This is a genomic window from Nocardioides sp. Z43_10, assembly GCF_059766615.1.
Genome location: NZ_JCBAJY010000002.1, coordinates 395,320 through 589,540 on the forward strand (window position 1 = coordinate 395,320; position 194,221 = coordinate 589,540).

Consider the following 194,221-nt stretch of genomic DNA (forward strand, 5'->3'; position numbering starts at 1 on the left):
CGCACGCCGGCGAGCTGCGCGCCTTCCCGGGCGTCGAGGTCGAGGTCCGCGACGGCGAGCTGTGGGCCCGCTCCCCCTACCTGGCCCGCGGCTACCTCCCGCCCGTCTCGCGGCCCGGCTCCCGGGCCAGGACCCCGCGCGGCGACCAGGGCCCGCTGCGGGTGGACGCCGACGGCTGGGCCACGGTCGGCGACCTCGGGGCACTCGTGGACGGCCGGGTCGTCGTGCACGGACGCGCGGGCGGGATCACCACCTCCGGGATGACCGTGCAGATCTGCGACGTCGAGCGGGTGCTGCGCGCCGAGGCGCGCGGGCAGGTCGTGGTGGTCGGCACCCCGCACCCCGAGCTCGGCGAGGTGGTCACCGCGGTGCTCACCCGCGCCGACGACTTCGCGGCCCTGCGCGCGGTGGCGCGCACCGATCTCGCCCCCGGCCAGCAGCCCCGCCGGTGGTACCACCTCGAGCAGCTGCCCGCCTCGACGGCCGACAAGGTGGACCGCGCGGCGCTGGCCCGGGCCGTCGTCGCACCGGGTGCCGCGCGACCTCTGGTCTGAGGGAGCACTAGCGTGGCCACGCCATGACCTCTTCCGCTCCGGTGATCGTCGCCGCCCTGCGCACCCCCATCGGCACCGCCGGCCGCTCGCTGGCCGGCCTGGACGCCGCCGGGCTGGCCGCGCCCGTCCTCGCCGCCCTGGTGGAGCGCGCCGGCCTCGCCCCCGACGCGATCGACGACGTGGTGCTCGGCAACTGCATGGGCCCCGGCGGGGACGTCGCCCGGGTCGCGGCGCTGGCCGCCGGGCTGCCGCTCGCCGTACCCGCCCTCACCGTGGACCGGCAGTGCGGCAGCGGCCTGGCCGCGATCGACGTCGCGGCGGCGATGGTGCGCGGCGGCGCCCGGGTGGTGCTGGCCGGCGGCGTCGAGTCGGCCTCCACCGCTCCGTGGCGCTCCTGGCCGCCGGCGGCGCCGGGCGCCGAGCCGGTGCGCTACCAGCGGGCCCCGTTCGCCCCCGCCGGACCCGACGGCGACGGCGACCCGGAGATGGGGCTGGCCGCGGACCTGCTCGCCGCCGAGCACGGCGTGACCCGCGAGCGCCAGGACGCCTACGCCGCCCGCTCGCACGCGCTGGCGCTGGCCGCCCGCGCCGCCGGCTGCTACGACGAGGTGCTCGCCGTGGCCGGGCACCTGGACGACGACCGCCCCCGCCCGGAGCTCGGGGTGCAGCGGCTGGGCCGGCTGCGCCCGGCGTTCCGTGCCGGCGGCACCGTCACCGCCGGCAACTCCTGCGGCATCAGCGACGGCGCCGCGGCGGTGGCGCTGGTCGACGCCGCCACCCATGCCCGGCTGGGGCGGCCCGGGCTGCGGGTGCTGTCCTCCGCGACGTGCGGCGTGGACCCGGCGCGGCCCGGCATCGGCCTGGTCCCCGCGGTCCGGCTCGCCCTCGAGCGGGCCGGACGCGCGCTGGGCGAGATCGACGTGATCGAGCTCAACGAGGCCTTCGCCGGGCAGGTCCTGGCCTGCTGCGACGCCCTCGACCTGGACCCCGAGCGGGTCTGCACCGAGGGCGGGGCGCTCGCGCTGGGCCACCCCTGGGGCGCCTCCGGTGCGGTCCTCGTCGCGCGGCTGTTCTCCCAGCTGGTCACCCGGGGCGCGCCGGGACGCACCGGCCTGGCCGCGATCGCGGTCGGCGGCGGCCAGGGCGTGGCGATGGTGGTGCAGTCGTGCTGATCGAGCTCAGCGGCGTCTCGCACTCCTACCCCGGCTCCGGCGCGGTGCGCCACGTGGTCCGCGACCTCGACCTGCGCCTGAGCGAGCACCGGATCGGGGTGGTCGGCGCGAACGGGTCGGGCAAGTCGACGTTCGCCCGGATGCTGAACGGGCTGATCGTGCCCACCGAGGGCACCGTCTGCCTCGACGGCCTGGACACCGCCAAGGACGGCAGGGCGGTACGCAAGCGGGTCGGCTTCTGCTTCACCGACCCCGACGCGCAGATCGTGATGCCCACCGTCGCCGAGGACGTCGCCTTCGGGCTGCGCCGGCGCGGGCTGAGCAAGGCCGAGGTCGCCGCCAAGGTGGCCGACGCGCTCGCCGCCCACGGCCTGGACGGGTTCGGCGACCACCCGGCCCACCTGCTCTCCGGGGGCCAGAAGCAGCTGCTGGCGCTGGCCTCGGTGCTGGTCACCGAGCCGGACCTGCTGGTGATGGACGAGCCGACCACGCTGCTCGACCTGCGCAACGCGCGCCGCGTCCTGGAGGTGGTCTCCGGGCTGCGCCAGCAGGTCGTGCTGGTCACCCACCACCTCGACCTGCTCGACGGCTTCGACCGGGTGCTGGTCTTCGACGAGGCCCGGCTGGTCCACGACGGCCCGCCGGCCGAGGCGGTCGCGCGCTACCGGGCCCTGATGCGATGAGCACGATCGGGCTCTACCAGCCGGGCGGGTCGGTGCTGCACCGGCTGCCCGCGGGGGTGAAGCTCGCCGCGATGGTGCTGGTCGGCCTCGGCTCGCTCCTGCTGGACACCCCCGCCCGGGTCGGGGCCGCGCTGGCCGTCGTGCTGGCCGGCTACGCGGTGGCGCGCACGCCGTGGCGCGTCGGGCTGCGCCTGGTGCGGCCGATGCTGTGGTTCTCGGTGCCGCTGGGCGTCTTCCACGTGATCGTCAACGGCCCCGAGCGCGCCGCCGTCGTGGTCGGCGTGCTCGTGATGCTGGTGCTGTTGGCCAACCTGGTCACGCTGACCACCCGCACCACCGCGCTCGTCGACGTGGTCGTCGCGCTGTGCCGCCCACTGCGCCCGCTCGGCGTCAACGGCGAGCGGGTCGGGCTGATGCTGATGCTCGGGATCCGCGCCGTCCCGATCGTGGTCGAGCTCGCCGAGCGGGTCCGCGACGCGCAGCGCGCCCGAGGCCTGGGCGCCAGCCCGCGGGCGTTCGCGGTCCCCCTGCTCGTCGGGGCGCTGCGCCGCGCCGACGCGCTCGGCGACGCCCTGGCCGCCCGCGGATTCGACGACTGAGCCGCCCGCGCTAGCCTGAGCCGACCTGCTCCCCCAGCGTCTCGAGGTCTGCGTCGATGCACCTGCTCCAGCCCGCCGACGAGGTGCGCGACCTGCTCGCGCCGTACGCCGCGGTCCAGCGCCGCCGCACCGACCGGGCCTGGGTGATGGCCAACATGGTCGGCACGCTGAGCGGTTCGGCGGCCGTCGACGGCCGGGTGGGCCAGCTGTCGGTGGGCCCGGACTCGCAGCTGTTCGTGGACATGCGCTCGCTGGCCGACGTGGTGCTGGTCGGCGCCGAGACGGTACGGCGCGAGGGCTACGGCCCGGTCCGGCTGTCCCCCGAGCGGGTGGCCGCGCGCCGCGAGGCCGGCCTGCCCGACACCCCGCCGCTGGCGGTGGTCAGCCGCTCCCTGGAGCTGGACTGGGCCGCCCCCGTCTTCGCCGACGCGCCGGCGGACCGGCGCACGATCGTGGTCACCTGCGAGTCCGCCGACCCCGCCCGGGTGGCGCGCGCCCGGGAGGTCGCCGACGTGGTCATCGCGGGCGGCGAGGCGGTGGACCCGGCCCGGGCCGTGGCCGCGCTGCACGAGCGGGGCCACCGCGTGGTGCTCTGCGAGGGCGGGCCGCGCTGGCTGGGCGAGCTGGTCGCGGCCGGCTGTCTCGACGAGCTCTGCCTGACGGTGGCGCCGGTGCTGGGCGGCGACCTGCTGCCGGTCTCGGTGGCGCCGCCGGACAGCGGCCTGCGCGAGTTCGCGCTGCGCCACGTGATCGCCGCCGACGACACGCTCTTCCTACGCTACGAGAGGGACACCGATGGCTGAGCAGGACGCGTTCTCCACGATCATGTCCTCGCTGGACACCCCGCTGATCGTGGTGACCACCGGCAACGAGACCGACGGCGTGCGCGAGTGGGCCGGCTGCCTGGTCGGGTTCCACTCCCAGGCCAGCATCGACCCCGAGCGCTACTGCCTGTGGCTGTCCAAGGCCAACCACACCGGCCGGGTCGCGCAGCGCTCGACGCACCTGGTCGTGCACTTCCTCAGCCGCGACGACCTGGCGCTGGCCGAGCGGTTCGGGACGCTCAGCGGCGACCGCGACGACAAGTTCGCCGGCCTGCGCACCGAGACCGGCCCCGGCGGCGTACCGGTGCTGCTCGACCTCCCGCACCGTCTCGTCGTACGCCGCACCAGCCTGCTCGACGAGGGTGGCGACCACCTCTGCCTGGCCACCGAGCCGGTCTCGGCGCACAGCGGCGGGCCGTTCACGCCGCTGCGGCTCTCCGACGCCGAGCACCTCACCCCGGGCCACGCCGCCGAGGAGCGGCACGCCCCGCCCACCGAGCGCGCGGCCGGCTGAGGCGGCTCAGTCGTCGTTGGGGCTCAGTCGTCGTCGCGGGTCCACCAGGCGGCCAGGCCACCGCCGAGGGCGCCGAAGAGGTGGCCCTGCCAGGAGACCCCCGGCTGGCCGGGCAGCACACCCCACAGCAGCCCGCCGTACGCCGCCAGCACCAGCACGCCGAGCAGGATCTGGCCCGGCCGGCGGGTGAACAGCCCGCGCAGCACCAGGTAGACCAGCCACCCGAAGACCAGCACCGACGCCCCCAGGTGCACCGTCCACGGGTCCGCGGTGAGCCACACCCCGAAGCCGCCGACCAGCCAGATCGTCGCGGTCACCACCGCCCAGCGCTGGACGCCGGAGAGCAGGATCAGGAACCCGAGCACCAGCAGCGGCACGGTGTTGCCGGCCAGGTGCCCCCAGCCCAGGTGCAGCAGCGGCGCGAAGAGGATGCCCGCCAGCCCCTCGTCGGAGCGTGGCCGGACCCCCCAGCCGTCGAGGCGGTTGTCGAGCGCGGTGTCGAGCAGCTCCAGGGCCCACAGCAGCGCCACGAAGCCGAGGATCACCCGGGCCGCCGTACCCCAGTCCGCGCCTCTGCGCGGCGGACGCGGCGCGGGCCGCAGCTGGCTCATACCGACACGCTAGCCGCCGGCGACAACGCCCGGTGCGGGGTGCCGCACGAGCCAGCGGCCGAGCAGGGTGCCCTGGTGCTCCAGCAGCATGTGCAGCTCGAGCGGTACGTCGAGGACCGCGCCGGCGGTGATCCGCGGGTGGGCGCCGCCGACCAGGGCGGGGACCAGCGTGCAGCACACCTCGTCGAGCAGCCCGGCCGCCAGCACGTCGCCGAGCAGCCGCGGACCACCCTCGCAGAGCAGGTGCCGCAGCCCGCGCGCGTGCAGCGGCGCGACCAGGGCGGGCAGGTCGACCGCGTCGTCGCCGGCGAGGAGCACGTGGTCGGCGCCGAGCAGCTCGCGGGCCGCGGCGAGACCCGGGGCCCGCGTGCAGGTGGCCAGCAGCACCGAGCCGGCCGGTGCGTCGCGCAGCGCCTCGGGCAGGTCGCCGCTCGCGCTGACCACGACGATCGGCCTGGTGGTGGGGCCGTAGCCCTCCACCCGCGCGGTGCCCGCGCCGACCACGATCGCGTCGGCCATCGCCCGCAGCGCGTGGAAGACCTCCCGGTCCGCGGAGTTGTTGATCGACCCCGAGCGGCCGTCGGCGCCGGTCGCGGCGCCGTCGACGGTGCTGACCATGTTGACCCGCAGCCACGGCGTGCGCGGCGGCGCGTAGAGCTCGGCCAGGCACGGCGACCCCGCGACGGGGCGGTCGTCGTCGGGCTGGGCGTCGTCGAGCTGGGCGTCGGGCCGGCCGGAGATCAGGACGCGCACTGCCAGCGCACCACCCAGTACTGCACGCCGAACGGGTCGCCGGCCCAGGCGATCTCGCCCACGTACCGCCCATCGACCGTGTGCCCGAGCGCCCGCAGGGCAGGCACGCCGCCGGCCAGCAACTGCGCGCCGAGCTCCTCGTCGAGCTCGCGCAGGGCGGCCAGGTCGGCCTCGGCCAGCGCCGCACCGATGGCCTCGTCGAAGGCGAACGCCCGCTCGTCGAGGTGGCCGGGCGCCTTCTCCCCGCGGCGCGCGGAGCCGTCGGCCACCACCAGCACCTCGGCGGCGGAGACGTCGGGCAGCGTGCCGGGCTGGGTGGCCTCGACGATCTCGCCGGCGTAGCCCGCCTCGGCCAGCAGCGAGCGCGCGATCCGCAGCGACAGCGGCTCGCGCACTCCGCGCGCGACGTTGCCCGCGTCGGCGGCGGCGCCGAGCACCACCACCCGCGAGACGCCCTGCCCGGTCAGCCAGCCGACCGCGTCCAGGGCGGCCGCGCGCATCTCGGCGACCGGGTCGAGCTGGCCGGCGTACGTCGCGAGCAGGGCCGGCGCGGACGGCACCACCACCACGCGCCCGCTCATGCCAGGCCCCGGATCGCGCGGGTGGGCGGCCGGCGCCCGGCGATGGTCCACACCATGTCGACGGTCTGCCGGGTCTCGGTGACCTCGTGCACCCGGTAGATCCGGGCCCCGGCCAACGCGCAGACGGCGGTCGCCGCGAGCGTGCCGGTGAGCCGCTCGCCGACCGGCAGGTCGAGGCTCTCGCCGACGAAGTCCTTGTTGGACAGCGACACCAGCACCGGCCAGCCGGTGGCCACCATCTCCCCCAGCCGGCGGGTGATCTCCAGGGAGTGGAAAGTGTTCTTGCCGAAGTCGTGGGCGGGGTCGATCACCACGCTGTCGGGGCAGACCCCGGCCGCGATCGCACGCTCGGCGTAACCCACGGTGTCCGCGATCGCCGCGGCGACCACGTCGTCGTACTCCATCCGGTGCGGGCGGGTGCGCGGGGTGACGCCGCCGGTGTGGGTGCAGATGAGCGCGGCGCCGTGCTCGGCGGCGACGTCGACGAGCTCGGGGTCGGCGCCGCCCCAGGCGTCGTTGAGCACGTCGGCGCCGGCCTCGCAGACCGCGCGCCCCACCGACGCGCGCCAGGTGTCCACCGAGATCACCAGGCGGGGGTAGGCCTCGCGGACCCGGGCGACGAAGTCCACCACTCGGGCGCGCTCCTCGGCCTCGTCGATCTCGACGCCGGGGGCGGCCTTGATCCCGCCGATGTCGACGATCTCGGCGCCCTGGGCGACCACGTGCGCGATCCGGTCGAAGGCCTTGTCCTCGGCCCAGGTGGCGCCCTTGTCGTAGAACGAGTCGGGGGTTCGGTTGACGATCGCCATCATCAGCGTGGCGTCGTCGGCGAACTCGTGGCGGCCCAGCCGGAGCGTCATCGCGCCGCCCCCGCCGCCGGCGTACCCCCGGGCCCCGAGGCGCCGGGCGCCGACCCGGTCGCGTGCCCGAGCGATCCGGTCGCCGCGCCCCCCGATCCCTGGGTCGTGTGCCCCAGAGCGCGCTGCGCCGCGTCGTCAGACACACGACCGGCCGCCGCGGCGTCGCCTCCCTGGGTCGTGTGCCTGGGAGCGCGCTCCGCCGCGTCGTGGGGCACACGACCCCCCGCAGGCGCACCCCCCGCAGGCGCACTCCCACCGGGCAGGGCGGCGGCCGGCGGGCGCTCGCCGGTGCCGACGTCGCGCACCAGCGGCGCGATGGCGCCGTCCTCGCTGGAGCGGGCGTGCCCGAACTGCTGCAGCAACACGGTGTTCGGCCCGGGGGCGCCGGCGCGACGCTGCGCGGCGGCGATGATCTGGGTGGCCATCGCGCCGAGGTCGCGCAGCGCCTGGTGGCGGTGCGCGCGCCGGCCGAGGTCGACCTGGGCGATCGCGTCGAGGCCGTGGCTGCGCAGGGTGTCGATCAGCGCGGCCAGCTCCACGGCGTACCCGGTGGGCACGTGCAGCGACTCGAACAGCGAGCGCCGCACCGCCCACTCCCCGGCCAGCGGCTGCACCAGCCCGGCCAGCTCGGGGAAGAGCAGCGCGATCAGCGGCCGGGCGACGAGCTCGGTGACCCGCCCCCCCTCGTACGCCGCCGAGTCGGGCGCCAGCGTGCCGTTCTCCAGCATCGGCCGCTCGTAGAACCCCTTGACCAGCGCCACCTCCGGCGAGCTCAGCAGCGGCCCGAGCAGCCCCGGCACGAAGTGGGAGTCCCAGTCGAGGAGGTCGGCGTCCATGAAGACCAGCACGTCGCCGCGGGTCACGAACAGCGACTTCCACATCGCCTCGCCCTTGCCCGGCATCCAGCCGAGGTCGGGGCGGATCTCCGAGGCGCGGTGCACGACCGCGCCGGCGTCGGTGGCCACCGCGTAGGTGTCGTCGGTGGAGTCGGAGTCGATGACCACGATCTCGTCGAGCAGCCCGACGGTGTCCAGGAGCCGCTCGCGGACCCGGGTCACCACGTCACCGACGGTCGCGGCCTCGTTGCGCGCCGGCACCACCAGGCTGACCCGGGTGTCGGCCTTGGCCAGCAGCAGGTCCTCCAGGGACCAGTCCTGCCAGCGATGGGTGCGCCGCGCGAACCAGTCCTCACTCACTCCTGCACCCTAGCCAGTGGGGCCCATCGACCCCGCCCACCCCTCGCCCCGGGCCTCAGAAGACGCTGTACCCGCCGTCGATGACCACGGTGCTGCCGCTCTGGTACGACGAGGCGTCGCTGGCGAGGTAGACCGCGATGCCGGCGAAGTCCTCGGGGCGCCCCCAGCGCCCGGCCGGCACCCGGGTCAGCACCCGGTCGGCGAAGGCCTCGGAGTCCTGGGCCGCGACGGTCATGTCGGTGGCGATCCAGCCCGGCAGCACGGCGTTGACCCGGATCCCGGAGCGGCCGAGCTCGACGGCGCAGGAGCGCACCAGCGCGGTCAGCGCCGCCTTCGTCGCGCCGTAGGCGTGGTTGCGGCCGGCGCCCTCGATCGCGGCCAGGCTCGCCACCGCGATGATCGACCCGCCGCGGCGACCGCCGGCCGCGGCCTGCTCGCTCATCACCGCGGCGGCCTCGCGCATCGTGAAGAAGGCGCCGTCGAGGTTGGTGGCCAGCGTGGTGCGGTAGTCCTCGGTGCTCGCGTCGACCAGCTTGGCCAGCGGCAGCCCGATGCCGGCGTTGACCACCACGACGTCCAGGGAGCCCAGCGCCGCGGCCGCCTCGCGCATGCCGTCGCGGACCTCCTGCTCCACCGAGACGTCGACGCGCTGGGCTCGGGCGCGGGCGCCCTGATCGGCCAGCTCCTCCGCGGCCGAGCGGACCTTGGCCTCGGTGCGCCCCCACAGCGAGACCCCGGCACCGGCGCCGGCCAGCCCGCGCGCCATCGCCAGCCCGATGCCGGACCCTCCCCCGGTGACCACGGCGCCGCGTCCGGTCAGGTCGAACAGCTCACTGGTCATCCGGGGGCCTCCCCTGTGGCGGTGGCGGTGTGTACGGCGCGCAGGCGCCGGACGAGCTCCGGCGACGCGCCCACGGTCTGGGCCGCGATCTCGGTGTAGCGGTGGGCCAGCGCCGCCGGGGAGACCTGGCCCTCGGGGTGGTACCAGACGGCGATCGACTGGATCATCCCGACCAGCGCACGGACGCTGTCGCGCGCCGAGCGCACATCGAAGACGCCGGCGTCCGCGCCCGACTGCACCACGTCCACCAGCAGCTGCTCCAGCGCGCGACGGCGTTCGACGTACACCGCGCGGCGCTCCGGGCTCAGCGAACGGATCTCGCTGTCCAGGCCGGCCAGCTTGGTGCTGTGCGCCATGTAGCGCACCAGCGCCTCGACCAGGTTCAGGAACCGCTGCTCGGGGTCCGCGCCGGCGTCGGCGACGGCCGCCTGGCACAGCGCGCAGAGCCGCTCGATGGAGGCCATCTGCAGGGTGTGCAGGACGTCCTCCTTGTTGGCGTGGTGGTAGTAGAGCGCCGGGACGGTGACCCCCACCCGGCGCGCGATCTCGCGCACGGTGGTGCCGTGGTAGCCGTGCTCGTCGAACGCGTCCAGCGCGGCGAGCAGGATCGGGCTGAGCTCGAGCTGCGCCGAGGAGCGCCAGGCGCCGTGCCGCAGCGACGCGTCGATCCCGCTCACGGGCGGTGCCCGACGATGCCCAGCGCGAACCGGACGTACTGTTGGGCGATCTCCTCGGGGGTCAGCGGCCCGCCCGAGCGGTACCAGTTCGCCACCGAGACGCACAGGGTCACCACCGCGCGCGCCGCCTCGTGGGGCGTCGGGGTGCGGAAGACGCCCTCCTTGACCCCGATCTCGACCTCGTCGTCGAAGAGCTGCTGCTGGGCGGTGCGCAGCGCGGCGTGGCGGCGCCGCTCACGCGGCGCCAGGCTGCGCAGCTCGCTGGTCCCCAGGAAGGCCAGCTCGCGGCGGTGGGCGTGGAAGAGCGTCAGGGCCTCGACCAGCAGCGAGAACCGCTCGACGGTGTCGCCGCCCTCGGCGCGGGCGGCCTCGCTGCGGGCCAGCAGCTCCTCCATCGCGCGCTCGAAGAGGGTGTTCAGCATCGCCTGCTTGCTCGGGTAGTAGTGGTAGAGCCCGGGCACCGACAGTCCGCAGCGCCGGGCGATGTCGCGCACCGACGCCCCGTGGTAGCCGGTCATCGTGAACGACTGCAGCGCCGCCTGCAGCGCGGGGTCGATGTCCAGCGGCGGGAAGGAGCGCCAGTCCTGCGGGTCGGCGGCCACGTGCTCGCCCACGCCCTGCCCGGCCAGCTCCGGTGAGAGCTCGGCGGGGTCGACCTCGAGAGCCCGGGCGAGCTGGACCACGCGGGCCGGGCGGACCCCGGCCTTGCCGGTCTCGATCTGGCTCAGCGTCGCGGCACTCAGGCCCGCGACCTCGGCGAGCCCGCGCAGGCTCAGCCCCTTCGCCTGACGCATCGAGCGCAGCACCGGCCCGACCTCCGGGCCCAGCTTGTCCTCGCGCAGCACGCCGACTCCTTCGCACGTCGATCGGCACCGAAGGCCGATTCCGGTGAACCCTACAAGAGGTTTAGAGGTTCGATCGCTCACTTGGTCAACAAGGCCACACGCCGGATTCTCTGCCGTAGACAGCGAGTGAACTTCGCCACTAACCTAGCGCTCACTCTGAAACTCTAAACACTGTTTCCGTCGCACGCACCCACTCACGGCACTGAAGGGCTTCGCCATGGACTTCGCGCTCCCGGACGGGATCCAGGACTTCCTCGATGAGATCGACGCCTTCATCGACAAGGAGATCGCTCCGCTCGAGCAGGAGCACGTCCAGTACTTCGACCACCGCCGCGAGTGGGCGCGCACCGACTGGGAGGCCGGCGGCACCCCGGCCCAGGCCTGGGAGGACCTGCTGGCCGAGATGCGCCGCCGCGCCGACGCCGCGGGCTTCCTGCGTTGGGCGCTGCCCGAGGACCTCGGCGGCCGCGGCGCCTCCAACCTGGAGCTGGCGATCGTCCGCGAGCACCTGGCCCACCGTGGCCTGGGGCTGCACAACGACCTGCAGAACGAGTCCTCGATCGTCGCGAACCTGCCGTTCGTGCACATCGTGCGCGACTTCGGTACGGCGCAGCAGCGCGCGGAGCTGCTCGAGCAGATGATCACCGGCGAGGCCATGGTCGCCTTCGCGCTCACCGAGCCCGAGCACGGCAGCGACGCCACCTGGATGGAGACCCGGGCGGTGCGCGCGGGCGACGAGTGGGTCATCGACGGCGCCAAGCGCTGGAACTCCGGGGTCCACCACGCCACCCACGACGTGGTCTTCGCCCGCACCAGCGGCAAGGACGGCGACGCGCTCGGGATCACCGCGTTCGTGGTCCCGATGGACACCCCCGGCATCGAGGTGACCAGCTACGACTGGACCTTCAACATGCCCACCGACCACGCCAACGTCGCCGTGCGCGGGGTCCGGGTCCCGCACTCGGCGATCCTCGGCGAGGAGGGGCGTGGGCTGATGATCGCCCAGCACTTCCTGCACGAGAACCGGATCCGTCAGGCCGCCTCCAGCCTCGGGGCGGCGCAGTACTGCATCGACCGGGCCGTGGAGCGGGCCCGCACCCGGGTCACCTTCGGTGAGCCGCTGGCCCGCCGCCAGGCGGTGCAGTGGCCGCTGGTCGAGCTGCACACCGAGGCCGAGATGGTGCGCGGGCTGGTCCGCAAGGCCGCCTGGACGCTCGACCGGGCCGGCGACCCGACCGAGGTCAGCGAGTACGTGTCGATGGCCAACTACCGGGCGAACCGGCTGGTCTGCGAGGCGGCCGACCGGGCGATGCAGGTCTTCGGCGGCGAGGGCTACTCGCGCAACCAGCCCTTCGAGCACATCTACCGCCACCACCGGCGCTACCGGATCACCGAGGGCGCCGAGGAGATCCAGATCCGCAAGGTGGCCGGCACCCTGTTCGGGTTCACCGGGCGCCGTCGCGAGCAGCCGGCCTAGCCGCGCCGGCTCAGGCGGCGGCGCACCACCGCCGCCTGCTCCTCGGTCCCGATCAGCGAGGCGATCACCTCCTGCTCGGCCGCCAGCCCGGCCGCGAGGTCGACCCGCCCGGCCAGGCCGACCAGCCGCTTGATCCCGCGCGTCGCCGACCCGCTGTGCGCGGCGACCTCGGCGGCGAGCGCCGTCGCGGCCGCCAGTGGGTCCTCGGCGACCAGCGTGGCCAGCCCGAGCCGGAACGCCTCCTCCCCCGACACCGTCCGCCCGGTCAGCGCCAGCTCCAGGGCCCGGTCCCGGCCGACCAGCTCGGGCAGCAGCTGGGTGCCCATCATGTCCGGCACCAGCCCCCACTGGACCTCCATCAGCGCCAGCCGCGCGTCCGGCGCCACGATCCGGATGTCGGCGCCCAGCGCCAGCTGCAGCCCGCCGCCCAGCGCCACCCCGTGTACGGCGGCGATCACCGGCGCCTCGATCAGCGACCACACGTGGACGGCCTGCTGGGCGAGCGCCTCGGCAGCGCCCAGCGGCTCGCGGGCGGGCGGGGCCGGCCCGGAGCCGCCGTCCGCCATCAGCGCGAACTGCTCGAGGTCCAGCCCGGCGCAGAACGCCCGCCCGGCCCCGCTCAGCACCACCGCGCGGACGTCGTCGCTGCCGATCAGGGAGCTGCCGGTGGCGAGCAGCCCCTCGAACATCGCCGGGTCCAGCGCGTTCATCTTGTCCGGGCGGGTCAACCTCACCTGGGCGACGCCGTCGACGACCGTGCAGCCGACCCGGTCCTGCGCGTCGTACTCGTCGGGGCCGCTCATCAGCGCCGGCCGACCAGGTCGCGGCCGATGATCTGGCGCATGATCTCGTTGGTGCCGCCGTAGATCCGCTGCACCCGGGCGTCCTGGAAGGCACGCGCCACCGGGTACTCCAGCATGTAGCCGTAGCCGCCGTGCAGCTGCAGGCACTGGTCGACCAGCCTGCCCTGCACCTCGGTGGCCCACAGCTTGGCCTTGGCCGCGTCGACGGCGCCGAGGTCGCCCTCGTTGTAGGCCAGCAGCGCCTTGTCCACGAAGGCCCGGGTGACGTCCAGCTCGGTGGCCAGCTCGGCGAGCCGGAACCGGGTGTTCTGGAAGTCGGCGACCGGCTGGCCGAAGGCGCGCCGCTGCTGGGTGTAGTCCAGGGTGGCGGCGAGCACCGGCGCGCAGGCGGCCACCGAGCCGACCGCGATCGAGAGTCGCTCCAACGGCAGGTGCGCCATCAGCTGGCGGAGCCCGCCGCCCTCGGCGCCCAGCAGGTTCTGCTCGGGCACGAAGACCTCCTCGAAGAACAGCTCGGCGGTGTCCTGGGCCTGCAGCCCCACCTTGCGCAACTTGCGCCCCCGGGAGAACCCGGCCATCTCCCGCTCGACGACCAGCAGGCTGAAGCCGCGCGACCCCGCGTCGGGGTCGGTGCGCGCCACGACGATCACCAGGTCGGAGTGGATGCCGTTGGTGATGAACGTCTTGGCCCCGTTGACCAGCCAACCACCGTCCACCCGGGTGGCGCTGGTGCGGATGCCCTGCAGGTCGCTGCCGGTCCCGGGCTCGGTCATCGCGATCGCGCCGATCAGCTCCCCGGCGCCCATCCGCGGCAGCCAGCGGCGCTTCTGCTCCTCGGTGCCCAGGGCGGCCAGGTAGGGGATCGCGATGTCGTCCTGCAGCGAGAAGCCGGAGGCCAGCGAGCCGGCGAACACCTTGAACAGCTCCTCGAGCACCACCGCGCGGTAGCGGTAGTCGGCCCCGACGCCCGCGCCGCCGTACTCGGTGGGTGTGGAGAGACCGATCACGCCCTGCTTGCCGGCGGCCAGCCACACGTCGCGGTCGATGATCCCCTCCTCGTCCCACCGCTCCACGTGTGGCGCGACCTCGCGGGCCACGAACTCGGCGACGACGGCGCGGAAGGCCTCGTGGTCGGCGGTGTACAGGCCGCGCTTCATGGCTGCTCCTTCGTGCGGAGGATGGGTCCGGGGGCCGCCGAGGCCGCCACCGCGGGCGGGCGGTACGACGGCGCGGGCAGGCTGGCGAACAGGTCGGGGAGGTCGGCGGAGACGGTCAGCGGGAAGCGCGCCGGCCGCTTGTCCAAGAAGGCCGAGATGCCTTCGGCCGCGTCGTCGCTGGTGCCGCGCACGGCCAGGGCGTGGGTCTCGATCTCGTGCGCGACCATCGGGTGGTCGGCGCCCCACATCCGCCACAGCATCTGGCGCGAGAGCGCCACCGAGACCGGGGCGGTGTGCTCGGCGATCTCGCGGGCCAGCGCGTAGGCGACGTCGAGCAGCTCCGCGCGCGGGTGGAGGCTGCGCACCAGGCCGGCCGCCAGCGCCTCGGAGGCGGGGAACACCCGGCCGGTGAACACCCACTCCAGCGCCCGCTGCATCGGCACCACTCGCGGCAGGAACCACGACGAGCACGACTCGGGGACCAGCCCGCGCCTGTTGAAGACGAAGCCCATCTTGGCGTCGTCGGCGGCGAGGCGGATGTCGGCGGCCAGGGTCAGCGTGATCCCGACGCCCACGGCCGGCCCGTTGATGGCCGCGATCACCGGCTTGTCGAGCTCGAACATCCGCAGCACCACGCGGCCGCCGCCGTCGCGGCGCAGCGGCGCGGGGCCGTCGGCGTCGTCGGCTCCCCACTCCTCGAAGGCCGCGGCCCCGGCGCTCAGGTCCATCCCGGCGCAGAAGGCCCGCCCAGCGCCGGTGATCACCACGGCCCGGACCTCGTCGTCGCGGTCGCACGCGTCGAGGGCCTCGATCAGCTCGACCTCCATCCGGTCGGTGAAGGCGTTGAGGGCCTCGGGGCGGTCGAGCAGGATCGTCGCCACGCCGTCCGCGACGCTGAGCGTGATGTCCCGCCTGGTCGGGTGCGTCATGGCGTGCTCTCCTCTACTTCCTGGCGCTCGGCAGGGGCGGGGGTGGTGACGCTCGGGGCGGGGCCGGCGCCGGCGGAGCGGCTGCTCAGCGGGCCGCGCCGCCCGGGGATCCGCTCGACGACGGGGCGCAGCCCGGCGCGGACCAGGCCGGCGATGCCGAACGGCATCACGAACATGAAGACGATCAGCGAGACGCCGTAGACCAGGCTCGCCGCCGAGGCGTTCACGTCCGCGGTCCACTCCGGGACGTAGGTGATGAAGAAGGCCCCGAAGATGGCGCCGCTGATGGTGCCCAGGCCGCCGACGACGATCAGCGAGATGAACGCGATCGCCATCACCAGCCCGAACGAGTCCGGGCCGACGAACTGCACGACGTACACGTAGAGCACCCCGCCGACCCCGGTGTAGGCGGCACTGAGCGCGAAGACGGCCGTCTTGGTGCGCGAGCTGCGCACGCCGAGGGTCCGCGCCACGGTCTCGTTGTCGCGCACCGCCACCAGGGAGCGCCCGATCCGGCCGCTGGCCAGGCGGCGGGTGAGGATCCACCCGATCAGCACCGCGGCCAGGCACAGCAGGTAGACCCACTGGTCGCGGGCCAGGCCGGTCCACTCCGGCGGCTGCGCGGTGAACAGCGCGATCCCCTCCTGGCCCTGGGTGACGTCGTCGAGACGCTTGATCGCCGCCGGGGTGACGATGGCCAGCGCCAGGGTGACCAGCGCGAGCTGCAGGCCCTGCAGCCGCAGCGCCGGCAGCCCGAACAGGTAGCCGAGCACGAACGTCGCGACGACCGCGACCGGCAGCACCGCGAGGTAGTGCCAGCCCTCCTGGATCAGCACCGCCGCCACGTAGGCGCCGGTGGCGAAGAAGGCGCTGTGACCCAGCGAGATCTGCCCGTTGAAGCCGGTGAGCAGGTTGAGGCCCATCCCGACGATGGCGTAGATCATCACCATGCTGAGGTCGAAGTTGACGTACGGCGCGGAGTTGAACGGCACCATCGCCGCTGCGCCGGCCACCGCGACGAAGACCGCCACCCTCAGCCAGATCGGCGCGTCCAGCACCGCCTGCGCCTGGCGCAGGGCCAGCGCCCGGTCCGCCAGTGCGCGGATCCCGCTGGGAGCACCGATCTTGACCATGCTCATACGCGTGCCACCGTCCTCGATCCGAAGAGACCCTCGGGCTTGAACAGCAGCACGGCCATGATGATCGCCAGCGCCACCGCCTGCTTGAAGTCGTTGCCGATCGCGTCGACGTAGGTGCCGGCGAGGTTCTCCAGCACGCCGACGATCAGCCCGCCGACCAGTGCCCCCACCGGGCTGTCGAAGCCGCCGAGCGTGGCCGCGGCGAACGCGTAGAGCAGCATCGCGGCCATCATGTTGGGCTGTAGGAACAGCTGCGGGGCGGCCAGCGCGCCCACCAGCGCGCCGATGGCACCGGCCAGGCCCCAGCCGAGCATCAGCATCCGCCCCACCGGGATCCCCGCGAGCCGCGCCGACTCGGGGTTGCTGGCCGCCGCGCGCATCTCCAGGCCCAGCCGGGTGCGCTGGAAGAGCCAGTACAGGAGGCCGGCGACGACCGCGACGGCGAGGACGATGCCCAGCGCCTGGCGCGACATCGCGGCCGGGCCGAGGTCGACCGAGCCCTCCCCGAAGGTGGGCGGGACCGCCTTGGTCAGGTAGCCCCAGATCCATCCCGCGCCGCTGGTGAGGACCAGCATCAGGCCGAGCGTGACGATGATCAGCGACAGGTGCGCCGACGCCGTGGTGCCGAAGGGCCGGATCAGCACCCGCTCGACCAGGGCGCCGAAGGCGAACGCGATCCCCATCGAGATCAGGATCGCCACGAGCAGGGGCACTCCCCAGGTCCACAGCTGCCAGGTGAGGAACGCGGCGAACATCGCCATCTCGCCCTGGGCGAAGTTGACGATCCCGGAGGCGCGGTAGACGAGCACGACGCTCAGGGCCAGCGCGCCGTACAACGCCCCGGAGGCGATGCCGTCGAGCAGTTGTTGCACGAACAGGTCCATCATCGCTCCTCAGTAGCCGAGATAGGCACGGCGGATCTCGTCGTTGTCGCGCAGGTCCTCGGCCCGGCCGGACGAGACCACCCGGCCCGCCTCCAGCACCACGGCGGTGCTGCCGATGTCGAGGGCGAGGTGGGCGTTCTGCTCGACGACGAGCATCGCGGTCCCGGTCTCGGCGTTGATCTGGGCGAGTGAGTCGAACAGCTGACGGGTGGTGTTGGGCGCCAGGCCCAGCGACGGCTCGTCGAGCAGCAGCAGCCGCGGGGAGGGCATCAGGGCCCGGGCGATGGCGAGCATCTGCTGCTCCCCGCCGCTGAGGCTGCCGGCCTGCTGGGTCGCGCGGTCCCCCAGCCGCGGGAAGATCGAGTACCAGCGCTCGATGTGGGAGCGCTCCTCGCGGTCGCGGCGCAGGTGCGCCCCGATCCGGAGGTTCTCCTCGACGCTCATGTCGCTGAAGGTGCCGCGCCCCTGCGGCACGTGGGCGATGCCCAGCGCGGCGATCCGCTCGCTGGAGCGCCCCAGCAGCTCATGCCCGTCGAAGGTGGCCCGGCCGCTGCCCTTGATGATCCCCGACAGCGCCCGCAGCAGCGTGGTCTTCCCGGCGCCGTTGGCGCCCAGCACCACCACCACCTGATCCTTCTCGACGCTCAGGGTGACCTCGTGCAGGACCCGGACCGGGCCGTAGCCCGCGACCAGCCCGTCCACCTCGAGCAGGCTCATGCCGCGCCGCCCAGGTAGGCCTCGATGACCTGCGGGTCGGCGCGCACCACGTCGGGTGGGCCGTCGGCGATCTTGCGGCCCAGGTTGAGCACGACCACCTGGTCGGAGGCGCGCATCACCATCGCCATGTGGTGCTCGACCAGCAGCACCGAGAGCCCGCGCTCGTCACAGAGCCGGCGGATGGTGTCGGCGAGCTCGATCACCTCGGAGTGGATCAGCCCGTTGGCCGGCTCGTCGAGCATCAGCAGCTCCGGCTCGGCCATCAGCGCGCGGGCCAGCTCGACCCGCTTGAGGGTGCCGTAGGGCAACCCGGCCGCCAGCCTGCCGGCCACCGAGGTCAGCCCCAGCTCCGCGAGCAGCTCGCGGGCCCGGGCCACCTCGGCGCGTTCCTCGCGGGCCACGCCGAGCCAGCCCAGGGCGGTCGCCCACATGCCCGAGCGGGTCCGGTGGTAGCCCCCGGCCAGCACGTTCTCCAACACCGTCATCGACCCGAACAGGCCCAGGTTCTGGAAGGTCCGGGCGATGCCCACCGAGGCGATCTGCTCGGTGCGCAGCCGGAGCAGGTCGACGCCGGCCAGCGCGATCTCCCCCGACTCGGGCTCGTAGAGCCGGCTGATGCAGTTGAACAGCGTGGTCTTCCCGGCCCCGTTGGGCCCGATCAGCCCGCAGACCTCGCCCTTGGCCAGGTCGAACGACGGCCCGTCCAGAGCCACCACTCCGCCGAAGCGCAGGCGCACGTCGCGCACGGTGAGGAACGGCTCGCCGGCAGCCACGCTCGGGATGGGCATCGGGTCACTCCCGCTCGAGGACGTCGCCCTCGAGCTGCCAGGTGGTGCCGTCGAAGGTCATCATCTGCACCTGGGTGGTGAAGAACGGGTAGTCCTCGGTGGTGGAGGCCTTCACGTCGGGAAGGTGCAGGTCGCCCTGCGCGCCCGAGAGGCTCTGCGCCGAGGCGAGCATGTCCTCACGGGTGCAGCCGTCCATGCCCTCCAACACGGCCTCCATCAGCTGGGCGCTGGTGTAGCCGGTGGCTCCGACCGAGTCGGCGGCGTCGACGTCGCCGCTGTGCTTCTCGGCGAAGGCCTGCCAGGCCTGCATCCCCTCGTCGTCCTTCCAGTTCGGGGCGGAGACGTCCTTGAGCCAGGTGAAGGAGACCGCGTCCGTCGCCCCGGCGCCGGCCGGCTGCATGATGTTCTGGGCGTGGTTGGTGCCGGAGGTGATCATCTTCAGCGGCTTCCAGCCGAGCTCGTCGGCCTTCTTCAGCGACTGGGTCATGAACGTGCCGGTGGCGTAGTTGAGCCAGACGTCGGCCCCGGACTTGGCCAGGTTGACCACCTGGGAGTCGGCGGTGCCGCCGGACTGCTCGTAGGCCTGGGAGGCGACGATCTCGGCGTCGGTGCCCTCGAACTCCTCCTCGAAGTTCTCCAGCATCCCCTTGCCGAAGCCGTCGTTCTGGTAGAGCACCGCCACCTTCGCCTGCGGGTTCTTGGCCAGCACGTAGTCGGCCATCACCTGGGCCTCGAACTCGTACTGCGGCAGGAACCCCATCGACCAGTTCTCCTCCTGATCGAGGAACTCGTCGGTGCCGGTCATCGCGAACAGGTTGGGCACCCCCGCGCCGGCCACGAACTCGCCGATGGCGAGGTTGGGCGAGGTGCCCAGCACGTTCATCAGCGCGAAGACCTGGTCCTGCTCGACCAGGGTGCGGGTGTTGCTGACGGTGCGCGCCGGGTCGTAGGCGTCGTCGAGCGCCTTGTACTCGATCTCGCGGGTGACCCCGTCGCCCATCTTCACACCGCCCTCGGCGTTGAGGTCGTCGAAGTAGGCCTCGCTGGCCCGCGCGATCGCGCCGTACACGGCGCCGGCACCGGACATCGGGATGCTCGTGCCGATCTTGATGCTGTCGTCGGTGATGCCCGGGGAGCAGTCCCCGCTGGCACTGGTCTCGTCGTCCCGGCCGCCGCAGCCGGAGAGGACGAGCGCTGCGCAGGCAAGCGCGGCGAGCGCGCGATGGCGGTGGTTCATGGTCAGCCTCCAGGGGTTGCGCCCGGTCCGCACCCAGCCTCGACACGAACTGCTGTCGTTCACTGATTACCGAGCGATCGCTTGAAAGCGAACACGCCAGAGGGGTGAGAAGTCAATGACTTGACGGCAAATGGTGTGACCGAGTTCACTCTCTAGTGCGTCAAATCAGTTTAGAAGTACGAGCGACCGCTCGCTCACCGATATACGACCGGCCCGATCCGCCCCGCAGCCCGGGCGTTGTGGAAGGAGACCCGCGTGGACGAGCAGAGCGCCCTCGAGGGCATGCTCACCGCCCTGGTCGGGGACCTCTTCGGCGGCGACCACACGCCGGCCGGCCTGGGCCGGGTCGCCGGCGGGGCGAGTCGCCAGACCTGGGCCTTCGAGGTGCACGGGCCCGGCGGCGAGCGGCGTCAGCTGATCCTGCGCCGGGACCCGCCCTCCGAGCCGCGCCCCGAGGAGATGGCACGCGAGGCCGCCGCCCTGCGGGCCGCCCGGCGCCACGGCGTCCCAGGCCCCGACCTGATCGACTTCTCGGCCGATCCGCACCGGCTCGGCGCCCCCTACCTGCTGATGACGTTCGTGCCCGGCGAGACCTTCGCGCGCCGCATCCTGCGCGACGAGCGCTACGCCCGAGCCCGAGAGGTGCTCGCCTCCGACCTCGGCGCCGCGGCCGCGCGCATCCACCGGGTCCCGCTCGCCGAGGTCCCGCAGATCCCGCGGCTCGACGTCCTCGAGGAGCTGCGCGCCAAGTACGACGCGACCGCCGTGGTGCGCCCGGTCCTCGAGCTGGCGCTGCGCTGGCTGGAGCGGCATCGCCCCCCGCTCACCGAGGCGCCCGTGCTGGTGCACGGCGACTTCCGGCTGGGCAACGTGATCGTCGACGAGACCGGCCTGGCCGCGGTGCTGGACTGGGAGCTGGTCCACATCGGCGACCCGATGGAGGACCTCGGCTACCTGTGCATCAGGGCGTGGCGCTTCGGCGGGCCCCGCCCGGTGGCGGGCGTCGGCGACTTCTCCCAGCTCTTCGACGCCTACACCGCGGTGAGCGGGCACCGACCCGACCCGGAGGTCGTGCACTGGTGGCAGGTGGCCGGCACGCTCTCGTGGGCCGTGGGCTGCCTGGTCCAGGCCGGGCGACACTTCTCCGGCACCACCCGGTCCGTGGAGCTCGCCGCGATCGGGCGCCGGGTCGCCGAGCAGGAGTTCGACCTGCTGAACATGCTGCACGGCCGGGTGCCCGTGCGCCCCCCGATCGCGCTCTCGGGAGGGATGCCCTGATGCTGCACACCTACCCCGACGCCACGCAGATCGTCGTCGCCGTGCGGGAGTTCCTCGAGCACGAGGTGATGCCGGCGACCGACGCCGGCGTCTCCTTCCAGGCCCGGGTCGCGGCCAACCTGCTGCGCACGCTGGAGCGCGAGCTGGCGCTGGCGCCGCAGACCGAGGAGCGCTACGCCCGCCTGCTCGCCGGGCTGGGAGCCGAGGACGAGGCCGAGCTGGGCCGGCGGATCCGGGCCGGGGAGCTGGATGCCGACGACGTACGGCTGCTCGACGCGCTGCGCACCATCACCGCGGACCGGCTCGCGGTCGCCAACCCCACGTACCTCTCCGACGACGTCGACGACGACCCGCGCTCCAGCGGTCGATGACCCGCCCACCCCACAGGGAGCCCCCGATGGACACCAGCACCGTCAGCAACCACCCCAGCCAGCCCCTCACCTGGGTGCACCAAGTGACCAAGCACGCGCAGACGCAGCCCACCCGCGCCGCGCTGCGCTTCCGTGGCCAGAGCACGACGTGGGCCCTGCTCGAGGAGCGCTCCCGGCGCCTCTCCTCGGCGCTGGAGCAGCGCGGCGTCGGCGCCGGCGACCGGGTGCTGGTGCTGCTGACCAACCGCCCGGAGTTCGTCGAGGCGCTGGTGGCGATCAACAGGCTCGGCGCGGTCGCGGTGCCGGTGAACTTCCGGCTGGTAGCCGCCGAGGTCGCCTTCCTGGCCGAGAACTCCGGGGCCTGCGCGGTCGTGGTCGAGCAGGCGCTGGCGCCGCTGGTGGCCGAGGTGCGCCGGGCCCGCCCCGGCGGCCTGCCCTGCCTGGTCGCCGGCGAGGAGGTGAGCGGCGCCGGACCCGGCGCGGAGGGCTACGAGGATGCGCTCGCCGCGGCGCAGCCCCACCCCGCGGCCGGCCCCGAGGACCTCGACGCGCTGGCGCTGATCATGTACACCTCCGGCACCACCGGGCTGCCCAAGGGCGCGATGCTGACCTACCAGAACCTGCTCGGCCAGACGATCACGCTGGTGCAGGCCTTCCAGCTGCACGGCGGCGACGAGATCGGCCTGGTCACCTCGCCGATGTTCCACATCGCCGCGGTCGGCGCGCTGCTCCCCCAGCTGGTGCTCGGCTTCACCACCGTGATCACCCCCACCGGCGCGTTCGACCCCGAGGCGTTCCTCGACCTGGTCGAGTCCGAGGGCGCCACCAGCGCCTTCCTGGTGCCGACCCAGTGGCAGGCGGTCGCGGCCAGCCCCACCATCCCCCGCCGCGACATCCGGCTGCGCAGCATGGCCTGGGGCGCGGCGCCGGCCACCCCGGCGGTGCTGCGGGCGATGGAGGCGGCCTTCCCCGGCGTGCCCAACGTGTGCACGTTCGGCCAGACCGAGATGTCGCCGATCACCACCGTGCTGCCCGGGGAGGACGCGATCCGCAAGATCGGCTCGATCGGCAAGCCGGTGCCGCTGGTCGCGGTGCGGGTGGTGGACCCGCAGATGAACGACGTGGCCCAGGGCGAGATCGGCGAGATCGTCTACCGCGGACCCCAGACGATGCGCGGCTACTGGGACAACCCGCGCGCCACCGAGGAGGCCTTCCGCGGCGGCTGGTTCCACTCCGGCGACCTGGTCCGCGTCGACGAGGACGGCTTCTTCTACGTCGTCGACCGGCTCAAGGACATGATCATCTCCGGCGGGGAGAACATCTACAGCGCCGAGGTGGAGGCGGTCATCGCCGACCACCCCAAGGTCCTGGAGGTGGCCCTGGTGGGCAGCCCGCACCCCAAGTGGGGCGAGACCCCGGTGGCGGTGGTGGTGCCGCGCGACCCCGCCGACGCGCCCACCGAGGACGACATCATCGCGTTCTGCGCGGACCGACTCGCGTCGTACAAGAAGCCGACGCGGGTGGTGGTGCTCGGCGAGATGCCGCGCAACGCCTCGGGCAAGATCCTGAAGAGCCCGCTGCGCGAGATGGTCCGCGACGAGGCCGCGGTGGGCAGCTGAGATGGAGGTCTCCACGCACGGACTGGGCCGCGAGCTCTCCGAGGACGGCGTGCTCCACCTGCGCCTGCACCGTCCCGACAGCCTGAACGCGGTGACCACCGCGCTGCTCGAGGAGCTCGCCACCGCGCTCGGCGACGTCGGCGCACTCGGCAGCGGGCCGGGCGTCCGGGCGGTGCTGCTCTCCGGGGCCGGGCGCGGGTTCTGCTCGGGCGCCGACCTCTCCGGCACCGACGAGCCGGTGTCGGTCGAGGCCGCCAACGCGGCGGTGCGGGCGCTGCGCGACGCGCCGGTGCCGGTGGTGGCGGCGGTGCACGGCCCGGCCGCGGGGGTCGGCTGCTCGCTGGCGCTGGCCTGCGACCTGGTGGTCATGGGCGCCTCGGCGTACCTGATGCTCGCCTTCACCCGGATCGGGCTGATGCCCGACGGCGGCGCGACCGCGCTGGTGGCCGCCTCGGCCGGGCGGGCCCGGGCGCTGCGGATGGCGCTGCTGGCCGAGCCGATCCCCGCCGCGGACGCGCTGGCGTGGGGCCTGGTGGCGAGCGTCAGCGACGACGACCGGCTACTGGCCGACGCCACGTCGCTCGCCGCGCGGCTGGCGCACGGACCGACCCGCGCCTATGCGCTGACCAAGGCCGCCATCAACGCCAGCAGCCTCTCCGAGCTCGAAGGCGCGCTGGCGCGCGAGGCGGCCGGGCAGTCGGTGCTGGCCGGCACCGCCGACTTCGCCGAGGGCGTCACCGCCTTCCTGGAGCGGCGGGAGCCGGTGTTCGAGCGCTGAGCCAGCCCCGGCAGCGCTCAGCCCCGGTACCGCTCAGGACAGGCAGCGCTCCAGGAACTGTGCGGTCCGGGCCTGGGCCCGGCGCGTCATCTCCATGTCGTACGCCGTGAACCCGTGCCCGCAGTCGGGGTAGACCGCGAGCTCGGCCTCCCGCTCGTAGGCCGCCCACCGACCGGCCAGGAAGAGCGTGTCGTCGAGCAGCTCGTCGGCGGTGCCCACGGTGAACAGGGCCGGCGGCATCTCGTGCAGGTCGGCGTAGAGCGGGGAGTACTCGCCGGTGCGCAGCTCCTCGGCGCTGCGGTCGGGGACGTAGAGCTCGAAGGGCAGCGCGCCGAGCGCGTCGTCGGCCACCGCGGAGGGGACGGCTCCGCGCATGCTGGGGGTGCGGGTCAGGTCGTAGACGCCGTAGGACAGATTCGCACCGGCGACCTCGCCGACCCGCCCGAGGTCGCGCAGCCGGAGCAGCGCGCTCACCGCCAGCGTCGCGCCCGCCGACTCGCCGCCGATCAGCACCGGGCCCGGCCCGGTCTCGTCGAGCACGTCGAGGAGCACCGCGAGGCAGTCGTCGGGGCCGGCCGGGAAGGGATGCTCGGGCGCGAGCCGATAGTCCACCGACACCACGCGGACGGCGTGGGTGCGGCACAGCCTCTCGTTGGAGAGATCGTTCATCCGGGGGCTGCCGAGGAAGAACCCGCCGCCGTGCACGTGCAGGTAGGTCCCCCGGGCCGGCGTCTCGGGCTCGAACACGCGACAAGGCACGCCGGCTCGCTCGACGTCGACCCCGTGCGGCGACTCCACCTCCGTGTGCCGGTAGGCCGCGCGCATCGCCAGCGCCCGCTCGAGCGGGTCGGTCAGCGGCGAGCGGTTCGCGGCGAAGTAGGCCTTCATCCGTTCGGCGACCTCGCGCGCCTCCGGTCGCAGCGTGTCGAGCTCGGCAGGCCACAGGGAGGTCATGGCTCGGAACCTAGCGGAGGCGGGCGACCGCGCGCAGCGAGTCCAGCACGTAGTCGGGGTCGAGCATCACCTGCTGCCAGCTGAACCGGAGCACGGTCCAGCCCGCCAGCACGAAGGCGGTGTAGCGCCAGCAATCGCGCTCGTGGGCGTCCTTGCCGGTGTGGAACTCCCACGAGTCCGCCTCGAGGATGACCCGCCGCCCGGGATCCGCGAGGTCGGGGTGGAGCACCCTGCCCCCGGCGGTCACCGGCAGCTGCGGCACCACCGCCAGCCCCGCCTCGAGGGCCAGGGCCCGCAGCACCGACTCGAACGCGTTGGCCGCGCGGCCGTCGGCCGTCGCCGCCACCAGCCGCACGGCCGCCGCCCCCTTCCCGCGCACCCGCTGCGCCGCCCGCACCAGGGAGGCCGCCTCGACGTCCCCGCTGCGCAGCGCCGAGTCGGCCACCGCCAGCGCCGGGCCGAACGGCAGCGCGCGGCCGCAGTCGAGGACCGTGCGCAGCTTGGACGTGACCAGCCCGCTCTCCTCGGCCAGGTCGGCGTAGTGCAGGTGGACGCCCCTTCTGCTCTTGCGGGCGGCGTTGCGGGGCACGGTGACCCAGGGCGTCGACGGACGGAACGCGAGCTGCCACTCGTGGGCCTGGGCCGCGCTGAGGTGGGACACCACACCGTGCAGCTCGGCGGCCTTGCGCAGCGCCCGGTCGATGTCCGGCAGCCCGTAGCGGTTGCGCGTCAGCCGCTTGATCTGCCCGCGCGCGACCGCCGTGCGCAGCCGACGGACCGTGGTCAGCCGCAGCAGCCGGGCCCGGGTCGCCACGCCGCCGAGCCGGATCAGCGCGTCGACCGGGTCCAGGGCGGTGACCCACTCGCCCTCGATCGTCGACTCGGCGGTGGCGGACATGCGGCTCAGCCTGCCGGGGATCGGCCGTCGGCCGCTGGACTCCTCCACAGGCGACCGTTCGGAAGGAAAACGCGAGGGCCTCCACGCCTGAGGCAGGCCCGAGGGCGCTGCGTTTTCCTTCTGAACGGTCGCTCCCGCCCACGGCGTAACCTGCGAAGGCCCCCGATCACCCGAGGAACCACCATCACCCCCGACTCCACCCGCCCCGACCACTCCCCCGCGCCCGAGCCCGAGCCCGAGCGGCAGCCCCAGCCCGCGCCCCAGCCCTGGCTGCTGACCTCCCTCGCGCTGCTCACCACCGTCACCGCGGTCGTCAGCAGCCTGGGCGCCCCGCTGGTGCCGGTGATCGCCGAGCAGCACGACGTCTCCCTGCACGACGCGCAGTGGACGCTGACCGCGACGATGCTGATGGGCGCGGTCTCCACGCCGGTCCTGGGCCGGCTCGGCAGCGGACGGCACCGGCGCCGGGTGGTGCTCGCCGGGCTGGGCGTCGTCCTGGTCGGCCTGCTGCTGGCGGCGCTGCCGCTGGGCTTCACCGCGCTGCTGGCCGGGCGGGCCCTGCAGGGGGTGGGCCTGGCGTTGACCCCGCTGGCGATCGCCGCCGCCCGCGACGGCATCCGCGGCCAGCGCCTGCCCGGCGCGATCGCGCTGCTGTCGGTGACCACGGTGGCCGGCGCGGGGCTGGGCTACCCGGTGACCGGCCTGGTGGCGCAGACCTGGGGCGTCTCCGGTGCGTTCTGGTTCGGGCTGGCCCTGTGCGCGCTGACGCTGGTCGCCGCGGTGGCGTTCCTGCCCCCGGTCACCGACGCCGCCGCCACCGGCGTGGACTGGACCGGCGCGGTCCTGCTCGGCGCCGGCACCGCGGCGGTGCTGCTCTCGGTCAGCCAGGGCGGCACCTGGGGCTGGGCCTCGTCGACCACCCTGGTGACCGCGCTGCTCGGCCTCGTCGCACTCGCCGGCTGGGTCGCGCACGCGCTGCGCACGCCGTACCCGCTGGTGGACCTGCGCCTGGCGCTGCGCCGCGGGGTGGTCGCCGCGCACGCGACCGGGCTGGCCGGCGGGGTGGGCATGTACATGCTGCTCACGCTGTCGGTGGTGCTGATGCAGGCCGACGGGTGGGGGCTCGGGCAGCCGGTGAGCGTGGCGGCGCTGGTGCTGGTGCCCTACTCGCTGATGAGCGTGCTGGGCAGCCGGGTCTCGCTGGCGATCGGGCGGCGGATCGCGCCGGAGCTGGTGCTGCCGCTGGGGTGTCTGCTCTATGTCGCGGCGGCGGCCGGGATGGCGTTGTGGCACGGCCACGTGTGGCTGGTGCTGGTCTGGATGGGGCTGGCCGGGCTGGGCAGCGGCGGCACCTTCGCCAGCATGCCCGGCGTGATCGTGCGCCAGGTCCCGCGCGAGGAGACCGCGAGCGCGCTGTCGTTCAACCAGGTGCTGCGCTACCTCGGGATGTCGGTGGGGACCACGCTCGGCGTCACGGTGATGGGGCTGTTCTCCGCCGGTGCGGAGCCCGACGAGCGCGGCATGGTCGCGGCGCTGCTGGCGGCCGCCGCCATCATGGCCGCGGCCGCCGCGGTGGCCCTCGCTCTGGCCCGGCCCCGGGGCGCCGATCCTCGGGGCGCCGGCCCCGGAGAGGCCGGCGCCCGAGGGGCTGCGCTCAGAGGTTGAACAGCGGCTCGGTGCCGAGCTCGGCCTTGCCCAGGGTGACCAGGTGGACCTCGTCGGGGCCGTCGAAGATCCGCATCGCGCGGATCCAGCCGTAGAGCCCGGCCAGCACGGTCTCGTCGGAGACCCCGGCGGCGCCGTGCACCTGGATCGCCCGGTCGATCACCGAGAGCACGGCGCGGGGCACCGCGATCTTGGCGGCGGCGATCAGGTGCCGGGCGGCCTTGTTGCCCTCGGTGTCGATCACGTACGCCGCGCGGTGGCAGATCGCGCGGGCCTGCTCCAGCTCGATGCGCGACTCCGCGATCCGCTCGCGCACTCCCGACTGGTCGGCGAGCGGCTTGCCGAACGCGACCCGCTCCTGGGAGCGCTTGACCATCAGCGCCAGCGCCCGCTCCCCCGCACCCAGGGCGCGCATCACGTGGTGGATGCGGCCCGGGCCGAGCCGCATCTGCGCGGCCGCGAACCCGCCGCCCTCCTCGCCGAGGATGTTGGCGACCGGCACCCGCACGTCGGTGAACTCGACGATGCTGTGCCCGTGCTGGTCCTGGTGGCCCATCACCGGCAGCGAGCGCTGGATGTCCACACCCGGGGTGTCGACGGGCACGATCACCATCGACTGCTGGCGGTGCCGCGCGGCCTCGGGGTCGGTCTTGCCCATCACGATCAGCACCTTGCAGCGCGGGTCGGCGGCCCCGGAGATCCACCACTTGCGCCCGTTGATCACGTACTCGTCGCCGTCGCGCTCGATGCGGGTCTCGATGTTCGTCGCATCCGAGGACGCCACCCCCGGCTCGGTCATCGCGAACGCCGAGCGGATCTCCCCGTTCAACAGGGGGGTGAGCCACTGCTCCTGCTGGGCGGGGGTGCCGATCAGGTGCAACAGCTCCATGTTGCCGGTGTCGGGCGCCTGGCAGTTGATCGCCTCCGGGGCGATCTCGATGGACCACCCGGACAGCTCCGCGATCGGCGCGTACTCCAGCACCGACAGCCCCGACTCCGCGGGTAGGAACAGGTTCCACAGGCCCCGCTCGCGGGCCTTGGCCTTCAGCTCCTCCACCACCGGCGGCAGGGTGTGGTCCTCGGGGCCGGCGGCGCGGCGATACTCGTCGTACGACGCCTCGGCCGGCAGCACCTCCTCGGCCACGAAGCGACGCATCTCCTCGAACAGCCGCTGGGCCTTCTCCGAGGGGGCCGGGTAGGCCGGGTACATCGCGGAGGTCAGCATCAGATGTCCGTGATCCGCACGCCGGCGTGCGCCTTGTAGCGGCGGTTCACCGAGATCAGGTTGCAGGTCAGCGCCTCGACCTGGTGGGCGTTGCGGAGCCGGCCGCCGAAGATGCCGCGCATCCCGGGGATCACGTCGACCAGCGCCTGCACGGTGTCGGTGGCCTCGCGGTCGTCGCCGAGCACCAGCACGTCGGTGTCCATCGAGGTCACCTCGGGGTCCTCCAGCAGCACCGCGCTGACGTGGTGGAACGCGGCGGTGACGATCGAGTCCGGCAGCAGCGCGCGGGCCTGCATCGCCGCGGAGCCCTCTTCGACCGGCAGCGCGAACGCGCCCTGCTTGTCGAAGCTCATCGGGTTCACGCAGTCGACGACGATCTTGCCGGCCAGCGCGGGCGCGAGCTCCTTGAGCAGGTCGCCGTGGCCGTCCCACGGGACCGCCACGATCACGATGTCGCCGGCCGCGGCGGCGCCGGCGTTGTCGGCGCCGGTCACGGTCCCGCCGACCGCCTCGACCAGGGTGGCCGCGGTCGACTCGGCGCGCTCGGCGCTGCGGCTGCCGATCACCACCGGGACTCCGGCGGCGGCGAAGCGGCGCGCCAGTCCGCGCCCCTGCGGCCCGGTGCCACCGAGCACGGCGATGGTCTTGCCGGCCAGCTTCTCGTCGATCGTCACGTTGCCTACTCCTAGGGTCAGGCCGCGTCCGGGACGCGGTCGTCGGGGGTCGCGCCCGGGGGCGCCGCCCTCACACTAATGACGAGCGGCCTGTCCGGGGCGTCCGCGTCCGCTCGGCGGCACGTCGGCGGCTGTGCGGCACCGGGGTCAGGCGTGCAGGAGGTCCCGGAACCGGGCGATGTAGTCGTCGACCGCCTTGGCCGCGGCGGGGCTGAAGACGCCCATCTCGGCGAACCCGTGGATCAGCCCGTCGTAGCGCACCTGCTGCACCGGTACGCCGTCCGCGGCGAGCTTCGCGGCGTACGCCTCGCCCTCGTCGCGCAGCGGGTCGAACTCGGCGGTGACCACGACCGCCGGCGGCAGCCCGGCCAGCGAGGGCGCGCGCAGCGGGGAGAGTCGCGGGTCCGCGGCGTCGGTGCCGGGGCTGGCGTAGTGCATGCCGAACCACCCCATGGTGGCGGCGTCGAGGAAGTAACCCTCGGCGTTCTCCACCCGCGAGGGGTACTCGCCGACCAGGTCGGTGACGGGGTAGATCAGCAGCTGGGCGACGATCCGCTCGGGGAGGGCCTGCGCGGCGACCGCGGCGAGGTTCCCGCCGGCGCTGTCCCCGGCCACGCCGAGGCGCTCATCGCCACCGAGGTCGGCGAGGTGGTCGGCCACCCAGGTGACCGCGGCCAGCGCGTCCTCGGGAGCGGCGGGGAAGACGTGCTCGGGGGCCAGGCGGTAGTCCACGGCGACCACGACGGCGTCGGCGTCGCGCGCGATCCGCCGACAGCTCGGGTCGTGGCTCTCGAGGTCGCCGATGACGAAGCCGCCACCGTGCAGGTAGGCCACCGTCGGGCGCGGCCCCTGGCCCGCGGGGCGGTAGACGCGGGCCCCGATGTCGCCGGCCGGACCGGGGATGGTGATGTCCTCGACCGAGGCCATCTCGATGACGCCCTCCTGCGCGGCCGACATCGCGGACAGCGCGCCGAAGGCGGCACGCGCCTCCTGCGGGGTGCCCTCGTGCATCGGGGGCTGTCCGGCGGACTCCATCATTTCCAACAGGGCGCCGAGCGCGGGGTCCAGAGGCATGGCGACAACGTAACGGACATCACAGCCACATGGAGCCCAACGCCACGCCGGCGAGCGCGATCAGCCAGCTGGCGAAGCTGCCGATGAGGAAGTACTCGGTCACGTCGCTGGGTCCGGGCAGCTCGCGCCCCGCCCGCTCCGACTCCTTGAGCTCGGGGAAGCGCAGCAGAGCCTTGGCGGCCGCGACCAGCGCTGCGCCGGTCAGCTCGCCGGACAGCCCGAGCCCGACGATCAGCAGCCGCTCCATCGGCCCCAGCACGCGTCCGCCACGGAGCCTCTTCTCGTGGTCACCAGCCGGCACGCCGACCACGTCCAGGAGCAGCCGAACAGCGATGTTGGCCGTGGACACCTGCACGAGCAGCACACCGCACACCAGCAGTAGCCGGTCGGGGTCGACGCCGGCGAGCGCCGTCGCATCAAGCGCGGCGTGCAACCCATCGGCATCACCGCCCCGAGGTCCGGTGACGACGAGCCCGGCGAGCCCTGCGCCCAACGAGAGGTACGACGCAGCGACCCATCCGCGACGACCGGTCCCTCCCTGCGTGGTTACGACCGACGAGGCGACGATCCATCCGCACAGGCCGGCACCCCCGAGCAACCAACCGAGCGCTCCGCTTCCCGCGGGCGCGACCAGCGCGGCTCCCCCACCCAGGAGCCCGAGGCCGATCAGGCACAGCAGCAGCCGGCGCGCCCCGCTTGTCGCGTCGCCGGCGGCCCGCAGCAGATCGCACAGTCCGACGACGACCAGCCACAGCGCGAGGGCAGTCACAGAGCGTCTCCGAGCATCGTCTGTGCCTCCTTCACCGCCTGAATCCCCCGCGCGAACTGCTGGGAGACCGCCGACTTGCTGATCCCCTCCGCAGCCGCGATGTCGCGCTGCGTCGCACCCTCCAAGGAGAGCAGAAGCATCCGACATCCCCGTGCGCTGAGGCGGTCGACGAGCTGGTCACGGCAGAGAAGGAACGCGTTGGCGAGCACGGGGTCGGGGCCGGGCGACTCCTCGAGCGGCGCGTGGCTCGCGTCGTACCACGTGCGCGCGGAGCGTCGCCGCGGCCGAGCCAACTCGTCGATCGCCTGACGAGCGCTCCACCAGGCAGGACCGTCCTGAAGCATCGGGCGGCGGTCGGCGTCGAACACCTCTCGGCGACCGACGCCGAGACCACAGCGCGAGTCGACGTGCGGCAGCAGGTGCAGCCGCACGAGGAGCGCGGCCAACGCCGCGTCCGCGAAGGAGCCGAAGGCCCCCTGGAACTCGTCGCCGACCGTGGGCTCGAGTCGATCCAGCGGCGGGACCACCTCCGCCACCCGGGCAAGTGCTTCGACCAGTGCACCTTGGGCCGACGCCCGCGCGGTGACCGACCGGGACGCCACCAGATCACCGATCAGTGTGAAGGTCATGTCTGAACTTGCCATGAGTTCATGTTAGACCTGAACAGTGTCAGGGTGAAGAACACAACTGAACTATCGGTGCCCGGTTGGCGTACGAGCGCGACTGGGCGGGCGATCCCTGATGTTGTCGGGCGAAGTTTCGGCCGACAAGGTCAGCGTTCCCCGGCCGACCGGGGAAACCGCCGCGCCCCGACCGCGTTGCGACCACTCCCCCCGGGTACCGGCCCGCCCATGGAGACCCCCGAGCAGCCCCTCGTGGCAGACCTGATCGTCGAACGCCTGCGCCGCTGGGGGGTGACCCGGCTCTTCGGGTACTCCGGCGATGGGATCAACTCGTTCATGGGCGCCCTGCGCCGCGCCGACGGGAACCCGCAGCTGGTGCAGGCCCGGCACGAGGAGAACGCCGCGCTGATGGCGGTCGGTCACGCCAAGTACACCGGCGAGGTCGGGGTCGTCACCAGCACCCAGGGGCCGGGCGCGGTGCACCTGCTCAACGGCCTGTACGACGCGAAGCTCGACCACGTGCCGGTGGTGGCGATCGTCGGCCAGCAGCAGACCACGACGCTGGGCTCGGAGTACCAGCAGGAGATCGATCTGCAGTCGGTGTTCAAGGACGTGGCCGCGCAGTTCCTGCAGATGGTGCTCTCGGCCGAGCAGGCGCCGATGGTGCTCGACCGCGCGTTCCGTACGGCGCTGGCGACGCGCTCGCCCTGCGTGGTGATCGTGCCCCACGACGTACAGAAGGAGCCGGCGCCCGAGGAGCTGCCCCAGGAGCACGGCGTGATGGTCACCGCGCCCGGGTGGCGCCGTCCGCACGTGACGCCGTACGACGACGCGCTGCGGGAGGCCGCGGAGGTCCTCAACGCGGGCGAGCGGGTCGCGCTGCTGGTCGGCCAGGGGGTGCGCGACGCCGGCGACCGGGTGCGCGCGGTGGCCGAGCGGCTGGGTGCGGGGGTGACCACCAGCCTGCTCGGCAAGCCGTGGTGGGACGAGTCGCTGCCCTACTCCTGCGGGGTCATGGGCCACCTCGGCACCACTGCGTCGGCGCGGTTGATGGAGGAGTGCGACACGCTGCTGATCATCGGCAGCAACGACCCCTGGACCGAGTACTACCCGCCGCCCGGCCAGGCGCGTGCCGTCCAGATCGACCTGGACGGGCGCCACCTCGGCAACCGCTACCCGATCGAGGTGGGGCTGACCGGCGACGCCGCCGACACCCTCGACAAGCTGCTGCCGATGCTGGAGGAGCGGCGCGACTCCTCGTGGCGCGAGCGGGTGGAGAAGGTGGTCGGCGAGTGGCACGCGCTGGCGGCCGAGCGAGCCGCGATGCCGGCCGAGCCGCTGAGCCCCGAGGCGGTGGTGCGCGGCCTCAACGAGCACCTGCCCGGTGACGCCCAGGTCAGCGTCGACGTCGGCTCGATCACCTACTGGTACGCGCGTCACCTGCGGCTGCCGCCCGGGGTCCAGGCGCACCTGTCCTCGACGCTGGCCACGCTCGGCTCCGCGCTGCCGTACGGCGTCGCCGCCAAGCTCGCCGAGCCGGGTCGACCGGTGGTCGCGATGCTCGGCGACGGGGCGATGCAGATGAACGGGGTGGCCGAGCTGATCACGGTCTCGCACCTGTGGCGCGAGTGGCGCGACCCGCGCTTCGTGGTGCTGGTGCTGAACAACCGCGACCTGGCCGAGGTCACCTGGGAGCAGCGCGAGATGGAGGGTGACCCCCGCTTCGACGACAGCCAGACGCTGCCGGCCTTCCCCTACGCGCAGTACGCCGAGCTGCTCGGCCTGGGCGGGATCCGCATCGACTCCCCCGACCAGATCCACGACGCCTGGGCGCGCGCGCTGGCCGCGGACCGGCCGACGCTGATCGAGGCGATCGTCGACGCCGACGTGCCGCTGCTGCCGCCGTTCCCCGCCGGGGAGCAGAAGCTGGAGAGCTTCCGCCGCGGACTGGACCAGGAGGGTGCGTCCGGGGTCCACGCCCGCGAGCTGCTCGACCGGCAGGCCGCCCAGGAGAGCTCAGGAGACTGAGCGCCCACGCCGGACACCCGGCGCGGCTGCCGGCTCCGGTCACGACTGAGCGCGAAAGTAAAATCCTCCGCGAACTTGTGACAGTCAACCCCAAAATGGCGTAACTTCGTCCTCGAAGTCGCCCGCGGACCCGAGACCGCGGGCGACTTCTTCAATTTCCGGGGATCGGTCGTTGAACGCCACCGGCCCGGCCCGGCGCGGCCCTTCGCCCGCGGTGCGAGCCCCCGCCCGCCGTACGTCTCGCCCGCGGCCAGCCGCCCCCGCCGCGCCCGCGCCGTCCGCATCCCGGTCAGCCCCGGGGCACTGGCCACACGAAACCCGCACTTCCCACGTGTTCCATCACGTGGGAAGTGCGGGTTTCACGAGGTAACTCGTGAACGCCGCACCAACCTCGCCACCGCCCCAGCCCCACCGGCCAACCACCGCCCTCGCCTATCCTCGTCCTACCGAGGCACAGGACGAGGAGCGCACGATGACGTGGTTGGTGACAGGCGGAGCGGGCTACATCGGCTCCCACGTGGTGCGAGCGCTGCTCGAGGCGGGCCTGCGGCCGGTGGTCATCGACGACCTCTCCACCGGCTTCGCGTCGTTCGTGCCTGAGGGCGTGCCGCTGGTGAAGGCGACGCTGCTCGACGAGAAGGCGATCGCCGCGACCATCGCCGAGCACGACGTCGAGGGCGTCATCCACGTCGCCGGCTTCAAGTACGCCGGGGTGTCGGTCCAGCGACCGCTGCACACCTACGAGCAGAACGTCACCGCGACCGTGCTGCTGCTGCGCGCCATGCAGGAGGCCGGTGTCGACAAGATCGTCTTCTCCTCCAGCGCTGCGACGTACGGCGCGACGGACTCCGACTTGGTCACCGAGCAGACGCCGACGCGCCCCGCGTCCCCCTACGGCGAGACCAAGCTGATCGGTGAGTGGCTGCTCCGCGACGCCGAGGTGGCGCACGGGCTGCACCACACGTCGTTGCGTTACTTCAACGTGGTCGGTTCGGCGTCCGACGACCTCTTCGACGCCAGCCCGCACAACCTGTTCCCGCTGGTGTTCGACGCGCTCTACCGCGGGGACACGCCACGCATCAACGGCGACGACTACAACACCCCCGACGGCACCTGCGTGCGCGACTACATCCACGTCGCCGACCTCGCGCTCTCGCACGTGGCGGCCGCCCGTCGACTCTCGGCGGGTGAGCCCCTCGAGCCGGTCTACAACCTCGGCAGCGGCGACGGCAGCTCGGTGCGTCAGATCATGGACACCATCCGCGAGGTCACCGGCATCGACTTCGAGCCGCAGGTCCACCCGCGCCGTCCCGGCGACCCCGACCGCATCGTGGCCAGCGGCGAGCTCGCGGCGCGCGACCTGGCCTGGGAGATGCGCCACGACCTGCGCCAGATGGTCGCCAGCGCCTGGGCGGCACGGCAGGCCGCCGGAGACGCCTACCCGCGCTGACCCCGGTCAGCGGCCCGCGCCCCGCCCTTCCGCCTCGACGTTGCGCGTCCGAGCCGCGCCATCGCCGGGCCCAATTCTGGGGACACGGCCAGCCGTCGAGTGTGATTCAGATCATAGTCGGGTAGGGATGCTGCATGACGTGGCAGCCACTCCCGCCCTCCATTGCGGAATGGATGGGCATGGACGAGGAACCCTCCTCGTCGTCGCTCGCTCTCGGGAGCGCACAGGTCGACCGCACCGCGGGCGTCACCACCACCTCACGCCAGCCCCTCATCGATCTCAGTCCGCTCGTCGACGTCCTCGAGGCGTGGCTCGCGCGGCATCACCTCCGACACCTCCACTGAGGCGTCCGCACACCGTTCCTGCCCCACCTCGCCCGGGTCTCAACCGAGGCCCGCGCCCCGTCCGTCGAGACCGAGGTTGCGCGCGCTCGTCGAGCGTCCGAGCCGCGCCACCTCGGCGTCCATCCGCGGCAGCAGCTCGGGCGCCAGCTGACGCGAGCGCAACTCGCCGAGCCGCGAGGTGACCACCGGCTTGGCCCAGCCCAGCAGCCGCACGTACCCGGGCACGTAGACCCGACGCTGCCGACGCTCGATCCCGCGCACGAAGCGCGTCACGCACTCCTCGACCCCGATGGTCCGCTTCAGTGGCCCGGGCAGGCGCGAGATCAGCTCGCGGAACGCGCTGAGGTCGGCCTTGGCGTCCTGCAGCAGCGGGGTGTCGACCCAGGCCATGTGCGCGATGCCGACGTCGACGCCCTGGTGGGCGACCTCGAGGCGCAGCGCGCTGGCGAAGTGCTCGACGCCCGCCTTCGACGCGTTGTACGCCGCGAGCCCCGGCGCCGGGGCGAACGCGGCCAGCGACGAGACCACCAGCACGTAGCCGCGCCGTTCGACCAGCGAGGGCAGCGCGGCGCGCACGGTGTGGAAGACGCCGAGCACGTTGATGTCCATCAGCCGGCGGAACGTCGCCGGGTCCACCGCCGCCACCGAGCCGTACGACGCGATCCCGGCGTTGGCGAGCACCACGTCGATGCCGCCGAGGGCCTCGACGCCGGCGGCGACGGCCGCCTCCACGGAGGCGAGGTCGACCACGTCGCACCGGGCGGCGACCGCGGCCTCGCCCAGCTCGTCGGCCAGCACCCGCAGCGGAGCCTCGTCCACGTCGGCCAGCACCACCCGGGCGCCGCGCCGGACCAGCTCACGCGCGGTGGCCTCGCCGATGCCGCGGGCGGCCCCGGTCACCAGCACCACCTTCCCGCTCAGCGTGTGCCCGCTCGCGTCCACGTGTGCCATTCCAGCCTCCCAGAAGTCGTCGTACCCACGCTGCGCATCGTGCCCAACGCTGTCCCTAACGGATCAGCGCGCACGGCGTCACGCGCTTCCTGCGCGTACTGACACAATCCCGGCATGCCCAGCGCGCTCATCACCGGAATCACCGGCCAGGACGGTCTCTACCTCGCCGAGCTGCTGCTCGACAAGGGTTACGAGGTGCACGGCGTGATCCGCGGGCAGAACAACCCCAAGCGCGAGCTGGTGCGCGAGCTGCTCCCCGACGTCCAGCTGCACAACGGCGACCTGACCGACATGTCGAGCCTGATGCGCGCGCTGCGCGACTCCCAGCCCGACGAGGTCTACAACCTGGGCGCGGTGTCGTTCGTGGCCTACTCCTGGGAGAACGCCGCGGTGACCACCGACGTCACCGCCAAGGGCGTGCTGACGATGCTGGAGGCGGTGCGCCTGCAGGCCGGCGACGACCCGGCGTCGATCCGCTTCTACCAGGCGTCGAGCTCGGAGATGTTCGGCAAGGTGCAGCAGGTGCCGCAGGACGAGAAGACGCTGCTGTGGCCGCGCTCGCCGTACGGGGTGAGCAAGGTCTACGGCCACTACATGACCATCAACTACCGCGAGTCCTACGGCATGCACGCCTCCTCGGGGATCCTGTTCAACCACGAGTCGCCGCGCCGCGGCCCGGAGTTCGTCACCCGCAAGGTCACCCGCGCCGCGGCCCGGATCAAGCTGGGCCTGCAGTCCGAGCTGGTGCTCGGCAACCTCGACGCGCAGCGCGACTGGGGCTTCGCCGGCGACTACGTGGAGGCGATGTGGCTGATGCTTCAGCAGCCGTACGGCGACGACTTCGTGATCGCCACCGGGGAGACCCACTCGATCCGCGAGCTGGTCGAGGTGGCGTTCCGGCGTGCCGGGGTCGACGACTGGGAGCCCCACGTGCGCCAGGACGACCGGTTCATCCGCCCCGCCGAGGTCGACATGCTGGTCGGCGACGCCGGCAAGGCCCGCGAGGTGCTCGGCTGGAAACCGCGGGTGTGCTTCGAGGAGCTGGTCACGATGATGGTCGACTCCGACCTGGCCGAGCAGCGCCGGCTGGCCGGGCTCTGAGGTGGTCCGCGCGTTCGTGACCGGGGTGGGCGGCCAGGACGGCGGCTACCTCGCCGAGCGCCTGCTCGCCGACGGCGCCGAGGTGCACGCGCTCGCGCTGCACACCGAGCCGACCGCGGTGCCCGACGGCGTCACCGTGCACCGCGGCGACGTCGCCGACATCGAGACGACCCGCGCGCTGCTGCTCGACCTCGCGCCCGACGAGGTCTACAACCTGGCTGCGATCAGCTCGGTCGCCCAGTCCTGGGCGGAGCCCGACCTGACCGCGCGGGTGAACGGGCTCGCGGCGGTCGGGCTGCTGGAGTCGGCGCGCCAGGTGCAGGAGCGCGAGGGGCGCACGGTGCGGTTCGTCCAGGCCTCCTCGGCGGAGATCTTCGGCCAGCCCGAGTGCAGCCCGCAGGACGAGCGGACGCCGGTGCGCCCGGTCAACCCGTACGGCGCGGCCAAGGCCTACGCCCACCTCGCCGTCGACGTGTACCGCCGGCGCGGGCTGCACGCGGTGAGCGCGGTCCTCTACAACCACGAGTCGCCGCGCCGCCCGGAGCGGTTCGTCACCCGCAAGATCACCGCGACGGTGGCCTCGATCGCCCGCGGCGAGGCCGAGACGCTGACGCTGGGCAACCTCGACGCGCGCCGCGACTGGGGCTGGGCGCCGGACTACGTCGACGCGATGGTGCGCGCCGCCCGCGCCGAGGAGCCGGCCGACTACGTGGTGGCGACCGGCGAGGCGCACTCCGTGCGCGAGTTCGCCGCCACCGCCTTCGCCCACGCCGGCATCGACGACTGGGAGTCGCGGCTGCGCACCGACGCCGGGCTCACCCGCCCCGCCGACGCCACCGAGCTGGCCGGCGACGCGACGCGGGCCCGGGAGCGGCTCGGCTGGGCGCCCAGCGTGGACTTCGCCGGCCTCGTCGCCCGGATGGTGGACGCGGATTTAACCTTCAGTTGACACTTCAAACTCTCATGTGACGCGACTCACTCTCCAATTCCGGAGATTGAGGGCTGTTGACTCGCGCTCGTAACGAACGACCGCGAAGATGAGTCACTCGACCTGGCGCGGGAGATCCCACGCGGGGGCACGGTCGGAGAACGGCAACGGGGGCGACATAACGGTGGACTTGCAAACCGCGACACGACAACGGAGCGTCGTGCGCCATCGTTCCGTGAAGCTGCTGCCGCTCACGGCGTTCGTCCTGGACCTCGCAGTCGTGGTCGCGGTGGTGATCGCGGCCGGGCTGGGACGCAAGCAGCTGGACGGCTTCGGCACGGCGGAGCTCAGCACCTCGCTGTGGCAGGCCGGCCCTCTGATCGTGGCGCTGTGGGTGGCGATCATCGCGGCCTTCGGTGGCTACAGCAACGCGATCTTCGGGGAGGGCACCGACGAATTCCGGCGGGTGGCCAACGCCTCCCTGTGTACCGCTGCCGGCGTCGGCATCGGGTGCTACCTGGTGAAGTTCGACCTGTCCCGTGGTTTCTACGTCCTGGCGTTCCTCCTCGGCCCGGTGGCACTACTGCTGGCTCGATGGCTGCTGCGTCGCGCACTCCACCAGGCTCGGAAGTCCGGTGCGCTGCAGCGCCGGGTGCTGATCGCAGGCACCCTGGAGCACATCGACGAGGTCGCCCACGTGCTCAACCGGGAGGACTGGCTGGGCTATCAGATCGTGGGCGCCCTGACCCCACCGCACGACCTCAGCGAGGAGACGCCCTCGGGCGTGCCGGTCCTCGGCAACGCCGGTGACGTCGCCTCGGTTGCCCTGGAAGCGGGGGCGGAGGTGCTCTTCATCGCCGGCGGGGCCCTCGGCTCGTCCGACCATCTGCGCCGGATGGCCTGGGACCTCGAGCCTCACGACGTGCAGGTCATCGTGGCTCCCAGCGTCACCGACGTGTCGCGCGAGCGGGTCAGCATGCGACCCGTCGGCGGGCTCCCCTTCATCCACGTCGAGGGACCTCGCGCGGTGCACGCCTCGCGCTGGGCCAAGCGAGTCTTCGACCTGGTCGGCTCGTCGGCGCTGATCCTCGCCTTCAGTCCCGTTCTGCTCTTCAGCGCGCTGCGCATCAAGCTGCACGACGGCGGCAGCGTGCTGTTCCGACAGACCCGGGTGGGTCGTGACGGCGTGGAGTTCGGCTGCTTCAAGTTCCGCACCATGGTCATGGACGCGGAGGCCATGGTCGCCCAGCTGCAGGAGGAGCAGGGCGAGAGCGCCCTGCTGTTCAAGATGAAGGACGACCCCCGGATCACCAAGCCGGGCCGGTGGATGCGTCGCTTCTCGATCGACGAGCTCCCGCAGCTGTTCAACGTCTTCTCCGGGGACATGAGCCTGGTCGGCCCCCGCCCCCAGGTGCCCCGCGAGGTGGCGCTCTACGAGGGGCACATGAGCCGTCGGCTCCGGGTCCGCCCCGGGATGACCGGTCTGTGGCAGGTCTCCGGCCGCAACGACCTGTCCCTGGCCGACGCGATCCGCCTCGACCTCTACTACGTCGACAACTGGTCGATGGTGCAGGACCTGTCGATCCTGGGCCGCACCCTCGGGGCCGTGGTCGGCTCCCGCGGCGCCTACTGACCCAGCAGGCCCAGCAGGTACGCCCCGTAGCCGCTCTTCACCAGCGCCTGCGCGCGCTCGGCGAGCTCGGCGTCGTCGAGGTAGCCCATCCGCCAGGCGACCTCCTCGGGGGAGCCGATCTTGGTGCCCTGGCGGCCCTCGATGGTGCGCACGAAGTTGGAGGCGTCGTTGAGGGAGTCGAAGGTGCCGGTGTCGAGCCAGGCGGTGCCGCGGGGCAGGACCTGGACCTGCAGCCGGCCGGCCTCGAGGTAGATCCGGTTGAGGTCGGTGATCTCCAGCTCGCCGCGCGCGGACGGCTTGAGGTCGCGCGCGAAGCCGACGACGTCGTTGGCGTAGAAGTACAGCCCCGGCACCGCGTAGTTGCTGCGCGGCTGGGCCGGTTTCTCCTCCAGCGACACCGCGATCCCGTCGGAGTCGAAGTCGACCACGCCGTACGCCGTGGGGTCGGCCACGTGGTAGCCGAAGATGGCCGCGCCCTCGACCTGCGAGAAGCGGCGCAGCTGGGTACCGAGCCCGGGGCCGTAGAAGATGTTGTCGCCGAGCACGAGCGCGACCTTCTCGTCGCCGATGTGCTCCTCGCCGATCAGGAACGCTTGGGCGAGCCCGTCGGGGCTGGGCTGGGTGGCGTAGCTGATCGAGATCCCGAAGCGCGAGCCGTCCCCGAGCAGCCGTACGAACCCCTCGGCCTCGTGCGGGGTGGTGATCACCAGCACGTCGCGGATCCCGGCCAGCATCAGCGTGGACAGCGGGTAGTAGATCATCGGCTTGTCGTAGACCGGCACCAGCTGCTTGCTGATGCCCTGGGTGATCGGGTGCAGTCGTGAGCCCGTGCCGCCGGCCAGGATAATTCCGCGCATAGGGTCACCCTAGGGGCCGGGCAACCGAAGATGGTCCGACACTGCAGGTAACTTCACTAGGATCTCAACTATGGATCGTCTCCTCGTCACCGGCGGCGCCGGCTTCATCGGCTCCAACTTCGTCCACCACCTCCTCGCGCACTCCGATGTCCGGGTGACCGTCCTCGACAAGCTGACCTACGCGGCGAGCCGCGAGGCGCTGGCGGGGCTGCCCGCGGACCGGGTCGAGCTGGTGGTCGGCGACATCGCCGACGCCGCCCTCCTGGAGCGGCTGACCGGTGAGCACGACGCGGTGGTCCACTTCGCCGCGGAGTCGCACAACGACAACTCCCTGCACGACCCGAGCCCGTTCGTGCAGACGAACCTGATCGGCACGTTCACGATCCTGGAGGCGGTCCGCAAGGCCGGCGTGCGCCTGCACCACATCTCCACCGACGAGGTGTACGGCGACCTCGAGCTCGACGACCCGGAGCGGTTCACCGAGGCCACGCCGTACAACCCGAGCAGCCCCTACTCCGCGACGAAGGCGGGCTCCGACCTGCTGGTGCGCGCCTGGGTGCGCAGCTTCGGAGTCCAGGCGACGATCTCCAACTGCTCCAACAACTACGGCCCCTGGCAGCACATCGAGAAGTTCATCCCGCGCCAGATCACCAACGTCATCGACGGCGGCCGCCCCAAGCTGTACGGCGCGGGGCTCAACGTGCGCGACTGGATCCACGCCGACGACCACTCCTCGGCGGTCTGGACGATCCTCAACGAGGGCAAGGTCGGCGAGACCTACCTGATCGGCGCCGACGGCGAGCAGAACAACCTCGACGTGGTCCGGATGATCCTGCGCCACTTCGGCCGCCCCGAGGACGACTTCGAGCACGTCACCGACCGCGCCGGCCACGACATGCGCTACGCCATCGACTCCACCAAGCTGCGCACCGAGCTCGGCTGGGCGCCCCGCTTCGCGGACTTCGAGACCGGACTGGCCCGCACCATCGAGTGGTACCAGGCCCACGAGGACTGGTGGCGCCCGCACAAGGACGCCGTCGAAGCCACCTACGCCGCGAAGGGCCAGTGACCCCGGTGCGCGAGCCTGTCGAGACCCCGCGCCTCGACGAGTCCCCGATCCCGGGTCTCGTCGTGCTGCGCCTGCCCGTGCACGGCGACTCCCGCGGCTGGTTCAAGGAGAACTGGCAGCGCGAGAAGATGCTCGCACTGGGCCTGCCCGACTTCGGCCCGGTGCAGAACAACATCTCCTACAACGCCCACCACGGCGCCACCCGCGGGATCCACACCGAGCCGTGGGACAAGTTCGTCTCGGTGGCCTGCGGTCGCGTGTTCGGCGCCTGGGTCGACATGCGCGAGGGCCCGTCCTTCGGCGCGACGTTCCACCTGGAGATCGACGAGAGCGTCGCGGTGTTCGTGCCGCGCGGGGTGGGCAACGCCTACCAGGCGCTCGAGGACGGCACCTCCTACACCTACCTGGTCAACGACCACTGGCGCCCGGGCACGCCGTACCCGGCGCTGCACCTCGGGGACCCGAGCGCTGCGATCCCGTGGCCGATCCCGCTGGCCGAGGCCGATCTCTCCGAGAAGGACCAGCACAACCCGACGCTGGACGCGGTGACGCCGATGCCGCCGAAACGGACACTGGTCGTCGGCGCGCACGGGCAGCTGGGCCGCGCCCTGGTCGACGCCTTCCCCGGCGCGGTGGCCGTGGACCGCGACGAGCTCGACCTGTGCGACCCCGAGGCGCTCGCCGCCTGGCCGTGGCACGAGTACGCGCTGGTGCTCAACGCCGCGGCGTACACGGCCGTCGACGCCGCGGAGACCCCCGAGGGCCGCGTCGCCGCCTGGGCGGTCAACGTGCAGGCGCCGGCCGCGCTGGCCCGGATCGCCCGCGAGCACCGGCTCACGCTGGTGCACTACTCCACTGACTACGTCTTCGACGGCACCCGCTGCGAGCACACCGAGGACGAGCCGCTCAGCCCGCTCGGCGTCTACGGCCAGACCAAGGCCGCCGGCGACGTCGCCGTCGCCCAGGCGCCGCGCCACTACATCCTGCGGACCTCCTGGGTGGTCGGCGAGGGCGCCAACTTCGTGCGCACCATGCAGTCCCTGGCCGCCAAGGGTGTCTCGCCGTCGGTGGTCGACGACCAGGTCGGCCGGCTCACCTTCACCACCGAATTGGTCCGCGCCACCCGCCACCTGCTCGACACCCAGGCGCCGTACGGCCTCTACCACGTCAGCAACGCCGGGGAGCCGACCTCGTGGGCCGACGTCGCCAAGGCGGTCTTCGAGCTCTCCGGGCGCAGCGCGGACGACGTGACGCCGATCAGCACCGAGCAGTACGGCGCGGGCAAGGACCTCGCTCCGCGCCCGCGGCACAGCGCGCTGAGCCTGGCGAAGCTCCGCGGCACCGGGTTCGAGCCGGAGGACGCCCTGGTGGCGCTGCGCCGCTACTGCGGCGGCTAGAGGATCTCGCCGGAGAGCTCGACGACGCTCAGCTCGGAGCCGCCCTCGCGGCCGTAGTCGTCGTTGAGCCGGCAGATGTCGTCCTCGCCGGTGTAGGCCCCGTGCTGGACCTCGATGATGATGAGCTCCTCGGAGTGCTCGTTGCAGATCCGGTGCGGGGCGCCGGTGGGCACGTCGACCGACTCGCCGGGGCCGGCCACGATCAGCTCGCCGTCGACGACACAGGTGGCGATCCCGAAGATCACCACCCAGTGCTCGGAGCGGTGCTGGTGGGTCTGGTAGGACAGCCGCTGCCCGGGCGTGACGTGGATGCGCTTGACCTTGTAGCCCTGGCCGTCGTCGATGACCTGCCAGGAGCCCCACGGCCGCTCGGCTGACTTCTCCCCCACGCTGCTTCCTCTCCATGACTCACCTGATCGGGCAAGGCTACCCGGGGCGGGCGAGTCTGATCAGCGAAGCGCGGTTCCGCTCAGCGTCGACGCAGCGAGCTGAGCGCGGGTCGCACGTCGGCCAGGTAGACCAGGGCGGCGATCGTGAAGGCGATCCCGAGGAACCCGATCGGCTGGAACATCAGCAGCTCGAAGACCAGACCGAGCCCGAGGATCGCCAACCAGGCGGGCTTGGTCAGCTTGCCGGCGGCGGTGTAGGCCTCGGCGGGGAACGTCATCGCGTTGATGAAGGCGAATGCCTTCACCACGATCAGCACCAGCAGCACGACGAGCATCACGGCGTTCTCGAGGGCGAACACGTTCATCACTCCTCCACCCTACGCGTCGAAGGGTCCACTGTCTGAACGTCGAGGGCCCCCGGAGTCATCCTCCGGGGGCCCTCTCTCAGAACAGCGTCAGCTGCCCGTCGTCGACGACGCTTCAGTCGCCGACCTTCTTGGCGGCGTCGCCAGCAGCCTGCGTCGCGTTGGCGACGGTCTTCTTCGCCGCAGTCGTGGTCGCCTTGGCGCTGGCCGGCGCGGACGACTTCTTCGCGGTCCGCTTGGCGGCCGTGGTGGACTTCTTGGCGGCCGTCTTGGTGGTCTTCTTGGCCTGGGTGGTGGTGGTCTTGGCCTTGGCCGTCGTGGTCTTCGCCGACGAGGCGGTGGCCTGGCTGGCCTCCTGCTTGCGGATCCGCTCGACCAGCGTCTCGCCGCGCTTCACGAGGCCGAGGTAGGTGTCGTTGACGGCCGCGACGTTGCCGTCGACGAGCGTCTGCACCCGGCGGGGCAGGCCCAGGGCGTCACCCTGCAGCTCGGCGACGCGCGCCTCGACCGCCGCCTGGCGGGCCTTGGCCTCCTTGGTGACGGCCTCGATGCGGGCGTTGACCGCGGAGGCGGCCTGCTCGCGCAGCGCCTTGGGCTCGAGTTCGAGGGAGCTGACGCTCTTCTGCACGTCGGCGAGCCGGGTCTGGGCCTCGGTGACGTAGTTGCGCACGAACTCGACGGCGATGTCGGTGACGCCCACGCCGGCGTAGAACGGACGGGTCGCCTCGGTCTTGATGTCGAACTTGGCCTTGGCCATGTCGATCTCTCCTTCAGGTGGTCCCGGCTTCGGGCCGGGGCCTAGTGGTGGGTGTCGTCGTCCCCGGCGGTCCCCGCGTTCATCGCGAGGAACGACGAGTAGACGTCGAGCAGTGACTGCTTCTGGCGCTCGGTGAGCCCCTGGTCCGCGAGGACCGCGAGCTCGACCGAGCCGGCCACGCCGTCGTCGGGGCTGACGATCCCGGCGCGGATGTAGAGCTGCTCCGCCGAGATCCGCAGGGCCTTGGCGATCTGCTGCAACACATCGGCCGAGGGCTTGCGCAGACCGCGCTCGATCTGACTCAAATAGGGGTTGGAGACGCCGGCCAGATCGGCGAGCTGCCGCAGGGAGTACTCGGCGGAGACCCGCTGCTCCCTGAGGTACTCACCGAGCGACTCGGCGGTCTTGCCTACCTTGCCCTTGACCATGTCCCCCATAGTGCTTGCTACTGCTAGCAAACGCAAGCCCCCAGCAAGCACGCCACGGCAAAACCTCAGATCCGTCCAGGCGAACCGAGCTCAGAAGCGTGCTCAGGGAGCTAGCAGGGCGCTCGGGCGGATCTCCCCGACCGGGAGCCCGCCGCCGAGCAGGATGTGCTCCCCGGTACGTCGTACGGCGGCGCCGTCCACGCCCGCCTCCCGGTCCACCCCGGCCCGGGTCAGGGCCGCGGCCATCACCACCGGCCGCGCGCGTGGCGCTCCGTCGTCGACCTTGAGCGCAAAGGCCCGACCGTCCGGCAGCGCCACCGCGTAGCTGGCCTCGGCCCCGGCCTTGCCGATCGCCCCGGGGATCGCCGCCAGCAGGCGCCGCTCGTCGCGCTCGGTCCCCGAGACCCACTTCGGGTGCGCCCGGATGGCCTCAGCGACCGGGGCGGTGCCCTGGTGGCCCAGCGCCAGCTCCCGGAAGCCGCGGGCAAGCCCGACCAGCGAGGTGGACAGCAGCGGCGCGCCGCAGCCGTCGACCGCGATGGTGTCGACCGGCTCGCCGGTGAGCTCGGCGAAGGTCTGCACGATCAGCCGCTGCAGCGGGTGATCCGGCTGCAGGTAGGTCGCGGTGTCCCAGCCGTTGACCACGCAGGTGGCCAGCATCGCGGCGTGCTTGCCCGAGCAGTTCATCAAGATCGAGGAGGGCGAGCCGCCGGCGCGGATCACCTCCTCGCGCACGCGGTCCTCGAGCGGGTAGTCCGGCGGTGTCTGCAGCGCCGACTCGTCGAGCCCCACCGACGCCAGGATCTCGCGCACCCCCTGGACGTGGAACTCCTCCCCGGAGTGCGAGGCCGCGGCGAGCGCGAGCAGGTGCGGCGGCAGGTTGAGGCCGGCGCGCACCATCGCCACGGCCTGCAGCGGCTTGTTGCACGAGCGCGGCAGCACCGGCACGTCCACGGCGCCGAGCGACCAGTCGACGCGGCCGTCACGGTCGAGCGCCACGACCGAGCCGTGGTGACGGCCCTCGACGAACCCGGAGCGGACGATCTCGGCGACGACGGTGGGGACGGAGGCTGGAGTGTGGGTGGAAATGGGGAACGCGGACATGGGCGCAGGGTAGTCAGGGGCTCTCTGGGACAATGCTCCCGTGTCGACCCCACCCGTGCCTCAGCACTGCCCGACCCTGACCGAGCTCGACGACCTGGAGCTGCTCGCCCAGGGCGCGTTGGCTCCGCTGACGGCGTTCAACGAGCCGAGCTCCCCGGTCACGCTGACCCTCCCGGACGAGGTCGCGACCCCGGCCCGCGCGGCCGGCGCCGTCGAGCTGGTCGACCCCGAGGGCCTGCCGCTGGCCCTGGTCGCGCCGCTCACCGGTCACGTCACGCCACTCACGCACGCCGCGTTCGGGCCGTTCCGTCGGTTGTACCTGTCCCCGGAGCAGACCCGCGCGGCGCACGCGGGCGCCAGGTTCGTCCCGGTCGTCGATGCGCTCACCACCAGCCAGATCGAGGAGCTGCGCGCCGTTGGTGGCCGGGTCGTGCTGCTGGCGCTGGTCGGCGCCGGCACCCCCGACCTCTCCCCCGTCGCGCTGATCCGGGCCAGCCTGCTCGCCGCCGCCCGACTGGACGACGGCCACGTCGTCGCCGTTCCGCTGGCCTCGCACGGCGACCCTGAGGTCGACCACGCACTGGGCGTCCAGGTCGTCGCCAACTACGCCGGCCCCGACCCGGTCCAGGCCCCCACTCAGCCCGCGATGGTCGACGGGGCGGCGCAGCAGCCGACCGGCGATCACTACCCCGACGACATCGCCGCCGTCGTCGCGGCCGACCGTCCGGCCCCCGACGCCCAGGGTCTCGTCCTCTTCTTCACCGGCCTGTCCGGCTCCGGCAAGTCCACGCTGGCCCGCGCGCTGATCGACCGGCTGCTCGAGCAGGGCACCCGCACCGTCACCAGCCTCGACGGCGACGTCGTACGGCGGAACCTGTCGGCCGGGCTGACCTTCTCCAAGGCCGACCGGGAGACCAACATCCGCCGGATCGGCTGGGTGGCCGCGGAGATCGCCCGGCACGGCGGGGTGGCCGTGTGCAGCCCGATCGCGCCGTTCGAGGAGACCCGCCAACAGGTCCGCGAGATGGTGGAGGACGCCGGCGGCGCCTTCTTCCTGATCCACGTCGCGACGCCGCTCGAGGAGTGCGAGCGCCGCGACCGCAAGGGGCTCTACGCGAAGGCCCGGCGCGGCGAGATCCCGGAGTTCACCGGCATCTCCTCGCCCTACGAGGAACCCGAGGACGCCGCGGTGCGCGTCGACACCACGGGACGGCCCATCGAGGACGCCGTGGACGACGTGCTGATCGCGCTGCGCGAGGCCGGGTTGCTGGACCTGCCCGTCTCGTCGGTCGATCCTGTCGTGACCCCCTGATGCTCTCGATCCTCTTCGTCTGCACCGCCAACATCTGCCGCTCCCCGTTCATGGAGCTCTACGCGCGCCAGGCCCTCGGCGCCGCGGGCCAGGTGGCGGTCTCCAGCGCCGGGACGCACGGCTTCGTGGACCACGCGATGGACGAGGTGATGGCCGCCGAGCTCACCGACCGCGGCATCGCACACGGCGACTTCCGCAGTCGCCGTCTCACCGGCGCGCTGGTCCGCGACGCCGACCTGGTGCTGACCGCCGAGCAGTCCCACCGCAGCTTCATCCTCGACGACCACGTCGCGGCCTTCCGCAAGGTGTTCACCCTCGGGCAGTTCGCCCAGACGGTCGGCAAGCTCGACCCGTCGCTGAGGGGGCGGGCCCTGCTCACCGAGGCCGGCCGGCACCGTGGCCCCGCCGACGTCGCTCTCGACGTCTCGGACCCCTACCGTCGTGGCCCCGCCGCCGCGGCCGCCAGCGCGACGCTGCTGACGGGGCTGCTCGACACGATCCTCCCGCCCCTCCTCGACCTTCCGGAGAACTGATGGACGAGCTTCTCACCACCGCAGCCCTGGCCGTTCTCGTCGTGAGCTTCGGCGTCGGCATCGTCGTCGGCCTGACCGGGATGGGCGGTGGCGCGCTGATGACGCCCGCGCTCATCTTCCTGGGGGTCTCCCCCACGGCGGCTGTGGCCAACGACCTGGTCTCCGCCTCGATCACCAAGTCGGTCGGCGCCGGCGTGCACTGGCGCAAGGGGTCCCCGGACCTCAAGCTCGCCGGGCTGCTGATCACCGGGTCGGTGCCGTTCGCGTTCGCCGGCGCCTTCATCATCGACTACTTCGGCGGCGGCCCCGAGCAGGAGGAGTTCGTCAAGACCGCGATCGGCGTGGCACTGCTGTTCACCGCCGCGACCTACACGCTGCGGATGTACCTGCAGCTGCGGATGGTGACCTCCGGCAATGAGGCGCCTGCGGAGAACCCCGAGATCAAGGTGATCCCGACGCTGCTGGTGGGCGCGGTCGGCGGCCTGCTGGTCGGGGTGACCTCGGTGGGCTCGGGCTCGCTGATCATGGTCGCGCTGCTGCTGCTCTACCCCACGCTCTCGGCGCTGCGCCTGGTCGGCACCGACCTGGTCCAGGCCGTCCCGCTGGTGCTCTCGGCGGCGATCGGGCACGTCCTGGTCAGCGGCGTCGATTGGGAGGTGCTGATCCCGCTCGTCATCGGCGGCATCCCCGGCACGTTCATCGGCGCCCGCATCGCCCACTGGGTCAGCCAGTCGGTGATCCGCCGCGGCATCGTGATCGTGCTGAGCCTCACCGGACTCAAGCTGCTCGGCGTCAGCCCGGAGGCGGTCGGCATCATCGGGGCCGGCCTGCTGCTGCTCGGCCCGCTGGCCTGGGGTTTCGTGCGCCAGACCCGGGGGCTGCCCGCCTTCGACCCCAACTCCGGCGCCTGGCGCCACCCGGAGCGCGAGCGTCCGGCGGGCGAGCGCCCGGCCGACCAGCCCGCCGGCAAGGAGTAGGCACGGCGTACCCCGCGATGCCCCAGGTCACACGCCACGGCGGCGCATTTGAGAGCGTTTCGCTGCCCTCCGCATGGCGCCGCTACGATGACGGTTGCTGTCCCAACGAGAGGTCCCCATTCAGTCATGACTGAGACGCACGCCGACTACCGGCTGAGTCAGCTCGACCAGCTGGAAGCGGAGTCGATCCACATCTTCCGTGAGGTCGCCGCAGAGTTCGAGAAGCCGGTCCTGATGTTCTCGGGCGGCAAGGACTCCATCGTGATGCTCCGCCTGGCCGAGAAGGCCTTCTACCCGGCGAAGATCCCGTTCCCGATGCTGCAGGTCGACACCGGCTACGACTTCCCCGAGGTGCTCGCCTGCCGCGACTCCTGGGTGAACCGGCTGGGCGTGCGGATGATCGTGGCCTCGGTCGAGGACGCGATCGCCAACGGCATCGTCGTCGACGACGGCAAGACCAGCCGCAACCGGCTGCAGATCGGCACCCTGCTCAACGCCATCGAGGAGGAGGGCTTCACCGCCGCCTTCGGTGGCGGGCGCCGCGACGAGGAGAAGGCCCGCGCCAAGGAGCGCGTCTACTCCCACCGCGACGAGTTCGGGCAGTGGGACCCCAAGATGCAGCGCCCCGAACTGTGGAGCCTCTACAACGGCCGCATCCACGCCGGCGAGCACATGCGGATCTTCCCGCTGTCGAACTGGACCGAGCTCGACATCTGGGCCTACATCGACCGCGAGAAGATTGAGATCCCCACGATCTACTTCTCCCACCAGCGCAGCGTCTTCGAGCGCGACGGGATGCTGCTCACCGAGAGCGAGTTCAACCCGATGCGTCCCGGCGAGACCGCCAGCGTGCGCACCGTCCGCTTCCGCACCGTCGGCGACCTGACGCTGACCGGCTGCGTGGAGAGCACCGCCTCCACAACCGCCGAGATCATCGACGAGATCGCCATCGCCCGCGTCACCGAGCGTGGCGCCACCCGGGGCGACGACCGCTTCTCCGAGGCGGCCATGGAAGACCGCAAGAAGGAAGGCTACTTCTGATGACCGCCCCCGCTCCCGAGACCGTCGCCCACGAGACCGCGGCCGCGGCCCTCAACGAGAACATGGACCTGCTGCGCTTCGCGACGGCCGGATCCGTGGACGACGGCAAGTCGACGCTGATCGGGCGGCTGCTGCTCGACTCGAAGTCGATCTTCGAGGACCAACTGGAGGCCGTCGAGGCGACCAGCCAGTCCAAGGGCTACGACTACACCGACCTGGCGCTGCTGACCGACGGTCTGCGCTCCGAGCGCGAGCAGGGCATCACCATCGACGTGGCCTACCGCTACTTCGCGACGCCCAACCGCAAGTTCATCATCGCCGACACCCCGGGCCACGTGCAGTACACCCGCAACATGGTCACCGGCGCCTCGACCGCCGACTTGGGCCTGGTGCTGGTCGACGCCCGCCAGGGCCTCACCGAGCAGTCGCGCCGCCACGCGGTGATCCTGTCGCTGCTCCGGGTCCCGCACCTGGTGCTGGCGATCAACAAGATGGACCTCGTGGACTTCTCCCAGGAGATCTACGACAAGATCCACGCCGAGTTCACCCAGTTCGCCACCAAGCTCAACATCCCCGACCTCCAGGTCATCCCGATCTCCGCGCTGCAGGGCGACAACGTCGTCAACCGCTCCGAGAAGATGGCCTGGTACTCCGGGCCCACGCTGATGCACCACCTGGAGAACGTCCACGTGGCCTCGGACCGCGACCTGATCGACGCGCGCTTCCCGGTGCAGTACGTCGTGCGCCCCAAGTCCGACGAGCACCACGACTACCGCGGCTACGGCGGCATGGTGGCCGGCGGCGTCCTCAAGCCCGGCGACGAGGTCGTCGTGCTGCCCAGCGGCATGACGTCCAAGATCGCCGGCATCGACCTGTTCAACAAGGAGGTCACCGAGGCGTTCCCGCCGATGAGCGTGACCATCCGCCTCGAGGACGACGTCGACGTCTCCCGCGGCGACATGATCGCCCGTCCGGCCAACGCTCCGAAGCCGTCGCAGGACATCGACGCGATGATCTGCTGGATGACCAACGAGCCGCTGCGTCCGCGCCAGAAGCTGGCCATCAAGCACACCACCCGCTCCGCGCGGGCGCTGGTCAAGGACGTGCAGTACCGCCTCGACGTGAACACGCTGCACCGCGACCAGGAGACCAAGGAGCTCGGCCTCAACGAGATCGGCCGCGTCCAACTCCGTACCACAGTGCCGCTACTGTGTGACCCGTACTCGAAGAACCGGACGACGGGGTCGTTCATCCTGATCGACGAGGCCACGGGGATCACGGTCGGCGCCGGGATGATCAACACCGCTGGCTAGCCCGGTGATCCGCAGGGTACCCCGCGCGCCCCTTCGGCTAGGGAAAAGTAGCGAGGCTCGACGCAGTCCCGGTGAAACCCACGTACGGCCGCGGCTGGTCGGGCCCTACCGTGCGCACCTCCGGCACGCCGTTCCGGCGGTCGCTCGACGCGCGAGGACAACCTGGATCCAGCGCTTGTCCGGTTGACCGCGTCCAAATAACTGGACGCGGTCAGCGTCATAAACATGACGTACGGCAGTAGACGAACCGTTCAGAACCGGCGCCCTGAACCATGGCGATCTAGGGCCACCTATGCAGCAAGCGCGCCCATATTGGCCGACGATCAGAGCGCGCAGACATCAGAAAATGAACTTGTTCCGCACACACTTCGTCTAAACTGCAGGCGCGAGCAGGGATGCGCTCTAGTCAGCCCCAGCCCGAGCGGATCCTCTCGTCGGCACCACTACGTGCAGCGTGTTGTTATTGATCGATGCCACGCCACCTTCCGAAGGGTTTTGAACGATGAGCAGTCTGTTCAGCGTCGGGATTCCCTTTTTGGCGCTAGATGACCATCTCCGCGAGGCGATCAGTTCTGTCCTTGTGCAGACCGACCCGGACTGGGAACTGATACTTTTCCAAGACGGCTGCCTCGCGCCCGAGGTCGAACTTCAACGACTCGCCTCGCACAATTCCCGAGTTCATTATCACTGGCGAACCAAGAATCTCGGCTTAGCGGCCACACTCAACGAGATCTCGGGACTCGCTACCGGCGAGTTTCTGGCCCGGATGGACGCGGACGACATCATGCACCCCGAACGTCTCGGCGCTCTTCGATCAGCCCTAACCACGCGAAACCTCGACGTCGTCGGCAGTCGCGCATACGTCATTGATAGCGAAACTCGCCTCCTCGGGCTGTACCGAGAAAAATCGGTCATGCCACAAACATCTGTTGGCTACCTGAGAAGCAATGCATTCACCCACCCCACGGTCGCCGGAAAGACCGAGTGGTTTCAAGCAAACCCTTATGACCCCTCGGTCATCAGGGCCGAAGACAAGGATCTGTGGTTAAGAACGCACGCGCACAGTTGCTTCGAGAAACTCGACGAGGCCCTGCTCTACTACCGAATTCCCGCGACGCTCCAGATGCGGAAGATACACTTAACCTTCCGTGACAATATTCGCGTCATCCGTGGAAGCAAGCAAGTCGTCCCATCGAGCGCGCGACGTATGCTTGCTTTCGCGAATGCTACAACTCGGTATGTACTCCAGGTTTGCTTGGCACACTCTGGCGGATCATCCAGGATAGTCAAGCGCAAGTATGTGCCATTATCTTCACTGCAGTTCGTTCAGGCCCAAGATGCCCTCCGCGTCGCTAGATCACGGGCGAGCGCATTGTGAGGCATGAGGGCGCCAGCGTTTGCGCCGTGGTAGTAACCTACGGCCAAAGGCGTAAACTGGCTGAAACGACATGCCGCGCTGCGCACAAAGCGGGAGCGCAACAAGTTGTCCTAGTCTCGAATGGACTATCTAAATTCGATTCTTTGGAACTTCAGACCGCCCTCAGAGACGTGCCCCTCAGCATGATCCGAATACCGGCTAATGCGGGAAGCGCTGGAGGCTTCCACGTCGGGATCAGGGAGGCGCTCAAGCACGGCAGTGAATGGATATGGCTGCTCGACGACGACAATGTCGTTCGGGACGACATCCTTAGCGCGCTCCTAGCAGCAAGCACAGGTCAGGCCTATCAGGCGCTCATGCCCTGTCGGCATGACGACCTCTTAGAGCGTGCGCGACGTGGGACTCCGCATCCGCCACCTGGGTCCTTCATGTACTTCGACCTGACCCATAAGCTAAGGACCATATTCAACCGCGGACTGGGCCAAAGCCTTAGTGTCGTTCCGTATGCCCCCTACGGGGGCCTTCTCTTCACATCCGCGGCTGCCATCAAGATCGGACTACCCGACCCCTCACTGGTTCTGTACGAGGACGACACCTGGTACACCGAGCGTTTCTCTACCTACGGATGCCCGATTAGGTTGGTGCAAACGCCATTCATCGAAGACATAGATCCGAAATGGTCACACAGCAGCAATTCGAACGTCAGTTCGATCGTGTTTAGTACGAGTGCTGTTCGCCAGTACTTCTCCGTAAGAAATCGAACGTCGTTCGACTGGACTCTTGCTCAGAGGGAGCGCAGTAGAGTTCGTTTTGCAGCGAACCTTGTCGCATACATTGCAATCTCTCTCGTTCGAGATTGTCGCAGTTTTAATTTAGGATCGCTCGTCCGCTTCTGCCGTGCCGTCGGACACGGCCTACAAGGTCGCCGAGGAATTCCGAGGCCGTATCGGAATGCGAATAGTCTCCACCTTCAAGAACTTCGATAGGGTCTCATGCGAAATCCCGTAGTCGCCTACCTCGTGCAGGACATTAGTCCATCCGAAACGACGAGGCCCGCCGTCTCCCTCCTGCGCGGTCTGACTCGCGCTAGGACTCTGGCCGCGATCCTGTTTCGTCTATCCCAGATCGCGGGCGCACGGTCCGCCTTCGTGGGTGACGCGGTCAAGCAGCTGAACCAGTTCCTGACCGGGGCGGACCTAGCATGGCGTGCTGTCGTCGGGGCAGGATTGACCCTCTATCATCCTCAGGGTGTTGTCATAGGGCAGGGCGTCGTCATTGGAAATCGGTGTTCCCTGCAACAGGGAGTAACCCTCGGTGTGCCAACGCCAAGCGACGACCCGGCAGCGCAGTCGCCGACCATCGGTGACGATGTTCTTTTGGGCGCCGGTGCCAAAGTGTTCGGCTCGCTGACATTAGGCGATCGGACCATAGTCGGCGCCAATGCAGTGTGTACGAAGAGTTCGCCCGCGGACACTGTTCTGGTAGGAGTCCCGGCTCGTCCGATGCGCCGAGGCCAGGGTGAACACTGAGTCCCGACACGGCACCGCTTGGATGTTCTTGTCCTTCGCGGCTTCCTTTGCACTGCAGGCAGCCTATTTCGTTTCCCTTGCACGTCTGCTGGGTGCCAACCCTTTCGGCACCTTCTCTGCCGCGCTCGCAATCTGCACCGTTGTCGGGTGCCTGGGGGGGGTTGGGGCCGGCAATGTCGCACTCCTAAAGACATCTCGGAATCCATTTGTCGCACGTTCTGCGTACCGAAGTGCCATAATTCTCAACATCATAACTTTTCCGCCAGCTCTTATACTGGTATGGCTTTTGCTCGCTGGCTCTCAGGGCCCGTGGTGGTTGCCCGTGGTGATGTGCTGGACAGAGGTGGTCTGCGTTCGTGTTATCGACACCTCCATGCAGGTACGCCAAGGAATCGGCAAACTTCGAGATGCGGCGGTGCTCAACTTTCTGCTGAGCGCATCCAAACTTGTGGCTTGCCTCATTAGCCTCTTGATTGGCGCATCTTTCCAGCAATGGCTGGTCAGTTACGGGCTGGCAATGAGTCTCTTGGCCGGGGGCGCTATTTGGGCCTCCCTGCGCGGCACCCCAAGGGAGCGCCACCCGTCGGCACTGGGCAGCACGGCAGCCTCCGGTCTTCCTTTCGCTTTCGGAATGACTTCGAGATCGTTACACATGGACTCTGACAAGTACTTGCTTGCCCAGTTCGTTGACCCTTCGGCAGCTGGCCACTACGCCGTGGCATCGAAGGTCATTGCGATGGCATATATCCCTATCCAAGCCATCGCATACTCGGCGAATCGAAGCATGTTCCGAGCGGGTGAATCTGGACTCCACAACGCATGGTCCGCAAGTAGGGGGATCTTTTTACAAGCGTTGATCCTGGCCGCGTTCGGCTCAGTCGTAGCGTTTGTCGCTGCTCCTGCACTTCCGCTCCTTTTGGGTGATGACTTCGCCGATTCAGTGGCCCTACTACGCCTCCTGGCGCCTGTACTGATTTTTCAGGCTGCGTACTCGGTACTCGGGGATGTACTCATGGGTGCTGGTCGTCAATGGGCACGGTCTGGACTCCAGTTCGCCATCGGCATTTTGGCAGTCTCGTTAAATCTCGCTGTCATCCCCAAGAACGGAGTCGCCGGCGCAGGCGTGGTGGCAGTCACTGGAGGTGTCTTGCTAGCACTCTCGATGGCAGCTCTCCTGTGGGTAGGGCTGCGGCGGCGACCCGGTCCGCTAGTCCAGGCACCGGATAGCACAAGCATGGTCAGCGACCCCAAGTAGGGATCTAATCTCGGCTTTGTGGGCCGAGAAGTCCGATTCGGCGCCCGGCAAGTAAGGGTCGGCGTTCAACTCCTGGATTCCTGGCCGAGGAGTAAGTTCCCAACATTTTACCGACGCCAAGGGTGGACAGACGCCGACGTGAGTGACCCTCGCCGTGCTGGCGCAAAGGCGGTGTCCCTAGCGGAATCGCATAGGGAGCGTGTCGCCCCCCGTTGCATGGCGAAAGTTCTGAATCAATGCCCGGCCGACGAAGTAGGCCAGCACAGCGATGGCGCCCTGGCTCTGCGTTTTACCGGCTCATCCCAATCGAGGGTGTAGGAGTCGTGGTCTGAACCCGCCGGTCTCGAGCAGTGCCCTGGCGATGTAGTTGGTCAGGTTGCGGAAACCGAGGGCTGATCCGCGGAGGTGTTCGAGCCGGCCGTTGATCGCCTCGGTGGGGCCGTTCGATGAGCCAGGTCGGTCGAAGTAGGCCAGGACGTCGACGGCGCGCTTGGTCAGCGTCTTGCCCAGCGTGGTGACCTCGACGAGCGCCTTCGGGACACCGGTGCTGACCGAAGCAATGAGCTTCTCCATCAGTGCGCGCCCCAGGACGCGGTCGGGCTCGCGGTAAGCGCCGATCATCCGCTGATAGATGCCCCAGGTCGCCTCGACCTCGACATGGCCGTCGGTGGCGAACAGGTCGCTCAACCGGTGCCGCTGCTTGTCGGTCAGCAGGGCGGCGCCGGTGTGCAGCGTGCGGCGCGACTTGTACAGCGGGTCATTCTTGCGGCCCCGGTGGCCGTGCAGGTTCTGCTGGACCCGCCTGCGGCAGCGGTCCAGGGCATCGCCAGCTAGACGGACGACGTGGAAGGGATCCATCACCGTCACCGCGTCGGGTAGTTCCTCGGTGGCGGCGCTCTTGAAGCCGGTGAACCCGTCCATCGCGACCACCTCCACACCGTCGCGCCAGGCCTGCGGGCGGGCCGCGAGCCAGGTCTTGAACGCCTGCTTCGAGCGACCCTCGACCATGTCCAGCAACCGGGCCGGACCGGTGCCGTCACGGATCGGCGTCAGGTCGATGATCACCGTGACGTACTTGTCGCCGCGCCTGGTGTGACGCCACACGTGCTCATCGACGCCGAGGACCCTGACGCCATCGAAGCGAGCGGGATCCTCGATCAGCACCCGTCTGCCTTCGGCCAGGACGGCGTCGTTCGCGGTGTCCCACGCGACCCCGAGGCCGTCGGCGACGCGGGCAACGGTGAGGTGCTGCACCACGATCGCCTCGAGTGCCCACCGCAGCCCGCGGCGAGAGAGCTTCGCTCGCGGTTCGGCGGCCCGGGTGGTGTCTTGGCGCCACACGTGCCCGCAGTCGGCGCACCGGTAGCGACGGATCGTCACGACCAGCGTGGTCGGACGCCAGCCGAGTGGTTCGTGGGCCAAGATCCGGGTCACGGTGTCGCGTGGGCGCCCTTCGCAGCCGCAGCGTCGGCACCACTGATCAGGTTCGAGAACCCGACACGCGAGGACGGCTCGATCGGGCTCGAGGCGCTGGCCGATCACGACGAGGCCGAGCTCGTCGAGGCGGCAGAACTTGGTCACGTCGGGGCAGGCGAAGGTAGCGTCAGGCACGTCGAGGTCTTCCAGATGGCGAGCGTGAGAACTTCCATCTTGTGGAGACCTCGACCCCTATCCGGGCACTGACGCGCCGACCACCCCGGATAAGGCCGCTACACCCTCAACTGGGATGAGCCGTTTTACCCAGCGTGGCGACCCCGGCGAGCACCCTCGGCACAGCGGTACTGATCGCAGCAACCAGCTTGTCCATCTGTGCGCGCCCCAGGACCCGGGCAGGCTCGTGCTGAAGGCCGATCATGTGTTGGTAGGTGCTCCACGTTGCCTCGACCTCGACCGGGACTGCTGAACGATCAGGGGACTTCTGACTAGGCTGCCTGATCGGCGGCCTTGTTCATGATGCGTTCGAACCTGATGTGGCTCAATCGTCCGAGCCGTTCTTGGCGTCGGCGACGGTGGTAGGTCCGCTCGATCCAGGTCACGATCGCGATGCGGAGTTCCTCGCGGGTGGCCCGTCGATCCCGGTTCAGGGCGTTCTTCTGGAGCAGCGCGAAGAAGCTCTCCATGGCCGCGTTGTCGCCGGCTGAGCCGACCTGGCCCATCGATCCGATGAGCTGATGGCACCACAGTTCCTGCTGAAACTCCCGCGCACGAAAATTGCGACCAGCGGTCCGAATGCAGCGTGCACCCGGCAAAGCTTGGCGAACGCAGCTTCAGAGTGGACGCGCTCGGGGTTGTCGCCGAAGACGATGAGCACCTCGGCCCCGGTGTCGGCGCCGATGCCGAGGCCTTCGCGCAGGGTTGGTGCGTGGGACCGGGTGAGGTCGTCGAGGATGGTGTCGTGCTCGCGGATCTCGGCGTCGAGCGCCTGGTAGCGCTTCGCGAGTGTCCGTAGGGAGTGCTTCACGCTGGCGGTCGGCGAGGTCACCGCATCCGGTCGCAGTGATGCGCATCTGTCGATGAGGATCTTGTCGGAGGTTCCGGCGAGGTGCTCGCGCAGGTCTGCAGGGCGGTGACGATGAGCGCCTTGAGTGGGGTGGTCTCCAAGTCCTAGTGCAACGCCTCGATGTTGGAGGTGCTTGTGGCGCGTGGTGTGGAGGTCCCGGCTGGGACGCGGGAGCGGTTGTGGCGGTTGTTCAAAGATGGCGTGGAGCTGCGCGAGGCTGCTGAGTCGATCGGTGTGTCGTACGCCGTGGCGCGGCGCTGGCTCGCAGGGTTGGGTGGCTTGATGCCACCACCTCCGCGAGCCGGCCGGACCGGGTGTTCCTATCGGCGTTTGACCTCTCAGGAGCGAGAGACGATCGGGTTGATGCTGGCCGCTGGGGCCAGCATCGCCCGGATCGCCGAGGTGACTCGATCGCGGCTCGAAGGCCCGGCTCGGCGGCCACGCGGAGACCGCGTGGTCGCGCTCGAGCCGCTCTCGGGCTCGGCTGTGTGCCAGGTCGGCGTCGTAGCCCTCCACGTCGTGCGCGGCGGTGTTGCGCCGCAGCTCGCGGCTGATCGTTGACGCAGACCTACCGAGTCGTCGAGCGATCTCCCGCAGTGACAGCCCTTGACGACGCAACGTGGCGATCCGCTGGCGTTCGATCAGTGTCAACGCTCCCCGAATGTTGGGCCGGTTCTGCTCTTTGAAAGTTAGGCCACTTCGGTGTTGGTCATTGTGCCGTGTTCTCGGCTCGTGCTGAGGGAAGTGTCGCGATCCCGGTGTCTTTGAGCCGGTAGGAGCTGCCTTTCAGGGTGAGGACGTCGGCGTGGTGGACGATGCGGTCGATCATGGCTGCGGCGACGACCTGGTCGCCGAACACGTCGCCCCATCGGGCGAAGGGCAGGTTGCTGGTCAGGATCAGTGAGGCGTGTTCGTAGCGTGAGGACACGAGCTGGAAGAAGAGGTTCGCGGCGTCTTGCTCGAAGGGGATGTAGCCGACCTCGTCGACGATGATCAGCCCGTAGCGGCGTAGCCGGGCGAGTTCGTTGCTGAGTCGTCCGGCGGCGTGTGCTTCTTGGAGTCGGGTGACCCAGTCGGTGGCTGTCGCGAACAGCACTCGGTGTCCGGCGTGGGCGGCCTTGATCCCTAGTCCGATGGCCAGGTGGGTCTTTCCGGTGCCGGGCGGGCCGAGGAGCACCAGGTTCTGGGCGGCGTCGATGAACGTTGCGGTGCCTAGGTGGGCCACGACGTCGCGCTTGAGCGCGGGCTGGTGCTCGAGGTTGAAGTCCTCGAGTGACTTGCGCCCGGGGAAGCCTGCGGCGCGGATGCGGTGCTCGGCGCCGGCCGCGTCGCGCGCCGACACCTCACGCGACAGCACCGCAGCCAGGTACTCCTCATGGGTCCAGGACGCTTCGCGGGCTTGATCGGCCAGTCGGGTGGCGGCTTCGCGGATCCGGGGTGCTTTCAACGCCCGGGACAGGTACTCGATCTGCTTGACCGACTCGGTTGCCGGGCTGGCGGTAGTGGTCGTGGGCATCAGGCCACCTCGCCGTCGGTGTCGTCGAGTCCTGTGTGGGTGGGCAGGTCGACACCGAAGGCGGTGTCGTAGTCGGCCAGGTCACGCAGCAGGTCACCACTGGTCGGGGCCGCGGGACGCCCGTAGGCCTCACGCAACCGGCGAGCGGTGTCCACGTGGTCGGGGGCGGTGATGGTGACCGCGGTGCCCCAGCTGCGGGCGTGGTTGGCTACCAGCTGGTCTTGGCAGGTGACCTGGACGGTGGACAGGTCGGCATGGACCTCGACCATCCGTCCGATCACACTCGGGTCGACGGAGTAGTCGTTGCCAGCGACACGGACGTAGTAGTCGCGTGGCAGCCGGACCCGGGTGCGGACCCCGGTCACCGGGGGCATCGGGGGCATCGGGGGCATCGGGGGCAGCGCCAGCATCGCGGCCTTGTCGATGGCGACCAGTTCGGCAGGGCGACCGCTGAGTCGCCGCACGGTGCGGGCGTTGGCGACCGGGAGCCAGGCGGCGAGTTGGGTGTTGAAGTCCGCTGGGCTGGTGAAGGTCCGGCCGGGCAGGAACGAGGTTTCCAGGTAGCCGTTGGCGCGTTCCACGATGCCCTTGGACTCAGGGTCGAACGGTTTGAGCTGCACGATCCGGGTGGCCAGGGTGCCGCAGAACCCGGCCACTCCTTCGGCGTAGCTGTTGCGCCGCCCGATGCCTGCCTCGTTGTCCCAGATCAGTCGGTGCGGGACCGCGCCCAGCTGGTTCGACAGCAGCTCCCACATGCCGGCCAGCAGGTCGCCGGTGGTGCGCGTGGGCAGCATGGTCGCGGTGATGAACCGGGAGTAGGACGACACGATCACCAGCACCGGTGGGGCACCGGTCTGTCCTGGTCCAAGCGGGATCGTGACCGGTGGGAACCACAGGTCGCACTGGGCCTGGTCGCCAGGGCGATACTCCAACCGGTCCGCCGGGTCACGGGGCGCGTAGTCGACGCGCAGCACCGCGATCCGGTTGCGGAACCACGACGCTGACCCCTGCCAGCCGACCCGCTCGGCCAGCACCGAGGCCGGCATGGTCGGGAACTCCTTCAACAGCTCCCGCACCCGCGGCTCGTAGGCGTCGAATGCCGAGGCCGCCTTCGGTCGGACGTAACGCGGCGGGGACGTCGAGTTCACCGCCCTTGTGACCGTGTCCCGCGCGATCCCCAGGTGCTTGGCTATCGCCCGGATCGACATCTGCTCCTGCGCGTGCAGACGCCGGATCTCAGCCCAGTCCTCCACTGTCATCACCCAATCCATCGTGGTCGGGTGGCCTACTTTTCGAGGAGCGCTACTGGCCTAGTTTTCGGGGAGCGTCGACAATCAGCGACAGATATCGCTCTGAGCGCTGTCCCTCAGGCTGTCGCCGCGGAGGGAGCCCACCCAGCTCCGCGCGCCACCGGTAGCCGGTCTTTCGTCCGATCCCGACGAGTTTGCACGCCTCCACGGTGCCCACGCCCGTAAGAATCAGCTGCCAGTACTCGTCCTCAATGCCCAATCGCCGCTTACGGCCTCGTCGCGCCATCTCCACGCCCATCTCCCAGCAGGAGAGTGTTGCGACGTGAGGTAGAACCCGCCCGGCAAAGGGGGTCAGTTTTCGCTAGGCGTTGACATGAGTGCCGAGACGATCTGCTAGTCGCTGTTCGTGCAGGCCCGCGGGTCACTCAAACGCGAGCTCACCGTGTCGACGACGCTAGAGTTCAGGCAAGTTCGACGCTCGAAAAGTGAACGGTGTGGGCAGCCTAGTTCGGCTGGTTGTCGGCAGTCTCGCGGATGCTGGGCAGGGTGTCGATGCCGCGGTTGCGTAGCCGGTACGAGGCGCCTTTCAGGGTGAGGACGTCGGCGTGGTGCACGACGCGGTCGATCATCGCGGCGGCGACGACCTGGTCGCCGAAGACGCCTCCCCAGCCGCTGAACGGCAGGTTGCTGGTCAGGATCAACGAGGCGTGCTCATAGCGGCTGCTGACCAACTGGAAGAAGAGGTTCGCGGCGTCTTGCTCGAACGGGAGATAGCCAACCTCGTCGACGATGATCAGCCCGTAGCGCCGCAACCGTGCCAGTTCGTTCGGGAGCTTGCCGGCGCGGTGTGCTTCGGTGAGCCTGGTGACCCACTCTGTCGCGGTCGCGAACAGCACCCGGTGGCCGTGGTTCACTGCCGCGATCCCAAGGCCGGTGGCCAGATGGGTTTTGCCGGTGCCGGGCGGTCCCAGCAGGACGACGTTGCGTCCCTCGCTTAGGAACCCGCCGGATGCGAGTGCGGCGACCTGCTGCCGCACGCCCGGTTGGGCGTCCCAGTCGAACTCATCGATCGTCTTGCGGGAACCGAACCCCGCGGCCCGGATCCGCAGCTGGGCACCCGATGCGTTGCGGGCTGCGACCTCACTATCCAGCACTGCGGCAAGGTATTCCTGGTGGCTCCAGCCGGCGACACGTGCGTGGTCCCCAAGGCGGGCAGCGGACTCGATGATCCGTGGCGCTTTCATCGCTGATGACAGGTAAGTCAGTTGCTTGAGCGCCTCGGTCGTGGCGCTCTTCTTGCCTCTGCTGCTGGTCATCACGCCACCTCACCGCTCAGGCCGAAGGCTCGGTCGTAGTCGGCCAGGTCCCGCACCAACCCCGCATCCGGGTCGCTCACGGGGCGGGAACGCTGGAACTTCTCACGCAGCACCTTCGCTGTCGCGACGTGTGCTGGGTCGGTGATGGTCATGCCGCGTGCCCAGACCCGCTCGTGCTTGGCGACAAGGTGTCCTTCGTGGCGGATCTGGACCCGCTCAAGGTCGGCATGGACATCGACGAAGCGGCCGATCATGGCCGGATCAACGGAATAGTCCGATGAGTCGACGCGGACGTAGTAGTCCCGTCCCAGGCGCACCCGGTTGATCCACCCGACCGTCGGCGGCATCGGGGGAAGCGGGAGCATCGCGGCCCGATCGGCGTCGCGTCGCTCGACGGGTTTGGCCTTGATGGTGCGCACCCCCCCCCGGCTGTTCGCCATGCTCAGCCAGGCGGCGAGCTGAGCGTTGAAGTCAGCCGGTGACGCGAAGGACCCGTCGGGCATGAAGGACGTCTCGTAGTAGCCGTTGCGGCGTTCCACCACACCCTTTGACTCGGGGTCGTAGGGCTTCAGTCGCTGCACGGTCGTGGCCAGGACGCCCGCAAACGCAGCGACGCCCTCAGCGTGCCGCTTACCGCGCCCGATGCCGGACTCGTTGTCCCAAATCAGCCGGTGTGCCGCGTGGGGATCATCCGAGCGACCATGTAGCGCGAGTGCGCGGCGGTGATCACCATGACCGGCAGCAGCGTCTTCGTCCCGTCCTCGAGCGGGATCTTCTTGGGCGGGAACCACAGGTCGCATTGCGCCGCATCCCCTGGCAGCCACACGAGGCGATCGGCCGGGTCGACTGGCCGCAGCTGCGGCCGCAGCCGGCGGACGTTGTCGCGGAACCACGTGATCGACCCGGTCCAGCCGACCCGCTCGGCGATCACCGTTGCCGGCATGTCTAGGGTGTCCTTCAACAACTGCCGCACCAGCGGCTCGAACGGTGCGAACGACGTCGGTGCCGCCGCGCGCTCGTACTTCGGTGGCCATCGGACGCCAGCGCCTTGATCACGGTCGTGCGTGAGATCCCCAGCCTGCTGGCGATCTGCGTCTTCGGAACGCCCTCGCCGGCAAGCCGACGGATCAACGCCCAGTCCTCCACAGTGATCACTCTCCGATCGAGGTGAGTGTTCACTTTTCAAGCGTCGAAACCGTTCAGTTGTCGAGCGTCGTCGACACTCACCGGGCACCTGCGCACCCAACGTCAACGCCGCCAACCGCGCGGCGGACGCGCGGCTGCAGGGTCGGGGCGTGGGCACCTGGTGGGCACCACTCCGATCAACCAGCGCCCCGCCGAGGTCGAGGACCGTGCGATGCCCGGGCACTGGGAGGGTGACCTGATCGTGGGTGCGCACAACGGCTCGGCGATCGGGACCCTGGTCGAGCGCTCGACGCGCTACGTGATGTTGGTCCACCTGCCTGGGCGTCGTACCGCCGAGGAGTTCTACCGTGCCCTGACTCCCACGACCGCCGCGCTTCCAGAGGAGCTACGCAGGTCGCTGACCTGGGACAACGGCAAAGAGATGGGGATGCACCACCGGATCGCCGTCGACGCTGGCATCGACATCTACTTCGCTGATCCCCACAGCCCTTGGCAGCGAGGCTCGGACGAGAACACCAACGGTCTGCTGCGCCAGTACTTCCCCAAGGGCACCAGCCTGCGCCGCTACACCCCCGAGGACCTTGCCGCTGTCGCCCGCGAACTCAACGGCCGACCCCGCAAGACCCTCGACTGGCGCACACCAGCCGAGGCCCTCAACGAGATACTGGGCAGACCGTACGAAACCCCGGTGTTGCACTAGGACCTGGAGACCGCCGGGGATTCTCAGCGAGCCACGCGCGGACGTTCTTGTGCTTGTGGGCGGCGTAGTTGTCCATCACCAGGTGCAGCTCGACCGGCACCCCATCCTCGTCAAGGACGTGGCGGTAGGTCCGCTCGATCTGCTTGAGGAAGGCGAAGAACTCCTGGTGGCGGTGTCGCGGCTTCAGCGCGGCGGTGACCTGCCCGGTGGCGATGTCCAGGGCGGCGAACAGGGTACTGCTGCCGTGACGATAGTAGTCGTGCGCCTGCGCTCGATTCGGCCCTCCTGCATGGGCAGGATCGGCACGGTCCGGTCCAGAGCTTGGATGTGGGACTTCTCATCGATGCACAGCACGATCGCGTTCTCCGGCGGGGCCAGGTAGAGCCCGCAGATGTCGGTGACCTCGCCGACCAGCTCGGGGTCGGTGGAGAACCGGAACGACTCGGCCTTCCACGGCTTGATCCCGTAAGACCGCCACGCTCGTGCGATCGAGGTGTTGGAGACCTTGAGCCGTTCGGCAGCAGTCGGGTCGACCAGTGCGTCACGCCGAGCTTCTTCGGCGGCGGCTTCAGCGTCTCGGCAACGATGGCGCGGTGATCCAGCTGGCGCGGCCGGCCCGGACGTGGCGCGTTCGCCAGACCCGCGATCCCGCGCTCCTCATAGCGCCCGCGCCAGTTCAGCACCGTGGTCACGGTCGCATCGGTCAGCTCCGCGATCCGCGTGTTGCGACGCCGTCACCGGCCAGCAGAACGATGCGTGCGCGTTTTGCTGCCGTCGCACCGACCCGGTTCGAGCGAGCCCAGCCTTCAAGCTCGGCACGGTCACCATCGCGAAGGACAAGGGCAGGAGCAGGGCGATTCGCCATGCCACGTGATTTCAGACCCCAACTATCTAGTTATTTACGACACGCGCCACTAGCGCACCGTCGAGAAAGGCGCACGCCGCGGAAAAGGATTCATCGACGCCACCGCGCCAGCCAAATCTAGCTTGTGGCAGGTATACCAGCGATACGCCCCTCCTCGCGGACTACATTCGCCGCAACTCCGGTTCACTAGGGCTCAAAAACCCGGAACGAGCGAGAAAAACACCCAAGGCGACCATTATCGGATAACGAACATCGTCAACAAAAGCATTCACGAAGAACGACCACGCGAGAGCCCCGAGCAACAAGCTGGCCAGCGGCACCAGGGTCGGGTCCTGGGCGGCCTTCCTCTGCGCAAGAACGGCACCGCCAGCAAGCATGCCCGGAATGAGCAGTAGACCGAGGTAACCGAAATCGAGATAGGCGTCGTACACCGCGGATGCGGTATTCGTATTGACGCGCTCACCGTGGAGAGTTACTCCCCTATAGTCCAAGGCGTGAGGTGCGACTGGTACAGGTATTCCCAAACGCGAGACAACCGCTGCCGCCCCAGTAAACGTATAACTTCCGTAACCGGGGTCCGGCGAAACACTGCCGGGCAGCAATGACGGTGGGGGCGCAAGATCCCCATCTCGAATGAGACGAGTATTTAATCCGGCTAACGACGAGTTGGAGTACTGAACTAGAGATTCATAGCCCGTACTATTCTGCGCCTGGCTCGCATTCCGCACCTGCAAAGGTATGAGCAAGGTGGCGACGCTCACAACAATTATAGCGACGCGCGGAACTACCTTCCGCATGGACCGCTTACCGGCCGCCCTCGGGGTCAGCATATAGGCGAAGCCAAAGAGCAGCATGCCGAGGACCAGAGAGGTTCGCTGAAGCGTCAGGAAAGACACCACTGCCACGAGCAGAATTGGGGCCATCACTGGACCCCACTTCCCATTTCGCGCAATAACCGCCCCCGTTATCAAGGAGAGGTGTCCCATAAACAACACGTACCCGAGCGCGCCGTCCAGGATATCGACCAGCCCGAAGCCCTGACTTCTACTTACCTCGCCAGCCATGTCCTGGAGTAGTTTATATTCGATTCCCGCATAGTTGTTAGACGATGCAGTGAAGATCTTTCGGAGCCCACCCACTTGGGCAATCAGGTCGCGATTCTGTAGGTATGTTCTAGCGACGAAGGCCCCAAGGAGGACGGTTAAGCCCCAGTGCGCCTTCGCGCTGACTAGGAAGGCGGACGGTCCATCGCCATCATTGTCCCGAGTTCCCGCCTTTCGGATCAACACAACGAGACACGATCCGAGAACGCCAGCTGCTACATACGTGCAGACCATCAATCCGGTTTGCCCCGACATCGCCGGCGACATGGCGCCACTTGGGGCAGCCATCAGGAGGACTGCAATCCACGGCACCGTTAGGGCGCTGACCGGATTTAGCCACGGCATTCCCCCCCGCAGCATAATCACCTGCCCCACAACCCCGAGGGCCATGAGTAGCAGCGCGAACCCCATTCATCCTCCACCATTTACTCGAGGAACCGGCGAGACCGCTCGGGCTCAATTGACAGGGCTATCCAATACTACGGGAGTTACCTTACGCTGCGTCCAGCGCGCGACGGCGAATCGGCGGCAATCGCCAATTAAACGGCGCGACCACAGAGCTTATTGGACTGATCCAGCGCCTTGGTTCTGCAAGCCATAGCACAGACGCAATGCGACGGTTTGGTTTGCAACGGTATTGTGCCGAAGAAACGTCGCCCAAGCCTTGCGATTCATTTCGCGGGCCTCGTCGTCACGAAGGACCGCAACCACCCGCGCCGCCAGTTCCTCTGGGGTCTCGGCAAGCGCCTCGGCGGGGGCGCCCTCCAGTGCGCCGATCCTGCGGCAAAGAATCGGCAAATCCAGCGCATTCGCTTCGAGAACTGCCATGGGGAATCCTTCCCACGCCGCTGTGTGTACGTAGACACTCGCGTTTGCCGCAGTCGCCAGTGCCGCCCCGCGATCAACCCAGCCGGTTACCTCGACCCCTGCAGCCTCAAGCTCTTGAATGAGTTCTGGGTCCCCACCGCCGACCCAAATGGATCTCACGTCCCCGGGCAACGCTTTGGCAACGGAAGAAAAATACGTGGGGTCCTTCTGTGCGCAGGCTCGACCGATCGTCACCACAGATCGCGTGCGCGAGTCTCGCGCGGCCGAATACTGATTTGAAGACAGTTCCACTACGTTCGGAACATGCTGAACGAATCTGCCCCCCAATCTATCTGCCAACTGAGCCTCGCGACCCGAACATGCAGCCACCGCATCGGTGCGACGAATTAATACCGATTCGACCATTCTGAGCAACAATCGACGCGCCGGCCCCACGTCACGTCGCTCGAACGCAAAGCAGTGAGGGGTGTATACAATTCGAGGACGACGGACAAAGAAGAAGGCAACTCGGACGACGACGCCAGCCAAGCTAGAGTGTGCGTGGATGACGTCTGGCGAAAGACGCCGACTCAAGGAACGAAGTTGCAAGAATGCCCGGACGGGGTCGCCGTACAACTCAGAAACCGACGCAAACAATACATCATCGACTGGCGAAGGCGCCGACTCCGGACGTACCCGCCGAAGAAGATGGTGCTCCGCCGAGGGCATCGCATGTATGTACTGTCGGAGCGCGGTGGCTGTGCCGGCACCGTCGCTTTCTGTTACATGAAGGATCCGCGTCACGAGACCGACCCCCGCGCTATCTTCCATGCCTCGGGCCGTTGAGACCTATCACGCGCGGCATCTGACGACCTCGTTCCAGGTCGAGGGGTTCGCGGCCGCACTCCTCCGCGACCACGCGGGGCCGCCATGAGAAGAACGTCGCAAGTCATCCTCAGTCCCGCATCAAGTTGCTCGCTGTGTCGCACTGTGCGTCGACGGCCGGTCAGGTCATACAGGGCGATCAACGGGGCTCCGTCGGTTCGGTCGGAAAGTAGTGCTGCAGCGGTGGACGGGAGCGTCGACGCCAATCATGTCGTATCGCTGCCGCGCCTCGGGATGACATTGAGTTCAACTTAGGTGCTCATCGTGCGCCCCCAGTCCCATACATCCTTCCACAGAAGACTGCGCAGCGCAGATCTTCTTCTATGTGCAGCCAGCCCGCCCACCCGCTAGGGTCAATGCCATTTCCCAAGGGTCTGAGGCATCGATGCCCCAGTGATGACGCTTTGTCACGCGCGAGAATAGCCACTCGCGTGGACGCTTGATCCTCACCCAGTACGCGAAAGTCACCGTTGGGGGCAGCGCGACCCGCTCTTACCATCGCCTGGGTGGCCCTTCCCGCGGGCCAAGTTCGGCATGGCGTGGCGTCCTGCTTCGCGGGGTTTGTGCCCAGTTCGAGCCTTAAAGGGCTCGTCGCAGTTGAGGGTGTAGGTCGGGCTGGCGCGTCGGTCCCGGGATAGGCGTCGAGGTCTCCCGAGGGTGAAGGCTCCTACACGCTCATCTCGAAAGACAGGACTGCTGCACGATCGGGTGACAGGTCAAGATGTCACCTACTCGGGCAGCAGTCACGACCTCGACGTGCCTGACGCTACCGTCGACGACCGCTCGAATGCGTTCGCCCACCCGACCTGTCCACCTTCTGCAGGCTTGACGAGCTCGGCCTCGTCGTCACCGGTCAGCGCCTCGAGCACGATCGCGCGGTCCCGGCCTGCCGGGTCGTCGAACCTGACCAGTGGTGTGACGTTGCGGCTGCGAAGGTAGCCCACGCGACACCGCCACCCGGACCTTGGCCCACGAACCACTCGGCTGGCGTCCGACCACCTTGGTCGTGAGCATCCGTCGCTATCGGTGCGTCGACTGTGGGCACGTGTGGCGCCAAGACACCACCCGGGCCGCCGAGCCACGAGCGACGCTGTCGCGTCGCGGGCTGCGGTGGGCACTCGAGGCGATCGTGGTGCAGCACCTCACCGTCGCCCGCGTCGCTGACGGGCTCGGGGTCGCCTGGCACACCGCGAACGACGCCGTCCTGGCCGAAGGTCGACGGGTGCTGATCGAGGATCCCGCTCGCTTCGATGGCGTCCGCCTGCTCGCCGTCGATGAGCACGTGTGGCGCCACACCAGGCGCGGCGACAAATACGTGACCGTGATCATCGATCTGACCCCAATCCGTGACGGCACCGGCCCGGCGCGGCTGTTGGAATGGTCGAGGGTCGCTCGAAGCAGGCGCTTAAGACCTGGCTCGCCGCACGGCCCCAGGCTTGGCGCGACGGTGTGGAGGTGGTCGCGATGGACGGGTTCACCGGCTTCAAGAGCGCCGCCACCGAGGAACTGCCCGACACGGTGACGGTGATGGATCCCTTCCACGTGGTGTGTCTGGCTGGCGATGCCCTGGACCGCTGCCGCAGGCGGGTCCAGCAGAACCTGCACGGCCACCGGGGCCGCAAGGACGATCCGCTGTACAAGGCGCGCCGCACCCTGCACACCGGCGCGACCCTCCTCACCGACAAGCAGCGCCACCGGTTGAGCGACCTGTTCGCCACCGACACCCACGTCGAGGTCGAGGCGACCTGGGGCATCTACCAGCGGATGATCGGCGCCTACCGCGAACCCGACCGCGTCCTGGGGCGCGGCCTCATGGAGCAGGTCATCGCCGCGGTCAGCACCGGGGTCCCGGCTGCGCTTGTCGAGCTCACCACGCTGGGTAATACGCTGACCAAGCGCGCCGTCGATGTGCTGGCCTACTTCGACCGACCCGGCACATCCAACGGACCCACTGAGGCGATCAACGGGCGCCTCGGGCACCTCCGCGGATCCGCACTCGGCTTCCGCAACCTGACCAACTACATCGCCAGGTCCCTACTCGAGACCGGAGGCTTCAAACCCCGACTCCTACACCCTCAAATGCGATGAGCCACTTTTCCCGGTTAGGGTCTGCCTGCGGTGAGCGCACTCACCGAGGGCAGAACCCAGTGGTCACGTTGTCGCGAAGGATCGCGCCGTGCATCGCGCGCACGCGAGCTCCAGCGGGGTCCAACCGGTAAGCGAGTCCACTAGACAATCTGCTCGAATGAGCACGACTCCACCGGCCCCTGCCCGCCCTCACGCAGGGCGAGCCGGGCTTCTTCGTGCATCGATGCGCTCACCGGTATGGAGCCCTGCGGCGACCCCTCGTCGACCTACCCGACGTTGGCGTCCAGGTCGAGGGCAACTAACTCCCAGGAGAACTACGCGCGTGGTCGCCGAGCGGTGAGGAGTGGTGGGCACAGGCGAGTTGGACCCCGGCCTGCTGCACAAGTAGGCCCAGCAGATCGTCAGGACGCTTCGTTCGCAGGCCGCACCCAGTCCCCTTGGACCGTGTTACCGGCCGAGTGTTCGAGCCAGTCCCACCTATCGACATGCGCCTTTCGCAAAGCAACCCCAGCAAGCGAAACTCTTCACAGATCAGGAGTCACCGATTTTCACGCTGCCGTCCCTCACTCTCTCGGAGGACAAGGGAGCGTAGCCGTAGCCGTAGCCGTAGCCGTAACCTCCGCGGCGTCCCGCTGGCACCATGTTCAAAACCAGGCCCAAGAGTCGTCCATCTACCTGCCCCAGACGGTCCAGCGCGCCGGTCAGTTGATCCTTGGTGGTCTTGCCGTGACGCAGTACAAGCAGCGCACCATCCGCCGAAGCGGCCAGGATCGCTGCGTCAGTAACGGGCAGCAGTGGAGGTGCGTCGATCAGAACAATGTCGTAATCCATGCGTAGCGTGGCAAGGAGTTCGCTCATCGCCTTTGATTGCAGGAGTTCGGCTGGGTTCGGAGGCACGGCTCCGCTCGCCAGCATGTGCAATCCAGACTCCTCGTGCACCTGCAGCGCATCGCTCAACGCGACCTTACCCACGAGCACCGTGGTGACACCGATGGCGTTGTCCAGTCCGAGGGCCGCTGCTGCCTTGGGCCGCCTGAGATCACACTCAACAAGGACAACCCGTTGACCCGCTTGAGCCAACGCGATGGCGAGGTTGACGGCGGTGGTCGTCTTACCCTCTGAGGGAAGCGCGGAGGTCACGACCACAACCTTGTCTGGTCGATCGATCTCCAAGAACTGCAAATTGGTGCGTAGAACACGAAATGACTCCACACGGGGGGCATGTGAATCCAACGCGGTAATGAGAGGCCGCGACCGGGTCGAGGAGTCATAGTCAATTGTCCCCATGAGCGGAGCATCGACAATTGCTCCAACATCCTCCGAGGACTTGATTGTAGTGTCCAGCAGGTCGCGCAGCAATGCGATTCCCAGGCCAAGCAGAAGGCCTAACGCCGCTCCCAGCACAAGATTTCTCGCGGGCTTGGGAGCTACCGGAGTTTCTGAGTAGGACGCTGGATCTACGATTGAGGCACGGATGGGAGGCTCTGCTCGCCCGACCGGCGTCTCGATTTCGCGAACCATCGCGACAAGTCCTTCAGCGACAGCTTCCGCCAATCGCTGAGCGTCCGTCGCATCTTCGTCAACCACAGTCAACTCTAGAATGACCGTCTCAGGGACGACCGAGGCAGATATCTGCGAGGTCAGTTCCTCGGGCGTGCTGGTCAACCCCAAGTCGTCAATGACTGATTGGGCCAACTCCCGGCTTGTGGCCAGATCCGCGTACGATGTCACTCTTTGCGCGGAGAAGAGCCCGCCTTGGTAAGCCTCAGCGGTATCGGCTTGCGACGTGGAAACGAACAACCGCGCGGACGAAGCGAACTGTGGAGTCGCGGTAAAGGTAAGGACTGCAGCGGCTCCAAGTACGACTGCGGTTGTCACTAGGATCAGAAGCCATCGGCGGCGGAGGGTCCGCAGATAGTCACGCAATTCCACTCTGAACTCTCCGATCGGCTGCAGACACTAAGGACGTCTGCGCATACTCTAGGGCTTCGGACCGCCTACCACTTCATTACGAGGTGTCTGCGTACACACCCCCCGTGACCCTATCCTCATTGCCGCCTGAGACGGGCCCACAGGTGAGGCTGCAAGGGTTGACCCACTGCAGCCATGTCATAGGCGTACAGCAGATCACCCTCGACGTTCCCATACAGGCGATGCCCGGCCGCAACCTCCTTGGCAGAGTTCGTGCGCATGACGGCGTCGGTGGCGATTTCCAGCTTTCCTTCGCCAGCCGTTCCGTACCAGACCTCGGCGAAGCCTGTGTGGTGAGCGAGCACAAGCTCCACCTTCCCCTCGGGCCGCGCCCGGAGAAAGCCGGTTTCGACGGCAGCTTCGCGGATCTTCTCCCCGTGCTCATCAACCATCCACGAGCGGGCCATGTAATGAAAGAACGGTCGGCCGTCGTGCGCGAAGATCAGTTCTTGGCCGAACTGGAACGGCTCGATCGTTGGGTAGTCGCCGTGACCATTGCCGCGCCAGGTGCCAAGCATCCACGCGACGGGTGCACAGTCAGGGTGCAAGTTGTCTGGCAGTTCGAAAGGCATGGATGCGAGTCTAGGCTGCCGGCCCACCGGTAGCTGGTCATCAGGGTGGCCTTCCTCAGCCCATGCGTGGGACTGGCCCCACAGACTCAGCAACTGCTGGGGACAGTGGTGATCTTGTCCCGAGGCACGATCCCAGGCGTCAAGGCCACCTCTGCGCCAGCCTCCTGTCCTTGCGCCGTGGTCATCTCCCAGGTCAGCTGGAGCTCCTCTAGGCTCGATAGCAGGGCGACGAACCGGATGGCGGGTCGGCCATCCATGTTGACCACTCGGGCCCCTAGCTCCTCTCCTTCCAGCATCGCTTGGTCGATCGAGCCGCCGTAGGGACCAAAAATGCGCACCTGGACGAGTTGACTGCCTGCATCCGTGCCGTGCACCCCCCCGCCCGTCAGGTAATCGGGCAGGTCCCGAGCCTCGTTGGCGGCAATGGCCGATCCGAGGCGCAGAGACGCCGAGAGCGCCTGACGACCATGGTGACAGGCGACCGACCGGACACGCGCGTTCGAACGCAGGTAGTAGGACATCTTGGAACCCGTGGAGTCGTTCAACGAAATATCGACGTGCGGGACGGATCCGTCATCACCACTCAGACCACCCAACACTACGGAATCGCCCAGCGCCGCCCTTTCTGACTCTATGAACGGTGCGATCAGGAGACGACCCTCCATCGCAGAGCGTTGGAGGCCCCTCACGAATTCTAATGGGGACTGCAATTCGCTCGTAGCGGCATCAAAGACAGCCCGGGCAACATGAGCAAAAAGCCGATCCTGGTCTGCGGGATCCATCGTGAGGTACGGCTCGTTGAGAAGCCCTTGGACAAGGTTCTCACTAGTGAACGTCTTCTCGCCGACGGCTACCGGCCCCGTTCCCTTCAACAAGTACGAGAGCGCCACTGGATCCAGAGCGATCACCCCGTCCAACTCCTCCCGGTAGATCTCCTCCCAACGCGCAGCCATCAGCTCCGCTGCTCGAGGAAAATCCGGGGTGAAGTTAGCGTCGACGAAATACGTGCCCAGTTGCTCACCGTAGAAGTAGCGTTCAGCATCGCTGAGGGGCAGAACTGCTTCCTCCCGCTCTCCGAAGTCGCCGCCGGATCCCTGCCGTACCATCGCGAGCCGTCCGTCGTGGACCATCACTTCCGCGAAGGCACCGGGCAGACCACCGGTGGCTCGGATCTCCGCATTGTTCTGAAAGACGAGCAGGTAACGCCTCTTTTCAGTTCCACCCGCCATGGTGGGCAACAGGTCGACAGCACTCCTCGCCGAGCCGAGACCTTCCCGTAGGGATTCAATCCGTTCGACATAGTCGTCAAAACGTCCCTGGAGCCGGCCGACATAGCCGGAACTGTCCAGGCCAACGACCTGCTCGGCGGCCACCTCGGCGGTCCGATGGCTCTGCGCCAGCGGCTTTGCAAGATCCGAGACGGCGCCGAGATCGATTCGCCCATCGACGATAAGGGTATCGACGCTTCCCGAACTGGCCAACAGTGGGTCAACTGCGCCGGAGGCCAGTAAATCGAGTGATCGGCTAACCGCGCGGACACCCCCGATGTCGTCGCCTAGCACAGGCACGCGGCTTAGCGCCTGCCACCAAGCGCCGTCCGTACCGCGCCTGGCCTCCGATGCCGCGTCGCGCAGGCGACGCGCTTCTTCCCGTGCCCGGGCCTGATCGCCGCTGCTGACGGCCACCTGGAGGCGCGAAACGGCGATTTCTGCCCTGCGAAGGTGGTGTTCGACAGTCCGGGCAGACCAAGCGGTGTAGGCAATAACGCCCAGAAGTAAGACCACAGGTACGAGTTGGATAGTCCGTCGTCGCGTGAACACGGCGTCATCCTTTCAGACATAGAATACCCCCGTCCGGGCATCCCGGACGGGGGTATTCTGAGGTAAAGCTAGATCAGCGGCGCTGCTTCACCGTCGTCTGGAAGACGTTGGTGCTCGGCGCGTAGACCGAGTTGTTACCGGGGACGAACGTCACGGTGACGACGTAGCGACCGGGCTTCTTCACGCTCGGCACCACGATGTTGCGCGGGTTGCCGGAGTAGGCGCGCTGGACCGAGTAACTGAACCGGCCGTCGCGACGCACGAAGGTGATCAGCACCTTGCCGCGCGCCTTGCCCGCCGCTCCCTCGACCGGGGCGATGTTCACCTTGATGCGGGGCTTGCCGGCCTTGTTGGGCTTGAGCGGCTTGCTCTTAACCTCGGTCGGCGTCGTGCCCGGGTACGGCGCGGCGGACGCCGGGGCGCCGGAGAGGCTCACGAGCCCCAGGGTCATCAGAAAAGCCGAGATAATCCCAGCCATGAGCTTCTTCATCGTGTCTCCCCATGTGGCCCAGGCGGGCCGATATACGTCAAGTCGAAGCCTCACCATAGGGGTAAACCACCCAATGCGCACGTCAGGGCCCCGGTCGTGGACTAGTCGTCACATGAAATTCATCTCCACGTCATCGACGATTCGCGTCCGACACAGTGCCCACCAGCGATCGGAGACCGAGCAATTCCCGCGCTTCGCCACCTGACATCGGAACCCGTTGTGCCAGCGCGCCCATCGCGACCGCCCGCTCCACCAGCTCCCGGTTGGCGCTCACCGGCACTCCGCGCGACAGGGTGAGCACGTCCTCCATGCCGACCCGCAGGTGCCCCCCTTTGGCCAGCGCGGCCAGCGCTACCGGCACGGTGGAGCGACCGACCCCGGTTGCCGACCAGCTGGTCACCTCCGGGGGCAGCGCCGCCACGGCAGCGACGAGGGCGTCGGCGGTGCCGGGCATCGCGCCGGGGACTCCCATCACCAGGTCGCAGTGCACCTTGCCGCCATAGGGCAGCCCATAGCGATCCAGCAGTCGGGACAGCGCATGCACGTGGCCGAGGTCGAAGAGCTCGAATTCCGGCACCACCTGCCGCTCCTGGCTGAGCTGGTAGAGCTCGCAGATGAACGGCCACGGGTTGGCGAACACGTCATCGCCGAAGTTCGTCGTGCCCATCGTCAGGCTGCACGAGTCGGGCTTGGCATCCAGAACCTTCAGCCGCGCCTCGAGCGGATCGTGCACCGAGCCGCCGGTGGAGAGCTGGACCACCATGGTGGTCGCCTCACGCAGCGCGGCCAAGGTGTCGTGGAGACGCCCCGGGTCCAGCGTCGGGCGGTGCTCGTCGTCGCGAATGTGCACGTGGACCATTCCCGCCCCGGCGGCCTCGCACTCGCGCGCCGTGGCGACGAGCTCCTCGAGGGTGGTCGGGAGCTGGGGGCAGTCGGCCTTGCTGGTCTCGGCGCCGGTGGGCGCGACGGTGATCAGCAGCCGATCGTCGGGGACGGCGACCATGGCGACATCGTGGCAGACTCCGCTGAGCCCGTCGACCGGACATGCAGGAGGACTTACGTCGTGAAGGCGGTTGTTCAGCGAGTCCTGACGGCCAGCGTGGTTGTCGACGAAAAGGTTGTTGGCCGCCTAGCCCGCCCGGGCCTCCTCGCCTACGTCGGTATCACCCACGACGACGGCTCGGCCGACATCGCCTGGATGGCGCGCAAGCTGTGGGAGCTGCGCCTGCTCGACGACGAGCGGTCGGCCTCCGAGATCGACGCGCCGATCCTGGTGGTCAGTCAATTCACCTTGTACGGCGACGTGCGCAAGGGGCGTCGCCCCACCTGGCAGGCGGCCGCCCCTCGCGAGGTCAGCAAGCCGACGTATGACGCGCTATGTGCTGAGCTCGTGCGCCTGGGCGCCCAGGTCGAGCGCGGCGTCTTCGGGGCGGACATGCGCGTGGAGTCCGTGAACGACGGCCCCTTCACGGTGATCCTCGAGAGCCCGCGTCCGGGCTGAACGATTCTCAGCCGGTGTACGTCAGGGCCCGGTAGACGAGGTAAGCGGTCACCAGCAACACCAGCGTCAAGGTGATCCATTGGGCGATTCTCTTCCGGCGGCGCTGGACCACCGGATGGACGCTCCTGCGCCGCCGACTGCGTGTACCTTCCATCGCACGTCTCCCCCGTGAGTGACAAATGCCGCCGGGAAACACAATGCGGGACGCCGGGACCTTCACGCCTCCTTGACGGAGTAAAGGTTTTCCGACGTCCCGCAATTATCGTGCGCCTGAAACTGACGGTCAGAGGGTGACCGTCACCTCGGCGATGCTGCCGATCTGCGCACGCACCTTCCGGTCGACGGTCTCGGCCTTGGGCGCCAGCGTGCGCAGCGTCCACTCCCCGTCCTTGGCGAAGAAGCGGAAGTGGCCGGTCGCCGAGGTAGGGACCTCGGCGGTGAACTCACCGGTCCGGTCCAGCAGGCGCACGTAGGCGTTGCCGACCGGCTCGCCGGCGCGCAGGACCTGGCCCTGGATCACCGCCTCCTTGGCGACGTTGACGCCGTCGAGCGACAGACCGCCCTCGGTGGCTCCGCACATCTCAGGCCACCCCGGCGTCGTCGCCGAGGACCACGGGGACGCCGATCAGCGAGCCGTACTCGGTCCACGAGCCGTCGTAGTTCTTGGTGGACTTGTCGCCGAGCAGCTCGTGCAGCACGAACCAGGTGTGGCTGGAACGCTCGCCGATGCGGCAGTAGGCGATCGTCTCCTTGTCCCAGTCCACGCCGGCGTCGGTGTAGAGCTTGCGCAGTTCGTCGTCGGACTTGAAGGTGCCGTCGTCGTTGGCTGCCTTGCTCCACGGGACGTTGGCCGCGGTCGGGATGTGCCCGGCACGCTGGGCCTGCTCCTGCGGGAGGTGGGCCGGCGCCAGCAGGCGACCGGCGTACTCGTCGGGGCTGCGGACGTCGACCAGGTTCTTCACGCCGATCGCCTCGACGACCTCGTCGCGGAACGCGCGGATGGAGGTGTCCTGCTCCTGCGCGGTGTAGGTGGTGGCCTCACGCGTGGGGATGGCGTCGACCAGCTCGCGGCTGTCGAGCTCCCACTTCTTGCGCCCGCCGTCGAGCAGCCGGACGTCCTGGTGGCCGTAGAGCTTGAAGTACCAGTAGGCGTAGGCCGCGAACCAGTTGTTGTTGCCGCCGTAGAGCACGACGGTGTGGTCGTTGCTCACGCCGTTCTTGCTCAGCAGGGCCTCGAACTGCTGCTTGTTGACGGCGTCACGACGCACCTGGTCCTGCAGGTCGGTGGTCCAGTCGAACTTGATCGCGCCACGGATGTGGCCCTTGTCGTAGGAGGTGGTGTCCTCGTCGACCTCGATCAGGACGACGTCGGGGTTGTCGAGGTTGTCCTCGACCCACTGGGCGGTGACGAGAGCGGTCTCGCGGCTCATGGGAATGCCTTTCGATTGATGACGACTGGGGTGGGGCGAAGGTCAGTGGATGGAGGACTCGAGGAAGAGCTGGCGGGCGGTCGCGGTGCGCGTAAGGGCCCGACGCACCAGCAGGTAGAGCTCGCAGCCGAGGCAGAACGCGAAGACCGCGTTGAGCAGGGCCGCGACCAGCGCGAACCCGGTGGCGACCGCGCCGAGCAGCTCGAGACCGCCGAGGTAGCCGACCAACGCGATCAGCGCGAAGGTGAGGCCCACCGCCTGGGCGAAGCGCGGCGGCGCGGCGTCCTCGAGCTCGCTCGGGGCGCTCAGCCGGGGCCGGATCAGAGTGCGGAACAGCCAGGACTGCGGCGTGCGCTGCACCCCCAGGCCCACACCGACCGCAAAGAGGGCCGCCTGGGCGGCGAGCAGCCCGATCCCGAGGGGGCCCGGCGCCGTCAACAGGACGACGGCCAGGACGACCGCGGTGACGGCGGCGCTGAACTGGGGACCACGAGGGTCGATCTGCGAGCTCACGGCTACTCCTGGGAGATGTCTCGATGTCCGGGGGGCCACACGGGCACAGCATCGGGACGCCGCGACGCTCCAGACAGGCGTCAGCCTGCGGTCACGCGCATAGGGAGAGACGTCCCGTCAGGACATTCGACACAGCGACGAGCGCACGAGGCAGTGATCCACTGCGCGGCGCTTGGTCAGCATGGTCGAGGACATGCTGAGAACAGTAGGCCGTCCCGGCGACACCCGGAAACGCGGGTCTCACGATGCGGTCATGCCGTCCACGTTTCGAGACGCGAAGCCTGCGGGTCACTCGGCCATCGGGGTCCGCAGACCGTGCGCGCGAGCCACGTCGTGCGCCTCGGGATAGCCTGCGTCCACGTGGCGCAACACCCCCGAAGCGGGGTCGTTGGCCAGCACTCGGGCGAGCTTCTGCGCGGCCAGCGGCGTCCCGTCCGCGACGCTGACCTGGCCGGCGTGGATCGAGCGGCCGATGCCGACGCCGCCGCCGTGGTGGATCGAGACCCAGGTGGCCCCCGAGGCGGTGTTGAGCATCGCGTTGAGCAGCGGCCAATCGGCGATCGCGTCGGAGCCGTCCCGCATCGACTCGGTCTCCCGGTACGGCGAGGCCACCGACCCGGAGTCGAGGTGGTCGCGCCCGATCACGACGGGCGCGGAGAGCTCGCCCGAGGCGACCATCTCGTTGAACCGCAGCCCGGCCCGGTCGCGCTCGCCGTGTCCCAGCCAGCAGATCCGCGCGGGCAGCCCCTGGAAGGCGACCCGCTCGCGCGCGCCGCGGATCCACTTCTGTAGCCGGTCGTCGTCGCCGAAGAGGTCCAGCACGGCGCGGTCGGTGGCGTGAATGTCGGCTGGGTCGCCCGACAACGCAGCCCAGCGGAATGGGCCCCGGCCCGCGCAGAACAGCGGCCGAATGTAGGCCGGCACGAAGCCGGGGAAGTCGAAGGCCCGCTCGAAGCCGCCGAGCTGCGCCTCGCTGCGCAGCGAGTTGCCGTAGTCGAAGACCTCGGCGCCCGCGTCCAGGAAGCCCACCATCGCCTCGACGTGACAGGCCATCGCCTGCCGGGCGCGGAGGGTGAAGTCGGCCGGGTCCGCGGCGGCGCGCTGGCTCCAGTCCTCGAGGCCGACGCCGAGCGGCAGGTAGGACAGCGGGTCGTGCGCGGAGGTCTGGTCGGTGACGACGTCGACCTCCACCCCGCGGCGCAGCAGCTCGGGGAAGACCTCCGCGCAGTTGCCGACCAGACCGATGGAGTGCGCCCGGTGCTCCCGCTTGGCGGCCAGCGCCTTCCTCACGGCGTCGTCGAGGTCGTCGGCGACCTCGTCGAGGTAGCGGTCGCGGACCCGGCGCGCGAGCCGGGCCGGGTCCACGTCGACGACGAGGCAGACGCCGTCGTTCATGGTGACCGCGAGCGGTTGCGCGCCGCCCATCCCGCCGCAGCCGCCGGTCAGCGTGAGGGTGCCGGCCAGAGTCCCCCCGAAGCGCTTGTCGGCCACGGCGGCGAAGGTCTCGTAGGTGCCCTGCACGATCCCCTGGGTGCCGATGTAGATCCACGACCCGGCGGTCATCTGGCCGTACATGGTCAGGCCGAGCTGCTCGAGGCGACGGAACTCCGGCCAGGTGGCCCAGTCGCCGACCAGGTTGGAGTTGGCGAGGATCACCCGCGGCGCCCACTCGTGGGTGCGCAGCACGCCGACCGGGCGGCCCGACTGCACGAGCATCGTCTCGTCGCCCTCGAGGGTGGTGAGGGTGCGGACCAGCGCGTCGAAGCTGGCCCAGTCGCGGGCGGCGCGGCCGGTCCCGCCGTACACGACCAGGTCGTCGGGGCGCTCGGCCACCTCGGGGTCGAGGTTGTTCATCAGCATCCGCAACGGTGCCTCGGTCTGCCAGCTCCGGGCGGTCAGGGTGGTGCCGCGTGGGGCGCGGACCGGACGGGACCCCTGCATCGCGGCCTCCTCGTGGCCGCCACGGCGGTCGCGGGCGCCCGGCCCCATCTCACTCCCCTGACGCGGTTGCGCGCCAGAGGCGATGCGGGGTCAGTCCTGGTTGAGCGTGTTGGCCAGCGTGGACAGCACCGCGTCCTTGCGCGGCGCGCCGGCGGCGCGGGTGATCTCCTGGCCGTGCTCATCGAGGATCAGCGTCGTCGGTGTGCGCAGGATGCCGAGCCGGCGGACCAGGTCGAGATGATGCTCGGCGTCGACCTCGACGTGCGTCACGCCCGGGACGAGCTCGGCCACCTCGGCGAGCGTGCGGCGGGTGACCCGGCACGGGGCGCAGAACGCCGAGGAGAACTGCAGCAGCGTGGCGCGCTCTCCGAGTTCGTGGGCGATGTCGGTGTGGGCGAGGACGTTGAGGTCCTGCTGCTCGGCGGGCGTGGGGGTCTCCTCGGTGGTCTCGACCGACGGCTGATCCTCGGTTACCCGGACGCGGTGGGTGCCACGGAAGCGCCCATCGGTAGCCGCGCGGTAGAGGCCGAAGCCGACAGCCAGGATGACCGCGGCGATGAGGACCCAGGCTCCGGTGTTCACATCCCTTGACCAACGCGGCCATCTGCCATGGCATTCCCATCAGGGCTTACAACTCGGTCAGCCCCCGCTCCATCTGCTGACCTACTCCCCCAGCCCCGCCCGCAGCCGCCGTACCTCGTCCTCCAGCGCCAGCACCCGGGCGATGCCGGCGAGGTTCAGGCCCTCGTCGAGCAGTTCGCGGATCCGCTGCAGCCGCCGTACGTCGGCGCGACTGTAGAGGCGGGTGCCGCCCGGCGTGCGGGCCGGCTCGAGGAGACCGCGGCGCTCGTAGACGCGCAGGTTCTGCACCTGCATCGAGACCATCTCGGCCGCGACCGAGATCGCGAAGACTCCACGCGTCTCCTCCGGCATCCGCAACTCCTCGGGTTTGGGGTCTTGATTCCAGGCTACTCCTTGGGTTATAAGAAACCTGTATCGCCGATTACAGATCAGCGGTGACCCAGAAGACAAGTGATCCGTGATCCGAAGACAGGGAGGATGACATGTTGCTCCGCACTGCCGACCCGTTCCGCGACCTCGACCGCCTCACCCAGCAGATGTTGGGCACCACCAACCGGCCGGCCGTCATGGCGATGGACGCCTGGCGTGAGGGCGACCGCTTCGTCATCGAGTTCGACCTACCCGGCGTCTCCCCCGAGAGCATCGACCTCGACGTCGAGCGCAACGTGCTGACCGTCCGCGCCGAGCGCGTGGGCCGCAACGGGGACTGGGAGATGCTCGCCAGCGAGCGCCCGCGCGGCGCGTTCAGCCGCCAGCTCGTGCTCGGCGACAACCTCGACCTCGAGCGCATCGAGGCGTCCTACGACGCCGGTGTGCTGCGCCTGCTGGTGCCGGTCGCCGAGCGCGCCAAGCCGCGCAAGATCCAGATCTCGCACCCCGGCACCGACGCGGAGCTGAGCGAGTCCGACAAGCACGAGGCCATCACCGGCTCCGTCCAGTCCTGATCGCCGGCGAGCCGCCCGAGCCCCGTTACGCACGTGGGCCGGGCGGCTTCGTCGTACCCGGGGCTTCTCGCCCCGCCGCTCAGCCGCCGGCGAACGGCGGCAGGAACTCCACCGTGGCCCCCGGGGCGACCATCACCTGATCGGGGTCCTCGGCCGAGGCGGGGCGGTCCCCGATCAGCACCGAGCAGATCTGCACCACGTCTCCCAGCCGGGTGCCAGGGTGTAGCCGCACCGCTCGCGCCATCAGGTCACTGAGCGTGATCGCCGCCTCGACGGGGATCTCGTCGTGGTCCACTCCGGCCGCCGCCTTGGCGCCGGCCCAGTAGCGGACCAGGATGACGTCCGTCTCAATTCGGTGTGACTGCCCCGTTTCTTGGCTCATGCTCGGTATTCTCTCCCAACCCCCGAGGCACGCATGCAACGGCGCAGACCGGTCCTCGTCAACCGGGAGGAGTCAGCTTGAGCAATCTGCTGTTACTCACCAGCGCCCTTCAGCCGTCAGTCGAGGTCCTGCCCGGGCTCTCCCTGCTGGCCCACACCGTCAAGGTCCTGCCCGCCGAGGGCAGCGCCCTGCTCGAGGCACCCGACGCGGACCTGCTCCTCGTCGACGGCCGCCAGGAGCTGGCCCATGCCCGCGACCTGTGCCGGCTGATCCGCACCACCGGCTCCGACGCGCCCGTCATCCTGATCCTCACCGAGGGCGGCCTGTCGGTGGCCACCGCCGACTGGGGCATGGACGACGTCGTCCTCGGCACCTGCGGGCCCGCCGAGCTCGAGGCCCGGATCAAGCTCGCCATCGGCCGACTCGCCGCCCAGCGCGTCGCCGACGACCCCGAGTCCCACGTGATCCGCACCGGCGAGGTGGTCGTCGATGACGCCACCTACACCGCCAAGCTCGGGGGCCGGCCCCTCGACCTGACCTTCAAGGAGTTCGAGCTCCTGAAGTTCCTGGCCCAGCACCCCGGGCGCGTCTTCAGCCGCCAGCAGCTGCTCCAGGAGGTCTGGGGCTACGACTACTTCGGCGGCACCCGCACCGTCGACGTCCACGTGCGCCGGCTGCGCGCCAAGCTCGGCCCCGAGCACGAGACGTTGATCGGCACCGTGCGCAACGTCGGCTACCGCTTCGTGCTGCCCAGCAAGGAGAAGACCGAGGCGCCGCCCGCCGTCCCGGCCGCGGCGCCCGCGGACCCCGCACCGGAGACGGCGTCGGAGAAGGTCGACAGCTGACCGCGTGCTGACCTGGGACCGCCGGGCCGTCACGCTCGTGTCGGCGCTCTACGGCGCTGCGCTGCTGTTCATCCTGTTCCACCCCTCCGCGCAGGTGCCGAGCTCCACCGTCGCGGGCGTCGCCGACGTGCTGCAGCGGCTGGGGGTCCCGGCCACCCTCGCCTCCGGGGGGCGGGTGGAGTTCGGCCTCAACGTGGTGATGCTGGTGCCGCTCGCGGTGCTCGGCTCCTACTTCCTGCCCCGCTCGGACTGGCGTGACTGGGTCGCCTACGGGTTCGTGCTGTCCTGCTCGGTGGAGCTGGCCCAGGGGCTGTTCCTCGGCGGCCGCTCGGCGACGTTCAGCGACGTGGTGGCCAACACCCTCGGCGCCGGGATCGGGGCGCTGGCGACGGCCTGGCTGCGCTCGCGCGCCACCTCGGACTGAGCGCGCTCAGCCCAGCTTGGGGCGCACGTGCAGCCCGACCTCGGGGTCGACCAGGACCTCCTGGCTGGCCACGATCCCGTCCGCGAGCAGCGTCTCGTCGAGCGACACGTTGCGCTTGACCAGCGCCAGCGCGATCGGGCCGAGCTCGTGGTGGCGCGCCGACGAGCCGACGAACCCGACCACCTTCTCCCCCAGCCGCAGCTCGGCGCCCGGCGCGGGCAGCCGGTTCTCGGTGCCGTCCAGGTGCAACAGCGTCAGCCGGCGCGGCGGCCGACCCAGGGTGTGCACCCGGGCCACCGTCTCCTGCCCGCGGTAGCAGCCCTTGTCCAGGTGCACCGCGCTGCCGATCCAGCCGACCTCGTTGGGGATCGTGCGGTGGTCGGTGTCGATGCCCAACCGGGGCTCGCCGTGCTCGATGCGCAGCGCCTCGAAGGCCCACATCCCGCACGCCGGGCCGGCCGCGGCGGCGTACGTCTCGAGCTGGGAGCGAGGGATCAGGCTGTAGTGGGCGTAGAAGGAGGAGGGGTCGGCACTCGGCTGCGCGGCCGGGTCGGCCGAGGAGGGACGCCAGGTGACGGCCAGCTCGTCGGTGACGTCGGCGATCTCGACGCGCATCATGAACTTCATCCGCTCCAGGAACGCGATCAGCGGCTGCCCCTGGCCGGGCTCGGTGTGCGCGGTGAACGACGTGCCGTCGTCGACGCCGTAGAAGGCGTGCTCGACGTGCCCGTTCGGGCTCAGGATCAGCGCCGCGGTCCACACCCCCGGCTGCAGGTCGGTGAGGAACTGGGTGCTCAGCGAGTGCAGCCAGGTCAGCCGGTCCGGGCCGGTCAGGCGCAGCACGTCGCGGTGCGAGAGGTCCACGAAGCCCTCACCGGCGGCCAGCGAGCGCTGCTCGGTGTTGAACGAGCCGTAGTGCGCCGCGACCGGGGCGTCGATGCCGTCGCCGGCCACCGCGCCCGGCAGCGACAGCAGCGGGCTGGGTGGACGCCGGCTGGTCGACGGGGTCTCGGCGGGCGGGGTCACGGCGGGTGGGGCGGGGTGCTCGGTGCTCACGACTCCAGTCCACCACGCGCCGCCAACACGCTCCTTCTAGGGTTGCGCCATGGAGCACGACACCCTCGAGTCCGACGTCCTCGTCCGGCTCGGCGCGATCGCCGCCGACGCCACCCGCGCCGACGGCGCCACCCCGCTCGACGAGGGCACCTGGCTGGCGCTGCACCACCGCCCGGCCCACGAGATCGGGTGGTGGCTGGCCGAGGACGGGTTCGCGCTGCTGATCGACGGCGAGCTGAGCCTGGTGGTCCGCCCCGAGGCGCGCGGACAGGGGCTCGGCCGCGGCCTGCTCGAGGAGGTACTCGCGGTCTCCGAGGGCGAGACGCTGCGCGCCTGGTCGCACGCCGACCACCCCGGCGCGCGGGCGCTGGCCGCGGCGTACGGCTTCGCGCGGGTGCGCGACCTGTGGGTGATGCGCCGCCCCGCCGCCCTCGAGCTGCCCGAGCCGGCGCCGCCGGCCGGCGTCACCGTGCGCGCCTACCTGCCCGACGACCAGGCCGAGCTGCTGCGCGTGAACGCGGCCGCGTTCGCCGCCCACCCCGAGCAGGGCGCGATGGACGCGGCCAACCTCGCCGCCCGGATGAGCGAGGAGTGGTTCGACCCGGCCGGGCTGCTGGTGGCGATGGACGGCCCCCGGATGCTCGGCTTCCACTGGACCAAGGTGCACCCGCGCACCGGCGCGGAGCCGCTGGTCGGCGAGGTGTACGTCGTGGGGATCGACCCCGCGGCCCAGGGGCGCGGCCTGGGCAAGCTGCTCACCCTGGCCGGCCTGCGCCACCTCGCGCAGCAGGGGGTGGCCGAGGTGATCCTCTACGTCGAGTCCGACAACGCGCCCGCGATCGCGGTCTACCAGGGGCTCGGGTTCACCCACGCCGCCGCGGACACCCACGTGATGTACCGCCGCTGACGCCCCGGGTGCCGGTGCGCCGGCCTCAGGCGCCGATCAGCTCGGCGCGCAGCCAGGGGCCGAGCACGCGCATGTAGGCGCCGGTGATGTGCAGCATGTCGAAGCGCACGGTCATCCCGAGGCTGAAGATCGGGCAGCGGTCCTGCACGCAGAACCACGGCCGGGTGTCGACGTAGCGCGCCCCGGTGGCCCGCGCCGCGGCTATCTCCGCGGCCTGCTTCCACAGCCACTGGTCGGAGATCCCCGTCTCGCAGTCGCGTGGCGTGCTCTTCAGCGTCACGCAGTCCGCGGGCGCGGTGCCGGCCGGGTTGGGGGCCAGCACCACGACCTCCGCGCCGCCGCGGTCCAGCTCCTTGAGGGCGCGCCGCATCCCGCGCTCCCACTCGCTGACCGCCTGCTGCCCGCTGGCGCCGCTGGCCAGCCGGAGGATGCCGAGCTCGGTGTCGGAGGCGATCACCAGGTCCGGGTCCAGCGCGGCCACCTGCGCATAGACGGCGTCGTGCTGCTGCCCGCACGGGTGCGCCGGGTCCAGCGCCACGTCGGTGACGATCTCCACGTCGGCGACCGGGCAGTTCGAGACCCCGACCGCGTGGATGCGGTAGCCCTGCGACTCCAGCGCCTCGCGCACCGCGGGCACCCACGACACCGCCACCGAGTCGCCCACCACGACCGCCGTCCGCGGCGCCGACTCCGCGCCGTACAGGCAGTCGGTGGGGGTGCCCAGCACGGGCGGGTTCAGGCAGCCCGCCGGCGGCTCCATCTCCGGGGTGATGCCGGCCTCGTAGTCGCCCAGCGCCGGGGTCAGCTCGGGGAACCGCTCGGCGGCCAGCGCCTCGCGCAGCCCGTCGGTGAGCTGGGACAGCGGCGGCGGGCCGCCGTCGGCGTCGACCGTGAGCGGCAGGCCGGGGGCCGCCGTGGGGGTGGGCGGCGCGGTCGACGGCACCAGCAGGAGGGCCACCGCGCAGGCCGTCGCGGCGGCGATCGCCCCCAGCGCGGCGCCCTGCAGCCGGTGCCGCGCCGTACGCCGCGTCGCCGCCGGGTCGCGGCGCAGGAACGGCCGCTCCACCAGGTGGTACGACGCGACCGACGCGACCAGGGTGACGCCGAGGGCGGCCATCCGCTGGCCCCAGCCGTCGGCGGGCAGGTCCGCCGGGAGCAGCGCCGGCAGCAGCACGATCACCGGCCAGTGCCACAGGTACAGGGAGAAGGAGAGATCGCCGAGGTAGGTGAGCGGCCGCTGCCGCAGCACCCAGGTGGCGCCGAGCCGGTCCGCGCGCGGCGAGCCGGAGTCGGGGCCGGAGGGGCCGGTGCCGGCCGCGATCAGCAGCGCGGCGGCCAGCACCGGCAGCGCCCCCGCGGGCGCCGGGAACGCGGACTCGCCGGTGACCGCGACCGCGGAGACGGCCAGGCCGGCCAGACCGGTCAGCGCAAGGGTGGTGCGCGCCCCGGCACCCAGCCCGCCCAGCCGCCCGGCCCCGACCGCGAGGAGGGCGCCGACGCCCAGCTCCCAGCCGCGGGTCAGCGTGGAGAAGTACGCGATCGTCGGGTCGGTGTGCGACTGGTACAGCGCCCAGCCGAACGACGCGGCGACCACCGCCAGCGCGACCGCGCCGACCGCACGCGCCGGCGTCAGCCAGCCCCGCCCGGCCCGGCCCGGGCGACCGGCCAGCGCCAGCGCGGCGATCACCAGCAGCGGCCAGACGAGGTAGAACTGCTCCTCGACCGCCAGCGACCAGTAGTGGCGCAACGGCGAGTCGGGCAGCGACGAGGCGAAGTAGTCGGTGCCGACCTCGGCGAAGTGCCAGTTGGCGGCGAACCCCGCCGCCCACAGCGCGTCGCCGGCCACCCGCTCGGCCCGGTCGGCGACCAGCAGCACCACCGAGGCCAGCACGGTCACCGCGAGCACCAGCGAGGCGGCCGGCAGGATCCGCCGCGCCCGGCGCACGTAGAACCCGCGCAGCGAGACCCCGGAGCCGCCGGCCTCGCGCAGCAGCAGCCCGGTGATCAGGAACCCCGAGATCACGAAGAAGACGTCCACCCCGACGAAGCCGCCCGCCGGGCGCCCGGTCAGGTGGTGGGCGATCACCAGCAACACCGCCAGAGCCCGCAGCCCCTGGATGTCGGCGCGCCGATCGGGGCCGCCCGGACGGGACGGCGGGGGGCTCGGGGACGGGTCGCGGGGCAGCATCGGCGGTAAGCCTGCCATGTGCAAGTGACACGCGCGGCCGACGGGAGAACCACGGAACGCCCAAAGAAAATGTCAGCGCGCGTCGGAAGCAGCACACTGGGACCACGGCTGACTCCTCGGGGGGAGCCGGTCGGGCGCGAGGCGGGGCCAGTGGCCAGCCGCTTCGGCAGCGGATGAAGGGCGGGGTGGCAATGGACTGCCGCAAATGCTTCCAGGAGCTCGAGGTGTGTCCGGAGTGTCGGGGCACGCCCCCGGACGGCCGCACATGCGCGACGTGCATGAACACCGGCGCCGTCTGCCCGCAGCACGGCCCGTTCCACGGGAACCGCTGAGCCGGACCCGGGCCCGCTCACCTGCTCAGCTCACCGCTGCGCCACCTGGTCGAGGACCGCGCGGGCGATCGCCTCCGCGCCCTGCCGGGTGGGATGGATGCCGTCCTGGGAGAGCCCGTCGCGCCAAGCGTCCTCGGCGACCGCCTCGCGGGTCGCCATCAGGAACGGCACGTCGAACTCGGCGGCCAGCAGCGCCTGCGCCACCACCATCGGGGCCACCGGCTCGCCGCCGGGCAGCACCACCGGCGGCGGCGCGACGATCCACACCTCGAGACCGTCGGCCTGCGCGCGCTCCACCATCGCGCGCAGCGCGTCGAGGGAGTCGTGCAGGTCCACGTCCTTGCGCACGTCGTTGGTGCCGCCGGAGATCACCACGGCGCGGGGCTCGCGGGCGAGCACGTCGCGGTCGAAGCGCTCCTCCATCTGCACCAGCGTCTGACCGGAGACGGCGACGTTGGCGGCGAAGCGCCACGGCGTGCGGTCGTCGGTCACCACGTAGCGCACCCAGGAGCGCTCGGAGGGCACGGACTCGAAGGTGTCGGTGCCGCCCTGGGTGATCGAGTCGCCCATGAACACCGTGTCGACACCGTGCCGGCTGAGCTCGACGTCATGAGTGGCCTGCACGGCCGCGACGGCGCCCACGACGAGCAGGGCCACCGCGGCGGCGGCGGCGGCGCCCGCCCGGCGCCGGGTCCGGGTCCGGAAGATCCTCACGAGAAACCCCACCCCCTCGTGCTCCGCATTATGCCGAGCGCCGCGGCTCAGGGGTGAAGAGCCGCCCGCAGCCGCCCGGCGATCTGCTGCACCGCGGCGCGCGAGGTCCGCCCCGCGCCGACCACGTTGAGGAACCCGTGGATCTGGTCGCCGAAGCGTTCCAGCTCCACCTCCACCCCGGCGTCGGCGAGCTTGCGGGCGTAGGCCTCGCCCTCGTCGCGCAGCGGGTCGAAGCCGGCCGTGGCGACGTACGCCGGGGCCAGCCCGGCGGGAATCTCGGCCAGCAGCGGGGAGGCGCGCCAGTCGGTGTGCGTGGCGGCGTCGGGCAGGTAGTGGGCCATCGCCAGGTCCATGAATACCTCGGTGAGGAAGAACCCCTCGCGGAACATCTGCCGGCTCGCCGTGCCGCCGCGCGCGTCGGTGGCGGGGTAGATCAGCAGCTGGAACGCCAGCGGCAGCCCCTCGGCCGCGGCGGTGAGCGCGACCGTCGCGGACAGGCAGCCGCCCGCGGAGTCACCAGCGACGGCGATCCGGTCCACGTCCACGTCCAGGTCGTCGGCGTGCGCCACCACCCAGCGGTACGCCGCGAGACAGTCCTCGAAGGCGGCCGGGAAGGGGTCCTCGGGGGCCAGCCGGTAGTCGACGGAGAGCACCCGCACCCCCGACTCCTCGGCCAGGAACCGGCAGGCGGCGTCGTGGGAGTCCAGGTCACCGAAGATCCAGCCGCCGCCGTGGAAGAAGACCAGCAGCGGCCGCTTCGGCCCGCCGCGCCGCTTGCCGCCGGCGAGCGCGGTCGGCACGTAGAGGCGCGCCGCCAGCCCCGCGACGGTGACCTCCTCGGTGCGCCCGATCGGCTGCCGGCCGCCGGCCAGACCGCTCTGGTGCAGGATGCCGGCGCGGCCGTCGCGGACCGGGAGCGTCTCCACGGCCGGGATCCGGGCCACCCGCTGCAGGCGCAGCATCAGCTGGGTGTCCACCGCCAGCAGCTGACCGTCGCGGAGCACCGGCTTGCCGGCCAGCCGCCGCTGCACCCGCTCGGGCAGGTTCATCGCCGCGGTGAACAGCGCCCGCTCGGCGCCGGCGTGGACCCGCCTCGCCCCTGCCTTGGCCCGCGTCCTGATCCGCCCCGTCGACCGCTCTCCCCGTGTCATGGGCGCGAACCTACCGGCGCCGCTAGGGTCGCGTGCTGTGACTTCGCGCACCTGGACCCTCGTCGTCGCCCTCGGCCTCGTGGGGCAGTTGGCGTGGACGGTCGAGAACATGTACCTCAACGTCTTCGTGTACGAGACGATCACCGACGACCCCACCGTGATCGCGGTGCTGGTGGCGGCGAGCGCGCTCACCGCGACGCTGGCCACCCTGCTGGTCGGTGCCTGGTCGGACCGGGTCGGCTCGCGGCGGGCGTTCATCGCCGGCGGGTACGTCGCCTGGGGGCTCACCACCGCCGCGTTCGGGTTCCTCAGCGCCGACGCGGTCGCCGCGTGGGCGCCGGTCGGCGACGCGGTGGCGCTGGCCGTGGCCGCCGTCGTCGTCGTGGACTGCGTGATGTCGTTCCTCGGCGCCGGCGCCAACGACGCGTCGTACCAGGCCTGGGTCACCGACATCACCACCCCGGCCGTGCGCGGTCGCGTCGAGGCGGCGCTGGCACCGCTCGCGCTGGTCGCGATGCTGATCGTCTTCGGCGGCTTCGACTCGCTGACCCGGGCCGGGCGGTGGGAGCTGTTCTTCGCCCTGATCGGCGGGCTGGTCGTGCTCGCCGGGATCGTCGCCTGGTTCACCGTGCGCGACGCGCCGACGCTGACCCGCTCGCCGGACGGCTACCTGCGCTCGGTGCTGCACAGCCTGCGCCCGGCCGCCGCGCGGGCCAACCCCGCGCTCTACCTGGCGCTGGCGGTCTGGGCGGTGTGGGGTGTCGCCACCCAGGTCTACCTGCCGTTCCTGATCATCTACCTGCAGAAGACGCTGCTGATCGAGGGCTACGCGCTGGTGCTCGCGGTCGTGCTCGTCGGCGCCACCCTCGCCAGCGTGCTCGGCGGGCGGATGATCGACCGGGTCGGCAAGCTCAACGCGCTGCTCCCCGCCGCCGGCGTGTACGGCGTGGGCCTGGTGCTGATGTACCTGGCCCGGGGGACCTGGCCGGTGATCGGGGCGGGACTCGTCATGATGAGCGGCATGATGCTGCTCGTCGCCACCGTCGGCGCCCTCGTCCGCGACGCCACCCCACCGGACCGGGCCGGGCAGGTGCAGGGGCTGCGGATGATCTTCGCGGTGCTGGCGCCGATGGCGATCGGCCCGTTCCTCGGCGCGGCCGTGATCAGCGGGTCGGGGCGCACCTACACCGACCTCGGCGTCACGAAGCAGGTGCCCACGCCCGGCATCTTCCTGGCCGCGCTGGCCGTGCTCGCGCTGGTCTGGGTGCCGACCTGGTTCCTGCGCCGGCTGCCCGCGGCCGAGCGCGCGGAGGTGGCGGCGTGAGCGCGACTGCTCCCATGATGACGCGGTGGGGGCGCGAGCTGGACGCCGACCGGCCGCTGCCGGAGTACCCGCGCCCGCAGCTGGTGCGGGAGCGCTGGCTCAACCTGAATGGGCGCTGGGACCACGCGATCGTGCCCGGCGCCGGCCCCGCCGCACTGGGCGGCCCCGGGCCCGCGTCGTACGACGGGGAGATCGTGGTGCCGTTCTCCCCCGAAGCGCCGCTGTCCGGGGTCGGCCGGACGCTGGGCGCCGACGAGACGCTCTGGTACCGCCGCGCGGTCACGCTGCCCGCCGAGCTGGCGCCCGGGCCCGGCGAGCGGGTGCTGCTGCACTTCGGGGCCGTCGACCAGGTCTGCCGGGTCTTCCTGGACTCAGTCGAGGTGGGCGGGCACGACGGTGGCTACCTGCCGTTCACCCTGGACGTGACCGGCTCGTTCGCGGGGGCGGACGGTGTGGCGGACGGTGTGGAACTGCGGGTCGCGGTCCAGGACGAGACCGACGCCGGGCACCGCTCCCGCGGCAAGCAGCGCACCAAGCGCGGCGGCATCTGGTACTCCCCCTTCTCCGGCATCTGGCAGACCGTCTGGCTCGAGGTCGTCCCCGCGACGTACGTCGAGCGGCTGGTGATGGTGCCCGACCTGGCCACCTCCTCGCTCGAGGTGACCGTGCACGCGGGCGGGGACGGCGCCGACGCCGGGCTCGCTGGTGATCTGGCTGCAGAGGTCGAGGTCCTGGCCGACGGCGAGGTCGTCGCGCGCGCCACCGCCCCGGTCGGCTCGCCGGTCTCGCTGCCGGTGCCCGACCCGCGACTGTGGAGCCCCGAGGACCCGTTCCTCTACGACGTGCGGGTGCGCCTCGGCGAGGACCGGGTCACCTCCTATCAGGGGATGCGCTCCTTCGGCGTCGCGCTGGACGACACCGGCACCCCGCGGTTGCTGCTCAACGGGCGGCCCTACTTCCAGGCCGGCGTGCTCGACCAGGGGTACTGGCCCGACGGGCTGTGCACCGCGCCGTCGGACGAGGCGATGGTCTTCGACATCGAGACCATGAAGCGCCTGGGCTTCACGATGCTGCGCAAGCACATCAAGATCGAGCCGCTGCGCTGGTACGCCCACTGCGACCGGCTCGGGATGATCGTCTGGCAGGACATGGTCAACGGCGGCGGCCGCTACCGCCCGGCCGTGGTCACGCTGCCGGCGGTCGCGCCGGGGGTGCGGCTGCGCGACACCGGGCCGCGCGCGCACCGGCGCTTCGGCCGCGAGGACGCCGAGGGGCGCGCGTCGTACGAGAGGGAGGCGCGCGCGACCGTCGAGCACCTGCGCAACGTGACCTCGCTGGCGGTGTGGGTGCCGTTCAACGAGGGATGGGGGCAGTTCGACGCCGCCCGGATCGCCGCCGAGGTCGCCGAGCTCGACCCGACCCGCAGCGTCGACCACGCCAGTGGCTGGCACGACCAGGACGGCGGGCACCTGCTCAGCCTGCACGTGTACTTCCGGCGCTTCCGGATCCCGCCGATGGTGCGCCACCGGCTCGAGCCGCGCGCGCTGGTGCTCTCCGAGTACGGCGGCTACGGGCTGGCCGTGGAGGGGCACACCTGGGGCGCGAAGACGTTCGGCTACCGCCGGTTCCGCTCCACGAAGGCACTGGCCCGCGTCTTCACCTCGCTGCACCGCCGCCAGCTGGCCCCCACCGTGCCGGTCGGCCTCTCCGCCACCGTCTACACCCAGCTCAGCGACGTAGAGGACGAGATCAACGGCCTCCTCACCTACGACCGCGAGATCCTGAAGCTGGACGAACAAACAACCCGCCCAGCCCTAACCCCCCTCCAACGCCCACCCGCCGCGACCTCGCACCCCCCGGACGCCGAGTCGGCGTGAACTCGCACCGTCAGCGCGCCGAGTCGGCGTGAACTCGCACTCGTGCGGCGCCGAGTCGGCGTGAACTCGACTGGCACCCTGTCCCCCATGCGTTTCCTCTCCGGGCTGCTGATCGCCCTCGGCGCGTTCGCCGGCACCATCGCGCTCGCCGCCCATGTCGCCAACCAGACCGTGCTGGACCCCGACCGTCCCGGGACGCTGCTGGTCGCCGCGCTGGAGACCCAGGAGCTCGACGACCAGGTGATCTCCGCCATCGAGCGCCACACCGGCCCGCTCACCGCCCAGCAGCGTGAACGGATCACCGCCGTCGCCGGCGACGAGCGGGTCCGCGACGCAGCCGAGCAGGTCCGCATCGACGCCGACGGCCGCCTCGATCTCGAGCCGCTGACGACCTCCCTGGCCGGCCAGCTGGAGAGCAACGGCCGAGACGGGCTCGCCGAACGACTCCGCACCCTCGACACCGAGCGGTACGTCGCGCTGCCGCCCGAGCTGAACGCTCAGTACGCCGACGCGCGCGACGTCGGGGAGTGGACGTTCAACGCCGCCGTCCTCGTCGCGCTCGCGTCGTTCGTGCTGGGCTTCCTGTGCGCTCCGTCCAAGCGTCAGGCCGCCCGTTCCATCGGTTTCGCGCTGGTCGGCACCGTCGTGCTCACCGTGCTGGGCTACCTGCTGCTCCCTCATCTCCTGCGCAGCGTCGACAACGCGTACCTCGACGCCGCCGCCACCGCCGCCCTCTCCTTGCAGGCCGACATCGTGGGCCCGCTGATGCCCGTGCTCCTCGCCGCCCTCGCGCTCGTCCTCGCGTCGTACCTCATCCCGAGACGCAGCTGACCGCGAGCTCACGCCGACTCCACGCCCTCCGACCGCGAGCTCACGCCGACTCGACGCCCTCCGAACGCGAGCTCACGCCGACTCGACGCCCTCCTAGCGCGAGTTCACGCCGACTCGGCGGGGTAGGAGTGTGAGTTTGTGCCTGCTCGGGCGGGTTTCTTCTTCGCCCGGCGGTGCCACACTCGAAGAATGAGCCGCGACACCAACGCCCTCCCCGCCCACGTCGGTGGGCTGCTCGACGAGGGGGCGACCGACTACAGCGCAGCCGGGATCGAGCCCGACCCCTTCGACATCGAGCCGCCGTACGTCCCCGGCCCGGAGGAGCTGGCGTCGCTGGAGCAGTTCCACGACCGGTTCCTCGACCGCGAGGTGTCGTGGCTGCACTTCAACGAGCGGGTCCTCGAGCTCGCCGAGGACGACTCGCTGCCGCTGCTCGAGCGGGTCCGGTTCCTGGCCATCTTCGCCAGCAACCTCGACGAGTTCTTCATGGTCCGCGTGGCCGGCCTCAAGCGCCGGATCGCCGCCGGTGTCGCGGTCCGCGCGGCCAGCGGGCTGCTGCCGCGCGAGGTGCTGCGCCGCATCTCGGCGATCACCGCCGACCTGAGCCGGCGCCATGCCCTGCTGTTCCGCGAGAAGATCATCCCCGCGCTCCAGGAGCACGGCATCGAGTTGGTCCGCTGGGCCGACCTGACCCGCGAGGAGCAGAAGGACTGCAAGAAGCTCTTCAAGGAGCGGATCTTCCCGGTCCTCACCCCGCTCGCCGTCGACCCCGCGCACCCGTTCCCCTACATCTCCGGGCTCTCGCTCAACCTGGCGGTGGTGGTGCGCAACCCCGAGACCGGCAAGGAGCACTTCGCCCGGGTCAAGGTGCCGCCGATCTTCGACCGGTTCATCTCCGTGGGCAACCAGCGCTTCGTCCCACTCGAGGACGTGATCCGCGAGCACCTCAGGCGGCTCTTCCCCGGCATGGAGGTGCTCCAGGTGCACAGCTTCCGGGTCACCCGCAACGAGGATCTGGAGGTCGAGGAGGACGACGCCGAGAACCTGCTGGCCGCCCTGGAGAAGGAACTGCTGCGCCGCAAGTTCGGCCCCCCGGTGCGCCTGGAGGTCGAGGACGACATCGACGCGTCGGTGCTGCACCTGCTGATCACCGAGCTCGGCGTGCAGCGCGACGAGGTCTACCGCCTGGCCGGCCCGCTCGACCTGCGCGGGCTTCACGACATCGCCGACCTGCCCCGCGAGGACCTCAAGTACGACGCCTTCGTGCCCACCACGCACACGCTGCTCGCCGAGGTGGAGTCGGCCTCCCCGGTCGACGTCTTCAAGGCGACCCGGCGCCGCGACATCCTGCTGCACCACCCCTACGACTCGTTCGCGACGTCGGTGCAGCGCTTCGTCGAGCAGGCCGCCGCCGACCCGCACGTGCTGGCGATCAAGCAGACGCTCTACCGCACCTCGGGCGACTCGCCGATCATCGACGCCCTGGTCGACGCCGCCGAGGCCGGCAAGCAGGTGCTGGTGATCGTCGAGATCAAGGCACGCTTCGACGAGCAGGCCAACATCCGCTGGGCCCGCAAGCTCGAGCACGCCGGCTGCCACGTCGTCTACGGCCTGGTCGGGCTCAAGACCCACTGCAAGCTGTCGATGGTGGTGCGCGACGAGCCCGACGGCATCCGGCGCTACACCCACATCGGCACCGGCAACTACAACCCCAAGACCGCCCGGCTCTACGAGGACCTCGGCCTGCTCACCGCCGACGAGGCGATCGGCGAGGATGTCGCCCACCTCTTCAACAACCTCAGCGGCTACTCCCGCAACGCCGAGTACGCCGAACTCCTGGTCGCCCCGGACTCGGTGCGCGCGGGCCTGGTCCGCCAGATCCACGAGGCGATCGTCCACCACCGCGAGGGCCGGCCCTCGCGGATCCGGCTCAAGGCGAACTCGGTGGTCGACGAGAAGGTCATCGACGCGCTCTACCTCGCCTCCCAGGAGGGGGTGTGCGTCCAGCTCCTGGTCCGCGGCATCTGCGCGCTGCGCCCCGGCGTACCCGGACTCTCGGAGAACATCGAGGTCCGCTCGATCCTGGGCCGCTTCCTGGAGCACAGCCGGGTCTTCTACTTCGAGAACGGCGGGGACCCGATGGCGTGGATCGGCTCGGCCGACATGATGCACCGCAACCTGGACCGTCGCGTCGAGGTCCTGGTGCGGGTCCCCGACCAGCGCAATGTGGCCCACCTCGGCGAGATGCTGGACCTGGCCTTCGACGACGGCACCGACGCGTGGCTGCTCGACAGCGCCGGCGCGTGGCAGCGCAACGAGGGCCGCTGTCACCTTCAGGACGAGCTCATCCGGCGCCAGCGCCGCAGAAGGGGTTGAGCGTCACACGACCCTGAGTTGCGTGGGCTGACTGCGGACCCCCTAGCATGATCGACGTTCAGATCCTCCTCATCAGGAGTTCGACGTGGGTTTTCGTTTTCGTCCGGTCGACGGGTCCTTCTATGACCTGTTCACCGAGTCCGCACAACACCTCGTCACCGGAGCCGGCTTGCTTGCCGAGATGCTCGGCGACGGTGTCGACCGAGAGGACGTCGCGCGCCGCATGCGCGACGCCGAGCACGCCGCCGACGAGACGACGCACGCCATCATCCGCCGGGTCAACACCACGTTCGTGACGCCGTTCGACCGCGAGGACATCTACGCGCTCGCCTCGGGCCTCGACGACGTCATGGACGAGATGGACGAGGCGGTCGACCTGATCCTCCTCTACGAGGTCCAGGAGCTGATGCCGGAGTTCTCGACGCTCGTCGAGGTACTCCAGCGCTGCGCCGAGCTGACCGCGGAGTCCATGCCTCGTCTGCAGGCGATGAAGGGTCTCGAGGAGTACTGGATCGAGATCAACCGCCTCGAGAACACCGGCGACAAGACGCACCGTCGCACGCTGGCGCGCCTGTTCTCGGGGGACTTCAAGTCGCTCGAGGTGCTCAAGCTCAAGGACATCGTCGAGTCGCTCGAGTCGGCCATCGACTGCTTCGAGACGGTGGCCAACACGGTGGAGCAGATCGCCGTCAAGGAGTCCTGACCGGTGGAGCTCGCGATCATCATCGCGGTTGTCGTCGTTGCCCTCGTCTTCGACTACACCAACGGTTTCCACGATGCCGCCAACGCGATCGCCACCTCGGTGTCGACGCGGGCGCTCACTCCCCGCGTCGCACTCGCGATGGCTGCGGTGATGAACTTCATCGGCGCATTCCTCGGGCAGAAGGTCGCGCAGACCGTCAGTGAGGTCATCACACCGCCTACCGGCACCCATGGCCTGGTGATCGTGATGGCCGGCCTGATCGGCGCCATCACCTGGAACATGATCACCTGGTACTACGGGCTGCCGTCGTCGTCCTCGCACGCCCTGATCGGCGGCCTGGTCGGCTCGGCGCTCGCGGCCGGCACCTACGTGCACTGGACGAAGGTCATCGACAAGGTCGTCGTCCCGATGATCCTGTCGCCGGTCGTCGCCTTCACGCTCGGCTTCGCCGCGATGCTGGCGATCATGTGGCTGTTCCGCAAGGTGAACCCGCACCGGGTGAGCCGCGGGTTCCGGCTCGCGCAGACCGCCTCCGCGGCGGCGATGGCGCTGGGCCACGGCCTCCAGGACGCCCAGAAGACGATGGGCGTCATCTTCCTGGCGCTGCTCACCGGCGAGTACGTCAACCCCGGTGACCCCCTGCCGATCTGGGTGATCATGGCGGCCGCCGCCGCGATCTCGCTGGGCACCTGGTCGGGCGGCTGGCGGATCATGCGCACCCTCGGGCGCCGCATCATCCACCTCGACCCGCCGCGCGGCTTCGCCGCCGAGGGTGTCGCGGCGTCGGTCCTCTACTCCACGGCCTACGTCTTCGAGGCGCCGATCTCCACCACCCACACCATCACCTCCGCGGTGATGGGCGTCGGCGCGACCAAGCGGCTCTCCGCCGTGCGCTGGGGCGTGGCCAAGTCGATCCTGACCGCGTGGGTGCTGACCTTCCCGGCCGCCGGCGCGGTGGCTGCGGGCGCGTACTACGTCACGCACTTCTTCCTCGAGGTCATCTGACCCTGCTCGTCGGCGAAACGCCCAGTGCTCCCGAGTGGAGCGCTGGGCGTTTCGTCGTCGTGAGGGCAGCAGCGACCGTTCAGAAGGAAAACGCGAGCCCCCGAACGGGGCGCTGAGCGTGGCAGCGGCGGATCCGCCCTGCGTTTTCCTTCTGAACGGTCGCCCTCGAACACCAAGGCCCCCGCGTCTTGCATCTACCTTGAGGATTTCGTGAGGGACAACCACCGGATCGCTTGAGATCGGCGGAGCAGAGTAGTGCTCACACCGAGAACGACCGGCACACAAGCCGGTCACCCAAGCAAAGGAACCCAGTCATGAAGCTCGCAGCCTCCAAGGCCACCACCGCCAAGATCCTCGCGTCGGTCGTCCTCGTCGGTGGAGCCGCCAGCGTCGCCGGACTGGGCACCTTCGGTGCGTTCACCTCCACCACCACCGCCAACCAGGCCGTCAGCTCCGGCACCGTGACGATGGACCTCACCAAGCCTGGCCCCCAGGGCCTCGGAATCGCGGCGACCGGCATGGTCCCCGGTGACAGCATCCAGCGCGCGGTGACGCTGACCCGCACCGGCAGCGAGACCTTCGGCGGCGTCACGCTGACCACGACGTCGAACGGCACCATCCTCACCACCGGCAACGCCCACAGCATGACGCTCAGCGTCGACCTCTGCACCTCTGCGTGGGTGCTCAACGCCGCCACCAAGCAGCTCACCTGCACCGGCTCCACCTCGGCGCTGACCGGTTCGGTCATCGGCGCCAACCGTGCGCTGACCGGCGTCACCCAGGCCCTCAACGGCACCGGCAAGACCGCCCACCTCCGCGTGACGATGACGCTGCCGGGCGAGGCCGACAACGCCTTCCAGGACAAGAGCGACACCGTGAACTTCACGTTCGACGGCACGCAGCGCGCCGCCACCAACCTCTGATCCCGGTAGGGACCGTCCCCCGTGGGGGGTGGACGGCCCCTCCTGCTTGATCCAACCCGCCACCAGCCCGCCCGCCGACCACCGGAACTGAGAAGGAGCCCGAGATGACCAACGTCCTCCAGTTCCCCGGCACCCGCGGCCACGTGGCGACCACTCCCTCGCACCGCGCCGCCCCCGCCCGGTCCACGGGGTCGACCGTCGGGTCGACCCTCGGGTCGGTCCTGCGCAAGCTCGGCAAGCTGACGATCAACCTGCTGCTCGTCGCCTGCCTGATCACCTTCCTCGGTCTCGCCGTCGGCCCGCACCTGTTCGGGTACCGCACGATCACCATGCTGACCGGCAGCATGGCGCCGATGATCAACCCCGGCGACGTCGTCATCTCGGTGCCGCACGCCGCGGAGACCGTCGAGGTCGGGGACGTGGTCACCTACCACATCCCCGTCGAGGACCACCGGATCGAGACCCACCGGGTCACGAAGGTGATCGAGAAGAAGGACGGACGCATCGCGATCAAGACCAAGGGCGACGCCAACAACGGCGTCGACCCGTGGACCGCGATCCTCCAAGACGACGTCGTCTGGAAGACGGAGTACGTCGTGCCCGGTCTCGGGAAGGTCATCCGCGCACTGCGCACCCCCATCGTCCAGGACGTGGTGTTCTGGGGAGCCCTCGGCGCCCTGATCCTCCTGGGCCTCATCCTGATCTGGAAGCCTGCGAAGGCGGACGACGAGGAGAACGACGTGTCCGCTGCGGTGCCCCTCCACCCCAACACCCTGGACGACGCCGCGCTGCAGCGCCTGGCCATCGACGTCGACGACGAGGAGTTCGTCGCGGTCTTCGCCCACCGCTACCAGGAGATGCTCCCCCAGCGGCTGGACCGGATCACGGCCGCCCTGGCCGCCGACGACCTGGACGGAGCCCTCGAGGCCTCGCTCAGCCTGAAGGTCTCCTCGAGCACCGTCGGCACCCGCGAGCTGCAGGGCCTGGCCGAGGTCATCGAGCTCAACGTCCGCCGCCAGGACGTGAACGCGGCGCGTGCCATCGCCGAGGAGCTGCCCCAGGCCGTGGCCCGCGCCGACGAGGCCCTCGCGACGTACCTCGCGGATCACCAGAGCGCCTGATCCGCCCCCTCGATCCGCACCCGGACCGGGCCAGCACGCACCACGCTGGCCCGGTCCTCGCATGTCCGGGCACGCCGGCTGGGCGGCGTTGAGGCTGGGCGCGGGCTCCTTGCAGCTTCCTTGAGGGTTTCCTGCACAGCAGCCGCAGCTGGACTTGAGGTGCACGGAGCAGAGTTCTGGTCATAACAGAACGACCGACCCTCCCGCGGTTGGTCCCCACCAGAAGGAATAAGTCCGATGCTGAAGACCGCCGCCTCCAAGGCCACCACCATCAAGATCCTCGCCTCCACCGTGCTCGTCGGTGGCGCGATCAGCGTCGCCGGACTGGGCACCTTCGGTGCGTTCACGTCCACCACGACCGCGGCCCAGGCCGTCGACTCCGGCACGATCACGCTCAGCATGAACGGCGTCGAGGAGGGGACCGAGAACCTGGGCGCCATCGGCGGGATGGTTCCCGGCGACTCGTTCCAGCGCAAGGTCAACCTGGCTCGGGGCGCCGACGACGAGAAGTTCGGCTCGCTCGACATCAAGACCACGGCCACCTCGACCAAGGGCGCCGGCGCGGACCTGGTCAAGCAGCTGCAGGCCAGCGTCCGGACCTGCAGCGTCCCGTGGGTGCTCGAGAACAAGACCCTGCGGTGCGGCACGACGGCAGCCCCCGGAACCGTCACCGAGATCCTCAAGGACCAGGATGTCTTCAAGGGGATCACCCTCCCCGGCACCATGCTCGACGCGAGCCTCAACAGCTCCAGCCGTCAGCTGAACCTCGGCGTGACGTTCACCTTCCTGAGCACCGGCAACGACGTCGCGGACAACAAGCTCCAGAACGCGGCCGCCAACCTGAGCTTCGAGTTCGTCGCCCACCAGCGCACCGGCACGAACCTCTGACCGGTCGCCGCCGGAACCACAGACGAGCCCGCCCTCCTCGAGGGCGGGCTCGTCGTACGTCGCGGGTCAGCCCACGGTCTCCATGCGGTAGCCGACGCCGCGCACCGTGCGCACGAAGCGGGACGTGCCCCGCCCCTCGCCCAGCTTGCGGCGCAGGTTGCCCATGTGTACCTCGACCAGGTGCGTCTCACTGGTCCACACATCGCCCCAGACCTCACGCAGCAGGGCCTCGCGCGACCACACCCGCGCCGGGGAGCGCATCAGCGTCGCCAGCAGCCCGAACTCGGTGGGGGTCAGCGCCACCTCCTGGTCCCCGCACATGGCCCGGTGGCCGTCCACGTCGAGGGTGAGCAGGCCGTGGCGCAGCACCTCGTGGCCCTCGGGGATCCGCTCGCTGACCACGACCGCCGGCCGGGCGGCCTCCGCCACTGCGGGCAGCGCGGCCGATGCCGGGACCGGTGGCTCCACGGTCGCGAACGGCGAACCCGGTCCGCGCCGGGGCCGACGGAACATCGCGTTGACCCGGGCCTTGAGCTCGCGGACGCTGAACGGCTTGGCGAGGTAGTCGTCGGCGCCGGTCTCCAGCCCGATCAGGCGGTCGATCTCGTCACTGAGCGCGGTGACCATGATGATGTAGGCGTCCGTGATGGTGCGGATGCGCCGGCAGGCCTCCACGCCGTCGATCCCCGGCAGGCCCACGTCGAGGGTGATCAGGTCGGGGTCGAGCTCACGCACCGTCTCCACGCCCCTGAGCCCGTCGCTGACGGTGGTCACCTCGAAACCCTGGGAGATCAGCGCGAACTCCACGAGAGCGGCAATGTCGGCATCGTCCTCGATGACGACCGCGCGGCGCTGCTCCGTCCCCCCTGTTCCCATGACCCTGATGATGCCATTGATCTTGCTGGTTTCTTGAGGTTGCGTGCCGAATCGCTTGAACTCTCCAAGCGACACTTGTCTCATGAGCCGCTTCGACACTGTCCGCCGCGGGGTCTGTCTCGCGCTGGCCGTGTTCTGCCTGCTCGTCGTCCCGGAGCTCGCCTCGGCGAAGTTCGCCGGCCGGGCCACGGTCTCGCAGGCGGTCGGGACTGCGTCGCTGGCGCCGTTGACCGGCGTCAAGGGCACCTACAAGTGCGCTACCAGTCTCTTCACTGAATCCCTGTCGGTCACCGTCACGAGCCTCGGTTCCGCCCCCCAGCCCTCCGGTGTGCGGTTCAGCTACACGCTCGAAAGCGACAAGAGCGAGGGTTTCCAGAGGACGGGTGACGTTCCCCTTCCCTTCTCCTTCAGTGCGCGCCAATTCTGGGATGTGGGGGCCACGACGTGGACCGTCTCGATCCGTGCGGTGCTCGGCAACTGGACGGGCCCCGCCTGGACGCGGCAGATCACGTGCGACGCGGGGTCCCAGAACGACGGCACTCTCTGATCTGGCCCCTCAGCCGAAGCGCCCGGAGATGTACGCCTCGGTCGAGGGGTGCTCGGGGTTGGAGAACACCTTCTTCGTCGGGTTGAACTCCACCAGCTGCCCCGGCCGGCCGGTGGCCTTGAGGTTGAAGAAGCCGGTGTCGTCGGAGACCCGGGCCGCCTGCTGCATGTTGTGGGTGACGATCACGATCGTGTAGTCGCTCTTCAGCTCGTGGATGAGGTCCTCCACCGCGGACGTGGAGATCGGGTCGAGCGCCGAGCAGGGCTCGTCCATCAGCAGCACCTGCGGCTCGACCGCGATGGCCCGGGCGATGCACAGCCGCTGCTGCTGGCCTCCCGAGAGCCCGCCGCCGGGCTTGTCGAGGCGGTCGCGGACCTCGAGCCAGAGGTTGGCCCCGCGCAGCGATCGCTCCACGATGGTGTCCGCCTCGGACTTCTTCATCCGCCGGGCGTTGAGCCGGTTGCCGGCCAGCACGTTCTCGTAGATCGACATGGTCGGGAACGGGTTGGGCCGCTGGAAGACCATCCCGATCTGGCGGCGTACGGCGACCGGGTCGACGCCGGGGTCGTAGAGGGACTGGCCGTCCACGACGACCTTTCCCTCGACCCGCGCGCCGGGGATCACCTCGTGCATCCGGTTCAGCGAGCGCAGGAAGGTCGACTTGCCGCACCCGGACGGGCCGATGAAGGCCGTCACGGAACGGGCGGGGATGGTCATGTTCACCCCCTGCACCGCGAGGAAGTCGCCGTAGTAGATGTCGAGGTCGCTGACGTCGATGCTCTTGGCCATGTCGTGGGGTTCGCTTTCGGTGGGTCGGGGGTCAGCGGCCGGACTTGGGCGCGAAGCGCGAGCCGATGAGGCGGGCGAGCAGGTTCAGGCCCATCACGATCGCGATGAGCACCAGCGCCGCACCCCAGGCACGCTCGCGGCCGAACTCGGGCGGGATCCCGGGCTGCATGTAGGAGTAGTAGATGAAGACGGGCAGCGTCGCCATCCGCTCGTGGAAGGCGTCGAGGTTCAGCGAGTCGGTCTTCCCGGCGATGATCAGCAGCGGCGCGGTCTCGCCGGCGACCCGCGCCACGGCCAGCATCACGCCGGTGACGATGCCGCCCATCGCGGTCGGCAGCACCACCTTGGTGATCGTGCGCCACTTCGGCACACCCAGCGCGAGCGAGGCCTCGCGCAGCTCGTCGGGCACCAGCTTGAGCATCTCCTCGGTGGCGCGCACGACGATCGGGACCATCAGCACCGACAGCGCGACGGCGCCGCCGATGCCCATCCGGACGCCCGGCCCGAAGATCAGCGCGAACAGCGCGTAGGCGAACAGTCCCGCCACGATCGAGGGGATCCCGGTCATCACGTCCACCAGGAACGTGACCAGGCGCGCCGGGCGGCTGCCCGCGCCGTACTCCACCAGGTAGACCGCGGCCAGCACCCCGACCGGCACCGAGATCAGCGCGGCCCACCCGGTGATGATCAGGGTGCCCATGATCGCGTGGTAGATGCCGCCGCCCTCACCGACCACGCTGCGCATCGAGGCGGTGAAGAACTCACCGGACAGCGCGGGCACGCCGCGCGAGACGACCTGCCAGAGCAGCGTCACCAGCGGGAGCATCGCGAGCGCGAAGGCGGACCAGATCAGGCTGGTCGCCAACCGGTCGGCGGCCCGGCGGCGCCCCTCCACGGCGCGCGACCAGATCGGCAGCGCCGTGATCTGGAGGCCGGCCGCCAGGAACAGCGTCCCGACCAGACCCCAGCCGAGGAGGAGCGCGACCAGCCCGGCGGACGCCAGCGCCGGTACGGCGACCAGCAGCGGCGCGGAGCGGGGCAGCTGCGGCTGGACCAGGGACACCGGGGCGCGCGGGACGGCGTCCGGCTCGGTGGCGACGACGCTCATCTCAGCGACCTCCTGTGAGCTGGCCGCGCGAGCCGATCCAGCGGCCGGTGAAGTTGACGACGAAGGTGACCAGGAACAGGACCAGCCCGCTGAAGATCAGCACGTTGACCTTCATCCCCGAGGCCTCGGGGAACTGCAGCGCGATGTTGGCGGCGATGGTCGAGGGGTTGACCGAGGAGATCAGGTTGACCGTGACCACGCCGGTGGCCGAGAGCACCATGGCGACGGCCATCGTCTCGCCCAGCGCGCGTCCGAGCCCGAGCATGATCGCGGAGATCACCCCGGAGCGGGAGTAGGGGAAGACCGTCAGCCGGATCATCTCCCAGCGGGTGGCGCCCAGGGCCAGGGCGGCCTCCTGGTGCAGCCGCGGAGTCTGCGCGAACACCTCGCGGCAGATGGCGGTGATGATCGGCATCGCCATGATCGCCAGCACCATCGCGGCGGTGAGGATGGTCTTGCCGGTCGTCGAGGGCGGCCCCTCGAAGAACGGCAGGAAGCCCAGCCGCTCGTGGAGCCAGCCGTAGACCCCCACCAGGTGGGCCCCGAAGAACTCGATGCCCCACAGCCCGTAGACCACCGACGGCACCGCGGCGAGCAGGTCGACCAGGTAGCCGATCGGCCGGGCCAGCCGGCGCGGCGCGTAGTGCGAGATGACCAGCGCCAGCCCGATCGACAGCGGAGCCGCGATCAGCATCGCCAGCGTCGCCGCCAGCAGGGTGCCGTACAGCAGCGGCCAGACGTAGAGGAGCAGGTTGTCCGCGCCGAGCTGCGCGTCGGTGGCGGTCACCGCCGGCATCCCCTCGAGCAGCAGGAACAGCGCGACACCGGTCAGCGCGGCGAGGATCAGGAACGCCGCCGCGCTGGTCAGCCCGGCGAAGACGGTGTCACCGCGGCGCGAGGGCGCCGCGGCAGCAGGTGGCTCGGTGTCGATCACGTGACGCTGATCGCCTCGACGATGCCGCGGGCCTCCTCGGCCAGCGCCGCGGACAACGGAGCGGAGCCGGCGCTCTCGGCTGCGGCCTGCTGGCCCTCGTCGCTGACGACGTAGCCGAGGTAGCCCTTGACCAGCTCGGCGGTGGCCGGGTCGGCGTAGGTCTGGCAGGCCAGCAGGTACGACGTCAGCACGATCGGGTAGGCGCCGGCCGCGTCGGTGTCGTAGTCGAGGTCGAAGGCCATGTCGACCTCCGCGCGGCCCTTCACCCGCGGCGAGACCTCGAGGATCTTGGCCGCCGCCTCGGCGGTCGGGCCGACGAACTCGTCACCGACCTGGACCTGGACGGTGCCCAGCTCGCCGGCCTGGCTGGCGTCGGCGTAGCCGATGCTGTTGGTGCCGCGCGACACCGCGGAGACCACCCCCGAGGTGCCGCTGGCGCCCTCGCCCTGCTCGATCGGCCAGTCGCCGACCTCGCCGTACGTCCAGACCTCGGGCGACACCGTCGCGAGGTAGTGGGTGAAGTTCTCCGTGGTGCCGGACTCGTCGGAGCGGTGCACCGCGGTGATCGCCTCGGCAGGGAGGTCGACGCCGGGGTTGGTCGCGGTGATCGCCGGGTCGTCCCAGCGGGTGATGGTGCCGGCGAAGATGCCGGCGATGGTCGCCGCGTCCAGGTTCAGCTCGTCGACGCCCTCGACGTTGTGGATGACGGCGATCGGGCTCACGTAGTTCGGGATCTCGATCGGGTCGCTGCCACACTGCTCCTTGGCTGCGGCGAGCTCGCCCTCGTCGTCGTCGAGGTAGGAGTCGGAGCCGGCGAACGGCAGGCCGCCGGAGACGAACTGCTCACGGCCGCCGCCGGAGCCGATCGGGTCGTAGTTGACGGTCGCGTCGGGGTTGGCCTCCTGGAACCCGGCGCGCCACACCCCCTGCGCCGCCTCCTGCGAGCTCGCGCCGCCGCCGCTGAGGGTGCCCGACAGGCTCGGCGCGTCGTCCGCCTCGGCGGAGCCGCCCTCGTTGGACGCGCTGCAGCCGGACACGGCCAGGGCCAGGGCGGCGAGTCCGGGCACCACGGCCCGGCGGAACGAAGTGATCGTCACTTACTACTCCTGAGAACGTCGAGACTGCTGACGCTCAGGACGGTAGACAGGCCAGGTGTCCGGACCCGGTGACGCGGGTGAACGAGGGGTGAACATGGCGGAGCATTCGGTTCACTCCACCTGGTGCACCTCGGTGGCGACCACCCGGTCGTGGCGGTGGTGGGCGACCAGCATGGCCCCGGGCTCGAGCTGCGCCGCGGGCAACCCGAGCGCCTCCCACACCGCCGGCAGGACCGGGCGATGGGTGCACAGCACGGACGCGTCGTCGGCCACCAGCAGCTCCGCGACCGCGCCGGCGACGCTCTGGGCGGTGGCGCCCTCCTCGCTGAGCCCGTCGTACGCCGCGGGCACCAGGCCGTGGGCGCGCAGGTAGGGCTCGACCGTCTGCACGCACCGGGTGCTGCTCGAGGTGACCACCCGCTCGACGCCGTAGGCCTCCAGGATGGGGACGACGGCACAGGCCTGGTGCGCGCCGGCCTCGGCGAGCGGACGGCGCCGGTCGTCGCCGGTCCACTGCTTGCGGGGGAACGCCTTGCCGTGGCGCAGCACGACCAGCGGGTAGGAGCGCTTGCGCAGCGGCACCGACTCACGCAGCGTGTCGCGGTCGTAGCCGTAGGTCAGCCGCTGCAGCGCGGCGTCGTGGTCCAGCCACGCGACCCGGTCGATCTCGTCGTTCGCGGTGTAGCCGCTCACGTCGTCGTCGCCCACCACCCGGCCGACCCAGTAGTGCACGGTCTTCGGCCGCCCGCCGACCGGATAGTGCTGGTCGCTCAGCGGGGGCCCGAGCCGGACGCCCAGGCCCGTCTCCTCGAGCACCTCGCGCACCGCCGCGGTGGTGACGTGCTCGCCCGGGTCGACGTGGCCCTTGGGGAAGGACCAGTCGTCGTAGCGCGGCCGATGCACGAGCAGCACCTCGCGGCCCCTGCGCGTGACCACCGCTCCGGCCGAGACGATCTCCAGGCTCATGGCGCTAGTCTCACACCACTCTCGCAACGACAGGAGCAACCCGTGCGCGCACTCCGTGCCGTCCGTTCCCGGATGACCCGGCGCACGACGCTGGCGGCCGTCGCCGTGGTGGCCGTCCTCGCCCTCGTCGGGGGCGCCCTGGTCGCCTGGGGGTGGTGGCGCGAGTCGCAGCGCACCGAGCTGGAGCGCGCGGTGGCGATGGCCCCGACGGGGACGCTGCGCCTGGCGTGGACCGACTGGCAGGCGGTGCGCGACGAGCTGGGCGTGGACGCGCCGCCCCTCGACGCCGAGCAGACCCAGCGGTTCCTCGACCGAGGCTTCGAGCGCGACCTGACCTCCAGCACCGCGCTGGTGGCCTCGGCGGTGACCATGCAGGAGGAGTTCGGCTTCTCCCCCGCCACCGTGGAGTGGGAGGCGTTCAGCCAGTCCGCGGACGGCGCGCTGGTGACGATGCGGCTGCCCGAGGCGACCGACTTCGACGAGCTCGGCGCGAACCTGGAGTCGCTGGGCTACGCCGCCCCCAAGAACGACGACGATGTGTGGGGCGGTGGCCCCGAGGTGGTCGCGCGGATCGGCGGGACGCTCACCCCCGAACTGCAGCACGTCGCGCTGCTCGAGGACGAGCGGTTGGTGCTGACCTCCGACACCGCGACGTACCTCGAGCGGGCGCTGGACGCCGTGGGCGGCGACGGGGCCGGGATGAAGGACGTCGACGACGCCGTCGGCCCCTCGGGTGAGCCGCTCTCGGCCGTCGTCTACACCGGTGACCAGGCCTGCCGCTCGCTGGCGATGTCCCAGGCCGACGAGACCGACCAGGGCCAGGGCGCGGAGCTGGTCACGGCGGCCGGTGGCGTGCACCCGCTCACCGCCTTCGCGATGTCGGTGCAGCCCGACGACACCGTCCGCGCCGTACTCGCGCTGGAGGACGAGGGACGCGCCCGCTCCGACGCCGACAGCCGGGCCACCTTGGCCACCGGCCCCGCCCCGGGCCAGGGCGGCGACTTCAGCGACCGCTTCGAGCTCACCTCCGCCACCGCCGAGGGCCGCAGCGTGGTCCTCGACCTGGCCCCGGTCGAGGGCGAGTACGTGCTCTCCGACCTCAGCACCGGCCCCCTGCTCTTCGCCACCTGCTGACCCACCTCCAGCCCGGGCCCCAGCCCGGGTCCCCGCCCGCCCGGGTCGTGTGCCCCACGCCGCGCCCCAGCGCGTGCTCAGGCACACGACCCCGCAGCGCGCGGGGTCAGCTGAAGCGGCGCAGGCGCAGGCTGTTGGTGACCACGAAGACCGAGGACAGCGCCATCGCGGCCCCGGCCAACATCGGGTTGAGCAGGCCCGAGGCGGCCAGCGGGATCGCGGCCACGTTGTAGGCGAAGGCCCAGAACAGGTTGCCCTTGATCGTCGCGAGCGTACGACGCGCGAGGCGCACCGCGTCCGCGGCGACTCGCAGGTCGCCGCGCACCAGGGTCAGGTCGGAGGCCTGGATCGCCACGTCGGCGCCGGTGCCCATCGCCAGCCCCAGGTCGGCCTGGGCCAGCGCGGCGGCGTCGTTGACCCCGTCCCCGACCATCGCCACCACCCGCCCCTCGTTCTGCAGGCGCTTGACCTCGTCGACCTTCTCGGCCGGCAGCACCCCGGCGATGACGCGCTCGATGCCGACCTCGGCGGCGATCGCCTGGGCCGCGCGCTCGTTGTCACCGGTGAGCAGCACCGGCTCCAGACCCAGGCCGCGCAGGCGCTCGACCGCCTCGACGGAGGTCGGCTTGATCGTGTCGGCGACGACGAGCACGCCACGCGCCCGGCCGTCCCAGCCGACCGCGACCGCCGTCCGGCCCTGGCCCTCGGCACGCTCCAGGGCGGCGACGAGGTCCTCGGGCAGCGGCTGGGACCAGTCGGCGAGCAGCCGCGGGCGCCCCACCAGCACGGCATGACCCTCGATCGTGCCGCGGACCCCGAGACCCTCCTCGTTGGCGAACTCCTCGACGGGCGCGAGCGCGTCGCCCGCGTCCAGGGCGCCGGCGACCACGGCCCGCGCCACGGGGTGCTCGGAGCCCTGCTCCAGGGCGGCCGCGAGACGGCGTACCTGGGCGACGGACTCCCCCGCGGCGGCCACGGTGTCGACCAGCGCCATCCGGCCGGTCGTCACGGTGCCGGTCTTGTCGAGCACCACGGTGTCGATGCGCTGCGTCGACTCCAGCACCTCGGGACCCTTGATCAGGATGCCCAGCTGGGCGCCGCGGCCGGTACCGACCATCAGCGCGGTCGGTGTGGCGAGCCCGAGCGCGCAGGGGCAGGCGATGATCAGCACCGAGACGGCGGCGGTGAAAGCGGCCGTCGCGCCCTCGCCGAGGCCGAGCCAGAAGCCGAGGGTCACCACCGCCAGCGTGATCACCACCGGGACGAAGACGCCGGAGACCCGGTCGGCGAGGCGCTGCACCTGGGTCTTGCCGTTCTGCGCCTCCTCGACCAGGCGCGCCATCTGCGCGAGCTGGGTGTCGGAGCCGACGCGGGTGGCGCGCACCACCAGCCGTCCGCCGGCGTTGACCGTGGCCCCGACCACGGCGTCGCCCGGCCCCACCTCGACCGGGACGGGCTCGCCGGTGAGCAGCGAGGCGTCGACGGCGGAGGTCCCGGACTCGACGACGCCGTCGGTGGCGACCTTCTCGCCGGGGCGGACCACGAACCGGTCGCCGACGGCGAGCAGGTCGGCGGGGACCAGCTCCTCACGCTCCGCGCCGGGCGCTCCGCGCAGGACGGCGACCTCCTTCGCCCCCAGCTCGAGCAGGGCGCGCAGCGCGGCTCCCGCCTGACGCTTGGAGCGCTTCTCGAAGTAGCGCCCGGCCAGCAGGAACGTGGTGACCCCGGTGGCGACCTCGAGGTAGATGTTGGCGAGCCCGTCGCCGCGCTCGACGGTGAGCCGGAACGGATGGGTCATCCCGGGCTGACCGGCGCTGCCCCACAGCAGCGCCACCAGCGACCAGACGAACGCCGCCAGGACGCCGATCGAGACCAGGGTGTCCATCGTCGAGCTGCCGTGGCGGGCGTTGGTCCAGGCGGCGCGGTGGAACGGCCAGGCGCCCCAGACGACGACCGGCGAGGCCAGGGTCAGCGAGATCCACTGCCAGTTGGTGAACTGCAGCGGCGGGGCCATCGCCATCGCGATCACCGGCACGCTCAGCAGCGCCGAGATGATCAGCCGCTGGCGCAGGGCGAGCACCTCGAGGTCGCCGGCGTCGACGGTGTCCCCGGCCGGGGCGCCACCGGCGGCGGAGCGCTCCTCGCGCGGCGGCGGAGGCAACGTCGCCGAGTAGCCCGCCGCCTCGACGGTGGCCAGCAGCTGGTCGGTGGTGACGGAGGGCGGGAAGGAGACCTTCGCCTTCTCGGTCGCGTAGTTGACGCTGGCGCTGACGCCCTCGAGCTTGTTGAGCTTGCGCTCGATGCGGTTGGCGCAGGACGCGCAGGTCATCCCGCTGATGGCCAGCTCGAGGGCGGTGTCGGGCCCCGGGCCGGTGGTGGTCTCAGTCATCGCGACCGCTTCCTTGCTGGTGCTGCGGGTCCTGGTGCTGTGGGTCCTGCGGCTGGTGTTCCTGCGGCTGGTGCTGCTGGGGCGTGCGCTGCTGGCTGGGCTCCTCGAGCGGCCCGAGCGCCCGCCCGGCCCCGAAGGCGGCGGTGAAGGCGAGCAGCAGGCCGGCGACGAACGCCGCGACCCGCACCGGCGTACTCATCGATCGGGCCGGGGCGAGGCGCTCATGCGAGCGCGTAGCCGGCCTCTTCGACCGCAGTCGCCACGGCGCTGCGCTCGACCGGCTCCTGGCTGACGACCGTGAGCTGTCCGCTCTCCAGGACGACCTCGACCGACTCGACGCCGGGGATCTCCTGGACCTCCTCGGTGACGGAGGCGACGCAGTGGCCGCAGGTCATGCCGGTGACGGTGTAGGTGCTGGACTGGCTCATCGGGATCTCCTCGTGGTGGGTGGGGCGGGCGTCAGGACCGGACGAGCCGGGCGATGGCATCGACGGCCTCCTTGACCTTCTCCTGCGCCTCGCGGTCTCCGGCACGGGCCGCGTCGACGACGCAGTGGTTCATGTGCTCCTCGAGCAGGCTGATCGAGACCGCGTGCAGGGCTCGGGTCATCGCGGAGATCTGGGTGAGGATGTCGATGCAGTACTTCTCCTCCTCGACCATCCGCTGGATGCCGCGGGCCTGGCCCTCGATCCGGCGCAGTCGCTTGAGGTGGTCGTCCTTGTTGGGGACGTACCCGTGCTGGTGATCGGCCATGTGAATACCATACCCCCCTAGGGTAAATATCGACGTGGAGGGCAGCCCGGAGAGGCCCGAAATGCAGGCAACCCGACAGGGGTGCCTGAGCACTGCTGCCGGGTCGGTCGGGTACGTCGGAGGGTCAGCTGGGCGGGTCGGGCTCGGGGGCGACACCCAGGATGTCGTCGATCGCCTCGGGCGTGAGAGGGCCGTCGGCCTCACTCGCCGCGATGATCAGGTTGGTGGTCAACTCCACCTCACCGAGCAGGACGCCGTCTTCGAGCGTGACGTCGAACTGGTCGTGCACGCGAGGCTCCTTGGGGGCAGGGTCAAAAAGGGAGGACGCCCCCCGTCGGAACAACGATGCCCCCGCCGCGCGCGCACGAAACCAGACACCCGCGATTTTGCCCCGAACAGGGGACGCGGGCGCCCGGAACGGCAACGAGGCCCCACCCGAAGGTGAGGCCTCGTCGTCAGTCGTCGGACAGGTGCTGTCCGGCGCGATCCGCAATCAGATGGCGCGAACGTTCTCCGCCTGGGGACCCTTGGGGCCCTGCGTGACGTCGAACTCGACCTTCTGGTTCTCGTCGAGGGACTTGTAGCCCTGCGACTGAATCGCCGAGTAGTGCACGAAGACGTCGTCGCCGCCGTCCTCCTGCGCGATGAAGCCGAAACCCTTTTCGGCGTTGAACCACTTCACGGTGCCCTGAGCCATTGCTCAATACTCCTTAGTCGGGGCGAGAGCCTTCACTTCGAAGACCCACAAAAGATGCGGTGACACGTCGCTCCGACTACGTGAGTTGTTGAGGCCCACGAAGCAGAAACGCCGTTGGATCACAAACTCCGCGGGCGTCAGCCGTTCTGGAACTTGCACCTGTTGCAGGACTGACAGTACCAAGGACCGGCCCTCCACAAACCATCCAGGTCAAGGATTTTTGGCCAAATATGATGAACGTTCTGCGACAGCCGCGTGCCGCGACGCGCCCGAAGGCGACCGCAAGCGTGACCAGGGTCTCGGATCTCCCCACCGCGCGCGGCATGGCTGCGCCGAACCTGGGCACCGGGACGCTGCGACACGCGCGAACGGCAGAGGAAGGGACCCGATGGAACCCATTCCCGAGACGAGCGCGGTGGTCCGCGACCTGGAGCAGGCGGGAGCCGAGGACCTGCTGTCCCGGCTGCGGGCGACGGCGGCGCAGGTGCGCCGGCTCGCTCCGTTCTGCATCGGGCTCAGCCTGAGCTACCTCCAGCACGGCCTGACCTTCACCCTCGTCGCCACCGACCAGGAGCTCGCTGCCCTCGCCGGCGACCAGGACGTCACCGACGAGCCCGGCCTCCGCGCGATCGAGCACGGCGAGACCGCGCAGGGCGACAGCTCGAGCCTGATGGACGAGGGAAGCTGGCGCCTCTTCGCCCAGGCGAGCGCCGCCGTCGGGGTGGCGAGCACCCTGTCCATGCCGCTGCGCAGGAACGGCGTGGTGACCGGCGGCGTCAGCCTGTACGGCGCCTCCGACGACGCCTTCCTCGACCGCACCCAGGCGCTGGCCGACGCCCTGGGCGCCTGGGCCCCCGGGGCGGTCACCAACGCGGATCTGCCGTTCGGGACCCGCCTGGAGGCGGCTCGGGCTCCCGGCCGGCTGCGTGAGCAGGGGTGGATCGATCGGGCCACCGGCATCATCTCGGCCGCCCAGGGCGTCGACCTCAAGACGGCCCGCGACAGGTTGCTGCAGGCCGCGGCGCTGGCCGGGATCGACGAGGTCGCCCTGGCCCGGACCTTGGTGGAGGAGCGTCGGGCCTAGGCCCGAGCCGTCGGTGGCGGGTAGCCGAGCGCGCATGTCAGGCTGAGCGCCGTGGAAGCACTGACCGCCGACCAGCTACGCCACTCGTTCGTGAACTGCTCCAAGGGCGAGGCCTCGCGCCTGGCCCTGCCCCGGGATCTGGAGACGACCCGCTGGGACGACCTCGACTTCCTCGGCTGGCGCGACCCCCGCGCACCCGGCTCGGCGTACCTGGTCGCCCCGTACCTCGAGGACACCGTGGGGCTCGTGCTGCGGGTGGGCAGCGGCGGCGGTCGGGCGGGGCGCAAGAACATGTGCGCCTTCTGCCTGACCACCCACTCGACCACCGACATGGCCCTGATGGTCGCGCCGCTGCCGGGTGCGGCCGGGCGTAAGGGCAACACGGTGGGCACCTACCTGTGCGCGGACCTGGCCTGCTCGCTCTACGCCCGCGGCCTCAAGCGTCCCGATCGGGCGCAGCCGGTCGAGACGATCAGCCCCGAGCAGAAGGTGGAGCGGCTGCGCGGGAACCTCGCCGACTTCCTGCGTCGAGTGGTCGCGCCCCGCGGGTAGCCGGCCCGGCCACCGAGGCAGCCGCGCTCAGCCGGTCGGCGTGGCTGCCGGCGCGAGCGAGCCGATCGCGAGGAGAGCCTCCTCGAGCCTGGGCTGCAGGGTGCGGACGTAGGTCCCGCTGAGGTGGTTGGTGTCGCGGTAGACCAGCACCCCGCCGATGGCTGCGGCACACCACGGGGTGGGGCAGATCGCGTCGTTGAGGTCGATGGCGGTGACGCCCTCCGTGTCCCGGGCAGCGAGCATCTGCGCCACGCCCTGCTTCTCCGCGCCCCGCTGCCGGGGGAACGCGCACTGCCTCAGTGAGTCCTCGTGCATCGCGGCGCACTCCGCCACGTGGATGGGCCGGGGACGGGGGCTGTCCCGGATCACGGCCACAGGGATGTTGCGCTCGGTGAACGGCGCCCAGGCGGCGGCGTGGGCGGCAGCCATCTCCTCCACACCCCCGGCCACCGCGGCGCTGTTGGTGAAGTTGGAGGTGATCACCGCGGCCAGGTCCTGCTCGAGCAGCTTCGCGGTCACGGCCTCGTTCCACTCGATGCAGTCCGCATACCGCTTCCCACCGCGGAGGAGCTCCCCGGCGGCGAACGGGCACATGTTGTGGATGTACGCCGTCACATTCCAGCCGTGCTTCTCGGCGAGCGGACGCAGGGCGTCCAGCCATTGAGCCGCGTGCGAGTCGCCGACCAGCGCGATGTCGACCGTCGCGCCGGGGGTCGGGAACGGGCACGAGGTGACACTGGGGTCGCCCATCCGGGTGGAGACGCACTTCACGAAGTCGCGCTTGGCGTAGTCGGGGTCCGGGACGAGCACCGGGAACGAATCCCGCGGCGCTCCCTCCTGGGCACCCTCGGGCTCGTCGGGCAGAGCGGTGGCGCCCAGCCGCTCGGCGTCGGGGTCCCCGGACACCGCGGCCTCGATCTGCTCCATGGCCCGGCGCTGCGCCTCGACCGCGTCTCCCTCGGCCATCCGGGCGGGCAGCCCCACGACGAGCAGGCCGGCGAGCGCGGAGACCGCGATCATCGCGGCACCCATCTTCATCGCGGTCGCGCTGGCCATCCAGCTCCGATGACTCCTGGTGGGGGTCTCGACCCACCGGAAGGAGGCGTAGCCGACCAGCAGCGAGAGGCCGATCAGCGCCAGCGCGACCGGCACCGTGATCTCGCTGAGCTGCGCCGTCGCGATGATGATCAGCGGCCAGTGCCAGAGATAGATGGAGTAGGACCAGTCCCCGACGCGCTGGACCGGGGACAGGCTCAGCAGCGCGCCCGGACCCGCCCGACCGGCCCGGAACCCGCCGATGATCACGGCGGCCGTCGACAGGGTGGGCAGCAGCGCGGCGGTGCCGGGGAACGGCGTCTCGGGCCCGATGACGACCAGCGAGGCGAGGATCCCCGCCAGCCCGGCCCACATCACGGCGCCGGCCACGGCCTCGGGGATGCGGCGGAAGTGGACCGCGAGGATCGCCACGAACCCGCCGACGGCCAGCTCCCACAACCGGGTGGAGGTCACGAAGTAGGCCCGCGCAGGCTCGGTGCCGGTGGCGTGCACCGACCAGGCCAGGGAGGGGATGGCGATGACGGCCAGCCCGACCAGGAGCGCGAGCTGGACCCGGCGCGGGTGCTCGTCGTACACGCGGCGGCCGTGGCCCGCACGGGCTCCGAGCGTGAGCGCCGCCCCCACGAGCGCGATCACCAGCGGCCAGAGGATGTAGAACTGCTCCTCCACGGCCAGCGACCAGAAGTGCTGCAGCGGGCTCGGCAGCACGTCCTGGGTCATGTAGTCGACCGACCTGCCGGCCAGGACCCAGTTCTCGACGTAGAACGCCGAGCCGACGATGTCCCAGGAGATGTCACGCCACCGGGTCGAGGGCAGGAACAGCACTGTGGCGACGGCGGAGAAGAGCAGCACCACCGTGGCGGCCGGCATCAGGCGCCTGATCCGGTTGGCGTAGAACTCGGCGAACCCGACGCGCCCATCGCGGGCCAGGCCGCGGACCAGGTGGCCGGTGATCAGGAAGCCCGAGATCACGAAGAAGACGTCGACCCCGACGAACCCGCCCGGCAGCGGGAAGACGCCCACGTGGTCGATCACCACCGCCATCACCGCGATGGCGCGCAGGCCCTGGATGTCGAGGCGCTTGCGCCCGACCTGCTCGGCACGCTGCGCGGGTACGCCGGGAACCGGAGCAGTCAGTGACGTCCTCATATACCCAGTCCCCCGTGATACCCGCCCGCAGCGCCGCTGACCTTACGCCGTACGCGGTGCCGCCAGCGCACGCGATCCACGCCTCGGCGCGTCCGCTCATCGCCCATGGGCTTCGACGGCGGGATCTATGATCGCGGTCTCGCCTCGTCCCTGGGGCGGACGGGCTACGGCAGGTTCCGATCCTGTGTGGCGACCGTGATCCGTAAACAGTGGCACGACCACATCGGCAGGGACTACCCGGTTGGGCGGTCGAGGGACCGCCCAATCGGCTCCTTCTCGCACCCGTGACCCGGGCCCGGCGTCACACACCGGCCCGCCTACCCGCAGGTAACTGGAGGATCGCACGCACCAGGTGAAGGGGAATCTCCAGTTACCCGTGGGTTGCGATCCCCACCGCCTCAGGCGCGCGCCAGTCCCTGACCCTCGAGGCGGTGGAGGTCCGGCAGCCGGCGGCGCAGCACCATGTGCACGGTGACCAGTACGGAGGTCAGTGCCGCGTAGACGCACCACAGCGACGCGAAGGCCTGGACGTAGACGATGGCGACGACCGTGAGCCCGACCAGGTTGAGCAGTCCGAAGACGACGATCGAGGGGTAGCCCGACAGCACCGACGGGCCGATCACCGCCACGATGTAGAGCACGGCCCACATCACCCCGTACGTCAGATTGACGTCGTAGATCAGTGCGTGCGGCTCCTCCCGGACGAGGACCGGGCCGTTGAGGACCGCCCAGAGCAGGTACGCCGCGACCACCGCGCCGAGGCCCACGAACGGCGCCACCCGCCGGCGCCGTCCCTGAGGCTCGAGCAGCAGCACCGCGAGCGGCACCAGGATCGGGAGGACCGGGAAGGCGAAGAGGACGTAGATCATCGCGGCGGCGTGCTGGACACCTTCCGAGACGTAGTCGGACGCGCCGTGCCAGACGAGGGCCTCGGTCAGCTGGTGGAGCGCGAAGAGCAGGGGCAGCGACGCGAACGGCAGCTCCCGGGCCGTGCGCACCTCGCGCAGGCAGATCGCCGCGACGGGGAGCAGGGCCACCCCGGCGGTCAGATCGGCACTCATCGAGAAGCACACGCTCGAGCGGTACCCCTTCCGACGGAGAAAACCTCTGGGCAGGCCGGAAACGCGCGCCTGGATCGCCCTGCTCGTCTGTCCGGCTCGGCGCGTCAGGCCGGTTCGACGCGCCGTGCACGTCGGGACACGCGTCTGGGCCTCGGTCAGGAGCGCTCCTGAGTGGCGCAGCAGTCCCAGGTCCTGTCGGGGCCCGTTCGACAGGGCCGATACTCTGTGGCGGCGGGTGCGCGGGCGACGCTGGAAACTACATCGTGATTGTCCAGATGTTTCTCCGGACTGAACCCCAGACCCCCCCGGGCCTCTAGCTCAATGGTTAGAGCAGCGGACTTTTAATCCGTTGGTTGTGGGTTCGAGTCCCACGGGGCCTACCAGCACCCACCGCAGCGCTGCGGCGCCGCGGCAGTCAGGTCACTGCACCTCGCAGCTGTCCCCAGGCGGGCAGGGCCGGATCGCGTGGTCCTCGAGCACCCGCCCGTTCGCGCCGAGGGCGACCACGCGCACCGGCGTGCCGGCGGTGCGCGCGAAGTAGACCGCCCCGGTCGGCCTGCCGACGGCCCGGGTGACGGTGGCCGGCACCTCCGTCCCGTCGCTCAGGACCACGACGGCAGACGTGGCGGGGGTCGCGCCGCCGGCCAGGACCAGGGTCTCCGGTCCGGTGGGGGTGTGGCTGGGGATCAGGAACACCTCCATCTCGGCGCCGGGCGCCTGGAAGCGGTCCGTGCCGACACCGAAGTCGTAGACGAAGCCGCCGTCCTCGAGGTGTCCGACCGAGACGGTGCAGCCCCGGGTCCGGGGCCACTGGGTGCAGGCCAGCAGCGCTTGTCCCCGGTCCGCGACCAGCGATCCGGCCTGGTCGGGCCCGGGCTGCTCGCCGCGCCGGGGACGACGACCACCTGGCCGGACGTGAAGGCCCCGGGGGTCGAATCGATGACCTGCGCCGCGTACGCCGAGAAGGTGGTGGGCACGGCCGGATCCCCGGCGGCCTCATCCTCGGTGAGTTGGCCGACCACGTAAGCACCCGCGGCCAGCACGAGCGCCGCGGCGAGCGACGCGACCGCGGCAGTACGCGGGGGGCGTCGACGCCGTGCACGGGTCCTCACCGGTGAAGTATGCGGCTTCACCGCGCCACGGAGGGAGAAGTTGCGGCGCTCAGACCCGGCTCAGTCGCGCCGAGTCGTCCTCGAACCGCTGGGCGTACATCAGCGAGGCGGTGTCCTCACCGGCGGCCAGCCAGACGACGAAGCGGATCACCAGGGGAACGACGAGGACGGCGAGCGCCACGACGATCAGGGCGAGGAGAGGCATGACGGGCAGGGCCACCGAGGCGTACACAGGCTGTTCTCTTTGCGGTCAAAAGGGTCGGGAGGGGGATGCCGGGTGGGCCATGACGACTGCGGCGGCATGAAGAATCCTACGGCTCTCGCAACACCCAACTTGACCCTCAAACCCCTCCGGGACACCCAATCCAGTGAGGCGTCGGACACACTGCCCACGGACCCGCCCGAACGGCTGAGACCAGCCCCGGCCGGCGCGGTAGATTCGCTACTACCTACGCTTCCGTAGGTACGTCCCGAGGAGATTCATGACGCTCGCAGAACCCACCTGGATCAGCGCCTACGGCCCGGGGGTCCCTGCTCACCTGCACTACGGCGACACGACCGTGCTCGACCAGTTCGAGCGCTCCGTGGCCGCGCACGGTGACCGCCCCGCCTTCGACTTCCTCGGCCGCACCACGACGTACGCCCGTGCCGGCGAGCGGGTACGGCGCGTGGCCGAGGGGCTGCGGCGCCTCGGCGTGCAGGCCGGCGACAGCGTGGCCCTGGTGATGCCCAACTGCCCCCAGAACGTCATCGCGTTCCACGCCGTCCTGCGCCTCGGCGCGGTCGTCGTCGAGCACAACCCGCTCTACACCGCGGCCGAGCTGCGCCCCGCCTTCGCCGACCACGGCGCCAAGGTCGCGATCGTGTGGGACAAGGTCGTCCCGGTGATCGAGGAGCTGCGCGACACCGACGCGGTGGAGCACATCGTCGCGGTCGACCTCACCGCCGAGCTCCCGCTGGCCAAGCGGCTGGCGCTGCGCCTGCCCATCGCCAAGGCCCGCGCCTCCCGCGAGCAGCTCACCTCCCCGGCTCCCGAAGCGATGTCGTTCGCCGCGCTGGAGTCGGCGCCGGCGCTGGAGGACGCCCACCCCCGCCCCGTCGCGGACGACGTCGCCCTGCTGCTCTACACCTCCGGCACCACCGGCCAGCCCAAGGGCGTCCCGCTGCGCCACCGCAACCTCGTCGCGAACTGCACCCAGGGACGCGCCTGGGTGCCCGGCCTGGAGCCCGGGCGCGAGTCGTTCCTGGTGGCGCTGCCGATGTTCCACGCCTACGGCATCACGATCAGCGTGCTGTTCGGGATCAGCCTGGGCGCCAAGCTGGTGCTGCTGCCCAAGCCCGAGCTCGGCCTGATGATGGACGCCATCAAGCGCGAGGTCCCGACGTTCATCCCCGCGGTCCCGCCGCTGTACCACCGCATCGTCGACGCGGCCGAGGAGCGCGGCATCTCCATCCGCGGCGTGCGCTACTCGCTGTCCGGGGCGATGCCGCTGCCGGCTGCGCTGGTGGAGCGCTGGGAGGCCGCCACCGGCGGACTGCTGGTGGAGGGCTACGGGCTGACCGAGACCTCGCCGGTGGTGGTCGGCAACCCGATGACCACCGACCGCCGTCCGGGCTCGATCGGCGTGCCGTTCCCCGACGTACGCATCCGGCTCGCCGACCCCGAGGACCCGACCCGGGAGGCGGCACCCGGCGAGCGGGGCGAGCTGCAGGTCAAGGGACCCCAGGTCTTCGACGGCTACCGCGGCCTGCCCGAGGAGACGGCGCTGGCCTTCCACGACGGCTGGTTCCGCACCGGCGACGTGGTCACGGTCGCCCCCGACGGCTTCATCACCGTGGTCGACCGGATCAAGGAGGTGATCATCACCGGCGGCTTCAACGTCTACCCCAGCGAGGTCGAGGCGGTGCTGCGCCACCACGACTCGGTCGCCGACGTCGCGGTCGTGGGGCTGCCCCACGAGGACGGCAGCGAGCAGGTCGTGGCCGCGATCGTCGCCGCCGAGGGCCGCGAGATCGACGCCGAGGAGCTGCGCGCCTACGCCCACCGCGAACTCACCGGCTACAAGGTGCCGCGGCGGTTCGTGACGGTCGAGGAACTGCCGACCAACCAGATGGGCAAGGTCCTGCGACGCGAGGTGGCCGCCCAGGTCGGCGCAATGGTCGCCACCGGCTGAGCGCCTCGGCGTGCGCGCCGGCCCTCAGGCTGCGGAGCGAGGGCCGGGCGAGACACCGAGCCGCTCGAGCCCCGTCAGCGCGAGCAGACGCTCGCCGCGGGGACCGAGCGCGCCGAAGTGCGCCGACCCGCCGACCGCCCGCCAGCGCCGATCGGCGCCGTCCACGACGTGCAGGACCGAGCAGTCCATGAACGCGTCCGGATCGACCTCGAAGACGATCTCGCGGACCGTCTCGCGGGACAGGCGCAGCACCGCGCAGTGCAGGTCGACCGCGGCGGCGAGGTCCAGGTCACCGGGGCCGTCCACCGAGAGGGTGACCCGAGGGGTCGTGGCCTCGTGACAGATGATGACGCTCATACGGATCCCTAGGTCGGAGCACCGGACCGCTGCATGATCCGAGCGCTCACCGTACGCCACGGTCGCAGCCGGTGCGATGGCCCGTTCGGGTCATCGCACCGGCACCATCGGGTCAGCCCGTCAGGGTGTCCAGGAACTCGGGGTTCTCCTTGAGCCAGGCCTCGATCGCCTCGTCCTCCTTGCCCTCGCCGTACTCGTTGACGACGAGGTTCTCCAGGGAGCCGTACTGCTCGTCGTCCAGGCTCAGCTTGCCCATCATCTCCGCGACCTCGGGGAACTCCTCGCCGAAACCGGCGGTCGCGATCGCGTTCAGCGTCTCGGCGTCACCCAGCGCGCCCTCGGGGTCCTCGAGGTCCTTGACCGGGAACTCGGAGTTCGCCCAGAACGGCTTCCAGAGCGTGACGACGATGTCCTCGTCGTTCTCCGTCGCCTTCTTCAGCTGGGTCAGCATGGCGGTCGTGGAGGACTCGACGAGCTCGTACTCCTCGTCGAGGCCGTAGGTGGGCATGACCTCCTCCTTGGTGACCTTGGTGAGGCCGGCGCCCGGCTCGATGCCGATGATCTTGCCGTCGTAGTCGCCGGCCTTGCCCTTGAGGTCGGCGATCGAGGTGAGGTCACTCGACTCCGGTACGGCGAAGGTGAGCTTGGCGCCCTCGTACCAGGCGCCCAGGTCCTCCAGGTCGTCGCCGTACTCCTTCATGTACTCCGCGTGCGTGACCTGGGGCCAGGCGGAGGGGTAGACGTCGATGTCACCGCGGGCCACCCCGGTGTAGAGCAGCGCGGCCTCGGAGATCTCCTCGATCTCGACCTCGTAGCCCTCCTCCTCCAGGACGTGCTTCCACAGGTGGGCGGTGCTGAGCCCGTCGGTCCACGAGGGAATGATGCCCAGCGTCACGGTCTCGCCGCCGGAGCCGCCGGAGCCGCCGCTCTCCTTCTCGTCCGAGCCGCACGCCACCGTGGTGGTGGCGAGGGCCAGCAGTCCCGCTGCCATGCCGACTGCTCTGGATGCCTTCATACGCGTCATTCGTCGTGTCCTCTCGTCATTCCTGACAACGACCCGTCACCGGGTCGCCGCGGCGGCGTCGTCCCCCGACGCCGCAGTCTGGGGGGTGGTGACCGCCTCGGGGGCGGGCGCAGCGGCAGCGGGCACGTCGGCGCCCGCCTCGCGGCCGGGACGGCGCACCCGGCGCACCGACAGCAGTCGGCGCCAGGGGCCGGGTCCACCGGCGCCCACCGAGGCGGTGAGCCGGTCGAGGTAGATCGCCAGCGCCACCACGGACAGCCCCGCCTCGAAGCCGAGACCGATCTGGAGGCTGGCGATCGAGCTGACCACGACGCCGCCGAGCCCGCCGGCCCCGACCAGGCCGGCGATGACGGCCATCGACAGCGCGAGCATGATCACCTGGTTGACCCCGGCCATCACCGTCGGCAGCGCCAGCGGCAGCTGGATCCCGCGCATGATCTCGCGCGGTGTGGCCCCGAAGGCATGCCCGGCCTCGACCACCTCGGCGTCCACCTGCCGGATGCCGAGCTCGGTGAGACGTACGGCGGGCGGGAGCGCGAAGATCAGCGTCGTCACCAGACCGGGCGCGGTCCCGATGCTGAACAGCGAGACCGCCGGCACCAGCCACACCATGCCCGGCATCGTCTGCATCAGGTCCATCACCGGCCGCACCACGCGGCTGACCCGGTCCCACCGCGCCGCGGCCACCCCGGTCGGGATGCCGATCAGCAGGGCGGCGGCGGTGGCCAGCAGCACCAGCGCCAGCGTCTCCATCGCGTTGTCCCACTGGTCCATCGCGATGATCAGGGTGAGCCCGATCAGCGAGGTGAGCCCCAGCTTCCAGTCGCGCACCAGCCAGGCCAGCGCCGCCAGCAGCACCGCGAGCAGCAGCGCCGAGGGCGACTGGAGCAGCGCGCCCAGCCCGTCCACGCTGTCCTCGATCAGGGTGGCGACGGAGTCGAAGAAGTCACCGAGGTGCTCGCGGACCCAGTCGAAGCCGCTCTCGATCCAGTCCCCCACGTTGATCCGCGGGATCCCGGCCTCGACGGTCTCGGCCCGCAGGTTGCTCGTCTGCTCCGCGGGAAGGAACGGTGCCGCGCCCATCACTTGCTCTCCTCGATCGTCGGCGTCGCAGCCGTCCCGGCGAGCGCGACCTGCGCCCCGCCCGTCGTACCGGCACTGTCGGCGCCGCCGATGGCGCCCAGCGCGCTCAGCAGCGTGACCCGGGGGATCACGCCCAGGAGCCGGCCCGTCTCGTCGACCACGGCGAGTGCCACGGGGCTGTCGGCCGACGCCGCGAACAGGTCGGCGACGGCGACGTCGGGCCCGACGGTGACCGCCGGGCGCAGCACGGCCGCGAGGTCTCGGTTCGCCTCCACGGCGCGGGCGGCGTCCTCCTCCACCACCACGCCGCGCAGGCGGTGCTCCCGGTCGACGACCATCAGCGAGGGGGTCTGGTGCTCGCGCATCAGCTTGTGCGCGGCACGCGGGCCCTGGTCGGCGCCGAGGACGGCCACCGGGGGCTCCATCACCGAGGAGGCGGTGAGCACCCGGGTCCGGTCGACGTCCTGGACGAACTGGGCGACGTAGTCGTTGGCGGGATCGTTGAGGATCTCCTCGGCGGTGCCGATCTGCACGATCCGGCCGTCGCGCATCATCGCGATCCGGTCGCCCAGCCGCATCGCCTCGTTGAGGTCGTGGGTGATGAACAGAATCGTCTTGTCCAGGCGGTGCTGCAGCTCCACCAGCTGGTCCTGCATCTCCCGGCGGATCAGCGGGTCGAGTGCGCTGAAGGCCTCGTCCATCAGCATGATGTCGGTGCCGGCGGCCAGCGCCCGCGCCAGGCCGACGCGCTGACGCATCCCGCCGGAGAGCTCGCCGGGCATCGAGGCGCCCCAACCGCCGAGGCCGACCAGGGCCAGTGCCTCCTCGGCGCGCCGCTCCCGCTCGGCCCGGTTCACGCCTTGCACCTTGAGCCCGTAGGCCGCGTTCTCCCCCACCGTGCGGTGCGGCAGCAGCGCGAAGTGCTGGAAGACCATGCTGACCTTCTCGCGCCGCACCCGGCGCAGGTGCCGGGCGTCCATCGTGGACAGCTCCTGGCCGCCCACCCGGAAGCTGCCGGCCGTGGGCAGCAGCAGCCCGTTGGCCATCCGGATCAGCGTGGACTTCCCGGACCCGGAGAGCCCCATCACCACGAAGATCTCACCGGGAGCCACGTCGAACGTGGCGTCGATGACGGCGGCGGTCAGCCCCTGCTCGCGCAGCTCCTCGCGGGTGGCGCCGGAGCGCAGGCGCTCGACGGCTCGCTCGGGCCGACGCCCGAAGACCTTGTAGACGTCATGGGCTTCGATCATCGGCACGTGGTCACAGGCTCCAGGAGCGGGGATGCCGACCCGTCTGTCGGCACCGCTGGGGCGACTGGTTCGACCTCCGTGGTCCCCGCGGCGAGGCGCGGAGAGGCCCCGATCGTGCATGGCACCACACGGACTGGTCGCTCCCGGAGCCGAGTCTTCGGGATCAGCCGCGGAGCCAACCTAACGAATTCGTATGCGAACGGCACACACCGGGGGTTTCGTGTCGATTCATCCGCCTAACCGAATCCCCGCCAGAACGGGGGCCACAAACCGGCTGATCTCGGCCGGTCGGACGTCGCGTGCCGCGAAGACGGTCACTGCCCACGCCCGCTTGCCGGAGCCGGCCGTGGTGACGGTGAGCACCAGCGTGGTGCCGTCCTCGCGCGTGGCCGTGCCGATCGAGCGCAGGCCCGGCCGCTCGTCCAGCGCGCTGGGCACGCTGGCCTCCAGACGCACCTGGGGGTAGACCGCCCGGATCTGGGAGAGCACCTGATCGTGCACCTGTCGCGGCTTCCCGCCGGCAGCCGGTGCGACCGTGACCACCACGCGCCGCCCGGCCCCGACGAGGCGTACTGCCTCGCCGGGGCGGGTGGCCTTCATCCGGCGGGGAACCGGCACCTCGATCCCGCCGCCGCGCGCCGTCACGGTGCGCAGCGCGGCGGGCTCGCTGGTCCCGGCGACCGGCTCGGTGTCGTCGTGCGGTCCCCAGGTCAGCCACGCCAGGACGCCGGCGGCGACCAGCGCGAACGCACCCACGAGGGACGCGACCACGACACCGCGGGCGCCCGTGCCCGGAAGCCGGTCGAGGACTCCCATCAGCCGGCGTGCGCCAGGGAGCTGCGTCGGCTCCAGGCGACCAGGAACGACCCGAGCGCCAGGGCCAGCAGCCCCAGGCTCAGCATCCCGGACCAGACCCCGCCGGTGTTCGGCAGGACGCCGTCGTCGATGGAGCCGCCCGCCTGCGGGTCGCCGACGACGGGACCGCTGTCGTCGCCGCCACCGCCGCCGTTGTTGCCGCCGCCGCCGTTGTTGTTGCCACCACCGTTGTTGCCGCCGCCGTTGTCACCGCCGCCGTTGTTGCCGCCGTCGGTGTCGACCGGACCGCGGTGCACCTTCGTCTCGGCCTGTCCGACGACCGCGTCGACGGTGCCGCCGAGCAGCAGCACGTGCAGGGCCTCCTGGACCGCGGAGCGCGACGTGCCGGCCCCGGCGTGGGTCTCGCCCTGGTTGAGGAACGCGCACAGCAGCGCAGGGCTGGTGCAGCCGGGGGGCAGCGCGATGCCGATCGGGTCCTCGATCGTCAGCGCCTCGTTGCCGGCCACAGTGAGGCCGACCAGCTTCGAGAAGCGCGTGCTCTTACCGGTCCGCGAGTCGGAGGTGGTGGTGGTGCTCAGCGCCTCGAGGCCCAGGGCGCACCCCGCGCCGGCCGCACCGGGGAGCAGACAGATGTCGGCCAGCGACGTGGAGGCGGTGGCCTTCGTGTGACCGTCCTTGCTGCGGACGATGTCGCTGGTGCTGCCCGCGACCCCGGCCTGCACCGGACCGTCGCAGTCGGCGCCGGGCGTCACGTCGCCGCCGAGGCAGGCACGGGCGAGCCCGATGCTGCTCGAGGCGCGCGAGCCCGGACCGTCCTCGGAGGCGGAGGCCTCCGCGAAGAGAAGGGCCGCGCACAGGAGGCCGCCGCTGGCGTCGCAGATGGGGGCCAGCGGGTCGCCCGCCTGTGCCTGCTTGGCGCCGCGCGAGTCGGCCTCGGCGCCGATGATCGTCTGGCCGCCGAGCGCGAGCACCGTGGCCTCGGCCGCGGTGCTGTTGTCGTTGCCCACCGACGCGTCGGTGCCGCCGACCTGGGCGAGCTCGTTGTCGGCCAGCTCGGCGTCGACGCCCTGCGTGGAGGCGTGGTCGTCACCGCTCGGGTCCGGGCTCTCGTGGCCGGCCGAGTCGCCGTCGTCGGTGGTCCGGGACCCTGTGCCGCCGGAGGAGGGTGCGGTGGTCTGCGGTGCGGTGGCGCCAGGTCCTCGAACGGCGTCCGCGAGGCCGTCCAGGACCGGTGCGAGCGGTGCGGTCAGCGTCTCGAGGAGCTTCACCAGTCCGCTCGGGTCGCGCGGCGGCGCCGCGTCGTCTCCGGCCGCCATCGCTGAGGTGGGCCCCATCAGCACGAGCCCCAGTGCCGCCGTGGAGGCCACCGAGGCCACCGAGGCGCGCCTCCAACGTGACCTGCTCCGAGCTGCCTGACCCGAGTGGGGGTTCTTGATCGTTTCCATGCGTGGGGTCTCCTTCCCGTCCGCGCCCCCAACGAGCCACCCGTGCCCCAGGTCACGCACCCCGGCCCCTAGAGTTCGCGCATGTTCCACTACGTCGAGGAGAACCTCACCCCCGAGGAGCTCGCGCACGAGCGCGCGCTCTATCCCCCACTGACCGACAGCGTGCGCCAGCTCGTCGACGCGACCATCCGCACCGAGGTCGACGACGACGAGATCGACGCCGTACGCCGTGAGGTCGACGCGCTGGTGGCGCGCCTGCGGGCCAAGCAGATCCCCGGCTCGTTCGGGGCCCGCGTCGCCAAGGACGGCACGGTGCGCACCCACGGCAACGCGGTGATCGGGATGCGCAACGCGATCGCGATCCCGCTCGACCTGCACACCGACGACGACGGCCGGGTCTGGACGGACTTCCAGGCCGGTGCCGCCTACGAGGGGCCCCCCGGCCTGGTGCACGGCGGCGTCTCCGCGCTGCTCCTCGACCAGGTGCTGGGCGGGGCCGCGGCGGCCGGCGGGTCGCCGGGGATGACCGGCACCCTGTCCGTGCGCTACCGCCGCGGGACCCCGCTCGGCGACCTGCACATCGAGGCGAAGCTCGACCGCACCGAGGGCATCAAGACCTACGTCAAGGGCCACATCGCCGACGCCGAGGGCGTCACCGTCGAGGCCGAGGGCCTCTTCATCATGCCCCGGTGGGCCCGCGAGCTGGTGGCCCAGGAGAAGGCCAAGGCGCCCAGGCAGTACGAGTGAGCCGCCGGGTCAGCCCTGCTTGCTGTCCGCCATCCGGCTCTGGGCAGGGGTGCCCCGCTCACCGGTGTCGGTCAGGCGCGCCTGCTCGGCGGCCTGCGCCTCGAGCTCCTCGCGCCTGAGCCGCTCGGCCTCGTCGCGCGCCGCGTCGTACGCGCCGGGCTCGGAGACCAGCGACGTGGCGCCGCCCTGGAGCCGGGCCAGGGCGCTGCGCGCGAAGATCTGCTGCTCGGTGGTGGTGCGCTCCGAGCGGCCGCGGCCGATGAACGAGACCGCCCAGTCCATCAGCGCGGTGAAGCGGCTCTTGAAGCCGGTGATGTACACCAGGTGCACGGCCAGCCACATCAGCCAGGCCAGCACCCCGGTCAGGCGCAGCTTGCCCACCATCGCCACCGCCCGGAAGCGGCTGATGATCGCCATCGAGCCCTTGTCGGCGTAGCGGAACGGGCCCTGGGGAGCCTTGCCGGAGAGGCGGTTGTCGATCTCCTTGGCGGCGTACTTGCCGCCCTGGATAGCGACCTGGGCGACGCCAGGGAGGTTGTCGAGGGAGATCATGTCGCCGACCACGAAGACCTCGGGGTGCCCGGCGAGGGTGAGGTCGGGGTTCACGCCGATCCGGCCGGCCCGGTCGAGCGGGGCGCCGCTCTGCTCGGCGAGCTTGCGGCCCAGCGGGCTCGCCTGGACGCCGGCGGCCCAGATCTTGGTGACCGCGTCGATGCGCTCGACGCGGCCGTCCTTGAACTTCGCCTCGAGCCCGCGCTCGTCGACGTCGGTGACCATCGCGCCGAGCATCACCTCGACGCCGAGCTTCTCCAGCTCGTGCTTGGTCTTGGCGCCCAGCTTCGCCCCGAACGGCGGCAGCACCTGCGGCGCGGCGTCGATCAGGATCACCCGGGCGCTGCGGGTGTTGATGGAGCGGAAGTCGCGCTTGAGGGTGCGGTGGGCGAGCTCCGCGATCTGGCCGGCCATCTCCACGCCGGTGGGCCCCGCGCCGACCACGACGAAGGTCAGCAGGTGGTCGACGTTGTCGCCGCGGTTGGCGCCCAGCTCGGCCAGCTCGAAGGCCCCGAAGATGCGCCCGCGCAGCTCGAGGGCGTCGTCGATGCTCTTCATGCCGGGGGCGAACTCGGAGAAGTGGTCGTTGCCGAAGTAGGACTGCGTGGCACCGGCCGCGACGATCAGCGAGTCGTAGCTCAGCACGGTCTCGCGGCCCAGTACCTGCGAGGTGACCAGGCGCTGCTCGAGGTCGATGTCGGTGACCTCGCCGAGGAGCACCCGGGCGTTCTTCTGCCGGCTCACGATCTCGCGGGTCGGGGGTGCGATCTCGCCCTCGGAGAGGATGCCGGTCGCGACCTGGTAGAGCAGCGGCTGGAAGAGGTGGTGGGTGGTCTTCGCCACCATCGTCACATCGACGTCGGCTCGCTTGAGCGCCTTCGTCCCAAAGAGGCCACCGAATCCGGACCCGATCACCACCACTTGGTGCTTCGCGGCCGGAACTTGCTGGGTGGACATAGGAGAACCTCTCTGCGTCTAAAGTTGGGGTGTTGGTTGAACAGTGGACGTGTCCATCTTCTTCCCTCGGCGACCTCCCAGCACACTCGGGGCGGGGGTTTCGCGGACGAGGGAACCGGGTATGGACGCCTCGTTGAGGTTGACTTCGCCCTGGTCGAGGGTGGGTTCTGGACAGTGGCGGAGATTCGCGGATGCCGATGAACAGGGAGGCGCTCCCGCTCGGAGCGACCCCGCGTTCGGTGGCTGACGCGCGTCGCTGGGTGGTCGACGTCTGCCGGGAGCTGGGCCGCGACGACCTCGTCGAGTGCGCCGAGCTGGCCGTCTCCGAGCTCGTCACCAACGCCGTCCTGCACGGCGCCGGGCCGATCAGCGTGCGGGTCCGCGGCACCCGGGAGCATCCCCGCTTCGAGGTCAGCGACGGTTCGCCGCAGCCACCCGACTTCACCACCGGCGACCACGACGAGGACGAGCTGCTCACCGTGGGCCGAGGGCTCGGCATCGTCGCCATGTGCTCGACCGCCTGGGGCGCGGAGATCGACGCGATCGGCAAGACGGTGTGGTTCACCCCGGCGGGCGAGGTGCAGGCCGACGAGCCGCCGGCCGTCGTGTACGACGCGACCCGCCCGACGCCCTCCGCCGACGGCTCGCCGCGCGAGGACCTGATCCCCATCGTCTTCCAGGGGCTGCCGCTCCCGCTCTACCTCGGCTACCACCGCCACTACCGCGAGCTGCGCCGTGAGCTGCGCCTGCTCTCGCTGGCCCACCAGGACGACTACCCCCTGGCCAAGAGCCTCTCCGAGCTCTTCGACACCTACGAGCGTGAGTTCCGTGACTCCACCGGGCTCGACGCCATCGAGCGCGCGCTGCGCGCCGGCGCCGAGGCGCTCGACCTGATCGTGAACGTCCCCGCCACCACGCCGGCGGTGATCAACCAGATGCTCGACCTCCTGGAGCTCGCGGACGCGTTCTGCCGCGCCCAGCGACTGCTGCTGCTGGCCCGCTCGGAGCCCCAGCAGCGCTTCCAGCGCTGGTACCTCGGCGAGTTCGTGCGCCAGAGCCGGGGCGAGGCGCCCGTCCCGTGGACCGACGAGGGCGCCCAGATGGCCGGCAGCGGCTCGTGACGCAGCGCTCCGGCTGCCCTCAGGCGTAGCCCAGGGCGTGGAGGCGCGCGTCGTCGATGCCGAAGTGGTGGGCGATCTCGTGCACCACGGTGATCCGCACCTCCTCCACCAGCTCCTCCTCGGACTCGCACATCTCCAACAGCGGGCGGCGGAAGACGAAGATCCGGTCGGGCAGCGTCATCCCGTAGCTGTTGTCGCGCTCGGTGAGCGCCACACCGTCGTACAGCCCGAGGAGGTCCGGGTCGTCGGCGGGCGCGTCGTCCTCGACCAGGACGACCACGTTGCGGATCAGGACGGCGAGCTCGTCGGGGATGTCGTCCAGCGCGCTCTCGACCAGCGCGTCGAAGCGGGCGGCATCCATCTCGATCATCCGGCCATTGTGCCGGGCGGCTGGGGAGCTGTGCCGGGAGGTCGGAAATGGCGGCCACCCGAAATGCCGAAAGCGGCTCAGGCGAACCTGAGCCGCTCTCGGCTTCCCTGCGACCCCGACGGGACTCGAACCCGCGACCTCCGCCGTGACAGGGCGGCGCGCTAACCAACTGCGCTACGGGGCCATATGTGCTGCTTTGCTCCTCAGCGACTTGCACTGGCGAAGCGAGCGAAACTCTAACCCATCGCCGCGCCGGACTCCCAATCGAGGTCCGACTCCCTGTGCAAGCGCACCCCCAACGGGATTCGAACCCGTGCTACCGCCGTGAAAGGGCGACGTCCTAGGCCGCTAGACGATGGGGGCCTGCGCCCTGTCCGGCAAGCCGTTCAGAGCGCGGCTTCAGCATAGGGCCACGCCGAGCGACGCCCCAAACCGCGGCGGTTTCCGCGCGAGCCGGATGCTCATGTAAGGTTTCCCCCGCTTGGGCAGGTAGCTCAGTTGGTACGAGCGTCCGCCTGAAAAGTGGAAGGTCGGCGGTTCGACCCCGCCCCTGCCCACAAGCACACAGAACGCCCCCGCCGGGTCTCCGGTCGGGGGCGTTCTGTGCGTGGTCTCAGTGGTCCCGCGCGCCTCGGCTTTCCCGAGTTAACTTGGGAAACCCCCGCTTCCCACATGAAGGAACACGTGGGAAGCGGGGGTTTCGTGTGGTCAGTACGCCGGCCGGGTCAGGCTGCGCCCGGCCGTCGCGTCAGCCGTTGTACGACGGCTGCGACTGCGGGTTGAACACGTCCATCCGGACCCTGCGCGCGGACTTGACGCGCCGATCCTTGAGCTCCAGGACGTCGAAGCCCTTCTGGATGTCGTTGGAGAAGATGTGGCCGTTGTACCAGTACGCCGACCACGAGCCGCCCAGCGTCAGCTTCTCGTCGGAGAGCGGTCCGCGATCGAACCAGGCCAGCTCCCGCGGGCGCCGGGAGTTCGTGAAGTCGAAGACCGAGATGCCGCCCTGGTACCAGGCCTGCACCATGTAGTCCCGACCCTTGACCGGGATCAGCGAGCCGTTGTGGGCCACGCAGTTCTCGGTGTTGGACTGGGTGCGCGGCATCTTGTAGTAGCTGCGGAAGGCGAGCTTGCCGCGGACGATGTCGTAGATCCCGTTCGCGCCGCGCTCACTGCCCACCGTCGGGTTGCAGGTCGCCGCGCCACCGCCGCCGAGCTCGTCGGTGAAGACGACCTTGTTGCCGCGGTTGTTGAAGGTCGCGGAGTGCCAGAACGCGAAGTTCTCGGTGTCCTGGACCCGCTCGGTGACCACCGGGTTGGCCCGGTCGGAGATGTCGAGCAGGATGCCGTCGCCCATGCAGGCGCCGGCGGCGATGTTCTTGCTGGGGTAGGCGGTGATGTCGTGGCAACCCGTGGTCTGGCTCGAGTAGCCGCCGCCCGGCTGGCCGCCGTCGGGGAAGAGCACCGGGGTGCCCACCAGCGAGGCCCGCTCCGGCGACTTCACCGGCACCTTCACCACACCGATCCGGTCGTGCGGCGGCTGGCAGTCGGGGAACGCCGCGTTGGGCGAGTAGGAGGAGACGTAGACGAAGAGGTCGCGTCCGCTCTTGGTCGGCGCCAGGGTGTGGGTGTGCGAGCCGCACGGGGTCTCCACGGCCGCGACGTACTCCGGCGCGGCCGGGTCGGAGATGTCGAAGACCCGCACGCCCTCCCACGACTCCTTCTGCGTCGCCGGCTGCGCCGTACTCGCGCAGGAGTCGTCGTTGCGGCTGGAGTCGACACTGAGGACCAGCAGGTCCTTCCACACCGAGATGTCGTTCTGCGAGCCCGGGCAGTGCACCTGGACGACCTGGCGCGGCGAGTGCGGCTTGGAGATGTCGTAGACGGTGAAGCCCTCGTAGTTGCCGGCGAAGGCGTAGCGCCCCTTGAACGCCAGGTCGCTGTTGTACGCCGTCTCGCTGGCGAACGCTCCGGTCTTGGGCAGGTTGGCGATCAGCTTCAGGTTGCGGCTGCCGGCCGTCTCCCCGACGTCGAGCTGGGCGTCGCTGTCGTCGAGGCGCCCGAAGTCCTCGCCCGGCAGACAGCCGCGCGCGAAGTTGTCATCGGCGCGCTTGAGGCTGCGCTTCATGGCCGGTGGGCAGTTCTCGACCGCGCGCGAGACGGCCTCGGCCGTGGGCGCCGAGTGGGTGCCGTCCTCGTGGGCGCCGACCGGGCCCGCGACCGCGAGCCCGAGTGCGACGGCGCCGGCCAGCGCCGCCGCCGCCGTGGATGCTCGCCATCTAGATGATCGCCTGCGTAATTCCAACATGTCCCGAGACCTTTCGTAGGCACGGCGCGAGGGGTGGCCGTTGTCCGAATATGTCGTACCGTGGCCCACGATCGAAAGTAAAGAGCTGTCGGCGACTCGTCTCGGGTTGTCGCCCCGGCCCAGGAGGACGCCGTGCGCCCACTTCCCTCATTCCACGGGCGCCAGCGCGCCTCCGGCGGTGCGCGGTTGCGGGGGCGAGCGGCCGGCACCGGCCTCGCTCTGCTCGCCGTACTCGTCGGGTCGGGGTGCAGCGCCTCCGACCCGGCCGACGCGCAGCCGAAGGCCACCCAGACCGAGAGCGCCACCGTGCTCCAGCCGGGCCGCCCCGGTGAGCCGGCCAGCACCGTCGACCCCGACGAGGTGCAGGCCACCGGCACCAGCGAGTGGAACCACGACGACGTCGCGTTCACCCAGATGATGATCCCGCACCACGCCCAGGCCCTGGTGATGTCGCGGCTGGCCAAGACCCGGGCGGCGAGCGAGGGGGTCCGGAAGATGGCGGCCCGGATCCGCGCCTCCCAGGCGCCCGAGATCCAGGTGATGGCGCAGTGGCTGACCGAGCGCAACCTCAACGTGCCCCGCGCCGCCGACGACTGGTCGGCCTACGACCACAGCGAGCACGGGCACCAGGGCATGCCCGGGATGCTCACCGAGGCCCAGCTGCGGGCGCTGCGCAACGCCGAGGGCGAGCGCTTCGACCGGCTGTTCCTCACCGGGATGATCGCCCACCACCGCGGGGCGGTGACGATGAGCGACGACGTCGCGGTCGGCGGCACCGATCTGCGCATCAGCGAGATCGCCACCGACATCTCCGCCGGCCAGCTCGCCGAGATCAACCGGATGCAGGCGCTGCTGCGGGCGTTGTGAGGGGGCGGCTTCCGGGGGTTCTCGGCGTGTGGCTTTCACGAGTTAACTCGTGAAACCCGCACTTCCCACGTGATGGAACACGTGGGAAGTGCGGGTTTCGTGTGGCCAGTCGCTCGGGGGCGGGCACGTGACGCCGTACGGCGACGGTGCGCGAGGCGACGCGTTGCGCTAGAACAGGGCGGACTGGTCTCCGGGGTGGGAGGGCGACGATGAAGGTCGACCTGAAGAGGGAGCTCGACGAGTACCGGGCCCGCCGCGGCGAGTTCCGGATCCTCGACGTGCGGCCGCTGCAGTACCTGATGGTCGACGGCCACGGCGACCCGAACACCTCCACCGAGTACGCCGAGGCGCTCGGCGCGCTGTATCCGCTCGCCTACCGGATCAAGTTCGCCAGCAAGAGAGAGCTCGACCGGGACTACGTCGTGATGCCGTTGGAGGCGCTGTGGTGGGCCGCGGACATGGCGGCCTTCACCACGGCGCGCGACAAGTCGCAGTGGCACTGGACCGCGATGATCCTGGTGCCGGACTGGATCACCGAGGCGACGTTCTCGGCCGCAGTCGCGCAGTTGGCGCGCCGGGACCCACCCGCCGCCCTGGGCCGGGTGCGCCTGGAGTCGCTGCACGAGGGCCGCTGCGTGCAGACCCTCCACCTCGGGCCGTACGACGACGAGGCCGCGGTCCTCGCGACCCTGCACGGTGAGTTCCTCCCCCAGGCCGGCCTGGCGCCGTCCGGACGACACCACGAGATCTACCTCAGCGACCCACGGCGGGCGGCGCCGGCCCGGTTGCGCACGATCCTCAGACAGCCGGTCACCGAGGCCCAGCCAGCTACCTGACTACGCCCCGGCCGAACCGGTCGTGTGCCTGAGAGCGCGCCCGAGCGCGCCGTGGGGCACACAACCCGCAGGCGGCCACCCGCAGGCGGGACAACCCGCAGGCGGGCCACCCGGAGGCCGGCGACCTGAAGGCGAGGACCCCGGCGAGCCGCTCTCAGCCCTGCGCCGCCAGCACGCACCAGACGACCTTGCCGTCGTCGGTGGGCCGGGTCCCCCAGCGCTCGCAGACGGCCGCGACGATCTGCAGTCCGCGCCCGTGCTCGTCGTCGGCGTCGGGGCGCTGCTTGCGGGGCTCGTAGCTGGCCTGGTCGTGGACCTCGATGAGCAGCTCCTCGTCGTCCGCGCGCAGACGCAGCTCCACCGGGGAGCCGGCGTGCAGGACCGCGTTGGTGACCAGCTCGCTGGTGACCAGCAGCGCGTCCTCGACCACGGTCTCGGCCAGGCCGCACTCGGCGAGGTGCTCGGCGACCAGGCGTCGGGCCAGCGCCGGGGCCTCCGCGCAGGCCTCGAAGTGGCGCGAGACCGTCCGGCGCACCACGGGCCAGTCGACGCGGGCCACCAGCACCGCCACGTCGTCGTCGGGGCCCTCGGGCAGCCGTCCGCGCACCAGCTGCTCCGGGGTCCCCTCCAGGGGCCCGTCCAGGCGGCCGACCAGGTCGCGCAGGGAGGCGATGCCGTCGTCGAGGTCCTCGCCGCGCCGCTCGACCAGGCCGTCGGTGTAGAGCACGACGGTGGATCCCGGCGGCAGGGTCACCTCGCGCGGGGTCACGTTGTACAGGCCCACGCCCAGGGGCGGGTCCTCCCTGCCCGAGAGCACCGACGTCTCGCCGTCGGGCAGCACCACGATCGGCGGCAGATGGCCCGCGTTCGCGAACTGCAGGGTCCCCTCGGCCGGGTCGAACACCGCGTAGATGCACGTCACGATCTGGTCCAGGCCCAGGTCGCGGACCAGTCCGTCGAGGGACTCCAGCAGGTCGGCCGGCGGCAGGTCCAGGCGCGCGTAGGCCCGGGTCGCGGCCCGCAGCTGCCCCATCACGGCGGCGGCTCGCACCCCGCGCCCCATCACGTCGCCGACCACGAGCGCGGTCCGGCCGGCGCCCAGCTCGATCACGTCGTACCAGTCCCCGCCGACCTGCGTGCCCTCCACGCCGGCCCGGTAGTAGGTGGCGACCTCGAGGTGCTCGAGGTCGAAGTCCTCCTGGGGCAGCAGGCTGGCCTGCAGCTCGTCGGCGATCGCCTGCTCGCGCGCCCATGCCTCGGCGGTGGCCGCGCTCTGGGCGAGCGCCCGGGCCGCGCTGCGGAGCTGGGTGACGTCCTGCACCGAGCCGCGCAGCGCAGCGGGCGCCCCGTCACTGCCGATGACCAGCTCGCCGAGCACGGCCACCACGAGCTCGACGCCGTCGGGCCGGTTCAGCCGGAACTCCAGGTCCACCCCCTCGCCGCCCTCGCCCGCGGCGAGCGCCCCCATCACCATCGCGTAGTCGTCGGGGTGCACCAGCTCGGTGATGATCGCGGGGAAGCCGAGCGAGTCGATCTGCTCGCGGGTCAGCCCGGTGATCCGGCGGTACTCCTCGCTGGTCTCGAAGCGGCCGGTGGCGAGCTCGATCTCCCAGCTGCCGACGCGCGCCAGCCGCTGCGCCTGGTCGAGCAGCACCTGGCTGCGCTCGAGCTGGCGACGGGTACGGCGCGCCCGGTCGAGCTCCAGGTTCGCGCGGACCCGGGCGGCGAGCTCACGGGCGGTGAACGGCTTGACCAGGTAGTCGTCGGCGCCGGCCTCCAGCCCCTGCAGGGTGCCCTCCTCGCCCGCGCGGGCCGAAAGCATCACCACCGGGACGCCCATCGTGGCCGGATCGGACTGCAGCGCCTCGAGCAGCTGGAAGCCGTTCATCCGGGGCATCATCACGTCGGTCAGCACCAGGTCGGGCTTGCCGGCGCGTGCCTTGTCGAGGCCGTCCTGCCCGTCCTGCGCGAGCAGCACCTCGTACTCCACCTCGAGCAGACCGCGCACGTAGTTCCGGATGTCGGGGTTGTCGTCGACCACGAGCACGCGCGGGCGGCGCCGCCCCTGGTCGGGCAGCGCGCCCTGCGTCGACGGAGCGTCGCCGGGCCGGTCGAGCAGCTGGGAGGCCTCGGCGAGGAACCCGTCGACCACCTGGTCGGCCACGGCGGCCCCCTGGCGACCCAGGCTGTCCACCGGGAGATGGTCGGTGCCGAACGGGACCCGCACCGTGAAGGTGCTGCCCTCCCCGGGCCGGCTCTCGACCCCGACCGACCCGCCGTGCAGCTCGGCCAGCTCGGCGACCAGCGCCAGCCCGATGCCCGAGCCCTCGTGGGTGCGTGAGCGCACCCCCTGCACCCGGTGGAAGCGCTCGAAGACATGGGCCTGCTCGGCGGGCGAGATCCCCGCCCCGGTGTCGGTCACCGACAGCTGGGCGAGGCCGTCGACGACCTCGACGCGGACCGTCACCGAGCCGCTCATCGTGAACTTCAGCGCGTTGGAGACGAGGTTCAGCACGATCTTGCCCCACAGGTCGCGGTCCACGTGGACCACGTCGGGCAGCGGGGCACACTCGATGACCAGCCGCAGCCCGAGCCGCTCGGCCGCGGAGACGAACATGCTGGCCAGCTCGCGGGTGTAGCCGGCCAGGTCGACCGGCTCGAACGACGCGTCGACGCGTCCGGACTCCAGGCGGGAGAAGTCCAGGAGGGTGTTGACCAGCTTGAGCAGCCGCTTGCCGTTGCGCAGGATCAGCTCGACCCGCTCGCGCTGTCGCGGCGCCAGCGGCTCGTCGCGGTCGGCCACGGCGTCCTCGGCCGGCCCGAGCAGCAGCGTGAGCGGCGTGCGGAACTCGTGGCTGACGTTGGTGAAGAAGTCCGTCTTGGCCTGGTCCAGCTCGGCCAACGTCTCGGCGCGACGCCGCTCGAACTCGTAGGCCCGGGCGTCGGTGATCGCGGCGGCCATCTGGCCGGCGACCAGGTCGAGGAAGTCGGCGTAGTCCTCGTCGTAGGGACGGTAGGGGTTCAGCCCGACCACCTGGAAGCCGTACGGCGCGGACTGGGCCGCCTGGGTCAGCGGCCGGACCACCGCGCAGGTCGGCGGCACGTCCCACGCTCCGGTGGGCAGGTCGGCGAAGCGCTGCGCCAGGCCCCCGACCAGCACCGGCGCGCCGTCGGGCCCCGGCGCGGGCCACGGACCGTCGGCGACCCGCAGCGTGGCGGGAGCGGCCGGGTGCTCCCCCGCGAAGCCGGTCTGCCCGGCGAGTCGCGCCGTGCTCGGGTCCTCGTCGTAGAGGTAGGTCAGCGTGAACGGCAGGCACCTGTCGCTGGCGGCGAGCTGACGACAGGCGGCGGCGACGGTCTCCTGCTCGGTCAGCTCGGCGGTGCGCGCCCCCAGGTCCCGCAGGGTGCGCATCCGGCGGTGGGCGATGACCTCCTCGGTGTCCTCGCTGACCACGCACAACATCCCGACGGTGACGCCGGCGTCGTCGGCCAGCGGACTGTAGGAGAACGTGTGGTAGGTCTCCTCGGGGTAGCCGCTGCGCTCGAGGAACAGCAGCAGCGACTTGTCCCAGGTGGCCTCGCCGGTGCTGAGCACCCGCTCGATGCGCGGCCCGATGTCGTGCCAGATCTCCGACCACACCTCGTCCGCGGGGCGGCCCAGGGCCCAGGGGTACTTCTCCCCCAGGGTGTCGCGCCGGTAGGCCTCGTTGCAGAAGAAGGTGAGGTCCTCGCCCCAGGCCATCCACATCGAGTACCGGCTGGCCAGCATCATCCGCACGACGGCCTTGAGGCTGCCCGGCCAGGTCTCGATGGGACCGAGCGGGGTCGACCCCCAGTCGACGGCCAGGAGGTCGCGACCGAGCTCGCCCTCACCGAGGAACGTGTGCTTCATGCGCCACCCATCCTTAGGTCCCGTGGAACGCGCGCAGTTGCCATCCGGCGTGCTGACACCCGGCCGTGGGCTCGACCGCCCGGAAGTCTAGACGCGCCCGGGCCCGCCACAGACGCCGGTGTCTCGGCGAATCAGCCCCGCGGCGTCCGCGCCGCGCACCGCCACGAGGCAGGCGTAACGCCGCCGATACGGGGGTACCACCGCCCCATGCGATCGAGATGGACGAGCGGCCCGACAGAGATCACCCTGGTGCGTCATGGACAGAGCGTGGGCAACCTCGCCGACGAGAAGGCGCGCGAGGGCGAGCTCGAGCGACTGGAGATCGACGAGCGCGACGCCGACGTGGAGATCTCGGCGACCGGGCGTGAGCAGGCCGGCGCGCTCGCTGCCTGGCTGGAGCGCCAGGGCCCCGAGGTCGCACCGAGCATCGTGGTGAGCTCGCCGTACCGCCGGGCGGCGGAGACCGCGGCCCTCGCGACCGCCGGCCTCGACGCCGACGTGGCGTACGACGAGCGGCTGCGCGAGCGCGACCTCGGCATCCTGGACGGGCTGACCGGGCTCGGCATCCGCAGCCACCACCCCGAGGAGGCGGCCAGGCGCACGAAGCTCGGCAAGTTCTACTACCAGCCGCCGGCCGGGGAGAGCTGGTGCGACGTGGTGCTGCGGGTGCGCAGTCTCCTCAACGACCTGCGCCACGGCTTCGACGGCGAGCGTGTCTGGCTGTTCACCCATCAGGCGGTGATCATGGCCTTCCGCTACGCCCTGGAGGACATCTCCGAGGCCGAGCTGCTCGAGGTGGACCGGCAGGTGCAGATCCCCAACGCCTCGCTGACCACCTACCGCCGCAGCGCGAGCACCTTCGAGCTGGTCACGTTCGCCGACACCGCGGCCGTGGACCACCTCGACGCCGAGGTCACCGAGGAGCCCTCGCAGGCGGGTCGGGGTGCCGATGAGCACGTCTGAGCCGGCCGTCGTCACCCCGGCGCTGCTGCGCTCCTGGGCGCTCCCGGCGCCCGGCGACGACAAGGGGGCGCGCGGCACGCTGCTCGTCGTGGGCGGGAGCGCCGAGGTCCCCGGCGCGGTCCGCCTCAGCGGCGAGGCCGGGTTGCGCGCCGGTGCCGGCAGGCTCGCGCTGGCCACCGTCGCGCCGGCCTGCTGGCCGCTGGCGGTCGCCGTACCCGAGGCCCGGGTGGTCGCGCTGGCGGCGGCCGAGTCGGGCAGCATCTCCCTCGACGCCGCCGCGGGGCTCGTCGAGGAGGCGGGTGCCGCGGACGTGCTCCTGATCGGCCCCGGCTTCTCCGACCCGCAGGACTCCGCGGCGCTGCTCGCGGCGATCGCGCCGGGCCTGGACACCGGCACCGCGCTCGTCGTGGACGCGCTCGCCTCGGCCTTCCTCACCGACCACCCCGAGGGTCTGCACCACCTCGAGGGGCGCGTCGTACTCACCGTCAACCCCACCGAGCTGGCCCGCACCGCGGGGTGCGACGAGGCCGAGGTCGAGCGCGATCCGGTCGGGTGCGCGGCCCGGGTGGCGAAGAACTCGCGCGTCGTCGTCGTGTGCGGTGGCACCGAGAAGCACGTGGTGACCCCGGACGGGGCCGCCTGGGTGGTCCAGGGCGGCGGACCGGGACTGGGTGTGTCCGGCTCCGGCGACGTGCAGTCCGGGATCGTCTCCGGGCTGCTGGCGCGGGGATGCGAGCCGGCCCAGGCCGCGGTGTGGGGCGGCTACCTGCACGCGCGTGCCGGCGAGCGCCTCGCGGCGGCGGTCGGCTCGGTCGGCTACCTCTCGCGTGAGCTGCCCGAACAGGTCCCGGCAGTGCTCAGCGAGCTGGGCTGAGGACACGCCCGGGATGCATCCGGGCGACATCGAGCCGCATGTGATGTGCGTCACTGGGCACCACTCCCTGTCAGCTTCAATGGAGGGAGAAACACGATGCTCACCGAGAACGACGCACGCGAGGTCATCGGCACCACCGCCTACTCGAACGAGGGGGAGAAGATCGGGAAGGTCGGTCAGCTGTTCCTCGACGACCAGAGCGGACGACCGGAGTTCGTCACCGTGAACACCGGGCTGTTCGGCACCAAGGAGTCCTTCGTGCCGGTCGCCGACGCCACCTTCGGCGGCGACCGGCTCACGGTCCCGTTCGCCAAGGACCGGGTCAAGGACGCCCCGCACGTCGAACTCGACGCCGGGCACCTCGACGAGTCCGAGGAGCAGCGGCTCTACGAGTACTACGGCATGGCGGCCACGGTGCGCGCCAACACCCAGACCGGGGACGACACCACACGCGACGACAGCCTGCGCGACACCACCCAGAGCGGCACCCGGAGCGGCACCACTCAGGGCGGCACCGGCGGCCAGGTACGCGCGGAGGGACACGACACGTCGGGACCGAACACCGACGACGCGATGACCCGCTCCGAGGAGCAGGTCCGTGTGGGCACCACCTCGCAGGAGGCCGGCCGCGCCCGGCTCCGCAAGTACGTCACCGTCGAGGAGGAGACGCACACGGTGCCGGTCCGCAAGGAGCGCGCCGTCCTGGAGACCGAGCCGATCACCGACGCCAACGCCGACGCCGCGACCTCCGGCAAGCCCATCTCGGAGGAGGAGCACGAGGTGACGCTCAGCGAGGAGCGCGTGGTGGTGGACAAGGAGGCGGTCCCGGTCGAGCGGGTCCGACTCGGCACCGAGACCACCGTCGAGGAGGAGACCGTGACCGAGGAGGTACGCAAGGAGCACATCGAGACCGAGGGCGATATCGACCGGCGCCCCTGAGGATCGACTGCCCGCACTCGACGCCCACTCCGCAAGGGGCGGGCGTCGCGTGCTGCCCGCAGACGCAGCCCCGAGGAAGATCCTGGGGCATCCCCGGGGCCCCGGACGGGTAAAGAGGGGAGACCCCAACCGGGAGGAGCCCGATGAGTGAGAACGACAGCGAGACCTACCACGACTACAGCGTGGACGACGAGGACCAGCCCCAGGGCGAGGGCGACAGCCTGGTCAGCGACCGTGGGCTGAGCGAGCCGCTCGACGAGGGGTACTCGCCGCCGGAGAAGTGGTCGGTGGCGCAGGGGTACGGCAACACGCCGCTGGAGGAGGCGACCGGGGAGTCCCTGGACCAGCGGATCGCCCAGGAGGAGCCGGAGCCCGACCCCTACGTCGAGGCCGCGCGAGAGCCCGACAACCTCGACGACGGCGAGGTGGGTGACGAGCGCGCCGGCCGCCTGGTCGACCCCGACCAGGGTACGGCGACCGACACCGAGAAGGACCTCGTCGGCGAGGACGTCGGCATCGACGGCGCCGGTGCGAGCGCCGAGGAGGCAGCCGTCCACATCGTCGAGGAGTGAGCCGGGCGGCGGCCGGGCGCTCGGCCTTTCGTCGAGAGCGCCCGGCCGCCACCGGGTCCGCCGCCCGCTCAGTACGCCCACTGAGTACGCGTACCCGGGTGAACCGGGTGGCGCGGCGGGTACGCAAGGGGCGCGTTCGCTGGCTCAATGAGCCCCATGACCCGCTACGCCGACCCGACACGCTGCCCCGACTGCGGCGCCCCCGTGCCCGGCAGTCCCGGACTTGGCGGTCCCGAGCGCTGTACGCACTGCGACCTCCCGCTGACCGGCCCGGACGCCCACGACCTCTTCCTCACCCTCCAGCACGCCGACGCGGTGCTGGTCCGGCTGCGCGGCGCGGCCCGGGTGCCGGTGCCCGCGAGCCCCGCCTCCCGACTGCCGCACTACCCGCTGCCGGCGCCTCGTGCGGCGCAGCCGCGCACCCGCAGGGCCGGGCTCAGCCAGGCCTCGGTGCCCAGGATCCTGCTCGGCCTCGGCGCCCTGTGCCTGCTGGTGGCCGCGGTCGTCTTCCTCGCGCTGGCCTGGTCGGCGCTCGGCGTCGGCGGCCGCACGGCCGTGCTGGTGGGTCTGACGGTCACCGCGGCCGGGTGCAGCGCGCTCGTCGCGCGTCGTGGGCTGCGCGCCGCCGCGGAGTCGCTGGCCGCCGTGGCCGCCGGGCTGCTGGCCCTCGACCTGGTCGGCGCGGACAGCGCCGGCTGGTTCGGGAGCCTGGGGTCGGCGGAGCTGACCATCGTCGTCGGCGCGGTGCTGGCCGGGACGGGCCTGGTCGCCGGGGAGCTCGCCAGGCGCACCCGGGCCCTGCCGCGGCTGGCGGCCGCCGAGGTCGCCGCCGGTGCGGGCGTGCTGCTGGTCACCCTCGGCTCGCTGCTGAGCCTCGCCGATCACCTCGAGGGGGTGCTGGTCGCGGGGGTCGCCGGCACCGCCGGCGTCGCGGTGCTGGCGCATCGTCGGGGCCTGCGCGTCGCGGCCGGTCTGACCGGGGCCGGCGCCGGCGTCTGGTGGCTGGCGCTGCTGACGCTCGGGCTGCTCCGAGCCGGCCAGCACCCGTCGTACGCCGAGCTCTGGGGCGAGCTGAACTCCTGGCCGCTGCTCGCCGCCGCCGCCCTCGCCGCGGCTCCCGCGCTCGCCGGGGCCCGCGTGCACCTGACGCTGCGGGTGACGGGCGCGCTGGCGGGGGCTCTGGTGCTCACCCTGGCGGCCGGCTTCCCCCTGCCCTGGCTCGAGCCCGACCTGCGCACCGCGCTGGCGCTGGGGGCGCTGTTGGCCGCGGTCGCCGCGGCGTACCTGGTGGCCGGCCCCTGGCGCATCGTGCCCGCCGGCGTGGTCGGCCTCACCGCGCTGATCCCGGCGATCACGCTGCTGCAGCTCGTGGTCGGCGCCGCGCTGCGGCTGGCGCCGGCACAGGTGTGGTCGGCCCCGGCCGACATGCGGCTGGCGGAGCCCGCCTCCGGCGGCCCGTCTCCGCTCTTCCTGGTCCCGCTGACACTGGCGATGCTCGCCGCCCTGGGGGTCCTGCGCCGGCTCGTCGGCGCGACCGGCAGCCTGCGCGCCTGGGTGGTCCCGGTCGTGGCCCTGCTGACCCTGGCGCTGGCCGGCACCGCCGCGTCGTACGCCGTGCCGCTCGCGCTGGTGCTGGGGCTCGCCGTGGCCGGCGGAGTCCTCGTGGGCTGGTGGCCGGGAACGGCCTCGGCCGACCCGACACCGGCCGGGCCGGTGGCCGCGCTGGCCGTGCTGCTCGGCGCGCTGGGCGCCGCGCTGGTCTCGGTGGGGCTCACCGCCGCGGTCCTGGTGGTGCTCACCCTCGGGGCGGTGGCCCTGCGCGTGGCGCGCGGCACCGACCGCCGCCTGCTCGGCGAGGCCTGCCTGCCGCCGGCCGCTGCCGCCCTGCTGTGGACGCTCGGCGAGCTCGCCAGCGTCGCGGCGCCCGAGCGCGGTGCGGGGGTGCTGCTGCTGCTCGGGCTCCTCGCGATCGCCCGGCCGGGCGCACTCGCCGAGACGCTGTCGGCCGTGCTCGGTGTCGTCGCCGCCGGGGTCGGCCTCGAGGCCGCCGGGGACCCCAGCTGGTGGCTCACCGTCGACCTGACCCTGGCGGGCACGCTGGTCCTGGTCATGTCGCTGCTCCACACCGACCGCCGTCTCCTCGCGCCGGTGGGCGGGCTGCTGCTGACCGCGGCCAGCTGGGTCCGGCTCGCCGACGAGGGCGTCGGCACCCCCGAGGCCTACACCCTGCCCGCGGCGCTGGTGCTGCTGGCCGTCGGCGTGGTGCATCTGCTGAGGCACCCGGAGGCCGACACCCGGCGCGTGCTCTCGCCCGGTCTGGTGCTGGCGCTGGCGCCCACCCTGGTGTGGGCGTGGGGCGACCCGGTCTCGTGGCGGGCAGTGGCGCTCGGCGCGGCCTGCCTGGCGCTGGTGCTCGCCGGCACCGCGCTGCGCTGGAGCGCCCCGCTCGCGCTGGGCGCCGGTGTCGGGGGCCTGCTGGTGCTGCGCGAGCTCGCGCCGTACGCCGAGGTGGTCCCGCAGTGGGCCCTGATCGGGCTGGCCGGCGCGACGCTCACCTTCGTGGGCGTGACCTGGGAGAGCCGGGTGCGCCAGCTGCGCGCGACCGGCACCTACCTGGAGCGGCTGCGCTGAGCCGGCCGGGGAGCAGGCGGCTCAGCCGAGCACCTGCTCCCCCAGCCAGCCGCCGCGTGCGAAACCCGGCAGGATCGCGAACTCCGCGGAGCCGATCGCGGTCGTCCACTCGTTGAGCGCGTCGGACTCGTCGAGCGAGCGCTGGATCGGCGTGAACTGACGGGCGATGTCGGCCTGGAAGCTGCAGAACACCAGACCGCTCTCGATGCGCACCCCGCCGGCCCCCTCCACCTCGCGGGTGTAGTTGAGCCCCTTGCGCACGATCCGCGCGCCCCCGGTGAGGCTCGGATGGGCACGCCGGGAGTGCGCGTCGAGGGGGATCGTCCAGCGCCCCTCCTCGCGGGCCGCCAGGTCCAGCGGCGCCCGCTCCCCGCCGCCGGTGAGCGGGCCGCCGTCACCGAGGCGCCGACCGACGGTGCGCTCCTGCTCGTCGCGAGTCAGCTCGTCCCAGGTGTCCAGGTCCATCCGGATCCGACGGACGACGAGGGTGGTGCCACCCGCCCAGGCGCCGTCGGCGATCCAGACCGTCCGATCGAACAGGTCGCTGCCCGGCCGCGGGTTCGCGCTGCCGTCGATCTGCCCGAACAGGTTGCGCCCGGTCGCGGCGCGGCCCTGGGCGTCCACCCCGTTCCACGAGCCCGCCTGTCGGTGGCGCAGCCTCGCGAACGGCGCCGCGTCGGCGACCAGGCGTCGTACGGCGTGGGCGACGGTGGTGCCGTCCGCCCCGGTCACCATCGCCAGCAGGTCCCCGCCGCACCACCGCGGGTCGAGGCGGTCGTGGCGCATCGGCGGCACCCGGGTGAGACCGGGGGGACGGAACCGGGCGAGCCCGGGCCGGGAGAAGACGTCCGGGCCGAGCCCGACGGTGACGGTGAGCTCGGCCCGGGCGGTCGCGAGCTCGGGGGCGGTGTCGCCCGGGGCGGGCCGGCCCTCGGCGAGGGCCTGGATGTCGCCGGTCCACAGCCGCAGCAACCGGCCGAGCGCGTCACGGTCCACGTCCGGGAGCAGGTCGAGCGCGACCAGCTCCCCGGCGCGCGGGGTGGGCTGGGCGACCCCGGGCTGGTGCGGTCCGTAGGGACTGACCAGCCCGGCCCCCGCAGCGGGCGGTGCGGCGGCGGCGCCGTCCTCGTCCCCGCCGAGCAGGGCCCCGGCCGGCGCCGCCACGGCCGCCCCGGCCGCGGCGGAGGCGGCGTAGCCCAGCAGCCGGCGACGGTCCCATCCCCTGGCGGATGCCTCGCTCATCAGTGGGAGTGCTCGCCGGTGCCGGGAGCGTGGTAGTGCCCCTCCTCCTCGGTGTACTTCTTGACCGGCGCCGTGACGTCGATCGTGGTCCCGTCGGAGAGCTCGAGGCTGAGCTCCACCTCGTCGCCGGCGGCGAGCTCCTGAGTCAGCCCCCTCAGCATCACGTGGTAGCCGCCCGGCTCGAGGACCTTGCCCCGGCCGGCGGTGATCACGATGCCGTCCTCGACCTCGGCCATCGCCATGGCGCCGTCGCGCATCGCCATCTCGTGCAGCTCGACACGCCGCGCCACCGGCGAGGAGGCGGAGACCAGGGTGGCGTCCTCGGCGCCGTCGTTGCGCAGCAGCATGAACGCCGCCGTCATCGTGGTGTCCTCGGCGCCGGTGGTGGCCCGGACCCACGGGTCCTCGACGGTGACGGCCGGGTCGGCGGCCGGGGTGCTCGTCGCCGAGCCCTCGGCGGAGCCGGCGGACTCACCGGAGCGGGCCGGGTCGGCGTCATCCTCGCCGCAGGCGCTGGCGCCGAGCGACAGGGCCAGCACGGCCAGCGGCACGCCGAGCAGGCGGGCGCGACGCCCGGGCCGGGTGGCGCGCAGCGCCGGGGTGGGGCGGTGGGTGGAGCGGTGCAGCATGGGATCTCCTCGTGAGGGCAGGGTCCGTCGTGCCGCGCCCGGTCCCTCGACGAGAGGGGGCGGGGCGTGGCGAGACGGTCGACCGACGGCGGATGCGTCGGGCCGGGGGCAGCCGGGGCGGTGGCCGGCGGAGCGGTCAGGCGGGGAGGAGACCCGGCGGACCGCGGTGGCAGATGACGTGCCGGGCCGGGGCGGGTCGCGGCAGCCGGATCCGGGTGCGCGCCAGCAGCCGGTGCCGCACCGGGGTGAGCGCGGCCAGCACGGTGAGCCTGAGCCGCTCGACGGCGCCGAGGCCGGTGACCGCACGCAGGTCGCGGGCCAGGCGCAGGGCGCCCAGCTCGAGCACGGTCCACAGCGCGGCCTCGCCGAGACCGAGCCAGACCCCGACCGCGACCGCCGCCAGCAGGTGGGCCAGCAGCATCGGCAGCGGCTGGTCCACCAGGTGCTCGACGAGGTGTGCCAGCCAGCCCAGCGACAGCTCCGGGCCGCTCGGCTCCGGCACCGGACCGAACTGCTCGGCGAACTGGGCGGCGTAGTGGTCCTCCAGCGAGCCCACCCGGCGCCCGGCGTCGTCGACGAGGACCGGAGCCTCGTGCGCGGCGAGCTCGGCCGGGTGGGCGGCGGAGTCCGAGGCGGCGGAGTGCGCGGCGGCGGGCTGCGGCGGGGCGGGAGCGTCGCCGCGGTGGCCGGCCAGCGCGGACAGCAGCGTGTGCACCAGGGCCTGCCCGCCGACGGTGAGCGCCACCAGGCGCGGCACCGACGCGCGGCGGCGCAGCGCGAACCCGGCCAGCCCGGTGCTGGCGACCAGCAGCAGGACCATCGCGCCGGCGCCCGGCAGCCGGCCCTCGGCGAGCACGTGGGAGACCGCGCCGACCAGCAGCACCGCGGCGCCCAGGAAGCCCGCGCGCAGCCACAGCAGAGGGCCCACCCGCACTCCTTCCGCCCGCCTGGCCGACGCGTCCAGGGTACGGCGCGCCGGCCCGCGGCGCCCGGACCGGTCCGACAGACTGTCCGGGTGCTGCCCCGGTTCGAGATCGTCGCGCGGCTGCGACCCGTGGCGCTGGTCGCTCCCGCGTTCGTCGACGTCGATCGCTCCTGGTCGGCCGCCGAGGGCCCCGTCCCCGACTCTTCGCTGGAGCCGGCGGCCCGGCTCGCGCCGTACGCCGCGGTCACGGCGCAGGTCGCCCCCGATGCCCGCGGCCGACTCACGCTGCTGCTCGTCTCGGGAGGGGTCACCCTCGCCGGCTGGTGGGACGCCACCTCGGGGACCACCGGCCTCGAGGTCACCGACGCGACCGGCCGCACCAGCCACCACCGCAGTCGCCGCCACGGCCGGGTCAGCGGCCCGGTCGAGCTCGGGCTCACCCTGACCGGAACGCATCTGAGCGTGCTCACCCGGGAGCCCGGCGAAGCGTGCGCGGGTGAGCCGGGCAGCGAGTCCGGCGGCGGGGCCGGGTGGACCGTGCGCGGGCGCGTCGACCTCGCCGAGCGGCTCGACACCCGCGCCGGCCCCTTCCTGGCCGGGCTCCGGGCCGGGCACCGCTGGGCCGCGGGCGAGCCGCCGAAGTCGCTGCGGCTGCGGGCCGGCGCCTTCGGCCAGCTCGGGCTGCGCGACGTCAAGGTGGCGACCCACCTCGACGGCAGCCCGCTGCGCGAGGGGCGCCGGCTGCTGCTGACCGCGACCCACGCCGGACCGGGCTTCTTCGACACCGCCCACACCGGCGTGTGGAGCCTGGACCCCGTCACCCAGGAGCTCGAGCACCGCGCCGACCTCTTCTTCCACCGCCCCGAGGGACCCGGCGCCTTCGGCGACCACGCCACCCACCTGGTGCGCACCGAGGACGGCTGGCTGGTGGCGACCAGCACCTGGGGCGACTTCGACCGGGCCCGACCCGGCGCCCGGGTGGAGATCACCCTGGCCCGTACCGACGCGGACCTGCTCAGCGGCGCCCACCTGCTCGCCACCCGGCGCCTGGAGCTGCCGATGACCGGGCCGGCGGGGCCGGTGCCGTCGGTGGCGGTCTGGGACCCGCACCTGGTGCGCACCGAGCGCGGCTGGCTGGTCGGGTTCGTCAGCGCCCGCAAGTTCTTCCGCTTCCACCCGGCGCTCGCCGAAGGCCCGTCCCTGGACCGGCTGACGCTGCGCGCGGCCGACACGCGTCGCATCGCCACCGAGGGGACGACGCTGCTGCACCTGGACGAGCGCGACCTGGGCGACGCGGACCGCCCCGGCTGGTTCGTGCTGGCCAGCGACGGCCGCGACGGCCGACGCGGAATGCGCCGACGCTTCCCGGTGCTCGACCTTGACCTGCGCGAGGTCGGCGTCCTGGACGCGCCGTACCCGACCAACATCCCGTGGCCCTCCCTGGTCCGCGACGGCGAGGGCTGGCTGATGGTGACCTTCAACGGTCGCCCGCACGGTGGCGAGCTGGCCGGCTACGGCACCCATGGGGACCTGGTGCTGGCGCGGACCGCCGGGTCTAGGCTGGTGGGCGAGGTCACACCACCCCCGTGACCGCAACTCAGCGCCACCCACCCGCGTGGCGTCGGACGAGAGGCCACACCCCCATGCCCGAAGCGCACCCACCGACCGCCCCCGGAGACGTCTTCGAGCTCGGCGCCGAGCATGAGCAGGTCGTCTTCTGCAACGACCCCGCCAGCGGCCTGCGCGCGATCGTCGCGATCCACTCCACCGCGCTGGGCCCGGCCCTGGGCGGCACCCGCTTCCACCCCTACGCCACCACCGCCGACGCGGTCGCGGACGCGCTGAACCTGGCGCGCGGGATGTCGTACAAGGCGGCGCTGGCCGGGCTCGACCTGGGCGGCGGCAAGGCGGTGATCATCGGGGACCCGGCGACGCTCAAGTCCGAGGCTCTGCTGCGCGCCTACGGCCGGTTCGTGCAGTCGCTGGGTGGGCGCTACGTCACCGCCTGCGACGTGGGCACCTTCAGCGAGGACATGGACCACATCGCCCGCGAGTGCGCCTACGTCACCGGGCGGAGCGTGGCCCACGGCGGCGCCGGCGACAGCTCGGTGCTCACGGCGTACGGCGTGTTCCAGGGGATGCGCGCCGCGGCGGAGCGGACCTGGGGCAGCACCAGTCTCGCAGGGCGCACGGTCGGCATCGCCGGCGTGGGCAAGGTGGGTCGGCATCTGGCCCGGCACCTGGTCGAGGACGGAGCGAGCGTGGTGGTGACCGACGTGTCCGCGGCCGCCGTGGCCCGGATCCGCGAGGAGCTGCCGACGGTGCGCGTCGTCGGCTCGACCGACGAGCTGGTCGCCTCGCCGCTCGACGTCTACGCGCCCTGCGCGCTCGGGTCGGCGCTCACCGACGAGGTCGTCGCCGTGCTCTCGGCGCGCGTGGTGTGCGGCGCCGCCAACAACCAGCTCGCGCATCCGGGGATCGAGAAGTCACTGGCCGACCGCGGCGTGCTGTACGCGCCGGACTACTGCGTGAACGCCGGCGGGCTGATCCAGGTCGCCGACGAGCTCGCCGGGTTCTCCTTCGAGCGTGCCCAGCAGCGCGCCGCCCGGATCCTGGAGACGACCCGCGCGGTGTTCGAGCGCGCCGCCACGGACGGCGTCCCCCCGGCGGTGGCCGCCGACCGATTGGCCGAGCAGCGGATCCGGGAGATCGGTCGACTGCGTGGCATCTGGACCCCGTGAAGGGGGGCCGAAACCTGATGTTGTCGGGCGAAGTTTCGCCTGACAACGTCAGGATTCCCCGGCGGACCGGGGAATCCTGAACGCAGCACAGTCAGATCAGTCAGTCACGCGGAGGATAGTCCGCCCAGTCCTCGGGGTCGTCGGCAGACGACTCCGGCCGGTCCGGTGTGGTGTTCTCACCGCCATGCAGCTCCTTCGCCAACGCCCCGAAGTCCGTCTCGTGAGTGCGGTACTTCAGGTCGCGAGCGACCTTCGTCTGCTTGGCCTTTGCTCGGCCGCGCCCCATAGGGTCGACCCCCTCGCACGCTTGGCCGGGACACAGGGCCCCGGGCTGTCCTAGAGATTTCTCGTGGGTGCAACGCTACCTGCTGTTGGGCTGTTCCCGCACACCCGGGCCGCAAATCGACTACGCCCAAAGCGAAAACCAAGCCTTACCAACCTGCGTAGGCGCCGGTGAGCCGGACCTGACCGCCCTCCACGTCGTCGGCGCGCACCGCGCCGGCGACCCAGGCGCGGACTCCGTGCTCGGCCAGCACCTGGATGGCGAGGTCGGCGTCGTCGGCCTCGGTCAGCGCCACCATCCCCACCCCGCAGTTGAGGGTCTGCTCGAGGTCGGGCTGCGCGACGTCGCCGACGCGTCGGACCAGGTCGAAGATCGGCTGCGGGGTCCACGTCGAGCGGTCGATGGTCGCGGTCAGCTCCATCGGCATCACCCGGGCCAGGTTGGCGGCCAGGCCGCCGCCGGTCACGTGCGACATCGCGTGCGTACGGGTGCGCGCGGCCAGCGCGAGGCAGGCCTTGGCGTAGATCCTGGTCGGGACCAGCAGCTCCTCGCCCAGCGTCCGCCCCAGGTCGTCGACGTGGCGGTCGAGCTCCCACCCGGCGGTGTTCAGCAGCACGTGGCGCACCAGCGAGTAGCCGTTGGAGTGCAGTCCGCTGGCCTCCATCGCGATCACCACGTCGCCGGGCCGGACCCGGCCGGGGCCGAGCAGCCGGTCGGCCTCGACCACGCCGGTCGCCGCGCCGGCCACGTCGTACTCGTCGGGGCCGAGCAGCCCCGGGTGCTCCGCGGTCTCCCCGCCGGTCAGCGCGCAGCCGGCCTCCACACAGGCCTCGGCGATGCCCTTGACGATGGCCGCGATCCGCTCCGGCACCACCCGGCCGGTGGCGATGTAGTCGGTCATGAACAGCGGCTCGGCACCGCAGACGACCAGGTCGTCGACGACCATGCCGACCAGGTCGAACCCGATCGTGTCGTGCTTGTCCATCGCCTGCGCGATCGCCACCTTGGTGCCGACCCCGTCGGTCGAGGAGGCCAGCAGGGGCCGCTCGTAGCTCTTCAGGGCCGAGGCGTCGAAGAGCCCGGCGAAGCCGCCGATGCCGCCGATCATCTCGGGGCGGCGGGCCTTCTCGATCCACACCTTCATCAGCTCGACGGCCTTGTCGCCCGCCTCGATGGAGACCCCGGCCTCGGCGTAGGCGTTCTCGGCGCCGGCGCTCGACGAGGGGGACGGGGTGGGGTGGTGGCTCACGGCTGCTCCTGGGGACGGCGTACGGCGGGCGAGGGTGTCGGCTCGGGCTCAGGGGTTGTTGAGGACCGGCAGCGTCCGGGCGCTCAGCGACGCCTCGAGCAGGTGCTTGCCCAGCTGGCTCTCGTCGGGCAGCGCGACCGGGTAGTCGCCGGTGAAGCACGCCTTGCACAGCCGCTCGGTGTCCTGGCCGGTGGCGTCGATCATCCCGTCGAGCGAGATGTAGCCCAGGGTGTCGGCGCCCACGCTGGCGGCGATCTCCTCGGGACTGAGTCCGTTGGCGATCAGCTCGGCGCGGGTGGCGAAGTCGATGCCGTAGAAGCACGGCCACTTCACCGGCGGGCTGGAGATCCGCACGTGGACCTCCTTCGCGCCGGCCTCGCGCAGCATCCGGACCTGGGCGCGCTGGGTGTTGCCGCGCACGATCGAGTCGTCGACCACGACGATGCGCTTGCCGCGGATCATGTGGTCGAGCGCGTTGAGCTTGAGCCGGATGCCGAGCTGGCGCAGCGTCTGGCTGGGCTGGATGAAGGTGCGCCCGACGTAGGCGTTCTTGACGAAGCCCTGCCCGAACGGGATGCCGCTCTCCTCGGCGTACCCGGCGGCGGCCGGCGTGCCCGACTCGGGCACCGGCATCACCATGTCGGCCTCGACGGGGAACTCCCGGGCCAGCTGGCGGCCCATCTCCACGCGCGCCTCGTGCACGTTGCGCCCGGCGATGGTCGCGTCGGGGCGGGCCAGGTAGACGTACTCGAAGACGCAGCCCTTGGGCTCGGGCTCGGCGAAGTGGTGCGAGCGCAGACCCTGCTCGTCGATCACCAGCATCTCGCCCGGCTCGATCTCACGCACGACGCTGGCCCCGATGGTGGCGAGCGCGGCGTCCTCGCTGGCCACCACCCAGCCGCGGTCGAGCCGGCCGAGGACCAGCGGGCGGATGCCCTGGGGGTCGCGCGCGGCGTAGAGGGTGTTCTCGTTCATCCAGACGAAGGAGAAGGCGCCGCGCAGGAGCGGCAGCACCTCGAGGCTGCGCTGCTCCAGCGAGGTGTCCGGGTGGTGCGCCAGCAGCGCCGTCACCAGCCCGGTGTCGTTGGTGGAGACCTCCCCCTCGCGGCCCTGCAGGTCGGCCTCGTCGCCCTTCTCCAGCTCGGCGACCATCGCGACCAGCTCGTGGGTGTTGATCAGGTTGCCGTTGTGGGCCAGCGCGATCGAGCCGTCGGCGGTGGGCCGGAAGGTCGGCTGGGCGTTCTGCCAGGTGCTCGCGCCCGTGGTCGAGTAACGCGAGTGGCCGATCGCCAGGTGCCCGCGCAGCGAGTCCAGGGTGGACTCGTCGAAGACCTGGGAGACCAGCCCCATGTCCTTGTAGACCAGGATCTGGCGGCCGTTGCTGACCGCGATCCCGGCGGACTCCTGCCCGCGGTGCTGCAGCGCGTACAGGCCGAAGTAGGTGAGCTTGGCGACCTCCTCGCCTGGGGCCCAGACGCCGAAGACGCCGCAGGCGTCCTGCGGGCCGCGTTCCTGGGGATCGAGATCGAGGTTGAGCCGCCCGTCTCCGCGGGGTGTCTGCCGGGGCACATTCCGAGTCTAGGGGCGCCGAGGAGGGGCTCGCGCATCGTCGCGGGGGGCTTCCATCCCTCGGACGCACTCCCATTCGCCGTTCGTGCGGTGTGCGTGGGCACTACATTGACTCCGAAGAGGGGGCGCGACCGCATGCCAGAAGAGACTGTCCGCGAGCTCGCGAACTACCGCATCCACCGGGTACTCGCCGAGGCATGGGGCCACAGCGCGCTGCGCGACACCCTCGACGTGGTCGCCGAGGGCGTGACCGACGTGGCGGGATTCGGGGTCGCCTGCCTGAGCGTGCTGCACGACAGCGGCGAGCTCGAGGTCGTCGCGGTCTCCGGCAACGAGGACGCCCGCCAGGCGCTGCTGGGGACGTTCTCCCCGGTCAGCCAGATGCTCGAGGAGATCGAGCACGCCGACGAGTGGGGCTCGCTGCGCTTCGTGCCGCACAGCCGGGTCGGCGACTTCGTGCGCACCGGCTGGGTGCCCGACATCGAGCCCGTCGACGACGACCCGCTGGCCTGGCACCCCCTCGACCTCCTCGCCGCACCACTGCTCGACGAGGCCGGCGAGCTGCGCGGCTTCCTGACCGTCGACCTGCCCGAGGACGGTCGCCGCCCGGGGCCCGAACGGCGCCGCCAGCTGCAGATGTACGCCGACCAGGCCGGACGCGCGATCATCAGCGCGATGGAGCGCGAGCGCCAGGCCGAGGAGCTGCGCCTGGCCGACACCGCCCGCAAGATCGTGCGCAACGCCAGCGCCCAGCTCAACCTGGACCGCATCCTCGAGGAGTGCCAGAAGGCCATCGTCGACGGGTTCCGCATCCAGGGCCTGTGGATCCAGCTCTACGACGTCGACGGGCGCGGGCTCGAGCGCGGCGCCATCTCCTCCTCCGACGGCCTGGGCGTCGAGCTGCCCGACGACCTGCGTCGCGAGGCCGTCGCCGCGTCCGGGATCTGCTGGCGCGAGCAGCGGGTCGGGATCGTCTCGCTGCGCAGGCCGGCCGGCTGGCTGTTCGACGAGAGCCAGAACTCCCGGATCAGCGAGTTCCTGACCAGCATCGACATCACCTCGATGCTGTTCGTGCCCCTCGGCGCGGGGCCCGAGTGCCTGGGCCACCTGGTGCTGACCCGCGACGACAGCGACCCCGAGTGGAGCGACGTGGAGGGGGCCGTCGCGCTGGACATGGGCCACGACCTGGGCCGCGCGGTGCTCAACGCCCGCCTCTTCGAGCGCGAGCACCGCCTGGTGGCCGAGCTCCAGCGCCTCGACACCTACAAGGGCCAGCTGATCGCGACCGTGTCGCACGAGCTGAAGAACCCGCTGTCCTCGATCATCGGCCACCTCGAGATCCTCGAGTCGGTGACCGGTCTCAGCGGGTCCACCCGGACCTCCCTGGCCGCCATCGAGCGCGGCGCGAACCGGCTCAACAAGCTGGTCGAGGACCTGCTGCTGCTCTCCCAGGTCACCGACCCCGACAAGCCGCTGGTCGCCCACCCGGTCGACCTGCGTCCGCTCCTGGCGGAAGCGGTGGAGCTGGTCGAGGTGGCGGTGCAGCGCAAGGCGCTGACGCTGAGCCTCGAGCTCGCCGACGAGCCGTTCCTGGTCCTGGGCGACGCCGAGGAGCTCGACCGGGTCTGCGCCAACCTGGTCAGCAACGCGGTGAAGTACACCCCGGCCCACGGCACGGTGAGCCTGAGCCTGAGCCGGGAGGGCGACGAGATCGTGCTGACCTGCGCGGACGACGGCATCGGCATCGGCGCCGAGGACCAGAAGCGGCTGTTCAGCGAGTTCTTCCGCTCCACCAACCCCGAGGCGATCCAGCAGCCCGGCACCGGTCTGGGGCTGGCCATCGTGCGCCGGATCGTGGAGCGCCACTGCGGCCGGATCGACGTGACCTCCACCCTGGGCGAGGGCAGCACCTTCGTGGTCCGCCTCCCGACCGGCTGACCGTGGCGCGGGGAACTCCGGGCGGCGAGCGTCCGCCGTACACGCTCCATCGGGAACAGCACCTCCCCTCCTCCGCCGGCCTGCCGGTGGACACGCTCCGGCTCATCGCGCAGAGCCTCGCCGAGCTGGCGGGCTTCGCCGTGGCCACGATCGGCGTGTTCCGGCCGAACGGGGAGATGGAGACGATCGCCGCCGCCTGCGCCGACGGGGCACCTGCGTCGCTGGTCGGCCAGAGCGCCCCCTCCTCGGTGGTGCTGGAGCTCCTCGACCTGGCCCAGCCCTGGGGCCGGCTGCTGCGCTTCGTGCCCCACGAGGAGTCGGCCGCCTTCGCCCACGCCCTCTCCGCGGGCACCGAGGCCGTCGCCGGGCCGGACGCCTGGCAGCCGCTCGACCTGCTGATGGTGCCGCTCGTCGGGGCCGACGAGACGCTGCAGGGCATCCTCGCCGTCGACCGGCCCCTGGACGGGCGCCGCCCCGGCCCCGAGCAGCTCAGGCTGCTCGACAGCTATGCCGAGCAGGCAGCGCGCGCGGTGCTGCGGACCTTCGAGCACGAACGGCGCGCCGAGCAGCTCCGGCTGGCCGAGGTGGCCCGGCGGGTGGTGCGCACCGCCAGCGCCGGCCCCGACCTGAGCAGCACGCTGGGTGCCTGCCAGGCGGCGCTGCTCGACGGCTTCCGCTGCACCGGCCTGTGGGTGCGGGTGCTGCCCACCGACGAGGAGCCGCGGGGCTACACCCACCGCTACCCGGACGCGTGGGAGGTGCCGCAGGCGCCCGCGCCGGTGGTGGCCACGGCGATGCGGCTGGCCCGAGACTGCTGGGCCCAGCAGCAGGTCGCCCTCCTCGGCCGCGACCGCCTCTCCCCCAGCCTGCTCTCGCCGGCCGAGCACCGCAGGGTCAGGCAGTACTTCGGCGCCCGTGGGCTCACCTCGGTGATGCTGGTGCCCCTCGGCGCGGGTGAGGAGTGCCTGGGCACGCTCACGTTGACGCGCCAGGACGCCGCCCTGGAGTGGACCGACGTCGAGGCGAGCGCCGCGCTGGACGTCGGGCACGACCTGGGCCGCGCCATCCTCACCGCGAGGCTGTTCGCGCGCGAGCGCAGGCTGGCCCACGAGCTGCGCGAGCTGGACGCCTACCAGGCGAGGCTGATCGACTCCCTGGCCCACGAGCTGACGAGCCCGCTGAGCGCGATCCTCGGCAACGTCGAGCTGCTCCAGGGCGCATCCGACCTGGGCGCGCGGGCCGACGCCGCGGTGACCCTGCTCGGCCAGGACGCCCGGCGGCTGGCCCGGCTGGCCGACGACCTGACGATGCTCTCCACCCGCGCCGCGCCGTCGACCTGAGCCGGGGTCCGGGCCCGGCGGCGTCCGGCGCGGCTACCGGGCGGGCGCGTGGGAGGCGAGGTTCTGCAGGAGCAGGGTCTCGGCCAGGATCACCCGCTCGAACTCGGCCAGGTGCAGGCCCTCGTTGGCGCCGTGGGCGCGGGTGTCGGGGTCCTCGACGCCGGTCACCAGCACGCTCGCGCGCGGGAACGCCTCGAGGAACTCGGCGATGAACGGGATCGAGCCGCCGACGCCCATGTCGACGGGGGCGACGCCGTCCCACGCCTCGGCGAACGCCGCCCGGGCCACGTCGTACGCCGGGCCTTCTGCGTCGATGGCGGTCGCCTCGCCGGTGTCGACGATGGTGACGGTGAGCTCGGCGCCCCACGGCACGTGGGCCTCGAGGTGGCGGCGCAGACACGCCACCGCGTTCTCGGTGGTGTCGCCGGGCGCGATCCGCATCGAGATCTTGGCGCGGGCCGCCGGGACCAGGGTGTTGGAGGCGCCGTCGACCTGGGGCGCGTCGAGGCCGGTGATGCTCAGCGAGGGCTTGGTCCACAGCCGCTCGACCGCAGAGCCGGAGCCGATCCACTCCACGCCCGGGTTCACGCCGGACTCCGCGCGCAGCCGCTCCTCGGGGTAGTCCACGTCGGCGGCCGGGCCGCTGTGCAGCCCCGCGACGGCGACGTTGCCGGCATCGTCGTGCAGGCTCGCGATCAGCCGGCTCAGCGCGATCAGCGCGTCGGGCACGAGGCCGCCCCACATCCCGGAGTGCACGGCGTGGGTCAGCGTGCGGACCTCGACGTCGGCGCGGACCAGGCCGCGCAGGCTGGTGGTCAGCGCCGGCACGCCGATGTCCCAGTTGCCGGAGTCGGCGATCACGATCACGTCCGCCTCGAGCAGGTGCTGGTACTCGCGCAGGAACGCCGGCAGGGACTCGGAGCCGACCTCCTCCTCGCCCTCGACGAAGACGGTGACGCCCACCGGCAGGTCGTCGCCCAGGATGCGCAGGGCGCCGAGGTGGGCGGCGATGCCGGCCTTGTCGTCGGCCGCGCCGCGCGCGTAGAGCCGGCCGTCGCGCTCGGTCGGCTCGAACGGCGCGGAGTCCCAGGTCGCGTGGTCGCCCTCGGGCTGGACGTCGTGGTGGGCGTAGAGCAGCACCGTCGGACGCCCCTCGGGCGCGGGCCGGCGGGCGACGACGGCGGGCGCGCCGCCGTCGGCGGTGAGGATCTGGACGTCGTCGAACCCCTCGGCGCGGAACAGCCCGGCGACGGCCTCGGCGCTGCGCTGCACCTCGCCGGCCCGGGCCGGGTCGGCGCTGACCGACTCGATCCGGACCAGGTCCTCGAGGTCGCGGCGTACGCCGGGGAGGACCTCGGCGAGGCGGGTGCGGAGCTGGTCGATGTTCGCGGTGACAATCACACGCCGACCCTATCGGGGCCTCAGCGGCGGATCTCGGCCAGGAACTCCGCGATCCGGCCGATCGCCTCCTCCAGCACGTGCACCTCGGGCAGGGTGACCAGGCGGAAGTGGTCGGGGGTGGGCCAGTTGAAGCCGGTGCCGTGGGTGACCAGGAGCTTCTTGGCGCGCAGCAGGTCGATCACGAACTGCTGGTCGTCCTCGATCGGGTACATCTCCGGATCGAGCCGCGGGAAGCAGTAGAGCGCGCCGTGCGGCTCCACGGAGGTGACGCCGGGGATCTCGTTGAGCAGCCGGTGCGCGGTCTTGGCCTGCTCGTAGAACCGGCCGCCGGGCACGATCAGCTCGTTGATCGACTGGTAGCCCCCCAGCGCGGTCTGGATCGCGTGCTGGGCCGGGACGTTGGCGCACATCCGCATGTTCGAGACCAGCATCAGGCCCTCGAGGAAGTCGGCCGCGAGGTGCTTGGGCCCCGAGACCATCACCCACCCGGAGCGGTAGCCGCAGACCCGGTAGGCCTTGGAGAGCCCGCTGAACGTCAGGCAGAGGACGTCCTCGCCGGTGTAGGCCGCGGTGTGGTGGTGCACGGCGTCGTCGAAGAGGATCTTCTCGTAGATCTCGTCGCTGAACACGACCAGGTCGTGGCGGCGCGCGATGTCGACCAGGCCCTTCACCACGTCCTCGCTGTAGACGGCGCCGGTCGGGTTGTTGGGGTTGATGATCACGATCGCGTGGGTGTTCTCGGTGATCTTCGACTCGATGTCGTCGAGGTCGGGCGCCCAGCCGTTCTCCTCGTCGCACAGGTAGTGCACCGGGATGCCGCCCGACAGGGTCACCGCGCCGGTCCACAGCGGGTAGTCCGGCGCCGGCACCAGGATCTCGTTGCCGTCGTCGATGAAGGTCTGCAGCACCATCGTGATCAGCTCGGAGACGCCGTTGCCGATGAACACGTCGTCGACGTGGGCCTCGGCCAGGCCACGGCTCTGGTAGTACTGCGCCACCGCGGTGCGTGCGGAGTAGATCCCCCGCGAGTCGCTGTAGCCCTGGGCCTCGGGCAGGTGGTGCACCATGTCGGCGACGATCGCGGCGGGGGCCTCGAAGCCGAACGGCGCGGGATTGCCGATGTTCAGCTTGAGGATGCGGTGGCCCTCGGCCTCGAGGCGCTGGGCCTCGACGAGGATCGGACCCCGCACGTCGTAGCGGACGTGTTGCAGCTTGCGGCTCTGCCTGATCTGGCGCACGGCGTCATGCTCTCAGGCGGTGTCCAGCGGTTTGTGCTCAGGGGAGGGTGGGCGTCCGGTCGCGCTCAGGGCAGGGGGTGCTCAGGGCAGGCGGCGGCGCGCTCGGGGCAGGGGGTGCGCTCGGGGCAGGGGGTGCGCTCAGGTCAGGGGGAGGAACGGGGTGAGGTCGGCGCGCTCGCCGCTGGCCCGGACGATCCCGGCCCGCTCGGCCTCCGGCCACGCCGTCTCCCCGCGGGCGAGCGCGATCCACGTCTCGGCGTCCATCTCCACCACGGCCGGCGGCGTACCGCGCTTGTGGCGCACGCCGGGCACCACCTGCACCGCGGCGTACGGCGGGACGCGGACCTCCACCGAGTGCCCGGGCGCCTTGTCCTGCAGCAGGGCGAGGTAGTGCTTCACCAGCAGCTTGAGGTCGGCGCGCTCCGCCGTACCGTGCCCGAGCCGCTCCAGGGCGGCGGCCAGCGCCTCGGGATCGGCGGGAGTCAGGCGACGCGTGGACACGCACTCATTCGACCACACCCGCCGCGGGGCCCCTGCGTGGTCGTGTGCCTGAGCACGCGCCCCACCGCGTCACCAGACACACAACCCCACCCAGCCGGCGTACGGCGCGGCCCCAGGCCCCGGTCGTGTGCCTGAGCACGCGCCCCACCGCGTCGTGGGGCACACGACCCGCTCAGTGCGAGGCGCGGGGCGCGGGGCGGCGCGGCGAGGCCCAGGGCGGGCGCGAAAGGGGTCGGCGCGGAGGGCGCGCGGTCCTAGGGTGGGCGGCATGGACCGTCGGGTGCTGGTGCTGAACGCGGGGTCGTCGTCGCTGAAGTACCAGCTGGTCGACCCCGGCTCCGGGGAGGCCGGGGTCAGGGGGCACCTCGAGCGGATCGGCACGCCGAGCGCCGCGCTGCGCCACGTCGACTCCGCCGGTGAGAGCGCGCGCGACGCCGACCTGCCCGACCACGGTGCCGCGCTGGAGACGATGCGCGAGCTGCTGGCGGGCTCGGGCGTGACCGGTGACGACCTGCTCGCGATCGGGCACCGTGTGGTGCACGGTGGGCCGCGGCTGACCCGGCCGGTGCGCGTCGACGACGACGTCCTGGCCGAGATCGAGCGGCTCTCCCTGCTCGCTCCCCTGCACAACCCACCGGCCGCCGCCGGCATCCGCAGCGCCCGGGCGGCGTTCCCGGGCGTGCCCCAGGTCGCCGTCTTCGACACCGCGTTCTTCTCGGCGCTGCCCGCGGCGGCCGCGACCTACCCGATCGAGAAGGACGTCGCCGAGCGCCACGAGATCCGCCGCTACGGGATGCACGGCACCAGCCATCAGTACGTCGCGAGCGAGGTCGCCGCCTATCTCGACCGTCCGCTGCACCAGCTCGACCAGATCGTGCTGCACCTGGGCAACGGGGCCTCCGCGGCCGCGATCCGGGGCGGGCGCCCGGCCGACACCTCGATGGGGATGACCCCGCTCGAGGGCCTGATGATGGGCACCCGCGCCGGCGACCTCGACCCCGGCGTGCTGCTGCACCTGCTGCGCCACGGCGGTTACGACGCCGACGGCCTGGAGGACCTGCTGCACCACCGCTCCGGCCTGGAGGGGATGGCCGGCGTGCACGACTTCCGCGACCTGCTGGCGGCGATCGACGCCCGCGACCCCGGCGCGGTGGCCGCCTACGCGGCGTACTGCCACCGGATCCGCAAGTACGTCGGGGCCTACCTCGCGGTGCTCGACGGGGCGGACGTGGTGGCGTTCACCGGCGGCGTCGGCGAGCACAACCCCGCCCTGCGCGCCGACTGCCTGACCGGCCTGGACCGGCTGGGGATCGAGGTCGATCCGGCCCGCAACGAGGACGCCGGCGAGCACCCGACCCGGGTCCGGCGGATCTCCACCGACACCTCCCGCGTCGCCGTGCTCGTCGTCCCCACCAACGAGGAGCTGGCCATCGCCCGGCAGGCCGCCGCCCTCGTCGGCTGAGTGCGCGCCCCACCCCCATGTAACGCGGAGTTATGGCTACTGCCACAGCGGTAGAACGCTGTGGTGGAGGGCATAACCCCGCGTTACATGGCGGCGGGGGTACGGCGGGCGGGCTGCGGGCCGTACGGCGTCAGTCGGCCATGTCGCCCGGCTGGCTCGTGGTGGACGGGGACTCCTCGGGAGCCTTCGCGCCCGTCCAGGTCCAGTCGCGGACCTCGGGCAGGTCGTCGCCGTGCTCGCGGGTCCACTGGTGGGCGCGCCGGCGGGTGTCGACCATCAGCTGGCGCACCGTCGCCGCCCGCGAGCCCAGCCCGGGGACGCGGTCGATGACGTCCATGACCAGGTGGTAGCGGTCCATGTCGTTCATCATCACCATGTCGAAGGGCGTGGTGGTGGTGCCCTCCTCCTTGTAGCCGCGCACGTGCAGCTTCTCGTGGTTGGTGTGGCGGTAGGCCAGCCGGTGGATCAGCCAGGGATAGCCGTGGTAGGCGAAGATCACCGGCTTGTCGGTGGTGAAGATGTTGTCGAACTCGCGTGAGCTCAGCCCGTGCGGGTGCTCGCGGGCGTCCTGCAGACGCATCAGGTCGACCACGTTGACGAAGCGCACCTTGAGCTCGGGCAGGTGCTCGCGCAGCAGCGCCGCCGCCGCCAGCGCCTCGAGGGTGGGGACGTCTCCCGCACAGGCGAGCACCACGTCCGGCTCGCCGTCGCCGTCGGTGCTCGCCCACTCCCAGATGCCCAGGCCGCGGGCGCAGTGCAGGTCGGCCTCGTCGCCGGAGAGCCAGTCGAAGGTCGGCTGCTTGCCGGCGACCACCACGTTCACGTAGTGCCTGCTGGCCAGGCAGTGCTGCATCGTGGAGAGCAGGGTGTTGGTGTCCGGCGGCAGGTAGACGCGGACCACCTCGGCCCGCTTGTTGACCACGTGGTCGATGAAACCGGGGTCCTGGTGGGAGAAGCCGTTGTGGTCCTGGCGCCACACGTGCGAGGTGAGCAGGTAGTTCAGCGACGCCAGCGGGGGCCGCCACTCGATCTCCCGGGTCGTCTTGAGCCACTTCGCGTGCTGGTTGAACATCGAGTCGACCAGGTGGATGAACGCCTCGTAGCAGCTGAAGATGCCGTGCCGCCCGGTGAGCAGGTAGCCCTCGAGCCAGCCCTGGCAGGTGTGCTCGGAGAGGATCTCCAGCACCCGGCCGCTGTGCGCCAGGTGCTCGTCGGAGGGGAGGATCTCGCCGGCGAAGACCTTGTCGGTGACCTGGTAGACCGCGTCGAGGCGGTTCGAGGCGGTCTCGTCGGGCCCGAAGATGCGGAAGTTGTCGGCGTTGTCGCGCACCACGTCCACCAGGTACTGTCCGAAGACCCGGGTGGCCTCGTGGGTGGAGGCGCCCGGGCTGACCACCTCGACGGCGTGCGTGCGGAAGTCGGGCAGCTCCAGCGGCCGCAGCAGCAGGCCGCCGTTGGCGTGCGGGTTGTCGCTCATCCGTCGCGTCAGCAGCGGGGCGAGCGCCCGGATCCGCTCGACCGGGACGCCGTCGTCGTCGAAGAGCTCCTCGGGACGGTAGGAGCGCAGCCACTCTTCGAGCTGGGCGCGGTGCGCGTCGTTCTCGCGGGTGCCCGCGAGCGGCACCTGGTGGGCACGCCAGGTGCCCTCGACCTGCACCCCGTCGACGACCTTCGGGCCGGTCCAGCCCTTGGGCGTCACCAGCAGGATCATCGGCCACGGGCGCCGCTCGGTCTCGCCGCGCTCGCGGGCGCCCACCTGGATGTCGGTGATGGCGTCGTGGGCGGCCTCCAGGGCCGCGGTCATCTGCTGGTGCACCAGATCCGGGTCGTCGCCCTCCACGGTGATCACCTCGTGGCCGTAGCCACGCAGCAGGCTCTCCAGCTCGTCGCGCCGGATCCGGGCGGGGATCGTCGGGTTGGCGATCTTGTAGCCGTTGAGGTGCAGGATCGGCAGCACCGCGCCGTCGTGGACCGGGTCGACGAACTTGTTGGCGTGCCAGGAGGTGGCCAGCGGCCCGGTCTCGAACTCGCCGTCGCCGACGACCGCGGCGACCAGCAGGTCGGGGTTGTCCATCGCCGCGCCGTACGCGTGGGACAGGACGTAGCCGAGCTCGCCGCCCTCGTGGATCGAGCCGGGCGTCTCGGGCGCCACGTGGCTGGGCACGCCGCCGGGGAAGGAGAACTGGCGGAACAGCTCCCGCATGCCCTCCTTGTCGTAGCCGACGTGCGGGTACACCTCGCTGTAGGTCCCCTCGAGCCAGCCGTTGGCCACCGCCGCCGGGCCACCGTGCCCGGGACCGGCGAGGAAGATCGCGTTGACGTCACGGGTGCGAATCAGCCGGTTGAGGTGGGCGTAGACGAGGTTGAGCCCCGGCGTCGTGCCCCAGTGGCCGAGCAGCCGCGGCTTGATGTCGTCCGGGACGAGGCCGCGTTCGACCAGCGGATTGTCGAGCAGGTAGATCTGGCCCACCGAGAGGTAGTTGGCGGCGCGGAACCAGGCGTCGATGTCGGCGAGCTCCTGCTCGTCGAGCGGCTGCTCCGCAGTGGTGGTGCTCGGGCGGGGCGCGGTCTGCGTCATCGGCGGCTCTCCTGACTCGAGGATGCTCGCTCCCACCGTGCCACGCCGGCCGGCCCGGCGACAGAGGTCATCCGCCCCGGCCCGCGGATGCGGTGGAGCGGGCGAAGCGCTCGGCGGCCTCGGCAACCAGGTCCGCGAGCTCGGCGGGCTCCTCGACCCGGAACTCGGCCCGCACCCCGGCCAGCACCATCAGCGGCCAATCGAGGTCGTCGGAGCCCATGGTGAGCACGCAGCCGCCCGCGTCGTCGGGTACGACGCTGCCCCAGCGCCCCACCCACGCCTGGACCGTCGCGGCGTCGGTCGCGAACCTCACCCGCACGAGGTGGCGCATCGGCCGGCCGGCGATGCCCGCCCGCACGAACGCGAGCGCGTCCTCGGCGGGCAGCTCGCGGGGCCGGAAGCGCGTGCCGCTCACCTGGGGCCCGGTGACCCGGTCGACGCGGAAGCTGCGCCAGTCGTGGCGCTCGCGGTCGTAGCCGACGAGGTACCAGCGCGCCCCGATCGAGACCAGCTGGTACGGCTCCACGTGGCGCCGGGTCCGGGCCCCGCCGGCCGCGGTGTAGGCGAAGCGGACCGGCTCGTCGTCGCGACACGCCTGGGCGAGCGTGGTCAGCGTCCCGGCGTCGATGCTCGGGCCGCGCCAGGGCGCCGGCACGGTCTGTGACTGCAGGGCGTCCATCCGCCGGCGCAGCCGGGGCGGCATCAGCGAGATCACCTTGGTCAGCGCCTGCAGTGCGCTCGACTCCATCCCCTGCACCGACCCGGCCGCGGCGCTGCGCAGCCCGACCGCGATCGCGACCGCCTCCTCGTCCTCGAGCAGCAGCGGCGCGAGCGTCCCGCCGGCGCGCAGCTGATAGCCCCCGGCGACCCCGCGCACCGCGTCCACGTCGTACCCGAGGCCGCGGAGCCGGTCGATGTCGCGGCGCAGGGTGCGCCCGCTGACCTCCAGCCGCTCGGCCAGCTCGGCGCCGGGCCAGTAGCGGTGGGTCTGCAGCAGGGAGAGCAGTCGCAGCATCCGTGCGCTGGTGTTCACGAGAACCAGGCTAGATCCGATTGAGGACGGAAACTGACCGGAAGCCTTCCTAGCGTGGACGGCATGACGAACTCACCCGCAGGACCCGTGATCCGCACCCGGTCGCTGACCCGGAGCTTCACGCGACACAAGCAGACGATCCAGGCCGTGCGCGGCCTCGACCTGGAGGTGGCCCACGGCGAGCTCGTGGCCTTCCTCGGACCCAACGGCGCCGGCAAGTCCACGACGCTGCGGATGCTGACCACGCTGATCCCGCCGACGTCGGGCAGCGCCGAGGTGGCCGGCTTCGACGTGGTCACCCAGCAGCGCGAGGTGCGCCGCAGCATCGGGTACGTCGGGCAGGGCAACGGCGCCGGTCACCAGCAGCGCGGGCGCGACGAGCTGGTCAGCCAGGCCCGCGCCCACGGACTGACCCGCGCCGAGGCGAGACGGCGCGCCGACGAGCTGGTCGAGGCCTTCGACCTGTCCGAGGTCGCCGGCCGTCCGGTGGCCACCCTCTCCGGCGGGCAGCGGCGCCGCCTGGACGTGGCGATCGGGCTGGTGCACGCCCCCCGGCTGCTGTTCCTCGACGAGCCCTCCACCGGCCTCGACCCGCAGAACCGGGTCAACCTGCAGGAGCAGATCCAGGCGCTGCACTCCGAGTACGGCACCACGATCGTGCTCACCACCCACTACCTCGAGGAGGCCGACGCGATCGCCGGCCGGGTGATCGTGATCGACCACGGCGTGGTCATCGCCGACGACACCGCGGCGCGGCTCAAGGCGGGGCTGGGCGACCTGGTCACGCTGGGCTTCGACGACCCCGACGCGGCGGCGGCGGCCGCGGCCCGCGTCGTACACGCCACGGAGTCGAGATCCGGCACCGTCGACGTCAGCGAGACGACGCTGCGGCTGCGGGTGGCGCACGGGCGCGACCTGGCACCCGGGCTGCTCGCCGACCTGGACCGGTCCGGCTCACCCGCCCGGCGGATCGAGGTGGTCGGCCCCACCCTCGACGACGTGTTCCTCGAGCTCACCGGCCGCAGCCTGCGCGAAAGCGGCACCCCCACCGACTCCCCGGCCGACGCCGGCCCCTCGAAGGAGAACGCAGCATGACCACTCTCACCGCTACCTCGCCCGTCCGCTTCGACGCCACCCCCGGGTCGGTGACCGGGCGGCCCACGACCTTCCTCGCCGACACCTGGAACGTGCTGACCCGCGAGCTCAGGCCGGTCTGGCGCGAGCCCGCGTCGGTGCTGTTCGCGATGGTGCAGCCGCTGGTCTTCCTGGCGCTGTTCGCGCCGCTGCTGCCTGACACCGGCGGCTCCGCGCTGCAGTGGTTCGTGCCCGGCATCGTCGCGATGACGGTGCTGATGGGGGCGTCGTTCACCGGCGCCAACCTGACCAGCGAGATGCTCACCGGCTCCCACGAGCGGCTGCTGGTCTCGCCGCTGAGCCGGTCCTCGCTGCTGGTCGGGCGGGCGCTCAAGGAGGTGGTGCCGATGCTGATGCAGACCGCGATCATCCTCGCGGTGTGCGCGCCGTTCAGCTTCGACCTGCACCTGGGCGGGGCGCTGCTCGGCACCGCGATGTTCGCGCTGTTCAGCGTGGGCGTCGGCTCGCTGTCGTTCGCGCTCGCGCTGGTCGCCAAGGACAGCGAGTGGCTGTTCTGGACGGTGCAGCAGACGCTGATCTTCCCGGTGCTGCTGCTGTCGGGGATGATGCTGCCGATCGACGGCGCACCGCGCTGGCTCCAGGTCGCCTCCGACCTCAACCCGCTCACCTACGTGGTGGAGGCCGCGCGCGAGCTCTTCGCCGGGTCCTACCCCGCCGGCGAGACCGCGGCCGGCTTCGCCGCCGCCGCTGTCGTGGCCGCGCTCGGGCTGGTGGTCGGGCTCCGGGCGATGCGCGCCAGCAGCTGACCCGCCCGGGCGGGGTGTGCCCTCAGAGCCCGTCGAGGATTTTGACGGTGGCCGCCCAGGCGGGGTGCTCGACGTCGACGACGGCCATGTGGTCGCCGGGGACCTCGAGCACCTCGACCTCCCCGCCCGCACCCGCGACACGCTCGGCGTAGCGGGTGGACAGCTCGAAGGGCACCGACTCGTCGTCGCGCGAGTGCACGCACCACACGGGAACGGCGAGCGGGGCCTGGCGCAGCGGGTCCACCTCGTCGTACGACGCGTCACCGACCAGCGCGGCGACCACCGGGTCGTCGCCGGCCGCCCACTCCAGGTCGAGGATCGCGGCGAGCGCCACCACGCCGGTCAGCTCGACGCGCGCGGGCCAGCGACCGAACCGTCCGCGGGCGGCGGCCCAGGCGGCCAGGTGCCCGCCGGCGGAGTGGCCGACCGCGACGACCCGGGTGAGGTCGAGGCCGTCGACGTCGGCCAGCGTGTCGATCGCGGCGGCGATGTCGTCGAACATGGCGGGGAAGTCGCCGCCGGAGCCGATGCGGCGGTACTCGACGTTCCACACCGTCCAGCCGCGCCCGGCGAGATCCCGCGCGGCGGGCTGGGTCAGGTCGAGGCCGTAGGCGGCCTTCCACGAGCCGCCGTGCACCAGCACCACGACGCCGCGCGACTCCCCCGCGGGCCGGTACAGCTCGCCGTACTGCGAGGCGTCCTCGCCGTAGGCGATGATCTGCGGTTCCACACTCACTCGGCACTCACTCCCATCGCCCGCCTCGGGCCTTCTTGATCTGCGACCGCTGCTTCTTGCCGGCGAGCCGGCGTTCCTTGGAGCCCCGGGTGGGGCGGGTGGCCCGGCGCGGCCGCGGTGGCGGCGCGCAGGCGTCTCGCAGCAACGATGCCAGGCGCTCCCTGGCGGCGCGTCGATTGGCCAGCTGGGTGCGGTGCTCGGAGGCGGCGATGGTGACCACGCCGCCGACCAGTCGGCCCTCCAGCCGGCTCAGCATCCGTTGGCGCTGTACGTCGCTCAGCGTCGGGGAGGCGGCGACGTCGAAGGAGAGCTCCACCCGGCTGTCCGCGGTGTTGACCCCCTGGCCGCCGGGCCCCGAGGAGCGCGAGAAGCGCTCGGTGAGCTCGGCCGCCGGGATCACCAGCGACCCCGTCACCACCAGGTCGTCGGCCATCGGCCCATCATCCCCGACGCGGCACTCTGCGCCGACTCGACGCCCGCTGAGCGCGAACTCGCGCCGACTCGGCGCCTCCTGAGCGCGAGCTCGCGCCGACTCGGCGTCAGTTCAGGGCGGCGGGGAGGGTGGCGGCCCAGGCATCGCGGACCTCGGCGACCGGGACGCTGAACTGCCCCTGCACCACGATCTCCTCGCCGCCGGTGCGCCCGAGGTCGGTGACGGGTACGCCGTGGGCCTGGGCGGCGGCGCGGAAGGCGTCGGCCTGCTCGTCGGTGACGGTGACGATCGCGCGCGCCGCGGACTCCGCGAACAGCGCGAGGAAGGCGTCCCCGTCGGCCACGTCGTCCACCGAGACCGTGACCCCGACGCCGCGCCGGATCGACGACTCGGCCAGCGCCTGGGCGAGCCCGCCGTCGGAGAGGTCGTGGGCGCTGGTGACCAGGCCCTCGGCGGAGGCCTGCGCGAGCAGCTCGGCCAGCGCGCGCTCGGCGGACAGGTCCACCCGCGGCGGCAGGCCGCCGAGGTGGCCGTGCACCACGTGGGCCCACTCCGAGCCGGAGAGCTCCTCGCGGGTGGCGCCGAGCAGCAGCACCTGCTCGCCGGCGGCGGCGAAGCCCGACGGCGTACGGCGCGTGACGTCCTCGATCACGCCGAGCACGGCGACCACCGGGGTGGGCAGGATCGGCACGTCACCGGTCTGGTTGTACAGGCTGACGTTGCCGCCGGTGACCGGGATGCCCAGCTCGAGGCAGGCGTCCTTGAGGCCGCGGCAGGCCTCGGCGAACTGCCACATCACGTCGGGGTCCTCGGGCGAGCCGAAGTTCAGGCAGTCCGAGATCGCCAGCGGCACGGCGCCGCCGGTGGCCACGTTGCGGTAGGACTCCGCCAGCGCCAGCTGCGCCCCGGTGTAGGGGTCGAGCTTGGCGAAGCGGCCGTTGCAGTCGGTGGAGACCGCGACGCCGAGGTTGGTCTGGTCGTCGACGCGGATCATCCCGGAGTCCTCCGGCTGCGCGAGCACGGTGTTGCCGCGGACGTAGCGGTCGTACTGGTCGGTGATCCAGGACTTGTCGCACAGGTTGGGGCTGGCCACCAGGCGCAGCAGGGTCGCGCGCAGCTCGTCGCCGCTGCGCGGGCGGGCCAGCGCCTCCGCGCCGTCGGCCTGCAGGGCGTCCTGCCAGGACGGGCGCGCGAACGGCCGCTGGTAGGTCGGGCCGTCGTGGGCCACCGAGCGCGGGGGCACGTCGACGACGCGCTGGCCGTGCCAGTCGATCTCGAGGCGACCGGTCTCGGTGACCTCGCCGACCACCACCGCCTCGACGTCCCACTTGGCGCAGATCGCGAGGAAGGCGTCGACGTCGCCGGGCTCGACGACCGCCATCATCCGCTCCTGCGACTCGCTCATCAGGATCTCCTCCGGCGAGAGCGTCGAGTCGCGCAGCGGGACGCGGTCCAGGTGCACGTGCATGCCGCCGTCGCCGGCCGAGGCCAGCTCGGAGGTGGCGCACGACAGGCCGGCGCCGCCGAGGTCCTGGATGCCGGCGACGAGGCCGGCCGCGAAGATCTCGAGGGTGCACTCGATGAGCAGCTTCTCCTCGAAGGGGTCGCCCACCTGGACGGCCGGGCGCTTGGCCGGACCGCCCGCGTCGAAGGTCTCCGAGGCGAGGATCGAGACGCCGCCGATGCCGTCGCCGCCGGTGCGCGCGCCGTACAGGATCACCTGGTTGCCGACCCCGGAGGCCTTGGCCAGGTGCAGGTCCTCGTGGCGCAGCACGCCCACGCACAGCGCGTTGACCAGCGGGTTGCCGACGTAGGTCTCGTCGAAGACGGCCTCGCCGCCGATGTTCGGCAGGCCCAGGCAGTTGCCGTAGCCGCCGACGCCGGCCACGATCCCGGGCAGCACCCGGTGGGTGTCGGGCGCGTCGAGCGGCCCGAAGCGCAGCGGGTCCATCACCGCGACCGGGCGCGCGCCCATCGCCAGGATGTCGCGCACGATGCCGCCGATGCCGGTGGCCGCGCCCTGGTGCGGCTCGACGTACGACGGGTGGTTGTGGGACTCGACCTTGAACGTGACCGCGTAGCCCTGGCCGATGTCGATCACGCCGGCGTTCTCGCCGATGCCGGCCAGCATCCGGCCCGCGGGGGTCTGCTGCGGGATCTCGCTGAACTGCTTGAGGTGCACCTTGGAGCTCTTGTAGGAGCAGTGCTCGCTCCACATCACCGAGTACATCGCCAGCTCGCTCGAGGTGGGCCGGCGCCCGAGGATCTCGCGGATCCGCGCGTACTCGTCGGCCTTCAGTCCCAGGTCGACCCAGGGCTGCTCCCGCGAGGGGTCCTGCGAGGCGATCGCGACGGTGTCGAGGGTGGAGCCGGATGGGGCGCGAGTCGTCTCGGTCACGGCCCCCATCCTAGGGTCCGCCGCGGGTGGTGGCGGCGGACCGGTCGCCGGGCGGACGGCCGGGTCTCACTCGTAGGCGACCAGGGTCTCGTCGTCGTAGAGCAGGACCCGCCCGTCGGCGGCCGAGACGACGGCCGAGGGGTCGTCGTCGTCGAGCTCCAGGCTCCACACCGCGGAGTCCGCGCCGAGCTCGTGGTAGGCCAGCACGCCCTCGTCGAGGGTGTAGATGCCGCCGTCGGCGAGGGCCAGGTGCCCCTGGTAGGTGCCGAGCGCCTGGAGGTCCGCGTCGTACAGGGTGTCGGTGGTGTAGGACATCGCATAGGAGTCCCCACCGGAGGTGAACGGGGTCAGGTAGAAGTAGCCGCCCTCGCCGCCCTCGATCTCCAGGTCGCCGACCTCGCCGTCGCGGTCGACGATCGTCGCGGCGGGCTCCGCCTCCTCGTCGTAGTCCTCCGGCGAGTGGTAGAGCCGGGTCTCGGAGAACAGCCCGACCCGGGAGCCGTCCTCGCCGCCGTCCTCGGTCCACAGCTCCTCACCGGACTCCGCGTCGTAGGCCACCACCCGGTCGCCGCCCAGCGCGACGAACTCCTCGTTCGCGGCGAGGGAGATGAGCGCGGGCTCGTCGAGCTCCACCGGGACGCTCCACTGCTCCTCGCCGTCCTCGAGGGACACCTTGCGCAGCTCGTCCTCGACGATCAGGTACGCCGCACCCGCGCTGAACGCCTCGGCGCGGGGCGGGTCGGTGACCCACACCTCCTCGCCGGTGTCCGCGTCGAGCAGGCCCATCTCGTCCAGGCCGACGAACACGACGCCCTCCTCGATGCTCGCCACCAGGCTGCGGTCGTCGTGGCTCCACAGCACCTCCCCGTTCTCGACGGAGAGCGCGGTGATGCCCTGGACGTCGTAGGCCGAGGCGACGATCACGTCGTCGCTGCCGGGCACCACCCCGTTGACCTGCATGCCGCCCTCGAGCGTGGCGCTCCACCGCTCCTGTCCTGCCCCGTCCAGGGACACCACGTCACCGCCGTCGCCCAGCGAGACCACCAACGAGTCGCCGACGTCCATCAGGCCGGTGAGCTTGTCGGGGGCCTCCCAGCTCCAGGCGCGTTCCGGCTGGGAGGTCACCGGCGCCACGAGCGCGCCGCCGGTGGCGCTCAGATAGCGACCGCCGCCGCCGTCGCCCGAGCCGAGCAGTCGGGTGGCCAGGAACGTGCCGCCCACGGCCAGCAGCACCGCCACCACGACGACACCGGCGATCAGGCCGATCCGCCGTCCGCGCCCGGTGGGGGCGGGGGCGGGCTGTCCGGGCTGTCCGGGCCAGCCTGGGGGCTGACCCTGGGGGTAGCCGTGGGCCGGGTAGGCCGGCTGGGCCGGCTGGCCGGGCCAGCCCTGCGCGGCGGGCTGCTCGTAGTAGGCGGCGGGCTGCTGGTAGTGGGCGGCGGGCTGCTGGTAGTAGCCGGGCGGAGCGGTCTGCGGCGCCGGCGCGGCACCGCAGCGAGGACAGGCGCTCACACCGGGAGGCAGCGGGGCGGCGCAGGCGCCACAGGAGCCGGGGGGTGTGGGGTACATCGGCACTCGCTCTCGTACGTCCGCTGGTGGCACAGGTCAGCCCGCGCGGCTCACCGAGCTGATCCAGGACGCGTGCAGGGGCCATCTTTCCCCGTGCCGGTGTCGCGCACGCCCGAACTGCGGAGGGGGAAGCGAATTACAGCGGAGTAGTTGGTTCCGAGGCCGTTTCTGGAGTGACGGATGGGGTTAGGGTGACGATCGCCCAACCTTGGAGAACCCCCATGCGCCTGCTTTCCCGATCCGCCGTCAGTGCCCTCGCCGGGGCCCTCGCCGGGGCCCTGCTCACGGTCACGCCGGCCCCCGCCCAGGCCGCGAACGTGGCGACGCCGGGCAACTTCACCGGCTACGGCTTCGACCAGTGCGTCGCACCCGACCAGGCGAAGATGGACCGCTGGCTGGAGACCTCCCCGTTCCTCGCGGTCGGCATCTACATCTCCGGAGCCTCGCGCGGCTGCCGGTCCCAGCCCAACCTGACGCCGGCCTGGGTGAGCACCCAGCTGGCCAAGGGCTGGCGACTCCTGCCGATCACGCTGGGGCCGCAGGCGTCGTGCAGCACGAGCTTCCCGCGCTACGGCAACGACCCGACGATCAAGCCCAACCCCGGCGCCAACGGCAGATACGGGCCCGCCCGCGCGCAGGGGCGCAACGAGGCCGTCTCGGCGGTCGCCGCCGCGAAGGCGCTGGGCATCGCCGCCAGCAGCACCCTTTGGTACGACCTCGAGCACTTCGACGTCACCAACACCCACTGCCGCGAGTCGGCGCTCGGCTTCCTCAGCGGCTGGACGGCGCAGGTCCGGGCGCTCGGCTACAAGTCCGGCGTCTACTCCAGCGCCAGCTCCGGCATCAAGGCCCTCGACGACGCCCGCCGTACCCGCCCCGGGGTGTTCCACCTGCCGGACGCCATCTGGATCGCCCGCTGGGACAACAAGGCCGACACCTCCACGTCGTACATCGCCGAGGACGGCTGGCGTCCCGGCGGCCGGGTGAAGCAGTACCAGGGCGGCCACAACGAGACCTGGGGCGGCGTCACCATCAACATCGACCGCAACTACCTCGACGTCGGCCGCGGATCGCGCCCCGGGCCCGCCCGGCTCGGCTGCGGCAACGTGAAGATCGACTACCAGGGCTACCCGCAGATCGCGCCGGGCGCCCGCCAGCCCCGCAAGATCCGTGCGCTGCAGTGCCTGCTCAAGCAGAAGAAGCTCTACACCGGCCGGCTCAACGGGCGCTACACCCGCCCGACGCAGCGCGCCGTGGCGTCCTTCCAGGCCTCACGCGGCCACGCCGTCTCCACCACCTGGTCGACGACCAACTGGATGCGCCTGCACGCCGAGGGCCGCCAGCCGGTGCTGAAGGTCGGCTCCACCGGCTTCGCCGTACGCCGGGTCCAGCGCGCCCTGAACACCGCCGGGGTGGCCAAGCTCCCCGTGCACGGACACTTCGACGCCACCCTCGACCAGGCGGTGCGGGCCTGGCAGCGCCGCGCCGGCCAGCCGGTCACCGGCGTGATCGCCGCCAACAGCTGGCAGGCGCTGGCGGCCGGGCGACGCTGAGGGCGGGCGGGCGGCTGTCGGTCCGCCCCTGCGTCGACGTCCGGCCGCCAGGGCACGCCGTTTGGTCCCCAACGGATGCCATTTCGCGTCCGGACATGCCGTCTCTGACCAATCGACGACCCTCAGCCCCCGCCGTACGCACCACCGACAGCCCCGCCACGAACCGAACGCGGCCAACCCAGGCCGAAACTCAGCCCGGCAGGCCACCGTTTGGTCCCCAACGGACGCCATATCGCGTCCAGACATGCCGTCTCTGACCAATCGACGACCCCTCACGCCGCCGCGCCGCAGGTACGACGACAGCTCCGCGAGGAGCCGCCCTGATCCGGTCAACCAGATGAGCGGGCCCAGCACTGAGTCAACAGGTCACCGTTTGGTCCCCAACGGGGGCCGGAGCGCGCCAGAGCATGCCGTCTCTGACCAATCGGCGCCCCACCAGCGCGGCAGCGCCGGCGCGCGTCAGCCGACCGGGGGGCCGGCGACCAGGGCGACGCCGGTGAGCGCGACCACGGCGACGACGCCGGTGAGGGCACCGCGCAGCGGGTTGCGCAGCAGCCAGGCAGTCGGGCGCTCGAGGCCGCTCGCCGGCTCGGCGGAGGTGAGGCGCCAGGTGTCGCCCAGCAGGCCGCGCGACTCGGCGTACCGGTCGAACCAGACGGTCATGAACGGCGGCACGGCGCTGACCAGGCCGAGCAGCGCGCGGCCGGGCGACCACCGCTGGTCGATCGCGACCAGCACGGTGACCAGGCAGTAGGCGATGAAGACGGTGCCGTGGATCATCCCGCCGACGCTGACCAGCGCCTCGGTGGTCTCGGTGACGTACTTGAGGAACATGCCGGTGAGCAGCAGCGCCCAGGTGAACGCCTCGGCGACGGCCACACCACGGAAGAGCTTGAGCGGACTCATGCGAAGACTCCTACAGCGAGGCTGGTGAAGAAGCCGAGCCCGTCGGTGCCCGGACCGCACAGGTCCTCCACCGCGTGCTCGGGGTGCGGCATCAGCCCGACCACGTTGCCGCGGGCGTTGGTGATGCCGGCGATCGCGCGCAGCGAGCCGTTGGGGTCCTCACCCAGGTAGCGCGCGACGACCTGTCCCTCCCCCTCGAGCCGGTCGAGCGTGTCCTCGTCGGCGACGAAGGAGCCCTCGCCGTTCTTGAGCACGATCGTGACCTCGGCGCCCTCGTCGTACGACGCGGTCCAGGGGGTGCGGTTGTTCTCGATCCGCAGCCGCTGGTCGGTGCAGACGAACTTGCGGTGGTTGTTGCGGATCAGCGCACCGGGAAGCAGGTGGGACTCACACAGGATCTGGAAGCCGTTGCAGATCCCCAGGACGGGCATCCCGCGCTCGGCGGCGACGACGACCTCGGTCATCACCGGCGAGAACCGGGAGATGGCGCCGCAGCGCAGGTAGTCGCCGTAGGAGAAGCCACCGGGCAGGACGACGGCGTCGACGCCCTGCAGGTCGTGGTCCCCGTGCCACAGCGCGACGGCCTCGTGCCCGCCCAGACCGACGGCACGGCGCGCGTCGACGTCGTCGAGCGAGCCGGGGAAGGTGACGACCCCGACCTTCACGAGCCGGCTCCGACGACGTGGGGGACGCCGTCGACGTGGACGGTGAAGTCCTCGATCACGGGGTTGGAGAGCAGCGTCTCGGCGATCCGGTGGACCTCGGCGAGGCGCTCGTCGGTGGCCTCCCCGTCCAGCTCGAGCTCGAAGCGCTTGCCCTGACGGACATCGGCGACTCCGGTGAAGCCCAGTCGCGGCAGCGCGCCGTGCACGGCCTTGCCCTGGGGGTCGAGGATTTCGGGCTTGAGCATGACGTCGACGACGACACGGGCCACGGGGCGGCTCCTTCTGCGGCAGGGATGCGCCCCCAAGTCTAGGCGGCAGGGGCCAACTGCCCGGATCTGGTCTCGCCGGGCGTCCGACGCCGCCCGACGCCGCCCGCCGCCGCCGGAGGACGACGGGTGACAACGTGCACAACCGGAGTGACACTGGGGAGATGGCTTCCACCGACCCCCGCACCCCGCGCGCGATGACGTTGGATTTCCCGCAGTCCCTCGTCGTCTACGAGCACTACGCCGATGCGCAGAAGGCCGTCGACTTCCTGGCCGACAACAAGTTCCCGGTCGAGAACTGCATGATCGTCGGTACGGACCTCAAGCAGATCGAGCGGATCACCGGTCGGCTGACCTACGGCCGGGTGGCCTTGGCCGGCATCGCGTCGGGCGCCTGGGTGGGCCTCTTCGTGGGCCTGATCTTCTCGATCTTCGGCGATGATGCGGTCCTGGCCGTCATCCTGTCCACGGTCTTCGTCGGCGCCGTCTTCGGGCTGATCTGGGGCCTGATCGGCTACGCCCTGACCCGCGGCCAGCGCGACTTCTACTCGGTCAGCTCCGTGGTCGCCACCCGCTACGAGGTGCTCGTCGAGCACAAGCACGCCGACGCCGCGCGCCAGCTGCTCGCCACCCTGCCCGGGGCGATGCCTGACCCCTTCGCCTGAGCCGCGCCGTACCCCGAGCACGGGGTACGACGCGGGCGTCGCGACAGCGAGCGCTCAGTTGAGCTCGCGCTTGAGGATCTTCCCGGTCGCGGTCATCGGCAGGCTGGGCGCCAGCTCGACGATGCGGGGGTACTTGTAGTTGGCCATCTGCGACTTCCCCCAGGCCACCAGCTCCTCGGCGGTGACCGAGGCGCCGTCGTTGAGGATGACGTACGCCTTGATCTCCTCGCCGTGGCTGTCGTGGGGCACCCCGACGACGGCGGCCAGCGAGACCGCCTCGTGGGTCATCAGGACCTCCTCGATCTCGCGGGGGTACACGTTGAACCCGCCCCGGATGATCATGTCCTTGGCCCGGTCGACGATGTAGTAGAAGCCGTCGGCGTCACGGCGGGCCAGGTCGCCGGTGCGGAACCAGCCGTCCTTCATCACCTCGGCGGTGGCCTCGGGGCGCTGGTAGTAGCCCTTCATGATGTTGTGCCCGCGGATCGCGATCTCGCCGACCGCGTCCTCGCCGGTCTCGCTGGTCGGCACCACCTCGTTCCAGGCGGCGTCGACGAGCTTGACCTCGATGCCCCAGATCGGTACGCCGATCGAGCCGGCGCGGGGCTCCTGCTCGGGGTCGCTGAACGTCGCCACCGGCGAGGTCTCCGAGAGGCCGTAGCCCTCGAGGATCTGGACGTGGAAGCGCTCCTTGAACTGCTTGAGGATCTCCACCGGCAGGGCCGAGCCGCCGGCGATCGCCAGGCGCAGGTTCGCCGCGATCCGGTCCACGTCGACGCCCTCGCCGAGCGCGTTGAGCAGGCCCCAGAACATCGTCGGCACGCCGGCGAACACGGTGATGTCCTCGGACTGCATCAGCGCCAGCGCCTGGTCGGCGTCGAAGCGCGGCAGCAGCACCAGGGTCGCGCCGACCGAGAAGCCGGCGTTCATGTTGACCGTCTGGCCGAAGGAGTGGAACAGCGGCAGCACCAGCAGATGGGTGTCGCGGTCGGTCGGGCGGGAGTCGAAGAGCCGGTTGCAGGTCTGCGCGTTCATCACCATGTTGGAGTGGCTCAGCTCGGCGCCCTTGGGCTGCCCGGTGGTGCCGGAGGTGTAGAGGATGACCGCGGTGTCGGTCGGCTCGGTGGCGACCGACTCGAACGTCGCCGGCTGGCCGCCGAGCGCCTGCACCATGGTCGGGACGCCCTCGATCGGCGAGTCGGCCATCATGTCCGCGGTGATCACGAAGAAGCTCTCGCAGCCCTCGGCCAGCTCGAAGCCGGCGTGTCCCTCGCTGGCCATCGGCAGGTCGGGGGTGCCCTCGAAGCAGAAGTAGGCCTTCGCGTCGGAGTCGTTGAGGTGGTAGCCGATCTCGCGGCCCTTCAGCAGCACGTTGAGCGGCACGACGACCCCGCCGGCCTTGAGGATCCCGTAGTAGACGACCGGGAAGTAGGGCAGGTTCGGGCAGGACAGCGCGACCTTGTCGCCGGGCCGGATGCCGCGTGAGACCAGCAGGTTGGCGACCTGGTTGGCGAAGCCGTCCACCTGCGCGTAGGTCAGGCGGAGGTCTCCGAGCACGACGGCGGCACGGTCGGGGTGGCGGCGGGCAGAGTCCTCGAGGAAGACCGACAGATTCAACATGGGCACAACCTACTCGGCGGTAGTGAGCCGCGTCACCGGGATCCTCCGACATCTTCGCCGAGGTCGCGCGCCGCCCGCCTCAGGTCGCTGCGGATCGCGGCCGGGCCGAGGACCCGCAGCGCGAGACCGACCGGGCGGCGCCAGCCCGGGGCCTCGAAGCTCACCTCGGCGTGCACCCGGGTGCGCGGCCCGCGTGCCGCGGCCGGGGCCGGGGCCGCCGCGAACGTCAGCCGCAGCCGGGCCACCAGGCCGCGCCACTGCCCCACCTCGGCCCACACCCGCCCGGGGACGTCCTCGGTGACCTCCATCAGCGGACGCAACCCGACGCGCGTCACGTCGTACCAGCGGGCCCCGACGCCGCGCGGCGGCCCGTCGAGCGGCTGGACCGCCCGCAGGCTGGACTGCCAGCGCGGGCGCAGCGCCGGGTCGGCGAAGTAGCCCTGGGCGCGCTCGGGCGACGCCGCGACGAGCACCTCGACCGTGAACGCCATCTCAGCTCCCGAAGCCCCGGTCACAGCCCGCCCGGCCGGTCAGAACCTCTCGCCGGTGAGCCGCTCGTAGGCCTCGACGTACTTGGCCCGGGTCAGCTCGACCACGTGGTCGGGCAGCCGCGGCGGCGCCTGTCCCGACGTACGGTCCCAGCCGGACTCGGCCGAGGTCAGCCAGTTGCGCACGATCTGCTTGTCGTACGACGGCTGGGCGCGCCCGGGCTGCCACTCCTCGGCCGGCCAGAACCGCGAGGAGTCGGGGGTGAGCACCTCGTCGGCCAGCCAGATGCCGCTGGGCCCCTCGGGCCCGACGAACCGGCCGAACTCGAGCTTGGTGTCGGCCAGCACGATGCCGCGCGCGCGGGCGATCTCCTCGGCCCGGGCGTAGACGGCCAGGGTCAGCTCACGCAGCTGCTCGGCGTCGTCGGCGCCCACGGTGGCGACCACCGCGTCGAAGGAGACGTTCTCGTCGTGCTCGCCCTGCTCGGCCTTGGTGGCCGGGGTGAAGATCGGCTCCGGCAGCCGGGAGCCGTCCTCGAGGCCGGCAGGCAGCGCCACGCCGCAGACCTCACCGGTGGCCCGGTAGTCGGCCAGGCCGGAGCCGGTCAGGTAGCCGCGGGCCACGCACTCGACGGGGTACATGTGCAGGCGCTCGCAGATCACCGCCCGCCCGCGCACCGAGGCCGGGACGTCGATGGACACCACGTGGTTGGGCACCAGGTCGGCGAGCTGGTCGAACCACCACAGCGACATCCGGGTGAGGATCTCGCCCTTGTCGGGGATGGTCGGCTCCAGCGCGAAGTCGTAGGCCGAGATCCGGTCGCTGGCGACCATCAGCAGCCGGCCGGCGTGCTCGCCGGCGTCGATGCGGTAGAGGTCGCGGACCTTGCCCGAGTGCAGGTGGGTCGCGCCCTCGACGGCCGGGGCAGGCGTGTGGTCGATGCTCACGTGGGCCAGCCTAGGGGGCGGACCCGACCCCGTGGTCTCGGTCTCGCGCCGTAGGCTGGCTCACATGGCAGTCGTCAAGATCAACGCGATCAGTGTCCCGCCGCAGGCCGGTCCCGAGCTCGAGCGCCGTTTCGGCGAGCGCGCCGGCACCATCGACGGCACCCCGGGCTTCCTGGGCTTCCAGCTGCTGCGCCCCACCGCGGGCGAGGAGCGCTACTTCGTCGTCACCCAGTGGGAGGACGACGCCTCGTTCGAGGCCTGGCGCGACGGCGACGCCCGCGCGGCGCACGCCGGGCAGCACGGCAAGCCCGTCGCCTCGGGCGCCAACCTCCTCGAGTTCGAGGTCGTCCTCGACGTCAGGCCCTGACCTCTCAGTAGCGCAGCTCGAAGCCCGCGGTCCCCTCGGGCGGCACGTGCGCGACGCGTACGTCGTGCACGCGCGCGAGTCGCGGCCCCTCGCGACACCACGCCACGATCGCCGCCACCGCGTCCGCCTCGCCCTCGAAGTGCGCCGCCACCGAGCCGTCGGGCTCGTTGCGCACCCAGCCGCGCAGTCCGAGCCGGGCCGCCTCCTGCTCGGTCGCGGCCCGGAACGACACGCCCTGGACCCGACCGGTCACCACCACCTCGACGGCACGCTCACCCATCCGCCCATGATGCCCGACCCGCGCGCCCGCGGCGTCGAGGCGGCTGCGCTTGAGTCCGGCTGGATGCTGGAGCGATGGGAGAGGAACGGGGGGCCGCCGAGCAGGCCGCGGCCGCGCCGTACGTGCCCGACCCGCGCCGCTGGCGGATCCTGGGTGTCACCCTCGTCATCGGCTTCATGTCGCTGCTCGACGTCACCATCGTCAACGTGGCGATCCCCTCGCTGCGCGCCGGCCTGGACACCTCCACCGCGAACATCCAGTGGGTCGTCTCCGGCTACGCGCTGACGTTCGGGCTGACCCTGGTCGCCGGCGGGCGCCTCGGCGACGCCTACGGGCGGCGCCGGTTGATGGTGATCGGGCTGATCGGCTTCGTGCTGTCCAGCGCGGCGGTCGGCTTCGCCCCCGACGCCGCCACGGTGATCGCCGCACGGCTCGCCCAGGGCGCGTCGGCCGGGCTGCTCACCCCGCAGAACTCCGGGCTCATCCAGCAGCTGTTCCGGGCCGAGGAGCGCGGGCGCGCCTTCGGCATGTTCGGGTTCACGGTGGCCACGGCGTCCGCGGCGGGGCCGGTCCTGGGCGGGGTGATCATCGCGCTGGCCGGCGCCGAGAACGGGTGGCGCTGGCTGTTCTGGATCAACGTCCCGATCGGGCTGGTGGCGCTGGTCGCGATCTGGCGGCTGGTGCCCGGCGCCCCCCGGCGCGGAGGCGAGCGGCCCGGCATCGACGTGCCGGGCGCCCTGCTGCTGGGCGGGGCGGTGCTCTGCGTGCTCTACCCGCTGGTCAGTGCCGAGGGCGGACAGCGGCTGCCGCTGCTGCTCCTGCTCGGGGCGCCGCCGCTGGCCTGGGCTTTCGTGCGGTGGGAGAGCCGGCTGCGCGACCTGGGGCGCCAGCCGCTGCTCGACCTCGCCCTGCTGCGCCGTACCCCCGGGTTCGCCGGCGGGCTGGCCATCGGGACGCTGTACTTCACCGGGTTCACCGGCATCTTCCTGGTGCTCTCGGTGCACCTGCAGGAGTCGCTGGGGCTCTCGGCGCTGGAGGCGGGGCTGCTGACCATCCCGTTCGCGCTCGGCGCCGCGATCACCTCGCCGCTGGCCGGTCGGCTGGTCTTCCGCTGGGAGCGCAGGGTCACCCTGACCGCGCTGGTCACGATGATGAGCGGCATCGCGCTGGTCGCGCTGCTCGTCCCCGGCCGGGAGGGCAGCGCGCTGTTCTGGACCCTGGTGCCGTGCCTGCTGCTGGCCGGTCTCGGCGGCGGCGGGGTGATCTCACCGAACCTGACGCTCACCCTGGCGCGGGTGCCGCCGGAGATGGGCGGCGCCGCCGGCGGGGCGGTGCAGACCGGGCAGCGGATCGGGTCGGCGCTCGGCGCGGCGATGCTGATGACCGCCTACGGGGTCGCGCTCAACGTCTCCCCCGCGGCCGGGCTGCGCGCCGCGCTCGGCACCGCGCTGGTGCTGCTGAGCCTGGCCCTCGGCGTCGCGGTGCTCAGCGCCCGCTCCACCGGTGCCCGCTCCGCGCCCGGCGCCGGATCCGAGGCTGCGGCCTAGCTCGGGGGTCCCGTGCGCCCGAGCGTCTCGCGCAGCGCGGCGAGCGCGGACACCTCGGGCGTCCAGCCGAGCTCGGTACGGGCGCGGGTGGTGTCCATCAGCACCGGCCGGGTGAGCGCCGCGACCCACTGTGCCGGCGACGGCAGTCCGGGCAGGCGGGCGAGGAGCCGGGCCAGCTCCTGCACGGGCGCGCCCGGCAGGGACACCGGGAGCAGCCCCAGCTCCCGGGCGATGTCGACGCTGCTGAGCGTGTCGTCGGCGGCGATGTTGTAGGCCCCGGGCGGACCGGCGCCGACGATGCACCTCACGAGCGCCCGGCCCACGTCGTACTCGTGGATCAGCTGGAGCGGCAGGTCGGGCACCGGCACGGGGAGCGGCGGCAGGCGCCGGGGCAGCAGCCGCGACCAGCCGGTCGGGAGCCGACCGGCCAGCCAGGCGGGCAGCTCGGCCTTGGCGCCCACGGTGTGCGGGCCGAGGACGATCGGGGGGCGCAGCAGGTACAGGTCGATCTCGGGGTGGGCCGCCGCCTCGCGCAGCAGCAGCTCCTCGACCTCGGCCTTCTCCTGGGCGTAGAACAGCCGGGGATCGGGGCGGACCGGGCAGTCCTCGTCGAGCTCGGCAGGGTTGTCGCGGTGGAAGCCGTAGGCGGCCACCGAGGAGGTGTAGACGAAGCGGCGCGCGCCGGCGGCGAGCGCGGCCCGGAAGGCGTTGCGGGTGCCCTCGACGTTGATCTCGCGGGTGGTCTCCCGCGCGCCGCCGACCACCACGAACGCGAGGTGGACCACGACGTCGGCGCCGTCGAAGGCGCGGGCCAGGGACTCCGGCTCGCGTACGTCGCCGCGGCGGTAGGTCATCTTGGGCCACCCGTGCGCGGCCGGGTCGAACGGACGGCGGGCGGTGCCGACCACCCGTGCCACCCGCGGGTCCGCCTCGAGCAGCGGGGCGAGCCCGAAGCCGAGGGTCCCGGTCGGCCCGGTGACCGCCACGCTCAGCTCGGTGTCGTCGGGGTCTGGCTGCGGAGTGCTCACCGCTGCCAGGTACCCAGGGGCGGGCGGGTCAAGTGGGGGTGGCGGCGGGCGGTGTACCGGCCGGAACTGGCCACGTGAAACTGGCACTTCCCACGTGTTCCTTCACGTGGGAAGTGGGGGTTTCACGAGTTAACTCGTGAAACCCGCAGCCCCCACGCGCCTCACAAGATGTCCCCCGGCGCGTACCCCGCAGCCCCCGGATGCCGCGCGGCGAGCGCGTCCACGCGCCGTACCACCTCCTGGACCTGGGCGACGGCGGCGCCGGTGAACTCGATCGGCTCGGCGACCAGGGCCGAGATCTGCTCGCGCGAGAGCCCCAGCCGGGGGTCGGCGGCGAGCCGGTCGAAGAGGTCGTTGACGGCGAGGCCCTGGCGCATCTCCAGCGCGACGCCGACGGCGTGCTCCTTGATGGCCTCGTGCGCGACCTCGCGGCCGACGCCGTTGCGGACCGCCGACATCAGCACCTTGGTGGTGGTCAGGAACGGCAGGTAGCGATCGAGCTCGCGCTGGATCACCGCGGGGAAGGCGCCGAACTCGTCGAGCACGGTGAGGAAGGTCTGGAAGAGCCCGTCGGCGGCGAAGAACGCGTCGGGCAGCGCCACCCGGCGGACGACCGAGCAGGAGACGTCGCCCTCGTTCCACTGGTCGCCAGCCAGCTCGCCGACCATCGACAGGTGCCCACGCAGGATCACCGCGAGCCCGTTCACCCGCTCGCAGGAGCGGGTGTTCATCTTGTGCGGCATCGCCGAGGAGCCGACCTGGCCCTCCTTGAAGCCCTCGGTGACCAGCTCGATGCCGGCCATCAGCCGGATCGTGGTGGCGAGGTTGGAGGGGCCCGCCACCAGCTGGACCAGCGCCGAGACGACCTCGAAGTCGAGCGAGCGCGGGTAGACCTGGCCGACCGAGGTGAGCACGTGGTCGAACCCGAGGTGGGCCGCGACCCGGCTCTCCAGCTCGGCCAGCCGGGCGGCGTCGCCGTCGAGCAGGTCGAGCATGTCCTGGGCGGTGCCGACCGGGCCCTTGATGCCGCGCAGCGGGTAGCGCGCCAGCAGCTCCTCGACTCGCGCGATCGCGACCAGCATCTCGTCGGCGATGCTGGCGAACCGCTTGCCGAGCGTGGTCGCCTGGGCGGCCACGTTGTGGGAGCGACCGGCCATCACCGTGGTCTCGTGCTCGGCGGCGAGGCGCCCGAGGCGGACGGCGGCCGCGACGCCGCGGTCGCGCAGGATCTCCAGCGACTGGCGCACCTGCAGCTGCTCGACGTTCTCGGTCAGGTCGCGCGAGGTCATCCCCTTGTGGATGTGCTCGTGACCGGCGAGCGCGCAGAACTCCTCGATGCGGGCCTTCACGTCGTGGCGGGTGACCCGCTCGCGCGCGGCGATCGAGGCCAGGTCGACCCGGTCGACGACGGCCTCGTAGGCCTCGACGACCCCGTCGGGCACGTCGATGCCGAGGTCGCGCTGGGCCTTGAGCACGGCGATCCACAGCTGGCGCTCCAGCACGATCTTGTGCTCCGGGGACCAGATCGCGGCGAGGTCGGCGCCGGCGTACCGGGTGGCGAGGACGTTGGGGAACTCGGGCACGGGCGTCACTTTCCGTCGGGGGTGGGGGTCGCGGAGGCCGCGCGGGCGGCCTTCGCCGCGATGTCGTAGCGGTGCTGGGCGCCGGGGAAGGCGATCCGCTCCACGCCGGCATAGGCGCGGGCCCGGGCGTCGGTGAGGTCGCTGCCCACCGCGGTGACCGCGAGCACCCGGCCGCCGGCGGTGACCAGCGCGTCGCGGTCCAGGGCCGTGCCGGCGTGGATGACGTGCACGCCGGAGACCGCCTCGGCCTCCTCGATCCCGGTGATCAGGTCGCCGCGCGAGGAGGACTCGGGGTAGCCGCGCGAGGCGAGCACGACGGCGACGGCCGCGCCGGGCTTCCACGCCGGGGCCGGTACGGCGTCGAGCCGGCCGGTCGCGGCGGCGTACAGCAGCGGCGAGAGCGGCGAGTCGAGCAGCGCCATCAGGGCCTGGGTCTCCGGGTCGCCGAAGCGGGCGTTGAACTCGATCACCCGGGTGCCGCGCGAGGTCAGGGCGAGCCCGGCGTAGAGCAGTCCGCGGAACGGCGTGCCGCGGCGCGCCATCTCGTCGACGGTGGGCTGAAGGACGTCGCGCAGCACCTCGTCGACCAGTCCCTCGGGCGCCCACGGCAGCGGCGTGTAGGCGCCCATGCCGCCGGTGTTGGGCCCGGAGTCGCCGTCGAAGATCCGCTTGAAGTCCTGGGCCGGCTGCAGCGGGCGCACGGTGACGCCGTCGGTGATCGCGAAGAGGGAGACCTCGGGGCCGTCGAGGTACTCCTCGATCACGACGCGCCCGCAGGCGGCGGCGTGCTCGACCGCGGCCCGCCGGTCCGAGGTCACCACCACGCCCTTGCCGGCGGCGAGGCCGTCGTCCTTGACCACGTACGGCGCGCCGAACTCGTCGAGGGCCTCGGCCACCTCCTCGGGGGTGGTGCAGAGCCGGGCGGCGGCGGTGGGCACGCCGGCGGCGGCCATCACCTCCTTGGCGAACGCCTTGGAGCCCTCGAGGCGGGCGGCCTCCCGGGACGGACCGAAGCAGGCGATCCCACGTCCGGTGACCACGTCGGCGACCCCGGCGACCAGGGGCGCCTCCGGGCCGACGACGACCAGGTCGACGCCGAGCCGCTCGGCGAGGTCCGCCACCGCCGCGCCGTCGAGCGGGTCGACCTCGTGCAGGGTGGCGACGGCGGCGATGCCCGGGTTGCCGGGGGCGGCATGGACCGCACTGACCCCGGGATCGAGCGAGAGGGCGCGGGCGAGGGCGTGCTCGCGGCCGCCGGTACCGATCACGAGGGTCTTCACGGGCGTCCATCCTAGGCGCGGGCCGCGGGTGGCCCCCCACGGCTACTCGCGGCGGACGCGGCCGGGCCCGGGGTGGTGGGCCCGGCCGCGCTCGCCGACCCGTCATCCCCGCCGCGACACGCCGTACGAAAGGTCGAGGGAGTGACGGGTCGGCGGGGTTGGGGGTTGGGGGTTTTTTTCTTGGGGTGGGGGTGAGGTGGTGGGGTGGGGTTAGTCGTTGTGGACGAGGATGCTTTGTTCCCGGCCGGGGCCTACGCCTACGGCCCAGAGGCGGGTGCCGGACATCTCCTCGAGCGCCTTGACGTAGGTCTGCGCGTTCTTGGGCAGCTCCTCGAAGGTGCGGCAGCCGGAGATGTCGGTCTGCCAGCCCTCGAAGTACTCGTAGATCGGCTTGGCGTGGTGGAACTCGGTCTGCGTCATCGGCATCTCGTCGTGGCGCACGCCGTCGATCTCGTAGGCCACGCAGACCGGGATCCGCTCCCAGGAGTCGAGCACGTCGAGCTTGGTCAGGAAGTAGTCGGTCAGCCCGTTGACCCGCGTCGAGTAGCGCGCCACCACCGCGTCGTACCAGCCGCAGCGGCGGGTCCGCCCGGTGGAGACGCCGATCTCGCCACCGATGCGCTGCAGCGCCTCGCCGTCCTCGTCGAAGAGTTCGGTCGGGAACGGCCCGGAGCCGACCCGGGTGGTGTAGGCCTTGATCACGCCGATCACCCGGTCGATGCGGGTCGGTCCGACGCCCGCGCCGACGCAGACGCCGCCGGCCACCGGGTTGCTGCTGGTGACGAACGGGTAGGTGCCGTGGTCGACGTCGAGCATGGTGGCCTGGGCGCCCTCGAAGAGCACCGTCTCGCCGCGGTCCAGCGCCTGGTTGAGCAGCAGCGAGGTGTCGGCGACCATCGGCCGCAGCCGGTCGACGTAGGACAGCAGCTCCTCAACGACCGCGTCGGTCTCGATCGCGCGGCGGTTGTAGACCTTGGTGAACAGGTGGTTGCGCTGCTCCAGGGCCGCCTCGACCTTGGCGCGCAGGATCTTCTCGTCGAAGAGGTCCGCGACCCGGATGCCGAGCCGGTTGATCTTGTCGACGTACGCCGGGCCGATGCCGCGCCCGGTCGTGCCGATCCGGTTCTTGCCGAGGAACCGCTCGGTGACCTTGTCGATCGTGGAGTGGTACGACGCGATCACGTGCGCGTTGGCGCTGACCACCAGGTCGGCCACCTCCACCCCGCGCTCGATCAGCGAGTCGAGCTCGCGGAACAGCGCCTCGGGCGAGACCACGACGCCGTTGGCGATCACCGACGTGGCGCCCGGGGTCAGGATCCCGCTGGGGAGCAGGTGGGTCGCGAACTTCTCGCCGTTGACGACGATCGTGTGGCCCGCGTTGTGGCCGCCACTGGTGCGCACGACGTAGTCGATCGTGGCGCTGGTGGCGAGCTGATCGGTCGCCTTGCCCTTGCCCTCGTCGCCCCACTGGGCGCCGAGGATGACGATGGCCGGCATCGAGTCACCTCTGTCTGGAAATGGAAACAGCCCCTGCAACAGCGCGTGCTGACCGAGGCTGGCGGGGGCTCTTGCGACGCCACGCTACCAAAACCCCGCGCAGGAGCCAGCACGCGAACCCAACCGGAAAGGCGAGCTGTCGCTAAGGTCCGCACGTGGACCCTCTCCTCGTCATCACCAACAGCGAAGCCGGCCCGGCCGACGACGAGCGCCTGCACCGCGCCCTCGACGTCCTGCGTGGTGAGGCCTCGGTGGAGGTCGCGGCGACCGCCAACCCCGGGGAGCTCGACGGCGTGCTGCACCGCGCCGGATCGCGGCGGATCGTGGTGGCCGGCGGCGACGGCAGCCTGCACGCGGTCGTCGCCGCGCTGCACCGGCGCAACCAGCTCAAGGACGCGGTGCTCAGCCTGCTCCCGCTGGGGACCGGCAACGACTTCGCCCGGGGCACCGGGATCCCGCTGGACCTCGAGCAGGCCGCCGAGCTGGCCCTGCACGGCACGATCAGCACGGTCGACCTCATCGTCGACGAGCTCGGCGGCGTAGTGGTCAACAACGTCCACGCCGGCGCCGGCGCGCAGGCCAGCAGGCGCGGCCACCGCTGGAAGAAGCGGCTGGGCGAGGTCGGCGTCGGCTGGGCGAACCTCGGCCGGCTGGGCTACCCGATCGGGGCGGTGCTCGCGGCCTTCCGGCCGCCGCACATCCGGCTGCGGGTGAGCGTCGACGGGGTGCTGGTCAACGACTTCGACGAGCCGCTGCTGATGGTCGCGGTCGGCAACAGCTCGCACGTCGGCGGTGGCACCGAGCTGACCCCGCAGGCAGACCCCATGGACGGCAAGGTCGACGTCCTGATCTCCCGCTCGACCGGGTTGTGGGCCCGCTTCGCCTTCGTGGGCCACCTCCAGCGCGGCGCCCACACCCGGCGCGACGACGTGCTCTACCTGCGCGGCTCGGAGGTCTCCATCGCGGGCGAGGACTTCTGGTGCAGCGCCGACGGGGAGATCTACGGCCCCGAGCGCCAGCGCACCTGGCACGTCGAGCAGGCGGCGTTCTCGATGACGCTCCCGGACTGATCCGACGGACGCGGCTCGCGCCCGCTACAGCCAGCCGCGGCGTACCGCCTCGACGCCGGCCTGGAACCGGGAGTCGACGCCCAGGTCGCTGAGGATCGCGGCGATCCGGCGGCGCACGGTGCGCAGGCTCAGGCCGAGCGCGCGCGCGATCTGCTCGTCCTTGGCGCCCTCGGCGAGCTGCTGGAGCAGCAGCCGGCGCAGGTCGGGGCGGGCCTGGCCGAGCTCCAGGCCCGGCACCGACGCGGCTCGGTCCCAGATCAGCTCGAAGAGGCCGGCCAGCCCGCGCACCAGACCTCCCTGGCGGATCAGCAGACGGCGCTCGGAGACGATGCCGAGCGTCTCGGGGACCAGGGCGTGGCTGCTCCCCAGCACGAGCAGCCGGGCCGGCAGCTCCGCGATCACCCGAATGTCCTCACCCATCCGCGCCCGCGCCACCAGCACCTGAGGCGCCTCCTGGAGGATCCGCGCCGGGTAGATGGCGCGCGAGCGACGACCGGCCTCGATCTGCTCGGCCACCGCCGCGGCGAGCGCGCTCTCGTGGGGCAGGCGCCACTGGTCGGGGCGCAGCCACAGCAGGTCGCCCTGCGTCTCGCGCATCAGCGACACGATCAGGCTCGGCATGTCACCGCCCTCGAGCACCTGGCCGGCGATCGGCTCGAACGGGTGCTCCCCGGCGTCCATGACGAGGTCACGCGGCGGCTGCCCACCCCCCGGAGCGCCGTCGAGCAGCGGGATCGCGCGGGCAAGCATGCCCAGCTGCTCGCTGATCTGGGCGGTCGCGGCCGCCTGCGCCTGGACCAGCGTCGCGAACGCCTCCACCGGGGGGAGCAGGCGGACGCTGTCGCCCTCACGCCGGGCGATGCCCAGGTCGAAGAGCGGCCCCAGCTCGTCGAGGAGCTGTTCGCGGGTGCGCAGCACGGTGCTGGCCGCCTGGTCCAGGGCGGTGCCGCGGGAGCCCGGCGCCGCGCCGAGCAGCTGCCAGTACAGCTGTTCGGTGTCCGATCCGACGCCCAAGACGGAGAAGGCGGAGGAGACCGAGCTGCGCAGCACGCTGGCATGTTAGTGCCATTGGCATCAAGTAGCCACAGCATGAGGTCCGAGCAGTGGCATTCTGAGCACGCGTCAGTCGGCCACGTCACACCGCGGGGGATGAGACACCGACAGGCCGCACGGTCCGCATCGGGGGATGAGGCCGCACGGCCCGACGCACCAAAAGGGCGCCGGAGTCGCCGCAGGGGACGTCTCCGGCGCCCTTTCTCGTCTCCGCGGCCGCGCCCGCTAGCGTTGGGGCGTGAACAGCACCCCCGACGCCGCGCCCGAGACCCCCGAGCAGGACCTGCCGGCCCAGATGCAAGTACGTCGGGAGAAGCGCGAGCGCCTGCTGCAGCAGGGCATCGCGCCGTACCCGGTCGCGGTCCCACGCACGCACACGCTGGCCGAGGTGCGCGAGCGCTGGGGACACCTGGAGAGCGGCGAGGAGACCCAGGACGTCGTCGGCGTGGCCGGCCGGGTGATCTTCGTGCGCAACACCGGCAAGCTGGCCTTCGCCACCCTGCAGGAGGGGGCCGGCACCCGCCTGCAGGTCATGCTGAGCCTGGCCGAGGTCGGCGAGGAGGCCCTGGCGGCCTGGAAGAGCGACGTCGACCTGGGCGACCACGTCTTCGTGCGTGGCCGGGTGATCTCCAGCCGCCGCGGCGAGCTCTCGGTGATGGCCCAGGAGTGGCAGATGGCGTCCAAGGCGCTGCGCCCGATGCCGGTCATGCACAAGGACCTCACCCCCGAGACCCGGGTCCGGCAGCGCTACGCCGACCTCATCGTGCGCCAGGAGGCACGCGACATGGTGCGCGCCAAGGCGCGGATCCTGAGCGCGATCCGGCACTGCCTGGAGGAGCAGGACTACCTCGAGGTCGAGACGCCGATCCTGCAGCTCGTCCACGGCGGCGCCGCGGCGCGCCCCTTCCACACCCACCTCAACGCCTTCAACCAGTCCATGTCGCTGCGCATCGCGCTGGAGTTGAACCTGAAGAAGGCCGTCGTCGGCGGGGTCGACCGGGTCTACGAGATGGGCCGGATCTTCCGCAACGAGGGCGTCGACTCCACCCACTCCCCCGAGTTCACGATGCTGGAGGCCTACCAGGCCTACGGCGACCAGACCTCGATCGCCCGGCTGATGCAGGACCTCTTCGTCGCCGCCGCGGACGCGCTGGGCAGCCGCCAGATCGAGACCGAGCGGGGCACCGTCGACCTGGACGGCGAGTGGCGCTGGCTGCCGGTCTACGACGCCATCTCCGAGGTCGTCGGCCAGCCCGTCGACGTGAGCACGCCGGTGGAGACGCTGCGCGAGATCGCCGCGCGCCACGAGGTGTCGATCGATCCGGCCTGGGACGGCGAGAAGGTCGCCCTGGAGCTGCTCGGCGAGCTCGTCGAGCCGACGCTGCTGCAGCCCACGTTCCTGTGCGACTACCCCGCCAGCGCCCAGCCGCTGGCGCGCCCGCACCGCGACAAGCCCGGGCTCATCGAGGCCTGGGACCTGATCATCGCCGGCGTCGAGCGCGGCACCGGCTTCTCGGAGCTGATCGACCCGGTGGTGCAGCGCGAGGTCCTGGTCCAGCAGTCGCTGCGGGCCGCCGGCGGTGACGCCGAGGCGATGCAGCTCGACGAGGACTTCCTGCGGGCGCTGGAGTACGGCGCGCCGCCGATGGGCGGCCTCGGCCTGGGCATCGACCGGCTGACGATGCTCTTCACCGGTGCCAACATCCGCGAGACGATCCTCTTCCCGCACCTCAAGCCCGAGGCCTGAGCCGCTCGGCGCCCGCGCTCAGCCCTGCCCGACGACGTACGCCGCGGGCAGGGCGAGCAGCGCCACCAGCAGCGTCGCCGCCGTCGCCAGCACCAGCTCGCGGCGTCCGACCCGGCGCAGCATCCGGGCGTCGACCGAGCAGCCCAGGGCGAACATCGCGGCCGCCAGCGCCGCGGTCTGCACCAGCTGCGCCGCGTCGAGCACCGGCTGCGGCACCGCCACGACCGTGCGCAGCACGACCAGGCCCAGGAACGCCGCCACGAAGGCGGGCACCAGCGGCGGGCGGCGAACGCCGGTCGGGGCGGTGCGCCGTTCGCGCCAGGAGAGCACCGCCAGCACCGGCGCGAGCAGCAGCACCCGCCCGAGCTTGACCGTCACCGCGGTCTGCAGCCCCGCGGCACCGGTGATCAGTCCGCCGGCGACCACCACCTGACCGACCTCGTGCACCGCGGCTCCCGACCAGGCGCCGGCCGCCGCCGGCGCGAGCTCGAGCAGCCGGCCCAGCAGCGGCAGCACCAGCATCGCCGCGCTGCCGAAGACCACCGTCAGGGCGATCGCCGCGGCCACGTCGCTCTCGCGCCGCTCGGCTCCGGCTCGCTCGGCTCCGCTGGCCGCCTCCGTGCGCTGGGCTCCGGTGCGCTCGGCTCCGGTAGCCGCCTCGGCCGGGGCGCGCCGGATGCCGTCGACCGCGGCGATGGCGGCCGCACCGCAGATGGAGAAGCCGCAGGCGAGCAGCAGCCGGCGCCCGGGCTCGACCCCCAGCACCCGACCCAGGAGCAGCGTGCCGGCGATCCCTCCGGTCACCACCAGCGCGATGACCACCAGCATCGGCCAGCCCAGCGCCAGCACGTCGGCGAGGACCAGCTCCAGGCCGAGCAGGGCGACGCCGATGCGCAGCACCCGTCGCGAGGCGATCGCGAGCCCCGGCTCGGCGGCGCGCGGCAGCCGCGCCAGGTTCGCGACCAGGGCGCCCAGCACGATCGCCACGAAGACCGGGCTCAGCACCGGCACCAACCGGTGCACCCCGACGGCGACGGCGGCGCCGCCGGCCGCGAGGGCGAGGCCCCAGACGATCGAGGGCGTCGGCGGCGCACCCGCGCCGGCCGGCTCCGGGCCCGCCGGCGCAGGTGCGACGGCGGCGGGGCGTTCGAGCTGGTCGATCGTGGTCACGCCTGAATCCTGCCCGCCGGCGACGCCGCGCAGTAGCCCGCAATCGGGCACCAGCTCATGCGCCGTTGATATGGGGTGCGGGCTGGGCATATCGTCTGCGCATGAGCAGTGGGCGTCCCGACCTGACCGCGCTCGACCTGCTGGTACGGGTCGGCGAGCTGGGCTCGCTGGGCGCGGCCGCCCGGGCGATGGGGATGGCGCAGCCCAACGCGAGCCGGGCGCTGTCACGACTGGAGCGTCAGCTGGGCGTGGTGCTGCTGGTGCGCGGGCCGACCGGGTCGCGGCTCACCACGGAGGGCGGAGTGGTGGCCGAGTGGGCGCGCGAGGCGCTGGCCGGCGTCGACCGGGTCGTGCTCGGGTCACGCTCGCTGGCCGAGCGCCGGCAGGCGCACCTCGGGGTGGCCGCGAGCCTGACGGTGGCCGAGTACCTCGCGCCGCAGTGGCTGGCCAGGTTCCGTCGGCTGCACCCCGAGCTTCGGGTCAGCCTGGACGTCCGCAACTCCGGCGGCGTGCTCGACCTCGTCGCCGGGGGCACGGTGCCGCTGGGCTTCGTGGAGTCGCCCACGGTCCCGCGCAGCGTCGGGTCGACCACGGTGGCCCGCGACCAGCTCGTCGTGGTCGTCGGCCCCGGGCACCCCTGGGCCCGGCGGCGGCGTCCGGTGAGTCCCGAGGAGCTCGGGGCCAGCGACCCGGTGGTGCGCGAATCGGGGTCGGGCACCCGCGAGACGCTGGTGCGGGCGCTGGACCGGGCCGGCGTGCAGCTCGGGCCGCTGGGGCTCGAGCTGGCCAGCACCGCCGCGGTCAAGGCCGCGGCCGCGGCCGGCGACGCGCCCGCCGTGCTCAGCGAGCTCGCCGTGGTCTCGGAGCTGGCCTCGGGCCAGCTGGTCGCCGTCGCGGTGGGCGGCCTGGACCTGACCCGGGCGCTGCGCGCGGTGTGGCCCGCGGCGATGCGACCCAGCGGTCCGGCCGCCGACCTGGTGCGGATCGCGCGCGGCTGAGCCGGCTGAGGCGGGCACTGCCCCGCTCAGCCGGGCACCGCCGCGCTCAGCCGGGCGGAGGCCCGCTCAGCCCAGCAGCGCGTCGTACGCCGTGGGGCTGGAGTCGCGCAGGAACTCCGAGCAGCGCTCCCACTCGGCGCTCTCGCCGATCGCGCGGGCGGAGAGGGCGAGCAGCGCCAGCGAGCGCAGGAAGCCGCGGTTCGGCTCGTGCTCCCACGGGACCGGGCCGTGGCCCTTCCAGCCGTTGCGGCGCAGCATGTCGAGGCTGCGGTGGTAGCCCACCCGCGAGTAGGCGTAGACCGTCACGTCGTCGGCCCCGGCGTCGCGCGCCTGCTCGGCCATCGCCGCCCAGGCGAACGGGGACTCCGGGTGCCGGCGTACGACCGCGGCAGGGTCGTCGTCGCGGAGCTCGGCCTCCGCGGGGTCCTCGGGGAGTCGGGTGGGCGGGGGGCCTGCCATCAGGTCGTGGTGGTTCATGGGCCCCACAGTAGCCACGCCCGACGGCCCGCCCGGCCGAGCACCTGCGGGCGCCCGCTGACCACCTCGCTCCGGCCCGGTATCCGGCGCGGGTGTTTGATTGCTCCTCGTGACCTCCGTCTCCTCCACCTCGGCCTCCCCGCCCGGCTCCAGCGACCCGGGCAGGCCCGCCACCCTCAGTCCCTGGCCGGCGCTGTTCGCGCTGTGCCTGGGCTTCTTCATGATCCTGGTCGACTCCACGATCGTGTCGGTGGCGACGCCGGCCATCATCGAGGACTTCGACGCCGACGTGAACGACGTGGTGTGGGTGACCAGCGCCTACCTGCTGGCCTACGCCGTACCGGTGCTGATCACCGGGCGCCTCGGCGACCGCTACGGGCCGAAGCGGCTCTACCTGATCGGGCTGACCGTGTTCACCCTGTCGTCGCTGTGGTGCGGGCTCACCGGCTCGATCGAGGAGCTGATCGTGGCGCGGGTCTTCCAGGGCCTGGGCGCGGCGATGATGACTCCGCAGACGATGGCCGTGATCACCCGGATCTTCCCCGCCGCGAGCCGTGGCCAGGCGATGTCGCTGTGGGGCGCGACCGCCGGCTTCGCCACGCTGGTCGGGCCGGTCCTCGGCGGCGTGCTCGTGGACGGGCTCGGCTGGGAGTGGATCTTCTTCGTCAACGTCCCCGTGGGGGTCGTCGGCTTCGCGCTCGCCTGGTGGCTGGTGCCGGCCCTGAGCACGAGCGACCACCGCTTCGACTGGCTGGGCGTGGCCCTCAGCGGGGCCGGCATGTTCCTGGTGGTGTTCGGGATCCAGGAGGGGCACGCCTACGACTGGGGTCGGGTGAGCGGCCTGGTCACCGTGCCGCGGATGATCGTGCTCGGGCTCGTGCTGCTGGTCGCGTTCGTGGTGTGGCAGGCCCGCACCCGCCGCGAGCCGCTGGTGCCGCTCTCGCTCTTCGCGGACCGCAACTTCTCGCTGGCGAACCTCGCGATCACCACCATGGCGTTCGCGATCACCGCGATGGCGATCCCGTTCATGCTCTACGCCCAGCTGGTACGCGGGCTGTCCCCGACCCGGGCGGCGATGCTGATGGTGCCGATGGCGGTGATGGCGATCGTGCTCGCGCCGTTCGTGGGGCGCGTCATCGACCGGGTGCACCCGCGCGGCATCACCGCGGCCGGGTTCGCCAGCAGCGCGGTCTCCCTGGCCTGGCTGAGCCAGGTGATGACGCCCGACTCGCACACCTGGGAGCTGGCGCTGCCGATGATGCTGCTCGGCGTCGGCAACGCCCTGGTGTGGGGCCCGACGAGCACCACCGCCAACCGCAACCTGCCCCTGTCCCGGGCCGGGGCGGGTGCCGGCGTCTACAACGCCACCCGCCAGGTCGGCGCCGTGCTCGGCTCGGCCGCGATCGCCGTACTGATGGACGCCCGCCTCGACGCGAGGCTTCCCGGCTTCGACATCGCCGGCGGTGCCGAGGCTGCGGGTGCGGCTGGCGCGGGCGGCGCGGGTGGCGGGGCGGGCGGCGGGGCGATGCCGGCCGCGGCGCTCGACGCCTTCAGCGACGCGATGGCGCAGTCGATGCTGCTGCCGCCGGTCGTGCTCCTGATCGGCATGGTCGCGGTGCTCTTCTTTGCCCGCCCCACCCACCAGACCTCCCCCGCCCCGTCACCCTCCCCTAGCGCGCCCGCGCCCCGGTAGCGCCCCGCGGGAGCGCGCCCCTCGCGGGAGCGCGCCCCGCGCGGGAGCGCGCCCACGCCCCCCCCCCCCCCCCCCCCCCCAGAGGGGGGGGGGGGGGGGGGGGGGGGGGGGGTGGGGTTATGTTCTTTTTTCTTTGTTTTTTGGTGTGTGGTTGGTCAGACTCTATTTTGAGGGAGC

Annotated in this window: 183 protein-coding genes, 4 tRNA genes and 5 pseudogenes (1 of these 192 cut by a window edge); 78 read left to right on the plus strand and 114 right to left on the minus strand. The window is 71.5% G+C overall.

What is annotated here, in order from left to right:
- The 6 genes in view from AC6EI4_RS05120 to AC6EI4_RS05145 are tightly spaced (at most 56 nt apart) and all read left to right on the plus strand, a layout consistent with a single transcriptional unit that may run on beyond the window.
- Window positions 1-554: the 3' portion of an AMP-binding protein gene (locus tag AC6EI4_RS05120; protein WP_498450765.1), read on the plus strand. Its footprint begins 505 nt before the window's first position; the window shows 554 of its 1,059 coding nt (coding positions 506-1,059); its start codon lies off the left edge, out of view; its stop codon occupies window positions 552-554.
- A 23-nt stretch (window positions 555-577) separates the two neighbouring features.
- Window positions 578-1,726 carry a thiolase family protein gene (locus AC6EI4_RS05125; protein WP_498450766.1) on the plus strand — a complete coding sequence of 383 codons (1,149 nt, stop codon included), beginning with the start codon at window positions 578-580 and terminating at the stop codon, window positions 1,724-1,726.
- A complete protein-coding gene (locus tag AC6EI4_RS05130) occupies window positions 1,720-2,409 on the plus strand; it encodes an energy-coupling factor ABC transporter ATP-binding protein (protein ID WP_498450767.1) in 690 nt (229 codons plus the stop codon). The genes AC6EI4_RS05125 and AC6EI4_RS05130 overlap by 7 nt, the downstream gene beginning before the upstream one ends.
- Complete coding sequence (locus AC6EI4_RS05135) at window positions 2,406-3,008, plus strand: energy-coupling factor transporter transmembrane component T family protein (protein ID WP_498424138.1); 603 nt, start codon at window positions 2,406-2,408, stop codon at window positions 3,006-3,008. The genes AC6EI4_RS05130 and AC6EI4_RS05135 overlap by 4 nt, the downstream gene beginning before the upstream one ends.
- A 56-nt stretch (window positions 3,009-3,064) precedes the next feature.
- Complete coding sequence (locus AC6EI4_RS05140; protein WP_498450768.1) at window positions 3,065-3,811, plus strand: pyrimidine reductase family protein; 747 nt, start codon at window positions 3,065-3,067, stop codon at window positions 3,809-3,811.
- Complete coding sequence (locus AC6EI4_RS05145) at window positions 3,804-4,346, plus strand: flavin reductase family protein (RefSeq protein ID WP_498424140.1); 543 nt, start codon at window positions 3,804-3,806, stop codon at window positions 4,344-4,346. Before AC6EI4_RS05140 ends, AC6EI4_RS05145 begins: the two co-directional genes overlap by 8 nt.
- Before the next feature lie 23 nt (window positions 4,347-4,369).
- Here AC6EI4_RS05145 and AC6EI4_RS05150 read toward each other — a convergent pair whose 3' ends face one another.
- The 8 genes from AC6EI4_RS05150 to AC6EI4_RS05185 are packed head-to-tail and all read right to left on the minus strand — an operon-like array spanning window position 4,370 to window position 10,710.
- The gene (locus tag AC6EI4_RS05150) at window positions 4,370-4,957 is read right to left on the minus strand and encodes a rhomboid family intramembrane serine protease (protein WP_498450769.1); all 588 of its coding nucleotides are present in this window, start codon (window positions 4,955-4,957) and stop codon (window positions 4,370-4,372) included.
- A 9-nt stretch (window positions 4,958-4,966) separates the two neighbouring features.
- The gene (locus AC6EI4_RS05155; RefSeq protein WP_498450770.1) at window positions 4,967-5,710 is read right to left on the minus strand and encodes a dihydrofolate reductase family protein; all 744 of its coding nucleotides are present in this window, start codon (window positions 5,708-5,710) and stop codon (window positions 4,967-4,969) included.
- A complete protein-coding gene (locus AC6EI4_RS05160) occupies window positions 5,698-6,291 on the minus strand; it encodes a class III extradiol ring-cleavage dioxygenase family protein (RefSeq protein ID WP_498450771.1) in 594 nt (197 codons plus the stop codon). The genes AC6EI4_RS05155 and AC6EI4_RS05160 overlap by 13 nt, the downstream gene beginning before the upstream one ends.
- On the minus strand, window positions 6,288-7,151 hold the full coding sequence (gene folP / locus AC6EI4_RS05165; RefSeq protein WP_498450772.1) for a dihydropteroate synthase: 864 nt from the start codon (window positions 7,149-7,151) through the stop codon (window positions 6,288-6,290). The genes AC6EI4_RS05160 and folP overlap by 4 nt, the downstream gene beginning before the upstream one ends.
- Window positions 7,148-8,347, minus strand: coding sequence for a glucosyl-3-phosphoglycerate synthase (locus AC6EI4_RS05170; RefSeq protein WP_498450773.1), 1,200 nt, complete (start codon window positions 8,345-8,347; stop codon window positions 7,148-7,150). The genes folP and AC6EI4_RS05170 overlap by 4 nt, the downstream gene beginning before the upstream one ends.
- 55 nt (window positions 8,348-8,402) lie before the next feature.
- The gene (locus AC6EI4_RS05175) at window positions 8,403-9,188 is read right to left on the minus strand and encodes an SDR family NAD(P)-dependent oxidoreductase (RefSeq protein WP_498450774.1); all 786 of its coding nucleotides are present in this window, start codon (window positions 9,186-9,188) and stop codon (window positions 8,403-8,405) included.
- Window positions 9,185-9,865 carry a TetR/AcrR family transcriptional regulator gene (locus AC6EI4_RS05180; RefSeq protein WP_498424149.1) on the minus strand — a complete coding sequence of 227 codons (681 nt, stop codon included), beginning with the start codon at window positions 9,863-9,865 and terminating at the stop codon, window positions 9,185-9,187. Before AC6EI4_RS05180 ends, AC6EI4_RS05175 begins: the two co-directional genes overlap by 4 nt.
- Window positions 9,862-10,710: a TetR-type transcription factor C-terminal domain-containing protein gene (locus AC6EI4_RS05185; RefSeq protein WP_498450775.1), complete on the minus strand. Its 849-nt coding sequence runs from the start codon at window positions 10,708-10,710 to the stop codon at window positions 9,862-9,864. Before AC6EI4_RS05185 ends, AC6EI4_RS05180 begins: the two co-directional genes overlap by 4 nt.
- 217 nt (window positions 10,711-10,927) lie before the next feature.
- Between AC6EI4_RS05185 and AC6EI4_RS05190 the strand changes: the two genes are divergently transcribed.
- Window positions 10,928-12,187 carry an acyl-CoA dehydrogenase family protein gene (locus AC6EI4_RS05190; RefSeq protein ID WP_498450776.1) on the plus strand — a complete coding sequence of 420 codons (1,260 nt, stop codon included), beginning with the start codon at window positions 10,928-10,930 and terminating at the stop codon, window positions 12,185-12,187.
- Here AC6EI4_RS05190 and AC6EI4_RS05195 read toward each other — a convergent pair.
- From AC6EI4_RS05195 to AC6EI4_RS05230, 8 genes are read right to left on the minus strand one after another with little or no spacing between them, the layout of a single operon-like run.
- A complete protein-coding gene (locus AC6EI4_RS05195) occupies window positions 12,184-12,990 on the minus strand; it encodes a crotonase/enoyl-CoA hydratase family protein (protein WP_498450777.1) in 807 nt (268 codons plus the stop codon). The genes AC6EI4_RS05190 and AC6EI4_RS05195 overlap by 4 nt on opposite strands.
- Window positions 12,990-14,147, minus strand: coding sequence for an acyl-CoA dehydrogenase family protein (locus AC6EI4_RS05200; protein WP_498450778.1), 1,158 nt, complete (start codon window positions 14,145-14,147; stop codon window positions 12,990-12,992). The genes AC6EI4_RS05195 and AC6EI4_RS05200 overlap by 1 nt, the downstream gene beginning before the upstream one ends.
- Window positions 14,144-15,076 carry a crotonase/enoyl-CoA hydratase family protein gene (locus AC6EI4_RS05205; RefSeq protein ID WP_498424157.1) on the minus strand — a complete coding sequence of 311 codons (933 nt, stop codon included), beginning with the start codon at window positions 15,074-15,076 and terminating at the stop codon, window positions 14,144-14,146. The genes AC6EI4_RS05200 and AC6EI4_RS05205 overlap by 4 nt, the downstream gene beginning before the upstream one ends.
- On the minus strand, window positions 15,073-16,215 hold the full coding sequence (locus AC6EI4_RS05210; protein WP_498424158.1) for a branched-chain amino acid ABC transporter permease: 1,143 nt from the start codon (window positions 16,213-16,215) through the stop codon (window positions 15,073-15,075). Before AC6EI4_RS05210 ends, AC6EI4_RS05205 begins: the two co-directional genes overlap by 4 nt.
- Window positions 16,212-17,099 carry a branched-chain amino acid ABC transporter permease gene (locus tag AC6EI4_RS05215; protein ID WP_498450779.1) on the minus strand — a complete coding sequence of 296 codons (888 nt, stop codon included), beginning with the start codon at window positions 17,097-17,099 and terminating at the stop codon, window positions 16,212-16,214. The genes AC6EI4_RS05210 and AC6EI4_RS05215 overlap by 4 nt, the downstream gene beginning before the upstream one ends.
- Before the next feature lie 9 nt (window positions 17,100-17,108).
- Window positions 17,109-17,816, minus strand: coding sequence for an ABC transporter ATP-binding protein (locus tag AC6EI4_RS05220; protein ID WP_498450780.1), 708 nt, complete (start codon window positions 17,814-17,816; stop codon window positions 17,109-17,111).
- The gene (locus tag AC6EI4_RS05225) at window positions 17,813-18,604 is read right to left on the minus strand and encodes an ABC transporter ATP-binding protein (RefSeq protein WP_498450781.1); all 792 of its coding nucleotides are present in this window, start codon (window positions 18,602-18,604) and stop codon (window positions 17,813-17,815) included. The genes AC6EI4_RS05220 and AC6EI4_RS05225 overlap by 4 nt, the downstream gene beginning before the upstream one ends.
- 4 nt (window positions 18,605-18,608) lie before the next feature.
- Window positions 18,609-19,841, minus strand: coding sequence for an ABC transporter substrate-binding protein (locus AC6EI4_RS05230; protein WP_498424163.1), 1,233 nt, complete (start codon window positions 19,839-19,841; stop codon window positions 18,609-18,611).
- 255 nt (window positions 19,842-20,096) lie between these two features.
- Between AC6EI4_RS05230 and AC6EI4_RS05235 the strand changes: the two genes are divergently transcribed.
- The 4 genes from AC6EI4_RS05235 to AC6EI4_RS05250 are packed head-to-tail and all read left to right on the plus strand — an operon-like array spanning window position 20,097 to window position 23,887.
- Window positions 20,097-21,119 carry a phosphotransferase family protein gene (locus tag AC6EI4_RS05235; protein WP_498450782.1) on the plus strand — a complete coding sequence of 341 codons (1,023 nt, stop codon included), beginning with the start codon at window positions 20,097-20,099 and terminating at the stop codon, window positions 21,117-21,119.
- Complete coding sequence (locus AC6EI4_RS05240) at window positions 21,119-21,490, plus strand: DUF6285 domain-containing protein (RefSeq protein WP_498450783.1); 372 nt, start codon at window positions 21,119-21,121, stop codon at window positions 21,488-21,490. Before AC6EI4_RS05235 ends, AC6EI4_RS05240 begins: the two co-directional genes overlap by 1 nt.
- A gap of 26 nt (window positions 21,491-21,516) precedes the next feature.
- Window positions 21,517-23,109, plus strand: a complete 1,593-nt coding sequence (locus tag AC6EI4_RS05245) for a long-chain-fatty-acid--CoA ligase (protein WP_498450784.1) — start codon at window positions 21,517-21,519, stop codon at window positions 23,107-23,109.
- A gap of 1 nt (window position 23,110) precedes the next feature.
- Window positions 23,111-23,887, plus strand: coding sequence for an enoyl-CoA hydratase (locus AC6EI4_RS05250; protein WP_498450785.1), 777 nt, complete (start codon window positions 23,111-23,113; stop codon window positions 23,885-23,887).
- A gap of 33 nt (window positions 23,888-23,920) precedes the next feature.
- Here the strand turns inward: AC6EI4_RS05250 and AC6EI4_RS05255 are convergent, their stop codons facing one another.
- The gene (locus tag AC6EI4_RS05255) at window positions 23,921-24,841 is read right to left on the minus strand and encodes an alpha/beta hydrolase (RefSeq protein WP_498450786.1); all 921 of its coding nucleotides are present in this window, start codon (window positions 24,839-24,841) and stop codon (window positions 23,921-23,923) included.
- Between the two features lie 10 nt (window positions 24,842-24,851).
- The gene (locus AC6EI4_RS05260; RefSeq protein ID WP_498450787.1) at window positions 24,852-25,739 is read right to left on the minus strand and encodes a DUF559 domain-containing protein; all 888 of its coding nucleotides are present in this window, start codon (window positions 25,737-25,739) and stop codon (window positions 24,852-24,854) included.
- 288 nt (window positions 25,740-26,027) lie between these two features.
- Here AC6EI4_RS05260 and AC6EI4_RS05265 point away from each other — a divergent pair, with 288 nt between their 5' ends.
- The gene (locus AC6EI4_RS05265; RefSeq protein ID WP_498450892.1) at window positions 26,028-27,404 is read left to right on the plus strand and encodes an MFS transporter; all 1,377 of its coding nucleotides are present in this window, start codon (window positions 26,028-26,030) and stop codon (window positions 27,402-27,404) included.
- On the opposite strand, the gene AC6EI4_RS05270 is transcribed toward AC6EI4_RS05265, so the two are convergent.
- From AC6EI4_RS05270 to AC6EI4_RS05290, 5 genes are all read right to left on the minus strand, one after another.
- Window positions 27,394-28,629, minus strand: coding sequence for an acyl-CoA dehydrogenase family protein (locus AC6EI4_RS05270; RefSeq protein ID WP_498450788.1), 1,236 nt, complete (start codon window positions 28,627-28,629; stop codon window positions 27,394-27,396). The genes AC6EI4_RS05265 and AC6EI4_RS05270 overlap by 11 nt on opposite strands.
- Window positions 28,629-29,303, minus strand: coding sequence for an NADPH-dependent F420 reductase (gene npdG, locus AC6EI4_RS05275; RefSeq protein ID WP_498450789.1), 675 nt, complete (start codon window positions 29,301-29,303; stop codon window positions 28,629-28,631). The genes AC6EI4_RS05270 and npdG overlap by 1 nt, the downstream gene beginning before the upstream one ends.
- Window positions 29,304-29,450: 147 nt before the next feature.
- On the minus strand, window positions 29,451-30,377 hold the full coding sequence (gene lipP1 / locus AC6EI4_RS05280; protein WP_498450790.1) for a LipP1 family hormone-sensitive lipase: 927 nt from the start codon (window positions 30,375-30,377) through the stop codon (window positions 29,451-29,453).
- A 19-nt stretch (window positions 30,378-30,396) separates the two neighbouring features.
- On the minus strand, window positions 30,397-31,146 hold the full coding sequence (locus AC6EI4_RS05285) for a hypothetical protein (protein WP_498424175.1): 750 nt from the start codon (window positions 31,144-31,146) through the stop codon (window positions 30,397-30,399).
- Window positions 31,143-31,775: a SatD family protein gene (locus tag AC6EI4_RS05290; RefSeq protein WP_498450791.1), complete on the minus strand. Its 633-nt coding sequence runs from the start codon at window positions 31,773-31,775 to the stop codon at window positions 31,143-31,145. The genes AC6EI4_RS05285 and AC6EI4_RS05290 overlap by 4 nt, the downstream gene beginning before the upstream one ends.
- A gap of 246 nt (window positions 31,776-32,021) precedes the next feature.
- On the opposite strand from AC6EI4_RS05290, the gene AC6EI4_RS05295 reads away from it, so the two are divergent.
- From AC6EI4_RS05295 to AC6EI4_RS05305, 3 genes are all read left to right on the plus strand, one after another.
- Complete coding sequence (locus AC6EI4_RS05295) at window positions 32,022-33,797, plus strand: thiamine pyrophosphate-requiring protein (RefSeq protein WP_498450792.1); 1,776 nt, start codon at window positions 32,022-32,024, stop codon at window positions 33,795-33,797.
- A gap of 472 nt (window positions 33,798-34,269) precedes the next feature.
- Window positions 34,270-35,247: a UDP-glucose 4-epimerase GalE gene (gene galE / locus AC6EI4_RS05300; protein ID WP_498450793.1), complete on the plus strand. Its 978-nt coding sequence runs from the start codon at window positions 34,270-34,272 to the stop codon at window positions 35,245-35,247.
- Window positions 35,248-35,426: 179 nt separating this feature from the next.
- Window positions 35,427-35,591: a hypothetical protein gene (locus AC6EI4_RS05305; protein WP_498450794.1), complete on the plus strand. Its 165-nt coding sequence runs from the start codon at window positions 35,427-35,429 to the stop codon at window positions 35,589-35,591.
- A gap of 39 nt (window positions 35,592-35,630) precedes the next feature.
- Here the strand turns inward: AC6EI4_RS05305 and AC6EI4_RS05310 are convergent, their stop codons facing one another.
- The gene (locus tag AC6EI4_RS05310; RefSeq protein ID WP_498450795.1) at window positions 35,631-36,542 is read right to left on the minus strand and encodes an SDR family oxidoreductase; all 912 of its coding nucleotides are present in this window, start codon (window positions 36,540-36,542) and stop codon (window positions 35,631-35,633) included.
- Window positions 36,543-36,656: 114 nt separating this feature from the next.
- Between AC6EI4_RS05310 and gmd the strand changes: the two genes are divergently transcribed.
- From gmd to AC6EI4_RS05325, 3 genes are all read left to right on the plus strand, one after another.
- A complete protein-coding gene (gene gmd / locus AC6EI4_RS05315) occupies window positions 36,657-37,643 on the plus strand; it encodes a GDP-mannose 4,6-dehydratase (protein ID WP_498450796.1) in 987 nt (328 codons plus the stop codon).
- Between the two features lies 1 nt (window position 37,644).
- Window positions 37,645-38,592, plus strand: coding sequence for a GDP-mannose 4,6-dehydratase (locus tag AC6EI4_RS05320; RefSeq protein WP_498450797.1), 948 nt, complete (start codon window positions 37,645-37,647; stop codon window positions 38,590-38,592).
- A gap of 214 nt (window positions 38,593-38,806) precedes the next feature.
- Window positions 38,807-40,204: a sugar transferase gene (locus AC6EI4_RS05325; RefSeq protein ID WP_498450798.1), complete on the plus strand. Its 1,398-nt coding sequence runs from the start codon at window positions 38,807-38,809 to the stop codon at window positions 40,202-40,204.
- Here AC6EI4_RS05325 and rfbA read toward each other — a convergent pair.
- Entirely contained in the window at window positions 40,198-41,061 is an 864-nt protein-coding gene (gene rfbA / locus AC6EI4_RS05330; protein ID WP_498450799.1) for a glucose-1-phosphate thymidylyltransferase RfbA, read from the minus strand. The genes AC6EI4_RS05325 and rfbA overlap by 7 nt on opposite strands.
- 70 nt (window positions 41,062-41,131) lie before the next feature.
- On the opposite strand from rfbA, the gene rfbB reads away from it, so the two are divergent.
- Both rfbB and AC6EI4_RS05340 read left to right on the plus strand, forming a co-directional pair.
- On the plus strand, window positions 41,132-42,130 hold the full coding sequence (rfbB, locus tag AC6EI4_RS05335; RefSeq protein ID WP_498450800.1) for a dTDP-glucose 4,6-dehydratase: 999 nt from the start codon (window positions 41,132-41,134) through the stop codon (window positions 42,128-42,130).
- 5 nt (window positions 42,131-42,135) lie between these two features.
- Window positions 42,136-43,527 carry a sugar nucleotide-binding protein gene (locus tag AC6EI4_RS05340; protein WP_498450801.1) on the plus strand — a complete coding sequence of 464 codons (1,392 nt, stop codon included), beginning with the start codon at window positions 42,136-42,138 and terminating at the stop codon, window positions 43,525-43,527.
- Here AC6EI4_RS05340 and AC6EI4_RS05345 read toward each other — a convergent pair.
- The 5 genes from AC6EI4_RS05345 to AC6EI4_RS05365 form a co-directional block, all read right to left on the minus strand.
- The gene (locus tag AC6EI4_RS05345) at window positions 43,524-43,916 is read right to left on the minus strand and encodes a phosphomannose isomerase type II C-terminal cupin domain (RefSeq protein ID WP_498450802.1); all 393 of its coding nucleotides are present in this window, start codon (window positions 43,914-43,916) and stop codon (window positions 43,524-43,526) included. The genes AC6EI4_RS05340 and AC6EI4_RS05345 overlap by 4 nt on opposite strands.
- A gap of 80 nt (window positions 43,917-43,996) precedes the next feature.
- A complete protein-coding gene (locus tag AC6EI4_RS05350; RefSeq protein ID WP_498450803.1) occupies window positions 43,997-44,281 on the minus strand; it encodes a DUF2516 family protein in 285 nt (94 codons plus the stop codon).
- A gap of 115 nt (window positions 44,282-44,396) precedes the next feature.
- Window positions 44,397-45,038 carry a hypothetical protein gene (locus AC6EI4_RS05355; RefSeq protein WP_498450804.1) on the minus strand — a complete coding sequence of 214 codons (642 nt, stop codon included), beginning with the start codon at window positions 45,036-45,038 and terminating at the stop codon, window positions 44,397-44,399.
- A gap of 41 nt (window positions 45,039-45,079) precedes the next feature.
- On the minus strand, window positions 45,080-45,466 hold the full coding sequence (locus AC6EI4_RS05360; protein ID WP_498424193.1) for a helix-turn-helix domain-containing protein: 387 nt from the start codon (window positions 45,464-45,466) through the stop codon (window positions 45,080-45,082).
- A gap of 102 nt (window positions 45,467-45,568) precedes the next feature.
- Window positions 45,569-46,570 (minus strand): asparaginase, encoded by a 1,002-nt coding sequence (locus AC6EI4_RS05365; protein WP_498450805.1) that lies wholly within the window; start codon window positions 46,568-46,570, stop codon window positions 45,569-45,571.
- Window positions 46,571-46,610: 40 nt separating this feature from the next.
- On the opposite strand from AC6EI4_RS05365, the gene cysC reads away from it, so the two are divergent.
- The 9 genes from cysC to AC6EI4_RS05410 all read left to right on the plus strand — a co-directional run bounded on the left by cysC (window position 46,611) and on the right by AC6EI4_RS05410 (window position 55,908).
- Entirely contained in the window at window positions 46,611-47,882 is a 1,272-nt protein-coding gene (cysC, locus tag AC6EI4_RS05370; RefSeq protein WP_498450806.1) for an adenylyl-sulfate kinase, read from the plus strand.
- Window positions 47,882-48,415, plus strand: a complete 534-nt coding sequence (locus AC6EI4_RS05375) for an arsenate reductase/protein-tyrosine-phosphatase family protein (protein ID WP_498450807.1) — start codon at window positions 47,882-47,884, stop codon at window positions 48,413-48,415. Before cysC ends, AC6EI4_RS05375 begins: the two co-directional genes overlap by 1 nt.
- Window positions 48,415-49,392: a sulfite exporter TauE/SafE family protein gene (locus AC6EI4_RS05380; protein WP_498424198.1), complete on the plus strand. Its 978-nt coding sequence runs from the start codon at window positions 48,415-48,417 to the stop codon at window positions 49,390-49,392. The genes AC6EI4_RS05375 and AC6EI4_RS05380 overlap by 1 nt, the downstream gene beginning before the upstream one ends.
- A 126-nt stretch (window positions 49,393-49,518) precedes the next feature.
- Window positions 49,519-50,433: a sulfate adenylyltransferase subunit CysD gene (gene cysD, locus AC6EI4_RS05385; RefSeq protein WP_498424200.1), complete on the plus strand. Its 915-nt coding sequence runs from the start codon at window positions 49,519-49,521 to the stop codon at window positions 50,431-50,433.
- A 62-nt stretch (window positions 50,434-50,495) separates the two neighbouring features.
- Entirely contained in the window at window positions 50,496-51,746 is a 1,251-nt protein-coding gene (locus tag AC6EI4_RS05390; protein WP_498450893.1) for a sulfate adenylyltransferase subunit 1, read from the plus strand.
- Window positions 51,747-52,248: 502 nt separating this feature from the next.
- Complete coding sequence (locus AC6EI4_RS05395; RefSeq protein WP_498450808.1) at window positions 52,249-53,124, plus strand: glycosyltransferase; 876 nt, start codon at window positions 52,249-52,251, stop codon at window positions 53,122-53,124.
- 26 nt (window positions 53,125-53,150) lie between these two features.
- Complete coding sequence (locus AC6EI4_RS05400; protein ID WP_498450809.1) at window positions 53,151-54,110, plus strand: glycosyltransferase; 960 nt, start codon at window positions 53,151-53,153, stop codon at window positions 54,108-54,110.
- A 6-nt stretch (window positions 54,111-54,116) separates the two neighbouring features.
- Window positions 54,117-54,653, plus strand: coding sequence for a serine O-acetyltransferase (locus AC6EI4_RS05405; protein ID WP_498450810.1), 537 nt, complete (start codon window positions 54,117-54,119; stop codon window positions 54,651-54,653).
- The gene (locus AC6EI4_RS05410) at window positions 54,643-55,908 is read left to right on the plus strand and encodes a lipopolysaccharide biosynthesis protein (protein ID WP_498450811.1); all 1,266 of its coding nucleotides are present in this window, start codon (window positions 54,643-54,645) and stop codon (window positions 55,906-55,908) included. Before AC6EI4_RS05405 ends, AC6EI4_RS05410 begins: the two co-directional genes overlap by 11 nt.
- A 297-nt stretch (window positions 55,909-56,205) precedes the next feature.
- Here AC6EI4_RS05410 and AC6EI4_RS05415 read toward each other — a convergent pair whose 3' ends face one another.
- Both AC6EI4_RS05415 and AC6EI4_RS05420 read right to left on the minus strand, forming a co-directional pair.
- Window positions 56,206-57,519, minus strand: coding sequence for an ISL3 family transposase (locus AC6EI4_RS05415; RefSeq protein WP_498450812.1), 1,314 nt, complete (start codon window positions 57,517-57,519; stop codon window positions 56,206-56,208).
- Window positions 57,520-57,830: 311 nt separating this feature from the next.
- Entirely contained in the window at window positions 57,831-58,064 is a 234-nt protein-coding gene (locus tag AC6EI4_RS05420; protein WP_498450813.1) for a hypothetical protein, read from the minus strand.
- Window positions 58,065-58,144: 80 nt separating this feature from the next.
- Here AC6EI4_RS05420 and AC6EI4_RS05425 point away from each other — a divergent pair, with 80 nt between their 5' ends.
- Together AC6EI4_RS05425 and AC6EI4_RS05430 are read left to right on the plus strand one after the other, a co-directional pair.
- Window positions 58,145-58,357, plus strand: coding sequence for a hypothetical protein (locus AC6EI4_RS05425; RefSeq protein ID WP_498450814.1), 213 nt, complete (start codon window positions 58,145-58,147; stop codon window positions 58,355-58,357).
- A gap of 333 nt (window positions 58,358-58,690) precedes the next feature.
- Window positions 58,691-58,969, plus strand: a complete 279-nt coding sequence (locus AC6EI4_RS05430; RefSeq protein ID WP_498450894.1) for a helix-turn-helix domain-containing protein — start codon at window positions 58,691-58,693, stop codon at window positions 58,967-58,969.
- On the opposite strand, the pseudogene AC6EI4_RS05435 reads toward AC6EI4_RS05430, so the two are convergent.
- The 5 genes and pseudogenes from AC6EI4_RS05435 to AC6EI4_RS05455 all read right to left on the minus strand — a co-directional run.
- Window positions 58,952-59,059: pseudogene (locus AC6EI4_RS05435) on the minus strand (helix-turn-helix domain-containing protein); the annotation flags it as partial. The gene AC6EI4_RS05430 and the pseudogene AC6EI4_RS05435 sit on opposite strands and share 18 nt — an antisense overlap.
- A gap of 58 nt (window positions 59,060-59,117) precedes the next feature.
- Window positions 59,118-59,924: an IS21-like element helper ATPase IstB gene (istB, locus tag AC6EI4_RS05440; protein ID WP_498425444.1), complete on the minus strand. Its 807-nt coding sequence runs from the start codon at window positions 59,922-59,924 to the stop codon at window positions 59,118-59,120.
- A complete protein-coding gene (gene istA, locus AC6EI4_RS05445) occupies window positions 59,924-61,186 on the minus strand; it encodes an IS21 family transposase (protein WP_498450815.1) in 1,263 nt (420 codons plus the stop codon). The genes istB (AC6EI4_RS05440) and istA overlap by 1 nt, the downstream gene beginning before the upstream one ends.
- A gap of 491 nt (window positions 61,187-61,677) precedes the next feature.
- Window positions 61,678-62,490 (minus strand): IS21-like element helper ATPase IstB, encoded by an 813-nt coding sequence (istB, locus tag AC6EI4_RS05450; RefSeq protein ID WP_498450816.1) that lies wholly within the window; start codon window positions 62,488-62,490, stop codon window positions 61,678-61,680.
- Window positions 62,490-63,645 (minus strand): annotated as a pseudogene (locus AC6EI4_RS05455) (IS21/IS408/IS1162 family transposase). Before AC6EI4_RS05455 ends, istB (AC6EI4_RS05450) begins: the two are co-directional and overlap by 1 nt.
- 67 nt (window positions 63,646-63,712) lie before the next feature.
- On the opposite strand from AC6EI4_RS05455, the pseudogene AC6EI4_RS05460 reads away from it, so the two are divergent.
- Window positions 63,713-64,336: pseudogene (locus AC6EI4_RS05460) on the plus strand (IS30 family transposase); the annotation flags it as partial.
- On the opposite strand, the gene AC6EI4_RS05465 reads toward AC6EI4_RS05460, so the two are convergent.
- The 4 genes and pseudogenes from AC6EI4_RS05465 to AC6EI4_RS05480 all read right to left on the minus strand — a co-directional run bounded on the left by AC6EI4_RS05465 (window position 64,290) and on the right by AC6EI4_RS05480 (window position 67,942).
- Window positions 64,290-64,568, minus strand: a complete 279-nt coding sequence (locus AC6EI4_RS05465; RefSeq protein ID WP_498450895.1) for a hypothetical protein — start codon at window positions 64,566-64,568, stop codon at window positions 64,290-64,292. The pseudogene AC6EI4_RS05460 and the gene AC6EI4_RS05465 sit on opposite strands and share 47 nt — an antisense overlap.
- Window positions 64,569-64,914: 346 nt before the next feature.
- Window positions 64,915-65,028: pseudogene (locus AC6EI4_RS05470) on the minus strand (helix-turn-helix domain-containing protein); the annotation flags it as partial.
- Between the two features lie 334 nt (window positions 65,029-65,362).
- Entirely contained in the window at window positions 65,363-66,715 is a 1,353-nt protein-coding gene (locus AC6EI4_RS05475; protein WP_498450817.1) for an O-antigen polymerase, read from the minus strand.
- A gap of 150 nt (window positions 66,716-66,865) precedes the next feature.
- Window positions 66,866-67,942, minus strand: coding sequence for a glycosyltransferase family 4 protein (locus AC6EI4_RS05480; protein WP_498450818.1), 1,077 nt, complete (start codon window positions 67,940-67,942; stop codon window positions 66,866-66,868).
- Window positions 67,943-68,752: 810 nt separating this feature from the next.
- On the opposite strand from AC6EI4_RS05480, the pseudogene AC6EI4_RS05485 reads away from it, so the two are divergent.
- Window positions 68,753-70,084, plus strand: a pseudogene (locus AC6EI4_RS05485) (ISL3 family transposase).
- Between the two features lie 531 nt (window positions 70,085-70,615).
- Here AC6EI4_RS05485 and AC6EI4_RS05490 read toward each other — a convergent pair.
- The 5 genes from AC6EI4_RS05490 to AC6EI4_RS05510 form a co-directional block, all read right to left on the minus strand.
- Complete coding sequence (locus AC6EI4_RS05490; RefSeq protein ID WP_498450819.1) at window positions 70,616-72,016, minus strand: tyrosine-protein kinase domain-containing protein; 1,401 nt, start codon at window positions 72,014-72,016, stop codon at window positions 70,616-70,618.
- A gap of 116 nt (window positions 72,017-72,132) precedes the next feature.
- Window positions 72,133-72,627 (minus strand): heme-binding beta-barrel domain-containing protein, encoded by a 495-nt coding sequence (locus tag AC6EI4_RS05495; protein WP_498450820.1) that lies wholly within the window; start codon window positions 72,625-72,627, stop codon window positions 72,133-72,135.
- A gap of 86 nt (window positions 72,628-72,713) precedes the next feature.
- Window positions 72,714-74,447: a DUF4012 domain-containing protein gene (locus AC6EI4_RS05500; RefSeq protein ID WP_498450821.1), complete on the minus strand. Its 1,734-nt coding sequence runs from the start codon at window positions 74,445-74,447 to the stop codon at window positions 72,714-72,716.
- Window positions 74,448-74,520: 73 nt separating this feature from the next.
- Window positions 74,521-74,898, minus strand: a complete 378-nt coding sequence (locus tag AC6EI4_RS05505) for a hypothetical protein (RefSeq protein WP_498450822.1) — start codon at window positions 74,896-74,898, stop codon at window positions 74,521-74,523.
- Between the two features lie 169 nt (window positions 74,899-75,067).
- On the minus strand, window positions 75,068-75,940 hold the full coding sequence (locus tag AC6EI4_RS05510; RefSeq protein WP_498450823.1) for a beta-keto acid cleavage family enzyme: 873 nt from the start codon (window positions 75,938-75,940) through the stop codon (window positions 75,068-75,070).
- A gap of 60 nt (window positions 75,941-76,000) precedes the next feature.
- On the opposite strand from AC6EI4_RS05510, the gene dtd reads away from it, so the two are divergent.
- On the plus strand, window positions 76,001-76,438 hold the full coding sequence (gene dtd, locus AC6EI4_RS05515) for a D-aminoacyl-tRNA deacylase (protein WP_498450896.1): 438 nt from the start codon (window positions 76,001-76,003) through the stop codon (window positions 76,436-76,438).
- Window positions 76,439-76,721: 283 nt separating this feature from the next.
- Here the strand turns inward: dtd and AC6EI4_RS05520 are convergent, their stop codons facing one another.
- The 6 genes from AC6EI4_RS05520 to AC6EI4_RS05545 form a co-directional block, all read right to left on the minus strand.
- Entirely contained in the window at window positions 76,722-77,018 is a 297-nt protein-coding gene (locus AC6EI4_RS05520; RefSeq protein ID WP_498450824.1) for a DUF1416 domain-containing protein, read from the minus strand.
- 1 nt (window position 77,019) lies between these two features.
- On the minus strand, window positions 77,020-77,868 hold the full coding sequence (locus AC6EI4_RS05525; protein WP_498450825.1) for a sulfurtransferase: 849 nt from the start codon (window positions 77,866-77,868) through the stop codon (window positions 77,020-77,022).
- Between the two features lie 42 nt (window positions 77,869-77,910).
- On the minus strand, window positions 77,911-78,381 hold the full coding sequence (locus AC6EI4_RS05530; RefSeq protein ID WP_498450826.1) for a DUF4395 domain-containing protein: 471 nt from the start codon (window positions 78,379-78,381) through the stop codon (window positions 77,911-77,913).
- Between the two features lie 288 nt (window positions 78,382-78,669).
- Window positions 78,670-80,322, minus strand: a complete 1,653-nt coding sequence (gene hutU / locus AC6EI4_RS05535; protein ID WP_498450827.1) for a urocanate hydratase — start codon at window positions 80,320-80,322, stop codon at window positions 78,670-78,672.
- Between the two features lie 90 nt (window positions 80,323-80,412).
- A complete protein-coding gene (locus tag AC6EI4_RS05540) occupies window positions 80,413-80,904 on the minus strand; it encodes a thioredoxin family protein (RefSeq protein WP_498450828.1) in 492 nt (163 codons plus the stop codon).
- Between the two features lie 81 nt (window positions 80,905-80,985).
- Entirely contained in the window at window positions 80,986-81,255 is a 270-nt protein-coding gene (locus AC6EI4_RS05545) for a MerR family transcriptional regulator (RefSeq protein WP_498450829.1), read from the minus strand.
- 131 nt (window positions 81,256-81,386) lie between these two features.
- Here AC6EI4_RS05545 and AC6EI4_RS05550 point away from each other — a divergent pair, with 131 nt between their 5' ends.
- A complete protein-coding gene (locus tag AC6EI4_RS05550) occupies window positions 81,387-81,848 on the plus strand; it encodes an Hsp20/alpha crystallin family protein (RefSeq protein WP_498450830.1) in 462 nt (153 codons plus the stop codon).
- 79 nt (window positions 81,849-81,927) lie between these two features.
- Here AC6EI4_RS05550 and AC6EI4_RS05555 read toward each other — a convergent pair whose 3' ends face one another.
- Window positions 81,928-82,230: a MoaD/ThiS family protein gene (locus AC6EI4_RS05555; RefSeq protein WP_498425237.1), complete on the minus strand. Its 303-nt coding sequence runs from the start codon at window positions 82,228-82,230 to the stop codon at window positions 81,928-81,930.
- Window positions 82,231-82,307: 77 nt separating this feature from the next.
- Between AC6EI4_RS05555 and AC6EI4_RS05560 the strand changes: the two genes are divergently transcribed.
- Together AC6EI4_RS05560 and AC6EI4_RS05565 are read left to right on the plus strand one after the other, a co-directional pair.
- A complete protein-coding gene (locus AC6EI4_RS05560) occupies window positions 82,308-83,075 on the plus strand; it encodes a response regulator transcription factor (RefSeq protein ID WP_498450831.1) in 768 nt (255 codons plus the stop codon).
- A gap of 4 nt (window positions 83,076-83,079) precedes the next feature.
- Window positions 83,080-83,499 (plus strand): VanZ family protein, encoded by a 420-nt coding sequence (locus AC6EI4_RS05565; protein WP_498425235.1) that lies wholly within the window; start codon window positions 83,080-83,082, stop codon window positions 83,497-83,499.
- Between the two features lie 6 nt (window positions 83,500-83,505).
- Here AC6EI4_RS05565 and ygfZ read toward each other — a convergent pair whose 3' ends face one another.
- Complete coding sequence (gene ygfZ / locus AC6EI4_RS05570) at window positions 83,506-84,474, minus strand: CAF17-like 4Fe-4S cluster assembly/insertion protein YgfZ (RefSeq protein WP_498450897.1); 969 nt, start codon at window positions 84,472-84,474, stop codon at window positions 83,506-83,508.
- 130 nt (window positions 84,475-84,604) lie between these two features.
- Between ygfZ and mshD the strand changes: the two genes are divergently transcribed.
- Window positions 84,605-85,462: a mycothiol synthase gene (gene mshD, locus AC6EI4_RS05575; RefSeq protein WP_498450832.1), complete on the plus strand. Its 858-nt coding sequence runs from the start codon at window positions 84,605-84,607 to the stop codon at window positions 85,460-85,462.
- Between the two features lie 25 nt (window positions 85,463-85,487).
- Here the strand turns inward: mshD and AC6EI4_RS05580 are convergent, their stop codons facing one another.
- The 3 genes from AC6EI4_RS05580 to AC6EI4_RS05590 all read right to left on the minus strand — a co-directional run bounded on the left by AC6EI4_RS05580 (window position 85,488) and on the right by AC6EI4_RS05590 (window position 89,847).
- The gene (locus tag AC6EI4_RS05580) at window positions 85,488-87,650 is read right to left on the minus strand and encodes an acyltransferase family protein (protein ID WP_498450833.1); all 2,163 of its coding nucleotides are present in this window, start codon (window positions 87,648-87,650) and stop codon (window positions 85,488-85,490) included.
- Window positions 87,651-88,012: 362 nt separating this feature from the next.
- On the minus strand, window positions 88,013-88,696 hold the full coding sequence (locus AC6EI4_RS05585) for an SGNH/GDSL hydrolase family protein (RefSeq protein WP_498450834.1): 684 nt from the start codon (window positions 88,694-88,696) through the stop codon (window positions 88,013-88,015).
- Window positions 88,697-88,743: 47 nt separating this feature from the next.
- Complete coding sequence (locus AC6EI4_RS05590) at window positions 88,744-89,847, minus strand: alpha/beta hydrolase (protein WP_498450835.1); 1,104 nt, start codon at window positions 89,845-89,847, stop codon at window positions 88,744-88,746.
- 37 nt (window positions 89,848-89,884) lie between these two features.
- On the opposite strand from AC6EI4_RS05590, the gene AC6EI4_RS05595 reads away from it, so the two are divergent.
- From AC6EI4_RS05595 to AC6EI4_RS05635, 9 genes are all read left to right on the plus strand, one after another.
- Window positions 89,885-91,171 carry an MFS transporter gene (locus AC6EI4_RS05595; protein WP_498450836.1) on the plus strand — a complete coding sequence of 429 codons (1,287 nt, stop codon included), beginning with the start codon at window positions 89,885-89,887 and terminating at the stop codon, window positions 91,169-91,171.
- On the plus strand, window positions 91,168-93,048 hold the full coding sequence (locus tag AC6EI4_RS05600; RefSeq protein WP_498450837.1) for a glycoside hydrolase family 2 protein: 1,881 nt from the start codon (window positions 91,168-91,170) through the stop codon (window positions 93,046-93,048). Before AC6EI4_RS05595 ends, AC6EI4_RS05600 begins: the two co-directional genes overlap by 4 nt.
- 87 nt (window positions 93,049-93,135) lie before the next feature.
- Window positions 93,136-93,879, plus strand: coding sequence for a hypothetical protein (locus AC6EI4_RS05605; protein WP_498425228.1), 744 nt, complete (start codon window positions 93,136-93,138; stop codon window positions 93,877-93,879).
- A gap of 189 nt (window positions 93,880-94,068) precedes the next feature.
- A complete protein-coding gene (locus AC6EI4_RS05610) occupies window positions 94,069-96,255 on the plus strand; it encodes an RNA degradosome polyphosphate kinase (RefSeq protein WP_498450838.1) in 2,187 nt (728 codons plus the stop codon).
- Between the two features lie 85 nt (window positions 96,256-96,340).
- On the plus strand, window positions 96,341-96,958 hold the full coding sequence (locus AC6EI4_RS05615) for a DUF47 domain-containing protein (protein ID WP_498425226.1): 618 nt from the start codon (window positions 96,341-96,343) through the stop codon (window positions 96,956-96,958).
- Window positions 96,959-96,961: 3 nt separating this feature from the next.
- Window positions 96,962-97,963 carry an inorganic phosphate transporter gene (locus tag AC6EI4_RS05620; RefSeq protein WP_498425225.1) on the plus strand — a complete coding sequence of 334 codons (1,002 nt, stop codon included), beginning with the start codon at window positions 96,962-96,964 and terminating at the stop codon, window positions 97,961-97,963.
- A gap of 314 nt (window positions 97,964-98,277) precedes the next feature.
- A complete protein-coding gene (locus tag AC6EI4_RS05625) occupies window positions 98,278-98,886 on the plus strand; it encodes a TasA family protein (protein ID WP_498425224.1) in 609 nt (202 codons plus the stop codon).
- Window positions 98,887-98,990: 104 nt separating this feature from the next.
- Window positions 98,991-100,007 carry a signal peptidase I gene (locus AC6EI4_RS05630; RefSeq protein ID WP_498450839.1) on the plus strand — a complete coding sequence of 339 codons (1,017 nt, stop codon included), beginning with the start codon at window positions 98,991-98,993 and terminating at the stop codon, window positions 100,005-100,007.
- Window positions 100,008-100,244: 237 nt separating this feature from the next.
- Entirely contained in the window at window positions 100,245-100,895 is a 651-nt protein-coding gene (locus AC6EI4_RS05635; protein WP_498450840.1) for a TasA family protein, read from the plus strand.
- Window positions 100,896-100,961: 66 nt separating this feature from the next.
- Here AC6EI4_RS05635 and AC6EI4_RS05640 read toward each other — a convergent pair whose 3' ends face one another.
- Window positions 100,962-101,771 (minus strand): response regulator, encoded by an 810-nt coding sequence (locus AC6EI4_RS05640; RefSeq protein ID WP_498425221.1) that lies wholly within the window; start codon window positions 101,769-101,771, stop codon window positions 100,962-100,964.
- 82 nt (window positions 101,772-101,853) lie between these two features.
- On the opposite strand from AC6EI4_RS05640, the gene AC6EI4_RS05645 reads away from it, so the two are divergent.
- On the plus strand, window positions 101,854-102,318 hold the full coding sequence (locus AC6EI4_RS05645; RefSeq protein WP_498450841.1) for a hypothetical protein: 465 nt from the start codon (window positions 101,854-101,856) through the stop codon (window positions 102,316-102,318).
- 9 nt (window positions 102,319-102,327) lie between these two features.
- Here the strand turns inward: AC6EI4_RS05645 and pstB are convergent, their stop codons facing one another.
- From pstB to AC6EI4_RS05670, 5 genes are all read right to left on the minus strand, one after another.
- The gene (gene pstB / locus AC6EI4_RS05650) at window positions 102,328-103,107 is read right to left on the minus strand and encodes a phosphate ABC transporter ATP-binding protein PstB (RefSeq protein WP_498425219.1); all 780 of its coding nucleotides are present in this window, start codon (window positions 103,105-103,107) and stop codon (window positions 102,328-102,330) included.
- A gap of 31 nt (window positions 103,108-103,138) precedes the next feature.
- Window positions 103,139-104,215 carry a phosphate ABC transporter permease PstA gene (gene pstA, locus AC6EI4_RS05655; protein ID WP_498450842.1) on the minus strand — a complete coding sequence of 359 codons (1,077 nt, stop codon included), beginning with the start codon at window positions 104,213-104,215 and terminating at the stop codon, window positions 103,139-103,141.
- 1 nt (window position 104,216) lies between these two features.
- The gene (pstC, locus tag AC6EI4_RS05660; RefSeq protein WP_498450843.1) at window positions 104,217-105,149 is read right to left on the minus strand and encodes a phosphate ABC transporter permease subunit PstC; all 933 of its coding nucleotides are present in this window, start codon (window positions 105,147-105,149) and stop codon (window positions 104,217-104,219) included.
- Window positions 105,146-106,246 (minus strand): phosphate ABC transporter substrate-binding protein PstS, encoded by a 1,101-nt coding sequence (gene pstS, locus AC6EI4_RS05665; protein ID WP_498425216.1) that lies wholly within the window; start codon window positions 106,244-106,246, stop codon window positions 105,146-105,148. Before pstS ends, pstC begins: the two co-directional genes overlap by 4 nt.
- Before the next feature lie 111 nt (window positions 106,247-106,357).
- A complete protein-coding gene (locus AC6EI4_RS05670; RefSeq protein WP_498450844.1) occupies window positions 106,358-107,212 on the minus strand; it encodes an NUDIX hydrolase in 855 nt (284 codons plus the stop codon).
- Between the two features lie 42 nt (window positions 107,213-107,254).
- Between AC6EI4_RS05670 and AC6EI4_RS05675 the strand changes: the two genes are divergently transcribed.
- Window positions 107,255-108,346 (plus strand): hypothetical protein, encoded by a 1,092-nt coding sequence (locus tag AC6EI4_RS05675; RefSeq protein ID WP_498450845.1) that lies wholly within the window; start codon window positions 107,255-107,257, stop codon window positions 108,344-108,346.
- 106 nt (window positions 108,347-108,452) lie between these two features.
- Here AC6EI4_RS05675 and AC6EI4_RS05680 read toward each other — a convergent pair whose 3' ends face one another.
- The 6 genes from AC6EI4_RS05680 to cspE form a co-directional block, all read right to left on the minus strand.
- A complete protein-coding gene (locus AC6EI4_RS05680) occupies window positions 108,453-110,735 on the minus strand; it encodes a heavy metal translocating P-type ATPase (RefSeq protein WP_498450846.1) in 2,283 nt (760 codons plus the stop codon).
- The gene (locus AC6EI4_RS05685; protein ID WP_498450847.1) at window positions 110,728-110,934 is read right to left on the minus strand and encodes a DUF2613 family protein; all 207 of its coding nucleotides are present in this window, start codon (window positions 110,932-110,934) and stop codon (window positions 110,728-110,730) included. The genes AC6EI4_RS05680 and AC6EI4_RS05685 overlap by 8 nt, the downstream gene beginning before the upstream one ends.
- A 22-nt stretch (window positions 110,935-110,956) precedes the next feature.
- Entirely contained in the window at window positions 110,957-111,163 is a 207-nt protein-coding gene (locus AC6EI4_RS05690) for a heavy-metal-associated domain-containing protein (protein ID WP_498425211.1), read from the minus strand.
- Between the two features lie 31 nt (window positions 111,164-111,194).
- Window positions 111,195-111,488, minus strand: a complete 294-nt coding sequence (locus AC6EI4_RS05695) for a metal-sensitive transcriptional regulator (protein ID WP_498425210.1) — start codon at window positions 111,486-111,488, stop codon at window positions 111,195-111,197.
- 124 nt (window positions 111,489-111,612) lie between these two features.
- Window positions 111,613-111,777 (minus strand): hypothetical protein, encoded by a 165-nt coding sequence (locus tag AC6EI4_RS05700; RefSeq protein WP_498425209.1) that lies wholly within the window; start codon window positions 111,775-111,777, stop codon window positions 111,613-111,615.
- 204 nt (window positions 111,778-111,981) lie between these two features.
- Complete coding sequence (gene cspE, locus AC6EI4_RS05705) at window positions 111,982-112,185, minus strand: transcription antiterminator/RNA stability regulator CspE (protein ID WP_028636594.1); 204 nt, start codon at window positions 112,183-112,185, stop codon at window positions 111,982-111,984.
- Window positions 112,186-112,573: 388 nt separating this feature from the next.
- On the opposite strand from cspE, the gene AC6EI4_RS05710 reads away from it, so the two are divergent.
- Window positions 112,574-113,269: a hypothetical protein gene (locus AC6EI4_RS05710; protein ID WP_498450848.1), complete on the plus strand. Its 696-nt coding sequence runs from the start codon at window positions 112,574-112,576 to the stop codon at window positions 113,267-113,269.
- A 51-nt stretch (window positions 113,270-113,320) separates the two neighbouring features.
- Window positions 113,321-113,821: an FBP domain-containing protein gene (locus AC6EI4_RS05715; RefSeq protein WP_498450849.1), complete on the plus strand. Its 501-nt coding sequence runs from the start codon at window positions 113,321-113,323 to the stop codon at window positions 113,819-113,821.
- Window positions 113,822-113,848: 27 nt separating this feature from the next.
- Here the strand turns inward: AC6EI4_RS05715 and AC6EI4_RS05720 are convergent, their stop codons facing one another.
- Entirely contained in the window at window positions 113,849-116,026 is a 2,178-nt protein-coding gene (locus tag AC6EI4_RS05720; RefSeq protein WP_498450850.1) for an acyltransferase family protein, read from the minus strand.
- Window positions 116,027-116,424: 398 nt separating this feature from the next.
- Window positions 116,425-117,087, minus strand: a complete 663-nt coding sequence (locus AC6EI4_RS05725; protein ID WP_498450851.1) for a DUF6629 family protein — start codon at window positions 117,085-117,087, stop codon at window positions 116,425-116,427.
- Window positions 117,088-117,394: 307 nt separating this feature from the next.
- On the opposite strand from AC6EI4_RS05725, the gene AC6EI4_RS05730 reads away from it, so the two are divergent.
- Window positions 117,395-117,470 (plus strand) — tRNA-Lys (locus AC6EI4_RS05730).
- Window positions 117,471-117,507: 37 nt separating this feature from the next.
- Here the strand turns inward: AC6EI4_RS05730 and AC6EI4_RS05735 are convergent.
- The gene (locus AC6EI4_RS05735) at window positions 117,508-117,789 is read right to left on the minus strand and encodes a hypothetical protein (protein ID WP_498450852.1); all 282 of its coding nucleotides are present in this window, start codon (window positions 117,787-117,789) and stop codon (window positions 117,508-117,510) included.
- A 459-nt stretch (window positions 117,790-118,248) separates the two neighbouring features.
- Window positions 118,249-118,404, minus strand: coding sequence for a hypothetical protein (locus tag AC6EI4_RS05740; protein ID WP_498425203.1), 156 nt, complete (start codon window positions 118,402-118,404; stop codon window positions 118,249-118,251).
- 277 nt (window positions 118,405-118,681) lie between these two features.
- On the opposite strand from AC6EI4_RS05740, the gene AC6EI4_RS05745 reads away from it, so the two are divergent.
- Entirely contained in the window at window positions 118,682-120,373 is a 1,692-nt protein-coding gene (locus AC6EI4_RS05745; RefSeq protein ID WP_498450853.1) for a long-chain-fatty-acid--CoA ligase, read from the plus strand.
- Window positions 120,374-120,397: 24 nt separating this feature from the next.
- Here AC6EI4_RS05745 and AC6EI4_RS05750 read toward each other — a convergent pair whose 3' ends face one another.
- The 6 genes from AC6EI4_RS05750 to AC6EI4_RS05775 all read right to left on the minus strand — a co-directional run bounded on the left by AC6EI4_RS05750 (window position 120,398) and on the right by AC6EI4_RS05775 (window position 126,279).
- Window positions 120,398-120,730, minus strand: a complete 333-nt coding sequence (locus AC6EI4_RS05750; protein WP_498425201.1) for an STAS domain-containing protein — start codon at window positions 120,728-120,730, stop codon at window positions 120,398-120,400.
- A gap of 112 nt (window positions 120,731-120,842) precedes the next feature.
- Complete coding sequence (locus tag AC6EI4_RS05755; RefSeq protein ID WP_498425200.1) at window positions 120,843-121,721, minus strand: glycine betaine ABC transporter substrate-binding protein; 879 nt, start codon at window positions 121,719-121,721, stop codon at window positions 120,843-120,845.
- 69 nt (window positions 121,722-121,790) lie between these two features.
- Entirely contained in the window at window positions 121,791-122,837 is a 1,047-nt protein-coding gene (locus AC6EI4_RS05760) for an ABC transporter permease (protein WP_498450854.1), read from the minus strand.
- Window positions 122,837-124,087: a quaternary amine ABC transporter ATP-binding protein gene (locus AC6EI4_RS05765; RefSeq protein ID WP_498450855.1), complete on the minus strand. Its 1,251-nt coding sequence runs from the start codon at window positions 124,085-124,087 to the stop codon at window positions 122,837-122,839. Before AC6EI4_RS05765 ends, AC6EI4_RS05760 begins: the two co-directional genes overlap by 1 nt.
- Before the next feature lie 228 nt (window positions 124,088-124,315).
- Window positions 124,316-124,903, minus strand: a complete 588-nt coding sequence (locus tag AC6EI4_RS05770) for a hypothetical protein (RefSeq protein ID WP_498425197.1) — start codon at window positions 124,901-124,903, stop codon at window positions 124,316-124,318.
- Window positions 124,903-126,279 carry a hypothetical protein gene (locus AC6EI4_RS05775; protein WP_498425196.1) on the minus strand — a complete coding sequence of 459 codons (1,377 nt, stop codon included), beginning with the start codon at window positions 126,277-126,279 and terminating at the stop codon, window positions 124,903-124,905. The genes AC6EI4_RS05770 and AC6EI4_RS05775 overlap by 1 nt, the downstream gene beginning before the upstream one ends.
- A 150-nt stretch (window positions 126,280-126,429) precedes the next feature.
- On the opposite strand from AC6EI4_RS05775, the gene AC6EI4_RS05780 reads away from it, so the two are divergent.
- The gene (locus AC6EI4_RS05780; RefSeq protein WP_498425195.1) at window positions 126,430-127,095 is read left to right on the plus strand and encodes a PaaI family thioesterase; all 666 of its coding nucleotides are present in this window, start codon (window positions 126,430-126,432) and stop codon (window positions 127,093-127,095) included.
- Between the two features lie 9 nt (window positions 127,096-127,104).
- On the opposite strand, the gene AC6EI4_RS05785 is transcribed toward AC6EI4_RS05780, so the two are convergent.
- On the minus strand, window positions 127,105-128,604 hold the full coding sequence (locus AC6EI4_RS05785) for an NAD(P)/FAD-dependent oxidoreductase (RefSeq protein WP_498450856.1): 1,500 nt from the start codon (window positions 128,602-128,604) through the stop codon (window positions 127,105-127,107).
- Between the two features lie 197 nt (window positions 128,605-128,801).
- Between AC6EI4_RS05785 and AC6EI4_RS05790 the strand changes: the two genes are divergently transcribed.
- Window positions 128,802-129,725 carry an ATP-binding protein gene (locus AC6EI4_RS05790; protein ID WP_498450898.1) on the plus strand — a complete coding sequence of 308 codons (924 nt, stop codon included), beginning with the start codon at window positions 128,802-128,804 and terminating at the stop codon, window positions 129,723-129,725.
- 19 nt (window positions 129,726-129,744) lie between these two features.
- On the opposite strand, the gene AC6EI4_RS05795 is transcribed toward AC6EI4_RS05790, so the two are convergent.
- The 3 genes from AC6EI4_RS05795 to AC6EI4_RS05805 form a co-directional block, all read right to left on the minus strand.
- Window positions 129,745-130,095: a metallopeptidase family protein gene (locus AC6EI4_RS05795; RefSeq protein WP_498450857.1), complete on the minus strand. Its 351-nt coding sequence runs from the start codon at window positions 130,093-130,095 to the stop codon at window positions 129,745-129,747.
- 110 nt (window positions 130,096-130,205) lie between these two features.
- Window positions 130,206-130,279 (minus strand) — tRNA-Asp (locus tag AC6EI4_RS05800).
- A gap of 106 nt (window positions 130,280-130,385) precedes the next feature.
- A tRNA-Glu gene (locus tag AC6EI4_RS05805) sits at window positions 130,386-130,458 on the minus strand.
- A gap of 120 nt (window positions 130,459-130,578) precedes the next feature.
- On the opposite strand from AC6EI4_RS05805, the gene AC6EI4_RS05810 reads away from it, so the two are divergent.
- A tRNA-Phe gene (locus AC6EI4_RS05810) sits at window positions 130,579-130,652 on the plus strand.
- A gap of 191 nt (window positions 130,653-130,843) precedes the next feature.
- Here the strand turns inward: AC6EI4_RS05810 and AC6EI4_RS05815 are convergent.
- Complete coding sequence (locus tag AC6EI4_RS05815; RefSeq protein WP_498450858.1) at window positions 130,844-132,403, minus strand: LVIVD repeat-containing protein; 1,560 nt, start codon at window positions 132,401-132,403, stop codon at window positions 130,844-130,846.
- Window positions 132,404-132,535: 132 nt separating this feature from the next.
- On the opposite strand from AC6EI4_RS05815, the gene AC6EI4_RS05820 reads away from it, so the two are divergent.
- Both AC6EI4_RS05820 and AC6EI4_RS05825 read left to right on the plus strand, forming a co-directional pair.
- On the plus strand, window positions 132,536-133,270 hold the full coding sequence (locus AC6EI4_RS05820) for a DUF305 domain-containing protein (RefSeq protein ID WP_498450859.1): 735 nt from the start codon (window positions 132,536-132,538) through the stop codon (window positions 133,268-133,270).
- A gap of 209 nt (window positions 133,271-133,479) precedes the next feature.
- Window positions 133,480-134,106 (plus strand): GyrI-like domain-containing protein, encoded by a 627-nt coding sequence (locus AC6EI4_RS05825; protein ID WP_498450860.1) that lies wholly within the window; start codon window positions 133,480-133,482, stop codon window positions 134,104-134,106.
- A gap of 154 nt (window positions 134,107-134,260) precedes the next feature.
- On the opposite strand, the gene AC6EI4_RS05830 is transcribed toward AC6EI4_RS05825, so the two are convergent.
- Window positions 134,261-137,998, minus strand: a complete 3,738-nt coding sequence (locus AC6EI4_RS05830) for a SpoIIE family protein phosphatase (RefSeq protein WP_498419355.1) — start codon at window positions 137,996-137,998, stop codon at window positions 134,261-134,263.
- 207 nt (window positions 137,999-138,205) lie between these two features.
- On the opposite strand from AC6EI4_RS05830, the gene AC6EI4_RS05835 reads away from it, so the two are divergent.
- From AC6EI4_RS05835 to AC6EI4_RS05855, 5 genes are all read left to right on the plus strand, one after another.
- Window positions 138,206-138,961 carry a histidine phosphatase family protein gene (locus AC6EI4_RS05835; RefSeq protein WP_498450861.1) on the plus strand — a complete coding sequence of 252 codons (756 nt, stop codon included), beginning with the start codon at window positions 138,206-138,208 and terminating at the stop codon, window positions 138,959-138,961.
- Window positions 138,948-139,835: an ADP-dependent NAD(P)H-hydrate dehydratase gene (locus AC6EI4_RS05840; RefSeq protein ID WP_498419358.1), complete on the plus strand. Its 888-nt coding sequence runs from the start codon at window positions 138,948-138,950 to the stop codon at window positions 139,833-139,835. The genes AC6EI4_RS05835 and AC6EI4_RS05840 overlap by 14 nt, the downstream gene beginning before the upstream one ends.
- A 96-nt stretch (window positions 139,836-139,931) precedes the next feature.
- A complete protein-coding gene (locus AC6EI4_RS05845) occupies window positions 139,932-140,774 on the plus strand; it encodes a DUF2382 domain-containing protein (protein WP_498419360.1) in 843 nt (280 codons plus the stop codon).
- Window positions 140,775-140,917: 143 nt separating this feature from the next.
- Window positions 140,918-141,346 (plus strand): DUF5709 domain-containing protein, encoded by a 429-nt coding sequence (locus AC6EI4_RS05850; protein ID WP_498419362.1) that lies wholly within the window; start codon window positions 140,918-140,920, stop codon window positions 141,344-141,346.
- A gap of 147 nt (window positions 141,347-141,493) precedes the next feature.
- Window positions 141,494-143,977: an SCO7613 C-terminal domain-containing membrane protein gene (locus AC6EI4_RS05855; RefSeq protein WP_498450862.1), complete on the plus strand. Its 2,484-nt coding sequence runs from the start codon at window positions 141,494-141,496 to the stop codon at window positions 143,975-143,977.
- A 21-nt stretch (window positions 143,978-143,998) separates the two neighbouring features.
- On the opposite strand, the gene AC6EI4_RS05860 is transcribed toward AC6EI4_RS05855, so the two are convergent.
- The 3 genes from AC6EI4_RS05860 to AC6EI4_RS05870 all read right to left on the minus strand — a co-directional run bounded on the left by AC6EI4_RS05860 (window position 143,999) and on the right by AC6EI4_RS05870 (window position 146,776).
- Window positions 143,999-145,219, minus strand: a complete 1,221-nt coding sequence (locus tag AC6EI4_RS05860; RefSeq protein ID WP_498450863.1) for a Dyp-type peroxidase — start codon at window positions 145,217-145,219, stop codon at window positions 143,999-144,001.
- A complete protein-coding gene (locus tag AC6EI4_RS05865; RefSeq protein WP_498419367.1) occupies window positions 145,219-145,848 on the minus strand; it encodes a copper chaperone PCu(A)C in 630 nt (209 codons plus the stop codon). The genes AC6EI4_RS05860 and AC6EI4_RS05865 overlap by 1 nt, the downstream gene beginning before the upstream one ends.
- Window positions 145,849-145,984: 136 nt before the next feature.
- Window positions 145,985-146,776 (minus strand): hypothetical protein, encoded by a 792-nt coding sequence (locus tag AC6EI4_RS05870; RefSeq protein WP_498450864.1) that lies wholly within the window; start codon window positions 146,774-146,776, stop codon window positions 145,985-145,987.
- A gap of 87 nt (window positions 146,777-146,863) precedes the next feature.
- Here AC6EI4_RS05870 and AC6EI4_RS05875 point away from each other — a divergent pair, with 87 nt between their 5' ends.
- Both AC6EI4_RS05875 and AC6EI4_RS05880 read left to right on the plus strand, forming a co-directional pair.
- The gene (locus AC6EI4_RS05875; protein WP_498450865.1) at window positions 146,864-148,363 is read left to right on the plus strand and encodes a hypothetical protein; all 1,500 of its coding nucleotides are present in this window, start codon (window positions 146,864-146,866) and stop codon (window positions 148,361-148,363) included.
- Window positions 148,364-148,416: 53 nt separating this feature from the next.
- Window positions 148,417-149,514, plus strand: a complete 1,098-nt coding sequence (locus AC6EI4_RS05880; RefSeq protein WP_498450866.1) for a Glu/Leu/Phe/Val family dehydrogenase — start codon at window positions 148,417-148,419, stop codon at window positions 149,512-149,514.
- A gap of 100 nt (window positions 149,515-149,614) precedes the next feature.
- Here the strand turns inward: AC6EI4_RS05880 and AC6EI4_RS05885 are convergent, their stop codons facing one another.
- The 3 genes from AC6EI4_RS05885 to purF all read right to left on the minus strand — a co-directional run bounded on the left by AC6EI4_RS05885 (window position 149,615) and on the right by purF (window position 152,615).
- Window positions 149,615-149,800 carry a DUF3073 domain-containing protein gene (locus tag AC6EI4_RS05885; protein WP_498419373.1) on the minus strand — a complete coding sequence of 62 codons (186 nt, stop codon included), beginning with the start codon at window positions 149,798-149,800 and terminating at the stop codon, window positions 149,615-149,617.
- 145 nt (window positions 149,801-149,945) lie between these two features.
- A complete protein-coding gene (gene purM, locus AC6EI4_RS05890; protein WP_498419375.1) occupies window positions 149,946-151,046 on the minus strand; it encodes a phosphoribosylformylglycinamidine cyclo-ligase in 1,101 nt (366 codons plus the stop codon).
- 48 nt (window positions 151,047-151,094) lie between these two features.
- The gene (gene purF, locus AC6EI4_RS05895) at window positions 151,095-152,615 is read right to left on the minus strand and encodes an amidophosphoribosyltransferase (protein WP_498419377.1); all 1,521 of its coding nucleotides are present in this window, start codon (window positions 152,613-152,615) and stop codon (window positions 151,095-151,097) included.
- 135 nt (window positions 152,616-152,750) lie between these two features.
- Between purF and AC6EI4_RS05900 the strand changes: the two genes are divergently transcribed.
- Together AC6EI4_RS05900 and AC6EI4_RS05905 are read left to right on the plus strand one after the other, a co-directional pair.
- The gene (locus tag AC6EI4_RS05900; protein WP_498450867.1) at window positions 152,751-154,553 is read left to right on the plus strand and encodes a sensor histidine kinase; all 1,803 of its coding nucleotides are present in this window, start codon (window positions 152,751-152,753) and stop codon (window positions 154,551-154,553) included.
- Window positions 154,554-154,639: 86 nt separating this feature from the next.
- Window positions 154,640-155,893: a GAF domain-containing protein gene (locus tag AC6EI4_RS05905; RefSeq protein ID WP_498450868.1), complete on the plus strand. Its 1,254-nt coding sequence runs from the start codon at window positions 154,640-154,642 to the stop codon at window positions 155,891-155,893.
- A 33-nt stretch (window positions 155,894-155,926) separates the two neighbouring features.
- Here AC6EI4_RS05905 and AC6EI4_RS05910 read toward each other — a convergent pair whose 3' ends face one another.
- The 3 genes from AC6EI4_RS05910 to AC6EI4_RS05920 all read right to left on the minus strand — a co-directional run bounded on the left by AC6EI4_RS05910 (window position 155,927) and on the right by AC6EI4_RS05920 (window position 159,033).
- The gene (locus AC6EI4_RS05910; protein WP_498450869.1) at window positions 155,927-157,294 is read right to left on the minus strand and encodes a dipeptidase; all 1,368 of its coding nucleotides are present in this window, start codon (window positions 157,292-157,294) and stop codon (window positions 155,927-155,929) included.
- Between the two features lie 20 nt (window positions 157,295-157,314).
- Window positions 157,315-158,532: a pyridoxal phosphate-dependent aminotransferase gene (locus tag AC6EI4_RS05915; RefSeq protein ID WP_498419384.1), complete on the minus strand. Its 1,218-nt coding sequence runs from the start codon at window positions 158,530-158,532 to the stop codon at window positions 157,315-157,317.
- 138 nt (window positions 158,533-158,670) lie between these two features.
- Window positions 158,671-159,033: a sterol carrier family protein gene (locus AC6EI4_RS05920; protein WP_498419385.1), complete on the minus strand. Its 363-nt coding sequence runs from the start codon at window positions 159,031-159,033 to the stop codon at window positions 158,671-158,673.
- 268 nt (window positions 159,034-159,301) lie between these two features.
- Between AC6EI4_RS05920 and AC6EI4_RS05925 the strand changes: the two genes are divergently transcribed.
- Window positions 159,302-160,495, plus strand: a complete 1,194-nt coding sequence (locus tag AC6EI4_RS05925) for an acetate/propionate family kinase (protein ID WP_498450870.1) — start codon at window positions 159,302-159,304, stop codon at window positions 160,493-160,495.
- Window positions 160,496-160,625: 130 nt separating this feature from the next.
- On the opposite strand, the gene AC6EI4_RS05930 is transcribed toward AC6EI4_RS05925, so the two are convergent.
- Together AC6EI4_RS05930 and AC6EI4_RS05935 are read right to left on the minus strand one after the other, a co-directional pair.
- Complete coding sequence (locus AC6EI4_RS05930) at window positions 160,626-163,073, minus strand: phosphoketolase family protein (RefSeq protein ID WP_498450871.1); 2,448 nt, start codon at window positions 163,071-163,073, stop codon at window positions 160,626-160,628.
- A gap of 67 nt (window positions 163,074-163,140) precedes the next feature.
- A complete protein-coding gene (locus AC6EI4_RS05935) occupies window positions 163,141-164,106 on the minus strand; it encodes a helix-turn-helix transcriptional regulator (protein ID WP_498450872.1) in 966 nt (321 codons plus the stop codon).
- A 63-nt stretch (window positions 164,107-164,169) separates the two neighbouring features.
- Here AC6EI4_RS05935 and AC6EI4_RS05940 point away from each other — a divergent pair, with 63 nt between their 5' ends.
- Together AC6EI4_RS05940 and AC6EI4_RS05945 are read left to right on the plus strand one after the other, a co-directional pair.
- Window positions 164,170-165,201, plus strand: a complete 1,032-nt coding sequence (locus AC6EI4_RS05940; protein WP_498450873.1) for an ABC transporter ATP-binding protein — start codon at window positions 164,170-164,172, stop codon at window positions 165,199-165,201.
- Entirely contained in the window at window positions 165,198-166,007 is an 810-nt protein-coding gene (locus AC6EI4_RS05945; protein WP_498419392.1) for an ABC transporter permease, read from the plus strand. The genes AC6EI4_RS05940 and AC6EI4_RS05945 overlap by 4 nt, the downstream gene beginning before the upstream one ends.
- A gap of 22 nt (window positions 166,008-166,029) precedes the next feature.
- On the opposite strand, the gene AC6EI4_RS05950 is transcribed toward AC6EI4_RS05945, so the two are convergent.
- The 4 genes from AC6EI4_RS05950 to AC6EI4_RS05965 all read right to left on the minus strand — a co-directional run bounded on the left by AC6EI4_RS05950 (window position 166,030) and on the right by AC6EI4_RS05965 (window position 171,086).
- Window positions 166,030-166,743, minus strand: coding sequence for an alpha/beta hydrolase family protein (locus AC6EI4_RS05950; RefSeq protein ID WP_498419394.1), 714 nt, complete (start codon window positions 166,741-166,743; stop codon window positions 166,030-166,032).
- 7 nt (window positions 166,744-166,750) lie between these two features.
- Complete coding sequence (gene arfB, locus AC6EI4_RS05955) at window positions 166,751-167,176, minus strand: alternative ribosome rescue aminoacyl-tRNA hydrolase ArfB (RefSeq protein WP_498450874.1); 426 nt, start codon at window positions 167,174-167,176, stop codon at window positions 166,751-166,753.
- 106 nt (window positions 167,177-167,282) lie between these two features.
- On the minus strand, window positions 167,283-169,574 hold the full coding sequence (purL, locus tag AC6EI4_RS05960) for a phosphoribosylformylglycinamidine synthase subunit PurL (protein WP_498450875.1): 2,292 nt from the start codon (window positions 169,572-169,574) through the stop codon (window positions 167,283-167,285).
- 66 nt (window positions 169,575-169,640) lie between these two features.
- Window positions 169,641-171,086, minus strand: coding sequence for an outer membrane protein assembly factor BamB family protein (locus AC6EI4_RS05965; protein WP_498450876.1), 1,446 nt, complete (start codon window positions 171,084-171,086; stop codon window positions 169,641-169,643).
- Between the two features lie 278 nt (window positions 171,087-171,364).
- On the opposite strand from AC6EI4_RS05965, the gene AC6EI4_RS05970 reads away from it, so the two are divergent.
- Window positions 171,365-172,696, plus strand: coding sequence for a glycoside hydrolase domain-containing protein (locus AC6EI4_RS05970; RefSeq protein ID WP_498450877.1), 1,332 nt, complete (start codon window positions 171,365-171,367; stop codon window positions 172,694-172,696).
- A gap of 459 nt (window positions 172,697-173,155) precedes the next feature.
- Here AC6EI4_RS05970 and AC6EI4_RS05975 read toward each other — a convergent pair whose 3' ends face one another.
- Genes AC6EI4_RS05975 through purS form a run of 3 tightly spaced genes read right to left on the minus strand, consistent with a single transcriptional unit; the run spans window position 173,156 to window position 174,536 of the window.
- Window positions 173,156-173,602: a DUF3817 domain-containing protein gene (locus AC6EI4_RS05975; protein WP_498450878.1), complete on the minus strand. Its 447-nt coding sequence runs from the start codon at window positions 173,600-173,602 to the stop codon at window positions 173,156-173,158.
- On the minus strand, window positions 173,599-174,267 hold the full coding sequence (gene purQ, locus AC6EI4_RS05980) for a phosphoribosylformylglycinamidine synthase subunit PurQ (RefSeq protein WP_498450879.1): 669 nt from the start codon (window positions 174,265-174,267) through the stop codon (window positions 173,599-173,601). The genes AC6EI4_RS05975 and purQ overlap by 4 nt, the downstream gene beginning before the upstream one ends.
- Window positions 174,264-174,536 carry a phosphoribosylformylglycinamidine synthase subunit PurS gene (gene purS / locus AC6EI4_RS05985; protein ID WP_498419406.1) on the minus strand — a complete coding sequence of 91 codons (273 nt, stop codon included), beginning with the start codon at window positions 174,534-174,536 and terminating at the stop codon, window positions 174,264-174,266. The genes purQ and purS overlap by 4 nt, the downstream gene beginning before the upstream one ends.
- Before the next feature lie 161 nt (window positions 174,537-174,697).
- Between purS and AC6EI4_RS05990 the strand changes: the two genes are divergently transcribed.
- On the plus strand, window positions 174,698-175,198 hold the full coding sequence (locus AC6EI4_RS05990) for a YflT domain-containing protein (RefSeq protein ID WP_498450880.1): 501 nt from the start codon (window positions 174,698-174,700) through the stop codon (window positions 175,196-175,198).
- A gap of 54 nt (window positions 175,199-175,252) precedes the next feature.
- Here the strand turns inward: AC6EI4_RS05990 and AC6EI4_RS05995 are convergent, their stop codons facing one another.
- The 3 genes from AC6EI4_RS05995 to AC6EI4_RS06005 are packed head-to-tail and all read right to left on the minus strand — an operon-like array spanning window position 175,253 to window position 178,254.
- Window positions 175,253-176,818 carry a long-chain-fatty-acid--CoA ligase gene (locus AC6EI4_RS05995; RefSeq protein ID WP_498419410.1) on the minus strand — a complete coding sequence of 522 codons (1,566 nt, stop codon included), beginning with the start codon at window positions 176,816-176,818 and terminating at the stop codon, window positions 175,253-175,255.
- A 32-nt stretch (window positions 176,819-176,850) separates the two neighbouring features.
- Entirely contained in the window at window positions 176,851-177,309 is a 459-nt protein-coding gene (locus AC6EI4_RS06000) for an SRPBCC family protein (protein ID WP_498450881.1), read from the minus strand.
- Between the two features lie 39 nt (window positions 177,310-177,348).
- Entirely contained in the window at window positions 177,349-178,254 is a 906-nt protein-coding gene (locus tag AC6EI4_RS06005; protein WP_498450882.1) for a phosphoribosylaminoimidazolesuccinocarboxamide synthase, read from the minus strand.
- 64 nt (window positions 178,255-178,318) lie between these two features.
- On the opposite strand from AC6EI4_RS06005, the gene AC6EI4_RS06010 reads away from it, so the two are divergent.
- A complete protein-coding gene (locus tag AC6EI4_RS06010; RefSeq protein WP_498419415.1) occupies window positions 178,319-178,621 on the plus strand; it encodes an antibiotic biosynthesis monooxygenase family protein in 303 nt (100 codons plus the stop codon).
- A 4-nt stretch (window positions 178,622-178,625) separates the two neighbouring features.
- Here the strand turns inward: AC6EI4_RS06010 and AC6EI4_RS06015 are convergent, their stop codons facing one another.
- Complete coding sequence (locus AC6EI4_RS06015) at window positions 178,626-178,901, minus strand: acylphosphatase (RefSeq protein ID WP_498450883.1); 276 nt, start codon at window positions 178,899-178,901, stop codon at window positions 178,626-178,628.
- Between the two features lie 74 nt (window positions 178,902-178,975).
- Between AC6EI4_RS06015 and AC6EI4_RS06020 the strand changes: the two genes are divergently transcribed.
- Entirely contained in the window at window positions 178,976-180,448 is a 1,473-nt protein-coding gene (locus tag AC6EI4_RS06020) for an MFS transporter (RefSeq protein WP_498450884.1), read from the plus strand.
- On the opposite strand, the gene AC6EI4_RS06025 is transcribed toward AC6EI4_RS06020, so the two are convergent.
- The 4 genes from AC6EI4_RS06025 to AC6EI4_RS06040 all read right to left on the minus strand — a co-directional run bounded on the left by AC6EI4_RS06025 (window position 180,445) and on the right by AC6EI4_RS06040 (window position 185,836).
- Window positions 180,445-181,476, minus strand: a complete 1,032-nt coding sequence (locus AC6EI4_RS06025; RefSeq protein ID WP_498450885.1) for an NAD-dependent epimerase/dehydratase family protein — start codon at window positions 181,474-181,476, stop codon at window positions 180,445-180,447. The genes AC6EI4_RS06020 and AC6EI4_RS06025 overlap by 4 nt on opposite strands.
- 161 nt (window positions 181,477-181,637) lie before the next feature.
- Entirely contained in the window at window positions 181,638-183,059 is a 1,422-nt protein-coding gene (gene purB / locus AC6EI4_RS06030) for an adenylosuccinate lyase (RefSeq protein ID WP_498450886.1), read from the minus strand.
- A gap of 5 nt (window positions 183,060-183,064) precedes the next feature.
- On the minus strand, window positions 183,065-184,339 hold the full coding sequence (purD, locus tag AC6EI4_RS06035) for a phosphoribosylamine--glycine ligase (RefSeq protein ID WP_498419423.1): 1,275 nt from the start codon (window positions 184,337-184,339) through the stop codon (window positions 183,065-183,067).
- Window positions 184,340-184,549: 210 nt separating this feature from the next.
- Window positions 184,550-185,836 carry an adenylosuccinate synthase gene (locus tag AC6EI4_RS06040; RefSeq protein ID WP_498419425.1) on the minus strand — a complete coding sequence of 429 codons (1,287 nt, stop codon included), beginning with the start codon at window positions 185,834-185,836 and terminating at the stop codon, window positions 184,550-184,552.
- 155 nt (window positions 185,837-185,991) lie between these two features.
- On the opposite strand from AC6EI4_RS06040, the gene AC6EI4_RS06045 reads away from it, so the two are divergent.
- On the plus strand, window positions 185,992-186,906 hold the full coding sequence (locus AC6EI4_RS06045) for a diacylglycerol/lipid kinase family protein (RefSeq protein ID WP_498419427.1): 915 nt from the start codon (window positions 185,992-185,994) through the stop codon (window positions 186,904-186,906).
- A gap of 24 nt (window positions 186,907-186,930) precedes the next feature.
- On the opposite strand, the gene AC6EI4_RS06050 is transcribed toward AC6EI4_RS06045, so the two are convergent.
- Window positions 186,931-187,956: a LuxR C-terminal-related transcriptional regulator gene (locus AC6EI4_RS06050; protein ID WP_498419428.1), complete on the minus strand. Its 1,026-nt coding sequence runs from the start codon at window positions 187,954-187,956 to the stop codon at window positions 186,931-186,933.
- 298 nt (window positions 187,957-188,254) lie between these two features.
- On the opposite strand from AC6EI4_RS06050, the gene lysS reads away from it, so the two are divergent.
- On the plus strand, window positions 188,255-189,706 hold the full coding sequence (gene lysS, locus AC6EI4_RS06055; RefSeq protein WP_498450899.1) for a lysine--tRNA ligase: 1,452 nt from the start codon (window positions 188,255-188,257) through the stop codon (window positions 189,704-189,706).
- Between the two features lie 18 nt (window positions 189,707-189,724).
- On the opposite strand, the gene AC6EI4_RS06060 is transcribed toward lysS, so the two are convergent.
- Window positions 189,725-190,876, minus strand: coding sequence for a YeiH family protein (locus AC6EI4_RS06060; protein ID WP_498450887.1), 1,152 nt, complete (start codon window positions 190,874-190,876; stop codon window positions 189,725-189,727).
- 101 nt (window positions 190,877-190,977) lie between these two features.
- On the opposite strand from AC6EI4_RS06060, the gene AC6EI4_RS06065 reads away from it, so the two are divergent.
- Complete coding sequence (locus AC6EI4_RS06065; protein WP_498450888.1) at window positions 190,978-191,874, plus strand: LysR family transcriptional regulator; 897 nt, start codon at window positions 190,978-190,980, stop codon at window positions 191,872-191,874.
- 66 nt (window positions 191,875-191,940) lie between these two features.
- On the opposite strand, the gene AC6EI4_RS06070 is transcribed toward AC6EI4_RS06065, so the two are convergent.
- Window positions 191,941-192,351, minus strand: a complete 411-nt coding sequence (locus AC6EI4_RS06070; RefSeq protein ID WP_498419434.1) for a DUF3151 domain-containing protein — start codon at window positions 192,349-192,351, stop codon at window positions 191,941-191,943.
- Between the two features lie 109 nt (window positions 192,352-192,460).
- Here AC6EI4_RS06070 and AC6EI4_RS06075 point away from each other — a divergent pair, with 109 nt between their 5' ends.
- A complete protein-coding gene (locus tag AC6EI4_RS06075; protein ID WP_498450889.1) occupies window positions 192,461-194,044 on the plus strand; it encodes a DHA2 family efflux MFS transporter permease subunit in 1,584 nt (527 codons plus the stop codon).
- Window positions 194,045-194,221 lie beyond the last annotated feature (177 nt).

Excerpts from the sequence above, each read along its gene's own strand:
- AC6EI4_RS05175 (WP_498450774.1), bottom strand. The coding sequence starts at position 9,188 with ATGACCAGTGAGCTGTTCGACCTGACCGGACGCGGCGCCGTGGTCACC.
- AC6EI4_RS05550 (WP_498450830.1), top strand. The coding sequence starts at position 81,387 with ATGTTGCTCCGCACTGCCGACCCGTTCCGCGACCTCGACCGCCTCACC.
- AC6EI4_RS05835 (WP_498450861.1), top strand. The coding sequence starts at position 138,206 with ATGCGATCGAGATGGACGAGCGGCCCGACAGAGATCACCCTGGTGCGT.
- AC6EI4_RS06040 (WP_498419425.1), bottom strand. The coding sequence starts at position 185,836 with ATGCCGGCCATCGTCATCCTCGGCGCCCAGTGGGGCGACGAGGGCAAG.
- AC6EI4_RS05605 (WP_498425228.1), top strand. The coding sequence starts at position 93,136 with ATGCGTTTCCTCTCCGGGCTGCTGATCGCCCTCGGCGCGTTCGCCGGC.
- AC6EI4_RS05635 (WP_498450840.1), top strand. The coding sequence starts at position 100,245 with ATGCTGAAGACCGCCGCCTCCAAGGCCACCACCATCAAGATCCTCGCC.
- AC6EI4_RS05725 (WP_498450851.1), bottom strand. The coding sequence starts at position 117,087 with ATGAGTGCCGATCTGACCGCCGGGGTGGCCCTGCTCCCCGTCGCGGCG.
- AC6EI4_RS05975 (WP_498450878.1), bottom strand. The coding sequence starts at position 173,602 with ATGAGTCCGCTCAAGCTCTTCCGTGGTGTGGCCGTCGCCGAGGCGTTC.
- AC6EI4_RS05880 (WP_498450866.1), top strand. The coding sequence starts at position 148,417 with ATGCCCGAAGCGCACCCACCGACCGCCCCCGGAGACGTCTTCGAGCTC.
- AC6EI4_RS05750 (WP_498425201.1), bottom strand. The coding sequence starts at position 120,730 with ATGAGCGTCATCATCTGTCACGAGGCCACGACCCCTCGGGTCACCCTC.
- AC6EI4_RS05610 (WP_498450838.1), top strand. The coding sequence starts at position 94,069 with ATGAGCCGCGACACCAACGCCCTCCCCGCCCACGTCGGTGGGCTGCTC.
- rfbA (WP_498450799.1), bottom strand. The coding sequence starts at position 41,061 with ATGCGCGGAATTATCCTGGCCGGCGGCACGGGCTCACGACTGCACCCG.
- AC6EI4_RS05670 (WP_498450844.1), bottom strand. The coding sequence starts at position 107,212 with ATGAGCCTGGAGATCGTCTCGGCCGGAGCGGTGGTCACGCGCAGGGGC.
- AC6EI4_RS05240 (WP_498450783.1), top strand. The coding sequence starts at position 21,119 with ATGCTGCACACCTACCCCGACGCCACGCAGATCGTCGTCGCCGTGCGG.
- AC6EI4_RS05860 (WP_498450863.1), bottom strand. The coding sequence starts at position 145,219 with ATGAGCGAGGCATCCGCCAGGGGATGGGACCGTCGCCGGCTGCTGGGC.
- AC6EI4_RS05260 (WP_498450787.1), bottom strand. The coding sequence starts at position 25,739 with ATGTCCGCCACCGCCGAGTCGACGATCGAGGGCGAGTGGGTCACCGCC.
- AC6EI4_RS05825 (WP_498450860.1), top strand. The coding sequence starts at position 133,480 with ATGAAGGTCGACCTGAAGAGGGAGCTCGACGAGTACCGGGCCCGCCGC.
- pstA (WP_498450842.1), bottom strand. The coding sequence starts at position 104,215 with ATGAGCGTCGTCGCCACCGAGCCGGACGCCGTCCCGCGCGCCCCGGTG.
- AC6EI4_RS05785 (WP_498450856.1), bottom strand. The coding sequence starts at position 128,604 with ATGTCCACCCAGCAAGTTCCGGCCGCGAAGCACCAAGTGGTGGTGATC.
- AC6EI4_RS05290 (WP_498450791.1), bottom strand. The coding sequence starts at position 31,775 with ATGACCTTCACACTGATCGGTGATCTGGTGGCGTCCCGGTCGGTCACC.
- AC6EI4_RS05630 (WP_498450839.1), top strand. The coding sequence starts at position 98,991 with ATGACCAACGTCCTCCAGTTCCCCGGCACCCGCGGCCACGTGGCGACC.
- AC6EI4_RS05360 (WP_498424193.1), bottom strand. The coding sequence starts at position 45,466 with ATGGTCAAGGGCAAGGTAGGCAAGACCGCCGAGTCGCTCGGTGAGTAC.
- AC6EI4_RS05505 (WP_498450822.1), bottom strand. The coding sequence starts at position 74,898 with ATGACCCTGGGGCTCGTGAGCCTCTCCGGCGCCCCGGCGTCCGCCGCG.
- AC6EI4_RS05840 (WP_498419358.1), top strand. The coding sequence starts at position 138,948 with ATGAGCACGTCTGAGCCGGCCGTCGTCACCCCGGCGCTGCTGCGCTCC.
- AC6EI4_RS05830 (WP_498419355.1), bottom strand. The coding sequence starts at position 137,998 with ATGAAGCACACGTTCCTCGGTGAGGGCGAGCTCGGTCGCGACCTCCTG.
- AC6EI4_RS05225 (WP_498450781.1), bottom strand. The coding sequence starts at position 18,604 with ATGCCCATCCCGAGCGTGGCTGCCGGCGAGCCGTTCCTCACCGTGCGC.
- AC6EI4_RS05215 (WP_498450779.1), bottom strand. The coding sequence starts at position 17,099 with ATGGACCTGTTCGTGCAACAACTGCTCGACGGCATCGCCTCCGGGGCG.
- AC6EI4_RS05390 (WP_498450893.1), top strand. The coding sequence starts at position 50,496 with ATGGACCTGCTGCGCTTCGCGACGGCCGGATCCGTGGACGACGGCAAG.
- folP (WP_498450772.1), bottom strand. The coding sequence starts at position 7,151 with ATGACGCTCCGGCTGGGCCGCCACGAGTTCGCCGACGACGCCACGCTG.
- AC6EI4_RS05365 (WP_498450805.1), bottom strand. The coding sequence starts at position 46,570 with ATGTCCGCGTTCCCCATTTCCACCCACACTCCAGCCTCCGTCCCCACC.
- AC6EI4_RS05355 (WP_498450804.1), bottom strand. The coding sequence starts at position 45,038 with ATGGCCAAGGCCAAGTTCGACATCAAGACCGAGGCGACCCGTCCGTTC.
- AC6EI4_RS05150 (WP_498450769.1), bottom strand. The coding sequence starts at position 4,957 with ATGAGCCAGCTGCGGCCCGCGCCGCGTCCGCCGCGCAGAGGCGCGGAC.
- AC6EI4_RS05845 (WP_498419360.1), top strand. The coding sequence starts at position 139,932 with ATGCTCACCGAGAACGACGCACGCGAGGTCATCGGCACCACCGCCTAC.
- AC6EI4_RS05625 (WP_498425224.1), top strand. The coding sequence starts at position 98,278 with ATGAAGCTCGCAGCCTCCAAGGCCACCACCGCCAAGATCCTCGCGTCG.
- AC6EI4_RS05790 (WP_498450898.1), top strand. The coding sequence starts at position 128,802 with ATGAACAGGGAGGCGCTCCCGCTCGGAGCGACCCCGCGTTCGGTGGCT.
- AC6EI4_RS05930 (WP_498450871.1), bottom strand. The coding sequence starts at position 163,073 with ATGACGCAGACCGCGCCCCGCCCGAGCACCACCACTGCGGAGCAGCCG.
- AC6EI4_RS05995 (WP_498419410.1), bottom strand. The coding sequence starts at position 176,818 with ATGTTGAATCTGTCGGTCTTCCTCGAGGACTCTGCCCGCCGCCACCCC.
- AC6EI4_RS05900 (WP_498450867.1), top strand. The coding sequence starts at position 152,751 with ATGCCAGAAGAGACTGTCCGCGAGCTCGCGAACTACCGCATCCACCGG.
- AC6EI4_RS05480 (WP_498450818.1), bottom strand. The coding sequence starts at position 67,942 with ATGGAAGATAGCGCGGGGGTCGGTCTCGTGACGCGGATCCTTCATGTA.
- AC6EI4_RS05925 (WP_498450870.1), top strand. The coding sequence starts at position 159,302 with ATGGACCGTCGGGTGCTGGTGCTGAACGCGGGGTCGTCGTCGCTGAAG.
- AC6EI4_RS05250 (WP_498450785.1), top strand. The coding sequence starts at position 23,111 with ATGGAGGTCTCCACGCACGGACTGGGCCGCGAGCTCTCCGAGGACGGC.
- AC6EI4_RS05140 (WP_498450768.1), top strand. The coding sequence starts at position 3,065 with ATGCACCTGCTCCAGCCCGCCGACGAGGTGCGCGACCTGCTCGCGCCG.
- AC6EI4_RS05380 (WP_498424198.1), top strand. The coding sequence starts at position 48,415 with ATGGACGAGCTTCTCACCACCGCAGCCCTGGCCGTTCTCGTCGTGAGC.
- AC6EI4_RS05815 (WP_498450858.1), bottom strand. The coding sequence starts at position 132,403 with ATGTTGGAATTACGCAGGCGATCATCTAGATGGCGAGCATCCACGGCG.
- AC6EI4_RS05220 (WP_498450780.1), bottom strand. The coding sequence starts at position 17,816 with ATGAGCCTGCTCGAGGTGGACGGGCTGGTCGCGGGCTACGGCCCGGTC.
- AC6EI4_RS05350 (WP_498450803.1), bottom strand. The coding sequence starts at position 44,281 with ATGAACGTGTTCGCCCTCGAGAACGCCGTGATGCTCGTCGTGCTGCTG.
- AC6EI4_RS05555 (WP_498425237.1), bottom strand. The coding sequence starts at position 82,230 with ATGAGCCAAGAAACGGGGCAGTCACACCGAATTGAGACGGACGTCATC.
- AC6EI4_RS05510 (WP_498450823.1), bottom strand. The coding sequence starts at position 75,940 with ATGGTCGCCGTCCCCGACGATCGGCTGCTGATCACCGTCGCGCCCACC.
- AC6EI4_RS05545 (WP_498450829.1), bottom strand. The coding sequence starts at position 81,255 with ATGCCGGAGGAGACGCGTGGAGTCTTCGCGATCTCGGTCGCGGCCGAG.
- arfB (WP_498450874.1), bottom strand. The coding sequence starts at position 167,176 with ATGGCCGACGACCTGGTGGTGACGGGGTCGCTGGTGATCCCGGCGGCC.
- AC6EI4_RS05850 (WP_498419362.1), top strand. The coding sequence starts at position 140,918 with ATGAGTGAGAACGACAGCGAGACCTACCACGACTACAGCGTGGACGAC.
- AC6EI4_RS05990 (WP_498450880.1), top strand. The coding sequence starts at position 174,698 with ATGGCTTCCACCGACCCCCGCACCCCGCGCGCGATGACGTTGGATTTC.
- AC6EI4_RS05125 (WP_498450766.1), top strand. The coding sequence starts at position 578 with ATGACCTCTTCCGCTCCGGTGATCGTCGCCGCCCTGCGCACCCCCATC.
- gmd (WP_498450796.1), top strand. The coding sequence starts at position 36,657 with ATGCCCAGCGCGCTCATCACCGGAATCACCGGCCAGGACGGTCTCTAC.
- AC6EI4_RS06015 (WP_498450883.1), bottom strand. The coding sequence starts at position 178,901 with ATGGGTGAGCGTGCCGTCGAGGTGGTGGTGACCGGTCGGGTCCAGGGC.
- AC6EI4_RS05310 (WP_498450795.1), bottom strand. The coding sequence starts at position 36,542 with ATGGCACACGTGGACGCGAGCGGGCACACGCTGAGCGGGAAGGTGGTG.
- AC6EI4_RS05200 (WP_498450778.1), bottom strand. The coding sequence starts at position 14,147 with ATGAAGCGCGGCCTGTACACCGCCGACCACGAGGCCTTCCGCGCCGTC.
- AC6EI4_RS05305 (WP_498450794.1), top strand. The coding sequence starts at position 35,427 with ATGGACGAGGAACCCTCCTCGTCGTCGCTCGCTCTCGGGAGCGCACAG.
- AC6EI4_RS05690 (WP_498425211.1), bottom strand. The coding sequence starts at position 111,163 with ATGAGCCAGTCCAGCACCTACACCGTCACCGGCATGACCTGCGGCCAC.
- AC6EI4_RS05645 (WP_498450841.1), top strand. The coding sequence starts at position 101,854 with ATGAGCCGCTTCGACACTGTCCGCCGCGGGGTCTGTCTCGCGCTGGCC.
- rfbB (WP_498450800.1), top strand. The coding sequence starts at position 41,132 with ATGGATCGTCTCCTCGTCACCGGCGGCGCCGGCTTCATCGGCTCCAAC.
- AC6EI4_RS05780 (WP_498425195.1), top strand. The coding sequence starts at position 126,430 with ATGTTCCACTACGTCGAGGAGAACCTCACCCCCGAGGAGCTCGCGCAC.
- galE (WP_498450793.1), top strand. The coding sequence starts at position 34,270 with ATGACGTGGTTGGTGACAGGCGGAGCGGGCTACATCGGCTCCCACGTG.
- AC6EI4_RS05640 (WP_498425221.1), bottom strand. The coding sequence starts at position 101,771 with ATGGGAACAGGGGGGACGGAGCAGCGCCGCGCGGTCGTCATCGAGGAC.
- AC6EI4_RS05255 (WP_498450786.1), bottom strand. The coding sequence starts at position 24,841 with ATGACCTCCCTGTGGCCTGCCGAGCTCGACACGCTGCGACCGGAGGCG.
- AC6EI4_RS05135 (WP_498424138.1), top strand. The coding sequence starts at position 2,406 with ATGAGCACGATCGGGCTCTACCAGCCGGGCGGGTCGGTGCTGCACCGG.
- AC6EI4_RS05755 (WP_498425200.1), bottom strand. The coding sequence starts at position 121,721 with ATGGCAGCGGGACTGCTGGCCCTCGCCACCACCACGGTGGCGTGCGGC.
- mshD (WP_498450832.1), top strand. The coding sequence starts at position 84,605 with ATGGAGCACGACACCCTCGAGTCCGACGTCCTCGTCCGGCTCGGCGCG.
- istB (WP_498450816.1), bottom strand. The coding sequence starts at position 62,490 with ATGACCAGCAGCAGAGGCAAGAAGAGCGCCACGACCGAGGCGCTCAAG.
- istB (WP_498425444.1), bottom strand. The coding sequence starts at position 59,924 with ATGCCCACGACCACTACCGCCAGCCCGGCAACCGAGTCGGTCAAGCAG.
- lipP1 (WP_498450790.1), bottom strand. The coding sequence starts at position 30,377 with ATGCCTCTGGACCCCGCGCTCGGCGCCCTGTTGGAAATGATGGAGTCC.
- AC6EI4_RS05405 (WP_498450810.1), top strand. The coding sequence starts at position 54,117 with ATGCGAAATCCCGTAGTCGCCTACCTCGTGCAGGACATTAGTCCATCC.
- AC6EI4_RS05940 (WP_498450873.1), top strand. The coding sequence starts at position 164,170 with ATGACGAACTCACCCGCAGGACCCGTGATCCGCACCCGGTCGCTGACC.
- AC6EI4_RS05680 (WP_498450846.1), bottom strand. The coding sequence starts at position 110,735 with ATGACTGAGACCACCACCGGCCCGGGGCCCGACACCGCCCTCGAGCTG.
- AC6EI4_RS05205 (WP_498424157.1), bottom strand. The coding sequence starts at position 15,076 with ATGACGCACCCGACCAGGCGGGACATCACGCTCAGCGTCGCGGACGGC.
- AC6EI4_RS05695 (WP_498425210.1), bottom strand. The coding sequence starts at position 111,488 with ATGGCCGATCACCAGCACGGGTACGTCCCCAACAAGGACGACCACCTC.
- pstB (WP_498425219.1), bottom strand. The coding sequence starts at position 103,107 with ATGGCCAAGAGCATCGACGTCAGCGACCTCGACATCTACTACGGCGAC.
- AC6EI4_RS05475 (WP_498450817.1), bottom strand. The coding sequence starts at position 66,715 with ATGGGGTTCGCGCTGCTACTCATGGCCCTCGGGGTTGTGGGGCAGGTG.
- AC6EI4_RS05685 (WP_498450847.1), bottom strand. The coding sequence starts at position 110,934 with ATGAGTACGCCGGTGCGGGTCGCGGCGTTCGTCGCCGGCCTGCTGCTC.
- AC6EI4_RS05580 (WP_498450833.1), bottom strand. The coding sequence starts at position 87,650 with ATGCTGCCCCGCGACCCGTCCCCGAGCCCCCCGCCGTCCCGTCCGGGC.
- AC6EI4_RS05740 (WP_498425203.1), bottom strand. The coding sequence starts at position 118,404 with ATGCCTCTCCTCGCCCTGATCGTCGTGGCGCTCGCCGTCCTCGTCGTT.
- AC6EI4_RS05855 (WP_498450862.1), top strand. The coding sequence starts at position 141,494 with ATGAGCCCCATGACCCGCTACGCCGACCCGACACGCTGCCCCGACTGC.
- AC6EI4_RS05885 (WP_498419373.1), bottom strand. The coding sequence starts at position 149,800 with ATGGGGCGCGGCCGAGCAAAGGCCAAGCAGACGAAGGTCGCTCGCGAC.
- AC6EI4_RS05590 (WP_498450835.1), bottom strand. The coding sequence starts at position 89,847 with ATGACACGGGGAGAGCGGTCGACGGGGCGGATCAGGACGCGGGCCAAG.
- AC6EI4_RS05420 (WP_498450813.1), bottom strand. The coding sequence starts at position 58,064 with ATGGGCCAGGTCGGCTCAGCCGGCGACAACGCGGCCATGGAGAGCTTC.
- AC6EI4_RS05160 (WP_498450771.1), bottom strand. The coding sequence starts at position 6,291 with ATGAGCGGGCGCGTGGTGGTGGTGCCGTCCGCGCCGGCCCTGCTCGCG.
- cysD (WP_498424200.1), top strand. The coding sequence starts at position 49,519 with ATGACTGAGACGCACGCCGACTACCGGCTGAGTCAGCTCGACCAGCTG.
- AC6EI4_RS05745 (WP_498450853.1), top strand. The coding sequence starts at position 118,682 with ATGACGCTCGCAGAACCCACCTGGATCAGCGCCTACGGCCCGGGGGTC.
- cspE (WP_028636594.1), bottom strand. The coding sequence starts at position 112,185 with ATGGCTCAGGGCACCGTGAAGTGGTTCAACGCCGAAAAGGGTTTCGGC.
- AC6EI4_RS05525 (WP_498450825.1), bottom strand. The coding sequence starts at position 77,868 with ATGAGCCGCGAGACCGCTCTCGTCACCGCCCAGTGGGTCGAGGACAAC.
- AC6EI4_RS05495 (WP_498450820.1), bottom strand. The coding sequence starts at position 72,627 with ATGCCTTTCGAACTGCCAGACAACTTGCACCCTGACTGTGCACCCGTC.
- AC6EI4_RS05190 (WP_498450776.1), top strand. The coding sequence starts at position 10,928 with ATGGACTTCGCGCTCCCGGACGGGATCCAGGACTTCCTCGATGAGATC.
- AC6EI4_RS05375 (WP_498450807.1), top strand. The coding sequence starts at position 47,882 with ATGCTCTCGATCCTCTTCGTCTGCACCGCCAACATCTGCCGCTCCCCG.
- AC6EI4_RS05430 (WP_498450894.1), top strand. The coding sequence starts at position 58,691 with ATGCCACCACCTCCGCGAGCCGGCCGGACCGGGTGTTCCTATCGGCGT.
- AC6EI4_RS05970 (WP_498450877.1), top strand. The coding sequence starts at position 171,365 with ATGCGCCTGCTTTCCCGATCCGCCGTCAGTGCCCTCGCCGGGGCCCTC.
- AC6EI4_RS05720 (WP_498450850.1), bottom strand. The coding sequence starts at position 116,026 with ATGAGGACGTCACTGACTGCTCCGGTTCCCGGCGTACCCGCGCAGCGT.
- AC6EI4_RS05145 (WP_498424140.1), top strand. The coding sequence starts at position 3,804 with ATGGCTGAGCAGGACGCGTTCTCCACGATCATGTCCTCGCTGGACACC.
- AC6EI4_RS05710 (WP_498450848.1), top strand. The coding sequence starts at position 112,574 with ATGGAACCCATTCCCGAGACGAGCGCGGTGGTCCGCGACCTGGAGCAG.
- AC6EI4_RS05230 (WP_498424163.1), bottom strand. The coding sequence starts at position 19,841 with ATGAACCACCGCCATCGCGCGCTCGCCGCGCTTGCCTGCGCAGCGCTC.
- AC6EI4_RS05210 (WP_498424158.1), bottom strand. The coding sequence starts at position 16,215 with ATGAGCATGGTCAAGATCGGTGCTCCCAGCGGGATCCGCGCACTGGCG.
- AC6EI4_RS05520 (WP_498450824.1), bottom strand. The coding sequence starts at position 77,018 with ATGTGCGGAGCCACCGAGGGCGGTCTGTCGCTCGACGGCGTCAACGTC.
- AC6EI4_RS05770 (WP_498425197.1), bottom strand. The coding sequence starts at position 124,903 with ATGGGAGTCCTCGACCGGCTTCCGGGCACGGGCGCCCGCGGTGTCGTG.
- AC6EI4_RS05735 (WP_498450852.1), bottom strand. The coding sequence starts at position 117,789 with ATGGAGGTGTTCCTGATCCCCAGCCACACCCCCACCGGACCGGAGACC.
- lysS (WP_498450899.1), top strand. The coding sequence starts at position 188,255 with ATGCAAGTACGTCGGGAGAAGCGCGAGCGCCTGCTGCAGCAGGGCATC.
- AC6EI4_RS06020 (WP_498450884.1), top strand. The coding sequence starts at position 178,976 with ATGGGAGAGGAACGGGGGGCCGCCGAGCAGGCCGCGGCCGCGCCGTAC.
- AC6EI4_RS05195 (WP_498450777.1), bottom strand. The coding sequence starts at position 12,990 with ATGAGCGGCCCCGACGAGTACGACGCGCAGGACCGGGTCGGCTGCACG.
- AC6EI4_RS05865 (WP_498419367.1), bottom strand. The coding sequence starts at position 145,848 with ATGCTGCACCGCTCCACCCACCGCCCCACCCCGGCGCTGCGCGCCACC.
- AC6EI4_RS05395 (WP_498450808.1), top strand. The coding sequence starts at position 52,249 with ATGAGCAGTCTGTTCAGCGTCGGGATTCCCTTTTTGGCGCTAGATGAC.
- hutU (WP_498450827.1), bottom strand. The coding sequence starts at position 80,322 with ATGCAGGGGTCCCGTCCGGTCCGCGCCCCACGCGGCACCACCCTGACC.
- AC6EI4_RS05245 (WP_498450784.1), top strand. The coding sequence starts at position 21,517 with ATGGACACCAGCACCGTCAGCAACCACCCCAGCCAGCCCCTCACCTGG.
- AC6EI4_RS06065 (WP_498450888.1), top strand. The coding sequence starts at position 190,978 with ATGAGCAGTGGGCGTCCCGACCTGACCGCGCTCGACCTGCTGGTACGG.
- AC6EI4_RS05795 (WP_498450857.1), bottom strand. The coding sequence starts at position 130,095 with ATGATCGAGATGGATGCCGCCCGCTTCGACGCGCTGGTCGAGAGCGCG.
- AC6EI4_RS05760 (WP_498450854.1), bottom strand. The coding sequence starts at position 122,837 with ATGGGCGCGGCACCGTTCCTTCCCGCGGAGCAGACGAGCAACCTGCGG.
- AC6EI4_RS06000 (WP_498450881.1), bottom strand. The coding sequence starts at position 177,309 with ATGGCGTTCACGGTCGAGGTGCTCGTCGCGGCGTCGCCCGAGCGCGCC.
- AC6EI4_RS05270 (WP_498450788.1), bottom strand. The coding sequence starts at position 28,629 with ATGCTGACCTCCGCGATGTACCCGGCCTACCCGGCCCCCTCGGAGAAG.
- AC6EI4_RS06070 (WP_498419434.1), bottom strand. The coding sequence starts at position 192,351 with ATGAACCACCACGACCTGATGGCAGGCCCCCCGCCCACCCGACTCCCC.
- AC6EI4_RS05945 (WP_498419392.1), top strand. The coding sequence starts at position 165,198 with ATGACCACTCTCACCGCTACCTCGCCCGTCCGCTTCGACGCCACCCCC.
- AC6EI4_RS06010 (WP_498419415.1), top strand. The coding sequence starts at position 178,319 with ATGGCAGTCGTCAAGATCAACGCGATCAGTGTCCCGCCGCAGGCCGGT.
- AC6EI4_RS05765 (WP_498450855.1), bottom strand. The coding sequence starts at position 124,087 with ATGATCGAAGCCCATGACGTCTACAAGGTCTTCGGGCGTCGGCCCGAG.